Origin of the sequence: Paenibacillus sp. FSL H3-0321, assembly GCF_038002865.1 — a bacterium.
Classification (GTDB): Bacteria; Bacillota; Bacilli; order Paenibacillales; family Paenibacillaceae; genus Paenibacillus_AQ.
The window spans coordinates 3689601-3920286 of record NZ_JBBODH010000001.1 but is presented as its reverse complement, the minus strand read 5'-3'; the positions used below and the strand labels follow the sequence as shown (position 1 = coordinate 3920286).

198 protein-coding genes, 2 pseudogenes and 2 riboswitches (1 of these 202 running past the window's edge) are annotated in these 230686 nt (G+C 51.4%); of the genes and pseudogenes, 134 read left to right on the top strand and 66 right to left on the bottom strand.

What is annotated here, in order from left to right:
- The first annotated feature begins 9 nt into the window (after window positions 1-9).
- Window positions 10-768, top strand: coding sequence for a MerR family transcriptional regulator (locus MHI45_RS17305; RefSeq protein WP_076113531.1), 759 nt, complete (start codon window positions 10-12; stop codon window positions 766-768).
- A 75-nt stretch (window positions 769-843) separates the two neighbouring features.
- Here MHI45_RS17305 and MHI45_RS17300 read toward each other — a convergent pair whose 3' ends face one another.
- Window positions 844-1008 carry a hypothetical protein gene (locus MHI45_RS17300; RefSeq protein ID WP_179091845.1) on the bottom strand — a complete coding sequence of 55 codons (165 nt, stop codon included), beginning with the start codon at window positions 1006-1008 and terminating at the stop codon, window positions 844-846.
- Between the two features lie 254 nt (window positions 1009-1262).
- On the opposite strand from MHI45_RS17300, the gene MHI45_RS17295 reads away from it, so the two are divergent.
- Entirely contained in the window at window positions 1263-2081 is an 819-nt protein-coding gene (locus MHI45_RS17295; RefSeq protein ID WP_076113530.1) for a methyl-accepting chemotaxis protein, read from the top strand.
- Between the two features lie 19 nt (window positions 2082-2100).
- Here the strand turns inward: MHI45_RS17295 and nudK are convergent, their stop codons facing one another.
- From nudK to MHI45_RS17275, 4 genes are all read right to left on the bottom strand, one after another.
- Window positions 2101-3063 carry a GDP-mannose pyrophosphatase NudK gene (gene nudK / locus MHI45_RS17290; protein WP_076113529.1) on the bottom strand — a complete coding sequence of 321 codons (963 nt, stop codon included), beginning with the start codon at window positions 3061-3063 and terminating at the stop codon, window positions 2101-2103.
- A 39-nt stretch (window positions 3064-3102) separates the two neighbouring features.
- Window positions 3103-4311: a MerR family transcriptional regulator gene (locus MHI45_RS17285; RefSeq protein ID WP_076113528.1), complete on the bottom strand. Its 1209-nt coding sequence runs from the start codon at window positions 4309-4311 to the stop codon at window positions 3103-3105.
- 593 nt (window positions 4312-4904) lie between these two features.
- The gene (locus MHI45_RS17280) at window positions 4905-5951 is read right to left on the bottom strand and encodes a stalk domain-containing protein (RefSeq protein WP_076113527.1); all 1047 of its coding nucleotides are present in this window, start codon (window positions 5949-5951) and stop codon (window positions 4905-4907) included.
- A 95-nt stretch (window positions 5952-6046) separates the two neighbouring features.
- Window positions 6047-6475: a MarR family winged helix-turn-helix transcriptional regulator gene (locus MHI45_RS17275; protein ID WP_076113526.1), complete on the bottom strand. Its 429-nt coding sequence runs from the start codon at window positions 6473-6475 to the stop codon at window positions 6047-6049.
- Window positions 6476-6595: 120 nt separating this feature from the next.
- Here MHI45_RS17275 and MHI45_RS17270 point away from each other — a divergent pair, with 120 nt between their 5' ends.
- Window positions 6596-7183 carry an NAD(P)H-dependent oxidoreductase gene (locus tag MHI45_RS17270; protein WP_038597923.1) on the top strand — a complete coding sequence of 196 codons (588 nt, stop codon included), beginning with the start codon at window positions 6596-6598 and terminating at the stop codon, window positions 7181-7183.
- Between the two features lie 69 nt (window positions 7184-7252).
- On the opposite strand, the gene MHI45_RS17265 is transcribed toward MHI45_RS17270, so the two are convergent.
- Window positions 7253-7801 (bottom strand): hypothetical protein, encoded by a 549-nt coding sequence (locus MHI45_RS17265; protein WP_076113525.1) that lies wholly within the window; start codon window positions 7799-7801, stop codon window positions 7253-7255.
- Between the two features lie 271 nt (window positions 7802-8072).
- On the opposite strand from MHI45_RS17265, the gene MHI45_RS17260 reads away from it, so the two are divergent.
- Window positions 8073-8939, top strand: coding sequence for an SDR family oxidoreductase (locus MHI45_RS17260; protein WP_341119236.1), 867 nt, complete (start codon window positions 8073-8075; stop codon window positions 8937-8939).
- 160 nt (window positions 8940-9099) lie between these two features.
- On the opposite strand, the gene MHI45_RS17255 is transcribed toward MHI45_RS17260, so the two are convergent.
- The 3 genes from MHI45_RS17255 to MHI45_RS17245 all read right to left on the bottom strand — a co-directional run bounded on the left by MHI45_RS17255 (window position 9100) and on the right by MHI45_RS17245 (window position 11654).
- On the bottom strand, window positions 9100-9771 hold the full coding sequence (locus MHI45_RS17255) for a hypothetical protein (RefSeq protein ID WP_340896019.1): 672 nt from the start codon (window positions 9769-9771) through the stop codon (window positions 9100-9102).
- Between the two features lie 91 nt (window positions 9772-9862).
- On the bottom strand, window positions 9863-10453 hold the full coding sequence (locus tag MHI45_RS17250) for a hypothetical protein (RefSeq protein ID WP_340896020.1): 591 nt from the start codon (window positions 10451-10453) through the stop codon (window positions 9863-9865).
- A 112-nt stretch (window positions 10454-10565) separates the two neighbouring features.
- The gene (locus MHI45_RS17245; protein WP_340896021.1) at window positions 10566-11654 is read right to left on the bottom strand and encodes a UvrB/UvrC motif-containing protein; all 1089 of its coding nucleotides are present in this window, start codon (window positions 11652-11654) and stop codon (window positions 10566-10568) included.
- A 204-nt stretch (window positions 11655-11858) separates the two neighbouring features.
- Here MHI45_RS17245 and MHI45_RS17240 point away from each other — a divergent pair, with 204 nt between their 5' ends.
- From MHI45_RS17240 to MHI45_RS17215, 6 genes are all read left to right on the top strand, one after another.
- On the top strand, window positions 11859-12665 hold the full coding sequence (locus MHI45_RS17240) for a MerR family transcriptional regulator (RefSeq protein WP_340896022.1): 807 nt from the start codon (window positions 11859-11861) through the stop codon (window positions 12663-12665).
- 202 nt (window positions 12666-12867) lie between these two features.
- On the top strand, window positions 12868-14856 hold the full coding sequence (locus tag MHI45_RS17235) for an FAD-binding protein (RefSeq protein WP_340896023.1): 1989 nt from the start codon (window positions 12868-12870) through the stop codon (window positions 14854-14856).
- A gap of 199 nt (window positions 14857-15055) precedes the next feature.
- A complete protein-coding gene (locus MHI45_RS17230; protein ID WP_340896025.1) occupies window positions 15056-15748 on the top strand; it encodes a DUF6033 family protein in 693 nt (230 codons plus the stop codon).
- A 74-nt stretch (window positions 15749-15822) separates the two neighbouring features.
- Entirely contained in the window at window positions 15823-17235 is a 1413-nt protein-coding gene (locus MHI45_RS17225; protein WP_340899687.1) for a hypothetical protein, read from the top strand.
- 79 nt (window positions 17236-17314) lie between these two features.
- A complete protein-coding gene (locus MHI45_RS17220; RefSeq protein WP_340896026.1) occupies window positions 17315-17596 on the top strand; it encodes a hypothetical protein in 282 nt (93 codons plus the stop codon).
- A 374-nt stretch (window positions 17597-17970) separates the two neighbouring features.
- The gene (locus MHI45_RS17215; RefSeq protein ID WP_340896027.1) at window positions 17971-18807 is read left to right on the top strand and encodes an EcsC family protein; all 837 of its coding nucleotides are present in this window, start codon (window positions 17971-17973) and stop codon (window positions 18805-18807) included.
- A 122-nt stretch (window positions 18808-18929) separates the two neighbouring features.
- Here MHI45_RS17215 and MHI45_RS17210 read toward each other — a convergent pair whose 3' ends face one another.
- Window positions 18930-19241, bottom strand: a complete 312-nt coding sequence (locus MHI45_RS17210; RefSeq protein ID WP_340896028.1) for a putative quinol monooxygenase — start codon at window positions 19239-19241, stop codon at window positions 18930-18932.
- A 30-nt stretch (window positions 19242-19271) separates the two neighbouring features.
- A complete protein-coding gene (locus tag MHI45_RS17205) occupies window positions 19272-19541 on the bottom strand; it encodes a SunI/YnzG family protein (RefSeq protein WP_340896030.1) in 270 nt (89 codons plus the stop codon).
- A 301-nt stretch (window positions 19542-19842) separates the two neighbouring features.
- On the opposite strand from MHI45_RS17205, the pseudogene MHI45_RS17200 reads away from it, so the two are divergent.
- From MHI45_RS17200 to MHI45_RS17165, 8 genes and pseudogenes are all read left to right on the top strand, one after another.
- Window positions 19843-20955: pseudogene (locus tag MHI45_RS17200) on the top strand (nitric oxide synthase oxygenase); the annotation flags it as partial.
- Window positions 20956-21849: 894 nt separating this feature from the next.
- The gene (locus MHI45_RS17195) at window positions 21850-22398 is read left to right on the top strand and encodes a TetR/AcrR family transcriptional regulator (RefSeq protein ID WP_076110922.1); all 549 of its coding nucleotides are present in this window, start codon (window positions 21850-21852) and stop codon (window positions 22396-22398) included.
- A gap of 1284 nt (window positions 22399-23682) precedes the next feature.
- Window positions 23683-24657 (top strand): NAD-dependent epimerase/dehydratase family protein, encoded by a 975-nt coding sequence (locus tag MHI45_RS17190; RefSeq protein WP_340896037.1) that lies wholly within the window; start codon window positions 23683-23685, stop codon window positions 24655-24657.
- Between the two features lie 102 nt (window positions 24658-24759).
- The gene (locus tag MHI45_RS17185; RefSeq protein WP_038597878.1) at window positions 24760-25116 is read left to right on the top strand and encodes a nucleotide excision repair endonuclease; all 357 of its coding nucleotides are present in this window, start codon (window positions 24760-24762) and stop codon (window positions 25114-25116) included.
- A gap of 237 nt (window positions 25117-25353) precedes the next feature.
- Window positions 25354-26076 carry a hypothetical protein gene (locus MHI45_RS17180; RefSeq protein WP_341119234.1) on the top strand — a complete coding sequence of 241 codons (723 nt, stop codon included), beginning with the start codon at window positions 25354-25356 and terminating at the stop codon, window positions 26074-26076.
- 5 nt (window positions 26077-26081) lie between these two features.
- On the top strand, window positions 26082-27383 hold the full coding sequence (locus MHI45_RS17175) for a polysaccharide deacetylase family protein (RefSeq protein ID WP_341119233.1): 1302 nt from the start codon (window positions 26082-26084) through the stop codon (window positions 27381-27383).
- Window positions 27384-27718: 335 nt separating this feature from the next.
- Window positions 27719-28816, top strand: coding sequence for a 23S rRNA (adenine(2503)-C(2))-methyltransferase RlmN (gene rlmN, locus MHI45_RS17170; protein ID WP_076110928.1), 1098 nt, complete (start codon window positions 27719-27721; stop codon window positions 28814-28816).
- A gap of 123 nt (window positions 28817-28939) precedes the next feature.
- Window positions 28940-29227, top strand: coding sequence for a DUF6509 family protein (locus MHI45_RS17165; protein WP_038597869.1), 288 nt, complete (start codon window positions 28940-28942; stop codon window positions 29225-29227).
- Between the two features lie 111 nt (window positions 29228-29338).
- Here MHI45_RS17165 and MHI45_RS17160 read toward each other — a convergent pair whose 3' ends face one another.
- Window positions 29339-30088, bottom strand: a complete 750-nt coding sequence (locus MHI45_RS17160) for an esterase family protein (protein ID WP_076110929.1) — start codon at window positions 30086-30088, stop codon at window positions 29339-29341.
- Between the two features lie 13 nt (window positions 30089-30101).
- A complete protein-coding gene (locus MHI45_RS17155) occupies window positions 30102-31271 on the bottom strand; it encodes an ATP-grasp domain-containing protein (RefSeq protein WP_076110930.1) in 1170 nt (389 codons plus the stop codon).
- A 250-nt stretch (window positions 31272-31521) separates the two neighbouring features.
- On the opposite strand from MHI45_RS17155, the gene greA reads away from it, so the two are divergent.
- A complete protein-coding gene (greA, locus tag MHI45_RS17150; RefSeq protein WP_038597863.1) occupies window positions 31522-32007 on the top strand; it encodes a transcription elongation factor GreA in 486 nt (161 codons plus the stop codon).
- A 147-nt stretch (window positions 32008-32154) separates the two neighbouring features.
- On the opposite strand, the gene MHI45_RS17145 is transcribed toward greA, so the two are convergent.
- Together MHI45_RS17145 and MHI45_RS17140 are read right to left on the bottom strand one after the other, a co-directional pair.
- Window positions 32155-32874 carry an SDR family oxidoreductase gene (locus tag MHI45_RS17145; protein WP_076110931.1) on the bottom strand — a complete coding sequence of 240 codons (720 nt, stop codon included), beginning with the start codon at window positions 32872-32874 and terminating at the stop codon, window positions 32155-32157.
- Window positions 32875-33079: 205 nt separating this feature from the next.
- On the bottom strand, window positions 33080-33418 hold the full coding sequence (locus MHI45_RS17140) for a winged helix-turn-helix transcriptional regulator (protein ID WP_076110932.1): 339 nt from the start codon (window positions 33416-33418) through the stop codon (window positions 33080-33082).
- A gap of 179 nt (window positions 33419-33597) precedes the next feature.
- Between MHI45_RS17140 and MHI45_RS17135 the strand changes: the two genes are divergently transcribed.
- The 6 genes from MHI45_RS17135 (at window position 33598) to MHI45_RS17110 (ending at window position 40294) form a co-directional block, all read left to right on the top strand.
- The gene (locus MHI45_RS17135) at window positions 33598-34527 is read left to right on the top strand and encodes an AEC family transporter (protein ID WP_076110933.1); all 930 of its coding nucleotides are present in this window, start codon (window positions 33598-33600) and stop codon (window positions 34525-34527) included.
- Between the two features lie 213 nt (window positions 34528-34740).
- Window positions 34741-35577, top strand: coding sequence for a hypothetical protein (locus MHI45_RS17130; RefSeq protein ID WP_076110934.1), 837 nt, complete (start codon window positions 34741-34743; stop codon window positions 35575-35577).
- A gap of 129 nt (window positions 35578-35706) precedes the next feature.
- A complete protein-coding gene (locus tag MHI45_RS17125) occupies window positions 35707-36588 on the top strand; it encodes an AraC family transcriptional regulator (RefSeq protein WP_076110935.1) in 882 nt (293 codons plus the stop codon).
- 671 nt (window positions 36589-37259) lie between these two features.
- The gene (locus MHI45_RS17120) at window positions 37260-38594 is read left to right on the top strand and encodes an SMI1/KNR4 family protein (RefSeq protein WP_076110936.1); all 1335 of its coding nucleotides are present in this window, start codon (window positions 37260-37262) and stop codon (window positions 38592-38594) included.
- A gap of 192 nt (window positions 38595-38786) precedes the next feature.
- The gene (locus MHI45_RS17115; protein WP_076110937.1) at window positions 38787-39344 is read left to right on the top strand and encodes an RNA polymerase sigma factor; all 558 of its coding nucleotides are present in this window, start codon (window positions 38787-38789) and stop codon (window positions 39342-39344) included.
- Window positions 39341-40294, top strand: coding sequence for a hypothetical protein (locus MHI45_RS17110; protein WP_076110938.1), 954 nt, complete (start codon window positions 39341-39343; stop codon window positions 40292-40294). The genes MHI45_RS17115 and MHI45_RS17110 overlap by 4 nt, the downstream gene beginning before the upstream one ends.
- Before the next feature lie 74 nt (window positions 40295-40368).
- Here the strand turns inward: MHI45_RS17110 and MHI45_RS17105 are convergent, their stop codons facing one another.
- Window positions 40369-41250: a GNAT family N-acetyltransferase gene (locus tag MHI45_RS17105; protein ID WP_076110939.1), complete on the bottom strand. Its 882-nt coding sequence runs from the start codon at window positions 41248-41250 to the stop codon at window positions 40369-40371.
- Window positions 41251-41378: 128 nt separating this feature from the next.
- On the opposite strand from MHI45_RS17105, the gene MHI45_RS17100 reads away from it, so the two are divergent.
- Window positions 41379-42116 carry a YwqG family protein gene (locus tag MHI45_RS17100; RefSeq protein ID WP_076111045.1) on the top strand — a complete coding sequence of 246 codons (738 nt, stop codon included), beginning with the start codon at window positions 41379-41381 and terminating at the stop codon, window positions 42114-42116.
- Between the two features lie 65 nt (window positions 42117-42181).
- Here the strand turns inward: MHI45_RS17100 and MHI45_RS17095 are convergent, their stop codons facing one another.
- Window positions 42182-42550 (bottom strand): DUF1304 domain-containing protein, encoded by a 369-nt coding sequence (locus MHI45_RS17095; protein ID WP_076110940.1) that lies wholly within the window; start codon window positions 42548-42550, stop codon window positions 42182-42184.
- 703 nt (window positions 42551-43253) lie between these two features.
- Between MHI45_RS17095 and MHI45_RS17090 the strand changes: the two genes are divergently transcribed.
- From MHI45_RS17090 to MHI45_RS17080, 3 genes are all read left to right on the top strand, one after another.
- Window positions 43254-44180, top strand: coding sequence for a lytic murein transglycosylase (locus tag MHI45_RS17090; RefSeq protein ID WP_083675658.1), 927 nt, complete (start codon window positions 43254-43256; stop codon window positions 44178-44180).
- A complete protein-coding gene (locus MHI45_RS35200; RefSeq protein ID WP_445667521.1) occupies window positions 44110-44256 on the top strand; it encodes a M23 family metallopeptidase in 147 nt (48 codons plus the stop codon). The genes MHI45_RS17090 and MHI45_RS35200 overlap by 71 nt, the downstream gene beginning before the upstream one ends.
- A 336-nt stretch (window positions 44257-44592) precedes the next feature.
- Window positions 44593-44976, top strand: coding sequence for a hypothetical protein (locus MHI45_RS17080; RefSeq protein ID WP_076110941.1), 384 nt, complete (start codon window positions 44593-44595; stop codon window positions 44974-44976).
- A 315-nt stretch (window positions 44977-45291) separates the two neighbouring features.
- On the opposite strand, the gene MHI45_RS17075 is transcribed toward MHI45_RS17080, so the two are convergent.
- The 5 genes from MHI45_RS17075 to MHI45_RS17050 all read right to left on the bottom strand — a co-directional run bounded on the left by MHI45_RS17075 (window position 45292) and on the right by MHI45_RS17050 (window position 49750).
- The gene (locus tag MHI45_RS17075) at window positions 45292-46149 is read right to left on the bottom strand and encodes a hypothetical protein (protein WP_076110942.1); all 858 of its coding nucleotides are present in this window, start codon (window positions 46147-46149) and stop codon (window positions 45292-45294) included.
- A 94-nt stretch (window positions 46150-46243) separates the two neighbouring features.
- Window positions 46244-46717 carry a hypothetical protein gene (locus tag MHI45_RS17070; RefSeq protein ID WP_076110943.1) on the bottom strand — a complete coding sequence of 158 codons (474 nt, stop codon included), beginning with the start codon at window positions 46715-46717 and terminating at the stop codon, window positions 46244-46246.
- 414 nt (window positions 46718-47131) lie between these two features.
- Window positions 47132-47443, bottom strand: a complete 312-nt coding sequence (locus MHI45_RS17060; RefSeq protein ID WP_076110944.1) for a MerR family transcriptional regulator — start codon at window positions 47441-47443, stop codon at window positions 47132-47134.
- A gap of 168 nt (window positions 47444-47611) precedes the next feature.
- A complete protein-coding gene (locus tag MHI45_RS17055) occupies window positions 47612-48454 on the bottom strand; it encodes an aldo/keto reductase (protein WP_076111046.1) in 843 nt (280 codons plus the stop codon).
- 90 nt (window positions 48455-48544) lie between these two features.
- Complete coding sequence (locus MHI45_RS17050; protein ID WP_076110945.1) at window positions 48545-49750, bottom strand: MFS transporter; 1206 nt, start codon at window positions 49748-49750, stop codon at window positions 48545-48547.
- 162 nt (window positions 49751-49912) lie between these two features.
- Here MHI45_RS17050 and MHI45_RS17045 point away from each other — a divergent pair, with 162 nt between their 5' ends.
- Together MHI45_RS17045 and MHI45_RS17040 are read left to right on the top strand one after the other, a co-directional pair.
- Window positions 49913-50284 (top strand): winged helix-turn-helix transcriptional regulator, encoded by a 372-nt coding sequence (locus MHI45_RS17045; protein ID WP_038597842.1) that lies wholly within the window; start codon window positions 49913-49915, stop codon window positions 50282-50284.
- Between the two features lie 151 nt (window positions 50285-50435).
- Window positions 50436-51116 carry an S-layer homology domain-containing protein gene (locus MHI45_RS17040; protein ID WP_076110946.1) on the top strand — a complete coding sequence of 227 codons (681 nt, stop codon included), beginning with the start codon at window positions 50436-50438 and terminating at the stop codon, window positions 51114-51116.
- A 125-nt stretch (window positions 51117-51241) separates the two neighbouring features.
- Here the strand turns inward: MHI45_RS17040 and MHI45_RS17035 are convergent, their stop codons facing one another.
- From MHI45_RS17035 to MHI45_RS17025, 3 genes are all read right to left on the bottom strand, one after another.
- Window positions 51242-52417 carry an ATP-binding response regulator gene (locus MHI45_RS17035; RefSeq protein ID WP_076110947.1) on the bottom strand — a complete coding sequence of 392 codons (1176 nt, stop codon included), beginning with the start codon at window positions 52415-52417 and terminating at the stop codon, window positions 51242-51244.
- Between the two features lie 52 nt (window positions 52418-52469).
- Window positions 52470-55907 (bottom strand): response regulator, encoded by a 3438-nt coding sequence (locus MHI45_RS17030; protein WP_076110948.1) that lies wholly within the window; start codon window positions 55905-55907, stop codon window positions 52470-52472.
- Between the two features lie 163 nt (window positions 55908-56070).
- Window positions 56071-56613: a hypothetical protein gene (locus MHI45_RS17025; protein ID WP_256718116.1), complete on the bottom strand. Its 543-nt coding sequence runs from the start codon at window positions 56611-56613 to the stop codon at window positions 56071-56073.
- Window positions 56614-56832: 219 nt separating this feature from the next.
- A riboswitch (purine riboswitch) is annotated at window positions 56833-56937 on the top strand.
- 224 nt (window positions 56938-57161) lie between these two features.
- Here MHI45_RS17025 and MHI45_RS17020 point away from each other — a divergent pair.
- The 18 genes from MHI45_RS17020 (at window position 57162) to MHI45_RS16935 (ending at window position 79115) form a co-directional block, all read left to right on the top strand.
- Window positions 57162-57779: a xanthine phosphoribosyltransferase gene (locus MHI45_RS17020; protein ID WP_076110949.1), complete on the top strand. Its 618-nt coding sequence runs from the start codon at window positions 57162-57164 to the stop codon at window positions 57777-57779.
- Window positions 57773-59068 (top strand): nucleobase:cation symporter-2 family protein, encoded by a 1296-nt coding sequence (locus MHI45_RS17015; RefSeq protein WP_076110951.1) that lies wholly within the window; start codon window positions 57773-57775, stop codon window positions 59066-59068. The genes MHI45_RS17020 and MHI45_RS17015 overlap by 7 nt, the downstream gene beginning before the upstream one ends.
- 81 nt (window positions 59069-59149) lie before the next feature.
- Window positions 59150-62248 (top strand): ATP-binding protein, encoded by a 3099-nt coding sequence (locus MHI45_RS17010; RefSeq protein ID WP_076110952.1) that lies wholly within the window; start codon window positions 59150-59152, stop codon window positions 62246-62248.
- Window positions 62249-62478: 230 nt separating this feature from the next.
- Window positions 62479-62685 (top strand): hypothetical protein, encoded by a 207-nt coding sequence (locus MHI45_RS17005; protein WP_038601107.1) that lies wholly within the window; start codon window positions 62479-62481, stop codon window positions 62683-62685.
- A 22-nt stretch (window positions 62686-62707) separates the two neighbouring features.
- Entirely contained in the window at window positions 62708-63400 is a 693-nt protein-coding gene (locus tag MHI45_RS17000) for a hypothetical protein (RefSeq protein WP_076110953.1), read from the top strand.
- Window positions 63397-64614 carry a glutathionylspermidine synthase family protein gene (locus MHI45_RS16995; protein WP_076110954.1) on the top strand — a complete coding sequence of 406 codons (1218 nt, stop codon included), beginning with the start codon at window positions 63397-63399 and terminating at the stop codon, window positions 64612-64614. Before MHI45_RS17000 ends, MHI45_RS16995 begins: the two co-directional genes overlap by 4 nt.
- On the top strand, window positions 64607-65269 hold the full coding sequence (locus tag MHI45_RS16990; RefSeq protein ID WP_076110955.1) for a hypothetical protein: 663 nt from the start codon (window positions 64607-64609) through the stop codon (window positions 65267-65269). The genes MHI45_RS16995 and MHI45_RS16990 overlap by 8 nt, the downstream gene beginning before the upstream one ends.
- Complete coding sequence (locus tag MHI45_RS16985) at window positions 65266-65658, top strand: DUF350 domain-containing protein (RefSeq protein ID WP_038597825.1); 393 nt, start codon at window positions 65266-65268, stop codon at window positions 65656-65658. Before MHI45_RS16990 ends, MHI45_RS16985 begins: the two co-directional genes overlap by 4 nt.
- A gap of 95 nt (window positions 65659-65753) precedes the next feature.
- Window positions 65754-66767: a potassium channel family protein gene (locus MHI45_RS16980; protein ID WP_076110956.1), complete on the top strand. Its 1014-nt coding sequence runs from the start codon at window positions 65754-65756 to the stop codon at window positions 66765-66767.
- Between the two features lie 387 nt (window positions 66768-67154).
- Window positions 67155-68123 carry a hypothetical protein gene (locus MHI45_RS16975; protein ID WP_256718117.1) on the top strand — a complete coding sequence of 323 codons (969 nt, stop codon included), beginning with the start codon at window positions 67155-67157 and terminating at the stop codon, window positions 68121-68123.
- Window positions 68124-68169: 46 nt separating this feature from the next.
- Window positions 68170-69711 (top strand): glycan biosynthesis hexose transferase WsfD, encoded by a 1542-nt coding sequence (gene wsfD, locus MHI45_RS16970; protein WP_256718118.1) that lies wholly within the window; start codon window positions 68170-68172, stop codon window positions 69709-69711.
- On the top strand, window positions 69708-71249 hold the full coding sequence (locus MHI45_RS16965; protein WP_076110959.1) for a hypothetical protein: 1542 nt from the start codon (window positions 69708-69710) through the stop codon (window positions 71247-71249). Before wsfD ends, MHI45_RS16965 begins: the two co-directional genes overlap by 4 nt.
- A gap of 29 nt (window positions 71250-71278) precedes the next feature.
- On the top strand, window positions 71279-72529 hold the full coding sequence (locus tag MHI45_RS16960; RefSeq protein WP_076110961.1) for a glycosyltransferase family 2 protein: 1251 nt from the start codon (window positions 71279-71281) through the stop codon (window positions 72527-72529).
- Between the two features lie 43 nt (window positions 72530-72572).
- Window positions 72573-74669, top strand: coding sequence for a cellulose biosynthesis cyclic di-GMP-binding regulatory protein BcsB (locus tag MHI45_RS16955; RefSeq protein ID WP_076110962.1), 2097 nt, complete (start codon window positions 72573-72575; stop codon window positions 74667-74669).
- Window positions 74659-75513 (top strand): diguanylate cyclase domain-containing protein, encoded by an 855-nt coding sequence (locus MHI45_RS16950; RefSeq protein WP_076110964.1) that lies wholly within the window; start codon window positions 74659-74661, stop codon window positions 75511-75513. The genes MHI45_RS16955 and MHI45_RS16950 overlap by 11 nt, the downstream gene beginning before the upstream one ends.
- 274 nt (window positions 75514-75787) lie before the next feature.
- Window positions 75788-76576, top strand: a complete 789-nt coding sequence (locus tag MHI45_RS16945; protein ID WP_341119231.1) for an SDR family oxidoreductase — start codon at window positions 75788-75790, stop codon at window positions 76574-76576.
- Window positions 76577-76801: 225 nt separating this feature from the next.
- Entirely contained in the window at window positions 76802-77050 is a 249-nt protein-coding gene (locus MHI45_RS16940) for a type B 50S ribosomal protein L31 (RefSeq protein WP_038597814.1), read from the top strand.
- Between the two features lie 490 nt (window positions 77051-77540).
- Window positions 77541-79115 carry a sensor domain-containing diguanylate cyclase gene (locus tag MHI45_RS16935; protein ID WP_340896065.1) on the top strand — a complete coding sequence of 525 codons (1575 nt, stop codon included), beginning with the start codon at window positions 77541-77543 and terminating at the stop codon, window positions 79113-79115.
- A 92-nt stretch (window positions 79116-79207) separates the two neighbouring features.
- On the opposite strand, the gene MHI45_RS16930 is transcribed toward MHI45_RS16935, so the two are convergent.
- The gene (locus tag MHI45_RS16930; RefSeq protein ID WP_341119230.1) at window positions 79208-80245 is read right to left on the bottom strand and encodes a copper amine oxidase N-terminal domain-containing protein; all 1038 of its coding nucleotides are present in this window, start codon (window positions 80243-80245) and stop codon (window positions 79208-79210) included.
- A gap of 266 nt (window positions 80246-80511) precedes the next feature.
- On the opposite strand from MHI45_RS16930, the gene MHI45_RS16925 reads away from it, so the two are divergent.
- From MHI45_RS16925 to MHI45_RS16885, 9 genes are all read left to right on the top strand, one after another.
- Complete coding sequence (locus MHI45_RS16925) at window positions 80512-81225, top strand: HAD family hydrolase (RefSeq protein ID WP_341119229.1); 714 nt, start codon at window positions 80512-80514, stop codon at window positions 81223-81225.
- Window positions 81226-81300: 75 nt separating this feature from the next.
- Window positions 81301-81579: a hypothetical protein gene (locus tag MHI45_RS16920; protein ID WP_038597807.1), complete on the top strand. Its 279-nt coding sequence runs from the start codon at window positions 81301-81303 to the stop codon at window positions 81577-81579.
- A gap of 263 nt (window positions 81580-81842) precedes the next feature.
- Window positions 81843-82043 (top strand): cold-shock protein, encoded by a 201-nt coding sequence (locus MHI45_RS16915; protein ID WP_036722718.1) that lies wholly within the window; start codon window positions 81843-81845, stop codon window positions 82041-82043.
- 120 nt (window positions 82044-82163) lie between these two features.
- A complete protein-coding gene (locus tag MHI45_RS16910) occupies window positions 82164-82394 on the top strand; it encodes a cold-shock protein (protein WP_076110972.1) in 231 nt (76 codons plus the stop codon).
- 252 nt (window positions 82395-82646) lie between these two features.
- The gene (locus tag MHI45_RS16905) at window positions 82647-84377 is read left to right on the top strand and encodes a sensor histidine kinase (RefSeq protein ID WP_445322204.1); all 1731 of its coding nucleotides are present in this window, start codon (window positions 82647-82649) and stop codon (window positions 84375-84377) included.
- Window positions 84337-85137 (top strand): response regulator transcription factor, encoded by an 801-nt coding sequence (locus tag MHI45_RS16900; protein WP_340896070.1) that lies wholly within the window; start codon window positions 84337-84339, stop codon window positions 85135-85137. Before MHI45_RS16905 ends, MHI45_RS16900 begins: the two co-directional genes overlap by 41 nt.
- A gap of 112 nt (window positions 85138-85249) precedes the next feature.
- Window positions 85250-86605 (top strand): extracellular solute-binding protein, encoded by a 1356-nt coding sequence (locus MHI45_RS16895; protein ID WP_340896072.1) that lies wholly within the window; start codon window positions 85250-85252, stop codon window positions 86603-86605.
- A 93-nt stretch (window positions 86606-86698) separates the two neighbouring features.
- Window positions 86699-87580, top strand: a complete 882-nt coding sequence (locus tag MHI45_RS16890) for a carbohydrate ABC transporter permease (RefSeq protein ID WP_038597799.1) — start codon at window positions 86699-86701, stop codon at window positions 87578-87580.
- 35 nt (window positions 87581-87615) lie between these two features.
- Window positions 87616-88500 (top strand): carbohydrate ABC transporter permease, encoded by an 885-nt coding sequence (locus MHI45_RS16885; protein WP_076110978.1) that lies wholly within the window; start codon window positions 87616-87618, stop codon window positions 88498-88500.
- Here the strand turns inward: MHI45_RS16885 and MHI45_RS16880 are convergent.
- Window positions 88490-89095: a class I SAM-dependent methyltransferase gene (locus tag MHI45_RS16880; protein WP_076110979.1), complete on the bottom strand. Its 606-nt coding sequence runs from the start codon at window positions 89093-89095 to the stop codon at window positions 88490-88492. The two genes, MHI45_RS16885 and MHI45_RS16880, sit on opposite strands and share 11 nt — an antisense overlap.
- A gap of 130 nt (window positions 89096-89225) precedes the next feature.
- On the bottom strand, window positions 89226-90611 hold the full coding sequence (locus MHI45_RS16875; RefSeq protein WP_076110980.1) for an MATE family efflux transporter: 1386 nt from the start codon (window positions 90609-90611) through the stop codon (window positions 89226-89228).
- 280 nt (window positions 90612-90891) lie between these two features.
- Between MHI45_RS16875 and hxlA the strand changes: the two genes are divergently transcribed.
- Both hxlA and hxlB read left to right on the top strand, forming a co-directional pair.
- Window positions 90892-91524, top strand: a complete 633-nt coding sequence (hxlA, locus tag MHI45_RS16870) for a 3-hexulose-6-phosphate synthase (RefSeq protein WP_038597793.1) — start codon at window positions 90892-90894, stop codon at window positions 91522-91524.
- Window positions 91525-91531: 7 nt separating this feature from the next.
- Entirely contained in the window at window positions 91532-92089 is a 558-nt protein-coding gene (gene hxlB / locus MHI45_RS16865) for a 6-phospho-3-hexuloisomerase (RefSeq protein ID WP_076110981.1), read from the top strand.
- Between the two features lie 79 nt (window positions 92090-92168).
- Here hxlB and MHI45_RS16860 read toward each other — a convergent pair whose 3' ends face one another.
- Entirely contained in the window at window positions 92169-92489 is a 321-nt protein-coding gene (locus tag MHI45_RS16860) for a cupin domain-containing protein (protein ID WP_038597789.1), read from the bottom strand.
- Between the two features lie 316 nt (window positions 92490-92805).
- Complete coding sequence (locus tag MHI45_RS16855; protein WP_341119228.1) at window positions 92806-95451, bottom strand: heparinase II/III domain-containing protein; 2646 nt, start codon at window positions 95449-95451, stop codon at window positions 92806-92808.
- Window positions 95452-95739: 288 nt separating this feature from the next.
- On the opposite strand from MHI45_RS16855, the gene MHI45_RS16850 reads away from it, so the two are divergent.
- The 8 genes from MHI45_RS16850 to MHI45_RS16815 all read left to right on the top strand — a co-directional run bounded on the left by MHI45_RS16850 (window position 95740) and on the right by MHI45_RS16815 (window position 104218).
- A complete protein-coding gene (locus tag MHI45_RS16850; RefSeq protein WP_341119227.1) occupies window positions 95740-96636 on the top strand; it encodes a carbohydrate ABC transporter permease in 897 nt (298 codons plus the stop codon).
- A 45-nt stretch (window positions 96637-96681) separates the two neighbouring features.
- Window positions 96682-97545, top strand: a complete 864-nt coding sequence (locus MHI45_RS16845; protein ID WP_076111051.1) for a carbohydrate ABC transporter permease — start codon at window positions 96682-96684, stop codon at window positions 97543-97545.
- Between the two features lie 50 nt (window positions 97546-97595).
- On the top strand, window positions 97596-99359 hold the full coding sequence (locus tag MHI45_RS16840; protein ID WP_076110983.1) for a sensor histidine kinase: 1764 nt from the start codon (window positions 97596-97598) through the stop codon (window positions 99357-99359).
- Window positions 99334-100995 (top strand): response regulator, encoded by a 1662-nt coding sequence (locus MHI45_RS16835; RefSeq protein WP_144024326.1) that lies wholly within the window; start codon window positions 99334-99336, stop codon window positions 100993-100995. The genes MHI45_RS16840 and MHI45_RS16835 overlap by 26 nt, the downstream gene beginning before the upstream one ends.
- A 91-nt stretch (window positions 100996-101086) precedes the next feature.
- Entirely contained in the window at window positions 101087-102076 is a 990-nt protein-coding gene (locus tag MHI45_RS16830; RefSeq protein WP_306080827.1) for an ABC transporter substrate-binding protein, read from the top strand.
- A 30-nt stretch (window positions 102077-102106) separates the two neighbouring features.
- Entirely contained in the window at window positions 102107-102475 is a 369-nt protein-coding gene (locus MHI45_RS16825) for a hypothetical protein (RefSeq protein WP_306080828.1), read from the top strand.
- A 146-nt stretch (window positions 102476-102621) separates the two neighbouring features.
- Window positions 102622-102996 carry a winged helix-turn-helix transcriptional regulator gene (locus tag MHI45_RS16820; RefSeq protein ID WP_038597780.1) on the top strand — a complete coding sequence of 125 codons (375 nt, stop codon included), beginning with the start codon at window positions 102622-102624 and terminating at the stop codon, window positions 102994-102996.
- Between the two features lie 88 nt (window positions 102997-103084).
- Window positions 103085-104218 carry an NADH-dependent flavin oxidoreductase gene (locus tag MHI45_RS16815; RefSeq protein WP_076110985.1) on the top strand — a complete coding sequence of 378 codons (1134 nt, stop codon included), beginning with the start codon at window positions 103085-103087 and terminating at the stop codon, window positions 104216-104218.
- 701 nt (window positions 104219-104919) lie between these two features.
- Here MHI45_RS16815 and pepT read toward each other — a convergent pair.
- From pepT to MHI45_RS16780, 7 genes are all read right to left on the bottom strand, one after another.
- A complete protein-coding gene (gene pepT / locus MHI45_RS16810) occupies window positions 104920-106152 on the bottom strand; it encodes a peptidase T (RefSeq protein WP_076110987.1) in 1233 nt (410 codons plus the stop codon).
- 91 nt (window positions 106153-106243) lie between these two features.
- Window positions 106244-106906 (bottom strand): class D sortase, encoded by a 663-nt coding sequence (locus MHI45_RS16805; protein ID WP_341119226.1) that lies wholly within the window; start codon window positions 106904-106906, stop codon window positions 106244-106246.
- A gap of 31 nt (window positions 106907-106937) precedes the next feature.
- Window positions 106938-107945, bottom strand: a complete 1008-nt coding sequence (locus tag MHI45_RS16800; protein ID WP_076110991.1) for a hypothetical protein — start codon at window positions 107943-107945, stop codon at window positions 106938-106940.
- Window positions 107946-108409: 464 nt separating this feature from the next.
- On the bottom strand, window positions 108410-109423 hold the full coding sequence (locus MHI45_RS16795; RefSeq protein WP_083675649.1) for an LLM class flavin-dependent oxidoreductase: 1014 nt from the start codon (window positions 109421-109423) through the stop codon (window positions 108410-108412).
- A gap of 233 nt (window positions 109424-109656) precedes the next feature.
- The gene (locus tag MHI45_RS16790; protein WP_076110993.1) at window positions 109657-111924 is read right to left on the bottom strand and encodes a M56 family metallopeptidase; all 2268 of its coding nucleotides are present in this window, start codon (window positions 111922-111924) and stop codon (window positions 109657-109659) included.
- Window positions 111921-112328, bottom strand: coding sequence for a BlaI/MecI/CopY family transcriptional regulator (locus MHI45_RS16785; protein WP_076110995.1), 408 nt, complete (start codon window positions 112326-112328; stop codon window positions 111921-111923). Before MHI45_RS16785 ends, MHI45_RS16790 begins: the two co-directional genes overlap by 4 nt.
- 248 nt (window positions 112329-112576) lie before the next feature.
- On the bottom strand, window positions 112577-113554 hold the full coding sequence (locus MHI45_RS16780; protein WP_076110996.1) for a LacI family DNA-binding transcriptional regulator: 978 nt from the start codon (window positions 113552-113554) through the stop codon (window positions 112577-112579).
- 507 nt (window positions 113555-114061) lie between these two features.
- On the opposite strand from MHI45_RS16780, the gene MHI45_RS16775 reads away from it, so the two are divergent.
- Entirely contained in the window at window positions 114062-117022 is a 2961-nt protein-coding gene (locus MHI45_RS16775; protein ID WP_076110998.1) for an ABC transporter substrate binding protein, read from the top strand.
- Window positions 117023-117092: 70 nt separating this feature from the next.
- On the opposite strand, the gene MHI45_RS16770 is transcribed toward MHI45_RS16775, so the two are convergent.
- Together MHI45_RS16770 and MHI45_RS16765 are read right to left on the bottom strand one after the other, a co-directional pair.
- A complete protein-coding gene (locus MHI45_RS16770) occupies window positions 117093-118484 on the bottom strand; it encodes an aldehyde dehydrogenase (RefSeq protein WP_076111000.1) in 1392 nt (463 codons plus the stop codon).
- A 74-nt stretch (window positions 118485-118558) separates the two neighbouring features.
- The gene (locus MHI45_RS16765) at window positions 118559-119266 is read right to left on the bottom strand and encodes a Crp/Fnr family transcriptional regulator (RefSeq protein WP_076111001.1); all 708 of its coding nucleotides are present in this window, start codon (window positions 119264-119266) and stop codon (window positions 118559-118561) included.
- Window positions 119267-119409: 143 nt separating this feature from the next.
- Here MHI45_RS16765 and hcp point away from each other — a divergent pair, with 143 nt between their 5' ends.
- Entirely contained in the window at window positions 119410-121062 is a 1653-nt protein-coding gene (gene hcp, locus MHI45_RS16760) for a hydroxylamine reductase (RefSeq protein WP_076111002.1), read from the top strand.
- Window positions 121063-121149: 87 nt separating this feature from the next.
- Here the strand turns inward: hcp and MHI45_RS16755 are convergent, their stop codons facing one another.
- A complete protein-coding gene (locus MHI45_RS16755; protein WP_076111003.1) occupies window positions 121150-122124 on the bottom strand; it encodes an aldo/keto reductase in 975 nt (324 codons plus the stop codon).
- Between the two features lie 39 nt (window positions 122125-122163).
- Window positions 122164-123051, bottom strand: a complete 888-nt coding sequence (locus MHI45_RS16750; protein ID WP_076111004.1) for a LysR family transcriptional regulator — start codon at window positions 123049-123051, stop codon at window positions 122164-122166.
- A 96-nt stretch (window positions 123052-123147) separates the two neighbouring features.
- Between MHI45_RS16750 and MHI45_RS16745 the strand changes: the two genes are divergently transcribed.
- Together MHI45_RS16745 and MHI45_RS16740 are read left to right on the top strand one after the other, a co-directional pair.
- Entirely contained in the window at window positions 123148-124038 is an 891-nt protein-coding gene (locus MHI45_RS16745; protein WP_076111005.1) for a DMT family transporter, read from the top strand.
- Window positions 124039-124053: 15 nt separating this feature from the next.
- The gene (locus MHI45_RS16740) at window positions 124054-124656 is read left to right on the top strand and encodes a flavin reductase family protein (RefSeq protein ID WP_076111007.1); all 603 of its coding nucleotides are present in this window, start codon (window positions 124054-124056) and stop codon (window positions 124654-124656) included.
- 49 nt (window positions 124657-124705) lie between these two features.
- Here MHI45_RS16740 and MHI45_RS16735 read toward each other — a convergent pair whose 3' ends face one another.
- Both MHI45_RS16735 and MHI45_RS16730 read right to left on the bottom strand, forming a co-directional pair.
- Complete coding sequence (locus tag MHI45_RS16735; RefSeq protein ID WP_076111008.1) at window positions 124706-126574, bottom strand: flagellar assembly protein A; 1869 nt, start codon at window positions 126572-126574, stop codon at window positions 124706-124708.
- 105 nt (window positions 126575-126679) lie between these two features.
- A riboswitch (cyclic di-GMP riboswitch) is annotated at window positions 126680-126772 on the bottom strand.
- 269 nt (window positions 126773-127041) lie between these two features.
- Window positions 127042-128148 (bottom strand): FUSC family protein, encoded by a 1107-nt coding sequence (locus MHI45_RS16730; protein WP_076111009.1) that lies wholly within the window; start codon window positions 128146-128148, stop codon window positions 127042-127044.
- Between the two features lie 312 nt (window positions 128149-128460).
- Here MHI45_RS16730 and MHI45_RS16725 point away from each other — a divergent pair, with 312 nt between their 5' ends.
- The 4 genes from MHI45_RS16725 to MHI45_RS16710 are packed head-to-tail and all read left to right on the top strand — an operon-like array spanning window position 128461 to window position 132259.
- Window positions 128461-129567, top strand: a complete 1107-nt coding sequence (locus tag MHI45_RS16725) for an ABC transporter ATP-binding protein (protein ID WP_076111010.1) — start codon at window positions 128461-128463, stop codon at window positions 129565-129567.
- Window positions 129557-130369, top strand: coding sequence for an ABC transporter permease (locus MHI45_RS16720; RefSeq protein WP_076111011.1), 813 nt, complete (start codon window positions 129557-129559; stop codon window positions 130367-130369). The genes MHI45_RS16725 and MHI45_RS16720 overlap by 11 nt, the downstream gene beginning before the upstream one ends.
- On the top strand, window positions 130359-131189 hold the full coding sequence (locus MHI45_RS16715; RefSeq protein ID WP_038597726.1) for an ABC transporter permease: 831 nt from the start codon (window positions 130359-130361) through the stop codon (window positions 131187-131189). The genes MHI45_RS16720 and MHI45_RS16715 overlap by 11 nt, the downstream gene beginning before the upstream one ends.
- Window positions 131186-132259, top strand: a complete 1074-nt coding sequence (locus tag MHI45_RS16710) for an ABC transporter substrate-binding protein (protein ID WP_076111013.1) — start codon at window positions 131186-131188, stop codon at window positions 132257-132259. The genes MHI45_RS16715 and MHI45_RS16710 overlap by 4 nt, the downstream gene beginning before the upstream one ends.
- A 194-nt stretch (window positions 132260-132453) precedes the next feature.
- Here the strand turns inward: MHI45_RS16710 and MHI45_RS16705 are convergent, their stop codons facing one another.
- From MHI45_RS16705 to MHI45_RS16695, 3 genes are all read right to left on the bottom strand, one after another.
- Window positions 132454-133275: a class I SAM-dependent methyltransferase gene (locus MHI45_RS16705; protein WP_076111014.1), complete on the bottom strand. Its 822-nt coding sequence runs from the start codon at window positions 133273-133275 to the stop codon at window positions 132454-132456.
- Window positions 133276-133348: 73 nt separating this feature from the next.
- A complete protein-coding gene (locus MHI45_RS16700; protein WP_076111054.1) occupies window positions 133349-134188 on the bottom strand; it encodes a 1,4-dihydroxy-6-naphthoate synthase in 840 nt (279 codons plus the stop codon).
- A gap of 11 nt (window positions 134189-134199) precedes the next feature.
- Window positions 134200-134892 carry a futalosine hydrolase gene (locus MHI45_RS16695; RefSeq protein WP_341119225.1) on the bottom strand — a complete coding sequence of 231 codons (693 nt, stop codon included), beginning with the start codon at window positions 134890-134892 and terminating at the stop codon, window positions 134200-134202.
- 558 nt (window positions 134893-135450) lie between these two features.
- Here MHI45_RS16695 and MHI45_RS16690 point away from each other — a divergent pair.
- From MHI45_RS16690 to MHI45_RS16625, 14 genes are all read left to right on the top strand, one after another.
- A complete protein-coding gene (locus tag MHI45_RS16690; protein ID WP_340896104.1) occupies window positions 135451-136140 on the top strand; it encodes a response regulator transcription factor in 690 nt (229 codons plus the stop codon).
- A 153-nt stretch (window positions 136141-136293) separates the two neighbouring features.
- Window positions 136294-137232 (top strand): ATP-binding cassette domain-containing protein, encoded by a 939-nt coding sequence (locus tag MHI45_RS16685; protein ID WP_341119224.1) that lies wholly within the window; start codon window positions 136294-136296, stop codon window positions 137230-137232.
- Window positions 137233-137311: 79 nt separating this feature from the next.
- Window positions 137312-137923: a hypothetical protein gene (locus tag MHI45_RS16680; protein WP_341119223.1), complete on the top strand. Its 612-nt coding sequence runs from the start codon at window positions 137312-137314 to the stop codon at window positions 137921-137923.
- An 11-nt stretch (window positions 137924-137934) separates the two neighbouring features.
- Entirely contained in the window at window positions 137935-138681 is a 747-nt protein-coding gene (locus MHI45_RS16675; RefSeq protein WP_340896108.1) for an ABC transporter permease, read from the top strand.
- Window positions 138682-138706: 25 nt separating this feature from the next.
- On the top strand, window positions 138707-139591 hold the full coding sequence (locus tag MHI45_RS16670) for a sensor histidine kinase (protein WP_340896109.1): 885 nt from the start codon (window positions 138707-138709) through the stop codon (window positions 139589-139591).
- 111 nt (window positions 139592-139702) lie between these two features.
- Window positions 139703-140173 carry a MarR family winged helix-turn-helix transcriptional regulator gene (locus MHI45_RS16665; protein ID WP_052092372.1) on the top strand — a complete coding sequence of 157 codons (471 nt, stop codon included), beginning with the start codon at window positions 139703-139705 and terminating at the stop codon, window positions 140171-140173.
- A 147-nt stretch (window positions 140174-140320) separates the two neighbouring features.
- On the top strand, window positions 140321-140722 hold the full coding sequence (locus MHI45_RS16660; RefSeq protein ID WP_038597702.1) for a DoxX family protein: 402 nt from the start codon (window positions 140321-140323) through the stop codon (window positions 140720-140722).
- A 71-nt stretch (window positions 140723-140793) separates the two neighbouring features.
- The gene (locus MHI45_RS16655) at window positions 140794-141744 is read left to right on the top strand and encodes a ring-cleaving dioxygenase (protein ID WP_341119222.1); all 951 of its coding nucleotides are present in this window, start codon (window positions 140794-140796) and stop codon (window positions 141742-141744) included.
- Window positions 141741-142349, top strand: a complete 609-nt coding sequence (locus tag MHI45_RS16650) for an alpha/beta hydrolase (RefSeq protein WP_340896112.1) — start codon at window positions 141741-141743, stop codon at window positions 142347-142349. Before MHI45_RS16655 ends, MHI45_RS16650 begins: the two co-directional genes overlap by 4 nt.
- 667 nt (window positions 142350-143016) lie before the next feature.
- Window positions 143017-143796, top strand: coding sequence for an AAA family ATPase (locus tag MHI45_RS16645; RefSeq protein WP_445667520.1), 780 nt, complete (start codon window positions 143017-143019; stop codon window positions 143794-143796).
- Between the two features lie 160 nt (window positions 143797-143956).
- Window positions 143957-145189 carry a multidrug effflux MFS transporter gene (locus MHI45_RS16640; protein WP_076111024.1) on the top strand — a complete coding sequence of 411 codons (1233 nt, stop codon included), beginning with the start codon at window positions 143957-143959 and terminating at the stop codon, window positions 145187-145189.
- Window positions 145186-146079 (top strand): DMT family transporter, encoded by an 894-nt coding sequence (locus MHI45_RS16635; protein ID WP_076111025.1) that lies wholly within the window; start codon window positions 145186-145188, stop codon window positions 146077-146079. Before MHI45_RS16640 ends, MHI45_RS16635 begins: the two co-directional genes overlap by 4 nt.
- A 113-nt stretch (window positions 146080-146192) precedes the next feature.
- On the top strand, window positions 146193-146546 hold the full coding sequence (locus tag MHI45_RS16630) for a FlxA-like family protein (RefSeq protein ID WP_076111027.1): 354 nt from the start codon (window positions 146193-146195) through the stop codon (window positions 146544-146546).
- A gap of 315 nt (window positions 146547-146861) precedes the next feature.
- The gene (locus MHI45_RS16625) at window positions 146862-147725 is read left to right on the top strand and encodes a nitroreductase family protein (RefSeq protein WP_076111028.1); all 864 of its coding nucleotides are present in this window, start codon (window positions 146862-146864) and stop codon (window positions 147723-147725) included.
- Between the two features lie 86 nt (window positions 147726-147811).
- Here MHI45_RS16625 and MHI45_RS16620 read toward each other — a convergent pair whose 3' ends face one another.
- Together MHI45_RS16620 and MHI45_RS16615 are read right to left on the bottom strand one after the other, a co-directional pair.
- Window positions 147812-149293 carry an alpha-amylase gene (locus MHI45_RS16620; protein ID WP_076111030.1) on the bottom strand — a complete coding sequence of 494 codons (1482 nt, stop codon included), beginning with the start codon at window positions 149291-149293 and terminating at the stop codon, window positions 147812-147814.
- 101 nt (window positions 149294-149394) lie between these two features.
- On the bottom strand, window positions 149395-150240 hold the full coding sequence (locus MHI45_RS16615) for a DUF72 domain-containing protein (RefSeq protein ID WP_038597676.1): 846 nt from the start codon (window positions 150238-150240) through the stop codon (window positions 149395-149397).
- Window positions 150241-150498: 258 nt separating this feature from the next.
- Here MHI45_RS16615 and MHI45_RS16610 point away from each other — a divergent pair, with 258 nt between their 5' ends.
- Window positions 150499-151359 carry an MBL fold metallo-hydrolase gene (locus MHI45_RS16610; RefSeq protein ID WP_083675654.1) on the top strand — a complete coding sequence of 287 codons (861 nt, stop codon included), beginning with the start codon at window positions 150499-150501 and terminating at the stop codon, window positions 151357-151359.
- 132 nt (window positions 151360-151491) lie between these two features.
- Here MHI45_RS16610 and MHI45_RS16605 read toward each other — a convergent pair whose 3' ends face one another.
- The gene (locus tag MHI45_RS16605; RefSeq protein WP_341119220.1) at window positions 151492-153084 is read right to left on the bottom strand and encodes a histidine kinase N-terminal 7TM domain-containing protein; all 1593 of its coding nucleotides are present in this window, start codon (window positions 153082-153084) and stop codon (window positions 151492-151494) included.
- 432 nt (window positions 153085-153516) lie between these two features.
- On the opposite strand from MHI45_RS16605, the gene MHI45_RS16600 reads away from it, so the two are divergent.
- The 6 genes from MHI45_RS16600 (at window position 153517) to MHI45_RS16575 (ending at window position 160129) form a co-directional block, all read left to right on the top strand.
- On the top strand, window positions 153517-154299 hold the full coding sequence (locus MHI45_RS16600; RefSeq protein WP_038597670.1) for an ABC transporter ATP-binding protein: 783 nt from the start codon (window positions 153517-153519) through the stop codon (window positions 154297-154299).
- A gap of 2 nt (window positions 154300-154301) precedes the next feature.
- Window positions 154302-155114 (top strand): ABC transporter permease, encoded by an 813-nt coding sequence (locus MHI45_RS16595; RefSeq protein WP_076111033.1) that lies wholly within the window; start codon window positions 154302-154304, stop codon window positions 155112-155114.
- The gene (locus tag MHI45_RS16590) at window positions 155114-156019 is read left to right on the top strand and encodes an ABC transporter permease (RefSeq protein ID WP_083675656.1); all 906 of its coding nucleotides are present in this window, start codon (window positions 155114-155116) and stop codon (window positions 156017-156019) included. Before MHI45_RS16595 ends, MHI45_RS16590 begins: the two co-directional genes overlap by 1 nt.
- 48 nt (window positions 156020-156067) lie before the next feature.
- On the top strand, window positions 156068-157174 hold the full coding sequence (locus MHI45_RS16585; RefSeq protein ID WP_076111034.1) for an ABC transporter substrate-binding protein: 1107 nt from the start codon (window positions 156068-156070) through the stop codon (window positions 157172-157174).
- Window positions 157175-157266: 92 nt separating this feature from the next.
- On the top strand, window positions 157267-158730 hold the full coding sequence (locus tag MHI45_RS16580; protein WP_076111035.1) for a CoA-acylating methylmalonate-semialdehyde dehydrogenase: 1464 nt from the start codon (window positions 157267-157269) through the stop codon (window positions 158728-158730).
- Between the two features lie 31 nt (window positions 158731-158761).
- Entirely contained in the window at window positions 158762-160129 is a 1368-nt protein-coding gene (locus tag MHI45_RS16575; protein WP_083675657.1) for an aspartate aminotransferase family protein, read from the top strand.
- Here MHI45_RS16575 and MHI45_RS16570 read toward each other — a convergent pair.
- On the bottom strand, window positions 160095-161783 hold the full coding sequence (locus MHI45_RS16570; protein WP_076111038.1) for a PucR family transcriptional regulator: 1689 nt from the start codon (window positions 161781-161783) through the stop codon (window positions 160095-160097). The two genes, MHI45_RS16575 and MHI45_RS16570, sit on opposite strands and share 35 nt — an antisense overlap.
- A gap of 325 nt (window positions 161784-162108) precedes the next feature.
- Here MHI45_RS16570 and MHI45_RS16565 point away from each other — a divergent pair, with 325 nt between their 5' ends.
- From MHI45_RS16565 to MHI45_RS16550, 4 genes are all read left to right on the top strand, one after another.
- A complete protein-coding gene (locus tag MHI45_RS16565; RefSeq protein ID WP_076111039.1) occupies window positions 162109-163500 on the top strand; it encodes an NAD(P)-dependent oxidoreductase in 1392 nt (463 codons plus the stop codon).
- A 69-nt stretch (window positions 163501-163569) separates the two neighbouring features.
- Window positions 163570-164859 (top strand): NAD-dependent dihydropyrimidine dehydrogenase subunit PreA, encoded by a 1290-nt coding sequence (preA, locus tag MHI45_RS16560; RefSeq protein WP_076111040.1) that lies wholly within the window; start codon window positions 163570-163572, stop codon window positions 164857-164859.
- A 1-nt stretch (window position 164860) separates the two neighbouring features.
- Window positions 164861-166288 carry a dihydropyrimidinase gene (hydA, locus tag MHI45_RS16555; protein WP_076111042.1) on the top strand — a complete coding sequence of 476 codons (1428 nt, stop codon included), beginning with the start codon at window positions 164861-164863 and terminating at the stop codon, window positions 166286-166288.
- A 1-nt stretch (window position 166289) separates the two neighbouring features.
- Complete coding sequence (locus tag MHI45_RS16550; protein WP_076111043.1) at window positions 166290-166529, top strand: hypothetical protein; 240 nt, start codon at window positions 166290-166292, stop codon at window positions 166527-166529.
- Window positions 166530-166898: 369 nt separating this feature from the next.
- Here MHI45_RS16550 and MHI45_RS16545 read toward each other — a convergent pair whose 3' ends face one another.
- The gene (locus MHI45_RS16545) at window positions 166899-167414 is read right to left on the bottom strand and encodes a GNAT family N-acetyltransferase (protein WP_341119219.1); all 516 of its coding nucleotides are present in this window, start codon (window positions 167412-167414) and stop codon (window positions 166899-166901) included.
- Window positions 167415-167577: 163 nt separating this feature from the next.
- Here MHI45_RS16545 and MHI45_RS16540 point away from each other — a divergent pair, with 163 nt between their 5' ends.
- Window positions 167578-168222, top strand: a complete 645-nt coding sequence (locus MHI45_RS16540; protein ID WP_076109720.1) for a TVP38/TMEM64 family protein — start codon at window positions 167578-167580, stop codon at window positions 168220-168222.
- Here MHI45_RS16540 and MHI45_RS16535 read toward each other — a convergent pair.
- The 7 genes from MHI45_RS16535 to MHI45_RS16505 form a co-directional block, all read right to left on the bottom strand.
- Window positions 168208-169719 carry an aminotransferase class V-fold PLP-dependent enzyme gene (locus MHI45_RS16535; protein ID WP_144024265.1) on the bottom strand — a complete coding sequence of 504 codons (1512 nt, stop codon included), beginning with the start codon at window positions 169717-169719 and terminating at the stop codon, window positions 168208-168210. The genes MHI45_RS16540 and MHI45_RS16535 overlap by 15 nt on opposite strands.
- 176 nt (window positions 169720-169895) lie before the next feature.
- Window positions 169896-170372 carry a DsrE/DsrF/DrsH-like family protein gene (locus MHI45_RS16530; RefSeq protein WP_038597634.1) on the bottom strand — a complete coding sequence of 159 codons (477 nt, stop codon included), beginning with the start codon at window positions 170370-170372 and terminating at the stop codon, window positions 169896-169898.
- Window positions 170373-170658: 286 nt separating this feature from the next.
- Window positions 170659-171939 carry a glycoside hydrolase family 27 protein gene (locus MHI45_RS16525; protein WP_076109718.1) on the bottom strand — a complete coding sequence of 427 codons (1281 nt, stop codon included), beginning with the start codon at window positions 171937-171939 and terminating at the stop codon, window positions 170659-170661.
- Window positions 171940-172080: 141 nt separating this feature from the next.
- Window positions 172081-172965: an AraC family transcriptional regulator gene (locus tag MHI45_RS16520; RefSeq protein ID WP_076109717.1), complete on the bottom strand. Its 885-nt coding sequence runs from the start codon at window positions 172963-172965 to the stop codon at window positions 172081-172083.
- A gap of 100 nt (window positions 172966-173065) precedes the next feature.
- Window positions 173066-175207 carry a bifunctional diguanylate cyclase/phosphodiesterase gene (locus MHI45_RS16515; protein ID WP_341119218.1) on the bottom strand — a complete coding sequence of 714 codons (2142 nt, stop codon included), beginning with the start codon at window positions 175205-175207 and terminating at the stop codon, window positions 173066-173068.
- Between the two features lie 259 nt (window positions 175208-175466).
- Window positions 175467-176087 (bottom strand): acetate uptake transporter, encoded by a 621-nt coding sequence (locus MHI45_RS16510; RefSeq protein ID WP_038597625.1) that lies wholly within the window; start codon window positions 176085-176087, stop codon window positions 175467-175469.
- Window positions 176088-176209: 122 nt separating this feature from the next.
- On the bottom strand, window positions 176210-178567 hold the full coding sequence (locus tag MHI45_RS16505; protein ID WP_341119217.1) for an EAL domain-containing protein: 2358 nt from the start codon (window positions 178565-178567) through the stop codon (window positions 176210-176212).
- 172 nt (window positions 178568-178739) lie between these two features.
- On the opposite strand from MHI45_RS16505, the gene MHI45_RS16500 reads away from it, so the two are divergent.
- The 4 genes from MHI45_RS16500 (at window position 178740) to MHI45_RS16485 (ending at window position 182554) form a co-directional block, all read left to right on the top strand.
- On the top strand, window positions 178740-179657 hold the full coding sequence (locus MHI45_RS16500) for a prenyltransferase (RefSeq protein WP_341119216.1): 918 nt from the start codon (window positions 178740-178742) through the stop codon (window positions 179655-179657).
- A gap of 41 nt (window positions 179658-179698) precedes the next feature.
- Entirely contained in the window at window positions 179699-180472 is a 774-nt protein-coding gene (locus MHI45_RS16495) for a DUF6081 family protein (protein ID WP_341119215.1), read from the top strand.
- Between the two features lie 33 nt (window positions 180473-180505).
- The gene (locus tag MHI45_RS16490) at window positions 180506-181465 is read left to right on the top strand and encodes a 1,4-dihydroxy-2-naphthoate polyprenyltransferase (protein ID WP_340896150.1); all 960 of its coding nucleotides are present in this window, start codon (window positions 180506-180508) and stop codon (window positions 181463-181465) included.
- A 96-nt stretch (window positions 181466-181561) separates the two neighbouring features.
- A complete protein-coding gene (locus MHI45_RS16485; RefSeq protein WP_341119214.1) occupies window positions 181562-182554 on the top strand; it encodes a Gfo/Idh/MocA family protein in 993 nt (330 codons plus the stop codon).
- 136 nt (window positions 182555-182690) lie between these two features.
- Here MHI45_RS16485 and MHI45_RS16480 read toward each other — a convergent pair whose 3' ends face one another.
- Window positions 182691-184055, bottom strand: a complete 1365-nt coding sequence (locus MHI45_RS16480; protein WP_179091696.1) for a dicarboxylate/amino acid:cation symporter — start codon at window positions 184053-184055, stop codon at window positions 182691-182693.
- A gap of 505 nt (window positions 184056-184560) precedes the next feature.
- Here MHI45_RS16480 and MHI45_RS16475 point away from each other — a divergent pair.
- The 5 genes from MHI45_RS16475 (at window position 184561) to MHI45_RS16455 (ending at window position 194104) form a co-directional block, all read left to right on the top strand.
- Entirely contained in the window at window positions 184561-185331 is a 771-nt protein-coding gene (locus MHI45_RS16475) for a hypothetical protein (protein ID WP_076109711.1), read from the top strand.
- Window positions 185332-185403: 72 nt separating this feature from the next.
- On the top strand, window positions 185404-189120 hold the full coding sequence (locus tag MHI45_RS16470) for an S-layer homology domain-containing protein (RefSeq protein WP_076109710.1): 3717 nt from the start codon (window positions 185404-185406) through the stop codon (window positions 189118-189120).
- 292 nt (window positions 189121-189412) lie between these two features.
- Window positions 189413-190213: an ABC transporter ATP-binding protein gene (locus MHI45_RS16465; RefSeq protein WP_038597612.1), complete on the top strand. Its 801-nt coding sequence runs from the start codon at window positions 189413-189415 to the stop codon at window positions 190211-190213.
- Window positions 190206-191864: a hypothetical protein gene (locus tag MHI45_RS16460; RefSeq protein ID WP_076109709.1), complete on the top strand. Its 1659-nt coding sequence runs from the start codon at window positions 190206-190208 to the stop codon at window positions 191862-191864. The genes MHI45_RS16465 and MHI45_RS16460 overlap by 8 nt, the downstream gene beginning before the upstream one ends.
- 230 nt (window positions 191865-192094) lie before the next feature.
- Window positions 192095-194104 carry a putative bifunctional diguanylate cyclase/phosphodiesterase gene (locus MHI45_RS16455; RefSeq protein ID WP_341119212.1) on the top strand — a complete coding sequence of 670 codons (2010 nt, stop codon included), beginning with the start codon at window positions 192095-192097 and terminating at the stop codon, window positions 194102-194104.
- Between the two features lie 241 nt (window positions 194105-194345).
- Here the strand turns inward: MHI45_RS16455 and MHI45_RS16450 are convergent, their stop codons facing one another.
- Window positions 194346-196040, bottom strand: coding sequence for a methyl-accepting chemotaxis protein (locus MHI45_RS16450; RefSeq protein ID WP_076109707.1), 1695 nt, complete (start codon window positions 196038-196040; stop codon window positions 194346-194348).
- Window positions 196041-196287: 247 nt separating this feature from the next.
- Here MHI45_RS16450 and MHI45_RS16445 point away from each other — a divergent pair, with 247 nt between their 5' ends.
- Window positions 196288-196719, top strand: a complete 432-nt coding sequence (locus MHI45_RS16445; protein ID WP_083675515.1) for a MarR family winged helix-turn-helix transcriptional regulator — start codon at window positions 196288-196290, stop codon at window positions 196717-196719.
- Between the two features lie 85 nt (window positions 196720-196804).
- On the opposite strand, the gene MHI45_RS16440 is transcribed toward MHI45_RS16445, so the two are convergent.
- Window positions 196805-198742, bottom strand: a complete 1938-nt coding sequence (locus MHI45_RS16440) for an LTA synthase family protein (RefSeq protein WP_083675514.1) — start codon at window positions 198740-198742, stop codon at window positions 196805-196807.
- Window positions 198743-198961: 219 nt separating this feature from the next.
- Here MHI45_RS16440 and MHI45_RS16435 point away from each other — a divergent pair, with 219 nt between their 5' ends.
- Window positions 198962-201280, top strand: coding sequence for a helicase C-terminal domain-containing protein (locus MHI45_RS16435; protein WP_076109706.1), 2319 nt, complete (start codon window positions 198962-198964; stop codon window positions 201278-201280).
- A gap of 68 nt (window positions 201281-201348) precedes the next feature.
- Window positions 201349-202317, top strand: a complete 969-nt coding sequence (locus MHI45_RS16430; RefSeq protein ID WP_076109705.1) for a Gfo/Idh/MocA family protein — start codon at window positions 201349-201351, stop codon at window positions 202315-202317.
- Between the two features lie 86 nt (window positions 202318-202403).
- Here MHI45_RS16430 and MHI45_RS16425 read toward each other — a convergent pair whose 3' ends face one another.
- Together MHI45_RS16425 and MHI45_RS16420 are read right to left on the bottom strand one after the other, a co-directional pair.
- Entirely contained in the window at window positions 202404-203087 is a 684-nt protein-coding gene (locus tag MHI45_RS16425; protein WP_379145741.1) for a CidB/LrgB family autolysis modulator, read from the bottom strand.
- Window positions 203087-203455 carry a CidA/LrgA family protein gene (locus MHI45_RS16420; RefSeq protein ID WP_038597597.1) on the bottom strand — a complete coding sequence of 123 codons (369 nt, stop codon included), beginning with the start codon at window positions 203453-203455 and terminating at the stop codon, window positions 203087-203089. Before MHI45_RS16420 ends, MHI45_RS16425 begins: the two co-directional genes overlap by 1 nt.
- Before the next feature lie 113 nt (window positions 203456-203568).
- Here MHI45_RS16420 and cidR point away from each other — a divergent pair, with 113 nt between their 5' ends.
- The 7 genes from cidR (at window position 203569) to MHI45_RS16385 (ending at window position 213330) form a co-directional block, all read left to right on the top strand.
- On the top strand, window positions 203569-204492 hold the full coding sequence (cidR, locus tag MHI45_RS16415; RefSeq protein WP_038597594.1) for a cidABC operon transcriptional activator CidR: 924 nt from the start codon (window positions 203569-203571) through the stop codon (window positions 204490-204492).
- A 110-nt stretch (window positions 204493-204602) separates the two neighbouring features.
- On the top strand, window positions 204603-204887 hold the full coding sequence (locus MHI45_RS16410) for an aspartyl-phosphate phosphatase Spo0E family protein (RefSeq protein WP_076109704.1): 285 nt from the start codon (window positions 204603-204605) through the stop codon (window positions 204885-204887).
- 214 nt (window positions 204888-205101) lie between these two features.
- Window positions 205102-206532 carry a DNA-binding protein gene (locus MHI45_RS16405; protein ID WP_076109703.1) on the top strand — a complete coding sequence of 477 codons (1431 nt, stop codon included), beginning with the start codon at window positions 205102-205104 and terminating at the stop codon, window positions 206530-206532.
- A gap of 303 nt (window positions 206533-206835) precedes the next feature.
- Complete coding sequence (locus MHI45_RS16400; RefSeq protein ID WP_052092362.1) at window positions 206836-207222, top strand: MarR family winged helix-turn-helix transcriptional regulator; 387 nt, start codon at window positions 206836-206838, stop codon at window positions 207220-207222.
- The gene (locus MHI45_RS16395; RefSeq protein ID WP_076109702.1) at window positions 207215-208975 is read left to right on the top strand and encodes an ABC transporter ATP-binding protein; all 1761 of its coding nucleotides are present in this window, start codon (window positions 207215-207217) and stop codon (window positions 208973-208975) included. Before MHI45_RS16400 ends, MHI45_RS16395 begins: the two co-directional genes overlap by 8 nt.
- Entirely contained in the window at window positions 208972-210870 is a 1899-nt protein-coding gene (locus MHI45_RS16390) for an ABC transporter ATP-binding protein (protein WP_076109701.1), read from the top strand. The genes MHI45_RS16395 and MHI45_RS16390 overlap by 4 nt, the downstream gene beginning before the upstream one ends.
- A 231-nt stretch (window positions 210871-211101) precedes the next feature.
- Entirely contained in the window at window positions 211102-213330 is a 2229-nt protein-coding gene (locus tag MHI45_RS16385) for an MMPL family transporter (protein WP_341119211.1), read from the top strand.
- Between the two features lie 164 nt (window positions 213331-213494).
- Here MHI45_RS16385 and MHI45_RS16380 read toward each other — a convergent pair.
- From MHI45_RS16380 to MHI45_RS16370, 3 genes and pseudogenes are all read right to left on the bottom strand, one after another.
- Window positions 213495-213806, bottom strand: a pseudogene (locus tag MHI45_RS16380) (antibiotic biosynthesis monooxygenase).
- 30 nt (window positions 213807-213836) lie between these two features.
- Window positions 213837-214556, bottom strand: coding sequence for a 3-ketoacyl-ACP reductase (locus tag MHI45_RS16375; RefSeq protein WP_076109699.1), 720 nt, complete (start codon window positions 214554-214556; stop codon window positions 213837-213839).
- Window positions 214557-214725: 169 nt separating this feature from the next.
- Complete coding sequence (locus MHI45_RS16370; protein WP_341119210.1) at window positions 214726-216282, bottom strand: FAD-dependent oxidoreductase; 1557 nt, start codon at window positions 216280-216282, stop codon at window positions 214726-214728.
- Between the two features lie 198 nt (window positions 216283-216480).
- Between MHI45_RS16370 and MHI45_RS16365 the strand changes: the two genes are divergently transcribed.
- The 13 genes from MHI45_RS16365 to MHI45_RS16305 form a co-directional block, all read left to right on the top strand.
- On the top strand, window positions 216481-216876 hold the full coding sequence (locus MHI45_RS16365) for a Fur family transcriptional regulator (protein ID WP_340896174.1): 396 nt from the start codon (window positions 216481-216483) through the stop codon (window positions 216874-216876).
- Window positions 216877-217366: 490 nt separating this feature from the next.
- Entirely contained in the window at window positions 217367-219418 is a 2052-nt protein-coding gene (locus MHI45_RS16360; RefSeq protein WP_341119209.1) for a methyl-accepting chemotaxis protein, read from the top strand.
- Window positions 219419-219507: 89 nt separating this feature from the next.
- Window positions 219508-220320 (top strand): uroporphyrinogen-III synthase, encoded by an 813-nt coding sequence (locus tag MHI45_RS16355; protein WP_341119208.1) that lies wholly within the window; start codon window positions 219508-219510, stop codon window positions 220318-220320.
- Between the two features lie 335 nt (window positions 220321-220655).
- Window positions 220656-221288: a ThuA domain-containing protein gene (locus MHI45_RS16350; RefSeq protein WP_038597565.1), complete on the top strand. Its 633-nt coding sequence runs from the start codon at window positions 220656-220658 to the stop codon at window positions 221286-221288.
- 106 nt (window positions 221289-221394) lie between these two features.
- Window positions 221395-221742 (top strand): phasin family protein, encoded by a 348-nt coding sequence (locus tag MHI45_RS16345; protein ID WP_076109694.1) that lies wholly within the window; start codon window positions 221395-221397, stop codon window positions 221740-221742.
- Window positions 221743-223413 (top strand): ABC1 kinase family protein, encoded by a 1671-nt coding sequence (locus MHI45_RS16340; protein ID WP_076109693.1) that lies wholly within the window; start codon window positions 221743-221745, stop codon window positions 223411-223413.
- A 158-nt stretch (window positions 223414-223571) separates the two neighbouring features.
- Window positions 223572-223775 carry a hypothetical protein gene (locus MHI45_RS16335; protein WP_038597555.1) on the top strand — a complete coding sequence of 68 codons (204 nt, stop codon included), beginning with the start codon at window positions 223572-223574 and terminating at the stop codon, window positions 223773-223775.
- 54 nt (window positions 223776-223829) lie between these two features.
- Window positions 223830-225713, top strand: coding sequence for a DEAD/DEAH box helicase (locus tag MHI45_RS16330; protein ID WP_341119826.1), 1884 nt, complete (start codon window positions 223830-223832; stop codon window positions 225711-225713).
- 230 nt (window positions 225714-225943) lie between these two features.
- The gene (locus MHI45_RS16325; protein ID WP_076109692.1) at window positions 225944-226888 is read left to right on the top strand and encodes a M15 family metallopeptidase; all 945 of its coding nucleotides are present in this window, start codon (window positions 225944-225946) and stop codon (window positions 226886-226888) included.
- Window positions 226889-227084: 196 nt separating this feature from the next.
- Window positions 227085-227423, top strand: coding sequence for a DUF3243 domain-containing protein (locus tag MHI45_RS16320; protein ID WP_076109691.1), 339 nt, complete (start codon window positions 227085-227087; stop codon window positions 227421-227423).
- Between the two features lie 200 nt (window positions 227424-227623).
- Window positions 227624-228646, top strand: a complete 1023-nt coding sequence (locus MHI45_RS16315; RefSeq protein ID WP_076109690.1) for an LLM class flavin-dependent oxidoreductase — start codon at window positions 227624-227626, stop codon at window positions 228644-228646.
- 129 nt (window positions 228647-228775) lie between these two features.
- Window positions 228776-229252, top strand: coding sequence for a glutathione peroxidase (locus tag MHI45_RS16310; protein WP_038597543.1), 477 nt, complete (start codon window positions 228776-228778; stop codon window positions 229250-229252).
- A gap of 310 nt (window positions 229253-229562) precedes the next feature.
- Window positions 229563-230686: the 5' portion of a formate--tetrahydrofolate ligase gene (locus tag MHI45_RS16305; RefSeq protein ID WP_341119207.1), read on the top strand. The gene runs 511 nt beyond the window's last position; 1124 of the gene's 1635 nt are visible here — the first part of the coding sequence; the start codon lies at window positions 229563-229565; its stop codon lies off the right edge, out of view.

The following is a 230686-nucleotide window of genomic DNA, read 5'->3' as shown; positions in this document are numbered from 1 at the left end:
GAACGGCAGATGGTTATTTACAAACCGGCTGAAATTGCCAAGGCGCTTGGCATCAGCACCAGTGCATTAAGACATTACGAGGCTTGGGGCGTGGTTCCGCCACCGGAACGGGCTCCGAACGGCTACCGGTTGTACACCGGGCTGCATATGGCGTATTTCCGTTGTCTTCGGTCCATGGTTCCCGGCTTTGGCTACCCGCTGACCTATGAGGTGCTTCGCCATATTCAGAAAGGGGAGCTGGACACTGCCTTATGGCTGGTAAGCGCCGAGCAGGCCCGGTTGCAGGAAGAGAAAGTCACCGCGGGCAGAACGCTTGCTTTGCTGCAGGATCCCGGACTCCATCCGGTTATGGGCAAAGGAATGAAGCATAAGATGAGCATCGGAGAAGTGGCGGCTATCACGAATGTGCAGACCTCCGCCATCCGGCATTGGGAGAAGGAAGGTCTGCTGTCCCCGGAGAGAAATCCGGAGAACGGCTACCGCCTGTACACTCCGGTACACGCAAGGCAAATCATGCTGATTCGAACGCTTAGAACCACGGTGTATTATTTGGATAAGATGAAAGAGCTGGTGCAAGCCCTGGAGCAGAACAGTGTGGAGAAGCTGAAGGAGGTTACAGTGGAAGCAATGGTCAAAATTGACCGGCGCAACCGTCAGCAATATAACGGAGTGCATAAACTGGTGGAGTTATGTGTAGAGGCCGGATTCATGGACGGGAGCGAGGTTTCGCTCACGCTGACCAGGCCAACTTACAATAAAGATCATTAAGGAATAAATAGAAGCGCCGAAGCCCCAAAGGGTGTCTCTGACGCTTCTTTGTGCTTTGTTGTAGAGGGCACAGATTTATAATTCCCTGCTGCGTCTCTGAAGGGAATCAGCATAGGCGGTGCGGCGGTAACCGGGATGGACGCCGGACAGATCCTCGATGGCATTTACCGCTTGCGCAGCAAGGCCGGACGGGTGTAACTCATTATCAGGAAGAGCACCTGATGAATTCGTCTCTTTCATGTTCGTAGTCCCTCCTCGTATCATTTCACGGTCTAATCAGCCTCTCAATTATTACCACATTATTTTTTTTCTTAAACCCGGAGCAGCTTATCAAGCATGATGTCTTTCATTCTTGTACACATGATTGGGATCGGTAGAGCTTAATAATTAAAAAAAAACTAATGAAAATTCGATATATTAAAAGTAAGGATGAATAAAGCTTGGGAGCAGTATTTGTATTGAGCCCGGGTCTAGCAATTAGGGGGATATAGAAAATGAATAAGGTGGATTCACTTGAGAATATTGTAGCGTTAATTCCGGTGCTCAAAGCGGCCGTTCCGGCGGACCTGTCTATCGCAATATGCGATCTGGAGAAATTCATTGCTTATTGGCCGGGGGAGGATATTAATCTGAATATTAAAGTAGGGCAATCTTTGCATCCGGAAGAGCCGCTGACGGGGGTTATTCAGAGCAATATCCCGCTGAGAGCCGAGGTGCCTGCGGAGTTTTACGGGTTTGAGTTCACGGGGACGGCTACGCCGCTTCATGACCGGGAGGGACAGGTCATCGGGGGGATAGCCGTGCAGCTGAGGCGTCAGAGTGAGCTGAGAAAGATATCGGATCAAATCTCAAGCTCGCTCACCCAGGCCGCCGCAAGGCTTAGTGAGGTAGCGGAAAGTTCCAATGAGCTGGCGGGTTTCACCCAAAAGCTGCTGGGGCTTGCACTCCGCACCGGGGAGCAGGTGAACGAGACTGATCAGGTGGTCTCCATTATCAAGAATGTTGCCAGCCAGACGAACCTGCTCGGCATTAATGCGGCTATCGAAGCCGCCCATGCCGGAGATAAAGGCAGAGGATTCGGTGTTGTCGCGGGTGAAATTCGCAAGCTGTCGAATGAAACCGTGAATTCTACCAAACGGATTCAAGGCACATTGCTGTCGTTCAAAGAGGCAACGTCGCAAATGGGAACTTCCATTGAACGAATTGCCTCAATTATTCAGGAGCAGGCGGAGTCCTCCGAGCAGATGTCCGCGTTCATTGATGAGATTCAGGGAATGTCCGAGAAGCTGAATGAGTTCGCCAAGAAACTGTAGGCTTTAGGGGGACAGCATCTTACATATGGCTTAAGGAAGTGATCGCATTCTCTAACCCATACAGGATTCTTTTCCCGCTCTCCTTGGCAATCAGCACCATTTCATCAGCGCCTTGGGAAGGCCCGCCAATCCGCAGGACGGCATCGCAATGGCCGAGCAGCCGCACGGAGGAAGGGTGGAACATCTCATTGAACACCTCGTCGCCGATGGCTGTTGAGCCTGCCGCCTCCATCAGCGGCAATGCATACCACTCGCCCAGCACCGGCAGATGGCCGAGCCTGTACACCAGCAAGGCAGCTTCATTCATGGCTTGCAGATTAGCTGCAATTAATGCCGGATCGTCTCCGGTTCCCGAGCGATAGGGACCGGCAATGAGGATGTGCAGAGGTTTCGGCTCCTCCGGTTCGACCAGCCGGTGAAGCTTCGCATGCTGCAGCAAAAGAATGGTCTTGGCATCCCTGATCTCACCGCTCTCCACCAGCTCCATCGCTTTGGCAAAAGGAAGTTCCAGCACTTCGATGTTCTCCTGTTCCTCATCCAGTCCGCCGCCCCGCCCCGTCTTCATCTCGTCGGAATATTCCGCGACGAATAAATGCAGCATCTCCGTTACCGAGCCCGGTGACATATACACTCCGCCGATGCTGTGCACCTCCGACAGGCGGTATCCGGTTTCCTCCTCGGCTTCGCGCTGGATGCATTCTTCCGGGCTGTCCTGATCCAGCAGTCCGGCGCAGGCTTCGATCAGCATGCCGGATGCATTACCGTTAATATAGGTAGGCAGACGGAATTGCCGGGTCAGGACAACCGTCTGCTTCTTGCGGTTGTAGAGCAGAATGGCCGCGCCGTTGCCGCGGTCATAAGCCTCGCGCTGCTGCTCTTCCCAGGTGCCGTCGCCGCTACGGTAATCCAGGGTGTATTTCTTCAATGTATACCAGTTATCTGATAGCAGGTCAATTTGCTTGATTCGCACGTTAGGGTTCATAGGTGAAGCCTCCTTTTTTTGTTGGATCCAGCCGCTCCGTCATAGTTTGCGGCATGTAAACACGCCCATATCCTTGGCAATCACCAGGCTTCCCTGGTCCGCCATCTTACGCTCTACAAAAGCCATAAATTGTTCCAATGTCTCACCCTTCAGCACCTTGCCCGCATTCATGGGCGTAGAGGTCATATAGCTGATCAGCGGACCGGTTTCCGTCACAACAAGAGAATCAGGATAACGTTCAACCCGTGCAGCCGGGAACCAGGGCTGCAATAGCTCTGCGCCATTATCCAGGTTGAATTGTTCCAGCGTGTCATCCAGTACCCGGAGGGCTGGATCGAATTCGCGGGCGAGTTCTTCCATCTCCCGCAAGTGCCGGCTGCTCATCGTGGAGGCGAAGAAGCTTCCCCGGGGGCTAAGCACTCTGGAAATTTCCGCAAATGCCGGCGTCAATTGCTCCACATGGTACAGCATGTGATTGGCAATCACGATCTGAAATTCGTTATCCGCAAAAGGCATGGCCATAACATCGGCCTGGCGGAACTGAAATTTTCCGGCAGCTGCCCCAAGTGCGCTGCGCGCAGCTTCCAGCATCCCCGGGGAGGCATCAGCAAGCGAGATCTCCATGCGGGGCGGAATCCGCTCCCGGTTTCGAACCCAAAGAGCCGCATCGCCGCAGCCGATATCCAGCACCCGCAAAGGACGGGTAGAGGATGAACGCAGTTCCTGTGTTGCCTCCAGCATGTATTCAAAGAACCAGCTGTGCCACCCTTGCGGATTCGTACTGAACTCATCATACAGCCGGGTTCGCGCCTGCAGCCGGGCGGCATTCTGATACTGCCGGCCCCAATCCCTTTCCGTGCGGAGCATGTGGATGATCCGGGCCAGCTCTTCCCAGTCCGCTGCCTGCTCTTGTTGCTCCATATAGTCCATGGAGGCGTCGATGGCCTGGACCACGCTCTCCATATGATGTATTTTCTGGCGGATAAGCTGCTTCTGGAGCTGTAGAGCGCTGCGCAGATCACTTCCGCTGCCGATCTCCATCACGGTGCTCATTTCTTCCAGGGAAAGCCCAATGAATTTAAGCACCGAGAGCTTCTGGAGCCTGGCGATATCCTCCTCGTTATACAGGCGGGTATCTCCTTCGAAATGGGAGGGCTTCAGCAGTCCGATCCGGTCATAATACCGCAGCGCCCTGACGGTCACGCCGGTTATCCGGGAGATTTGTCCGGTGGTTAAGCCTTTGTGCATCCTGTCTATCACCTCAACTTTGCGGCTGAATAACAATCATTACTTCAAGTATAACGGGTGACGCAACGTCACCTGCAAGAGATAAATTCATTTGGAATGAAGAAAATGGCTGGAATGGTGCCACCCACAGTCTTGATTTAGCAGCTGTAAAGCTTCTGTAAAGGCGCTTTTTGTTGTATAAATTGTGCAATCTGAAAGGTTGTAGATAAACTTGGTGATACGTAGGCGCGTTGTCTTTCTGCTCGCGTTATGGTGAACCTGTGAGGAATACTGCACGAAAAGTAACCTTACATCCGCTACAAGTTGCTAAAGCGGAATGAAGGGTAAAGATGCACATGAATTGGCCGTATGCGGGCCAGTTGGCGGAATGAGAGGTAGATGCACTTGAGTTCACCATATGCGGGCTAGAGGATAATAAGTGGTTGAATGATAATAGAGGTCCCGCTGGCGTGATCTCAAGTGAACGCGAACCAGCTTATTCGCCCCTTAGGGGGCTTTGTTCGCTTAGTGCTGCGAACGGCCGGAAAGACAACAACCCCTCAAAGGGCGCGTAAGGATCTAATTCATGCGCCTTGGAGGGGTTGTTAATTGTTCTATAGAATTCTGCGGGCAGTTACAAACCGTTTTCTCCACTGGCCGTCAAAGGCTTCAACGTGAACATTCAGGTCTTTGGAATAGGTATGCAAAATCTGATTGTTTCCGGCATAGATGGCCACATGGCCGATATCGAGGCCGCGTGCGCTGAAGAACAGCAAATCACCTTTACGCAAGGAGTCGATGCCGACTTTCTTGCCCTCTTTGGCCTGGTCGTAGGATACGCGCGGAAGCTCAATGGACAGGGTGTCCCCGAATAATCGCTTCACAAACGAAGAGCAGTCAAAGGTTTTCGTCTGATCCGGAGAAGCCCCGAATTCATACGGGGTGCCTAGATAGGTCTTTCCGTAAGATATCAGCGCATCGGCCTGCTTATCCAGCAGAGAAGCACTGGTATAATCGCTGTATTTCGGTTTCGCCGATATGTACCCTCTTTGGTTGTCTCCGGTCCGCACTTCCAGCCATAAAGCGTTAACCTCACGGATCACATGAACCTTCGCACCGCTGGGCAGCATTTCTGACTGGACGGAGCCGCTTTGGGCGTCCGGGGCACTCCGCAAGTTGACACCCCAGAGGATGGAGGTCTCATAGGTTATTGGAGAAAAGATCCGCACTGACTGGGTAACCGGCTCCCATGTTACGCTGCTTCCGAGGGCTTCGCTGACGAAGCGCAGTGGAATCAAAGTGTAGCCATCTGTAATTTGACCGGGAACATCCAGCTGGAGCGATTGCCCGTTCAACTGGGCGGTGGTATCCCCGATGCGGTAGGTTAGCTTCTTGTCACCCTTGGTGGCAGTAACGATCTTTGCCGTGTTATTCCAATTCAGCTTAGCCCCTTGTTCTTCGAACAGTCCGCGCATTGGAACCAGCACAGCGCCACGTAGGCTGACCGGCGGAACCTCGGCTTGGAGCTGCCTGTCATCCAAATAGATGGAGATCTTCTTCGGCGTGATTTGCGTCTGGGTCACCGTGTCTGCATGAGCAGAAGCCGAGTAGAAGAGGGACAGGCCCAATAAAGAGAATAGTACAGTTCTGCTTTTCGTCATGTATTCATCACCTTACTGATAGATTTGATTCTATACAGTTGGACGATGACAAGCCGAAATGGTTTTGTGTTAAATGTTGGTAACGAAACTTCCGCTCAATAAAATACTTTCTCCTGCAGCAGATCGAGCGCGTGCTCGATCTCTTTGCGTTCCTCTGCTGTAACATGTGCGAGGCGGTCAGCAAACCGGACGGCGATGTGCAGGAAGGCCTCGTTCATCATGGTTTCGCCTTCAGGAGAGAGGGTGATGCCCTGCTTGCGCCGGTCGGCGGGATCGGTGATTTTGTGACATAGATGTTTTTCGCTTAATTTCTTCAGCTCACGGCTCGTGTTGGGCATGGACATATGCATGCATTCGCTAATTTCGCTGAGCGTGACGGGCTGGCTGACGGCAATGTATTCAAGAATTTTATACTGAACAGGCGTTAGCGCCTCGGATTTCACGTCTTTGGAAATATCGCTTGTTATTTGATGGACAGCGGTGGTGAAAGTCACGAATTTCTGGAATAAATTATTCTGGTCCATAGGATCACCTCTACATGACACCATAGCAAAATAATTATCAATATACAATTATCATTTGACAACTAAAATCAGGATGTGTTACCCTTTTGTTATCAAATGATAAGTAAAGGGGCAGCGTATATGAACACACTGGTTATTTATACACATCCGAATCACAAGAGCCTCAGCTATGCTTTTTTGCAGGAAGTGATCCGGGGGAGCAAGGAGAATGGCAAGATCAAGGAAATTAAGGTGCTGGATTTATATGAGGAGGGTTTTGACCCGGTGCTGGTCTTTAATGAGCACAAACGCAGGAGGGATATGCACAGTGATCCGGCATTGGCGAAGTATAGGGAACAGCTGATCTGGGCGGACCAAATCGTGCTGGTCTACCCGATCTGGTGGGGACGGCCTCCCGCAATGCTCATGGGCTATATTGATCAGATGTTTGCTTCGGGATTTGCATACAAGGATAAGGGCGGGCTTCTGCCGGAAGGGCTGCTGAAGGGGAAATCGGTGGTATGTGTATCCAGCATGAAAGGTCCGGCGCATTATCCGCTGCTGTGGCTGAATAATTCGCACAAAGCCCTGATGCGTAAAGCGCTGTTTAACTACGTGGGTATCCGCAAGGTGAAATTCTTCGAGTTCGGCAGCATGGAGAGCCCGCGGGGCAAGCACGCGAAGAAGCTTCAGCAGGTGTACCGCTATTTCAAAACGGTCAGTGCATAATCCGCTCTCCGTTCTAAAAGATTACTCCCCGTGCCCGCCGGTCATTTGGCGGGCACGGGAGCCGGGCGATTAATCAATCGCCCGCAAACTCCAGTGATTGTCCGCGTCCTTCATGAAATAGTAGAACGAATTAGGCTCTTTTATTTCACCGCCGTCTTTAACTTTCCCTCTAATTTCTACGATTACTCTTCCTTCTTTATCTTGCTCAACGGTACCTATGGTATCAAAGTAATAATCTCTCCCGAACAAATACATAAATGCATCCGCGGACTGACTGTCTTTGAACACGCTGCGGAAGGCCTCCTCCTTTTTATTAGCCAAGGCTTCCAATGTTGTATTCAATAGATTCTTAATCTCCTTGTTAAATAAGGGATCTTCGATCGTATCTAAATCTAGAAACACACCTGTAGTAAAAGTCCCCTGACTGGGCTGAGGGGTAGTTGCGGGCTGATCAGTCGCTTGTGCGGTTGGTTGAGCCGTTGCCTGAGGGGATGCCGAAATCTCAGTTTCAGCATTCACCGCTGGCGATGCAGCATTTGTGCCGGATTTATCTCCACAAGATGCCATAATTCCAATTGTTAAGATTCCAGCCAACGAATAAACAATCAGCTTGTTCATGAATAACCTCCTATAAGTTTTGTGAGCATAACATCCTTGAATCGGCTTCGTACAAAACTCACTTCGAAAGCATTAGTCTTCGGTATTTATTTATACAGACGCTATAAAAGCGGAGTAGTTCCCTTTTTTTTGCAAATAATAAAGGTTGGAAACAATATATTTGACATTTCGCCTACATGTAACTACAATGGTTACAGGATCAATGGAACTTCAACACAGCATGAAATACAGTATGGCATTCAAATAAATATATCCAAATGGAGGAATTGACATGACAATCGCATTAACAGGAGCAACAGGACAATTTGGTTCGATCGTGGCAGAAACCTTGCTGAAATCCGTACCGGCTGAGAAGATTGTAGCCAGTGTAAGAAACCCGGAGAAGGCTGAGAGCCTGCGCGCTCGTGGAGTCGACGTCCGTCATGGTGATTTCGACCAGCCCGAGACGCTGGATGCGGCGTTTGCCGGTGTGGACCGTCTGCTGATCGTATCAGCAGACGGCGACAATGATACCCGGATCCGCCAGCACAAGGCAGCAGTTGATGCCGCTGTGCGGGCAGGTGTAGGTTACATCGTGTACACCAGCGTTGGCCATGCCGACAATAGTACCCTGTTCCTCGCTCCGGTGCACCGTGCAACGGAACAATTCATTATTGAGTCAGGCATTCCTTATGCCTTCCTGCGCAACAACTGGTATCTGGAGAATGAGATCGGCTCCATTCAAGCCGTTCAAGCCGGAGCCCCTTGGCTGACCTCGGCCGGCGAAGGCAAGGTTGGCTGGGCTACCCGCCGCGACTATGCAGAGGCAGCAGCCGTTGTTTTGGCTGGCGAAGGTACAGAGAACGCCGTGTACGAATTGTCCGGCAAGCCGGCAACCCAGGCAGAGCTGGCTGCAACAGTCGGCAGCGTGCTGGGCAAGGACGTTGCTGTGCAGCAGGTGGATGATGCCACCTACTCCAGTGTTATGGCCGGAGCGGGCGTGCCGGAAGCAGCGCTCCCGATTGTGGTCGCGATTCAAGCCGCGATCCGCGAAGGTGCTTTGGACATCGAGAGCGACGATTTCGGGAAGCTGCTGCAGCGTCCGCTCACGACGCTTAGCGAAGGCGTAAGTGAAATGTTGAACGGTGCGAAGGCGTAAACACTGGCCTGAACCGCACAAAGCCAGCCTGTCAATGATCAGGCTGGCTGAATATAAGAAGAGTCTGCCCTCGCCGGTCATAACCGGAGGGCAGACTCTTTTTTGAATACAGGGCTGCAATGCCATGCCGTATACCTGCATAGTTAGTTAACTCAACAGTTCATCGAAATCTGGCCAAATAAGCTACCCTTCTTTTAGCAGGCTTGATTTGGATAATATGTGGCGGATTTGCAATTCTGCGAATGACGATTACAAGTGCAATGAACAAGGCAATCCCGGTAAAAACCATTACCCAGACGGGGTTAATCAGGCCCAGTAAATAATAAAGAACACGAACCCTAGCTTTCAAAATGCGACCTTCCTCAATAGGTTCAGTTTGAGCATTGATTGAAAGTTGAGTCATAACAGCCCCTACCCCCAGAATTATTAGCACATAAAATAAGGGCTTTAAGGAAGCTGTGACGCTTGTTAGCTGCTTTTTGTTAAATTTATATTCACTACCCATATGTATGTGTAATAACCTGATGAAATCTTCGCGAATGTCGGGATCCGTAATTACGATAAAGTCAGTCTCTGTTTTTCCGAAACTAGATCTAGTTACAATATTCGTAAACATTCCCTTTTTGTTCGAGGACACGGATTCAATATCCCCGATTGAAAATATTTTTCCATGACGGACTTCTGCCGGAAAATCCTCTCCTCTCGCAAGTGCTTGGACGACAAGTGCTTCATGCTCTTTCCCAATCTCTGAATAGATGTACTCTGGTGTCAAAATATGAAATTCTTCCGCATTGCTCTCGAACAGCTTAAAATCCTGGAAAAAATCGCTCATACCAACCTCCTAAATAATGTAATACATTATTTAATCGGAAGTTATTATAATAATTGTTAGTTTCTGTATCTGTGTATTCCTTCTCAAGGAACTATTTCATAGTAGTGGCTGCCTGCATATCCATCAGTATGATTATCGTGGCCTTTCCTTCCTCATCATAGACTGTTGAAATCATATGTATGCCTCTGAGCGCTTCCCCCGAGAGCGAATTCAACTCCTGTACAGAACTTTTCACAAGTTGACGTGTTTCTGTATCGTAGTAATAATCCATATAATTCTCAGCATTCTCTATCGCGTATTTCTCTCCATATAACTTTTTAATACCCGCATGGCTCATGCCGGCTTCAGCTCCCCGGGCAGTTCTATATACCCCTTGAGATTCTTTCCGCAGCGCTATGGATACGACCTTATCATCCCTGTAGATCACGCTCACTCCAGGATCATATGTATACGAATTCGGAATCCCTTTATTTCCGGTCCCCAGCACCTTCTCCGCATTCTTGCGGCTCATGCCGTAGCTGACGCGTTCCTTGCTGTTAACCGCCTTGTAGATGGCCATGTCCTGCTTGGAGAAAGTATCCGGCTCCATAGTGACGGGTTCGGCATTGCCGCTGCTGCATCCTGCCAGTAGAAGAAGTAGAAGAGTTGCTGCTAGTAAGGTATAAGTTCTTTTGAGATTCAATTGTTTTCCTCCTATAGATTGAATTTAAGATTTCCCATTTTGGCGAGGACGTAACTGCTGAAATCGTACGAATCTCGATATGCACTCCGACGATTACATTCAGCCGTTTTTGTTACAGCCCGAAATAATTCTCCAGCAGCTCACGCACTGCCCCGCGAAGAGACGATTGATGCTCTGGATGAAGCAACTCCTGGGGAAGAAGGATGTAGCTGCCGGAATTGCTTTTTAAATAGCTGTAGATGATTTGAGCTTCGTCAATTTTATGGCGGTTGACCGCTTCCGGCGGTTCCGGTGTCAACTGGGTGAAGGTCTCGGCAATAGCGGATTGGATGCCGGCCTGCAGCTGCGCCATATCCGGATGTCCGGTTTCCAGCTTGGCCCGGAAGAGAATGCGGCTGCCTTTAATCAGAATAAGCTTTAGAAGTTGTTCGTTTACCGGTTCCAGAACGACGATGTTCTGATTCTCTGACGTGAAGCGGGTAACCTTCTCCTTCTGCAGCAGGGACTGGACAGCTCCGACATAGTCGCGATATTTGGCCGCCGTCTCGAAATCATATCTCTCGGCCGCCTCATCCATTCGCCGCTCCAGATCCTCAAGGATAGCCGTGTCCTCTCCATTCAGCAGGGCGATGATCCGGTCGATAATGCCATTGTATTTCTCCAGCGCTTCTCCGCCTCCACACATCCCGATACATAGGCCCAGAGAATGGTTGAGACAGAGCGTTCGTTTGGCATGCGGACTGCTGCAGAGGATCTTCTGACATTCCTTAATGCCTTGCACCGCCCGTTCCACCGTGCTTCTGCTGGTAAAGGGACCAAAGGATAGGCTGTTCTCAGCCTCTCCTGGATCATAGCCCACTTCGAGCTGCCGGTAGGCGGTATCATTGCGAATGGTGATATAGGTGTAGGCGAGCGGATTTTTCATTTTTTTATTGTACATCGGCTTAATTTCCTTAATGAGCTGGCACTCCAGCATAAAGGCTTCAAATTCCGTATCGGTCACCCTATATTCAAGATCCCTGATGTTGCTGACCAGCCGGTTTACCTTGGGCGAATGCCCCTTGGAATTGTAGAAGTAGGACTGCACCCTTTTCCTCAACTGCTTGGCTTTGCCGACATAGATGATATGGCCGAGGCTGTCCTTCATCAGATAGACTCCGGGCGATAAAGGGAGGGCTGCCACCTTTTCTGTTAGATTCATAGGCATGAAATCTCCTCCGCTGATTGCGTTCTCTAGTAGATTCTAGTATAAACGATGCTATTGGCGGCGGCGACTGGAAAAGTCCGATGTTCCGCTCTGCGTGTGAGAAATATGGCGATGTGATATAACCCACAAAGGCTCCCGTCAAAACCCCTTATCATTAAGGATATAAAATATAAATTTCGACAAAACTGGGGGGATTTCATGAAATATTCAATCGGGGAGTTCGCATCCATTCTGGGGATAACGGCTGATACGCTGCGGCTGTATGAGAAGCATGATATTGTCAGACCAATGAAGGATCATCATAACAACTACCGTTATTTCGATGATTTGGATGCCCGGAATCTGTTGTCCAGCCGGTGGTACCGCAGTATGCAGATTCCGCTTCAGGATGTCGCCGAGCTGATTAATGATGCGCCTTCGGAGCAGGTAGTGGAGTCGATCGCCGCCGCGCAGCTGCAATTGGAGGCGGAAATCAGGCGCAGCACGATGCTGCTGAACAAGATCAATGAGATCCATAAGGAACTGAAGGTGATCGGCCATTCTTTCTATAAGTGCCGGATCAAGCATCTTCCGGGAATATACAGAATCCAACAGACGAACAAAAATCATTTGCTGCAGAAGGATTGCCTGAAAAGAACGGTCCAAGCCTGGATGGAGCTGCTGCCCTTTACGTTCTATTCCTTCCGGATTGAAAATACGGAGAATATCTACGGGAGCGCGGAGCTGGATTACAGCTGGGGCTTGGCTTTGCTGGAGGACGATCAGGAGAAGCTTGAGGTCGGCCTGAATGAAAGTGTTGAATATCTTCAGCCGGCGACCTGCATATCTTCGGTGATTGCTACCTCTTGTGAAGAGTACATCGAGCGGAGTGCTTTTCAATTCATGCTGGATTATGCCGAAGAGCACCGCTATGCTATCACGGGTGATATTATCGGAAAAATTCTGTTTACGGAACGAAGGAGCGGAACGAACAAAACCTATCTGGAGATTAATATTCCTATCTAAACCTGCCCATTGGATGACAACCTGACTGCTGCGTCAAAAAGCAGAGGGTTGCCCGTTCTATCCCCCCACTTTGAGAAAAGTTTCACATATAATTCATTGACCTTGGTGCTGCACCAAGGTTTACACTCTGGACATACGCATGGGCGGTCCGAGAAGAGAGAAATAAGGACGGCCACTAAACTATACTGGGGGCAAATAAGCAATGCGCAAGTTATCCATCACCAAAATGTTCATGTTATCGCTGTGCCTGGTTATGATCCTGTCGATTATCGGAGGCTGCAGCGGCAATTCGAGTGAGCCGGCCGCTTCGGAGCAGCCGTCTGCATCACCTGAAGCGACGCAGCCAACAGCCGATTCGAATGAAATCCCGGCTTCTTTCAAAGCGGGAACGTACAAGGCGGAAGCTGATGGCAAAGACGGCAAGGTTCAGGTGGAAGTTACACTGGACGCAGCTCAAAAGATTACGGACATTCAGGTCGTAAGCCAGAATGAGACGGCAGGCATCGGCGTTGAAGCTATCAATAAAGTGAAGGAAGAAATCATAGCCGGCCAAACCTTGGCCATTGATGCCGTCAGCGGCGCTTCCGAATCCAGCACAGCGATTCTGACCGCTGTTGAGGATGCGCTGAAGCAGGCAGGCGGAAATGTGGAAGCCTTCAAATCCAGAACTGTGGCCAAAGCCGGCGAAGGCAAAACAGAACAGCTGGCCGCCGATGTTGTCGTTGTGGGCGCGGGAGCCTCTGGCGTGTCTGCGGCGGTATCCGCAGCGGATAAAGGTGCAAAGGTCATTATTATCGAGAAGACGGCAACGATCGGCGGAGCGAGCAATTTATCCTGGGCGGGTAAATTTTACAATTCTTCGGCTGCCGTCAGCAGCGGGCTTAAGATCAGTGTGGAGAAAGAAATTTCCGACTGGATCGTCAATAACCATTGGCGTGTGGACGCGGCGGCCATCCGCCAGTATGTGACGAAGTCCGGGGATACCTATGATTGGCTGAATCAAAAAGGCTACAAAACCACCTTTATCAATTTCGCAGGTGAACAGCTGCATATGCTTCCGGCCTACGAGACCCGCCAGGACCTGCTCCGGGCTATGCTCGCAGAATCGGTGGAGAAAAAAGGCGGACAGGTGATCACAGAAACTACGGCCAAGAAGCTGATTACAGGCAGTAATGGAGAAGTGACCGGTGTAGTAGCCGAGAAGGCAGACGGTACAACGCTGGAGATTACCGGAAAAAGCATTGTGATGGCCACCGGCGGTTATGCCGCCAACAAGGAAATGGTTAAGGAAGCCTTCGGGTTTGAGGGCGTAAACGGCGGACTCGGCCAGAATATCGGCGAAGGCCTGGAAATGTCCTGGGCTGCCGGGGCCAAGGTTCCTGATAACTTCGGCGGACAAATGCTGCACCAGACGCTGGCCAGAGCAACAGAGAAGCTGAAGACACAATATGAGCCGTTTGAGGCCAGCTATCCGCTGATGCTCTCCTACCTGCCGAACTTCATGAATGTAGGCTCGTCCGGGGCGAGATTCAGAGACGAAGCGGCTACGCTTACCGCAGTGGCAGCTGCCAATACGAGTGCATTTAACGGCGCTTATCATTATGTGATTGTCTCCAAGTCACAGATCGACGCTTTGAAGGCTAAAGGGATGAATGGTGTAAAAGCACCTAGTCTGCCGGGAATGCCGCCGGAATTCTACGCAACATTTGCGAAGCAGTTCACGCTGGAGAACCCTTGGAAGGATGCGGACAAAGTCTTTGACTCCATGGTAGAGAATGGAGATGGCTATAAAGGCAGCACTATTGAAGAGTTGGCTAAAAATTCCGGAATGGACGCGGCTGTATTCGCAGATGCCTTCAGCAAATACCAGGAAGCGACCAAGACAGGCGTGGATACTGAATTCGGCAAAGCGAAGGACTATCTGCTTCCTATGGGAGAAAGCGGTCCGTACTATGCCGTTATTGCCGAGATCAACAACTTGGGCTCTGTCGGCGGATTGCTCGTCAATACCCAATTCCAGGTGTTGAACGACAAACGTGTGCCTGTTAAAGGTCTGTACGCTGTCGGACTGGAGTCGGAAGGCGTGTTGTTCAACGATACCTATGTGGGTAACGGTGTCGGCATCGGCTATTCATTCACTTCCGGCCGTCTTGGCGGTGAAGATGCTGCCAGCAGCGCCTTGGGGAAATGAGTTTCCACAATACTTTTCTGAATTAACCATTTCGGCTAACCGCCGGGGTGGTTTTTTTTTGCGGATTCAGCGCAGTTACGACTGGACTGTTGGGGATTCTTTTAGATTTTGCGCGGAGCTTGCACGGTTTAATAACTCTTTCTTATGCGCCGATAAATAGGGTATAGTGCATTGTTTATGCAGGAAGGAGGAATGCTGAATGAACATTTCAATATCCAGAGTTCAGCGAAGCTCAATAAAAAGACCGCCGCAGTCCAAGATCAGGGATACCGCAGCAGCGCCCTCCCTTGGCTTCTCTGAAACCTTGGCTTCAGTTACGGCTATGACTGAGGAACAGGCGCAGAAGATTAGGGATATTTACGACTTTACAGTCAGTATCGAAACCATTCCGGCAGATGATAAGGACATTACCAAGCGAGGTACAAGCGGCAGCCTGCAGGAAGTGGTGGTGGCACCGAACATTCTGCATCTAATGAGCAAGGACCCTTCCATAAAGAAAAGGGTTTACGGTTATATTGATAGCTATATCCATGAAGATTTGAAGAGTCTGGCCCAGATGGAAGAGATGCATGGGGTCACGGTGACAGGGCACAGTCTGATTATACACAAAGATGGTACATATACGGTTTGGTCTGCATCAGTAGCTTCTCCCGGGGAAGTGGAGAAAGGCAGACGAATCGAGGCAGATAAGCTGAAGGAAAAAGCGGAGCAGGCACATATTGCTGCAGTAGCGCGGAATGAAACCGAATTGGTCATGGCGGAGGGTTGCGGGAAGCAGCCTGTTACCCAGCCAGGGGAGCCGGCGCTTCCTGCTGCCATCAGAGCTTTGTCCTCCAGGGATTTGCTAAAGCTAAGATTGCTGATCAGAAACAGCAAGTCAGACAAGGTGTAGTAGAACAATAGCCCAATCCTCCGCATAGCATATAGCACCATCTTGCTTGAGGAGGAAAGGGGGCGCCAAAGATGATGAGCATTCAGTTATCCGCGGTTCACTGGGTGTATCTGGTCTTTATTGTGTTTATTATGACGCTGCTGATCAGGCGGCGCGATACAACGATGATTTGTGTGACCGGAATTTTTGCCCTGGGGCTGCTTGCAACAAGTACGCTCAGCGGTTCGGTGTCAGGAATCTTCAATTCATTTGTCTATGCGACCAAAGAGCTGATGAGCACAATTATGATCATCTCCATTATTGTGGCCATGAGCCGGATTCTGATGGTTACAGGCATTAATGAAACGATGGTGGCTCCGCTTACCCGGTTCCTGCGCACGCCAGCCATGGCCTACTGGGGGATCGGGCTGATTATGATGGTTACCTCGCTTTTCTTCTGGCCTTCACCTGCGGTGGCGCTGGTCGGGGCGGTACTGCTCCCGGTGGCTGTCCGGGTGGGTCTGCCCGCGCTTGGCGCAGCGATGGCGATGAATCTGTTCGGCCACGGGATTGCCTTGTCCGGTGATTATATAATTCAGGGGGCACCGAAGCTGACCGCAGATGCCGCAGGCCTTCCGGTGTCCAGTGTTATGGAGGCGAGCCTGCCGCTTGTTATAGTGATGGGACTGGTCACTACGGTCACGGCGTTCTGGATGATGCGCAGAGATCAGAGAAATGGAACCTGGAGAGACGGGCTGGTGTCGGTCAAAGGTTCTTCAGGTCCGTTGTCAGCAGGAGCGGAGGATACAGCTCCGGTATTGATGAGCCACGGTCTGAAAAAAGGGCTGGCTATCGCCATCCCCCTGCTGTTCCTGCTCGATGTAGTGGCGATGTTTATCCTTGACCTGCAGGGTGGAGATGCTACGGCCCTGGTTGGCGGAACCGCCGTGCTGATCCTGATTACGATCACTTTGCTGGCCCATCATAACCAGGGGCTGGAGAAAATCACCTCTTATCTGATCGAGGGATTTGTCTTTGGTTTTAAAGTATTTGGCCCGGTCATCCCCATCGCGGCCTTCTTTTATCTCGGTGATTCGGCCTTCACCGAGCTGTTTGGGAACACGCTGCCCGGCGGCTCGCACGGCATCGTGAATGATCTTGGCGTCGCCCTTGCAGATCACGTTCCGCTGAATGGCGCGGTAGGAGCCGTAACATTAACGGCGATCGGCGCGATCACCGGCCTTGACGGCTCCGGCTTTTCCGGCATCTCGCTGGTCGGCCCGATTGCCCAGATGTTTGCCGCCGCGATCCATTCCGGCGCGGCGACCTTGACCGCCCTTGGACAGGTGGCCGCCATCTGGGTCGGCGGCGGCACGCTGATTCCGTGGGCGCTCATTCCGGCAGCCGCCATCTGCGGCGTCAGCCCATTCGAGCTGGCCCGGCGGAACCTGAAGCCGGTGCTGCTGGGCCTCTCGGCGACGACGATTGTCGCCATGTTCCTGATGTAGATATTGTGCATAAGAAAACCTCCCCTTATCCATGCTAAAGAGGATCGGAAAGCGTGACAGAAGGGGGAGTATTCAACTTATGAGGCACTATGAATCCAGTTTGCGGACGAACAGCACGGTGGACCAGGCACAAGATTCTGTGACCAAGCTGCATAACTCAGCAACGCAGGCTTTAAGCCATCCGAATGAACAGACTCTTGCCCAGGCCGAGAATAGCCTGGAGCATGCCGAAAATGCAGTCCGGCATGCCCCGGAGGGCTCGGTGGGCGGCCATGGTGTTGATCTAACTGAGGAAAGACTAAAGGATGAGAAGGAAAGGCTAGCCGCTCTGGAAGAGCAGCAGAGCCGGATTAAGGATTAGGAGCCCAGCTCAATGATGGTGTTTCCCAGGCAGTATGTGCAGCCGCAGGCATTTCCGGTGACTCTCCGGAAATGCCTGTTTGGCATGACCCGGGAAACGAATAGTAGGATGAGGGCAATCAATAGCCGTAAATTCGGTTATAAAGTTAAGAGGCGGTCTGTCACACTCAGACTTGCTCGGTCCTATGCGAAACCGACAGCTCTCCTGGGCCGTAGAACTTCCAAAGTGAATAATTTTAAATTAAGGCGTAACTATACCCAATGTATAAACCAGTGAAGAAACGCTCACAAAACTAAGCGTATGCTTTCGAAGCAAGCTTTGTACGAAGTGAACTCAGTGAAGAAACGCTCACAAAACTTTTAGGAGGTTACCCTATGCCGGAAATTGCTGAAGGCTTGCCGCGCTTTGAAACGGCTGCGGAGCTGCAGGCCGCGCTTGCCATAATTGTGAAATGGGAAAAAGAGCAGAACAAGCTGATGATTTGGGACCGGATCACCCGCTTGCCGTTCAAGCTATTGGACAAAATCACACCAAAGGTGATACACGAGAAGCTGGGCAAGCTGCTGGATGAACTGGGCAGTTATATCCAGAACGGGGGCAACTATCTGGTGGCTGGACGTAAGGTGGGCTCGCTCCTGGAGTCGTCCAGCCGGGCTGCCGGGGGAAGCGAGAAGGGACCGTTTCCGCTCGCTGTTATGGATGAAGCCGCACTGAAGCTGAGTCAGAGCAGCCGGAATGTAGCAACGGCACAAGGGGCTACAACCGGGTTCGGGGGTTTCTTCACGCTTGCTGCCGATATTCCCGCTATTTTGGGCCTGTCGCTGAAGGTCATTCAGGAAATCGGTCTATGCTATGGCTATAATCCTACGGACAAGGCAGAACGGATCTTTACGGTGAAGGTGATGCAGTTCGCGTCTTCGGATATTGTGGGGAAACGGACAATTTTGCAGGAGCTGAATCTGCAGGCCGGAGGCAACGGCGATATCACCCCCGGAACGAATGCTGCCGTCTCCAAGATCCAAGGCTGGAAGGAAGTTATTACGGTATACCGCGATAACTGGGGCTGGAAAAAGATGCTGCAGGCCGTTCCCGTCGCCGGGATGTTTTTTGGCGCATATCTTAACCGGAAGGCGCTGGAGGATGTGGCTGAGGCCGCGCGGATGCTGTACCGCAAGCGTAGAATTATCGCCAGGCTGGCTGAAATGGAATAGATCAATGGCTATAGATATTTTTTGAATAGCTGAGTCGGGATAACGCTAAAAAGGCAATGAATGCGGCCGCTGCAGGCTACGCTTATTGCCTTTTATATTCTTCACTAAAGGTTCGTCTGCGTTTAATTAAACGACAGCCCTTTGCCGCCTACAGGCTTGAGCTTTGTGGACTCCACACCGGCAATCAGCGGCATAGCGCGCTGGATAGCCGCTTTGGTAGCTTCCAGGCTGAGCGAGGCTGCATGCGCCTCCGGATTGCTCCATACCTCGGTAACCCAGAGAATATCCGGTTCGGTCTCCGAGAAATTGATGATGTAAAGCTCACACTCCTCGACAGTCTCAGCCGCCGCCGCGCTTTCCAGCAAGATTTCTGCCAAAGCATCGCGTTTGCCGGGTTGTGCAGTGAATTTAGCATACATCCCATATTTGCTCATATGTATCACTCCAGATTCCTTTTTTAACCACTAGTTGTAAAAATTACCTATATCTTCTATCTTTTTTATAATTGCCGCTGCATCCGAGGTGAATAAAATATAAATGTTGGACTGTGTTTTAATGACAACCCTGTCCGTTGTGCCGTAAGGAGTGCCGATTCGAATGGCATTTTTTTCGGAACCGCCATAAGTATCGTCTTGTGTAACCTCCACAATCTCTGAAAGAGGTATTTCAAACTTTGACAGCTGCCACTTGATCACGAGGTTTTCATCCGATTGTGTAACATTAATTCCTAACATATAGCTTGCTCCCCTCTCCTGAAATCTACATAATGCTAACTGAAGGTTCCATACTATAATATACAAAATTAGGTTTTTTTTCAGTTTATATTTTTATGGGCTGACTGGTCTCCGGCATATAAGCATTCAAAGGATCGCCTGAGTCTCCTTGTCCACAGCCTGTCCGATTCTTGCTTATTCCCGCAGGAGTTACTATGATTATGCTATTAACTTCAGGGACACAGGAATACAAATTCATCCCGCTTTGAGAAAAATATCACGAACATCCGGCAGAACCGGATCAAGCAAGGGAGTGGACGGTATGGGGAATAATGACTGCGGAGTTTTGCGCGAAGACTTAATAGATCAGGCCGAATCGTTCATCCGGTTATGCTACGGGGAGCTGGAGAAATCCGAGCCTGAGATCCTTGAACGGGTGTCGGCCATACGTGAAGAAGTGCTGCAAAGCGGTACCTATAGGCATACCGAAGAAGAGCTGACACATGGAGCAAGGATGGCGTGGCGGCATAACAGCCGCTGCATCGGGCGTCTGTTCTGGCATTCGCTCGAGGTGATTGACGCACGCGGGAAGGAAACTGCAGAGGAGGTGGCCGAAGCGCTGCTGGCCCACATGGAGCGGGCCAATAACGGAGGACGTATCCGTCCGGTGATGACCGTGTTCCGCAGCGGTGAAGATCCTGCGAAAGTGATCCGTATCTGGAATCATCAACTGATCCGTTATGCCGGGTATCCCGGGAATGCAGAAGATCCGCGCGCTGGCGACCCAGCGTCTGATCCCTTTACCTCGCTCTGCCTGAAGCTAGGCTGGCAAGGGACCGGCGGCGACTTCGATGTGCTGCCGCTCGTAATCAGTATCGGCGATGAACAGCCGTGCCTGTTCCCTATTCCTAAGGGAATCGTGCAGGAGGTTCCGCTAACCCATCCGGAAATCGAACGTTTCCCGGAGCTTGGACTGCGCTGGTATTCGGTGCCGATCGTTTCGGACATGCAGCTGGAAATTGGCGGGATCCGGTATACAGCAGCTCCTTTTAACGGCTGGTATATGGAAACAGAGATCGGTTCCCGCAATCTTGGTGATACCGGTCGCTATAACCGGCTGCCGGCTGTAGCGGATCTGCTTGGACTGGACCGTTCGACCAATACGTCACTGTGGAAGGATAGGGCGCTGCTGGAGCTTAACCGTGCCGTATTGCATTCCTACAAGCTGGCCGGAGTAAGCATAGTGGATCATCATACCGCTGCCGATCAGTTCGTCCGCTTTCAGGAGCAGGAGAAGCAGCGGGGGCGGGAAGTATCCGGCAAATGGCATTGGCTGATCCCGCCGATGTCACCCTCGGCTACGCCAATCTGGAATGACAACAAGCTGAAAGAGCTTAACCTCAGTCCGCGCCTGGTCTACCAAAGTTCTGCTTATGCAGGGTGGCTGGAGGAAGCGGATGTTATGCAAAAAGGTATGCTGGAAGATGTGCAGGAGGGCACGCAGGGAGTAGCGCTGGAAGGTACGCGAGAAGGTACCCAAGGAGGTACGTATGAGGGGGCACTGGAAGGTGCGCGAGAAAGTGCTCAGGAGGGTATGCAAGAAGGTGCGCAGGAAGGTAGGCGAGATGGCGCAGGGCATACCAGTTCTGCCGCTGCGGCGGGCTTGGACATCACGGAGCATCAGCGCGAAGAAACTCCTGCTGAACCTGGACATGCAGCGGCGGAGATGGCCTGCCCTTTTCACCACCAGCAATAATTCCGACGGGCTATCAGTTTCCTGGTTACTTTAACTGCATTTCATACACCTAAAAATCAGCATTTTGGAGCAGTATAGGAGATAGCTGTATTCTGTACAATTATTTAGGCGTGATTTGGGCAAAACGTTGCTTTTCGCCAATTTTAGTTGTAAGAAATACATCTATCTCTAAAATAGCTTTATTGTATCCCTGGATAGTTGCAGTAAATACATTTATTTTGAAAGGGGCACCATAAGCTGATTCAGCGTTCATTCGCAAGTGTGGTATCGGACAGAATGCTCAGGGGAAATCCCAAGCGTAACAATAATTCGAAGAAGACTTGCGGACAATATCCTAAACGGCACTCTGGCTGCAAGTGATACGGACGTTTCCATCCAGTCCTGCATCCCTGCTGAGGACGACAGCCACGTGATTGTAAAGGTGGAACAGTCGGCTAGGCGTTTAAAATACGGGCTTGATTATTTAAGAAGTGGAGTATATACTTCTAACCAAGAAAGTGATTGATCAATAACCAACTGTTGAGGCGTGAATTACTTTATCTACTTCATCTGAAAAGGAGGCATAAGGCCATCATGAACAAACAATCCAGTACGGTCCGGTCTAAGACAGATGAAGCGACCTCCGTTAACCGGCGGGAGCAGATTTTGGAGGCGGCGGTTGTGGTTTTTGCCGAACTTGGTTACTACCGGGCGACCACTGCACAGGTAGCGGAGAGAGTGGGTATCTCCCAGCCGTATATTTTCAAGCTGTTCAAGAACAAGGAGGAACTGTTTGTAGCCGCACTGGACCGTGCCTTTGAGCGGATTATCCGCACCTTTAAGAGTGTTGAGGCTCCTGTAGATCAGCTGCTTGCGGAAACAATCCGGGTATATGAGCAATTGATGGAGACCCATCCTAATGAGATTCTTCTGCAAGTGCAGGCATTGGGCATACGTGATGAAATGATCCTCCGTGCGATGCAGAAGGGAATGCTTGAAGTCACCAGTCTGGTTAAGGGGAAATTTGTGGCTGCCGGAATGGAGCATCCGGAGGTTGAGGTCAGCACCTTTATGGCCAACGGCATGCTTTGCAATATCTCAATGGCGCTGGGAATGCCGGAATTAAAGCCAAAGCATCTGTAAGCACCAGCGAGTACTAGGGGGAGTTTGGCTAGTGAGCAGGATCTAAGGGCGGAGTCCCTTAGATATTAATGAGTTTTAGTTAGTGATTAGCCAATAACAAAAGTGCCCTGTTAGAAACTAAAGTACTAAGGAGCAACGGTATCTTGAGCAGCTCATCAACTGGTTAAATAGTCAATCGCCAAGCAATAGTGTCCATCGGTATGCCGTATAGCCATATGGTTAAGTACCCAATCGCCGTAAGGCCAATTTGATAGCCTATCGCTAATCCGAATCGCCGTAACGCCGATCTCATAGCCTATCGCTAATCCGAATCGCCGCCGTAACGCCAATTTGATAGCCTACTACTAATCCGAATCGCCCTAACGCCGACTCATAGCCTATCGCTAATCCGAATCGCCGTAACGCCAATTTGATAGCCTACTACTAATCCGAATCGCCCTAACGCCAATCTAATAGTCTATCGCTAATCCGAATCGCCGTAACGCCGATCTCATAGCCTATCGCTAATCCGAATCGCCGTAACGCCAATTTGATAGCCTACTGCTAATCCGTTTCGTCCTAACGCCTATCTGACAGCCTATCGCTAATCCGAATCGCCGTAACGCCGATCTCATAGCCTATTGCTAAAGCCGATTCGCTATATCGCTAATCCATATCACCTTAAAGCCAATCCGATTTCCTGATGGTTAATCCGTATCTCGTTCCGGACACCAGAGCTCTTATTTCGGAGAAATTGCCTGTTTGCGGCTGTGAACGGACCTCAGTGCAGCTATTGTTCACAATCGCACTCAATTTGTTGATTTTCACACTCAATAAGTGCATCTGGGTCCGAATGGAAGTCAAATAGACTCCGATCAGCAAGATAACGTCTCTCCAGTCCGTGACAGTCAGAAACGCGAAATTGTTTAGTTAGTGATCAATCACTATTGTATCTGGCGAAACCCAAAGCCAAAATCGCAAAGCTGAAGGCCAAGAGCCAAGAGCCAAGAGCCAAGAGCCAAGAGCCAAGAGCCAAGAGCCAAGAGCCAAGAGCCAAGAGCCAAGAGCCAAAAGCCAAAAGCCAAAAGCCAAGAGCCAAGAGCCAAGAGCCAAGAGCCAAAAGCCAAGAGCTAAAAGCCAAGAGCCAAAAGCCAAGAGCTAAAAGCTAAAAGCCAAGAGCCAAGAGCCAAAAGCCAAGAGCCAAGAGCCAAAAGCCAAGAGCCAAGAGCCAAGAGCCAAGAGCCAAGAGCCAAGAGCTAGGGGCCCAAACCCAAACCCAAACCCACTAATCAGGAGGAAATTAAAATGTTAAACAAAGCTGTCGTGTTAGGTGCAACCGGAGGAACAGGAATGGTCATTATTGCCGAGCTGCTGAAAAGAGGGGTGGAAACGGTTGCCTTTGGGCGATCCCTGCCAAAGCTGGAGCAGCTTGCAGCGAAGCTGGGGAATCCAACAGGACTCCGCTTGAAGACCGGCGACGTATTTAAGGCGGGCGATGTACTGGAGGCCGCGCAGGGGGGGGATGTTATTTTCCACTGTGCTTCGGTGCCTTATCACGAGATGAGCACCAAGCTGCTGCCGATGGGGGAAGCGGTCTTGGAGGCGGCAAGCAAGCTAGGGACCCGGGTTGTTGCGGTGGACGGCATTTATCCATACGGCAAAAGACGGAATGAGCAGCCGATCAGCGAGGATTATCCGAAGAATCCGCATACCCAAAAGGGAAAGGTCAAGCTTGAATTTGAGCGGATGTTCTTCAGCCCGCGCTGGAATCGGGCCAAAAGAATGATCGTCCGCTTGCCCGATTATTACGGTCCTACCGCCAATGAGGCATCGTATCTGGGCTCTACGCTGGAGGCGATTGCCACCGGGAAACCGGCGATGTTCATCGGAAATATGAGCGTTCCGCGTGAATACGTTTATCTCCCGGATGCCGCAGTGATGATGGTGGAGCTGGCGGGCAGGGAGGAAGCGTACGGACAGAATTGGAACATTCCAGGTGCGGGCATCATCTCGGGTAAAGAGATCGTCCGGATAGCCCGGGCGGCTAGCGGATCATCAAAACCGGTTATACCCGTCGGTGCCGCCGCCTTGTCGCTGCTGGGACTGTTCGTCCCGGTCATGAAGGAGATTGTCGAGATGCTCTATTTAACGAAGGAGCCCCTTATTTTAAGCGGCAGCAAATATGAACGTACCGTTGGGCCGATTCCGGCCACACCGTTTGAACAGGGAATTACGGAAACGATCCGCGTGCTTAAGGCCCGGCAGGATAAATCTTTGTGAACACGCTTATAAAATACATCAAAGCCGCAGAAGATAGAAATAGTCAGGCCACTTGATCTGTGATACTATTTATTTCTATATACAAGAGGGAAGTGAGCACGAATGATCAGCATTACCATCCCGGCACCGGATGTTACGATTACCAAGCAGGAGAATCCTGTGCTGAGCCATATTTACGGATTTACGGATTTCCACCTGATTACGCGTGAAGCCGGCGGCATCTTTATGTTCTATAACGACAACGACGAGCTGTTGTTTGTAGGCAAGGCCAGAAAGCTGAGACCCAGAATCAAAAAGCATTTTGAAGATAACGTATCCGTAATGAAGCCCCATCGCGACGAAGTCACCAAGATTGAGGTATGCCTCGTTGAGGATCCGGTCGACAGAGAGATTTACGAAACCTACATTGTGAACAAGCTGAAAGCCAAGTACAATGTGGAGAAAGTCCTGTATAAATAGTGAATTTAGTGCAAAAGGCGTGGTCCAATGGGGCCGCGTTTTTTTTTGCGAAAAGTTTGGAAACCGCGGAAATCCGGCCTATCGGCGTGGTTAATCCTTTCTGGGGCAGAAAACTGGGTCTTTAGATGTATTTAGGAAAGTTAGATATTAAGGCTCACTTACATCCAGGACAAATCATCTATAATAAACTCGTATATGCTCGACATTTTTTGACATTTATAATGAGGTGATATATAGATGGCTGCTCCTTTTTTTAAGAAAAGAGACGCGGTGGACAAGACGCCGAAGCCGGGCATGGTTCAAAAGGTACAATTGGCGGAAAGTCCTCCTGAAGATTCGGAAAGCTATGAAAAGAGTGACAGCCAGAACAGCCTGATTTCGACGGGCAAAGCACAGCTGGACAAGAAATCACTGGATTTAATTTTTGCGGTTGAACAGATGATTCAGGACCGGACGCATGCCGAGACGAATAACCGTGAGCTTCAGGACCGGCTTGCGCATTCCAGCGGACATGTGGAGCGGTTGAATAAGGATCTCAAGAACCTCAATAAGGTGATTGAAGACCGAGAGAAGAACATTATGGAGCTGGAGCAGAAGCTGGTAGAGCGTAATCTGAAGGTGGATCAGGTGCTGGAGGATTACCGCGAGCTTCATATCACTTTTTCTGCAGAAATGGACGAACTCAAGAGCACCATTGACCTGGAGCAGCAAAAATACGTTAACCTTGTGCAGAAGCACAATGAGGCCCACGCGGAGAAGCTCAAGAAAATGAATGAGCTGGAAGAGAAGATCGGACGCCTGGAGACGGAAAATGGCCATCTTCGACAGAAATACGAAACGGTCCGGCAGGAGAAAGCCTACCTCTCCAGCATGATCAGTGATTTCACCAACCGGATGACAGCACCTTTTGGCGGCAGCAGCCTGCCTGCAGAGCGCAGTGATGAGAATGGGGATACATAATATTTATGCCAGTTGAGGAAAAAAGCGCCGCTCTGATGATAGAGTTGCTGTCGCTTGAGCACGGGCAGGACGGTTATCGCATGGAGGTAGGTCTAACCCGCAGCGGTGCCTTTACCAGACAAATGGTCCACATAGATGAGCTTACATATCTGCAAATGAACGCACTCCCCCCTTTTGAAGGACAGCGGATTCGGCTGTCACTGTACGCGAAGTGGGATCCCTTCCGCCAGACACATTTCAGCTCACTTATCAAAATGAACCGGACTTTCAGCGAAACGCTGTATTTCGCCTGCTCCGAAGAATATATCTCCTTGCTTCATCGCTTGAAGCAGCCGGAATGGGTGGGTGCTGAACAGGTAAAGGAGAAGGAGAAGGAAGAGGCCGCGGTGATTCCCTCCCCGGCGGTAGCGGCAGTACCGAAACCGGTTAAGCGCAGCAGTTCCAGGGCTGGAGCCCGGTCGATTGCCCTGCGGGGACTTGTGTTGAGCCTTCTGCTGATCGTATTCTTGCTGCGTATGGACGATGGACTATTCTCGGACAGTGCCGAAGCGAAGGTGGAAGTCACCCAGTCTGAGGCTGGTGCTCATAGTTCCGAGCAAGATGACACCTTGTCCGCTCCTTATACCCCTGTGGTGCGGCTGACTTCACTTGAGAGCAGTATAGCCGAGGCAGCCACGGTGCCAGTAGTGGATGAGAAAGAAGTGCAGAAGCTGCTGTACGAGGAGCTTGAGCTTGGCGGAGACAGCTATGAATACGCCTTGCCCAAGGGATATGTGGCGCTCTCCTTCGATGATGGCCCCTCGAAGTATACCAAGGAGATCGTGGATATTCTGCAGGCGGAAGGCATTGCGGCCAATTTTTTATTTATTGGACAGAATGTGCTCCACTACCCTGAGGCAGTAATCTATGCCGATGCGCAGGGCATGGCGGTCGGCAATCATTCGTGGGATCACAGCGTCATGACCAGGAACAGCGGTGAAGAGAACCGGAACAATCTAAGTCAAGTTAACCATGCGCTGGCACAGCTCATCCAGTCTCCGGTAACGGTCTTCCGTCCTCCGTATGGAGCGGTAAATGAAGAGCTGGCGGCTGAAGTCGGCAGACAGCATATGAAGGTGCTGCTCTGGAACCGTGACCCTGAGGATTGGAAGGCGGACAGCCCGGAGGAGATTCTTCATTATTTCCGCGCAACCGATCCGTCGGGCGGCATCTATCTTTTGCATGAAAAAAGCATAACCGTAAAGATCCTCCCTGAAATCATCCAATATCTTAAGAGCAAAGGCTTGAAATTCGCCATCTTTAAATAATTTGCAGGGTTAGAGCGTATCCATCGTAAATGGATACGCTTTTTATATACCCTATAGCTAACTTCATATGTTGTTAGGAGAATTAATGAGATTCGCTGTTTTAGACTCCGGGAAATTACCGAAGGCAATGACCGCCAAGGCTGTCTGGATATAATGTGCATAGCCGGCTGCATACTGCTCCAGCTGTGTATCGGTAACTTCACGGATACGTGGCAGCAGGCAGGGATTTCCCTTGTTTTAATATACGAAATTTGAGACAATAAGTAGATGTTGTTGGAAGAGTCCTGTCAAGGTAGAATAGATTGAACTTTAAAGTTTTGAAAAGAGGATATGAAATGAATAAAGAATCCATTTATGGATTAACATTGGATCAACTGGCGTCATGGCTATCGGAGCGCGGTCACAAAAAGTCCCGTGCAGCCCGGGTCTGGGACTGGATTTACCGCAAGCGGATTACGGATTTCACGGAGATGTCCGATCTGAATAAGGATTGTGTGCAGCTGCTGTCCGAGCATTATGTATTTCAAACGATGGATGAGCATGTGAAACAGGAATCGGCTGACGGTACGATCAAGTTCCTGTTCCGTCTAAAGGACGGCAATCTGATCGAAACGGTACTGATGCGGCAGAAATACGGCTTGTCCGTCTGCGTCACCACTCAAGTCGGATGCAATATCGGCTGCAGCTTCTGTGCGAGCGGACTGCTGGCGAAGAGCCGTGATCTGTCCAGCGGCGAGATTGTGGAGCAGATTATGAAGGTGCAGCAGCATCTCGATCAGGCCGGACTGGGACAGAGGGTCAGCCATGTAGTAGTGATGGGGATCGGCGAGCCGTTCGATAACTTTGAACATCTGCTGAATTTCCTGACAATCATCAAGGACCACAAAGGGCTGGCGATTGCCGGCAAGGGCATTACCGTCTCCACAAGCGGTCTGGCTGACAAGATCAGAGAATTTGCCGATGCCAATATGCAGGTCAACCTGGCGATTTCTTTACATGCGCCGAATAATGAGCTGCGGACACAGATTATGAAGATCAACCGAGCCATTCCTATAGAGAAATTAATGCCGGCGATTGATTACTATCTGGATAAGACGAACCGGAGAATTACGCTGGAGTACATTCTGCTGAAGGACATCAATGACCGCGAGGAGCATGCGCTGGAGCTGGCAGAACTGATCGGCGACCGGCGTCAGCTGGCCAACGTCAACCTGATCCCGTACAACCCGGTGGATGAACACAGTCAGTACCAGCGGAGCGAGCGGGAGTCGGTACGGGCCTTTTTTGACACGCTGAAGAAGCAGGGAGTCAGCGTCAGCACCCGGCTGGAGCATGGCACGGACATTGATGCCGCCTGCGGCCAGCTGCGCAGCAAGCAGATTAAGAAGACCAAAGACAGCAGCGCGGATAAGAACGGGGTAGTTGCCGGGTAAGGCTGGAGACCATTTCAGCGGTTTGCCGACGGCCTGGTTAGCAGGACGTAACCCCTTCCATCACCTGCTAAGGATTTTTGTGATACAATAGCTTGGCAGTGATTAGGAAAGAAGGTATGCGTTGTGCTGACATTTACAAGCTACACCGTGGAAAATTTAAGAGACCCATTCGGTATTTTAAGCGGCAAGCGATATGAGTTCATGATTAACCTGGATGTGCCGGAAGAAGATGAACTGTACGAAGAGAACGGGGTATCGGCCCGCGTGATTTTCAAAGTTGAGGAAGAGAAGAGCGCCATCGTCAGTTACGATCTGCTGGAAACGACGACAGGCCGCGTTTTGGATTTCGATATGGAAGAGGACGAGGAAGCAGCACTGGCCTTGTTCTGTACAGAACATCTGCCGGAGTAAGGAAGTATGCACGAGAACCCGGGTGGTTATGTGAGGCAGTAAGACGGGTTCTGCATAGGAAAGGGGGGGCTTCCAGCTATGGCAGCTCCCCTTTTTGCAACATTATAACGACTATAGGCAGCCGCTGACATAATAATGAATCTGTTTGTTCCACCAAGGCCAGTCATGGTTCACATCGTGGCCCCAATAGTCAAACCGGGCAGGGATCTTCTTGCGCTGCAGCAGTTCCTGCAACAGGCGGGTTTCATGAAGCATTTCGTCCTCATAATCGCCCTGGCCGACACAAATGATGATGTTGCTGTTACGATATTGCTGCAGATAATAATCATCCTGAAGTCCCGGCAAATAGTGGAGCGGAGAGTTGAGATAGACGTTGTCGCTCATATAGTCGCCAAAGAAATAATAGGTGGAATAGACGCCGCTCAGGGCGATCAAGGTATCGAAATATTGCGGATAACGGAAAAAGAAGCTGGCACTGTAGTAAGCGCCCATGGAGCAGCCGGAGATGAGAATGCGCTGGTCACTGCCGCCATTGTTCCATTTGCTCTGGTGGAGAATGCCGGGGATCAGCTCCTGCGTGATGTATTTGTCATACTGCTCATGCCGTTGCACTTTGTCCTCGTGATTCCAGTGGGCAGAGAAGAAGGTCTCCTCATCAATGCTGTCGCAGGCCCAAATCTGCAGCTTGCCGGCCTCAATGAATTCCGAGAGCGTCTGGATCATGCCTGAATCCTCGTATTGATAGAATCTGCCGAGTGACGTAGGGAAGACCAGCATCGGTTTGCCGGCGTGGCCGTATATTTTATACTCCATTTCCCTGTGCAAGTTATGGCTGTACTCCTTATGGTAGCTTGTCCTCATCCGTTAACACATCCTATCCCTCTTCTTGTTGAATATAGTTCACGATGTCTCTGACATCCTCTAATGCGGCGGAACGGAATTGATAGGCGCTGTTCCCCATGGCTCTGCTGAATACCTCTTCGATCTCGGCATAATTCACGATCTTGTCGCCATAGGTGCGGTTGATGTCTTCATGGCTGTGGGTGTAATGCTTATGCTTCTTGCGGCTGGCATAGCCGGTATAATATTTGCCTTCATAGGGTCCGCCAACCTCGTTATGTGCGATCATGCTGGCCCATTCCTTATAGATGTCCACGTCGTATGAGAAGTTTATGGCATCAGTCATCCAGGCGCCGGGTGGACGCATATTTACTTCTAGAGCGATAATCCGGCCATCTTTATTCGACTTGAACAGCTCGATGTGGAAGAAACGCTCTTTGATGTCAAAAGCCTTCAGAATGCTTCTGCCCGCCGCCTCAACCTCCGGACTAATCTCCCGCAGACAGAAATAATACAGATGGTTATCGGTGTTGACGACCTCCATCACGCTGTTCTCGAACAGATGGCTTACGGCAAAGCGCACTTCACCATGGATATCGACCAGTCCGTCATAGGTCAGAATGACCCCGTCAATGAACTCTTCGATAATAAAGGGGACCTCAGCGGGTTTGGTGTCAAAAAATTGCTGCAGCTCATCCTCGTTATTGATCTTGTAAGTCATGCTGGCCCCGGAGCCGAGATCGGGCTTCACAACAAGCGGAAAGCCGGCTTCACGGATGAACGCATCGACGCTCTCCCGGGTGGTTCCGGTGGAGAACTGCACGGTGTTGACGCCGCTTTTGCGGAAAAATTCCTTCATCTTGGACTTCTGCTTCAGATTGTAGACGAAATCGGTCTTGGTGCCGTAAATGTTGAAGTCACTGCGGATGGCGGCATCCTGCTCCAGCCAATATTCGTTCAGTGACTCGAACCGGTCAATCTTGCCGTATTTATGTGTGAAATAGCCTACCGCCCGCAAGATCTCCTCGTAATTTTCCAGATCATTCACTTTGTAATACTCCGTCAGCGCGAGCTGCAGCTTGTCCTCCAAGTGTGCATATTCGGCATCACCAATCCCGAGCACCAGCACACCCTGACGCTGCAGCTGAGTACAGAAATCGGCGCTGTTCCTCGGGAAATGAGGGGAAAAGAAAATAAAGTTCACGGCGATCAACCCCTTTGGCTGGAATATAATTCCGAGTTAAATTGTGTGATTAATTTAATTTAATTTATCAGGTCCATCCCTATCCGTCAATGTTTTTGGAGAGTTAAGAGGGATTCACACTTCTTCGGCTTTGGCATCTTCGCATTTGTGCCGGGTAAAGGAGGAGGAGGTAATTTTCTTTTCTTCTTCGCATGTTTACGCAATATGGGGTAAAATACAATAAAGCAGGCAAAAATAGGAGTTGTAGAACATGTCTAAGTCCAATGAAGAAGTATTCTTGACTAAAGAAGGATTGGCTAAGTTAGAGGAAGAGCTTAGGGATCTGAAGACAGTAAAACGCAAGGAACTGGCAGCCCGCCTTAAGCTGGCGATCAGCTACGGGGACTTGAAGGAGAACAGTGAGTACCACTCGGCCAAGGAAGATCAATCGTTCATGGAAACCCGGATTATGATCCTGGAGAAAATGCTGACGAAAGCCCAGATCGTTGATTCGAGCAAAATGGATCTGAGTGCAGTCAGTGTAGGTTGCATCGTGATCCTGAATGATGTGGAATACTCCGAAAAAATCGAATATAGAGTGGTGGGCCCGGCTGAGGCTGATGTGCTCGACAACAAGATTTCTTATGAAAGTCCGCTGGGCAAAGAGCTGATCGGCAAAAAAGTGGGCGACATCATCAGCGTCAATGCCCCGATGGGCATCATAAAATATGAGCTGCTTGAAATCAAAATGCTGTAACAAACAAAATCCTCATCCCCTTGTCATTTCGCTGGGGATGAGGATTTTTGTTGTAGACAGGTGAGCGCATCTCCGGAATGACGGCATTACGGCGTAACGGCCGCCCGGGGGGAATGACGGAACGCAGCTTCCGGGTCTGCGGCTCTTTCAGATCAGGCTATGGCCGCCGTCGATATGAAGTACCGTGCCTGTGGTGAATCCGTTATGGATCAGGTAAAGCACGCCCTCAGCCACGTCCGCCGCGGTGCCTACACGCTGTACCGGCAGCTTGGCAGCTGTGCTGCTGTAAAAGGAATTCCGGGACTCCTCCGCCATCCCTGCCCGGGAAGGCGTGTCAATAATGCCCGGAGAGACGACGTTCACCCGCAGAGGGGCCAGCTCCAGGGCCAAGGTTCGGCCAAGATTTGCGACAGCAGCATTCACTGCGCCCAGCATGGAGGAGCCGATCATGGATTTGAACGCTACAACCCCCGAGAAGAGGGTAATGGAGCCATTGGGGGTCAGCATCGGAGCCGCATATTTGGCGGCATAATATTGGCCCCAGAATTTATTCTCGAACAGCGAGCGGGCAGTGCTTGTCGGCGTTGCCAGGAAAGGCCCGCCGCTTGTTTCGGCCGCACTGACAACCAGATGATCAAAAGTCCCGGTCTGCTCGAAGAACAGCCGCATCTGCTCCTCATCTGTCACATCCAGTATGTGTGAAGTTACTTTCGCCCCTGTACCGATGGCAGACTTGGCCTGTTCCAGCTTATGCCGGGAACGGCTGGCAATTACAATCTCCGCACCTTCCGCGGCGGCCCGTCTGGCCGTTTCCAAACCGATTCCCGAGCTTCCGCCGACAATAACTACTTTTTGTCCTGTTAACATCTCTTTTCCTCCTCAAAGGTTTATGGAGCATTACTTTCAGACATCCGCCGCAATAAAACTCGCTTCGGAAGCATCGCTAAGCATGTTGTGCTCTGTGAGGAGAGTATATGTCTATAACTTCCTTTTGGGAAGTAGTTACCTTATTGTTATACAGTTTCCAAAAGTATAGTTTTGTGTGGTGGAAGGGTTGCCGGATTAAAGTTTTTTAGAGCGTGAGTCCGTATCGTTTAAGCTCGATAAAAATTCCTTCCAGCTGTTCCCCCTTCGTGGTCAGGGTATATTCTACGCGCGGCGGCACCTCCGGATATACTGTACGTTCCAGAATGCCATGGTTCTCCAGCTCACGGAGCCGCAGCGAGAGCGTCTTCGGGCTGATTCCCTCCAGGGATTTCAGCAGATCGCTGAAGCGCATCGTGCCTTCGATCAGCAGATCACGGATAATGAGAAAGGTCCATTTGGTTCCAATAATATCGAGCGTTTTGGCAATGGGACAGGGCTCGCCGGGAGTACCCTTGGTTATAATGACAGGCTCTGAATGGTTCATATTCAACTAGCCTCCTGAGTAAATAGCGAGTTTTCTTAATCATATCACAATACTATCTTTTGGGAAGTTATGTGCAGCCATAGGCAGTTTCTATTAAGCATATTGTTTCCATATCTTAGACGGGCCTTGCTTCAGCAGGTATAGTAGGGAGTAACTATAGAACAGAGGAGTCCTGGCCCGTGATTGAGACTGTGTTGTCGACGTTATTTAAGGTCATAGTGCCGCTGTCCATTCCGGTCATCGCCGGAGCGCTGCTGGGCCGGTTCAAGAACCTAGATACGAAACCGCTGTTAATGCTCTATTTGTACTTTTTGAGTCCGGCGATCATTCTCGATACGCTGGCTACTGCAGAAATTTCCTTCGACGACGTCTATAAGACACTGTCGTTCTCCTTGCTGAATCTGTTTCTCTTATGGGGCCTGGCCAATGTGCTCGGGCGAATACTGAAGCTGGCTCCGGCGGAAGCCGCCGGACTGACACTGGTCTCCACGTTTACGAACAGCGTCAATTACGGGCTTCCGCTGGTGCTGCTGGCCTTCGGCCAGCTTGGCCTCGATAAAGCATCGGTCTATGTCGTTGGCCAGATGGTAATCGTTAATACCATCGGCGTTTATTTCGCTGCGAGATCACAGTTCTCGGTGCGCAGCGCCGTTAAATCCGTGTTTTCGCTGCCGGCCATCTATGCGGCAATTCTGGCCTTGATGCTACGGGCGCTCGGCCTGCATATGCCGGATGAACTGGCATCCGGGGTCTCGATGGTGGCCGGGGCGTATTCGCCCGTGGTGCTTGCGATTCTGGGCGCACAGATGGTGAAGGTCAAAGCGGCCCAGACAGAGCGCAATGTGCAGCTTGCCTTCTGGACCGGGATCACGGTCCGCCTTCTGCTGGCTCCGCTGCTTGCCGCACTCGTTTTGCTCCTGCTGAATATTACCGGCACCTTATTTTCGGTGCTGCTCATTCTGGCGTCCATGCCTGTCGCCGTCAATTCCGTCGTGCTGGCCGAACGGTTCAGCAGTTCTCCCTCCCTGGTATCCCGCTGCATTGTATGGACAACGCTAGCTTCTTTCCTGGTGCTGCCGGTGCTTATTGTGGTGGTCGGCGGCGTGTAACGAGCCTGCGCTTCTGCCGCTCCTTTGCTACATTGATTTGTATATATTTAGCTAGATAAGGTACATGAAAGCCGATTCTATAATTGGAGTAACTATGGATTCCCAAAAAACTTTATTTTAACCTATATATCTTTAATAATTCCGATTGTTGGAAAATCCATTAATAAATATAATAGTAGCAAATATAGTTATAGCCAGGAAGGGGAAGCTTAAATGATTCCATTAGATGACGTAGACAAATGCTACCCATTAATAAATGAGCGGGCACAACGTTTTTTGAGTGAGCAAGAACTGAAACAATATCTCTCCCTCCCGCAAAACGAGGTTGAACACCAGCTTAAACTGTTGCTGGAAAGTCCGATTGCCCAATTTACCGTTGTAAATGAAGTCTACTTCAGAGCACGTTGGGCGGAGGTTTTTGAAGCACTGCAGTTGGGAGATGAACTGACATTATTGGAGGTGGCTTCCGGCGATGCAGATATGGTTCCCCAGGTCATGGCACGAACCCATCCGAACAGTACATACATAACGGCCAATATGAATAAAAGCCTCACCACCAGTTTGCTGCAGAAAACGCTGGGCCTTCCCCTGCATATGAAAGTCATAGAGGACGATGCAGCTTATCTCGAACAACATCTGTCTTCCGGGTCAGTGGATCTTATCGTTTTTCAGCATGCGGTCAATGATATCATCCAGGCGATATTGTGTGGACAGGCTGGAATCGACACCATACATACAGATTGGATGGAAACTCTGCCGGCCATGATCAAACTTCTTCATCAGGAGGTTGCCTCAGGTACACTCGAAGTTCATGCCATGCAGCCTTTTATCACCTTGATCCACACTTTATTGATTTTTTTGCGAACAGATGGCATTATCGCTATGAATCATTATATGTTCCAATTAGACCTTGACTGGGGCTACCCGTTAGATTTGTTTGAGAATATCATCCCCCTGACCAGACGCTGGCTGAACGGGATTCAGGGTTGCGAAGAGATTTTTATTCCCGGTTTTGACCGGCAATGGTGGATCTTTTTGCAAAAAAGATAAGGATGTTTCACAATCGCGGTGAACCGTATCACAAGTAGGGGCAAGTTTTTCAGACAAAACGAAGCACTTTCGAACAGGAATTCTTTCAGCCGTTCTTCTAGACTGAATAATGAAAGGAGATGAGAGCGAGTGGAAACGCTTCGGTTGCTTCGGCAGGCGATTGATTACGTAGAAGAGAATTTGCAATCGAACATTGAGATCGACGATATCGCAAGGTCCGCGATGTCTTCGAAGTACCATTTTCAGCGGATATTCCATGCCTTGACGGGCTTTACGGTGACCGAGTATATGCGTAACCGAAGGCTCACGCTTGCGGCGGAAGATCTGGCAGGATCGGATAGTAAGGTCATTGATATTGCGCTGAAATATGGTTACGAGAGTCCTGAAGCATTTGCCAAAGCATTTCAACGGATGCATGGCGTAACACCACTTGCGGCAAAGAAAAAGAATGTGAAGCTCAAAGCGTTTTCTCGAATCTCCTTTCAAATTCAGATTAAAGGAGAAACAGAAATGAACTATCGTATTGTCGAGGAAAAGGCTTCAACAGCAATCGGCAAGGTCGTCATCATCAAGAAAGACCCTTTCACGGAGATACCGGCTTTCGTAGAGGTAATTTGGAAGAATGGCACGCATGACCAGATTAACGAGACTGTTGGCAGGCCTGCAGGTTCTCTGTTAAACGGATATTACTTTGATTTCAGCGAGGATGGTACTAAGAGCTATATGACGGGTGTCGAGTTGCCAGAAGGAAGAGGAGTACCAGATGGGCTGAACATCCTTCAGATTCCTAATCAAAGCTACGCGGTGTTCGATAGTCGAGAATCGATTCCAGACGACATGGAGATCGGGTTAGAAATCCTAAACGTCTGGAAACGAATTTATTCGGAGTGGTTCCCATCCTCGAATTTTGAACAAGTTGAAGGACCATGTATGGAGAAGTACTATTGGGCAAATGATGATCACACCGAATCGATTTGCGAAGTATGGATCCCGGTTAGAAGAAAGTCGTAATTTAAGTTTAGGCCGCCATTATGGCGGTCTTCATTATATAAAAGATACTTGCCGTTACAGACAGCGCGGTGAACCGTATCACAAGTAGGGGTGAGTTTTTTGAAGAAAAGCTCGCAGGAGCCAGTATTAGCATCATGCGGACCAAAGGAGCAGGGTGGGTAACACTCTGGTCGGAACGGTGCTAAACAGACTTCTGAGAGTTTTATTTGCGCTACAGAGTAATGGCTGGTATCCGTTATAGTAAAGCGTAACTCCGTTTGAAAGGAAATAAAAGCGGTTACTATTCTCCGCGATGATCCTGGCAGTTGAATTGGCCAGACATGCAGAAAGAGTAATCCAGGGTACCACCAAAAGGCACTGTAACCATCACGGCAGCGGGCGGCAGAATGCGATCGGGACCATTTTGGGAGAGGAGCGGCATTATCCGGTGTAAAAGTTGAAGTGAAAGATTGTTGCCCTTATCGTATAAACGTATAATTATGAGTGATTAAATGAGCACCCGTCAGGCGGAAGCTTGATCTACAAAAGAAAGGGTCATCCTGTGAAGGGTGGCCCTTTTCAAAACTGCCTTGCATACAGGAACTGTTGTAACTTACGAATATAAATTATATACATACTATCGTAATGGAAAACAAAGAAAACCTGGATATAGTCAACAGGAGGGTTCAAATATGTGGTTTGGGAAGAAAGAAACGCAGCTGGATCGAATAAAAAACAAATTGAATCAAGCCATGCGCAAAGACACGGCTTTCTCGGAGTTTGGATCATCCTCACATCAATACAGGGTTAATGGGAAGCTTACAGCAAAAGAGCTGGCGGACTGGCAAGCACACAATCAGGTCACACTTCCTGAGCCTTTCGCGCAGTTTTTAACGAAAATCGGCAACGGAGGCGCCGGACCCTATTATGGAATTTATTCGATCGAAAAGGCAGCTTCCTATACCGAGCGCCAGGCGCTCCTTGCAGAATCCGTTCTGCATCCCGGGATGACCAAAGAGGAATGGAACCATCTGACGGAGCCCTTGACCAACGACGAGGACATCCCCGATGAGGAATACGACGACGCCCGTAATAAGGTGCTGGGTGGCATGTTGTGCATAGGCACCCAAGGCTGCGAATACGATATGTATCTCGTGCTTGAAGGGAAACACAGGGGGAGAATTGTGTACACCTCTGATTTTCATCCCGATCATCCCTTTTTCTTTGTCTATGAAGACAACTTTCTGGACTGGTATGAGCGCTGGCTGGATGAAATTATTCTGGATTATGATAACGGGTGGTTTGGCAGTCGTATGCCGGGTGATGAGAATGCGCTGATCCAGATTTATCAGAGCGCTCCAACCGAAGAAATCCAGGCCAAAGCGCTGGATGGAATGTTCAAGTTTAAGAAAATCTCTCAGCCAACCCTTGGTTTTTTGAAAAATATTGCGGAGCAAAGCCCAAAAAATCGGACCACAGCAATTTGGCTAATCTGCAAAACTTCTTTTGATGCGGGTAGAAAATATCTTCTGGAGCTGTTGCAATCGGATAGGCATGAGGGTTTTCTGCAAGCTTTAGAGATTCTGCATGCTTCCAGTAAAACTGTGGATTTAACGGAATTTATTCCAGTGATCTTGCAAAGGTTTGACAGGATTCACGACCCGGAAACGTTGCGTTATGCAGGGTATATCCTGGAAGATTACGGTGCGATTACTCTCCTGAACTTTGCGCCTTTCTTGTGTCACGCCGACCCGAAGATGCAAACCACTGCCATCTATGCCGCGCGCAGTTGCGAGAACAAGCAGGGAAGCTGGCAGATCATTGAACAGATGTTGATGGGGGGCGGCCCGCAGGTTCTGAATAACTCGATTTTATACTGGGGCATTATTCCACATGAGAAGTTGCTGCCTTACTATAAGGCGGTATGGCCGGAGTATAAAAGCAATCCGAATTTCAGAGAGAAATTTATCGGTTGTTTGCGGGAACTGCATTTGCCAGATGATTATTTCGACAAAAACGAATCGTGAGAATCGTAATCCATATCGAAATAGAGAATGTCAGTTCAATCTTTCCATGAAGAGGCCATCCCGTGCAAGGGAGGGTCCTTTCTTGCTGTTTGGACCCACTTGTCACTGTCTCCGGCAACACAAGTGCAACCAATCCTACGAACTTTCTACTATATAGATAAGAGGGATAAGATTTGTAAAGGAGAATACCGGATGGAAGATCAGGGAATAGTTCGCCTGTACTTACAGCGTTCGCAGCAAGCGATTATAGAGACTAAGAATAAATATGGGGCATACTGCAGAGTGATTGCAAGAAACACACTTTCCAGTTATTCGGATATTGAAGAGTGTGAGAACGATACATACTTAGGAGCATGGAATGCAATACCCCCTAATAAGCCTAGAAAGTTGCCTGTATTTCTAGGGAGGATCACACGTAATATTGCGCTTGATAAACATGGTTATAATACAGCGAAAAAGCGTAATCGTGAGTTTGAAGTTATTTTAACTGAATTAGAAGAATGTTTAGCTTCCCCTGATACTGTAGAAACAGAGTATGAAGCAAGTGAGATAGCCAATTTAATCAATCAATTTTTATATGCCTTAGATGAGCAGGCAAGAAATTTATTTATTGGGAGGTACTGGTACTCCTATTCAATAAAAGATCTTTCTATGAGATTTAATATGAGTAGTAGTAAAGTAAAGTCCATTTTATTTAGGCTAAGAAATAAACTTAAAGTTCACCTGGAGAAAGAGGGGGTTAACCTATGAAAAGAGAAGAGTTATATAGAGAAATCGGATTAATTGATGAGAACTTAATTGAAGCGGTCGGGCACAGTGGAACAGAGAAAAGGAAAAAAAGTATTTCTAAAAAGTGGGTTGTTTTGGTTGCCTGCCTTATCCTTTATAGTTCAACCGCTTCAGCTTTATTAGCAACAGAATATTATAAAAATCAAAATTCAGAGCCTTATATACGTTATTTAAGAGCTGAAGACATGGAGTTAGCACCTGTTACTCAATATGATGCGGAAAAATTTCTGCACGCTTTAAAAAGTGATAATGAGGAACATGTATATATTGCTATTAATAGGCTAGTAGAATGCTTTAATGATCAAAAGCTGAGAGAGAAAGCGTTAAAGGAACTCCAGCCATTTTTAGAAAATGATAATCAAAAAATCGCCGATGCGGCCGCTTTCGCCATAGATATTCTGTCAAAAAGTTACCGGAGCCCTCTTATTTTTAAGTTGGCAGACGGAAGTATATTGTTTACGTTATTTAATAATTATTCGGATTATGGAAGTCAAAATGTCCTCTGGAGAATAAAAGACAATGTGCTTAAAGAATATTCAAGTTTTTCTCCACCATCTATGTATATTACAGATATTATTCCTTCACCCAATAAGAAGTTAGTTGCGATAGTGACATGCTCTAATAAAAGTGAATTCGTTCAAATTATTAATATTGAAGAGGGAATGACAAGTCCAGAGTTAGTAGAATCTGCAAGAGTCAAATATGGTGCACAAAAAGAATTAGATACATGGATTCGCACAGATTATGAGAATTATAGCTATGCAGATAAAATAGTGTGGAAAGACAATGATACTTTAGAGTTTGAGGGTTCTCTTGCCTATCAGGATACTGCGATTATAGAAAATGTTACTGTAGCGTATCAGTTTAGTAAAAAAGTAATAGAAGTAAAGGGACTTAGTGAGTCTAGATGAGAAGTTAACGGTTAATTCCGGCAGACAGAAGCGGGAATAGGGTCAGATAATATCCGCTTCTGTCTGCCGTTTGGTTACCATGCTTTTGACCACATTTCCCGGTGGCAGGCGGTTTCAAAACCAATTTTGGGATAAAAGTCGGGGGCACCTCCGAAACAATATGTAGCCCCCAGTTGTTCAGTGCGTTTCATTAGCTCGGTTACTGCTACAGTTGCAAGCCCTAAACTGCGATATCGCGGAGCTGTAGCGAGTGGTTCAAGATAGGCAAAATCGTTCACACCATCAACCCACATTCCGGCAAAACAGGCGTACTCTCCATTGGGGGCTTTTATTATTGCGGTAAGGTCCTTTCTGAAATGTGGACCACTCTGCATGAGCAATCTGGAATCAAGGTCATCGTCAGGCTCGTCTCCATGGTTGAATCCCCGCCACAATACATCGTTAATTTTACGCAGGTCATTTTCATTTTCTAAAGTTATGAAAGTGAATCCCTCGGGTAATGTGCGCGTGGAAAAACCCGAAACGTAATTGTAAACTCGGATTGGCTCACTGTATACCTTGTGATATCCTTTTTGGACAAGCAATTTCATAAGATGTTCTTCATAATCGTATACCCTAATATCGAGGCTGTATTGGTCAGCTGATCTCTTAGACAGCTCTGTCTCTGCATATTCAACCATTTCATGTTTTAAAAAATCATATCCTTCTTTGGTTGAAAAGTAGCATTCGCCAACGTCCATTTCATAGCAAGCTACACCTACAACTTCTTTGTTCTCCTCCCAAATACCGAATCGATGTGTTAGAGAATGATTAAAATAAGGGTGTGTATGCGCATACTCCCAAAAAGGCTGCGGGACATTACCACCCAACTGATACTTCTTGAAGTTTAATCTCATGAACTGAGAGACTCTTTCGAAATCGGAAAGTAATCTATACCTTCTTAACGTAATCTTCATGTTATGACCTCCTCCGTCGTTATATGAAATAAGGTATCATGAGATTTTTTTATAATCTATGCAGAGAACATATTAAACAAAACTTGCCGCTTGAGATCGTAAAGTTTTTCAAGGAGAAGGAGATGCAAATGAATAACAACCAATTTTTAGAGACGATAGAACAGTCAGAGATAGCACGCCATAAAGAGTATCTGCTCCAAGTTGTGAGACCAGCAATTGATATAGTTAAGAATAACGATGTTGAACCACGATTGGGCTGTAGCCGTTTTGGAGGAGCGCCTGATTTACCAGTTGGCAGCGAATGGCCTACATATGAAGGCAATCCATATCGTTTCCTGGGCCAAATCAATTTTGCGGAAATCTCATTAACTGGAGCAGACTTGCCATCCACAGGACTCCTAAGTCTTTTTGTAGCGGATGATCCCGAGGGTGAGGGTTGCCTGGAGGCTTTTGAGGACGGGTATGTTCATGCTATATATATTCCTGAATCCATAGATCTGGAGGAGATATCGCCGCCCAATTCCGATAATGGCAAGACCACTGTGATTGAATTTATCCCGGCGATGGATATTCCTTATGACGAATACCAGGTGAAGGATTGGCCTTTCGGGGAAGAAGAGAACGACATATACACGGAAATACGAGATTCTTTGCATAAAAGCTCAGACTACCTTCTAGGTTATCCTTCTCATTGTACACTGGCATATGATCCATCGCCGGGAGCAGGGTGGATCTCTCTGTTAACCATTGCCTCCGATGATGATCTTGAATGGTGTTGGCATGATGGCGACAATTTGATGATATTTATTGAAACAGAACGGCTTAAGAATTTGGACTTTAGTGCGCTTAAGTCTGATGCCGGTTAATGTTCTGGAGAAGAGAGGACAAAAAGAGCCATCCGCAAAGGATGGCTCATTATGGGAAGATTGACCTACAGATTCGCCACAAGAACAGCCAGAATAGCCACAAAGGCCGGGAGGCCCTGAACCCATAAAATCGACTTCTTGGCAGTGACGCTGCCATAAATCGCTGCCACACCGACACAGATCAGAAAAAATAGCTGAAGCTGAAATCCGGTCGTTTCATTCGGATGAAGCAATCCCCATAATAAACCAGCGGCCAGGAAGCCATTATACAGTCCTTGGTTAGCGGCTAGTGACTTTGTATCCTGCGCAAACTGCTTGCTGGTTCCAAACGCTTTCTGCGCTCTTGGAGTAGTCCACATAAACATTTCCAAAACCAAAATATATACATGCTCAAGCGCAACCAGTGCTACGAGTATCGTACTCAAAATCATCATTACAATCTCCTCCATTCCATCCTAAATTAGTAGTCATCTAAATTATATTTTGCAAAATATAATATTACGAAATTAAATATATCTAATATCCGAATTTTTGTCAATTGTTTATGAAAGTGAGCGCTCCTAATTGCCTCTTCCTGGTACAAAGCCCCTCAGAAAATTGTCTTTTTACATATTAACTCTTGAACCTCCTGTTACAGGAGGTTTTATTGTCTGTCTACGGCAGATTCAAGCCACAGAAATATTTAAGGGGGTTTTCAGGAGATGAGATTATTTGAGGCAATATTTATCGTATTTAATGTAATGCTGCTTATAGGGTTGCTGCTTGGCACCAAAAAGTCACGGCCTATGCTATGGGCAGCTGTTACTGTATCGGGTGCTTTGTTTGTAATTCATTGGCTGCTTGAAGGCTTGCGATGGCCGCTAATCCCAGCGTATGTATTGATTGTTTCACCGTTAATTGTCTTGCTATGGAGACGGATTACAGGTGCAAGGAAAGCCGGAGGCTTTCAAGGAAGCAGTGAAGCAACCAAACCCCGCTTGCTTTTTCGGGTAGTGGTTTGGCTGGGTGTGGTGTGCTATGGAGGAATTAGCGTAGCCATGCCGCTATTATTTCCTATTTTCACTTTTGATAAGCCAGAGGGAGCCTACGGTATAGGAACTGATTCCGATTCTTTTTGTGGGTGCGCTGTTTGTACTTATGATTATGGTCATGATGTTCAGCAGCAGCTCGGATTCAGAGGGGAATTACGGGGGCGGTGGATGGGGGAGCGGGATTATTTCTCAGCTCGGGGAATCTGAGATTCCAGCGGAGTATATTCCAATCTACCAAGCTGCCGCACAGAAATATGGAGTCCCTTGGAATCTGTTAGCTGCGGTCCACCGCATTGAAACCCGGTTCTCTACGTTAGATCCTATGATTTCATCCGTTGGAGCAGAAGGTCATATGCAGTTCATGCCTTGTACTTTTATCGGATGGGGGCATAGCTCCTGTAATGGTGCAGGAAAGGGAGATTTCAGCGCTGAGGAAAAGATCAGTTTGGCCGTAATCTCCCAATATGGCGGCTATGGCGTAGATGCGAATGGTGATGGTAAAGCGGATATGTGGGATTTAGAGGATGCAGTCTTTTCCGCAGCAAATTACCTGGGGAAGAACGGCGCAGTGTCAGGTAACGTTGAAGCTGCGTTGTACCAATACAACCACAGCCAGGAATACATTTCCGAAGTCATGAAATACGCTACGCTTTACGTAACGGAAGGGTACGATGCGATTGCAATACCACAACCGGGTAAAGCAGGGTTCAGTCGTCCGGTCAGCGGTCAGGTTACGTCCGGATTTGGCCCACGTACACATCCGGTGACTGGCGAAGTAGGCAAACCCCATGAAAGCGTAGACTTTGCCTGTTCCCTTGGACAGCCGATACCATCATCGAAAGCCGGTAAGGTTATTATGGCCGGTTGGCAAGATGCGAGTAATCCAAGTAAGGGTTACGGCCAATATGTGCGTGTGGATCATGGGGGGCGGGTATGTGACCACCTATGCCCATTTGTCTTCGATCAATGCTCGGGTAGGGGATCAAGTATCTGCGGGAACTGTGATTGGAGGATGTGGATCGACCGGCACTAGCACCGGGAACCATCTACATTTCGAGATCATTATCAACGACAGAAAGGTAAACCCGTTGCCGTTTGTAGGGGGATAAAAACGTGCTGAATGAAAAGATATTGTACAGGTAAGGGATAACGTACCAGGATACGAGGGCAAGACTGTAGGTTTTGCCAGACAAGGTGATGTTTTAATTTTCCGGAATCCACTAGGTAATTTGAGTGATGCTGAATACCTGACATGCTACAAGCTGGGTAGGATTGACTTTGTAGAGCCGTTCAAGCGCTCTACAGGCTTCAGTGGATTGAGCTGGAAGGGCATTAGTAAGATATTTGAGATTAGGGCCGGACACAGCTCCATAGAAACAGACTCTATATATTTCAAAACAGACGATTCAATTTTCTAGCATGGGTGCTTATGAGGGGGAGAATGGATGTTCAAGGCATATAGATTTATAGAGCGTGGGGGGAAGTATCTTTCACCTGATTCGGTAGAGACAGCCGAGGACGTATACCAATATGTCCAAGCTCATAAAGAGCATTATCCGGAAGTTCGCATTACTGCCGATCATGACAATTATATTACTGTTCAAGCGTTCAACGGAATTATTACGTTTCCGAAAAAGTGGGCTTTGCTGGAGGTCAAATTGAAATACATCAATGAACCCGTAAGTTTCAACTCAGACGCTTTTAAACAGGCTTTGGAGCAGTCGGGGTTCCCTGCCGAATCAAATATAGACTTTTACTGTTCTTTCTGCACAGCACTATTTAACGGAGTTGTATCGGAGTTGTATGAAAGCATAGAAGGTGAAGATTAAAGCATGAGCGCCTGCATGGGGGATGCTACCAGCTCTAAGGCGGCACACGCCGCCGCCCAAGAACCGATACGCACCGCTGCGAGGGCCAATTGTTTTGGCATGTGTGAAGTCTTTGCTACAAGTCGGATTTCTAACGTTCTATTTGCAGGGATACCGTTTATTTTATCGCCGGTACCAGCTTGATACTGCTCATGCTGGTATTTCGTTTATGTACTCGCCTTACATCTGGGCCTAGATTGGATTTAACGCATTTTAGTCCAAGCATATATAAAAAAAGCAGCAGCTCATAATGAGCCACTGCTTTTTTATACTGTATTAGTTTTCGTAAATATTACCAGATCCAGTGCCTAGACCGCCATTAGAACTAATTCTAATTTTGGCGTTAGAAATTCTATTAGTGCTTAGATTTATGATTTCATAGTATTGTGGATTACTCGTATAGTGTTGACCATATATTGTTTTTTGACCATACCATTGAACAGAACCGCCAATCTGAGTTATGATTTCATATTTGACGTACCAACTGTCTGTTGAACCAACCCAATTACTAACTTCTTGATATCCCATAATAGAAACCCAATCATTGGATGTATTGAACGTATCAGAACCGATCAGAGTGTTTCCGGCCCAGTTATAGAAGCTGTAGTAATCTAACATTGTGGCACGTGCAGTTATCAATCCAGAGTTATCTATATACTGTGTGTTTTCATCAAGCGGTTTAACTTTTCCGTAGTCAGGTGAACCCTGATCAGCATTAACCTCATGAGGAATCAAGACTACTTTCCACTCATTGTCGATTTTTTTCACTTCGTAAGGTAACGGCGGAAGAACTGTATCTACTGTCGTGAACTGAACAGACAAATCAACTTCAGAATTACTAACTTCTGTTGAGTTAACGATTTCAAAATCAACAACTGGAGTATCGGTTTCTGTTTGTAGTATATAAGCAGACCTACGTTCTGTATCATTTGCATAACTAGGTTCAACAGATTTTTGAATCCGTCCTTCAATATCTTTAGAGATATAGGATTTAAAGTAGTCTGTAGCTACCTGTGTTGCTTCTTCTAATACCTGGGAAGATGACTGGGAAGGAGAGGCACTAGCGGCGGGAACGACTGTAACCATTAAAAGCAAAGACATTGTTAAAATCTTTACTTTTTTCAATAACTTCAAAATAATCCCTCCATTACTATAATTTTTCATTACAAAGTATAGTATAAACGGTAACTTTATTTTTTAAAAGGAAATTAAATTCATTTATTAATTATTAATCCATAAATTGCATAGCGTGAATCGGCGTACCTTTAGTGACTTCACCTGTCGCTGTGTTGATTTCTAATGGCTCTACTAAAACCTTCCATCCATTTTCGCTTTTAAAAACTTTAAATGGGAGTGGTGGTGACTGTTCATAGCTTTGTCCTGCATACTTTTGAACTACATAAAGTTGAACTTCACTACTGCTGATCTGCTTGCTTTTCACAATTTCATATCCAGTAGTAGGATTGGTTTTGAAATCTTTTACATATCCTTCTTCACGACTTTTCTCATCCAGATAGTTTGTATCTTTTGAATAAAACATCATTCCCTCTGCATCCTTAGCGATGTAAGCATCAAAGTAGCTAGTTGCTGCATCCATTGGAGTTTGGGCAACGCCCTTTTCTGCCGTTGTAGTGGATGCCACTAAAATTGAACCAGCAACAACTCCAGCCAGTAAAAGTGATACTATTTTTTTTCCCTTCATGAATAAAAGCTCCTTTTCAAGGTTATACTTCCTGAATTTTCTTTAGGTCTAGTAAATATAACGTGACTAACAACATGGATGAACGACGAATCTTGTTTAATTCTATCCCTCCTAATTTCCTTGGATTTAGAAGGTCATTCGAAGTGACCTCACCTCACTATTATACCAATTTTTACTCATTTTGTAATACTATAGTTAAATGTTCCTTCAAGCTTCTTACTCTATTTGTAAAGGTATATCTTTGCAAGCTGCCAAATAAAGCCCGAAAAACAGTCCTTAAAGGTATTGATGAAAACTTATAAACGGTTATAATTTTTAGTATTACCTTTGTAAACGGTTGGAGGGTTTTATGAGGACATTTTCAAGAGAATATGGCTATGCTAGGGTATCTACGAAAGACCAAAATGAGGATCGTCAGATTTCAGCGTTACGTGAACAGGGGATTCCAGACGAGTACATTTGCAGGTTTAGAGCCTCTGTCATGCTGAGCTCTCCTGAAATCATTTTGCGTATATCTTCAAGGCTGAAATTAACATAGCGCAAGGTTCCAATAAGCTCCAATGTCCATAAATCTGCAGCAGAGTATAGCCGATGCCCTCCTTCAGTGCGTTTTGAAGGCTGCAGCAGGCCAATTTCATCATAATAATGAAGGGTTTTAACAGTAGTGTTAACCATGGAAGCAGCCTGCCCGATGGTGTAGGTAGGTTGATGCTCGGTAGGGGTCATTGCAATTCACCTCATATGTTATCATACACGCCCCATTCGTTAGGCATTATTTGGCGGATTATTCCCGGCATCCGAAGGAGAAATATAAAACGACGGCAGTCTAGGACTTTATTCTTGTCCATGGCTGCCGTCGTTTCTTTATTGTAGCGATTCTAGCGTGGTGTCTGCTTAGAAATCAAAGTTATCGGGATCCGGACCGACCCGCTCATCGCGGTTCAGCCCGTCAATCCGGCTCATGTCTTCATCGCTGAGCTGGAAGTCGAACAAAGCGGCATTCTCGATAATCCGCTGTTCCTTCGTTGACTTCGGAATCGTGATAATGCCATGCTGCATATCCCAGCGCAGGATAACCTGTGCTACGGATTTGCCGTATGCGGCGGCGATTTCTTTCAGTACAGGCTGCTCCAGCAGCTGTCCCTGCATGAGTGGCGACCAGGCTTCGATCTGGATGCCCTGCTCCTTGCTGAAGGTTCTCAGGGGCTGCTGGGACAAGTAAGGATGCAGCTCCACCTGATTGACCATCGGCTTTATTACGGCATCCTTCATCACATCCTCCAGATGATGAATCTGGAAGTTGCTGACGCCGATCGCTTTGACCCGGCCCGCTGTGTACAACGTTTCCAGCGCCCGCCAGGACTCTTTGTATTTGCCCTCTACCGGCCAATGGATGAGATACAAATCCAGATATTCCAGGCCCAGCTTCTCCAGACTGGCCTCATAGGCGGCAAGTGTTGCATCGTAGCCGAGATCAGCGTTCCAGACCTTGGAGGTGATGAACAGATCTTCACGGTTCAGTCCGTTATCCTTCATAGCCTCGGCTATCGCCTGGCCAACGCCCCGTTCGTTCTGATAAGCAGCAGCGGTATCAATGCTGCGGTAGCCATGGGCAATGGCCTGCTTCACGGACAGTACCAGTTCCTCCCCGTCGGCGACCTTAAAGACTCCCAATCCTAGCCAGGGCATCTTCACGCCGTTCTGCAGTGTAGTCGTATCCTGTAAATGCTGTGCCATCATATAATAACCTCCAGAATGTAATGTGATTAGTGATTTGCAGTTTGTACTTTGTGTATTTGAAACAGGATTGAATGGAGCGACAGGTGATCAGGCGGCTTCAGTCTGAGGTGTAAGCTCGTCTTTTCGTTCCAGCGCACGGCTCCAGGCGGTAAGGATTACTGCCCCAAATACCATGATTGATCCTACCCATGTGGTATGAATCAAGCCCATATGATCGGTGACAAGCCCTCCAAGGTATGCTCCGATGGCAATGCCGGCGTTAAAGGCAGCAATATTGACAGCAGAGGCGATATCTCTGGCGCTTGGCGCATACCGGTCGGCGAGCATTACGACAAAAACCTGCAGGCCCGGTACGTTCATGAATGCGAGCAGCCCCATGAAAAAGATGGTGACCAGTGCTGCGGCCTTAAAGGGTGCCGTGAAGGCCAAGACCAGCAGAACGACGGCCTGCAGGGCGAACATATAGAACAAGGCATTCATCGGCTTGCGGTTGGCTGCCTTGCCGCCAATCACATTGCCGATGGCGATGGCGATGCCGTACACCAGCAGAATGACGGCAACCGTCTTTTCCTTGAAGCCGCTGATATCATGCAGCAGAGGCGATAAATAGGTGAAGACGACAAAGGTGCCGCCGTATCCCAAAGCTGTAATTGCAAAAGCGAGCAGCAAGCGGCCATTCGTCACCAGCTTGACCTGGTCGCGCAAAGGCGTCTTCGTGCCTTTGCGCAGACCGGAGGGAACGAGAACCAGGTTCCCGATCAGCGCGGCGATGCCGGTAATGACTATGGCGATAAAGGCAGCCCGCCAGCCAAGCTGCTGCCCGAGGAACGTACCGAGCGGCACTCCGGTTACGGTAGCAACCGTAAGTCCGGTGAACATCACCGAAATGGCGCTGGCCCTGCGGTCCTCGGGCACGAGATCGGCAGCAATGGTTGAGGCAATGGACATAAACAGGCCATGGGAGAGGGCCGAAATGACCCGTGCAGTCAGCAGCATGGCAATTCCGTCAGCGGCAGCGGCCAGACTGTTGCCGGCGATGAACAGAACCATCAGCGCCAGCAGCAGGGTTTTGCGCGAGACCGCCGTGGTCAGCGACGTTAACACAGGTGCGCCAAAGGTAACACCCAGCGCATATAGAGTGACAGTCAATCCCGCTGTAGTTACGGATATATGCAGGTCATCAGCAATGAGCGGCAGCAGGCCGACACTGACAAACTCGGTTGTTCCTATCGCAAAGGCGCTGATCGCCAAAGCCAGCAGCGCCAGGGTACTTCTTCTTTTATCTAAGGACATGTTTTCCACTCCTACAGTATGGTAATCACCGGCCGGTAAGTGCTATTATGGATTACCAGGACGTTAAAGGATAGTACGTACTTTTTAGTGCTATAGGTACTAAAAAGTACCCGCAGATGTGTTTGAAGACAAAGCCCACCAAACTTTTCAGGAGGAATCCTCATGGCTAAAAAATATAATATATCCGTGGAAGCGACGCTGGAGGTGATCGGCGGCAAATGGAAATGCGTCATCCTCTGCCACCTGACCCACGGCAAGATGCGGACAAGTGATTTGAAGCGCCATATGCCGAATATTACGCAGAAAATGCTTACCCAGCAGCTCCGGGAGCTGGAGCAGGACGGCATCGTCAACCGGATCAGCTACAACCAGGTGCCGCCTAAAGTGGAATATGAGCTCAGCGAATACGGCTTGTCGCTGCGGTCGATTCTGGATTCCCTCTGCGCTTGGGGGGAGCGGCATATCATCAGGGAATATGGCGATAAATTTGCCGTTCTGGAGGACAATGTGCTGAACCACAAAAAGGCAGACTGAACAGCCCCGGCTCTGTGCGGAAATGACGCATTGAGCCGGGGCTGTCCTACGTTCCAATAGCAGCAGATGAACTGCAACTTTTTATAATCGGCTCCGTCTGGTAGAAAGAAGGCACAATCAAGCAAGTAAAACTACCGCGAGGTGAGTAGACATGAATAATCATAGATTCAAACAGCTTGTGCTGTCCGCAGCGGCAGTGCTGACATTGACTTTTGCCGGGCAGAGCTTTGCAGCCGCTGCTTCTTTTCAAGATCTGGTCGATATCCCGGCTAAAGTAAAAATTGAAGAGCTGCAGCAGAAGGGGATCATTCACGGGGTCACTGACAGTAAATTCCTGCCGAATGCTCCAGTTACTGCTGCCCAAGGCATTCAACTAATCGTCAACGCCCTGGATCTGAATATCGACATGGTTCGCTTCATCAAGGCCCCGCAGGCGACGGACTATTTCCCGAATGCCAGCAATACAGCCTGGTATGCCGATGCGCTGATTATCGCTGCCAATAACAATATTGGCCTGCTGGCAGATTTGGACCCTGCGGAGAACTGGACGCGGGAAGAATTCACCCATCAGCTGATGCTGGCGATTGAGAAGCACAGCAGCCTTCCGATGATCAAGCTCATGCCGGTGGATATTGCCGACGCAGCTGATTTTACAAGCGGTTACGACGGCTCCATTCAGCGGGCGCTTGCCCTTGGAATCGCCAGTCTGGACACCGCGGGCAAATTCCATCCGGCCAAGGAGATTACCCGCGCAGAAGCAGCGGAGCTGATCTACAATGCCCTGGAATATATCGCTGCCCATCCGGCTCCTTCCGGTGGATACGGTGAATAAGTAAGCGCAGGATAACGGGATCGCACTCTCTTTTACAACCATAGAGCCTGCCAGACTGACAGAAAAAACCGCAAGCCTCCAAGGAATGGAGTGATTGCGGTTTTTTCTGTGTTCCCATAAGCGGACTAATCCGGCTGGCCTTCGGTAACCTGAATGGTGAAAATGAATACGGCGCCCTGTTCGATGCCCGGTTTGGCATAGATAGTGCCGCCCATGAGTTCAACCAGCATTTTGCAGATGGACAGCCCGAGGCCGGTGCCGCCGAACTTGCGGTTGATGGTCGCGCCGATCTGTGTGAAGGGCTGAAATAAATAACCCATTTTATCCGCCGGAATGCCGATGCCCGTATCTTCAACCACAAACTCCAGCTGCAGGACCCCATCCAGCGATTGTCTGAGACGGGTATGTACCTTCACACCGCCGCTAGCAGTGAACTTGATGGCATTGCCAATCAGATTGTTCAGGACCTGTCTAAGACGGTTCGGATCGCCAACCAGCAGCGCGGGAATCGCCGGGTCGATATCCATTTCCATACTTAGGTTGCGTTCTTTGGCGAGCGCCCTGAACAGATCCATCGTTTCTTTCAGGCAGGCATGCAGGTTGAACAGCTCGTAGTCCAGCTCCATTTTGCCTGATTCAATCTTTGTGAAATCGAGAATGTGATTAATTACGGACAGGAGTGCATGACCGCTGGTATGAATAATTTCGGCCATTTCCAAATCGTCTGTCTCCAGCTCTGAAGTTCTGAGCACATCCGACATGGCGATAATTCCATTCAAGGGGGTGCGGATTTCATGGCTCATCATGGCCAGAAACCCGCTCTTGATCCTCAGGGCAACCTCGGCAGTCTCCTTCAATTCAGTAAGGACGACATTTGCCGCTTCCAGCTCCTGCGATTTGATCTGCAGTTCCTTATGGGTCTGATACAGGCGGACAAAGCCGTCTATTTTGCTTTTCAGGACAATAGGGTGGAAGGGCTTGGTCAGAAAATCAATCGCTCCCGCCGTGTACGCCATCATATAATTCTCCAGCTCGGAGGTTAGTGCGGTTAGAAATATAATGGGGATATCCCGCGATTTCTGGCGCGTTTTAATCCGCTTGGCCGTTTCGAAACCATCCATGTCCGGCATCAGTACATCCATAATAATAAGGGCGAATTCCTGCTCCAGCAGGCATTTCAAGGCATCCATACCGGAGCTGGCGCCAATCAGACGATAAGGAGTGTCTGCAAGCAGCGCCTGAACGGACAGAAATTCATCCGGACGGTCATCAACAAGTAAAATATTTACAGGATAATCCATATTTCCTCCCACAGCGAGTTGAAATTTCTAAAATGTGAAGTCTGTCTGGTAATTATTGAATTAACCACACCTTCAGTACAGTAACCAGCTGGGTGGTATTAATCGGTTTGGAGATATAATCGGAAGCGCCGGCCTGCAGACATTTAAGCCTGTCTTCTTCCAGAGCCCGGGCGGTCAGGGCAATAATCACAAGCTGGTCATACTCCGGCATGGCGCGGATATGCTTCATCGTCTCGTACCCGTCCATCTCCGGCATCATAATATCCATAAATACAAGCTGGGTCCCGGGATGCTGCTCCAGATGCTGTAACGCCTCTTTGCCGTTCTGCGCAAAACTGATATCCATATTATAACCTTCCAGGACACTTGATAACGCAAAGATATTGCGCATATCATCATCCACGAGCAGGATGCTCTTCCCGGCAAAAGCCGCTTCCGGATTATGCAGCTTCTCGATCAGGCGCTGCTTGTCCGGCGGCAGATCGGCATGCTTGCGGTGCAGGTACAGCGCGGTTTCGTCGTACAGCCGCTCCATGGAGCGCACGTTCTTGATGACAATGCTCTCGGCATAATGCTTCAGACGTTGTTCATCGCCCTTGCTGAGGTCCTTGCCCGTGTAGATGATGACCGGCAGGGTTTGCAGTTTGCGGTTGGTTTTGACCTGCTCCAGCAAATCGAAGCCGCTGATATCCGACAGGCCCAGATCAAGGACCATGCAGTCAAAATGATGGCTCACCAGCTGCTCCAATGCTTCCCGTCCTGTCCCCACTGCGACAATACGTACATCGGGATGCCCGATGAACTCTACAAGGCTGCTGCGCAGATCCTTGTTGTCCTCAACAATTAGCAGGCTTTTCACCGGCCTTCTGATATAGGTTTCAATCTGCAGGAAGGCAGCCTCCAGCTCGGTCTGATCGCTGGGCTTCTTCCAGAAGGAGAGTGCGCCCATGGCCAGGCTCTGCTGATTCTCTTCCGCGGTCGAGATCACATGCACCGGAATATGACGCAGCTCCGGCCGGCTCTTCAGGCGGCTGATGATTGACCAGCCGTCAAGGACGGGAAGATGCAGGTCGAGCAGGATGGCATCCGGCTTGTAGGCATGTGCCAGAGCCAGACCTTGATCGCCCTGAAAGGCGACGATCGCCTTGAAGCCTCTGCTGCGAGCGAGCTGCAGCAGAATGGCCGCGAACTCGGCATCTTCTTCAATGATCAGGAGCAGCGTGTCATCGCTGAGCAGATTCCCCCGGTCATCCTCCATTTCTGCGAACTGCAGCAGCTTCGGATTGGATATGGAAATATCGGGTACGAAGGATTCCCGGAAGGCAGTATTCTCCCGGCTGCTGGTGTCCGGATTGAGAAGCTCACTGCTGGCGGCAGCTGCGAACGTCGCAGCTGCCTGCGCAAGAGCGTCACCCTCCGGCTCAACAGCGGGAATAGTCAGGGAGAAGGTACTGCCTTTGCCTACTGTGGATTCAACTACAATTCTTCCACCCAGCATAGTGGAGAGCTCGCGGCAGATGGTCAGGCCAAGACCGGTTCCCCCATATTTGCGGCTGGTTGTGCCGTCCGCCTGCTGAAAGGCCTCAAAGATGCTCTCCAGCTTGGATTCGGGAATCCCGATACCGGTGTCGCTGACGGAGAAGACCGCCTCATTTCCGCTCATGCGCATAGATAAAGAGACAGAGCCCTGCTCCGGAGTGAATTTAACGGCATTTGATAACAGGTTGTTGATGATTTGCTGCAGCCTGTGGCCGTCGGTCATAAGATGGTCAGGCAGCCTGCTGTCACAATGGACATCAAAGCGGATATTCTTTTTCTTGGCCTGCTGCTCAAAGTGGCGGAACAGGTGGTTGCTTAGATCATGCAAGGAGACCGGTTCAAGGACAGCGGTCATCTTGCCTACCTCAAGCTTGGCCAAATCGAGAATTTCGTCGATCAGCTGCAGCAGATCTTTGCCTGCGGAGAAAATGGTATGCACATATTCAAGCTGCTTAGGGCCAAGATTGCCTTCTTTGTTCTCGGCAAGAATCTGCGACAGAATCAGCAGGCTGTTCAGCGGAGTGCGCAGCTCATGCGATACATTGGCCAGAAATTCTGATTTGTACTGGGCGGCCATGAAGATTTCTTCCGCCTGGGTTTTGATCTCCTCTTTTTGCTGCTCGGTAAGTTCGATTTGCTGCTGCAGGTGAATATTTGCGGCCGAGATCTCTTCTGTCTGCGCCTGAAGCTCTTCCGTCTGCGCTTGAAGTTCTTCGGTTTGTGCCAGCAGCTCGTCGGCTTGTGCTTGTATTTCTTCCTTTTGCCGTCCGGAAATCTCCATCTGCTTCTGTAAATCCTGGTTAGAGGCAAAAAGTTCTTCCGTCTGCAGCTTTAATTCATCGGCTTGGGCTTCAATTTCGGCTTTTTGCTCTTCCGTCAATTCCATCTGCAGCTGCAGCTGCTCATTCGAGGTCAGCAGGCTGTCTGCCTGCATCTGCAGTTCTTCTCCCTGCGCCTGCAATTGCCCGGTCTGTGAACGCAGCTCATCGGTCTGTGCCAGCAGCTCTTCGGTTTGCGCTTCGAGCTCCTGCGTCTGGGCCTGCAGCTCCTCCGTCTGGGCTTCCAGCTCTTCCTTCTGCAGCTGGGTTTCACCCAGCAACTCTTCGATTCTGGCCACGTCTGCCAAAGTATTGATCAGCACGCCCATGTTCTGGCCGGTCCGTTTAATCAATTCGTACTCTTTGTCAGCCAATGTGTTCAGGGTAGCCAGCTCGACCACGGCGACAACATCCTGCTCATAAATGACAGGAACCAGGATGAGCGTAGTGGGGGCAGCTTCACCCAGTCCGGAATGCACGCGGATGTAATGCTCCGGCAGATCATGCAGCACGACCATCTTCTGATCGAGTGCGCATTGTCCAACCAGTCCGCTGCCAAGTGCAAAGGGTTCGCGGCGGCCAGCTGCTTCATCGAAGGCATAACCGGCGGTGAAGTGCAGCTTGTCCACTTGCTTCAGATAGACCGCTCCGTAGGTTCCGCCGACAGCGGCGCTCAGCTTGCCGATAAAAACCCTAGCTGCGGTCTCTAAATGTACCGATCCCTGAAGCATCAGGGCCATTTCTGTAACTTGGGTATTGATCCAGGCCTGCTCTTCGGCTTGGAGCCGCAGGCTGCGTTCTTCTGTGGTCTTGTGCTCCAGATTAACGGCTAAAGCGTGAAAGGAATGTGCCAACTGCCCGAAATCATCTCCAGCTTCGGGGCTGATTGCGGAGGAATCGAGGGTGCCTTGCGCAATATCTACGGATATCTTCATAATCCTATCCAGACCCCGGCGGATGTTCCGCTGGATACTCATCATGAGTCCACTTCCAAGAATAATTCCGGCTGCACCGAATGCTAAAGACAGGAGTAAAGGAACCCCTTCAAGATAAATTATAGATACAGCAATCATGCTGCTGAGAAAAAGGATAAAGGCAGATGATGCTAACCAAACCCGTTGTTTTATTGTCATGCTCGCCCGTCCTTTGTCTAGTTAGTATCACGAATCACCTTTAATTATACTTTTAATAGAGAGGAGGCGATAGGGGAAGGCGAGAGAAAACGCCGGCAAATCCGCAAAAAAACAGGATTTACTGGCGTTATTCTCAGATTACTCTATGAATTGCGGACGAAAGTTAACGGGACCGTCTTTTTCCCTGGCGGCGCTTGGCTGAACCTTTGTTCAGGGCATGGCCTCCTGCGCCCCCGCCGACCGCCTGCTGCTGGCGTGTATAGGGGCTGTCGATGGCAGAGTTAGTTCCGCCTGTACTGTATGTTCCGCCGCCGCTGCCTACCTGTGTCGCCGATGAACTCATGCTGCCTTTAGGGAGCTTGACCGTCTGGTTGTTGATGACAACGACGATCTCCTTGCCGCGCGGACAAATCAAAGGGAGAGGATGTTTGCCGCCGTTTCGTCCTTTGCTCCCCAGGTTAGCGGCATCTCCTCCTGCGCCGACGCTCTGCTGCTGGCGTGTATAAGGGGAAGCAATGGCCGCATTGCTGCCGGCTGCGCTGCTTCGTCCCGCGCCGCTGGCAATTTGGGTGGTATTGGCTGCGTTGGTGTATTGATTATTGATGACAAATACGAGCCGGTCTACTCCCGCCAGCGGCGTCCGTGTAATAATCCGCCGTTTTCCTTTTTGAATAATAACGACAATCCGGTCCTTTTGTTTGGCCACCCGTATCGTTCCTCTCTGAGTAGTTTTCCTTATCATAAATGCATGGGGGCGGAAATCGTGAGCAATACGGGCGGAGTGTGCTTAGAAACAAACGCTTGCCTAATAGGCCGATTGAAAACATATGTATTTCATGAAAATATGTCATAAATGGATGAAATAATGCTTAAAATTTTGCTTGTAAGGTTCGGACAGAGCGTGTAAGATATACAAGGTATTTACTACGACTTTTCATAAACAACTCATATAATCCTTGGGAATATGGCCCATAAGTTTCTACCGGATAACCACTGTAATTATCCGACTATGAGTGAAATAGCGCATCTAGGGTTCCGTTTTTTATGCCGCGGCATAAGAAGGGCTGGTCCAAGCGATGCGGACACTGCTTATGTGTTACACCACTTAGGGACAAAAACCCAGAGGGACAGATTCACTTGAGAAACACTCAAGGGGATCTGTCTTTTTTATTTAAAGATAAGAATTTATCGTTTCCACTTGTCACGATTCAAAGAATTCATCAGATCATATCAAAGGAGCGATCACCCGCAGTAATGAAAATATTAGAGGAACGAATCAGAGAAGAGGGCTTGATTCTGTCGGATACGGTGCTGAAAGTAGACTCGTTTCTGAACCATCAGGTGGATACGGAGCTTGCGCTGCAGATCGGGCAGGAATTCAAGATGATCTTCGGGCATCTCCCGGTTACGAAGGTGTTGACGGTTGAGGCCAGCGGAATTCAGTTTGCGATGGCGGCAGGCATTGCCTTAAAGGTGCCATTCATCTATGCCAAGAAGAAGAAAGCCATCACGCAGTCGGAGGACGTCTATTCGGCCCCGGTACATTCCTTTACCCGTCAAGAGCATTACCGGATCAGCATCTCGCAAAAATATCTGGGCCCGGGCGACAAAGTGCTGATCGTCGATGATTTCCTGGCTACGGGCGCTGCTTTGGTGGGACTGGCTGATATCGTGGAGGAATCCGGTGCAGAGCTGCTTGGCGTGGGCTGCGTGATCGAGAAGAGCTTTCAGGAAGGACGCAGTTTGCTGGAGAAAAGAGGAATCCCGGTGCATGCCTTGGCACGAATCGCTTCCATGGCGCCGGGAGAAATTCATTTCATAGACAATACTGCTGATATTGAAGAAATGATCAAGGAGAGTGCAGGATGTTAAGCAAACAAAAAGTCTTCGCATTAGGACTCCAGCATGTGCTGGCCATGTATGCCGGCGCGGTCATTGTGCCGCTTGTTGTCGGAGGGGCGCTGAACCTGAATGGAACACAAATGGCCTACCTCATTGCTGCGGATTTGTTCACTTGCGGACTGGCCACGCTGCTGCAGGTCATGGGCAGCAAATATTTCGGCAGCGGCCTGCCGGTGGTGCTGGGCTGCACCTTCACTGCGGTCAGTCCCATTATTGCCATCGCCTTGGATTCCAATCTGGCAACAGCCTATGGTGCGATTATTATATCGGGATTGTTCGTTGTGTTTGCCGCCCCGGTCTATGGGAAGCTGCTGAAGTTCTTCCCGACCGTGGTAACCGGTTCTGTGGTGACCATTATCGGGCTGTCGCTCATTCCGGTTGCTATGAATAATGTGGCCGGCGGGCAGGGACAACCTGATTTCGGAGAACCCCGCAATTTGCTTCTGGCCTTGATTACACTGCTGGTGATTCTCGCTGTGAACCGGCTGACAACCGGGTTCCTGCGTTCCGTTTCTGTACTGGTAGGTCTGGTTGTCGGGACGGCTATCGGCTATTTTATGGGCATTGTACATTTCTCCACTGTCGGTTCTGCCTCTTGGATCAGCGTGGCCCAGCCGTTCTACTTTGGCTGGCCCGAGTTTAATATTACGGCCATTTTCACGATGATTATCGTAAATATCGTATCCATGGTGGAATCGACCGGCGTTTACTTTGCCGTAGGCAAGGCTACAGACCAGAAGGTCGAGCAGAAGCAGATTGTCAACGGCCTCCGCTCTGAAGGTCTCGCCATAATGCTTGGAGGGCTGTTTAATGCCTTCCCGTATACCGCATTCTCCCAGAACGTCGGACTGCTGTCACTGACCCGTGTCAAGACGCGGAATGTGATTTTTGCCGCCGGCGGTATCATGGTTGTGCTGGGACTGTTGCCTAAATTGGCTGCGTTAACCACAATCGTGCCGAATGCGGTACTCGGCGGGGCAATGATCGTAATGTTCGGTTCGGTCGCGGCTTCCGGAATGTCGATCCTCTCCGAGGTCGATCTGCGCAAGGATGGCAACCTGCTGATTACCGCCTGCAGCATCGCTGTCGGCCTGGGCTCGGCGGTATTGCCCTCCATGTTCGACCAACTGCCGGAGTTTGCCAGAATGCTGCTGCAGAATGGTATTGTTTCCGGGTCGCTCACTGCGATCATTCTGAATCTGTTCTTATCCAAAACACAGGATAATACAGCTCCTGCCGCCGTGCAGGATGCACAGTAATTCCAATATGCACCTCTAATAAGAATTACCGCCGGTTCCGAAATAAATGGAATCGGCTTTTTTTAGAAAGGGGGAGGAAATATGCTGAAATATTGGCAGCGTATTCTCGGGAGTCTGCTGCTGGTATCCCTATTGCCGCTGCTTTCGGTCCTTCATCTTTTTACGGGCCAGCAAGATATGCCGGTCTCCCGCCAAGGGGTCATGGATCTTCGGGCTTGGGATTTCCGCCATGACGGCGTGGTGAAGCTGAACGGGGAATGGGAATTATACCGCGATGCGCTGCTAACGCCGGGGGATTTCAGCCAAGCTGATCCGGGCGGGGAGGGAGTGACGGCTTCTACCATAATCGAGGTGCCGGAGAAATGGAACCGATATCTGTCAGATTCCGGCAGCCCAGAAGCCAGAGGTTATGCCACCTATCGGCTGCAGGCCATGATTCCCTATGGAGAGGATGTTATTTACGGCCTTCGGACGGCTAATATCCGCACGGCAAGCAAGGTGTTTGTGAACGGACAGGAGATCGGCAGCAGTGGAAGTCCGTCTGCCTCCTCTTCTGAGGGGCGGCAAGAAAACTACCCCTACATGGGATTCGCAGCCGTATCCGGCGACAAGCTGGAGATTATTGTCCAGGTGGCCAATTACAGCTACTCTTCCGGCGGAATTGTTCTCCCGGTCGTGATTGGCTATCAGGCCGACATTTTGAAGCACCGTGAATTCGCTCTTTTTGTGGACGGTGCAACGCTGTTTGGTTTTTTTGCCCTCTCCTTATTTCTGCTGATGTTCTCCAGAGTAAAGGAAAGCCGGGGCATCACTTTAAATCTGGGATTATTTTGCACAGCGGCCTTTGTCTATGTACTGACCCACGGGGAGAAGCTGATTTCCTTCGCGCTTCCGGGCCTGCCTTATGAAATTGTACTCAAGCTGCAGCTGGCTTCATCCACGCTGGTTTATTTTTATCTGCTCAGATATGTTGCCCACTCGGTAAACTATCCAATGCCTCCGGCGGTCATCAAGACCTCTAAGGTGATCACTGTCGTCCTGCTGCTTATCGCTATATTTGTGCCTGCTTACTGGTTCAGCTATCTTGAGGGGCTGCTCTTGACCTGGGGCTCCATAAGTTTGAGCTTTGTCCTCTATTCCATGGTTAAAGGTACGAAACAAAACACGCAAAACATGTTCTTCATGATGGTCAGTATTGAGAGCTTAAGCATCGTCATTTTATGTTACCTGCTTACGTTTACCGGCCTTGCCCTCAGCTATGTTATTACCTCCTACGAGATCATTCTGTTCGGATTCTTTCAAGCTGCGCTAATGACCCGCAAATACGCTGCCTCCTTCCTGGAAGTGGAGCAGCTGTCACGCAGGCTGCTGACGCTCGACGGACTGAAGGACGACTTTATGGCAGATACCTCGCAGGAGCTGCGGAAGCCGCTGCAGGGCATTGTAAACATTGCACAGACGCTGGCCGAGGGTGCAGCCGGGGCTTTAACTCCTGAGCAAACCGGTCAATTGTCCATGATAGTCTCTACCGGCAGGCGGCTGTCTGCATTAATTAATGATATGTCGGATTTCGCCAGGCTGAATCACGGGGATTTCTTTCTGCGGCGGCAGGCGGTGGACCTGCGGAGGGTAGCTTCTTCCGTAATGGAGGTTACCCGCCATGTATCGGGCAATTCCCGTCTGGTCTTCAAGCTGAACCTGCCGGAGTCTCTCCCGCTGCTAGAAACAGATGAGCAGCGGCTGTCGCAAATCTTATTCAACCTGTTGTCAAATGCTGTGAATAATACCCCTCAGGGTGTGATAACCCTGTCTGCCGAGGTTAAAGAAGAGTATGTTGCTATCCTTGTAGCGGATACTGGCTTAGGGGTCGCTCCAGAGCGCCTGCGTACCATTTTTGACGCGTACGATCCGCAAGGGGCGGCCGCCCAAAAAACCTACAGGGAAAACGGCCTTGGCCTCAGCATCACCCAAAAGCTGGTAGAGTTGAACGGGGGGAGAATTGAAGCCGAGTCTGAACCGGGTCAAGGCTCGGTATTCCGCTTCACGATGCCGATACTGCAGAAACGAACAGCGTTTCTGGATCAGGACTATCTGGAGATTACCGGCTGGGAGTCGGCAGCGGCTTTGGAGTCTCCAGGAGAAGAGCCTGCGCTTCCCCTTGAAGGGGAATGCTGCTACATCCTTGTTGTCGACAATGATCCGGTCAATCTCCAGGTGCTGGCCAATGCGCTGCAGCTGGAGCAGCATAAAGTGATTACCGCAGGCAGCGGGCCTGATGCGATTATACAAATGCAGAATCATCCCGAACTGGACCTGATCATTATGGATTGGGTAATGCCTGAAATGCCGGGGCTGGTGTTATGCAAGGCGATTCGCGAGCGGTTTGTTTTATCCGAACTGCCGATCCTAGTACTGACAGGCAGCAGCCGCCCGGAAGATATTCAGGCTGTTTTTGAGGCGGGGGCCAATGATTACTTAAGCAAGCCGGTAGAGCTGCGGGAATTCAGGGCACGCGTGAAGACGCTGCTGGATATGCGCAAGTCCATCCGTACGTCGGTACAGACGGAAATTGCCTTCCTGCAGGCCCAGATCAAACCTCATTTTCTGTACAACGCGCTTAATGCCATTATCTCAGTTTGTTCCGATGATCCGGATAAAGCGACCGATCTGCTGCTTGATCTCAGCCAATACTTGCGCAGCAGCTTTGATTTCCAGAACCGCGGGCAGACGGTGCCGATCGGGAAGGAACTGGAGCTGGTGAGGTCCTATCTTGCGCTGGAGAAGGCGAGATTCGATGAGCGGCTGAATATCGAGTTGGATGTGCCGGAAGGTCTCCGCGAACTGGTCCCTCCGCTCAGCATCCAGCCGCTGGTGGAGAATGCGATCAACCACGGACTGATGCGGAAAATGGCCGGAGGGACCGTCAATCTGTCCGTTAAGCTGCTGGCCGGGCAGCTAGTTGTTGCGGTATCTGACAATGGGGTGGGCATCACTCCGGAGCGGATTGAACAAGTGTTGTCCGACACGCACTCCGAAGGAGGCATCGGCCTGAGGAATATCCAGAGGCGGCTGCTCAAAATATACGGAACCGGTCTGATGATTGTGAGTACGCCGGGCAGGGGAACTACGATCTCTTACACCATCCCCAGAGGGAATCCATCCATAGACAGAGCAAAATAGGCATCCATCCGGACTGCCAATGAATAGCCGGGTTCGGAACATATTGTGAACAGACTTCCTTTCACGTATTTCCGATTGCCAATATTATTCCAATACCCTAGAATTTACTTGGACCCTAACAGATAAAATAGATAGGGATGGACTGCGGGCTCATGAAACGAAATTGTGCTTACAGCGTATCAGAAGCATAAACAGTTATCAGGAAAGAAGGGTAATAAGTGGATAATGGAATGAAGGTCATCCTGTTTGAAAAAATGCCGGAAGGCGATCTGCGTGTCATCGAGGAACGTACCTGGAGCATGAATATGATTACTGCCCTGGAACATGTCAATTATATTGTAGTGGGCAGCCGGGAGTATGAGGCAGTGGAAGGACGGCTGAACGTGGACGAGGGGAAGCTGGAGCTTTTGCTGGTTCCGATGCGTGCTGAAGGATAAATTGTCAGGAAAGGAGGGGCCCATGTTGGGAAAAGATGAAAATACTAAAGAACCCGCCGTGTCCAAATTGTTCAATGCGGAAGGCAAGCCGCTGCGGGTATTGTCCACCTCGCTAGGGATTGCACTGCTGGCCAATGCACTGTTTGTACCGGGCGGGGCTGGTGCCAGCGGCAGCTCGGGAGAAGAGCCGAAGCTTGTCTCCTGGTCCACCGAAGAGGTCAAAGCCTATTTTGATAAAAATGTAGACTGGAATATTCCGTACCCGGAAGAAAATGTGGAAGAGACCGTGCAGGAGGGCAGCGGGGTAGTAACCTCCGGCGGGACAACCGTCATTAACAATTACGGCGGCTACAGCTCGGGTTTCGGCTGGGATGATATGCTGCTGTACCACATGCTGTTTAACAGCGGCTCGTTCTACTCCTCCAGAGGCTGGTACAATGACCGGCCGACCTATTACGGAGGAACCCGGACTACCTACAAGCCGCCGACCTACAGCAGCGGCAGCTTCCAGAACAAAAAGGTAGCCGGATCTGTGGCAAAACCGAAAACCTCTACTTCCTCCACCGGCTCCATCACGAGAAGAGGGACATCCTCGAAGAAAGGCGGCATTGGGGGCACATCCAGCGGTTTAGGCTCCGGCAGTAAATCAAGCTCCTCATCGTCAAAATCAAGCGCTGGCAAAAGCTCCAGCAGCAAGAGCGGTTTCGGCGGATGAGTTCTGCAGAGAGTGTCTTTCAATTTGTGGATCAATCGGGCTTGGAACGGGCACCAAGGGTGGAGAAGCTGCATGAGCTTGGCTTCACCTGGGCAGACCTGGAGGATGAAGAATACTGGCTTGATGCCGTTGTGGTGATGCGCGGCGAGACTTACCAGGAACTTGAAGAAGCCTCGGTCAAGCTGTGGGCTATACTGGACAAAACAGTCCGCTATGTCCACCGTAGACATGATCTATATGATTTGCTCGGCATTCCCCCCGTCCTGTGGCAGATGCTTGATGAATGCCCGCTGCCGGAGCCGGGCCGCATCAGCCTTTATGCCCGGTTCGATTTCGCCGTGGCGGACAACGGGGCGATTAAGCTGCTGGAATTGAATGCCGATACACCTACCGGTTATGTGGAGGCCTCCATCGCTACGCCCTGGATCTGCGAGCAGGCGGGAATCGCCAGCCCCAATGGAGCGATGAAGGGACTTCTTGCGGCGGCTTGGGGCACAGAACGGCCGGACACGGCAGCTTGTGTCGCCTACGGTTCCCATCAGGAGGACTCCGGCACGATTGAGGCGCTTGTGAAGCACAGCGGCCTGGATATCAAGTGCGTGGATTGTCTTGATCTATGGATTGATGAAGGGACTGTACGGGATGGAGAGGACCGGGTTATTCAGCGGATGTTCGCCCTCTATCCCAAGGAATGGATGGCGGTAGACGAAGGCGGCGATGCGCTCGCCTACGCCGTAGAGAGTGGACAGCTGGAGTTATTCAACGGACCGCACAGCATCCTGCTGCAGTCCAAGGGATTGATTGCGGCGGTATGGGGGATGTATGAGCTGGGGCTGCTGTTTAGTGAGGAAGAGCGCGAGGCGATCTCCCGCTATATTTTGCCGACCTACAATAAGCCGGTATTCTCCGGGAGCTTTGTCTCGAAGTCTGTATTCGGCCGTGAAGGCGGTTCTGTACGTCTCTTCGATGACAACGGCACACTTGAGCTGCAGGACGAGGAAGGTTTTGACAGCAGTACACTATTCCCCACCGTCTATCAGAAAAGAGCCGAATTGGCCCGGATTCAGACAGCGGAAGGGGAGTTTCATCTGCTCACCGGCATGTTCGTCATTAACGGGAAACCTTGTGGCCTGCTCGGGCGGGCAGGCGGACCGATTACAGGCAATGCCAGTCATTTTATCGCGCTAGGAGTGAGGGAACTTGGAGATGAGTAAGAGTAGAAGGGTGCGGACCGGGCGCTTCGGGGTAATTCGGTTGAGCGCGATCCTTGGAATACTGCTGTTGTCGGTGCTGCTGAGCGCATGCTCAAGCAATGAGGACAGTGTGTTTCATACAGGTACTCCTGCAGCGGAAACAACGGACAGTGTATCCCGTGTGCCGTGGGATTACCGGGTAGTGGAGAGCACAGTGGGTGATTTGATCGGCAGCGACATGACGGTTTTGCCGGATAACGAGCTGCTCCCGAACGATGGCAACTATGCCACCGGGGATAAGATCTGGACATTGCAGTTCATGGATGCCGAGCTGGTTACGGATGCTGACCAGAAGAATGAGATCCGCCTGTCCGCCTGGTCCACGCTTAAATCGTATGGAGACCAGAAGACGGCTGCAGAGGATCTGAAGAATCTAAAGGTATCCATTACCACCGATGTGGATCTTGTCGGAGTCTATAAGACCAAGTTCAAGGAGAAGACAAGAAACTTCGCCGTGCTCGAGCTGCCTTCCGGCAACCGGATCAAGCAGCCGATTGACGACAAGCGTTATACGGCGCTGGAGAAAGAAAAGACAGCCTCCGTGGTGCTGGAGGAAGTGCATGATTTTGCCGATTATGATTCGGCTTATGCGAAATTTCGGGGGTGGGCCAATTGACGATTGTTATTAATTTGATAGTCAGCGTTCTGACTATTATTCTGCTTCAGGTGCTTGGCATGGTTGTATTCGGCTTGATGACTCCGTTCAAGGATATGGAGGAATTGAAGAAAGGCAATGTGGCGGTAGCTTTGGCGCTGGGAGGCAAATTTCTGGCCACAGCGATCGTACTGGGCGTAGCGGCATATACGAATACTTCTATCTGGCACATGATGTTATGGTTTGCGGTAGGTTACGTCTGCCTGATCGCCGCTTACTGGATATTTGAACTGTTTACCCCCAATTTCAGGATTTCCGAACAGCTGGAGCAAGGGAATGTGGCCGTAGGCACAATGCTCTGCCTGGTATTCATCGGAACTGCCTTTGCCGTCAGCAGTCTGATCATTTAATTCAGCGGGCTCCCTCCAGGGGCCGGCAGACTAAGGCTGCGCGTGCCGGGCCACGGTGCGGCAGCCCTATTTAACATCGGAAGCGGGGCGGAAGGGTGCATTTTTTACTCAGAATATCCGGAAAGCTGATGCGTCTAAAGAAGAAGTCGATTGGGCTGATAATCCTTTTTTTTATTGTTCTGAGCGCAACCATCGCGTTTGTTCTGGAGCCGGGTACGTTTCATAACTGGTTCAACGCCTTCTATTGGGTCATGACTACGATGGCCACCGTTGGATACGGTGACTTTTTTGCGACTTCGGTAATGGGGAAGCTGTTCACCATATTTTTGTACGTGTTCGGCATCGGCCTGCTCAGCTTGGTCATCGGAAAGATTGTTGAGGCCATGGGAGAGGTGCAGAGAAGGAGAGGAGCGGGAACCTTGAGCTTTCACGCCGCAGATCATATTGTATTGATTAATTGGAGCCGCAAAACGCAGGCAGCCGTCGAAGAGATTCTATGCTACACACCGAAATGCAAGATCGTCATTATTGACGAATCAGGGCGTCATCCGCTGGAGCATATGGAACAGGTTCATTTTATCAGCGGCGATGCATCCAGTGATGAAATTCTGCAGAAGGCCAACATTCATGAAGCAAGGGCAGCCATTGTGTTCGGTGACAACCGGATCGACGAAGCTTCGCTGATTGACGGCAAGTCGCTGCTGATCGCTTCGAGCATTGAGCGGATCGCCCCGCAGGTACATACTACTGTAGAGATTATGCAGGAGAAGAATATTCAGAATTTCCGGCATGTCCAGGTGAATGAGTTCGTGCTGTCACATGATGCCATCTCCAGATTGGCTGTGCGTTCCGCCCTGCAGGAGGGGAATTCGGAAGTGATCACCCAGCTGCTCAGCCGCCAGCATGGCGACGACATTTATGAGATCCCGCGGAATCCCGCTTGGCAAACCTACGGAGATGCCTTTCAGGATCTGCTCTCGCGGGGGGCAACCCTGTTGTCCGACCACAGCGACCTGAGCATCAACCGCAAGCTTAATCAGCCCATTCCGCAAAATGCCAGATTATATATTGTGTCGGATGAGGAGACGTACCGGAGAATTAAAGGATAGAGCCATTATATGCATAAAAATGAAGCTGCCCGGGCCGGTAAATGCCCTGTAGGGCGGCTTTTGTCTATTCGGCACACAAAATGTAAATATTTAGATATTTTTTATTGATTTGACACATAATGATCAACATTAATCTACATTTAGTGACTTATATTACCGTTATAATAGTATCGAAACCTTAATGCTATCTCTAAAGGAAGTGATAGATTGGGAAATAAAAGCGTTCAAGCCGCGGCTATTATGCTGTCTCTATGTTTATTGGCCTCCTGCAAGAGCAATGGGGAGCAGCCGATATCTTCCCCGGAGACCAGCACGGGTTCTTTGCCTTCATCCCCTACTCCCTTGAAGAGCCAACCAGCCGTCCATATAGATAAAGAGGAACAAGAGTTGTACACATTCATTGCAAAACAGCTTTCAGGTCCTTATGGCGTCTATACAAATATGCAGGACACTGACCAGTCGGCAGAAGCAGCCACTGGCCACGAAGTACTAAGCGAGTCTGCTTCACTCATGATGAGGATCGCCGTACTGAGCGGCAATAAGGAGCTGTTCTCCTCAGAATGGGCAAAGGCGAAGCAAACGTTCAGTACAGAGGGCGGTTTCAGCTATCGTTATAGTCCGAAACTCCAAAAACAATACCCCCTTAATGCCGCCGTTGATGATTTACGCTTGATCGGCGCGCTATATGCAGCAGGAGACACCTTTGCCAACAAGGAATACACGAACGAAGCAGCCGAATATTCTAAGACTTTTTACCGCAATAATGTAAAAGATGGGTATATGTACGATTTCTATGACAATGATTTCCGGGTAACCAATGACTTTGTTACTTTATGTTATATTAATCTGAATGTCTTGCAAAATTTGTCGATAAATGACGAAATTTGCGGAATTTTATTACACAACATGAACGCAATTCTCGAGGATGGGTATTTGTCAGATGAGTTCCCGTTCTATGAAACGAGATTTAATTATAAGACAGGAAACTATAGCTCGGAAAAGATCAATACGGTGGAATCACTGCTGAGTATTCTGAATTTGGCTGAGGTGGACCGGCAGAAACCACAGAGTGTCCGCTATATCAAGGAGCAGGTAGAGGCGGGAACGCTGTACGGGCAATACACCAGGGACGGCCAGCCGGCCAATGATATCCGCTCCACGGCAATTTATGCCCTTACGGCAATGATTGGCGCAGAGATCGGCGACGACTCTCTTTATAGCAGAAGTATAGAAAGAATGAACGAATTTAGAGTTACGGATACAGGGAGTGTCCTATACGGCGGGTTCGGAAATCCTGAGACGGGACAAGCCTATTCTTTTGACAATCTTATGGCCTTACTCGCTTATTCCTACTAATTTAATCTAATAGTAACGAAGGTGAACCCGCATGGATGACAATACAATGAAAATACCTTTGCGCAGAGGTTTAATCTCTGTTAATTTAACGGTAACCCCTGCTCTGACAGCGGCCATTGGCGTACTGATCATTACAGTCTTCGCCCTGTTTACGGCTCCCTATGTGGGGATGGCCGATAACGGCGACTTTTTCCGCATTATTTATAGCAACGGCCTCTACTTCAACTTGCCGGATTATGACAGCCAGTATTTTGGCTATTTTGTTAAACAGTTCGGCATCTATCAATATTATAATGAGAACAGCTCCATGCTGGTCTCCTCCCAATCCCTCTTTATTAAGCTGGCGATTGGCGTCAATAAGCTGTTCTTCAGCAAAGAGGTCTTTGATATCCGTTTTCAGGCAGCCATTTATCTGATTCTTTATGTCGCAGCTGTTTATCTGTTAATAGAGGCTGTTACTTGCCGTATGTCCCGCAGACGGGGGATGGTCACCGCGGTCATTGCGATTGTTATCTTCGGAGATACCGGCTATACGGCGTATTTCAATTCCTTCTTTGGCGAGAGCATTGTGATGATTACTATGCTGTTCATGTTCGCCTCATGGCTGCTTCTCTACCGCGGAAGATACAATGATTATGCCATGCTGGCGGTGTTTCTGATCAGTACGCTGATCCTGACGACCTCCAAGCAGCAGAATGCTCCGGTGGGCATGGTGATTTCCCTGTTCGCGCTTTCGCTTATCTGGATTCGGAAGGAACGTCTCTTCCGCTGGCTTACTATTGCTGCTGCGGCGCTGATGATGATCACGGGTGTTGCAACCTATTTGAACATCTCCAAGGAGTTCGTGAATATTAACCAATATCATGCCATGACCCGCGGTGTGATGATGCAATCCGACAATCCGGAAACGGCCCTGAAGTCCTTTGGTATCAACGAGCAATACGCGATTCTAAGGGAAAATACGTATTACGACCAATACGGCACAGTTGATGTGAAATCGGACATTCTGGAGAAGGACTTCTACAGCCAGTACGGCTTTGTCTCGGTCCTGAAATATTATCTGGCCAATCCTGCCCAGATGGGCTCTATACTGGATACTGCCGCGAAAAGCGCCTATACCATCAAGCCTGCGGCGATGGGCAACTACGAGAAAGCAGTAGGTAAGGAATTTCGTGCGCAAAGCCATTTCTTCACCCTTTACAGTATGCTTAAAGAAAAGCTGGCCCCGCGAACCTTCGCCTTTATTCTCTTATGGATGGCGGTTATTATAGGGATTTTTACGCCGTCCTTTGTGACGGCAGCGAAAGCCGGGAATTTCAGAGGCCTGCAGAGACTGCTGCTGATTATAGCGACGATGCTGGTGGGGCTGTCCGGTATCTTTGTATCTATTATCGGAGCGGGCGATGCCGACATTGCCAAGCATGAATTCCTGTTTACGTTGTCGTTTGACTTGGTGACCTTCTTTACCGTATCAAGTGTCATTGGACGGGGGCTCTTCTTGAAAAAGAAAATCTCAACCGCGACTCCCGCGAGCCCTGCCGCCCCTGCAGGCGAATATCCCGTAGCCGAAAAGGGTGTGAGTGCTTGAACCGCAAGAGGATCATAGGCTTGCTGCTGGTTATATTCGCACTGCTGCTTCCGGCTCCGGTTCCCGTACATTCCGCTCCCGCTCCGCAGCAGACCCTGCTGCTATACGACAGCTTGGCGAAAGGAACGCCCCGGGATGGCAATATCACGGAGCTTCAGCGGCTGCTGGCCGCCTACAGCACCAAAGTTACACTACTGAGTCTGGATGAATACAAGCAAGGCACACTGGCATCGTACTCCAGCGTGATAACAGTCATAAACAGTGAAGATCTTGCCATTACGAATAAGGCGTATTTAGAAGATGTGGATAATTATCCGGGGAAGGTTCTGCATGTTGGTTACAACATCCCAGTCAAGATGAAGCAGACGCTGCAGCTATCCACGGCTGTATTTCACGGGCAATATGCCAGCCTTTCTATAGAAGAGTTCTCCGGAGTCAGCCTGAATGTGTCAGACATGCCCTATATTGCGGCGAGCAAGGCAACGCATGCCTACGGCAGTTTTTCATTTCAGGGCGGCAGTCTGCAGGCGCCTTATGCCGTGAGCCGGGGACAATATACTTATGTACCCTATTTGGAGAAAGGCAATTTCAGTACTATCGCAATGGCTTATGTACTGAAGGATTGGCTTCCGTCTTCTGCGGTACCTCAAACCTATCTGGTGCTGAAGGAGATTTATCCGTTCTCGGATTTTGAGCTGCTGGAGAAGACAGCAGACCGGCTCTATCAGAACGGAATTCCGTTCATTGCCAGTGTCCGGCCGGTGTTTGGAAACACCGGCTTCCCGGCGATGGAGCGTTATTTGGAGGCGCTGAGAATTGTGCAATCCCGCAACGGCAGTATTGTGGTGAATGCCCCTGCGGTAAGACCGCCTATCAGCTTGAGCGACCGCTCACTGAAGGGCAAGATGAACGGGTTCATCAATGTGCTGGTGGCGGGCGGTATAGCACCGCTGGGTATTGGAGCGGAAGGATACTGGACCTACGACAAAGAGTATGCGGGGGCAGGAATGGGCTTTTTCGACTCAGCTGTGCTGTATCCGGATGAAGAAGCCCGGTATATGGAGCAGACCGACACTTCGGCGGTTTTTGCCTCCAGCCTGTACAGTGTGACGCCGGAGTTCCTCCTGAGTTTGCGGCATACCGGAAAGGCCTTGCCCCAGTTACCGCTGGATACCGCGGTTGTTGTCGATCTTCCGGAGGACGACGAAGGACTGGAATCCATGCTGCGCACGGTGGAGCAGAGCTGGATCTCTTTTGCCGATTATAAGCAGGGAGCCCATAAGGTAGTTACCGATACGAACACTATTGCCTCCGTAGACGGGGTCATCAGAATGGGCGGCAAGGCACTTAATGTCGGGTATGCCCCGGAAGTGGTGGACAGCGATTACCAGTATCAGAAGGAGCAGGTCAAAAGCTTCACCCGGCTGTTCAGTGCGCAAAATCAGTTTTTTATTGTGGTCATCATCATCTCTCTGCTCGTGTTCGGCAGCCTGTTGGTTGTCGGTTACAGGATGTACCGGAGAAAATATTTGAAATAAAGAAAATTTATCAATAGTAGGAGAACAATATGACGATATCGGATGTGCTGATGGTGATCGCGGTGATCTGCATCTGGTCGCTGCTGCTTGTGAATGTGGCTTTAATCATCGCGGGATATTTATATTACATCACAACGGAAAATGAAGATGTCCCCGAGATTAAGGGCGAGTATCCCTTTGTCAGCATCATGGTTCCCGCACACAATGAGGGAGTGGTCATCAGCAAGACCGTAGAGTCGCTCCTGGCCCTCGATTACCCGCATGACCGTTATGAGATTATTGTCATTAATGATAACTCCTCGGATAATAGTGCATTGCTGCTGGGGAGCATTCAGAAAAGACATCCGCAGCGCAATCTGATGATCATTAACACGGATGCGGTCACGGGCGGCAAAGGCAAATCCAATGCGCTAAATATAGGTTTTGCCCGCAGCAAGGGCGAATTGATCGCCATTTATGATGCTGACAATACACCGGAAAGAACGGCGCTGCGCTATCTGGTGGCGGAGATTATTAACGACTCCACACTTGGCGCGGTAATCGGAAAATTCAGAACCCGCAACCGTGATGCGAGCCTGCTCACCCGGTTTATTAATATTGAGACGTTGTCTTTTCAGTGGATGGCCCAGGCGGGACGGTGGAAGCTGTTCAAGCTTTGCACCATTCCCGGCACCAACTTTATTATGCGCAGGTCTATTGTAGAGAGTATCGGCGGCTGGGATGTCAAAGCAATCGCTGAGGACACCGAGATCAGCTTCCGGATTTACATGATGGGCTACCGGATCAAGTTCCAGCCGAAATCGGTGACCTGGGAGCAGGAGCCGCAGACGGTGAAGGTCTGGTTCAAGCAGCGGACACGCTGGGCGAAAGGCAACATCTATGTAATCGTCAAGAACATTCCGCTGCTCTTCAATAAGTCGGCTGCCAAAATACGCTTCGATATCCTGTATTACTTGTCGATCTATTTCCTGCTCCTGATCTCGCTTGTGACATCGGATATCTTGCTGGTTCTCCATGCGATGGGTTATGTTCATACTACGATTGCCGGACTCAGCAGCTTCTTGTGGCTGCTTGCAATCATCCTGTTCGTGGTTGGAATCTTCGTCACGCTGACGACGGAGAAGGGCGAGATGAGCCTGTCTAATCTATGGATCATTCTGCTGATGTATGTTTCGTATTGCCAGCTCTGGATGGTTGTCGCCGCTTACGGTTTATACAACTATCTTAAGGACGTCATTTTCAAACGGGAAGCCAAATGGTACAAAACCGAACGCTATTAAAGCGCCGGGGCAAGAGAAATAAGATGCACAGGAGATACGGAATATGATAAAAAAACAGATGTTGTTATGGGTGCTCTGCTTCTCCCTGCTCCTGATTCAGCTCCCTGCGGCTTCTGCCGCGCCGGCACTTCCCGGAGATGGCAGGCTGACTTATGAGACATCCTTTACCGCAACGGATACTGCCCTTTCGGGAACCAGCTCCATGCAGCAGAATTTCACAATAATGGATTATTGGAATGTAGATGAGCTTAAGATCAATCTGCATTTTCAAGTTTCGCAAATTACAGCGGAGCAGATTTCGAGTGTCACCCTGTCGCTTAACGGCAGTCCATTCTACTCGTTCAGGCCGTCACTGCAGAATAACGGGGAGCAGAGATTAAGCCTTAGTGCACCTAAAGGGTTCCTGAGAGAGGGCAGCAACGTACTGAGCATTCAAGGGAATCTGCGGACTACGACAGCAGATGACCAAATATGCTATGTGGACAACAAGCAGGGCAGCTGGCTGCATCTGTTCAACACCTCCAGTATTGCAGTGGTGTACACCCCGAAAGCACTAACCGGAGGCATCAGTGACTTCACGGAAAGATTCTCCGGGATTGATACGTTAAACAGCAATAAGAGTCTTATTGCTTTACCGGAGAATGCCAGCGGCTCTGAGCTCGAGTCTGCCACCTATGCTTTGTCGGGATTGGTAAAGGGGAATACGCTGGAAGACCGGACAATTCCGCTGCTGCCCTACCGGCAGGATACGATCAAGGACAAGGGTTTCGTGGTCGTGGTGGCGATGTACGACCATGTTCCCGCCGGACTGAAGAAGCTCCTAAGCTCCACTGAGGATCTCAGCACCCATGCCCTCATTCAGCTGGTCCAGAAGGATACCCGCCCAACGCTGGTGGTAACCTCGAAGGACGAAAGCCTGCTGATCAAAGCCGGACGGCTGCTCGCAAGCCAGGAGCTGCTCAGCCAGATCAGCAGTGATGTGAAGGCGGTTGATGATGCCACCGAAGTGGCCGATCCGGCCTATTCCATCAGTTCGAATGTAACCTTTGCCGAAGCGGGGGACAAGCTGACCGGACCCAATCATCAGGAACGGACTTATTTTGTTTCCTTGCCCTCTAACCGTTCCATTGCCGATTCCGGTAAAATCAGTCTGGATTTCCGCTATGCCCAGAATCTTGATTTTGAGCGGTCCCTGGTTACAGTGAGTATTAACAATACGCCAATTGGCAGCAAGAAGCTGACGAAGGAGCTGGCTAATGGTGATACCCTGAATGTATCAGTGCCGCAAAGCCTGAATATTTCCGGAAACTTCTCTGTCACGGTCGCTTTTGATCTGGAAATGGCAAGTGCCGTCTGCACGCCGAATACAGAGCAAATGCCTTGGGCCTATATAGGCAAGGAATCAGCGATGCATTTGAATACAAAGGACCGCACGGAACTGCTGTTCAATAACTATCCGTATCCATTCCTGCGCGATGAAATTTATAACCATGTTGCCGTTGTGCTGCCTGCTGAGATGGATGATTACTCCTATCAAAGTCTGGGCAATGTCTTCAATCTGCTTGGGCGGTATGCCGGCGGCAATACTGGAGATATCCACTACTATACGGATGATGTAAGTGCCGATAATCTGAAGAATAACAATATCATTGCCATAGGTTCCTACAAGAATAATAAGGTAATCCGGGACAATAACGACAAGCTCTATTTCCGCTACAATACGGACGGTTCAACGCTCCTCTCGAATGAGAAGATGAGTATTGAAGAGAAGTATGGTGCAGAAATCGGAACCTTGCAGCTTGTCGATTCCCCGTATGAGAATGGGCGCGGGCTGCTGGCAGTAACCGGGGTCAACTCGGAGGATTATTACATGGCCTCCAAGCTGATTTCTACCGAGAAGGATAAGTGGAAGGTGTACGGCGACGGGGTCATCCTTGATAAAGACGGCAACGTCGGCGCTTACCGCTTCAAGACGATTACCGGTGCGGCCAAGGATTCGGTGTTGAAGCAAATTACAGCCCGCAGCGATGTACTGGGCTTTGTGGTGGCAGTCGTGCTTGTGGTCACATTGGTGCTTGTGGCGCTGCTTCTGCTGCTTCGCAAACATTTCAAGAAACGTGGTGATCAGCGTGAGACGTAACCGCAGCGGACTGATATCCGACCTGGGCTTTCTGGCCTTCCTGGTGCTGATATTCATATGTATCGTATTTATCTCCGGTTCGCCGGATCACTATATCCAGAATATCATCATTCTGAATCTTGCGTTTCTGCTGGCGCTGGTCACCTATTTCACCACGGTAACCGCCGGGCTCACGCTGAATCTCGCCTTCATCTTCGGCTATGGTTTCTTTATCGTCTACCAGACGGTATCGCAGGGGGAAACGATCGGTGTAGACACCTATTTCTGGCTGATCATGACACCGCTGCTTACCGTAGTGTTATGGGTCTTCACTACAAGCAGCCGCGAGCTGCAGGCAGAGAACGAGCGGCTGATGAAGAAATCCGCCAATTTGGCCACGGTTGACGAGAATACCGATTTGCGGAACAGCGTGTCTTTCCAGAAGGATGCCAGCCTCTTTACAGGCATCTCCACCCGTTACAAGATCCCGCTTACGCTGCTTGTGATTAAGGTGAAATATTGGAGCGAGATCCGCCGGCTGATTCCGGATGATCAACTGTCCGAGGCTATCTATGATGTATCCCAGCTCAGCCAGTCCAGCATCCGTACCAATGATGCGCTGTATTTACTGGATAAGGACGATGCTACCTGGGGGCTGCTGCTGTTTACCGACCGGGAAGGCGCTAAGATTGTCATTGAACGGATCAAATTTAAGCTTCAGGAATTAAACGATACGGAGTTCTCCACCAAATACAAGGTAAATCTGGGACTGAAGATTGGTGCCGTGGAATATGAGGCCGAAACCATCGAGAATCCGTTTGATTTCATTGTTCAGGCCAAGAAGCAGCTGGAATATGACGTTTAATTTAATAGGTTAATTATGGACAAGATTATACTATAGGAAATCTATATAGAATGAATTTAAAAACTACACAAAAGGGCAAAAGTAACGGAGGGGGATTTTGGAACTGTAGGAGCGATAGCGAACGCCTTTGTCACCGGATTTCCACCGCATATAGCGGGCTAAATCAAGAAATCAGGAGACAACAGCGGCCGGAAGTCCAAATATTCACCGTAGTTACGTCCTCGCCCAAATGGGTTAATCTTAAATTCAATCTACATAGCAGGGAGGAAGAAGCATGGATTTGGGTCTGAACGGAAAATCGGTATTTGTGGCGGCGGCGAGCAAGGGACTGGGACTGGCAACTGCTCTGGAATTTGCGCGAGAGGGAGCAAAGGTGACCATTTCCAGCCGAAACCGCCAGCAGCTTCTTGCGGCCCGGGACAAAATTGAGGAGGCGACCGGTCAGCAGGTTGCCATACTGGAAATGGATGTGACGAGCCCGGAGGATATCCGGCGGGCGGTTCAGGCTGCGGCTGAGGAGGCTGGGGGCCTTGATGTGCTGGTCACCAATGCCGGGGGACCGCCAGGTGGAGGGTTTGCCGATATGGCGGATGCCGACTGGAACAGCGGCTTTGAGCTTACGCTGATGAGTACGGTGCGCCTGATCCGGGAAGCACTGCCGTATTTGCGCGCAGCGGGTGGCGGACGTATCGTTGGCATAAGTTCCGTTTCAATTAAACAACCGATCCAGGGGCTGATTTTGTCCAATGTGTTCAGGGCCGGTGTGAACGCACTGACCAAAAGCCTGGCGACCGAGCTTGCCCCGGAGGGAATTCTGATTAACTCAGTTGCACCTGGGCGCATCGGAACAGACCGGATCATGCAGCTTGACGGCAAACGCGCCGAAGCCCGGGCTGTCCCGCTGGAGCAAGTTCAGCAGGAGGCCCTTAGCCAGATTCCGCTTGGGAGAACAGGCACTCCGGAGGAGTTCGCAAAGGCCGCCGTATTCATGGGGTCCTTCGCGAATACCTACATAACCGGACAATGTCTTCTGGTTGACGGCGGCATGGTAAAGTCGCTGTAGAATCCGTAGAAACTGAAGGAATAGTATGCCATTTACCGCAAGAGGATAGGAATAAAAATGGGACAAAGGATTGACTCCGGGGGCGGGATCGCGTATGATGGAGTGGCGTAATTTGATCGTTTAAATTACGCATTTCCCTTCGTCTAAGTATCTTTGCTTAAATAGACCTAGAGATGGCTTCATGTTACCATAGAGCATTATTTACCCGGGAAGGAGGTTATTGCAATGAGAGAAGGCATACACCCGAAATACAACCAGGTTATCTTTCTGGATGCCAGCGTAGGCTTTAAATTCCTGAGCGCTTCTACCAAGTCATCCGGTGAAACAATGGAATGGGAAGATGGCAACACGTATCCGGTGATTCGTGTGGACGCAAGTTCCGCATCGCACCCGTTCTATACAGGTAAACAAAGAGATGCAGAAACTGGCGGCCGCGTGGACAAGTTCAAACAGCGTCTGGCACAGAAGAAATAACATTCTTCAGACAAACAGGGAGATTACGGAAGTCATGCAGATGGCGGACCGGGATCTCTTTTTTTTGTCATTTATTGTTTTGCCGCCGCTGGGAGCGGGTAATAATAAGCAGGTGGGAAGTGGAAGGTATCAATTAACGGATGGAACGGCATGTGAATGTGTATTCCGAAAGGTAGTTGATTAACCCATGTACTATCTAAAAGGGAAGACCAAATCGAGATTGCGTCGATTGTTTTCTGGAGCAGCACCCTAGCAATTGGAAACTGGCATAATTAAAAATTCGCTTCTCACCTTTTGAAGACTCTACGGGCTGCCCGTAGGGTCTTCCTGTATGTTGGCCTGCCCTCTGCAGTAACCGGCACACTTGCCGATTGGACATTCAGTTTCCACAATCCCGAAAAGAAAGTAATTTTTTCAAGGAGTGATTCATTTGTGCGAAATAGTAGGATATAATAAGGCAAAGCTATCTCAAAATTAGGAGAAATATGACATGCCATGGATGCAGGGTTATCCGTATTATTTACTAATGGGCAGTGTTCTAAGTCTCTACATGGGCGTCAGTTCATACAAGCACCGTAACACACCTGGAAGACGCTATTTATGGATTTTAATGTTGCTTGTCAGCGCAATCTTCGCGGCTACTGCCGGAGAAATCCTCTCCCTTTCTTTTCAGGCCAAGCTATTTTGGAAAAATGCTCAGCAGGCTCCGTTGTTTTTGAGCACGATATTTACTTACGCGGCGATTAAAGAGTATGTGTCGCGTTCTTCGGAAGGGCTTGACCGGCGGCTTGCCTTCTTTTGCGTTCCGGTTGTGCTGGATGTTGTGCTGATTTTCACGGACTCCGCTCATCACCTGATGCGCAGTGAAGTTGGCATAACCACTGTAGCGGGGATAAGCGGAATAATGGTTGAACCGACGGTTCTGAGTATGATCCTCATAGCCTACGACCAGCTCTTTGGTTTATATGCCGTCTATCTGCTGGCCCTATCTCTGCTGAATGCACCTAAGTATTTTTTTAAAAGGAATCTGCTCTTGCTGGCCGGACTTATAATTCCGGTAATTTCTGTTTTCTTCCTCCCGCTCCTCAAAATTTCGGTTACAGGCTTTACAGCATTTACATATCTGCCTCCGGTACTGGCGGCGTACCTGTCCTTGTTCCGCGATCCTCGGCTTTCCCTATATCCGCTGGCCAAGAATAAGATCTTTGAGAATATGAAGGATGGCATCGTGCTGACGGACCGTTATGACTGCATTATCGACGTCAATAAAGTCGCGGAGACCATGTTATCGGCTTTGATTGGAGAGCAGGCAAGCAGCTGGGAAGGCCGGAGCATCCATCATTTGCTGGAGCATTACGGTGACATCGCCAGTTATTACAGACAACGGGTTGAAGGGCAGTTCGAAGTCGAGGCCCCCGGCACCATGGACGTCTGTTACGGGGTGTCGCTAATTGCTTCAGGGCGCAGAGAGACGGGGCCTTCCGGCATGCTTATTGTGGTCAGCGATCTCAGTGAGAAGAAACGGTACGAGCGGGAGCTGCTCTATCAGGCAACGGTTGATGATCTGACCGGGCTGTACAACCGCAGGCATTTCATGCGGCTGGTGCAGAAGTACACGATTCGCGAAGGGGCAGGGATGGCCCTGCTGCTGTTCGACATAGATGATTTCAAATTAATCAATGATACATACGGGCACATAGCGGGTGATCAGGCTCTGGTCGATCTCTCCGGTAAAATACTTGCGGTGTACAAGGATAACGGCATTGCCGGCAGAGTGGGCGGTGAGGAGTTTGCCGTATGCTTTTTTACCGGCAGTGAGAGGGCAGCGCTGGCGGAAGCTGAGAACTTCCGCGCCATAATGAGCGAGCATATTGTCCAGCTGGACGGCGGACACAGTATCCAGCTCACCGTAAGCATCGGGATTGCATTTACAGAGCACAGCGATATCACCTTTGAGGATTTATACCGTGAGGCTGACGAGGCGTTGTATTTATCGAAGGCTGCCGGCAAGAATAGAGTGACGCTGGGCCGCAAGCCTATAATCAGAGAGGCAATTAAGGGATAAGGTCTCTTAAGGAATATACAGAAGACCACGCTTTCTGCAAAGGCAGTCAGCGTGGTCTTCTGTATAAATTATCTTTGTGTCGCTCTGCCCAATTATTCCTGGACTGTCTCTACAACGACCTTCAGGGCTGTGCCGATCGGCGGCAGGCTTTTGGTCATTAAGGGGCTATAGAATCCGATAACCTTGGCACCTTGAACCAGTGTGCTTGCCTCTACAGCCTCGCCGCTTTCATTAACAAGTGCGGTATCTTCAGCCAGACGAAGCACAACCTCGCTTGGCGATTGCTCGCTAAGGGCAGTGCCTTTAATCCGGATGCTGAGCGAGCCGTCTTCGGCTTTGATCACTTCTTCCACAGTACCTTGCGTCGCCAGCGTAGTGCCTTGCTTTTTCGAGTCTTGTACAGTGATCTTGTAAGCAGGGGTTTGCGGCGGCAGACTCAGGGTGGCGAACATGGCATGCTCTGCTTCCACAGTCATGCCGAGCTGAAGATCGGTAAATGCAAGCTTTGTGCCGTCAGCCATTTGGATAACGGTATCCTTACCCACATTGAGCACAATACCTGCGGTGCCCGTACCTTTGATTTGTACAGACTGGAACTTACCGTCATTGCGAAGGGCGGTGATGACGCCGCTCTCATTCTGATGTTCTACGGCTGGAGTAATCACGATTTGTTTTCCCTCCACGGAGATGGTTTGGTGCAGCACCTGGCTTACAAAGGAAGCCGGTACATACAGCTGGTTCCCTTTCGTCTGTGGTGCTGTTCCGAGTGTTGTATACATTTTATTGATGGCATAGCGGTCTTCACCGTTCTTCACGGTTGTAAAGATGTTGCCCTTATTCAGATCAACGGCTCTGGTATCTGTATTCCATGTGACGGTAAACCCAAGCGCCGCAGCAACGGTGCGAAGGGGAATCAAGGGTTCTTTGGCACTGGAAGGCTGAAATCCGGTATCAGAAAGGGTTGAACCGTTGATTTTAATAGTGAAATTTTTAGCCGCCGTGCTGGCGGATGCCTGTGGCATTTTGTTGTTTTTGATGGAGGTTGTGGCTGGTGCGGCCGATACGACTCCTGCAGTAAGGGCCAATGACAATGTTAAGAGGGCAACGCTTGTTTTCAGTGACTTGTTCATGTGTGTAGTCTCCTTTAGTTGAGTAATGTGTCAGGTGTGCGTCATCTTCTTAACGGTGATCATTTTGCTTTTGTTGCAATTTTTATGAATTGAATCTAAAAGTACTCTATATAGATTGAATTCTCTGTAGACACGACCAATCCCAAATAGAAAAATAGAAGAATTCTTGGTTCAATTTATATAGTTATAGTAAACTGAAAATATGAATTCTATCCGGCATTCTAACTGCGGTGGGCCGGACACAAACGAAATAAGGGGGCATTTTTATGTATCAAACCTATATTTTTGATCTGTACGGTACGCTGATTGATATTGAAACCGATGAAGAACGTCCCGAGGTATGGGAACGGCTGGCGCTCCACTTTAGTTATCACGGTATGAACATCACGGGAACAGAGCTGCAGGAAAGGTTCCTGGCGGAGCGGGACATCCAGCTTGCCGCTGCTGCACAGAGCTGTGAGTTTCCCGATTTCGTTATGGAGGAAGTCTTCCGGGTGGTGGCACGTGATTTGGGCGGAAGTCCGAACGAGGATTGGCTGCATGAAACGGTGAGATGGGTGCGGACGTTATCCATGATTCATATCTCCCTGTACGACGGAGTGGCAGAAATTCTCCAGAGCTTAAGAGCCGGCGGCAAAAAAGTGTTCCTGCTGTCCAACGGACAGAAAACCTTCGTCGAGGCTGAACTGACTATGCTTGGCATTCTGCATTTGTTTGATGGGGTGGCTATCTCCTCGGAGGCGGGGGTGAGTAAGCCGGATCCGTTGTTTTACCGCTATTTGACGGACACCTACGGTGCGGACTTAAGCTCAGCAATTATGATTGGCAACGATCCGCGTACAGATATTGCCGGGGCTGCAGAAGTAGGGATTGACTCCTGTTATATTCAGACGGCATCTTCTCCCCGGGATGTTCCGGTGAAGAGCACCGTGCAGATCTGGGATGGAGATTTGCGCAAAATCCCCGGTTGGAGCCTGTAGCCGAAACGAAGCGCCGGCAGGTTGACTTGTGCTACAATAATGGAGCATAAATGCCTGAGGAGCTGACTAACGATTATGAGCGATAAAGTAAATGAGCAGGAATTGTTGGAGGTGCTGTCCGCCCAAACGAAGGTTGATCCGAAGCTGATCAAACTGGTGCTGCAGCATGAGCAGAACTTTATCAACAATGCCAAAGCCAACAGCAAAGGCGAAGTTGATATAGACAACGATGACCTGGTTGATTATGTCACTGCCCAGCGTGATGTGAAGCTGGACGAACTGACAGTCGAGAATATTCTCGATGCAGAAATGGACTATCTGATGGACAAGGGGCTTGCAGGGTATATTGATTAGAAACCTTGCGGCTGGAAGCGGCTCATGGTTCACTCCGGTTGAATCGTGGGCAGCTGCCCCAAAAATAGTTTGCCGTTTTCTTTGCTTTCGATAAATTAATGTGCTACAATGAAGTCAATCATAAATTTAACCCTTAATTCACATATTGTAAAAGGTTATCATTTGTGCGTATGAATCCTTTTCCAATGTGTGAATTTTTATTTGTTCGTACAATACGTAGGAATAAAAGGACATGTGTTAAATAAAATATTGGAGGTAATATTATGCAAACAGGTACAGTGAAATGGTTTAACGCAGACAAAGGTTTCGGTTTTATCGAGGTTGAAGGTGGAAGCGACGTATTCGTACACTTCTCCGCAATCACTGGTGAAGGATTCAAATCTTTGGATGAAGGCCAACGCGTAGAGTTCAACGTAACTCAAGGCGCTCGTGGACCACAAGCCGAAAACGTTGTAAAACTGTAATTTCTAAATCAAAGCTGTCCTTAACACAAGTTGAGGGCAGCTTTTTTTATTACGCATACCTGTCCTAACGTTCCTGAAAAGGTAATGAATCGTATGGATACGAACTAAGGAGGGGTACTTATGTATTTTCGTAAAAAAGCGCTGGAGGATCTTCCGCAGGAAGACACAGCCATTTGGTCCTGCACCAAAGAAGGTTGCACCGGTTGGATGCGCGATAATTTCGCTTTTCAATATGTGCCTACCTGCTGGCAATGCAATTCACCAATGACCCGAAGCATGAAGATCCTGCCTATGCTTGTCAACACGAATCATGAGATGAAGGAAATAAAGAAGGGAATTACAATTAGGTAGTTTTCTCTTCCTGGTTGATTTGACCGGTTTTCTTCTAACGTCGATACCCTTAAGCTCCCTTGAATCCGGGACTTGCTTAAGGGTTTTTTGTTGTTTTGGAGTGCCCCCAATGACAATAGGTCTTGACCAAGCGGCAGCACTTCTGGAGAATAGATCTGGAAGCGCTGTCAGGAAGGAGGGGCCAAAGTGTACGGAAGATTCAAAGAGCTGAATACGCTGCGCAATCAAATCTTTATCGGATTTCTGCTTGTGATGCTGATCATTATTGTCGTTTCGGGAGCATTTGTGTATGACCGGGTCTCTTCGCTGCTGAAAAATAATTCCGAGCGGCATATCCAGCAGACTGCGGTTCAGGCCAACGGAAGACTAGACGCACTGATCGGCCAGATAGACAGTCTCACAGAGCAGGTGGCCAATCATCCGACGGTCCAGCAGCTGCTGCTTGAAGAGCTGAACGGCCAGAAAGTGTCCTTTAACCAGCGGCAGTCGCTGCTGAAAATTGTATCCAGCTATCAGGCTTACATGCCGAGCGTCGGCTCCCTTGAGCTGTATACGGCCGATTACCGGCTGTTGTTCCCGATTAAAGACGGCAGCTTGAGTACAAGGATTAACGGCAGCTATATTAGCGAAGCCAATGTGCAAAAGGGCAGACTGGTCTGGATCGGCGTCGATCCGAATGATGACCAGAGTCTGCTGGCGATCCGCCAGGTCAGCCTGATGGACCGCTGGTTCTCAAGGGGCGGCTATCTCATGGCGCGGATCCAGCGGAGCTACTTTCAGCTGAATGATCCGCTCTCGGGCAGCGACGGCGGTGAGTCGATTCTGCTTGTCAGTGATGACGGCCAGCTGCTGGGCAGCAGCGAAGCGCCGGTGGGTAATCTGCTGCCGCTGCTCCACAGCAAGGACCAGACCGTCAGTTTCCAGGACAAAGAATATGTGCAGGTCAAGCTACGCTCGGACAAGACCAATTGGACGCTGCTGGTGCTTACGCCTGTGAGTTATGTGACGAAGGGGATCTCTGTGCTGCGGACGGTGCTGCTGGTTTCCGGGGCGCTCGGAACGGTGCTGTTTTTGATTATGTCGTTTGTGCTGTCTACCATGATTACGCGGCCGATCATGCATCTGATCCGGGCGATGCGCAAATCGCGGCTCGGGGTGCTGACCCCTAATTTCCAGTCTGTATCTACGATGGAGCTTCGTGAGCTGAACAACACATACAATGGTATGATCGCCAATATGAACGACTTAATCCGGGTAGTTTATGAAAAAGAAGTGCTGCAAAGCCGCACAGAGCTCAAAGCGCTGCAGGCGCAAATCAATCCCCATTTTCTGTTCAACACCTTGGAGGCGTTCAACTGGTCGCTGGAGGAGAAGGGGGAAGAGGAGCTGGCCGGTCTGGTGGTAGTGATGTCGCGGCTGTTCCGTTATATCATCGGTAATCCGAACATGGATGAATGGGTAACACTTGGAGAAGAGATGGAACAGGTCCGGCGGTATTTGCAGATTATGGAGATGCGGATGGGCGAACGTCTGACCTGGAATGTCGAGCTGGCTCCGCAGGCGGCGGCTGTTCCGGTGCCGAAGCTGCTGATCCAGCCGATTGCCGAAAATGCGATTCTGCACGGAGTCGAGAGCCGTGTCGGCAGCGGGTTGGTCAGCGTTGTTGTCCAGCCTTCACCCCGGCAGGGCTGGACAACAATAACCGTAAGCGATAATGGTCCCGGAATGGATGCAGACACGTTGCAGGCGCTCTACAATTCGCTGGATGGCGGTCCTTCCATCTCTTCCAAGGGAAACGGTGTGGGCCTCGTAAATGTTCAGCGGCGGCTTAAGCTCTACTATGGCCGGGAAAGTGCGGATCTCCAAGGAATGATGATCGACAGCAAACCGTCCCAAGGGACGGCCATTACCTTTGAAATACCGAACAATGGGGGATATACCTATGAGCCTGGGCAACAAAATGATTCTGGTCGTGGACGATGAGCCGCGGACCCGGCAGGGCATTAAGCAGACGCTGGAAGTATGGGCAGCAGGGAGATATACCGTGGAAACCGCAGATAATGGGATTGAAGCCCGTGAACGGCTGCTGCGCGGGCGGGTGCATCTGCTGATAACCGATGTTCGGATGCCGGAGGTCAGCGGGCTGGATCTGATCCGCTCGCTGGAGGGGCAGACGCGTAAGCCGGTGGTGATCGTCATTTCCGGCTATGCTGAATTTGAATATGTACAGCAGGCGCTGCAGCTGGGGGCAGTCAATTATCTGCTCAAGCCGCTGGACAAGGGTGAACTGCTGCAGGTGGTTGAAGCTGCCCTGAAGCGTGAGGAGGAAGAGCAGCGGCGCGAGAAGCTGGAGAAGCTGGTTGATCACAAACTGCTGGAGATGGATCCGGAGCGCAGCGGCATGGGAGAACCGGTGAAAGAAGCGCTTGTCTACGTGGAGCAGCATCTGCAAGAGCAGCTAGGTATGGCAGAGGTGGCCGGGCTGATCCACCTGAACGCGAGTTACTTCAGTGTGCTGTTCAAGGAACAGACGGGGGTTCCCTTCAGCGAATATGTGTCGCGGCTGAGGGTTCAGCGGGCCAAGGAAATGCTGCTGCAGACGCGAATGTCCATCGGCGAAATCGGCGAGCGTGTAGGCTACCGCACGGACAAATATTTTATCAAGGTATTCAAATCACTTGAAGGCATAAGCCCAAGCCGCTACCGCCAGCAGATGGGGGATAAGCAGACGGAAATCCAATAAAAGTGGAAGTTTTGCCAATGAGTGTGATCTTATAAACCTCCGGTTGCAATGTTAGAATTTGTTTGAGAGCGGTTACAGAATCCGCACAACTGAAAAAATGGAGGTTATAGCAATGCCAAGGAACAAGTTGACTAGAGGCCTGCTTTTGACTTTTACGCTGGCGCTGATTCTCTCAGGCTGCGGCGGGACGAAGAATAATAACGCCGCAAGTGGCAGTGAGGCGGGAGCGGGGAACACAGAAGCGGCTACCGATGCTCCTGCACAGAAAGTCACGATTAATATGATGCACTTATGGCCAGCGGGCAGCTCAGCGCAGCAGAATAAACTGGTCGGACAGATTATAGACGAATACCAGAAGGAGCATCCGAACGTTACTATCAAGCAGGAGGTGCTTGAGAACGAGCAGTATAAGAATAAGCTCAAGGTGCTGTCCGCTTCCAACGAGCTTCCCGATGTCGGAATTACATGGGCGGCAGGCTTCATGGAGCCATATGTAAAAGGCGGCTTGTTCGCTCCGCTGGATGATATCCTGGGCGGGGCACAGCTGAAGGATAAATTCGTCGCAGGGACTACGGAGGCTTATGCAGTGGACGGCAAAACCTACGCGCTGCCGATTGAGCTGAACATTTCACCGATTTACTACAACAAAGACATCTTCGCCAAACATAATCTGCAAGTACCGGCCACCTACGAGGAATTCAAGCAAGTTGTGAAAACGCTATCCGATAATGGAGTGGCACCGATTGCCCTCGGCAACAAAGACCGCTGGACCGGCTCACTGTGGTATATGTATCTGGCCGACCGGATTGCCGGCAGTGACACGCTGAAGAAAGCTACGAACGGTACAGGCTCCTTCGATGATCCGGGCCTCATTCAGGCGGCGGCCGAAGTGCAGACTCTGGTTGACATGAATGCCTTTAACAAGGGCTTCAACGGCTTGTCCAACGATGAAGGCAAGTCCGAATTCATGAATGAAAAAGCGGCTATGTACCTGATGGGCACCTGGGAGCTTCCGAACTTTACGACAAACCCTGATATTCCGCAGGAATTCAAGGACAAGGTAGGCTTCTTCAAATTCCCGACCGTTGATGGCGGCAAGGGCAACATCAACAGCTGGGTGGGCGGTCCCGGTGTCGGCCTGTTCGTAGCCGAGTCCTCCAAGGTGAAGGAAGAGGCCAAAGCGTTTGTGGAGTACTTTGTCTCCAAGTGGGGAGAGGAATCCGTAACCACTGCCGGTGTAATCCCGGCTACCAAGGTTGATACAGCAAACAGCAATTTGCCTCAGCTGTATGTTGACCTGCTGAATGAGCTGAACAATGCCAGCAGCATCACGCTGTTTGCCGATGTGCAAATGAAACCGGGTGCTGCACAAGTCCACCTGGATATGATTCAGGCGCTGTTCGGCAAGGCGGTAACCCCCGAACAATTCGCCGCCAAACATAAAGAGGCTGTAGAGAAAGGCAATTAACAATAGAGCGTGGAGCGGAAGCCTCAGGTTGGCTGCGGGGACTTCCGCCCCTTTTAATACGAGTATTTCAGTGAGAAAAGGAGGGATTGTGCCATGGCGAAAGTGATGTCCAACAAGCTGGTGATCGCACTGTATGTGCTGCCTTCCCTGCTGCTCATCATGGGCATTATTTATATTCCGATTGTCCTGACCGGTTATTATGGACTGAACCAGTGGGACGGCATCGGCAAGATGGTATTCATCGGACTGGACAATTATAAGGAGCTGGTGCGGGACAACGCCTTCTGGCAAAGCGCACTGCATTCCCTGCTGCTCGCTTTATTCTCGGGCATCAGCCTCATCGGTTATCTAGGGATTGCTCTGGTCTTATCCGGCAAAATCAAGGGCGCAAACCTGCTGCGCAAAATCTACCTGATCCCCATGCTGCTGTCTTCCGTAGCCATCGCGCAGTTGTGGATGAAGATCTATCATCCCACCAATGGTGTGCTGAACAGCCTGCTGACTTCTCTCGGGGTCGACAATCCGCCGTCCTGGCTGGCTGAGCCCTCCATTGTGCTGATTGCTTTGTTTATCCCGATTATTTGGCAATATGCCGGTTTTTATATTCTGATTTATTATGCTGCCTTAAAGAACATTCCCGAATCGCTGATGGAAGCTGCGCGGATAGACGGGGCTAATCCTTGGCAGATCGCCACCCGGATCAAGCTGCCGCTGATCAGTGAGGTGATTAAGGTGACGGTGGTACTGTCGGTAGTGGGGTCGCTGAAATATTTTGATCTCATTTATGTCATGACTGACGGGGGTCCGAACGGGGCAAGTGAAGTTATGGCATCTTATATGTATCACAAGGCCTTCCGCAGCTTTGACTTCGGATATGGCAGCGCGGTAGGGTTCTTCCTGCTGCTCATCTGTCTGGTGGCCACTTATCTGATCCGTAAGGCGACTGCTTCGAAAGATACGATCCAGTATTCGTGATTAAATATTGCCCGCCTTGAAAGGAGGAGCCTATCATGAGAACTCAAGCTGCTGCGGGCTACCCGCCGATTCGGCAGCGCAGCGGGGTACCGCTCTTGCACAGAACCGGTTATGGCGTCATGTACCTCGCCCTTACCGCCGTAGCTGTGATCCAGGTGCTGCCGCTAGTCTGGCTGCTCATCTTCTCGCTGAAGAACAATCAGGAAGTATTCAACATGGCTCCATTCGCCATTCCGGCGCATCCGCACTGGAGCAATTATGAAAATGTATGGGTCAACGGAAATATAGGACAGTATTTTCTGAACAGCGTCTGGATCACGGCGGTTGCACTGGTGCTTACGGTGTTGCTGGCCAGCTTCGTCACCTTTGCCGTGACCCGCATGATCTGGAAGGGCAGATCACTGGTGCTGGGCCTGTTTATGGTCGGGCTGATGATCCCTGTCCATTCCACATTGATTCCGCTGTTCAGTATGTTTCTGAAGCTGCATTTAACGGATAATCCGCTGTCGATCATTCTGTCGTATGTGGCGTTCAACCTGCCCACAACGATTATGATTCTGCTTGGCTTCTACTATGCACTGCCGAAGGAAGTGGAGGAGGCGGCAATTATTGACGGCTGCTCGGTGAACAGAATGTTCTTCAAGATTGTGCTGCCAATGACTTCGTCCGTGCTGGCGACAACAGCCATTATCAATATGATCTACAACTGGAACGAGTTCATCTTCGTCAACACATTCATCAGCTCCGACAAATACAAGACGCTAACTGTCGGGGTCCAGAATTTTATCGGCCAGTATACTACAGACTGGGGGGCGATCGGTGCTACGCTGATGATCAGCATTCTGCCGATTCTGCTGGTGTTCCTGATTATGAGTGAACGGATTGTCGAGGGCATTGCCGCCGGTTCTGTTAAAGGCTGACGCGTGTGCAGGAGAAGCAGTATAATTCTTCATCCTCAATCGTAATCCTGTCAAAACCATGCTGGACAGCCAGCTCTATCAGAGCCTGATCCGGAGGAATCGGTTCACGCGTGCTGCTGTAGCCAATCCGCGCATGATGCTCTTTAAGTCCCTGCCTGGTCCTGGAATGGGCAATCATAAATGTGCCGCCGGGATTCAGACTGCGCTCCGCATTGACGAACAGCATCTCCAGATTTACGAAATGGGGAATACTGTTATAGATCAGCACATAATCAAAGCCGGATTCGCAAATGAAGGGATTTTCGAAATCAACACACTGCGTCTCTGCTTCAGGATAGCCTTCCCGCAGCGCTTCAAGCATCGCGCCGGAGATGTCGAGGGCGAGGTAGCGGCCTGGGCGGATGCTGAGCTTGTGCAGCGCAGCGGGTATGACACCGGTGCCGGAAGCTACGTCCAGCAGGCTCTGCCCTGCTTTTATGCCCAGAGCTTGGACAACTTTCTGGGCCAGTGCAACGGATTCCTCGCTGTTGTTCCATCCGGCGGCCAGGGCATTGAAATGTTCAATTTCACTTTCTTTCGGTGAATGTGTGGTCATATGCGGCCTCGTCTCCTGTTATGTATTTTTATGGAATCCATTATAAATGAAAAAAGGCGGTTCGTCAGGTCGAAAAGACCTTGGCGAACCGCCTTCTTCAAGATATAAGCTGTTTCATCTTGCGGAATACTTAATGTGCTGCAGAAGGGGAGGGGCTAACCGGTGTCTCTGCATCATGCTGGATCAGCCCGTGTTTCTCCCAGGCTCTGCTCTTCCAGCGGAAATACATAATCACGGCTCTTACCCATTCGTCAAAAGCGGTGGCCAGCCATACCCCGGCCAGGCCGAGATCAAGCGTGAACACCAGGAAATAGCCAAGCGGCAGACTCATGCAGACCATGGAGATCAGCCCCATATAAACAGGGAACTTAGCGTCGCCCGAGGCCCGCAGAGAGTTAATGATCACCAGGTTGCAGGTGCGTCCCGTCTCCAGGAAGAAGCTGAGCAGGATGACCTGGGCACCCATCCGGACAATGCTCTCATTGTCGGTGAACAGTCCGAACAGCGGCACACGGAAGGCGATAACAATGACATCCATAATTACGGTGACAAGCAGAGCCCACTTCACACTGGAGAATACCCGCGAATAGGCTTCCTCGGGACGTTTTGCACCGACCAAATGTCCAACAATGATCGAGGTACCCATGGATACTGCGACGCTGAACAAGAAAATATAACTCGAGATATTCAGCGCGTATTGGCGCGTGGCCATCGCTTCAGCGCCCAAGTACGTAATATACAGCGTAAATACCAGCTGGCAGGATTGATAGGTAATGGATTCAAAAGCAGACGGAATGCCGATTTTGAGAATCTGCAGCACGTACTTTTTGGAGAGGTGGATGTAGTAGGTCCATTTGACCCGTACCTCCACGATCCGGTACAGCAGCAGGAAGAACAGTACCAGCGTGATCAGCCGGCTCAGCACTGTGGAAATGGCCGCACCCTGCACTCCCATTGCAGGCAAGCCAAAATGTCCGAAGATCAGAATGTAGTTGCCGGCCACATGAATGATATTCATGAGCAGGGAGACCATCATCGTCTGCTTCGTGAAGCCGTGCGTGCGGATCGTAGTCGCCAGGGCGTTAAGCAGTGCCTGCAGAAAAATACCGCCTCCGACAATGTTCATATACATTCTGGCATAGACGAGGATATCGCCCTGCACATTCAACGCAGTCAGCAGGCTTCCGCCGAACAGCAGCAGAACCGCGCTTAGAATGAGGCCTACGGCCAGATTGAGCGTAATTGCATTTCCGGTTACATTAGCCGCTTCCTGCGGTTTCTTCGAACCGAGATATTGGGAGACGACGATGGCTGCGCCGTTTCCGATTACACTGAGTACTAGAATAGCTATAGCTATAATCTGATTCGCTGCACCCACACCGGATACGGCATCGTCCGATACCGAACTGATCATAAACGTATCGACGCTGCCCATAAGCATGAACAGGAACAGCTCCAGGAAAATTGGCCAGGTCAGCTTAATCAGGTTGAACTCTTGATGTTTTGCTTGCTCCATAATACACCTTCTTATTATTATTGCCCGTACTAATGTAAATGCTTTAGTCCCAAACAAAATGTATGTTAGCACAGCTTTTATGAAAATGCAGTATTTTTACGAAAATAATGAAAAATTGGATGATTTTCTTTCAAAATTGGCATCATTTAAGCCTCTGCGCAGCACAATAGTATCCTCGAGGTAACTACATCACAATAAAGTGCCTACTTCCCTTTTGGGCTGTATGAACTTACACTTAGTGCAACACTTACAAAAATACACTAAAGAGGAGATTTATCATATGAAGCTGCAATTAGCACTAGATCTTGTGGATATCGCCGGAGCCAAGGAAATCGTCTCGGAGGTGGCCGAATTTATTGATGTTGTGGAAATCGGCACACCGATTGTTATTAATGAAGGACTGCACGCGGTGAAGGCCATTAAAGAAGCTTTCCCGGCGCTGACCGTACTGGCTGATCTGAAAATTATGGATGCAGGCGGTTATGAAGTGATGAAGGCCGTTGAGGCGGGTGCGGATATCGTTACCGTGCTGGGTGTTTCCGATGATTCGACGATTAGAGGCGCCGTTGAGGAAGCCAAGAAGACGAATAAAGAGATTCTGGTCGACCTGATCAACGTCAAGGATATCAAGGCAAGAGCCGCTGAAGTGGACGCACTGGGTGTGGATTATGTGTGTGTACACTCCGGTTATGATCATCAGGCCGAAGGCAAAAATTCCTTCGCCGATCTCCATGCGATCAAGAGCGTAGTAAAGCGGGCCAAAACTGCGATTGCCGGGGGGATTAAGCTGAGCACACTGCCGGAAGTCATTGCAGCCGGACCTGACCTCGTTATCGTTGGCGGCGGCATCACCGGTGAAAGTGACCAGAAGGCAGCGGCGGCAGAAATGAAACGCCTTGTGAGCCAGGCTTAAGGCTCGTATGGATACCGTTAGCTACGCACAGGAAATAGTGAAGGAGCTGCAGCGCTCGGCAGCGCAGCTTGATGCAGCAGAAGCTGAGGAATTTGCAGCGCTGCTGCTGCGCTCCGGCAAGGTGTTCGTCGCCGGGGCGGGCCGGTCGGGGCTGATGGGCCGGGCCTTTGCTATGCGGCTGATGCATGCCGGCAAAGAGGCCTATATAGTCGGCGAGACTGTGACGCCGGGAATCGAAGCGGGCGATGTTCTGGTGCTTGGTTCGGGATCAGGTGAAACGAAGAGTCTGCTCGTGATGGCGGAGAAAGCCAAAGGGCTTGGCGCAGCGGTTGCCGCTGTGACCATTGCGCCGGAGTCGACGATCGGTAAGCTGGCTGATTATACAGTGAAGCTGCCGGGCTCTCCGAAGGAACAGAACGGAGGAGAGCGTGCCACCATCCAGCCTATGGCCTCATTGTTTGAACAGACCCTGCTCGTCTTCTATGATGCGGTGATTTTGCGGATGATGGAGCAGACCGGCCAGACCACTACGCAGATGTTCGGCAAGCATGCCAACTTGGAATAAAACAAACCACGCCTGTCCGGGTAACCGGACAGGCGTGGTTTGTTTAGGTGTAATTTGCCGCTGAACCAATGGAAGCAGCCTAGCGCTTAAGCAGATCTTCACGGATAGGAGTGAAGACATCGAGCAGCGCTGAATCTGCCTCCAGTGCAGTCACGCCATGCTTGGCATTTCCCGGTATAGCAATGCTCTGGCCTGCTCCTATGCAGTACTCCTTGCCATCAATGCGGAACACAAAGCTTCCACGCAGACAGTAACTCATCTGCTCATGCGGATGGCTGTGCTCATAGCCCTCGGCTCCCTCTTCGAAATGAACCTCCATCATCATCAGACTGGCTGCCGCATTCAGGATGCAGCGTTTGACGCCCGGCTCCGCCGGTTCCCATACTCCAAGATTGCTCATGTCTATTTCCTCCTTAGGGTAGTTGAATTTGCAATACAATTGCTGCCTGACAAGAGCAGTAATTGAGGCAGCAACGCCGGATGCTTAGGATGATTGTATTTCATGCAACAGCATAGGTATTTGACTGCGGTAAAACTCGATCTGTTGTATTTCATGCAGCTGATTTCGGATGTATTGGATGAAATAGTCCTTTTTTTAAGAATCTGTTGCACGAAGTGCAGGAGATTCAGTTTTTAGGCCAAGTTATGGTCTTTCTGCTGTATCAAGTGCAATTGATGGGCCTCGCGGTCTTAACGTGAAGATGAATAGATAGGGGTCAGACCCGTTCAAATCCTTTTAGAACGGCAATCTGAATTGTTCCAGGCTCAAGGTACAGGATGTCAGCTTCCGAGTCCTCGGGAACTGTCAGCCCAGCCTGCGAATGCCGGGCTTCCGCGGCTTGGGCCGCTGTGTAACCAGCCTCTGCCCCTCCAGCCAAAGCCGTTTCTGCTGTGCCAAGCAGCCTGAGCGGGACGCCGCCGGGAACGCGGATGCGGCGGGTCATTGTGGAGCCGTTGATGGCGGCGACACACCAAGCGCCGTCTGCGCGGGCGATCTTATACAAGCGGACGCCTTCTCCGGCTTCTTCGCACTCCAACGGCTCCAGCCGGAGTGCAGGAGCCGCTGCTGCCCGGGGATGCAGCAGCACCACGTAGTCCTCACCAGCGTTGCCGTGCACACGGAAATGCTGCTGTGCGGCCAGCGGGTACGCTCCGCCTACGGCACCCTCTCCGGTCGTAATGACCGGAAGGGCAGGCTCGGCGATATGCGCGCTCAGCCGCATGCCGCCCAAACCAACGGCGTCAATGGTCTGCTCCGTGACCTCAGCCTCCGTGCTCAGCGTATGCAGATTCCAGACACTGTCTGCCCCACCCTCAATCCGGTCCCAGACCAGATAAGCGTCAAAACCCGCTTTGATGAACAAGAAATTCCGCTCATATTCTCCGGACCGTGCATCGGGAATAAGGCTTTTTGCATAATCCAGCTCCTCCGAGAAGCGGACCTCCCGGCAGACGCTCTGCAGCGGGCCGTCCAGAAGGTCTCCCGTTTCACCGGTGAACTGAACGACGTTATGCGCGGCTCCGGACACATACCAGTGGCGGTCCCCGTTGTAATAGCCGCCGGTTCCGGCATCCAGCGTCAGAGGAACCCCATCTGCCCAGATGGAGAAATGGCCTTCATCATGATGGGCGTGATAGGTCAGCGGCGAAGTCTCGTAAATGGCGTAATGCTGCAGGTTCTGCTCTCCGCCGCGGAAGATGACATAGCCGATGCCTGGATAATGTACGGAGCGGAGAGCAGGCTGCCGCTCCGGGAGATCCGGCTGCGGATACAGCAGCGCGACCAGCGGCAGCGGGAAGGCTCCGGTATCCTGGACGGGCGCGCCGCCGTGCTTCCAGGTCCAGATCATTTCCGCTGCCAGCTGCGGATCTTCCTCTACATAGAATCGGGCCGCGTAGCCGAGCAGGCGGAACCATTGTTCCTGCACATTGGCATCGCCGACAGCCGGAGTAAGCAGAACGGGCGGACCGGAAGGGCCGCCTTGAATAATGTCCTCCGCTGTCACGATGCCTATCAGGAAGCGGTACATCGCCTTTACCTTGGGCTGCCGGAAATAATCAATTCCCCTCAGGCGCTTCAGCAGAGCAAAGAAAAGGAAATAACGGTGCAGAACGGCCCCGTGATAGCGCACATTTTCCGGCCATGCGCCCTCTGCATCAACCACTTCCGCGAGCTGCCAGTCGATCACGGAGCGGGCATGCTCCAGGTATGCTCCGCTTTCGGCCTCGTGCGGGAAGAGGAGCGCATAGACCCCGAGCCCGGTCGCCCGGTCGGCATTCCAGTTGCTGCGCTTGCCGCCCTTCTCGTCCGGGAAGGTCGTAAGGTCGAACCGGTAGTAGGCGGTATCCATCATCATCGCCGCGATATAGCGGAAATCGGCGAGCAGCGCCGCCGTTTCCCCGGCAGCGAGCACTCCGCTGCCTGCAATCTGGTCATAGATGACCGAGGTGGCGGCCAGCCCCCGGCCGATATGCACTGCGCCGTAGGTGTCGTCGTCATGCCAGCCGTCCCGGCGGAAAATATCCATGCCAATCCGCATATCGGCAAGCATGTATTGCAGCTTGCGCTTGGCCAGCCCGGCATACTGCTCTTCACCCGAGACCATATAAAGGTTGGCATCCGCACCGGCAGCCTCCAGCAGATACGCCCAGTTGGTCAGCGTGGGCCGGTTGAAAAGCGGGGACAGCCGCTCCAGTCCAAGCGGTTGTCCTGCGGAATCGAGAAAAGTAACCCCGGTGTATATGCCGCCGTTAACAAGAGGGGCTTCCAGACTAAGCTCTGTCTGGATACCGTAAAAATCGCCTGCGCATACAGGCAGGAGCTCCTCATAACGTAGAACCGTCCATTCTGCCTCCGCTGTATTGCTGATTCGTACGCTCCGCACAGGGTCCTCCGGCACGTCGCCAGCCGGAGTCACCCCGGAAGGCTGCAGGCCGCTGCCGCTGCCGGACAGTTGCTCCAGCACAATGGTACTGCCGCTTCCCGGCATTTGGGTCCAGCTGTTCAGCGCCTCCCCGAAGCTGCCGTTTATCAATGCCACCGGCAGTCCAAGCTGGGAATGTGTTAGGCGCACGCCGCAGGTACGGGCAACGCCCTGTCCCCGGACATGAACAGCCAGCTTCAGGAAGGCGGCCCCGGCGGGAACTTTGAAGACGAAGGGTTCCACCCGGAATACACCGAGGCCGCTAAGCGGAACGGCTGCCTCGCGGGCGGCAAATTGTCCGGACAGCTGCTGCTGTCTTGCGTATTCCTGCGCAATCGCGGGAAGTTGTTCAATTCTGCTGCGGATTTCCCCCAGTTGTTCCCGGTCATAGCAGCCGAAGGGGCGGGCTTCGGCGGCGCCGTTATATGCTGAATTCATTGGTAGAATCAAACCTCCCTGTGAAGTTGTAATCCTGTTCTGTTATTTACTTTCTTCTTTAATTATAGCTGTCCCGGGAGCGAATCAGGGATGGATAAAAACAGGAAGCAGAGGGGACAAAGCGACTGAAAACTGCCCGGCAAAGTGAGGTCTTGACCTCGGAGCTTATTTTAAATGAAATAGTGAAATTCTCCCCCTTAGCGCAGTCGGTTTCTCCCTAACTGTGTATGCACAGAGGGACGTATGATTAGGACAGAAGCGCAAGTCCAATGACAGGAGGAACAATCAATGAATGAAACGAAACGTCAAATAAACGCCTGGACCTTTGTAGCGCCAAGCTTGATTCTGACGCTGATTTTTGGGGTGTACCCTATCTTTTGGGCTTTAAAGTACATGTTCTACGATTATCAGGGCTTCGGCACACCGCTCTTCATCGGCCTGGATAATTTCGAGCGGCTGTTCCGCGATAAGGATTTCTGGCAGTCCGTGGTCAACACCTTCGTCTATGCAGGCGGCAAGCTTGTGATTACCATCCCGCTGTCGTTTGTGCTGGCGGTAATTCTCAACCGCGCCTTGAAGGGGCGCCAGCTGCTGCGGGCGATTTATTTCATGCCTACCGTGATCAGTGCTTCGGTGATGGCGATTGTGTTCTACGTTATTTTCAACTCTTACAACGGAATGGTGAATCAGCTGCTCATGGGCGCCGGAATTGTATCCGCTCCCATAGACTGGCTGGGCGCCAAACACGCCTTAATCACGGCGATTATTATCGCAATCTGGGGTGCCGTCGGCAACTATATGCTGCTCTTTATTGCCGGGCTGCAGAATATTCCGGAGGATCTTTATGAAGCCGCTTCCCTGGACGGCGCGGGGCCGCTGCGGAAGATGTGGAGCATTACCGTTCCGATGCTGGGACCTGTGCTGCAAATGATCATCATGCTGGCCATTACCGTCTCTCTGAAAGGCTACGAGAGCATTATGGTGCTGACCGAGGGCGGGCCGTACGGCAAGACGGAAGTCATGTATCTGTATCTCTATAAACTGTTTTTCCCTGTATCGAGCGGAGGATCAAGCATCCAGCAGTTTGGTTACGGGAGCGCGGTCGGGTTCACCACTGCGGTTATCGTCGGTCTGATCACTCTGGTTTACTTTTATGTATCCAAAAAGCTGAATGATATCTATTAAAAGAGAGGAGAATGTACAGTGAGCACATTGCATGCGGAAACGAAAATGACTCCGGCACAAGCTGATCGTTCGGTTAAGACCAAAGCGCTGCTGTCCAAGGTACTGCTGTGGATTTTCCTGCTTCTGGTGGCGGCTTTTGCGGTGTTCCCGATTGTTCTGGCCTTTTTCGGGTCGCTTAAGTCCAATCTGGAGCTGACTACAGGAACAACCCTGCTGCCGAAGGAATGGAAATTCGATAACTATTCGCAGGCCTGGACTTCAGCGAATTTCGCACGCTTCACCTGGAACAGCGTATTTATCAGCACATTTACTACTATAGGAACTCTATTGATAGGAACGATGGCTGCATATGCAGTAGCAAGGGTTGATTTCTACGGGAAACGGCTGTATGTGATCATTCAGTCCTGCACCCTGTTTATTTCTATCGGTGCTGTTGTGCTGCGTCCCCAGTTTGATCTTATGGTATCGCTTCATCTGCAAAAATCGCTCTGGGGCGTCATCATCATTCTGATCAGTGCCCATGCGACCGCATTCTTTATGCTGATCGGTTTTGTGCGGGCGATCCCGAAGGAGCTTGACGAGGCGGCGTTTATTGACGGCTGCAACTTCTATAGCGTATACTTTCGTGTTATCTTGCCGCTCCTGACGCCCGCGCTGGGGGTGACTGCGCTCTGGACCTTCCGCGGCGCATGGAATGAATATATTCTGCCGCTGGTATTTACCATGACGCAGCCTGCCTTGCAGACACTGACCGTAGGTTTGGCCGGGCTGAAATACGGTATCGGGGATGCGGCGCAGCCCCAGTTAATGCTTGCCGGCGCATGCTTGTCCATGCTGCCGATGATTATTGTCTATATTTTTGCCAACAAATCATTCATGCAGATGACGGCTGGCTCTGTAAAGGGCTGAGGCTAACGCAGCGATTCTCCGGGCGGCCGGTCAATAAAGGATGTGTAACCATGCTGAAGGCCTGGCTTTACCGGACCTCGCTGAAGAAAAGAATATGGCTGTCGTTTACTGCACTGACGGTCTTTTGCATCTCTATTACCGGCCTGTGGGCCTACTCGATTGCTTCGCGGGCTATGGAGCGCAACTCCATCGACCTGAACCGCAATGTGCTGAACCAGTCGGTCAACGTGCTGGACCAGAAGCTGAAGCAGATTATTGTGGCTTCCTCCACCATGATGCTGAGTGAAGCGTACAAGCAGACCATAAGGGACATACAAGCGCATAACACAGACCGGTTTTTCGCCAATTTCTCCTTGCTGCAAGGCCCCTTTACACAGGCGGAGCTGACGGAGAACTCCATTGAATCTATACTGATCAGTACGCCGGACGGGGATTTCTATTCCGCCGGCAATCTGCGCAGAACAGCGACTCCATTTATGGAGTCTTTGCTGTATAAGCGGATCAAGGACAATCCGGAATCGAACTGGGTGGAGAGCCACCAGGACGAGCTGTTCGCCGGAAAGCATCAGGTCATTTCCCTGCTGCTGCAGCCGCTTACGGAGAATTATGTGCCGGATGTCTTTTTGACGGTCAATGTAAAGGAGGACATCCTGGAAGATACGGTCAGCGGAGGTGCGAGCCTTGGCAGCGCAAAGTTTCTGCTGATCAACAAGACGGGGGCAAGTGTCTTCGGAGACAAGGAGCGGCCGGAATGGTCACGCTCGGCGGCATTTATGGACAAGCTGCTTGAAGCAAAAAGCGGCAATTTCGAGTATTCCGCCGGTGACGGGCCGATGCTGGTCAGCTATGCCGAATCACGGTATGCGGACGACTGGCTGCTGGTCAGCTACCAGTCGAAGAAGGAGCTGCTCCAGCCTGTGCGCAGCATTCAGTGGCTGGTGCTGATGATCATGGCTGTCTGTATTGTGATCGCGCTGCTGCTGGCGAGATATTTGTCTGCACTGCTGCTTGGGCCGCTGCTGAAGCTGCAGAAGACGATGTCGCGGGTGGAGCAGGAGGATCTGGGCGCCCGTTTCCAGAGTCCTTTTCAGGATGAGATCGGGGAAGCGGGCCGTAAATTCAACCAGATGCTGGACCGGATCGGAGAGCTGATTCTTGAAGTCAAGGATACGGAAAAAGAAAAGCGGAAAGCGGAGATCAAAGCGCTGCAGGCGCAGATTGAGCCCCATTTTTTATATAACACACTGAATACAATCTTCTGGAAATGCGAAATGGATGAATATGAAGATGTGAAGCAGATGGTGATTTCTCTGTCCGCCCTGTTCCGGCTGGGCCTGAACAACGGGCAGGAAATTACGACTCTGGGCAGGGAGCTGGAGCATGTCCGCCAGTACCTGAACCTCCAGCAGCAATGCTACGAGGGATTGTTCGAATATACGATAACCGCAGGGCCGGAGCTGCTGGAGCTTCCCGTGCTGAAGATTATCATTCAGCCTCTCGTGGAGAATTCCATTCTGCATGGGCTGAAGGAGCTGCGGAACGGGGGGAGGATTCGGATCTCCGTGGCAGCGGAGGCGCACAATCTTGTAATCCGGGTAACCGACAACGGGGCGGGCATGGATGCGGAGAAGCTGAATGCCCGGCTGAAGGAGCCTGTCGGCAGCGGAGGGTACGCCCTGTCCAATATTTGCAGCCGGTTGCAGCTGTATTACGGCAAGGAGGCCGGATTATCCTTCTGCAGCCGTCCACTTATCGAAACCGAAGCGGTTCTCTCATTTCCAATGGAAGGTGGAGTTTATCCTGAATCACGCTGAACCTATTAAAATATGCATTGTTGACGATATCCCGGCCGTTGTCCGGGGCTTGTCGCAGCGAATCCCGTGGGAGGAGCATGGCATTGTAGTTGCAGCAACAGCGGCCGACGGAGAAGAAGGGCTAATGCAGATCCGCAAGCACCGGCCTGATATTGTGTTGACCGACATCCGCATGCCGTTTACCGACGGGCTGGAGATGATGCGGATCATTCAGGCGGAGCAGCCGGACATCAAGCTGATTTTCCTGACGGGTTACTCCGATTTCACATATGCCCAGGAAGCGGTGAAGCTTGGGGCCTTTGACCTGATCGTCAAGCCTTTTACCAAGCCTCAGGTGCTTGAATCGGTTCTGAAGGCCAAAGAGATGCTGGAGCGGGAACGCTCCCAGGCCGAACAGATGCGGGGGATGGAGCAGAAGCTGCGGGAGAGCATGCCTTATTTGCGCCAGGAGTATATGCGTCTGCTCATCCGCTATGGCAGCAGGCAGCAGCACCTTAGCCAGCAGTGGGATTTCTATGCCATTACAATGAACAGCCGCGACTTTTGTGTGCTGGTGGCGGAAATAGACTTTTTTGCAGAGCGCACGGCCGCCCTGCCAGTATCCGAGGTCGAGCTGATCCGTTTTGCGGTGCAGAATATTCTGGAAGAGACGGTTGCTGCCTATACGCAAGGTCTTGTCTTCCGCGAGCACGTCAATCAATTCGTCATCGTCATGAATCCCCCGGCGGAGCTGGATACGGAGCAGCTCGCGGAGAAATGCCGGGAAAACGTATGCCGTCATACGTACCAGACGGTGTCGATCGGACTCGGCGGAGAGGTCGAGGAGGCCGGCCAGTTGTCCGTGTCCTACGCCCAGGCGTTGTCTGCGCTGGCGAATACGTTTCTGACCGGCGGGAACAGCGTATACCGTTATGTGGAATCGCTGGAGGGGGATGCCGCCCTGCCCAGGTACTCTTATGACAAAGAGAAGGAACTGCTCTACTGCCTGCGTTCGGCCAATCTGGCCAAAGCGGAGGAGCAACTAGGCGACATCTGGAATGAATGGCTGAGCGCTCCTGCCCTGCCGGGCCCGGCAATCGTCAAGACAATGTGTCTTGAACTGGCCCATTCGATCCACCGTGTCTTTTCCGACAAGGCTTCAGACTCGGAGGTCAAGACGCTGGAGAAAAAGCTGGCCGACATGAATGGAGCCGCCTCCTTCGAGGAGCTGCGCAGGCAGATCCGGGAATTTTGCCGCCAGGGCTGTGCGTACGTGCAAATCCGCCAGTCCAGCGATGCGCGTGTGCTGGTGGAGCGGGCCATTGCCCATATCAATGGGAATCTGCACCGCAACCTTTCCGTAGCTGATTGTGCCAGAGAGGTTCATCTCAGCCCGAGCTATTTCTCCAATCTGTTCAAAAAGGAGATGGGGATGACGCTCGCCCAATACATTATCAGCCGCAGAATGGAGAAGGCCAAGGAACTGGTGCTGGAGGGCATGCAGGTTCAGGATATCGCCGTTTCGCTGGGCTATGAGGACCGTCCCTATTTTACTGAACTCTTCAAAAAATATACCGGCATGACGCCTACGGACTTCCGCTCCAAATACGCTTCGGTCACGCAGCGCGGAAACAGTGATTTCGTCTCCCATGAATAGTTGTTTTCTCCTTCACTTAGAATCGGGCGGACATTCTATAATTTTTATATGAAATGAATGCGATTACAAAAAGAAAAGGGAGGCAATTTAGATGAAAAGAAATAAATGGATGCTGACTGGAGTTTCGCTGCTGCTGGCCGGTTCGCTGGTCGCGTGCTCCTCGTCCAATACAAATAAGGAGGCAGAGGGCAATAATACAGCTGCTGAGAAAACAAAACTGGTCTACTGGACCATCGACCGTCATGATTCTGACTTTATAGAGCAGAAAATCAGTGAGTATGAGGGCCTTAATCCTGATGTCGATATTGAAATGAAGGTGATGGCTGAGAACTACGCCCAATCGGTGGATATTGCCTTCTCCAGTAAACAAGCACCGGATATTCTGCGCGTGGATACGGGGAACGTGCCAACCTGGGTGAAGAAAGGCTACCTGGAGTCCTTCGACAGTTATATTACACCGGAAATGAAAAGCCGGTTCGAGAAGGTACTCATTAATGAGAAGAACACCGTGGACGGAAAAATCTACACCCTGCCGAATATCGGCCAGTTCTGGCGCCTGATCTATAACGTCGATCTGTTCGAGAAGGCCGGCATTACCGAGCCGCCGACCACGCTGGCGGAAATGGTGGAGGATGCCAAGAAGATTACCGAGGCGGGTAAAACCAGCGGTGCTTATGGCTTCGCCGGAAATTTCAAAAGTGCAAGCGGCTTTGAACGTATCGCTTATCCGATCACGACCCTCAGCAAAACGGCAGGTACAGAGGGTTTCAACTTCCAGACCGGCCAGTTCGACTTCAGCATGTATAAGGAAGCGCTTGAAGCACTGCGGCAGATCACGATGGACGGAAGCATGATGCCGGGTTCGGAATCGCTGGATATTGACCCGCTGCGTGCGCAATTCGCCCAGGGTAAAATCGGGATGTACTTCAACCATTCTGTCGAGCCGAGCGTATACAAAACCCAGTTCCCGACTGATATCCGCTGGGCCGCAGCGCTTCCTCCGACAGTAGACGGCCAGCAAAATGGTGCCAGTCAGGTTATCTCCGGCAGCTACCTGGCGATGAGCAAGGATTCGGAGTAGAAGGAAGCGGCCTGGAAATTTATCGAGTGGATGTACAGCGATGAGGTGCAAATTGCCTATCAGGAAGGCGGATACGGGGTTTCGGTTATTCCTTCCGTTGCTGCTGCAGCGAAAGCTCCGGATATTCCGGGAATCGAGAACTTCCTGCCAACGAAATTTGATGCCATCTATCCGGCAACTCCGCTGGTAACTACCGAAGGACGCCTGGAAGGAACGAAGAAAGTCGATGTCTTCAACAAATATATTTTTGACGGCGGAGATTTGGACAAGGAGCTTCAGGATCTGAATACCCGCTATAATGCAGCACTGGAAAAAGCCAAAGCAGCGGGGGACACCACGGTTGAAGCGCAGCCGGACTTCAGCTCAGCCAGCCTGCAGGGAAGCCTGGCCAGCAAATAAAACACATACGCAGCATACAGACCGCAGGCCGAGCCTGCGGTCTGTATGCGTACATAGGGAATATGGCCCCGGTGCGCCTGCCGGAGATGTGCGGCCCCCGGGTGTTTTGTAGTATGATGTTAAAGAACGAAAGGGGGCCGCATACCTTGGCGACGGATATTAAAGACCGTATCAATCTGAAGGAAATCAACTGTGAGAAGGAGCTTACGCTTGCCGTTATCGGCGGTAAATGGAAGCTGATCATCTTATGGCACTTGGGCCTTGAAGGAACCAAACGTTTCAGTGAGCTGAAGAAGCTTATTCCTCATATTACGCAAAAAATGCTGACTAATCAGCTTCGTGAGCTGGAGGAAGACCAGCTTGTGCTGAGAAAGGTGTATGCTGAGGTCCCGCCGAGAGTAGAATACTCTTTGACGGAATACGGGCAGAGCCTGCTGCCTGTACTGCGTATGATGTACGATTGGGGCAAGAACTACGGGAATAATGTCATCTGGAAGGATATACCTGAGGGAGATAGATAACGTTAGTTTGCAATAGATTACAGACTGCCGGTCCAAGCTGCAAGCGTGGAGCCAGTAGCACTAAGTATATAATGGAGGGAAATCAAAGATGTCTACAGATTATAGTCCACTGCTGGAATCCTACCGGTTCGAAAACGGGATTTCATTAAAAAATCGTGTCGTTATGGCACCGATGACCAACTTTTCTTCCAACGAGGACGGTACGGTATCCGGTCCCGAATTGCAATATTATGCCCGCCGCTCCAAAGGTGCGGGACTGGTGATTACGGCCTGTGTATATGTCACGCGGGGCGGTAAAGGTTTTGCCGGCGAATTCGGTGCAGATCGTGATGAACTGATTCCAAGCCTGCGCGAGCTGGCTGAAGCAATCAAGGGGGCAGGCGCGAAGGCAGTTCTGCAGATCTTTCACGGCGGCCGCCAGTGTCCTCCAGAGCTGCTTCCGGACGGCCAGACGGTCAGCGCGGGCAATGTTCCGGCTGAGCTGCCGCGCGGAGGTCACGGTCCTGTTCCTCGTGCGCTGAGCGAAGAAGAAATTACCGGTATTATTGCCGACTTCGGCGCGGCTACACGCCGGGCCATCGAGGCCGGCTTCGACGGTGTGGAGATTCATGGTGCGAACGGCTATTTGCTGCAGCAATTTTTCTCCCCGCATTCCAACACACGCGAAGACCGCTGGGGTGGCAGCCTGGAGAAACGGCTGACCTTCCCGCTCGCCGTTCTGCGTGAGGTCAAACATGCGGTGAAGGAGCATGCTTCATCGCCGTTTCTGGTCGGCTACCGCTTCTCGCCCGAGGAGCCGGAAACACCGGGGATTACGATGGCCGAGACCTTTGCGCTGATTGATGCGCTGAAGGAGGAGGGGCTGGATTATCTGCATGTTTCGCAGCAGGATCTGTGGTCCAAGCCTCACCGCGGCACGGACGACAGCCGTCCACGGATTGAGCAGATTGTGGACCGTGCAGGAGATGGTGTTCCGGTTATTGGTGTCGGCTCCCTGTATAAGGCCGATGATGCGCTGAAGAGCCTGGAGACCGGAATCAGCCTGGTAGCCCTGGGCCGCCCGCTGCTGATTGATCCGGACTGGGTGCAGAAGGTTGCCGAAGGGCGAGCTGCTGACATTAAGACGGAGCTTGATCCTTCAGCCCAGGCGGAGCTTGTAATACCGGACCCGCTATGGGGCGCATTAATCCATACGCCGGGCTGGATGCCGATCAAAGCCTAAATCTGAACCAGTGGAGCGTTGGCGTGGTGAAACTGCCGCTTGCGGATTATGGGCGCATTAATCCATACGCCAGGCTGGATGCCGATCAAAGCCTAAACCCGATCCAGCAAAGCGTTGGAGAGGTAAAACTGCCGCCTGCGGATTAATTGGGGCCGCTGCCGCTCCGTTTGGTTTGGTTCATCTCAGACGGAGCCGTTACAGCTAAGTTAGAGGTGTTGCCACGGCCGCGGACCGGGGAGACCTTATTTTCTCTGTAGAGTGCATTTTACGGGACTAACGGACCGTAGTGCGCTTATTACCGTTTCGGCAGCCAAATTTCAGGCCAATTTTCGTGCATAAGTGCATTGGGGTCCGATAGCTTGCCGGAATGATCCTCCAGTTGAAAATAAGAGCTGCTGGGTCCGTTGCGAGCCCGGGGTCTATTCTGGCAGTGGAGGAACGATTTCCAGAAAATCCGCGTCCTATACTGATTGCTGTCCGGCTGCCGCCGGATGCTCTCACCAAGCAAAAACCCTCTGACTCCCGCATTGCGGCGGTCAGAGGGTTTTATTTTTGCACAGTTTGCGCAGGTAATAAAAGCGGATAAGCCGCAGGAGCTTCACTACCTGCGCAAAGAGGCCTGCCCGGTCAGAGCAATTGCTTTTGACCGGGCAGGCCGAATTGTTGCAGCGGGTTGTGCAGCCGCAAGGGGAAACCTTAGGCTATGCCTTTTGCTCAAACAGCTTGGCAATCTCAACGATAACCTGTACGGATTTCAGCATAACATCTACAGAAGCGTACTCGAATTTGCCGTGGAAATTTTCGCCCCCGGTAAAAATGTTCGGAGTCGGGAGTCCCATGTAGGAGAGCTGTGAACCGTCTGTCCCGCCGCGGATCGGGCGAATCACCGGTGTTATGCCGAGGTTCTCCATCGCTTCGTGGGCAATATCGACGATATGGCGGACCGGCTCGATTTTTTCACGCATATTATAATATTGGTCATTCAATTCCAGCACAATGTTCTCATCGCCATAAGTGGATTTGAATTCATCTACAATCGCAGAAATATTCGCTTTGCGGTTCTCGAACTGGGTACGGTCAAAGTCACGGATAATGTAATGCAGCTTGCTGTGCTCCGCCGATCCCTGCATGGAGATCAAATGGTAGAACCCTTCATAGCCGTCCGTAAATTCAGGAGCTTCGCCGGATGGCAGCCGGAGGTGGAAGGCCATGGCGATTTTGGCCGAATGGATCATTTTGCCTTTGGCGGTGCCGGGATGCACGTTGACGCCTTTGAAGCTGATTTTGGCGGCAGCAGCATTAAAGCTCTCATATTCCAGTTCTCCCAGAGGCCCTCCGTCAACGGTGTAGGCATAGGAAGCGCCGAAGGCGGCGACATCGAATTTATGCGGCCCGCGTCCGATTTCCTCATCGGGGGTGAAGGCAACTCTAATCTTGCCATGCTTAATTTCCGGATGCTCCAGAAGATACGCCATCGCAGTCATAATCTCGGCGATTCCGGCCTTATTGTCTGCTCCCAGCAGCGTTGTGCCGTCTGTCGTAATCAGGGTATGTCCCTTATACCCGGGCAGCTCAGGGAAACTCTCCGTGGAGAGGACCACATTCAGCGCCTTGTTCAGCACAATGTCGTTCCCGTCATAATTCTCTACAATTTGCGGCTTCACACCGGCACCGGTGAAATCTGTTGCGGTATCCAAATGCGCCAGGAAGCCGATCGTCGGAACTTCCTTGTCGCTGTTGGCGGGAAGGGTAGCCATGACATAACCATGCTCGTCCACCGTAACCTCCGCAAGTCCCAGTTCACCGAGCTCGTCAACTAGCTTACGGGCCAGCACCATCTGCCCCGGAGTGGAAGGACAGGTGTCACTGTCTTCATCCGATTGGGTATCCATCTCAGCATAAGACACAAAACGTTTGATCAGCTCTTCTTTCAAAATGGTTCATCTCCTCTTTTTCTTCCGGTCGTATGTCTATATTATCACTTTCTATAGAAGGTCTCATCCTTAGCGTTGTGGCGTGCATATGTTATTCCGCTTCGCGGGACAGCGGCTCCTGCCGGAGCAATGACGCCGAGAGCAGGTAACGGTCAGGCGCAGAGCCGACGTAGGAGAAAGGATAGCAGGTGATCAAGGTGAGCACCGGTGTATCACTCTGCTTAATCGCCCCCCGTTCATCGCCGTCTACAATGAGACTGCCGGTAACTTCATAAATGAATTTTCCTTCGGCGGTCTCCAGCTCGATCAGATCATGGACTTCCAGATTGCCAAGGCCGCGAAACACTGTATCGCGATGGCCGGCCAGCACGCTGTTGCCGATAGCGCCAATCGCTGCGCTCCCTTCATAATGCCCTGCGCCTTTTTTCAATTGAGGGCGCTCCGTTCCTTCCAGAATCGCCACCCGTTTATCCAGCCTCGGAAAATAAATCTCTCCAATAACTTCGCCCCCGGTATAATCGGTTCTGGAAATGCCTTTCTCTCCAGAGAGGTTGACCATTCCTGCGGGCAGCGGAGTTTCTTCTTCCAGCACCTGGAGACTGACGGCTTCCTCCCTCTTTTTGTCCCAATCGTTTAGGGCATGGCGGGCTTCAGCGGGTGCTTTTAAGATTTGCACTACAGAATAGATCAGCACACACAAAGAGAGTATGAAGATCAGCTTCACGGCAATGGATAGCCCGGAACGCTTCTTCATACTCTCACCTCCAACCTTTGGCTAATTCAGCTTATTTTTTCGAATTCAGTCTGCGAAGTACGATAATACTGAGTATGGCAACGGCCAAACTGATCAGAATCAGGTTATACCAAGGTTCTGCTGTATCCGGCAATTTGTCGCCCTCTTCCGGTCCGGAGAGCGGAATCTCATCATCATCTATAATGACGTCGTCACTTGGTGCCGGAGACGGTTTAGGTGTCGGCGTGGCCGAACCTTCCGGTGTTCCATTGTTTGTGCCGCCCATTGGCACAGGTTCATCCGTTACAGTCACTACAGCGGTTCCCGGTGAAGCTGTCACGGCTGGGGATCCGGTTGGAGCCGCCGATGTTCCCGGTGTGGCAGTAATACCTGGGGACGCTGTCGGCCCGCTGCTAGGTGCGCTTGTTGGATTACCCGACGGCTCCGTTGAAGCGGAGGCGGCCGGTGTCGCGCCAGGATCAACGGTTGGACCCGGTGTCACGGTAGCAGTTGATGTCGGACTAGGCTCACTGGTCGGTACCGGTGTCACAGTAGCGGTTGGTGTTGCGCTAGGTTCAGCTGTTGGATCCGGTGAGGCTGAAGCGGAGAAGATGAAGTCGACGCTTGTTGTCTTCCCTTGATATTCATTTCCCGCTTCCAGCGGAAAGGACACATCCATCTGGAGCACTTCCTGCGAGCCTCCGGTAAGTGTACCTATGGCTACCCTGCCTTCTGCCTCGCTCATTACTCCTGAATAGAGGATTACTCCCTCTTTTTGCAGGGTCATTTGCAGTATATTGTACAATTCCTCGTCTCCGGAGGTGAATTTGAAATCAACAAAATAATTAAACCGTTCACGACCCTCATTGATCACCGTATAATCTGAGGTCGTTGCGTCGCCCGGCTGCATATTGCTCATAATCTCGGTGCTCGTCGTATGGGAATTGACCCGGAGCTTAATCGTCTCTTCTGCGCTTACACCCCCGGCATGCCAGATGACCCCTGCCAGAATGATCAGAATGTAGGCGCCTATAAAGCCGGCCTGAACTCTCTTCTTCACTTTCCACGCTCCTTTCTACCGGAAAGTAATCCTGCCCTCAGCGTACTCTCGACAAATCCTTACTTTAACCCTGATGTTTCTTCAACTTTTGTCATAAAGAGTAGTTTTATGGAGGACTACTACATAATAAGGCGATAGCGTCCTGAAAACAGCGGTCAGAGTTTTATAGCCATATGTATGTTCGTTATAACGAATATCTACAGTATAATCAAAATTGTAAATAAAGAAAAACGGAACAAAACATATTCATTGGCTGAAATCACTCGTTTTGAAGGTGTAATAACCGATTATCGTTTAATTACTTCAATTTACTCATTATTTATCCATATCATTGTTAATGATAGCGTTTTATAAAGAACGACTCGGGATGAGCATACAAAAAAACAAGGCGGTTACAAGGAAGGGAAGCTGATGCTTTCCAACCTAATAATCGCCTTGCTTAGCTATGTGCCGGATGGCGGAATCTAGTTCTCCTTAAAAAGCTGGGCTATGAGCTCATAGGAATGCAACTGGGCCGAATGGTCGAAAATTTGCGATGCGATGATGAACTCATCGGCATCGGTCTCTTCCACAATCTGTAGAAGCCGTTCTTGCAGAGCGGAGGGATCACCCGCTATAGAGTAATTCTGCTTGTTCTGCAGAATGGCTTTTTCCTGCATGGACCATAGGCCATCCATGCTGTCTACCGGAGGCTGGAGCATACCGGTGCGTCCACGGATAATGTTCAGAAATTGCTGCTGCTGAGAGGTAGCAAGTCTTCGGGCTTCCTCTACGGTGTCAGCGGCGGTAGCTCCAAGCCCGACCATGACATGAGGCTTGGATAGGGCAGCCGATGGCTTGAAGCTGCTGCGGTACAGTTGCAGGGCAGGCAGCAGATAATCCGGTGCAAAGTGGCTGGCAAATGCAAACGGCAGGCCCAACTGCCCCGCCAGTTGGGCGCTAAAGCCGCTCGAACCCAGCAGCCAGATCGGAATGTTCAGGCCTTCGCCGGGAACAGCGCGCACTCCGAGTGGCCGCGAGCCAGCGCCGTTTGGATCAAAGTAAGCCCGGAGCTCGCTCAGCTGCTCGGGGAATTCGCTGCCGTCGCTGCCCAGGCCGCGCCGCAGCGCTCTGGAGGCTGCCTGGTCAGAGCCCGGAGCTCTTCCCAGCCCCAGATCTATGCGTCCAGGATACAGGGACTCCAGTGTGCCGAATTGCTCTGCAATCATGAGCGGCGCATGGTTGGAGAGCATGATGCCTCCGGAGCCTACACGGATACTGTGTGTACCAGCGGCCACATGACTGATGACAAGCGAAGTGGCGGAGCTGGCGACGCCAGCCATATTATGATGTTCCGCCAGCCAGTAGCGCTTATAGCCCCACTCTTCGGCATGACGGGCCAAATCCAGTGTGTTATGAAATGAATCCGCTGCTGTACTGCCCTCTTTAATCGGAGCGAGATCCAGCACGGAGATGGGAATGTCCCGCAGTTGCTTCACTTTAATCCCTCCAGTTATGATGCTTTAAGCATCTTATAGCAGTATTTACAGCTATGAAATGAACTACCCGATAATTATAACATGAAATAATATTATTTACACACTTTAAGTAAGTGTTAATGCAAGCAAACCGAAGTGATAACGGATGTTCTAGGCTCTGATGGAACTGCAAAAACGGCTGTAGCCTATGGGCACAGCCGTTTCTGCAGTGTTGTACTGATTCGGGGTTGAGCTTAATGAGCCTGTGCCGCTGCTGCGGCCAATTTATCAATGTCTGCAGCAGGGACTTTCATGAATGATGAGACAATAGTCTGCTGATCCTCAAGCGTCGGTACGCCGGTGAATCCCACTTTGTAGATTACGCCTTGATCCTGCCAGAAATAACTGAGGAAATCCGGCTCGGTAGGCTTGCTGAGCTCTCCGTCGATTTTGTAAGGCTCCGTAACCAGCACCTCTTGTCCATTTACATGAGCGGCGGTAAGGGGAACGGCAAACTTTTCTCCGTCAATCCGGAAAAAAAAGACTTGTCCTTCCTCTTTGAAGGTTTCATATAAGCCTTGATTCTGCATTTGCAAAAAGGTGACATCAGGATTGGAGTATGCTGTCCAAAACACTGTTCGGGACATTCCCAGTCCGTCTAGAGGATAACTGAATTCAATGCTTGAGGTGAGCATGGCCCTATTCATGGCAAAGCCGGACTCTTCTATAGGGAACTTAGGCACAAAGCCCATAATATCGGCAGCCATCCGTAAATCCTTCACATCAATGACATCTACATTAAATAACTTTTTATTCACGAAGCTGCGTTTCATTTGTTCATCCGGATATTTGATAGAGGTCATGAGTGAAGCGATTTCTTGCTGGGATAGGGTACCGCTGCCTATATATAGTTTATATACAATCCCATCCCGCTCCCAAATATAAAATAATTTCTGTACATACTGATTGACATGCACATTGACATGGATAGCGTTTATACCGCCAATGGTAGTGGGTTTCCGGTCAACCGGAAGAGGTGTCCCGCCGTCGCCGCGCGAGGATTCACTAAGTTCAAGAGCCGTATAAATCTGCTCAACGCTGCTATCCTTGTAAGCTTCCAGCGAAAATTGCCCGGTATGGATATCCCCGTCGTATCGTTCATAATAGAGAGTAACTTGTTCAATCTCATTATCTTCCGACTTCGCAGTAGCAGTTGCAGCTTGAGGCGGAGTGACTGCAAGGTAAGCCCTCTCCAGAATGAAATCCGGGGGCAGCACGGACGGGGCCTGGAAGGCAAAACCCGCTTCCTCCACGGCTCTGTCCAGGCGATTATAATTTCTATTCTTGTACAGATTGATCAAATCATCGTTAACAGCTGTGTTGTCAGTTTTTGAATCGCCGGAGGCATTCGTTAGTGTCACCACGCTCAGCAGAATCAGGAGCAGCACGGCTGCCGCTGATATCCGGTAAGAGCCTTTTTTAAATGAGTGAATCATAGAGACCCTCCTTGTAATCTGCTGACGGTGCTGCGATCCGAAGAAATAAAGCACTTCGCGGTCGGTCCGTCCTTTAGAAAACTGCTTGAGAAATTCAACGAGCGTTAATCCGTACGCCGCAGCTTCTTCTTCTCCCAGCACATCCAATACGTATGCGTCACAGGCCAGCTCCCGGTCGGTTTTCATTTTGTGCAGTCCGAGCCAAGATAAAGGATTGGGCCAGTGAATAGCCGCGGCCGCACTGCCCAGCAGATTCCACAGGGTATCCCGGCGTTTATAGTGAGCAAGCTCATGGGCCAGAATGTGCAGCAGCTGCGGTGACGTTAACTCCTGAAGCGCCAGTTCCGGGACGTATATCCAAGGACGGAACACGCCGCTCAGGAAAGGGCTTTTGGCCCGGGAGCCGGTGTAGAGCGGGATCTTCCTTTTCACTCCGAACCGGTTCAGAGCGTCCTCAAGCACCGCAATTGGCCGGGGATCAGTAACCCGTCTCAGCCGCTTCCGCCCGCGGAGCTGCCTGCTCATGATGCCAAGTCCGTTCAGAAAAAGAAAGACTGCGCCGCCGAACCAGATTATAGCAGCGGCCTTCAGCCAGGGAGAGTAGATACCAGCAGCACTGGAATGTCGGCCACCCGGCGCCTGCCCGTCCGCTTGTTGTAGGTGTCCCGCATTAATGCTGTCTCCGGTTCCGGGAGTGCCTGATTGCGGATCAGAATCAGAGTCCAGCCCCTGATTGCTTGGAGCAGCAGCTTGCAGATTCGGCAATGGGGCTGTATCAGCGGCCTGTCCCGTGAGAGCGCTCTTTATTCCTTCTCCAAACTGAAGCACATGGAACATGCTGAGCGGACTGTCCGGGATCACCGGAAGCAGCATTCGGATAATGACCAGCAGCCACAGCAGGTAACGGACCCTGGCGCTGATGACCTTTTGCAGGATGGCATGAATTGCGATTACAACCAGAATCACCAGGCTCGCGGCTAGTGTATCATCCAGGAAATCGGCAAACAGGCTGTAGATCACATTCATTCCTGTGTACCTGGATCTTTGTGTGCTCCTTGTGCTTTCTTCTCCTGAAGCAACTGTTCCAACTGCTCAATTTCCTGGGCGGATAACGTAACTTCTTCCAAAAAGTTGGTGACCATCAGGTTGGCGGCTCCCCCGAAGACCCGCTTCAGAAAAGACTGGCTTTCTGCTTGTACACATTCCCGCTCGGAGAGCAGCGGATAATAAAGATAACTTCGCCCGGATTTCTCGAAGCCAATGGCTTTCTTCTTAAGCAGCCGTGTGATAAAGGTGCGTACCGTCTGATCGCTCCATTCAATAGACCCCGGCAGGTGCTGGACAATTTGTTCAGCTGTAACCGGATGGTTGCCCCAGATGACTTTCATGATCTCCCATTCAGCCTCTGAAATTTTGGGGATGCTCTTCATATAATCGACTCCTCGCAGTTTCATGAACATTCAATCTACAAGTGTAGTTTTAATCTCCTGGTTGATATTACACTTGTAGATCTAAATTGTCAAACGCAGAAAACCCCCGTTCTGCTTGCTTACAGCAGAGCGGGGGTTAGCGTTTGGCAGGTGCCGTAATTTACACTGCAGCCTGATCGGGGAAGATTTTCTCCGGGGTAGTTGCAATTTGTACAACTAAAAATTCATGCTTTGGATTTTACGCATACTCAAGTTGTAGCGCCTTCCTCCAGCTCAACCGGCAATATGTATTCTGCGTGGACGGCACCGCCGTGGACCTGCTGAATGATCAAATCAACGGCAAGTTTGCCCATCTCTTCAATGGGCTGGCGGATGGTGCTGAGCGGCAGAGCCAGCAGGCTGCGCAGGGCAATGCCGTCATATCCTACAATCCGCACATCCTCAGGCACCCGCAATCCCCGCTCCCGGCAAGCCTTAAGCGCATAAGCTGCAATCAAATCGCTGCCTGCAAAGATGCCGTCCACATCTGGCTGTTCGTTGAACAGCTGCGCAAGCAGCCGCTCATAAGCTCCGACATCAAAGCTGTTGTTATCCGTATGCAGCAAGGTGTGCGGGAGGTTATGCTGCCGGGCGGTATCCGCAAAGGCCTCGGATCTTAGCACAGACAGAATGTTCAGCTCGGGATGCCCACCGATATGGGCGAGCCTGAGGCAGCCTTTATTAATCAATAAGGTAGTAGCCAGCACCCCGCCCCGATAGTTATCGGAGCAGACATAAGGGATTTCCGGCGATATTCTGCGGTCAAAGGTGACGAGCGGCAGATTCATTTGCCGGTAGGCCTCAACTTCCAGGGTGTGACTGCCCATAATAATGCCGTCGACCCGGCTTGCGCGAAGCATATCGATATATTCGAGTTCTTTGTGTTTGTCCTGTTGCGAGTTGCAGAGCAGCAGCTTATAGCCGTTCCGGTAGGCATGCTCCTCGATATGGCTGGTCAATTCCCCAAAGAACGGATGAGAGACATGAGGGATGATCAGCCCGATAATATTTGATTTGGAGCGGCTGAGCGAGCGGGCGAGTTCGTTTGGCCGGTAGTTGAGGTCATTCATCGCGCTGTAGACCTTTTTCTTCAGATCCTCGCTTAAGTACCCCCTGTTGTTCAGCACCCGGGAGACGGTTGTCACCGAAACGCCTGCCTTCAGCGCAACGTCTTTAATTGTAGGCATGTGGAACCTCCTGTCTTGGCGGGTCTTTGCACACTCATTCTAACTTGGATGCAAGGGACTGTCCATGAAGGGATGAACCTTCTATTTATGTTTCAAAAATTAGACTTTCCCCATATAATAAGAAGAAAAACGTCATAAATTGTAATTAATTTTATTTACTATATAGATTGAACTTAAAAACTTGAGATAAAGGAAAGGAGCAACGGAGGGGGATTTTGGAACTGGAGGAACGGTAGTGTCCGCCTTTGTCTTCAGATTTCTACCGCGAATAGCAGTTAAAATCAAGAAATCTGAAGACAACAGCGGCCGGAAGTCCAAATATTCACCGTAGTTGCGACTGATCTTGTACTCTAAAACCTTAAGTTCAGTCTATATATTTACTCTATTAAGCTTATAAGTAAATAGCAAAGCCCAATCATAATGGATCCATACGCTTTTAATAGAAATTATCGAATTTCCCCGTTTCTGATTTTGGGATGTTTGGGATAGATGAATGGGAGTGTGCTAATGGGCAAGGGGAAAATTCAGCGCAGGTTACGGTATGGCTTGTTTTTGCTTTTATTTATTATGCTCAGCACGGCATTGTATCAGCCGGTGTCCGCCAGCAGCGAAGAACGGCGCGCTCAGAATGTGCTTGTCCTGCATTCCTATCAGAAGGGCTTTGCCTGGACAGATGACCAGGGTGCGGGCATTGAAGAGCAGCTTAAAGGAGCAGCTAATCCGCCGGTTATCTACACGGAGTATATGGACTGGAAACGATTCCCCAGCAATGACAACCTCGAGCACTTCTACCAGATGATCAAGTTCAAATATCAAGCTCTTCATATCGATGCGATTATCGTTACGGACGATGCTGCCATGAACTTCGCTATTAAGTACCGCAAGGAAATCCTGAACGATGCACCCATCGTGTTCAGCGGGATTAATCAGCTCGGTGTGGACAGTATAGCGGACAAGCGCAACATCACCGGAGTCATCGAAAAGATCGATCCTACAGAAACGATACGAATGGCGCTGAAGATCAATCCATCGCTCCGTAAGGTGTACATCGTATTCGACAATTCCGAAAGCGGGCTCTCCACGGGTAAAATGGTCAGTGAACAGATCCTGTCTCTGGAGCGGGGGCTCCAGGTCTTCCCGATGAACAGCCTCTCCAATGAACAAATCATAGATCAAGTATCCACCCTTTCATCAGACAGCATGGTTCTTATGACTACATACTACAGTGATACAACGGGAAGAATTACTGAATTTGACCGGTTCTCAAGCGAGCTTAGCGAGAGCAGCAGTGTGCCGGTATATCATATTTATGATTTTAGCCTGAATCACGGGGCCTTCGGCGGAAATCTGATTAGCGGCAAAATTCAGGGGCAAACTGCAGCCAGCCTGGCTCTGCAAATTCTGGAAGGAGAAAATGCGGGAGAAATCCCTATTGTCTCGGACAGCGCTGTGAGAAAGGTTTTTGACTATAAGGAATTGCAGCATTTCAACGTTTCCCTGAAGCAGCTACCGGAAGGCAGCGAAGTCATTAACAAGCCCTTTTCCTTCTATCAATCCTATAAAAAGCTTGTACTGAGCATTGTCGCGGCATTCGCCGTTCTGCTGGCCTTTATTCTCATCCTCCTATTCTACGTGCAATTGGTCAAGCGAATCCGAAGCAACCTGGAAAAAAGCAATGAACGCTTCAGTTTGGCTGCCTATGGTGCGGATGCGGTAATCTGGGATGTGGACATGACCACGATGATCTACTACTTCTCGGACAGCTGGTATGAGCTGCTCGGCTATGAGCGGGATGAAGCGGACGAGAGCCATGGAGGTTGGAGAACTCTTATCCATCCAGAGGACGCAGAACATGAGAACCGCCTGCGCACTGAGCATCTGCAGGGCAAAAGCTCCTACTATTACTGCGAATACCGGATGCAGAGCAAATCAGGCGAATATAAATGGTTTCAGGCCCGGGGCAAGGTGCTGCGCAATGCGGACGGCGGTTTTGTCCGTTTTTCCGGCTCTATGGTTGATGTTACGGACCGCAAAGGTTATGAGAGCAAGCTCCAAATGAGCTATCAGGAACTGGAGTCGACCTATGAGGAGCTTACGGCACTGCAGGATGAGCTGCTGGAGCAATATAACAAAGTGGTCGAGAATCAGGCACTGCTGCAGACCAGCGAAGAGAAATACCGGCTGCTGGCCTATAACGATGTCTTAAGCGGTCTGCCGAACCGGCTGTCCCTTTCCGAGGAGCTGCAGAAGTTTATCAAGGAACACGCAGGAGGGCATGCAGCCTTGTTCTTTCTGGATATTGATAATTTCAAATATATAAATGATACGATGGGTCACACGTTTGGCGACGAGCTGCTGGTCAAGGTCGGTGAACGGCTGCTGGGCTTGTCGGACGGACGCAGCAAGTATTTCCGTTTCGGGGGCGACGAGTTTGTGATACTGTTCGAGAATATCAAGGGATCGGATGAGGTCATCTCCTATGCACAAGCGCTTGTGCAGGGTTTTAAGGAGCCCTTCCAGCTGAATGCCAGCGTCGTTCACATCTCGACCAGTATTGGTATTGCCCAGTATCCGGAGAATGGGATCAATGCTGAAGAGCTTTTGAAAAATGCCGATATTGCCATGTATAAAGCGAAGGAAGCCGGCAAAGGGACGTATGTATTATACGGACAGGCGATGCAGCAGCATTTTGACGAACGGATGATCATTGAGAAGCACTTGAGAAATGCCATTTCGAATAATGAGCTTTCGCTTCATTATCAGCCGCTGGTGGATACCGCCTCAGGCGGAATCTGGGGCTTCGAGGCTCTGATCCGCTGGAACAGTCCGGTGCTTGGTTTTGTATCGCCGCTTTCGTTCATCAAAATCGCTGAAGACTGCCGGTTGATTGTCCCGATCGGTGAATGGGTGCTCCGGGCGGCCTGCCGGTTCATTAAAGAGCTGCATACAGAAGGTTATGAGGGCTACCATATCTCGGTGAATATATCGGTGATCCAGCTGATGCTGGATGATTTCACCGATATGGTGCTGGGGATTCTGAAGGAGACCGGATTGCCGCCGGAATATTTGGAGCTGGAGATTACCGAGTCGATCTTCATGGAATCCTTCGAGGCGATCAGTTCGAAGCTGGAATCGCTGAAAGAACGGGGAATCGGCATTGCCCTGGATGACTTCGGAACAGGATATTCCTCGCTTAGCTATTTGAAGCAGCTGCCGATCACTACGCTGAAGATTGATAAGTCGTTTATTGACAGCATTGATACACCGAACAATATGTCACTGGCCCGATCCATCGTAACCATCGGTCATGATATGGGGCTGAAGGTGACCGCAGAAGGGGTGGAAACCCGGGAGCAGCTGGCTTTTCTGGAGCGTACAAGCTGTGACAAGATCCAGGGCTACTTCATCAGCAGACCCATACCGGAAAAAGACGTAGCCAGTTGGGTGGAGGGCAGAAGAGCGGGGTAATGGAGCGAAGGATACCGGTCCCCGAACAGGGCGGTATCCTTTTCTGCTGTCTTTTGCCAATCGCTGCACTCTATTTCAGCAATCTCCGCGCCAGCTTGACCTTATTGCCGTATGGCGGATAGACAACCCCGAGGTCAAGCTTTGTCCCTCTTTTTACAATGCTCTTGCGGTGGGAAAAGAGATCAAAGCTATGCTTGCCGTGATATCCGCCGATGCCGGAGCCTCCCACTCCTCCAAATGGCAGATGTGTGCTGGCTACATGGGTAATCGTATCATTGATGCAGCCTCCGCCGAATGAAACTCTGGCCAGCACCTCCTGTTCAGCCTGTTTGTCTTCGGTGAACAGATAGAGGGCGAGCGGCTTGGGACGCTCATTGATGCTGCGGATGGCTTCGTCCAGCAGGGTATATTCCATAATGGGAAGTATAGGCCCGAAAATCTCGTCCTCCATGGCCGCATCCTTCCAATCCGCAGGATAGAGCAGTGTAGGTTCTATGTACAGATCCTCCGGCACAACGGTGCCGCCCATAATGACCTTCGATTGGTCCCGCTGAATCATTCCGGCAATTCTGCGCAGCTGGCGGTCATTCACAATCCGCCCGTAATCCGGATTCTGCTGAGCATCCTGGCCATAAAACTCCTGAATATAACGTTTCATTAAGGTGATCAGCTGGGATGCCACATCGTTGTGGACGAGCAGATAATCCGGGGCAATACAGGTCTGGCCCACATTGATAAGCTTACCCCAGACAATTCGTTTGGCTGCTATCTCCAGATTGGCGCTTTTATCGACAATGACCGGACTTTTACCGCCCAGCTCCAGTGTTACCGGCACCAGATTTTTGGCTGCGGCTTCCATGACTATTTTGCCGACAGGGACACTTCCGGTGAAGAAAATATAATCGAATTTGGCATGAATCAGCAGATTGGTGGCTTCTTTCTCGCCTTGAATCACACGGATATAGGCGGGTTCAAAGGTTTCCCTGATCATTTCCTCAATAACGGCGGTAATGGCCGGGGTACTCTCCGAGGGCTTCAGTACGGCGCAGTTGCCGGCGGCAATGGCCCCGATGAGCGGCTCGATCAGCAGCTGAAACGGATAATTGAAGGGGCCGATAATGAGCACGGTTCCGTAGGGCTCGCTGAGGATCCGGCTTTTGGCCGGAAATATATGCAGCGGGGATTTAACCTTGACCGGCTTCATCCAACGTTTCAGATGCTTCATCATATATCCAATGCTGTCCAGCGTGAAGCCGATTTCCGTCGCATAGGCTTCAAATTCGCTCTTGCGCAGATCCTGATGCAGGGCCGCGATAATTTTCGTTTCATTGCGGCGGATGGCATCTTTCAGCTTCTGCAGCTGGCGAATCCGGAAGGCAAGCTCCTTCGTAGCCCCGCTGTGAAACCACTCACTGTGCCCGGCCAGCATCTGTTCAACGCTTTGGGCTGTTAACTCCGACATAAGTGAACCCTCCAATACATGATGTGTAGATATAGATGTGTTCGTGTATCCCCGAGAATAGCTTCCGGCAGGAATTACTTATCCTGGCCGGGAGCCGAAGGGACGGTGCGGATGTAGTCGTTCATAGCCATCATATTCAGCAGCGTAATGCTGCTGCCTTTGAAATGAATCCAGCCGGTATCGCGCAGATAGCCCATTTCACGGGATAGTGACGGGCGGGCCGTATTCAAATGCTCCGCCCATTCTTTTCTGCTGAAGGGCAGCCGGATGACCTCGGAGGCTTGCTGAGCTGCTTGCTCCAACAAAAAGCTGATCACCCGCCGCCGCAGAGGGCCGGCTGACAATATTTCGATCTTCCGGTTGACCAGCACCAGGCGCTCCGACAGATTCTCAATGAAACGTGTGAGCATGTCCGTGTCTGTGGTGAACAACCGGAGCAGCTCCTGCTTGCCGATAAACATGACGGAGCAGGGGCCTGTGGCTGTAACAGTAGCCGGAACTATATTTTCTCTGCGGAACAACACCGCTTCGCCAATGGTCTGTCCCTGATTTAGATGGGCAATGGTTACACTGCTGCCGGTAGGATGGGTTTTCTGAACCTCAATCCGTCCTTCAAGCACAATGCCGAGTTTGTCCGCAGTATCACCTTCCGCCAAGATCAGTGAATTCTTATGAAAGCTGCTTACGGTATAGGTTATTTTTTGCAGCACCGCTTCGATTTCCTTCACGGTTTTCCCGCGGAACAGCAGGCAGGATTGCAGTACGGCGGGCTCCGGTTTCATAGCATTTCCTCCAAATTTATAGCATCTGGTAACATCCGTTACCGATTGTATGGCGAAAGTCTACTACAATTAGCCTTAACTGTAAAGGCGGGGCGAACGGAGTCCTGTTGGTAGCCTATACCTATTAAAGGAGTGAACGTGCAATGAGCAATATGTTTTGTTTTCAATGTCAGGAAGCGGCTAAAGGATCGGGCTGTACAATTCAGGGAGTCTGCGGGAAAACTAGCGATGTGGCAAATCTTCAGGATCTGCTGATCTACACATTGAAGGGGATTTCTATCTTTGCACGCCGGGGCCGGGAGCTTGGAATGACTGACTCTACCACGGAGAAATTTATTATAGAGAGTATGTTCGCTACAATAACCAATGCTAATTTCATGCCTGAAGCTTTCATTGCCAGAATCGAAGAGGGGTTGATCCTTCGCGGCCAGTGGAGCGGTAAATTGCAGGCAGCCGGAGTAGAGGTTCCTTATGCCGGGCATGATGCAGCTCTTTGGACAGCAGATACCGATGAGGCACTGCAGGTGAAGGCGGAGACGGTAGGAGTTCTGTCCACGGAGAATGAGGATATCCGTTCCCTGCGTGAACTGCTGACCTACGGGCTGAAGGGAATGGCGGCGTATATGGAGCATGCCGCAGTGCTGGGCTATTACGACGAAGGCGCACATGCTTTTATGGAAAAAGGTCTGGTGGCGACTCTGGATGATACACTCACGGCGGATGAACTGACTGCACTTGTGATGGAGTGCGGCAAGCTGGGTGTCGATGTGATGGCTTTGCTTGACCGGGCTAATACAACGACCTATGGCAACCCGGAAATCACCAAGGTGAATATCGGTGTAGGCCGGAATCCGGGGATTCTGATCAGCGGGCATGACTTGAAGGATATGGAAGCGCTGCTGAAGCAGACCGATGGCACCGGAGTGGATGTGTATACACACAGCGAGATGCTGCCGGCACATTATTATCCTGCTTTTAAGAAATACAGCCATTTCGTGGGCAACTACGGCAATGCCTGGTGGAAACAGGCGGAGGAATTTGAAAGCTTCAACGGACCGATTCTCATGACGACGAACTGCATTGTGCCGCCGAAGGAGAGTTATATCGGCCGTTTGTATACTACGGGCAATACCGGTTTCCCGGGAGTGCAGCATATTTCGGCGGATGCCAATGGAGCGAAGGACTTCTCCGCTATCATTGAGCAGGCCAAAGGCTGTGCGGTTCCGGAAGAGATCGAAACCGGCGAGATTGTCGGCGGATTTGCCCACGCGGCCGTAATGAATGTAGCCGATCAGGTGGTTGAGGCCGTTCAGACCGGTGCCATCAAGCAGTTCTTCGTAATGGCCGGCTGTGACGGCCGGATGAAGAGCCGCAATTATTATACCGATTTCGCTGCCGAACTGCCGGGAGACACCGTGATTCTTACGGCAGGCTGTGCGAAGTACAAGTATAATAAGCTTGCGCTTGGCGACATCGGAGGGATTCCGCGTGTACTGGATGCCGGCCAATGCAATGATTCCTACTCGCTTGTCGTGATTGCCCTGAAGCTCAAGGAAGTATTCGGACTTGAGGATATTAACGATCTGCCTATCTCCTACAATATTGCCTGGTATGAGCAGAAGGCGGTAATTGTACTCTTGGCACTGCTGTATCTGGGTGTGAAGGATATTCACCTCGGACCTACACTTCCGGCCTTCCTGTCACCGAATGTAGCCAAGGTGCTAGTCGATACTTTTGGTATCAGCGGCATTACAACTGTACAAGAAGATATGGAGAAATTTATCGCAGCTGTATAACTGGATGGCCATTTGTGCCATATGAAAATAGGGGTACTTCTCATTGCTATGAGAAGTACCCCCATTCTGTTTATTTACGGATAACTGCTATGGCAGGCGGTACACCGCGAACGGCTCGCCGCTGCGGAAGGTGCCGCTGGCCTGATCCAGCTTGTCCATGAGCTCAGCATCCGGCTGGAGGGCAACGCTTTGCAGATTCTGCTGCACCTGCTCCACACGGGTGGCTCCGACAATCACCGTGGATACAGCCGGTTTGCTCATCAGCCAGGCCAGGGACAGTGCAGCCATAGAGGCGCCGGTTTCTTCGGCAATCCGGCCGACCCGGTTCCCCAGCTCAATCCGGCCGGGGGTAAGGAAGCGGCCGAAGTTTGGATCGGTTTCGGCTCTGGAGCCTTCCGGCGGTGCGCCTTCACCGGCATATTTGCCGGTAAGAATGCCCCCGGCAAGCGGGAAGTAGGGGATAATCCCGAGTCCTTGATCCAGGCAGAGTGGAACCAGTTCGGCCTCCGGCGTCCGGTCAGCCAGGGAGTAGCTGCACTGAATCGAGGTATACTTGACCAGATTCCGCGCCTCGCTGATGCCCAGCGCCTTCATTAACTCCCAGGCTGCATAATTGGAGGCCCCGATATAGCGGACTTTGCCCGCGGATACCATATCATCAAGGGTCCGCAGCGTTTCCTCCAGCGGTGTATAGGGATCAAAGGTATGGATCTGATATAAGTCTACATAATCGGTCTTCAGGCGGCGCAGGCTGCCTTCCAGCTCCAGCATCAGGTGATGGCGGGAAGAGCCGCTGCCGTTAGGACCTTCGTGTCTCGGAAGGCCTGCTTTGGTAGCGAGAACAGCGCTTTGACGTCTGCCCTCCAGCGCCAGTCCGATGATCCGCTCCGATTCGGTGCCGGCATAAATATTGGCGGTATCGATAAAGTTAATGCCTTGATCGAGCGCGGCATGGACGATATCTATGGAGGTCTCCTGATCGGCTCTTTTGCCAAAGGAATTGGTCCCCAGACCCAGTGCGGAGACCTGCAGCCCGCTGTTACCCAAACGGTGATATTTCAAGTGGTTCACTCCTCTTGTTCAGCATAGTGGTGTACTTCGTCAAAGCACAGACAGTTCTGCCCCGGAGAACAGCTGCAGTGCAGTGTCCATAAATAAGCGGACGGCAATCGAGGTCTCCTCCAGTGTATGGACGGCGAGATGGATATCCCGGTAAGCATCGGGGGCCAGCTCCTTTATGATCACATTCGGCGGCGGAGACAGCAGGGACAGCTGCGACATGACACCAACAGCCAGCCCCTCCTTAACCATATTGAGTGCGGTCATGTAGCTGTTCACTTCGTATTTCACATTCAGCTTACTACCTCCCCGCTGGAATAAATCAACGACCGGAGGCTCATAACCTGCCCGGCAGATCAGCATCGGCTCGTCTTCCAGATCCTTGACACAGATGACATGCTTCTCACGGAGCGGATGATCGCCAGGAAGCACTGCGTACAGTTTCTCCCGGTAGAGCGGAATTGTGGCAAACTCTTCTTGCGGGGGAATAATGAAGCCGACATCAATAAACCGGGTCTCCAGCCATTCCTTGACCTCGGCAACCGAACCTTCATAGAGAACAATCTCAATCTCGGGATATTTCTCGGTAATGGAACGGATGATTTTGGGGACAAAATAAGCAGACGCCACCGGAAAGGCCCCAATGCGGATGAGCCCCTTCTCCAGGCCCTTCTCAGCGGAGATTTCCTGCTCAACCTTGTCAAACCCATTTAGAATTTCCCGAAAAATAATCAGAACGCGCTTGCCGATATCAGTGAGCATCAGCCCACTGCGCCGGTCGCGCAGCAGCAGCTTCACTGCAAGCTCAGACTCTAGCGCGGAGATGGCCCGGCTGACCGCAGGCTGGGTCATGTTCAGTGCCAGCCCGGCTTTGGTGAAGCTGCCGCTCTCAGCGATTTTGACGAATAGACGAATTTGATTGTTGTTCATATCGAATCTGGTATGCCCCTCATGAATATAATTCATTTCAATTATGACTGTGCTTATTGTATCATTTGGAATGAAAATAGAACAAGGGGTGATGAGATGCAGCAGCGGAAGAAAAACATTGCTTTGCTTATATTTCTGGTTATTGTCTGGGGGATCAATTGGCCGCTGTCCAAGATTGCTCTAGCCTACGCTCCGCCCTTGTTGTTTGCCGGAATCCGTACGGTTATTGCCGGGGTGATCCTCATTGTTGCTGCGCTTCCTAAAAGGAAGGCCCTTCATTTCAGCAAGCTTTGGCCGGTCTATCTGACTTCGGCCTTTCTCAGCATCGTTTTCTATTACGGGTTCCAGACGATCGGCCTGCAGTATATGCCCTCAGGGCTGTTCTCGGCCATCGTCTTTCTGCAGCCTGTGCTGCTCGGTATCTTTGCCTGGATCTGGCTGGGTGAGCGTATGTATGGAATGAAGATGTTCGGCTTGCTGCTTGGTTTTCTCGGGGTAGCTGCGCTCAGCATTGGCGGCTTTACCGGAAGCATCTCCGCCTTGGGCGTAGGGCTTGCCCTGGCCAGCGCGCTAAGCTGGGCCTTGGCGACGGTGTATACGAAACGAAATGCGGTGCGGGTAGATATGCTGTGGATGACGGCAATGCAGATCATGATTGGGGGTGTCATTTTGCTGGCTGCCGGTTCGGCTGTGGAGAGCTGGTCCGATATTACGTGGAACAGCGCCTTTATCGTGAACACATTGTTCATTTCGGTGTTCGTCATTGCGCTGGGTTGGATGGTTTATTTCAAGCTGATCAATGAAGGAGAGGCCAGCAAGGTCGGTTCATTCACCTTCCTGATTCCGCTGATCTCAATCGGGTCAAGTGTAGTATTATTAAATGAGCGCATTACGCTGAATCTGGTAGTGGGTATGCTGCTGATCGTAAGCAGCATTATTCTGGTGAATGTTAAGATAGGCCGGGCCGCACGGCGGCTGACAAGTTAAGACAGGGGGATAATCATGTATATTCAGACGGATGGACAAACAGCACATGATAATTATAAGCTGCTGATCGGCAGCATTGTGCCCAGGCCGATTGCCTTTGTAACCTCGGTGGATGAAGCGGGGATCGTGAATGCCGCCCCGTTCAGCTTTTTTAATATTGTAAATGATGATCCGCCTATGGTCATGTTCTCCTGTGTCCGCAAAGCAGACGGAGAAATGAAGCATACGCCGCGCAATATAGCCGCGAATAAGGAATTTGTGGTCCATATCGTCGATGAGGATAATATCGCTGCAGTCAACCATACCTCAATCAATGCACCCGGCGGAATCAGCGAACTTGAGCTGGCCGGGCTGACGGCGGTACCCGGACAAGCTGTCAAGGTCCCGCGCGTACAGGAATGCAAGATTGCGATGGAATGCCGGCTGGTGCAGCTTGTGGAGCTCGGGCATTGCGATATGGTTATCGGCGAAGTTCTAGGTTTTCATGTAGAGGATGAGCTGATTCATAACGGCCGAATTGATGTCGGCAAGCTGAAGCCGGTCAGCCGTCTGGCCGGCGCGTCTTATGCAGCAATTGGCCGGACGTTCGAGCTGGACAGACCTCAGTATGAACCTTGATTAGGCTGGGTATTAGCAGCTAGATCAGATATTTTGGGGTAGAGGAAGGCTAATGCGCCTGATTTCTTAACCGCAGGCTTTGGGCAGTGAAGACAAGTTCTTCATCTGTCCCGTCGATCTTGGCGGTGTATTCTCCAATCGTCACTTCGCTGTTGCAGATTTTGCGGACTGTAATATTATTGCCGGCGGTAAGCACCGATTTCTCGGAGGACTGCTTCCCTACAGTCTGTGCGCTGATGGAGCCTGCCGCCTCGACTGAGGAGTCCGTGCACTCCGCTTCGTTCATTACGAAACGGACATCGCCGGAAGAGAACAGCTGGCTGTGCAGAATCCCCTCCTTATGAACATGGAGATCTCCGCCGGATTTAATAATGCTATGCTGTGACGAGGCAATGTCGATCCGTGTATTCTCCTCCTGCATCCCGGATATGGCGTCATGCAAATCCTGCAACAGCCTCAGAAAGGTGCTTAGAACAGCATCCGTGAAGAAATCGGTGAACTGCCCCGGGTGCAGGAATACCTCCAGCATATGTCTTAATTGCCCGGTGTCGATAGGATAATCGGGATTCATCCCGGCAATAACATTCTGAAGATCAGTGATCAGGCCGGGGAGATGGTCATATTTGCTTTCCAGCAGCAGCATAACCACCAGACCGTATTTTACGGTTTGCTGGCGTGATTGGACGGTATTCGCCAACTGCTGCGACGCTTTTCTCAGACTGGTCATTTCCTTCATCAAGAGAGCGGAGTACATGCAGAGGCGGTTATGTCTCGCTCCATAATGACCGGAGTACAATTGGCTGCTGACAACCTTGCCCTGGACAAAAATGCTTCCTGTAGCAGTGATTGTCGCATGTGTAACGTCGCCGTATATGTATACATTTCCCAACGCCTCAAGGATGGTCTGGTTTCCGATATCATTGGTGGCGACCACATCACCCGGGAACATCATTTTGGCGGCGTCGGGGTTCGTGTCCCCGGGAACAAGATATGTCTGGGGGAAATCAAAAACCTTGCGGTTCAGACCGCATCCCGTTAAGCGGGGCCTTCCCTGGCGGAGGGAGACGATCCCGCCGTCCGCCAGCAGGGTTGTACATTCTTTAGTGACCAGCTGAATGTCTTGCGGTGGCGGGGAGGGAATAATTCCGCCATACACGTCGATGCCGGGCACTCCCTCTTCCGCAGGCAGCTTACGGGCAATGACCTCTCCCTTCTGGACAAAGGGAACCCTTGGATGGTTCAGGAAATCTGCAGGATCGGCAGTCCGAATGAATTCATATTCCCTGTCCTCAGCAAATAACAGCTCCAGCCGGGCATTCTTGCCGGGAATAGGGGCTTTACCCTCTGCGATGCAGACCGGGAGATAGGTAGGGTTGTTCAGCTCTGCATAAAGAGCCGGAATGTTGAGATCGCGCATAATGGAGCTTTTCTTGAAGCCGGCGATAATCTGGTCCACCGTAAGGGTGGACAGCAGCAGGCCGCAATTCGGTTCCGCCCGGACTGTGACATCTGCTGCAGCCGGGGAGCTAGCGAGCTTCCAGGCGTACTTTTCTGCACGGTAGAGCGTGAAGTAGACCTTCAGTTTATCTTCGGATACGGTGATCTGATACTGCGGCTTCTCGCAAATTTCCCAGGTGATACGGTCTGTGGGGGTTACTTCCGTAGGATCTGTCACCGTCTTCCGGTTAATATTCAACACCACAGGGTGAACGGAAGAAATGACAGCGGGTTTGCCGCCTGGCAGAGGAGGAGTAATGAATATTTGGTTGTTCTGTACGATAATACGTCCGTTCTTTTCCTCATCTCCCCCACGGAGCGGCTTAGCCTGCACAGCGGGCAGAGCCGGAAGATCGGGGTTCCCGATTGGCGTTGTGGTATGAAATACATGCCTGAATTTCTCGATGATATGCTGTGGCATTACTCTAACCTCGCTTCTTCGTATAATCAATGGTATCTGTACAGAAAAGAGCATCATGGACTATGATAGATTGTTTTAATCTACCAGTACCCAAGTCACATCTCAATTGGCAGCCTGGCGACCATGAATGGATAGTCTCACATTCTTAGGCCCATCGCTTTGCGTCCTGCCCTTTCGGGAAGTTTGCCTTTAAAAAAATAGATCAATGATATACATTCAGCATGAGGTCATTTAATCGACTCAAATCGACAGGGAATGTTCAATACTGGAGTGGTTGCCAAAATAAATCTACAAACAAGCTTAATTCTAGTACTTTAGTATTAATTTTTCAACTTATTAATAATAAATCTCTCTGGTATCCCTTTAAAAGGGACGGCTTTGAGTTCAAGCGATATTACAAGCAAAAACGACCCTGCCTTTTTCTCAAAGGACAGGGTCGTTTCTGCGAAAAAAGGACGCTCCCAAGCTTAAAGCTTGTGGGAGAGCCCTCTTTTGACAAGGTGCACGGCGCGTGCGCTTCCGGCCCGGACGGAGACTGGTGCCGGTATAATAATCGTGGCTGCATAATCGGCCCGTTCAATTTCCTCCAGCACCCGGTTAAGATGGGAGAAGACGGCTCCGAGATCACGGACTGCTGTCAATGAGCATTGACCCTGCAGCTCGGAGAACCAGGCGAACTGCAGATCCCGGGCGCGGCGCAGCGCTTCGGGGAGCGAACGGGTGCATTCGGCATCGGACAAAGTCTTGGTTCCATACAGGGCGATGCAGTCTGCGGTTGCCGTTACGACCTCTGTCATCCAGTCAGCTGCGGCATAATGTGCAGGCAGGAGGGAAATCTCCTCGGCGATCTCCTTGACGTAGCGGTGAACCTTTTGCAGATGAGAGGTTGCCTGTGTCAATGACCGCAACCCGCTGCGGCATTGATAATGGGATAACGTATAGTGCAGCTCTTTCTGCTGCTTGTCGCTCTTCGCCAGCAGTTGTCCGGAACGCACCAGCCTCTCCGGAGCCTGCTTAGAACTGCTGCTCTCTGCGGCGAGTCCGGTCAAGGCATCGGCCAGCAGCAGGGTTCCTTCCAGTGCCAGGCGTTTAACCTTGACGAACCCCCCCGGGGGAACGATAATCATATTTATTATTAAGGCAATCAGCACGCCGATTAAGGTCTCCGCGACTCTCCACACGATATAAGGGTCCTGATAAAAGGTCAATGCCAGCACGGAGGTCACACCGACCTGGGAAACGGCTTGAATGTTAATCCGGCAGGCGGTGGCCACACCGATGCCGATCAGCAGCATCAGCAGAATAGACAGTGCCCCCACGTCGAAGAAATGGCCCACGAGCAGGCTGACAATTCCACCGAGCACAACGCCCATCAGACGGTAAATCCCTTTTTCCAGCGAAGCCTTGACGCTTCCTTGGGTGATAAGAATTGCGGCAAGCGGTGCAAAGTATAAATAACTGTCGCCGTGCAGGCTGTGAACCGCAAGCCAGGAGAGTGAAGCAGCAATCGTAACGCGTATCATATATAGAGATAATCCGAATTTTTCAAGGCGGTCCTGTAACCCCTCGTTCATGTTAGTCATCTTCTTTCACATCAATAAGAGAACATTTTTAGGTTTTCAGCAATTTTCATTATAGCACTCAAAAACAACAATAACGGGGTACAGTTTTTACGAACTTGTTAAGTTTCTGCGCTGCATTTAACATTGTAAGCTATCGCATATATTGCATTAATCCTATATGCTATATATATTGAAGTGTGTCGAAGGAAGGGAGGAATTGTCGCTTATCAGCGCTGAGCATGCCACTTTAGATTGTTCCCTGCGAGAAGCGGGTAAAATAGGTTGTACTACATAAGGTAAGGGAGGTCGTTAGCCATAACTACCCTGGAAGGCACTATTATTTCTTTTGACCAGGTTACCAAACAATACGACGATGAAGAAGCCGTGTTAAAAGGAGTCAGCTTCGAGATCGAACGCGGCAAATTCTATACACTGCTGGGACCCTCGGGCTGCGGAAAGACGACAATCCTCCGTCTGATCGCCGGGTTCGCTGAACCAACGGGTGGTTCCATTTATTTGAACGGCAAAATCATCAACCACATTCCCGCCAACGAACGGCAGGTCAATACGGTATTTCAGGACTATGCCTTGTTTCCGCACCTGAACGTATTTGAGAATGTGGCCTTTGGACTGCGGATCAAGAAGCTTAAGAAAGAGGTCATCACGCAAAAGGTGCAGGAAGCGCTGCGCTTCGTCAACCTTGTAGGCTACGATCAGCGGGCCATTAATGAAATGTCCGGCGGACAGAGGCAGCGTGTAGCGATTGCCCGGGCCATCGTCAATGAACCGCAGGTGCTGCTGCTCGACGAGCCTCTTTCGGCACTTGATCTTAAGCTGCGCACGGAAATGCAGTACATTCTGCGGGAAATGCAGCAGCGGCTGGGCATCACCTTTATCTTCGTTACCCATGACCAGGAGGAAGCGCTGGCCATGTCCGACTGGATTTTTGTCATGAACGGCGGACGCATTGAGCAGAGCGGAACGCCTAACGATATTTATGATGAGCCGATCAACCGCTTCGTGGCTGATTTCATCGGCGAGTCGAACATTGTGCCCGGTGTGATGATTGAGGATTATATCGTTGAATTTAACGGCCACCGCTTTGAATGTGTGGATGCGGGGCTGAAGCCGAATGAAGCGGTGGAGATCGTGATCCGTCCGGAGGATCTGGAGATTGCTGCCGTTGAACAAGGCAAACTGCGCGTCCGCGTGGATTCCCAGCTGTTCCGCGGCGTACATTACGAGATCAGCTGCTACGACGGGTCCGGCCACGAATGGCTGGTTCATTCCACGCGCAAGGCGGAGGTCGGCAGCGAGATCGGGCTGTATTTCGATCCGGAAGCGATTCATGTTATGCGTTTCGGGGAAACGGAGGAAGAATTCGACAGACGTCTGGAAGCTTACGCCGAGGTGGAGAACCATGAAGAGTAAGGGCCGCTCGTATTTCCTCATCCCTTATTACTTATGGATCGCCCTGTTCGTCATAGCGCCGGTGCTGCTGGTTGTCTACTACTCCCTGTTTGATCTGGACGGGCATCTTACACTGGACAACTACGTGAACTTCTTTACACCGGTATATATGAAAATGATGCTCAACTCCTTCTGGTACGCGATCCTGATTACGCTGTTCTCGCTGCTGGTGGCTTATCCGGCGGCGTATCTGCTGACCCGGACGAAGCATAAGCAGCTGTGGCTGCTGCTGATTATCCTGCCGACATGGATTAATCTGCTGCTGAAGACGTATGCCTTTATCGGTATCTTTGGGACCTTCGGGCCGGTCAACAATGTCTTTGACGTGCTGGGCATTGGAGAGCAGCAAATCCTCTTTACGGGTTTCAGCTTTGTCTTTGTCTCGGTATATATCTTTATCCCGTTCATGATCCTGCCGATCTTCAGCGCTCTGGACGAGCTGAACCTGTCCCTTGTAGATGCGGCCCGCGATCTGGGTGCCTCCGGGTGGACGACGTTCCGGCGGGTCATTTTCCCGCTGACCATCTCCGGCGTGCGCTCCGGCTGCATGGCGGTATTTATTCCGGCGCTGTCGCTGTTTATGATTACCCGCCTTATCGCCGGCAACCGGGTCATTACGCTGGGCACCGCCATTGAGCAGCATTTTCTGGTCACTCAGGACTGGGGAATGGGCTCTACAGTTGCCGTCTTCCTGATTGTTATCATGGCGCTGTTCATGATTCTGTCGGGCAGCTCGCGGAAAGGGGTGCGGCATGAGAAGTAATAAGAATGGGATTTCAAATCTGTACCTGGTGCTGGTCTTTGCCGTGCTGTACGCACCTATCTTCTACCTGATGTACTATTCCTTCAACAGCGGCGGGACGATGCATGGCTTCGAAGGCTTTACGCTGGATTATTACCGTGAGGTTGTGCAGGATACGCGGCTGATGATTATTATGATTAACACGTTGGTGATCGCCTTGCTGTCTTCGGCGATTGCTACGCTGATTGCGATCATCGGGGCGCTGGCCATTCAGCGCATCCGCAGCCGGAGGGCTAAGAATACACTGCTCTCACTGAACAATGTGCTGATTGTCAGCCCCGATGTCATTATCGGTGCGTCTTTCCTGATCCTGTTCACGATTGCCGGGATCAAGCTCGGCTTCGTGTCGGTCCTGCTCTCGCATGTCGCATTCAGCGTGCCGATTGCCGTGCTGATGATCCTGCCGCATTTGCAGGACATGAGCCCGACGCTGACCGATGCTGCGCGTGATCTCGGGGCCAGCCGCCGCGATGTGCTGACCAAGGTGATTCTGCCGATTATTAAACCCGGGATCTTCAGCGGCTTCTTTATGGCCCTTACCTATTCACTGGATGATTTCGCGGTGACATTCTTCGTGACAGGCAACGGGTATTCGACGCTTTCGGTGGAAATCTATTCCCGCGCGCGGCAAGGTGTATCCCTGTCGATTAACGCGTTGTCCACGCTGATCTTCCTCTTCACCATCTTGCTTGTCGTCGGTTATTATTTCCTGAACCGCCGGAAGCAACGCCCGGCGGTTCATATTGCAGAGCCGGCCGCTGAAGTGGGGGTGCCTAGATGAAACAGCTGGTGAATGCTTTTCTGGCGATTCTCATCGTCGCATTTGGGCTAATGTTCCTGGCTTCCAGGCTGAATTCGGCTGAGGGCTATACGGGCGGCAATACGCTGACCATCTATAACTGGGGCGATTATATCGAACCTGAACTGCTGAAGCAGTTCGAGGAAGAGACCGGGATTACGGTCATTTACCAGACCTTTGATTCCAATGAGGCGATGCTGACCAAGGTCGAGCAAGGCGGGACAACCTTTGATGTTGTTGTGCCTTCAGACTATGCTATCGCCAAGATGCGGGAAGAGAAGCTGCTGCTTCCGTTGGATCACAGCAAGATTCCGAATCTGGCCAATATTGACCCGCAGTTCATGGATCTTTCCTTCGATCCGGGAAATCTGTATTCGGTGCCGTATTTCTGGGGAACAGTAGGCATTATCTACAATCCGGAAATGACGGAGGGGATTGATTTCAGCAGCTGGGATTCCCTGTGGGACAGCAGACTGAACAATAGTATCTTCCTGGTTGACGGGGCCCGCGAGGTCATGGGGATGGCGCTGAACAGCCTGCATTATTCCGTCAACGACCGGAATGAGGATCACCTGCAGGAAGCGCTGGCCAAGCTGAACAAGCTGTCTCCCAATGTGAAGGCTATTGTCGGTGACGAGGTCAAAATGCTGCTGGCGAACGAAGAAGCAGCCGTCGGGATCGTATGGTCCGGCGACGCCTCGGAAATTATGGATGAGAACGACAAGCTCGATTATGTGGTGCCGGAGGAAGGTTCGAACAAATGGTTCGACAACATGGTCATTCCGCGCACAGCAGCCAATGTGGAAGGGGCGCATAAGTTCATCGACTTCATGCTCCGTCCCGATGTGGCGGCGAAGAATGCAGAGTATGTCGGTTATTCTACACCTAACGTTCCGGGGCTTGCGCTGCTGCCGGAGGATATTTCCGGAGATACCCGCTTCTATCCGCCGGCTGAAATTACCGACCGGCTGGAGGTTTACGACAACCTCGGCAAGCGGATGCTCGCCCATTACAACGAGCTGTTCCTGAAGTTCAAGATGAACAAGAAATAAGCTGGTGGCATAACCATAACATGCCAGTTAGTCATAGCCAGTAGAAAGCGCCCAAATGCGGAGTTTCCGTATTTGGGCGCTTTTTTGTTGGGACGTGAAAAGATGGGAGACTTAAATTGAAGAGAAAATGCACACTGATAAACTCAGAAATCAGTTTTTTGGGTTCTATATAGAGCAGATAGCTGTATCATGCATTATTTGATCCCGACTCTCATCCGGTAGCTGATGTGTACCGGCAGGGTCCGGCCCTGGAAATACTGCTCTACCGCCACGGAGAAATCGGAAATAAGCTGCTCCAGTGCGGAAGATCTGAGCTTCAGAACGGTTTGAATGCCGCCTTGACTGAGTGCCAGCCCGACATAACGTTCGGCATCACATTCTTCTGTATTATGAAAAACGATTTCCCGAGCAAAGGAGAAGCAGCCGCTGGCCTCTATCCGGCCCAGATGTCCCTCTTTATCCCATTTATGCGCCTGTTCGGCGGCTGGCTGGAGTACATCAAGCAGTTCATCGGCGGCGGATATCAGCTGTTTGTAGCGGGTTTCAATATCCGCCTGTAATACGAGCGGCCAATCGCAGTCATAAGCGGCGAACACCCCGCCTTGGCGCAGGCAGCGGGAGATTTCCTGCAGTGTGCTTACCGGCTCCATCCAGTGGAACGACTGGGAGCAGGTGATGATATCAACACTGCCAGAGTCAAAGGGCAGCTGGTTGGAGTATCCTTGGATAAAGGACAGGGATTGTTGCTGTCCTTGCCGGGCAAGCTTGTCAAGCGCTTTGGCCAGCATGTCGGGGTTAGGTTCTATGCCGACTACAGAGCCGGCACTCTCTCTCCACAGAAAGGTGGACAGTCCTGTTCCGCAGCCTATGTCGGCCACGAGGGCAGGGCGGCTGCCCAAGTAATTCGTCAACAATTCAGTAACCAATGGCGGGGCCTCCGGGCGGTAACGGTCGTATTCGTCCTGAAATCCCAAGAAGCGGTCGATGTTTTGCTTGCTGTTGCCTGCAGGAATCATTGAATCCTCTCCCATCACTGATCTTTAGCTTCATTGTAAATTTAAAAGCTTCCGAAGTCATCTGTTTCATGCTCTAACGAAGCAGCTCAGGAGCAACGGCGGGCACGAGACCCTCGGCCGCGGCGCGGTTCAGCAGAGCAGAGATTGCTGCGTAGCCGTCCTCCCCGAGATTCATCGAGAATTCATTCACGTAAAGATCAATATGTGATTTGGCGACTTCCGGAGACAGCTCCTGGGCGTGGTCCAGGACATAATCTCTGCTTGCTGTAGGATGATCCCAGGCGTACTGCAGTGAACTGCGTATCCAGCCGGAGATGGCTTCGCTGTCCAGATCGCGGCGGGCGATAATTGCCCCAAGCGGTATAGGCAGTCCGGTATCACTTTCCCACCAGTTGCCAAGATCGGTCAGCATGTGGAGACCGTAGGAAGGATAAGTGAACCGGGCTTCGTGAATCACCAGTCCGGCATCAATCTGCCCGTCACGCACAGCAGGCATAATCTCATCGAAAGGCATGACGACGATTTCGGATGGACCGCCCGGAACCTGCTGCGCAGCCCACAGCCGGAACAGCAGATAGGCGGTGGAGCGCTCGCTGGGTACAGCGATTCTGCGGCCCGACAGCTCCTTGGGATGCTTGACCGCGCCCGGCCCTTTGCGGGTCAGCACCAGCGGGCCGCAGCCCCGGCCAAGTGCGCCGCCGCAAGGCAGCAGCTTGTACCGCTCCAGCACCCAGGGAAGGGCAGCATAGGAGATTTTGAGCACCTCAGGCCCGGCACCATCAGCAGCCAGACCGTTCGTAATATCAATATCTGCAAAGGTAACATTCAGCTTGGGTGCATTCTCTACTAGCCCATGCGCCCAGGCATGGAACACAAAGGTGTCATTGGGACAAGGGGAAAAGGCAATATTCAGTTCGGTTGTCATTACAGCACCTCCAGTAGTATCGCAGCCGCGGCCGCGAGGGCATCCATGGCTTCATTGATTTTCCACGCCGCCCGGTCACGCGGGCCGACCGGGTTCGAGATCGCGCGCAGCTCCAGCGCCGCGATCCCGAAGTGCCGGGCGGCCACGGCAACCCCGTGGCCTTCCATCGCCTCCGCGACGGCACCGGGATGCCGCGCGGCCAGAGCGGCGGCCGTCCCGGCGGTGCCGGTCGCCGTTGACACGGTAAGCACAGGGCCTGTGCTTACCGTAAGCCCGGCCGCTGCGAGCGCGGCCGCAACTGCCTGCACCGTGCCGGAGTGGGCCGGCACGGACACGCGGCCGAAGCCGAGCTCGGCCGCGCTGCGGAAGCCCTCCGGCGTCTCCGCCCCGAGGTCGGCGGCAATCATCTCGCTGGCGAGGGCCAGCGAGCCTACGGGCGCCCGCCCGGGGAACCCGCCGCCGATCCCGGCGCTGATGACGCAGCCGTAGCTTCCGGCTGCCAGAGCGGCGGCGGTGCCCGCCGCTGCAGCCGCGGTGCCGGCACCCGCGGCAATGACGTGGAACCTGCTGCTGCCCCTCAGGCCGCGCAGGACCGCCTCCCGCTCGGCTTCGACAGCGGTTACGATCAGCACGCGCGGCAGGGCTTCCTCCACGGCTTCGCCGGTAGAGGTTGAAGTATGATCTGTCTTCATGGCTCAGCCTCCTTCTCTATAGATGAACTTGAAATAGCACAAATAAACCGCTGGTTGCGGCCTGATCTTTTATTGTTCCTGCTCACTTTTGAAAGTCTACGCCGTTTTAGGAGGCAGGTCAAATTCGCCGGGGAATTCTTAGACAGGTTAGCTGAAATCAAAATGATTTGAAATGCTATATAGAATGAACTTAAAAACTTGAGATAAGGGAAAGGAGCAACGGAGGGGGATTTTGGAACTGTAGGAGCGATAGCGACCGCCTGAAAGCTTTCCGCAGGAAAGCTCACTTCGGAAGCATGGGCAAGGTTTGGATTTCTACCGCGATTCGCGGTTAATTCAGGAAATCCAAACCTAACAGCGGCCGGAAGTCCAAACATTCTCTGCAGTCACGACCAATCCCAAAATTGAAGAATTATAAGTTCAGTCTATATAGTAAGCGTATTTTCGAGGATTAGTGTTAAAATAAAGGGGAAAAGGAAGATTTTATACCCTGAAAATCCGGCAAATTAGCTGTGAGCAGAATAACCGGATCTCAAGTTAATCAAGAGGTGTGATGAAATGGAGCATATACTGATTGTCGAAGATGAGAAAGAAATAAACGGATTGCTTCACAGCTTTATATCCGGACATGGTTATTTAACGACCTCTACATATGATGGATTAGAAGCCTTGCAGCTTATTCAAACGGAAACCTTTGATTTAATATTGTTAGACCTGATGTTGCCGTATAAAAGCGGTGATCAGATTCTGCTTGAACTGCGCAAACATTCTGCAGTTCCGGTGATAGTGATTTCTGCCAAAGATACAACGCAAACCAAGATAGATCTTTTACGTATCGGAGCAGATGATTACATCACAAAACCCTTTGATCTCGACGAGACTTTAGCCCGGATCGAAAGTAATTTGCGGCGTAATAAAATGCAGATGAATACTGCCGGTTCCAAATGTCTGATCTATAAAGATATTGAGCTGGATGATATTAATCATCTTGTGAAGGTTGCCGGGCGCGAACTTGCACTTACTGCCAAAGAATATGGGATTTTGGCGCTGCTTATGAGGCATCCGGACAAAATATATTCAAAAGCAAATTTATTCAGGAGTATATGGAACGAAGAATATATGAGCGAGGATAATACGCTTAATGTCCATATTAGCAACATACGCAATAAGTTGAAGGTCATCAACCCGGACCAGCAATACATAGAGACTGTCTGGGGAATTGGCTATCGCTTGTATAAGACTACATAAACTAAATTTAATCATAGTCACGAACAAAGACTTTATGGATTCTTTAAGATACGCTGGTTTAATTTAAGAATTTATTTAAGGTTTTATTCTAAAATAGGCAGCAACCACAAGCTTCTGTACTTTAGCTTATTTTATATAAGGAGTGTGACAGAGATGAATGATACCATCCTTATGACCAAAAACCTCACCAAGAAATACAATCATGTTTTGGCCTTGGATAATATTAATTTAAGTATTGAACGGGGAAAAATTTATGGCTTCATGGGTCAGAACGGAGCAGGAAAAACAACGTTGATTCGCTTGATTGCAGGGTTATCCTTTCCCACAAGCGGCGAGCTGTACCTTTTTGGAAAAACAGGAAAACAGGCTCTGCAAGAGCAGCGTAAACGAATAGGCTGTATGGTCGAAACACCCGCGCTTTACCCCAATATGACTGCTGTACAGAATTTGGAGGTTCAGCGTATTCAGCGTGGCATACCTGATAAACAGGTAATCAAGGAAACTTTGGAACTGGTCGGTCTGAATGACAATAGTATAGGAAGGAAGGCTGTCCGTAATTTTTCTTTGGGAATGAGGCAGCGCTTGGGTATTGCAATTGCATTACTTCATGATCCTGAATTACTCATTTTAGATGAACCCATTAATGGCCTTGACCCCATGGGGATTGCTGAAATGCGGATTTTACTGAAGCGCTTGAATGAGGAACGCGGTACAACGATATTAATATCCAGTCATATTCTTAATGAGCTTTACCAAACGGTGTCGCAATACATATTGATTAATAAAGGTACCCTAATAGAAGAATTAACGCAAAATCAGCTGAATGAAAAGTGTAAACGCCATATTGCGCTGCAAACCAATAAGGTTGAGAATGCATTGCTCGCATTAGAGAGTCAGCTGGGCATAAAAGAGTATCAGGTAATGCCTGATGGAACTATTAAATTGTACGATCACTTGGATGACATGGAGGCTATCTCTGCGGTGCTTATGAAGGAAGGTGTACTGATAACCGGAATGGCACTGGCTGGTGATACGCTGGAAAGTTACTTCCTCCACCGTATTGGGGGAGAAAATAATGTATTGTCTCATTAAAGCTGAAATGTACAAGCTGAAGCATGATAGAAGTTTTTTCGTCCTGCTGGGACTGTCAATAGTCCTCGGAAGTTTCCTTATGCTTGATCAAGGGGAACTAAGCGGATATGAAAGTATCTTTGCATCTTTGTATAACGCGCCCATATTAATGCTGTTGACAAGTGTATTCGGAGCTCTTTATATCGGAAAAGATCTTGCCGACCATACACTTTACCAGACAATATGTGCAGGGCATAAACGCTATCATGTGTTTTTTAGCAAAGCCATAGTATTTATAGCCGGATCAAACATCATTTTATTAATGCAACCGGTTCTGATCATTTCTATAAACACGTTTATTCACGGATGGGGACATTCTTCATTCTGGTCAGATCTGGATTATCTAATTTCTATATTTTTTACAACAGCTGTACTAAATGCTGCGATGTGCGGAGTTTCTCTAATAGCAGCCTTTACATGTAAAGATGTCGGGAACACATTATCAATCCCGGCGTTGCTATATTTTCTAACTATATTCCTGCTGAATGGTCCACATGCAAAAGAGATTGCAAGGTTTATTCCTTTGGGACAGTTGAGACTTTTAATAGAGCATTCTTCATCATTAGGAGCAGCGCTGCTTGTCGGGATGATTTTTCTTGCGGTTTTGTGTTTCGCTGCAAGCAAGATTTTCAATCGTTCAGAGTTACATTAAAGGGGGATACAATGAATAATCTTATGCAAATGGAATGGTACCGTTTAAAATATAACAAATTTTTTATCGGTTGTTCGCTGCTAAGTATAATTTATGGAGTATTCGCCAGCAAAGGTTATGTTGCCGATTTGACTACACGTGTAGATGCTATAGGTATCTTCACTGCAATGGTCTATGATTCCACCATTTGGCTGGTTTTGTTCTCTGCTATCGTAGCTTTGCTGATTGGACAGGATTTCACCAATCGAACGATACATTTGGAGGTTGTAGCAGGTCATTCCAGAAAGAAAATCTTTATTAGTAAATGTCTCATTTATTTAGCCGTTTTCAACATTTTAATGCTGATAAGTCCCATTGTGGGAAGCATACGAATGTCTTTTCTGCTGGGATGGGGAGATTCTTGGAATAATGATGTATTGTATATCCTGCAGGTGGTTGGTTTTTCTGTATTACTTAATAGTGCGGTGTTTTCTATTTGCATTTTTTTTGCATTCATATTCCGGGACTCGGCTAGAACCGTTTCTGTCTCTATGATTGTTCTTTTTGTAAGTGCCATGTGCATCGCCTATGCCGGACCTATGGGGTGGTATGATTCGTTGCCTTGGTTGCGTTTTTTACCTATGAATCAAATTAGAACATCATTGGCCTATTCGCTTTCTACAGCACAAGTTTCAGAAATTTTACTCTCGGGGCTGGTATATCTGCTTTTTTTCATCTCACTTTCATTTCAGAGATTCAATACATGTGAATTAAAATAAGACGGGGAAAGGGGCGCTATAATAGATGCTGTATATTATTATCCTATTAGCGATAATGCTTGTAACACTTATGTTCCGCCTCTTTTCGCTTAGAAAGCAAATACGCAATATCACAAAACAATTGATAGAACTGTCAGCCGGAAATATGGATAAGAAGCTGGACATTTCATTGATTGATAAGGATGTCACCCTGCTGGCTGCAGAAATTAATAAGAATCTGACCAAGCAGCGCGAACTTCGGATTAATATGATCAGAAGCGGAAAACACTTGAAAGAATCCATAGCGAATATCTCCCACGATCTGCGGACACCGCTAACCTCAATGATCGGCTACCTTCAGCTTTTGCAAAAAGGCCGTGTAACTTTAGAGCAGCGTGAGCAAATCGTCATTACTTTACGAAAAGCAAATCATTTACAAACCTTGATCAAGTCATTTTATGAATTGGCTGTACTTGATTCTGAGCATATTCAACCGGAGTTTCGAAATGTTAATTACTCTAATGTCATCATGGATACCGTTGCAGAATGTGCAACGATGTTTGAGCAGAGGGGCTTGCATCCGCAGATATCACTCCCGGAAGAAAGCGTATTTGTTTGGACTGACGAAGAGATGCTGCGGCGTATTTTACAGAATTTGCTCGACAATGCGGCGCGGCATGCCATGAGTGATATCAGGATCACCCTTCTGAATAATGGTAGAACAGAATTGATTTTGACAAATGCAATATCCAGTTCACAAGACCTTAATCCGGCGCGGTTATTTGACCGCTTCTATACTTCAGATGTATCACGAAGCGCGGGAAGTACAGGATTAGGATTGTCGATAGTCAAAATACTGACAGATAAATTACGCGGAACGGTCAGTGCCGAGTTAATAGGAGATCATCTGCAGATCAAGATTGTTTTATAGAGTTGAAGGAAATAAAAACTGTTGACAAATTTCCCGCGCAGGATTATATTTATCTTAACTTAAAGATAATTAACTTAAAGATAAATGCGATATGCATTGGAGGTGTACAATATGAGTGACTACAATGAGTTGATCAGCAAGACGGCTGGCGCATCGGATCAGGAGCAGGCTTCATCACTGAAATTGTTCGTGGTCTTGTCCAAAGCTTATAAGAGCCTGATGGATCTGGCAGTAAAGGATATGAAGAGCCATGGTTTAGCTTCTGCCGAGTTTATGATCCTTGAGGTGCTCTATCATAGAACGCGGATTCCGCTGCAGCAGATCGGAGAGAAGATTCTCGTTACCAGCGGGAGCATCACTTACAATATCGACAAGCTGGAGAAGAGAGGACTGCTGAAGCGCGTTCCCTGCAGCGATGACCGGCGCGTAACTTATGCGGAGATTACCGAAGCGGGCCGCGAGCTGTTTGACGATATTTTCCCCCGCCATGTTTCTTCTATTCACGGGATGATGGGCGGTTTGAATCAGGAAGAGAAGGAACAGGCAATAGAATTACTAAAGAAGCTTGGTAAAGGCATTTAGGTTAGCGGCGTTCTCCTAAGAACGGGGTGTGAAGCTTGCTTATCAGCGTTTACCAGGCCAGCAGCAAGTACAAGGTTCAACTATATTTTTTTAGCTAATATCTTAAGGTTAAGATAATTAAATTCAAGAGAATGGAGAGGGTATAAAATGGTTAGTGTAGGGTTGTTATTGATAAGATTGGTGATCGGGATTGCTTTTATCGGACATGGGGCACAGAAGCTGTTTGGCTGGTTCGGAGGATACGGTCCAAAGGGTACTGGCGGTTGGATGGAATCCATCGGCATTAAGCCGGGGGTCGCGATGGCCGTGCTGGCAGGAATGCTGGAGCTTGTCGGAGGCTTGCTGTTCGCAGCCGGACTCCTGACTCCTGTAGCCGCAGTATTGATTGCCGCAACGATGCTCGGCGCGATTATCAAGGTTCATGCTCCGAACGGATTTTGGTCGACGGCCAACGGAATCGAGTTTCCATTAACGGTGCTCGTAGTCGCAGTAGGTGTGGCTTTGACCGGAGCAGGTTCGATTTCGCTGGATGCCCTGTTTTTTAACTAAATCGGATTATACGCCAGATGTTCATCTATTCAAACTTATCATCTAAAAAAACCTTAGGGAGATGACTTATAATGACACTTCAAACTGCAGGGATTCACCATATTACAGCTTTTGTCGGAGATGCTCAGCGCAATGCCGATTTCTATGCCGGAATTCTCGGCCTGCGGCTTGTAAAAAAGACAATTAACTTTGACGCCCCCGAGGTTTACCACCTCTATTTCGGGAATGAGCAGGGTGCACCGGGCACCATTATTACCTTCTTTCCTTGGTCGACAGGGCGCAAAGGCCGGATTGGCGGCGGGCAGGTTGGCGTAACCACTTACGCGATTCCGGTTGGTTCGATGGCTTTCTGGGAGCAGCGGCTTGCCGCATATCAGATTCCGGTTACCCGTGTAACCCGGATCTCTGAGTCTTACCTGTCTTTCAGCGATTACGATGGACTGCGGATTGAGCTTGTGGAACGCGAAGCAGGTCCGCGGAGTACCTGGTCCTTTGCCGGAGTGACTGCGGAGCATGCCATTAAAGGTTTTGGCGGGGCTGTGCTCTACAGTACAAATCCCGAAAAAACGGCCGATACACTTACCCGTACACTCGGAATGGAGCTGATCGCCAAGGGAGACGGTTATATCCGTTACGGCTCTACTGCCGATCTCGGCAATATTATAGATCTTAAAGACTCGCCGGTGCCGCAAGGAGCCGGAGGCTCGGGAACCGTTCATCATATCGCCTGGCGCGCTAAAGATGATGCCGAGCAGCTGGAATGGGGACGCCATGTGCAAAGCCACGGCTACCAGCCCACTCCGGTACAGGACCGCCAATACTTCAATGCCATCTACTTCCGTGAAGAAGGCGGAATCCTGTTCGAGATTGCTACCGATCCTCCAGGGTTCGCCAATGACGAGGCTCCGGATGCGCTGGGCCAGAAGCTGATGCTTCCGGCATGGTTTGAACCGCACCGTGCCCTGATCGAAGAGAATTTGAGCCCTTTTGAAATCCGGGAAATTGAGGTGAAGCAGGGATGATTCATGTCTATCGCAAAGGAACAGACGCTAACCAACCAACACTAGTATTATTCCATGGCACAGGTGGAAACGAGCAGGATTTGCTGCCGCTGGCGGAGCTGCTGGCTCCCGGCGCTTCTGTACTGGGTATCCGGGGAAATGTGCTGGAGAACGGCATGCCGCGTTACTTCCGCCGTCTGGCTGAAGGTGTCTTTGATGAAGAGGACCTGATCTTCCGCACCCATGAGCTGAAGCAGTTCCTGGATGTAGCTGCGGCGCAGTACGGTTTCGATGCAGACAATCTCGTAGCCGTCGGCTACTCCAATGGAGCGAATATCGCCGGCAGCCTGCTTTTTCATTACGGAAACCTGTTCCGTTCGGCAGTGCTGCTGCATCCGATGGTGCCGCTCCGGGGTCTTGCGATCCCTTCGCTTAACGGCGTTTCGGTCTTCATCGGTGCGGGCACCAATGACCCGCTGATCCGGGCAGAAGAAACGCGGGAGCTGGAGCTGCTGCTGCAGGAGGCGGGGGCTGAAGTTACCTCCCACTGGGGTAATCAGGGACACCGTCTGAGCGCGGCCGAGGCTGAAGCAGCCCGTGATTGGCTGAACCGGAACAGCAAATAATTTCAGGAAGGCTACAACTACAACCGCCTGCGGGGCCGCTGATAAGTGACGTAATGTCGCTTAGAAGCCCCTGCGGGCGGTTTTTGCTGTCATGATATTGCGCAAGCCAGCCTGCTAGAGCATGTCTTCAAACTGGAAGGGCTCTGGGGAAGCAGGGATTTAGTACAGAAATAGGGTCCCTTAAAAGCCCTCAGCGGGTTCGTTTACTCGTACCGGACTCAGGAGACGCTAAGGAGAGTAAAACCCCTGTTTATTTTCTTTTTCGGACCCAGTGGACCTTATCTGCTCTGCATTCTATCTAAAAACGGCCATCAGGGAGAAATAACTGCACTGGAGTCCGTTTCCCTACTGTAACAGGCTAAAAGCCCAAAATAAGTGCAACTCGGTCCGTTTATGCTGAGAGCCAGGAATACACTTTCCGGACACGGACGCACACACGTGTGTTCCTTTATGATGTTCTGTCTAAATCCATCTAATCCTCCGGCAGCGTTCTAGTTTTTGCTTGCAGATAGCAAAGGGTGTAGCAAATTCCTCCGGTTTTTGGTACGATGGACTTTAATCGTAATTGTTACTATTTAATATTATGAATGTAAGGAGTCTACCCAACGTGAACAGCAGCAAAAAGAATAGCAACCCCGCCCGGCTGCCCCGGGCCAAGGGATTGGATATGGCAACCGTATATACACCAAAGGAATGCGGCCGCAAGGTGCGGCGCATCATTCTGAACGGGGTGAACCGGACCATTGTGGATGAATTTATTACGATCCAGGGCATGAAAGAAAGATTTGAGGCAGAGGATGTGCCTATGTCGAGCAAAATGGTGATGTTCGGTCCTCCCGGCACCGGCAAAACGCTGACCGCATTTTATATCGCGCACCGCCTGGAGCTTCCGCTTGTTCTGGTCCGCCTGGATACCATTATACACAGCCATCTTGGTGAGACAGGAAGCAATGTGCGGAAGGTATTTGACTATGCCAATGCTGCGCCTTGTGTGCTGTTTCTGGACGAATTCGATGTGCTGGGCCGAATGCGTGATTCCGGCGATGAGGTGAAGGAGATGGCACGGGTGGTTAACACGCTGCTGCAATACCTGGATGAGTTTCATGGCGAAAGTATTTTTGTTGCCGCTACCAACCTGGAGGAAGAGCTGGACCCCGCGGTGTGGCGGCGGTTTGATACAAAAATGACGTATTCGCTGCCGACGGAGGAAGACCGGCTTCAGTATATTAGGCTGTTTGTCGGTTCTGAACCGGAGGCCCAGGAGCTGTCCCGCCGGATGGCTGAACTGCTGGCGGGCTGCAGCCTTGCCGATATCGAGCAAATTGTATTGAAAGCCAAACGCAAAGCGATCATCGAGGATGCCCCGCTGGATTACAGACACATAACCGGAGCCTATGCCGAATACAACCCGCACCGGAAAGCCGTTGCTTCTGAGGTACATAGATAATGCAGGACTGCTCATTATGGGCGGGTGACCTGTACATGCACTGAAAGTCCAATGGGATAAATAGGGAAAAACATTGAACAACACGTCCCGCATCAGGTAGTATGAAGAATACAAAAAACTTGCCTGAGGGCTGCTGCGGAAAGGTTGACGATAATTTACCATGATCAAAATACAAAACGATAAGAATTCGCTGGCCGCAGAAGGCCCATCGCGGAAACAGCGACTTCAGCTTGCTGTCATTCTGGGGGCTATTGCCACCATTGGTCCGCTGTCCATCGATATGTATTTGCCTGCGCTTCCCGCGCTTGGCGAACATTTCGGCACTAGCGCAGCGCTGGTGCAGCTCAGTCTGACCTTCTTTTTGCTGGGGCTGGCCTTGGGGCAGCTTGTGGCAGGGCCTCTGAGTGATGTCCACGGGCGCCGCCGTCCGCTGCTCATCGGCATGCTGATTTATGCGGTATCCTCGCTGCTCTGCGCCTTCAGCCCCTCGATCGGGCTGTTGGTCGGGCTGCGCTTTATCCAGGGCCTGGCCGGCTCGGTAGGGGTGGTCATCTCCCGGGCGGCGGTCCGCGATCTGTACAGCGGCTCCGAACTCACGAAGTTTTTCTCCCTGCTGATGATCGTCAATGGTCTGGGGCCCATATTCGCTCCCGTTATCGGCGGGCAACTGCTAAGAGTAACGACCTGGCAGGGCGTATTCATTGTATTATTTGCAGCCGGGCTGCTCTTTTGCGCCACCATTCTGCTGCGGCTGCCGGAGACGCTGCCGAAGGAGCGGCGCGTAAAAAGCGGGCTGCTAGGCACGCTGCGCACCTTCCGTGATCTGCTCCGCAACAGGAAGTTTATAGGTTATGCGCTCTCTCAAGGGTTTGTTACAGCGGCGATGTTCGCTTATATTTCCGGCTCTTCATTTGTGCTGCAAAATATTTTTGGAGTGTCTCCGCAAATGTACAGTCTGATCTTTGCCGTTAACGGGCTGGGGATTATTATGTCCGGCCAGATTGCCGGAAGATTGTCCGGACGGCTGGGCGAAGCGAAGCTGCTGGCCAGCGGCCTCCTGCTCTGTACACTGGGAGGTGTTGTGCTGCTGATCACTATTCTGGCGGGAGGCGGTCTTCTTCCCATCCTGATCTGCCTGTTCGCTGTGGTTTCCAGTGTGGGAATGGTGGGTACTACCAGCTTCTCGCTGGCGATGCAGGATCAGGGAGAAACCGCAGGCAGCGCTTCAGCACTGCTGGGTCTGCTGCCGCTGCTGCTTGGCGGCTGTGTCGCTCCGCTGGTCGGTCTTGGGGGTGACGAAACGGCGCTGCCGATGGCAATCGTGATCGCGGGTGCCGGGGTTTGTTCTATCCTGTCCTATCTGCTGCTCTGCAAGAGAGGGGAGAAGAAATGAGCCGTAAGGATTTCTCCATTCTTTTGCTGTTGGCCTTTTCCTGGGGCGCTTCCTTTCTGTTTATGAGAATTGCCTCTCCCGAATTGGGGCCTGTTGTTACGACAGAGCTGCGCGTTACGCTGGCAGCTGCAACCTTGCTGCTCTTTGCAGCGGTCACCAAGCGGAAGCTGGGGATCTGGCAGCATTGGAAGCAGTTCCTTGTGCTGGGCTCCATTAATGCCGCGCTGCCCTTCACACTGATCTGCATGGCCGAGCTGCATCTTAGCGCTTCGCTGGCAGCCATCCTCAATGCCACCACACCTATGTTCGCGGCACTTGCAGCTTGGGGAACGCAACAGGAGAAGCCGGGACTGTCCAAGTCTATAGGGCTCGTGATCGGCTTGCTCGGCGTAGCTGTGCTGGTCGGATGGAGTCCGGTGCCGCTCTCCGGCAAGGTTCTGTTGTCCGTGTTCTTCTCTCTCGGCGCTGCACTTGCCTACGGCTTTGGGGGATTATACGCTGCGCGCGTGGGCCGTGGCCTTGCGCCATTGGCGCTTGCTGCAGGCCAGCAACTCGGGGCGGCTGTAGTGCTGCTGCCGCTGGCGGTAATTTTTGCCCCCCGGGAGCTGCCGTCTTCGGCAGCGGTTTTTTCCGTACTCGGGTTGTCATTCATTTGCACTTCCGTGGCGTATCTCTTGTATTTTCACCTGATCCAGAGTGTCGGCGCGGTCAAGACCGTCAGCGTTACCTTTCTGGTCCCCGTGTTCGGGCTGATATGGGGTGTAATCTTCCTGAATGAACCGGTCTATGCCAATACGCTTGCCGGTCTGGCGATTATTCTGCTTAGCGTAACGCTGGTCAACCGCAAAATCCGGCCAAAAACGGCTCAGGCAGTGGATGAGAGTGGTTAGGGCAAGGTCTAATCCAATTCATAGCTTCGAATACTTTCAGCAAACTTTCAGCGCATTTTAACGTTCCTTTCGGGTGGAAGGATTATAGTGTAGAGGTGAAAGGAGGAACGTGAATGAATATTTCATCCGCATCATCTACATCTTCCGCTTCCTATACTGCTTCCAGTGCTACCGATACAAGTGCGCTGGAGAAGCAAAAAGCGAAGCTGCAAGCCGACCTGGAGAAGATCGGGGCCAGCAAGGACGACGAGAAGACAAAGGAAACCAAGACCAAGCAAATTGAGCAGCAGATCAAGCAGATTGATGCGCAAATTGCCCAGAAATCCAAGAACAGCTCCGCTTCCGCAAACAGCAGCAGCACACCGCCTGAGAAACCTGCAAACAGCAATACGCTTGCTGCGGCAAGCGTGCAGGAGATCGCTGCTGCCACTACGGACAGCGAAGGAAGATTTGACATCCGCGTATAAGTACGCAGCCGAAGCCAAGTAAACAGCATACCCAAAAAGAGGACATCCTTGCCGTGAGGGAGTCCTCTTTTTGGGTGCAGAAATAGCCGTCACCGGCGTATTGAAAATCCCCCTAAGGTGGGCTCTGCGTCTATACAGCATGGTCTATAGATGTTAATATTAGTATGTGAAAAAAATAACTAACTAAACCTTTGCTCTTATTTAGATCTTATTAAGATTGCAGAATAAGCAATCTTAAGTATCCATCATCACTTGGATGGCTCCTGTTTCCGCAGGCGCCATCTTTTTTAAAATAATGAAGGGGAGGGACATCAGATGGGAATTCCGGTTATGGATATTATCGAGAAGCGTAAATCTGTACGGACTTATGAAGCCACACCGATCGGGGAGGCCGTCCATGCTTCCATAATGGATTATCTGAGCCAGGAGGATAATCTGCACGGGCCGTTTGGCGGAAAGCCGGGAATTGAGTGGGTCTGGGCCAAAAGCGGGACAGAGGACGGAAAGATCGTGAAGCTGGGGGCTTACGGTATCATCCAGAATCCGCAGGCGTATCTGGTCGGCAAGGTCAAGAACGATAAACTGGCGCTGCTGGAATTCGGGTATGTGTTTCATAGGCTGATTCTTTATGCCACCAGCCTGGGACTTGGCACCTGCTGGCTTGGCGGAACGTTCAACCGCAAGACCTTTGCCCGCGAAATCGAGCTTGCCCAAGGCGAGATTATTCCTTGCATCACACCGCTGGGGTATGCACGGGAGAAGCAGCGGCTGCTGGATGCCACGATGCGCTATGTCGTCAAAGCCGATCAGAAGAAGCCTTGGCGGGATCTCTTCTACGACACCGAATTTGGCAACATGCTCGCTCCCGAGTCAGCCGGGAAGCTTGCGCCCCCGCTGGAAATGGTCCGGCTCGGCCCTTCCGCTTCAAATAAACAGCCTTGGAGAGTGGTAGTCTCTCCGGACCGGAAGCAGGCCCATTTCTACCTGCAGCATACGCCGAATTACAGCGGCAACAAGCTGGGCTTTGAGATGCAGCGGATTGATATCGGGATTGCCGCCTGCAATTTCGGGCTTGCCTGCCGTGAACTGGACATTGCGGGGGAATGGACTGTTAATGATCCGCAGCTTGATCTTGACGGACCGCTTACAGAATATATGCTGAGCTATAAACTCAGTTGATCCGGGACGTCAACGTATATAGTAAAGAGGTGAACTAACGGCTGCCGGTACGGCGCGTAGTTCACCTCTTTTATTAAATAGATGTTTTATGCCGGATCGGGTTCCTTGTCGCCGTTATCGGGCAGAGCCCAGACAGAGACACTTCCGCCGTTTACCGGGAAAACCGCCCAGCCATCCTCACCGATGGTTATATTGTCCTCACGGTTATGGGTGAAATCCTTCCAAACTTCGCCTGCGCGTTCCTCGCCGAGGAACATCCGCTTCTCCCCCTGATCTCCATTGGAGATGACTACGGCACAGCCGGAGCCTTCGATTTCTTCCACACCGCGCCGCACCCAGCCAATCGTATTGGGGTGGTCGAAATAATCATCCTGCTCTCCGTATGCCTTATGGTACCGGGTGTAGAGCAGCGGATCAATGGCGGCTTTCTTGCCTTCCACCGGAGTTGGTCCGCCGATGCCATAATAATCACCGTAGAAGACAACCGGGTATCCATCACGCCGCAGCAGGATCAGGGCATAGGCGCTTTGCTTGAACCAGTCGCCGATCCAGGATTCCAGCGCTTCATGGGGCTGCGAATCATGATTGTCAACAAAAGTTACGGCATTGCCGGGATGGGTCTGGACGAGCGTATCGTTAAAGATTTGGGTCAGATCAAAGTCCCTGCCCTCCAGTGCAGCCGAATACAGCTTGTAGTGAAGCGATACATCGAACAGGTCGATTTGATAATCTACCGTGTTGAGGAATTCCCGGCAGGCTTCGAGATTCGAGTTCCAGAATTCGCCGACAATGTAGAAGTCCTCACCGCGTTTTTTACCCATTTCGGCAGCGAATTCTTTGATGAATTCATGATTGATATGCTTGATGGCATCCAGCCGGTATCCGCTGCACTGCAGCGTGTCGACCAGCCATTTGCCCCATTCCAGCATCTCATGCTTAACTTCCTCATGGCTGTAGTCGATGTTGGCGAACATCAGATAATCATAGTTGCCGAACTCGTCATCCACATTCGGGTTCCAGCTCTTGTTGTCGGAGGCAAGCTTGAATACGCCGGTCCGGCTTTCCTTGGCATCGAAATCGGTGCCGTTAAAATGAGTGTGGTTCCATTTAAAGGCGGAGTACTGGTCTCCACGTCCGGGAAAGGTGAATTTGGTCCAGCCTTCAATCTCGAACGGTTTCGAAATCTCCTTGTTGCGGTCGTTCGGGTCAACCTCGATCACCTGGAACACTTCGGTTTCGTCGGCGCCCGCTTTATGATTCATCACCAGATCCACATAAACGGCGATGCCGTTCTTTTGGCATTCGGCAATCGCCTCCACCAGTTCCAATTTGGTGCCGTATTTGGTCCGGATGGTCCCCTTCTGGTCGAATTCGCCCAGATCGTATAGATCATAGACACCATAACCTGTATCCTCGCCAGAGACAGCCTTGGTTACCGGCGGTACCCAGACAGAATCAATATAGGCGGCCTTCAGCCCGGTGGCAGCATCAGTCAGCCGTTTCCAGTGGTTCCCGTCCGCGGCGACATGCCATTCGAAAAACTGCATCATCGTATGGTTTCTCTTCATTCCCGTTTGGCCTCCTTTAAAATTATGATATGAATGGATAAGTGCGATTGGTGTCGTGCTTCAGTAAGGAGCAGAAGAGAGGATATGTACACATCTGGTGCTCATGAAAATAAGTCCAGCTGACGCGGGGCCAGTCCGCCGTCGATTCCGAGCAGCGCTTGCAGCTCTTTGGCGTTATCGGTGGCGTCACCACCGGAGTTATTGTTGAAGACCACGTACAGCTCCCGGCAGGACTGCTCCAGCGCAAGCAGCCGGTCCCGCCACTCGGTCAGCTCCTCTGTGCTGTAGCGGTACAAGTAGCGCAGACTCCGCCAATTCGGATGGCTGCTCTGGCTCCAGCCCTGGGCGTTGCGGCCATGCAGCCGCACGTAGGTGATATCCGGCGATGTGGCCACCGGCACAATCGGAACAGAGCCTGATCCGGCCTGGGGTTCATCAGCCACCGTATGAATCCAGCCCTCCTGCTCCAGAAACTGCAGGGTTTTGGCCTGCATTTCCGGACTGTACCAGGAGTCATTGCGGAATTCGATGGCGGAAGGCACATCCAGCATCCGCTGCTTGGCCTCACGCAGAAACTGCACGTTCTCTTTGGTGCAGTCGAACCACGGCGGAAACTGGAAGAGGGCCATCGCAAGCTTCCCGGCTGCCCGGACTGGCTCAATAGAGGTATGGAAGGCCTGATACATTTCCTCCGGAGTGTCGTAATAATTCTTTTTCTCGCGTAAATGTCCGGTCATTCCCTGATAGGCTTTAACGATAAACCGGAAGGCATCCGGCGTCTGGCTCACCCATTTGGCGTAATTTCTGACTGGCTGCACGGCATAAAAGGAGCTGTCAATCTCCACAATCGGAAAATGCGCGCTATAGGTAGGGAGCCGGTCAGCGGGCTTGATTTTGCCGTAAAGCTCTTCATGGTCACCGAAGCCGGTTAGCCCGATCTTAATCATGGAATCTCCTCCTTGTCAGTATATCCGTACCTGACCCGAACAGATCAGCTAACTCTTATTAAACTTAAAACCCTCTATAGCAAACAAGGGCTGTTGATTAATGTCCGTAATTGAGGCAACATGAAGATTAAAGATGGCCTGAAACGAACGAGGCCGGAAATACCGCTACTGGTGCTGTTATCACCAAAAGAACGTCCGGATATACTTTGTTGTCCGGCCTATTTTCAGTCAGATGTATATTGCAAGGGGGAGCACGAGATGGAGCACAAGTTCGAGCAGCTTAGCCGTCATATTCTGATTATGCATCCGGAGCATGACACGGATCGTCCGGTATTGGCAGCAATTACAGGGGAACGGCGTACACTTCTGATGGATGCCGGCAATTCGCCGGCCCACGCAGCGCTGTTTCGGGAAGAACTGGCCAGACGCGGCTGCAGGCAGCCAGACATGCTGATTCTGACCCATTGGCACTGGGATCACACCTTCGGACTCTCATCCTGGAAGTCCCCAGCTATTGCCCATGAAGAGACGGCGAAAGTGCTGGAGAGCCTGACCGGGCTGAACTGGGGAGAAGAAGGCTTGGAGAAGCTTGTAAAGAGTGGCACGATCAGTGAAGAAAGTGCGGAACATATCCGCCTGGAGTACGGCGAGGCAAGAGAGGTAACTGTCGTCAAGCCGGATATTGTGTTTACCGGCAGCCTCACGGTCGATTTGGGCGGAGTTGTCTGTGAAGTGGTCCATGTGGGCGGCGACCATTCGCCGGATTCCTGTGTGCTTTACGTTAAGGAAGACAAGGTGCTTTTTCTGGGCGATGCTCTAGGCCCTGCTGTGTATGGCGGACCGCGCCAATACAGCAGCACCGGGTTCTTAAGATTGCTGGACATTGCCTACCGCTATGATGCGGACTGGTATGTGGAGTCGCATGGGCTGCCGATGACCAGGCAGGAGTTCCGGGAGGATCTGGCCCCCTGGGAACGGCTGGCCCGGATCGTCGATGTGTTCGGACACAACCGGGAACGGGTGGTGCTGGAGCTGAAGACCTATCTGCAGCTTGAAGAGCTGCCCGGAGATTTGCTGCAGGGTGTGGAATATTTCATGGCAGGCGCGAAGCGGCGTTAACTGCAATATTCATATTTCCTATTGATTATATTCAGACCCTGCCACGCACTGGCGGGGTCATTGTGTTGCAGAATGATGAGATAACAGCCCTGTTCTCTAATCGGCTTCGTGCCGGAGAACAGGGCTGTTCGTTTAAACAGGTGTCAAGGGGGTGATCGAACCTCCGCTAGATAAATGTACGGTATTGCGTCCGTTGCGTTTGGAGCTGTAGAGCGCATGATCCGCTTCGGAGAGCAGCTCTTCAAGCGATATAGGTTCCCTGAACGCCTCCGCCACCCCGAAGCTTGCCGTTACATGGATCGGACCGGATGAGGTGTAGACTTCGCTGTGCTCAATGCTGTCACGGATAGCTTCGGAGAGCAGAGCCGCCTGCTTCAAGGAAGTGTCAGGCAGACAAATGACGAATTCTTCGCCTCCGTAACGTCCGAAAATATCCCCTTCGCGCACATGCTTACTGCATACACCGACAATATGCTGGAGCGCCGTATCGCCATATTGATGTCCGTAGCGGTCATTGATGCTCTTGAAAAAGTCGATATCGAGCAGAATGATGGACAAGGGGCGCTTGCTGCCAACTGCTTCCTCCAGCAGAGACCGGCTCCGCTCCATGAAGTGCGTACGGTTATAGATGCCGGTCAGGCTGTCGACAGTGGCAAGCTGCAGCAGCTTGGCCTGAAGCAGCGTCCGCTCTGTCACATCGATCAGCATAATCATCCGCCCGGCCAGGTGACCGTCATGCTTCTGCACCGGAGAGGATCTGACCTGGTAATAGCTGGTCTCCCCGTTGATATTCCAGGCCAGCTCACTTTCCTCGCTGAGCAGAGGGTCGGAGTTCATTACATAATCTACAGCGTCTTTGCCCGCAGTCAGGAACAGCTGGGCGAGCGGTCTGCCGATGGCCGATGAATCCAGGCCTTCCAGCATTTCTGTGGCAGCACGGTTATAGTCGACGAGCGTATCTTTGCGGTCCGTGACCAGCACTCCGTCACGCATGCTCTCGAACAAATTCTCCCGGGCGATGGGGGCCGCGGTAAGCATGCCCCTGGAAAGAATCGCCCAAATATAGAGGGTCGAAGTCACGCTCATAATCACCGGCACAGGGTCCATTCCATAAGGGGTCATGTTCATTAAATAGAGGAAGGCTCCCAGAGCCGGGAGGAACTGTCCGATGAAGATCGTCAGCATCTGCCGGCGGTAGACCCGCTTCATCCGGTTCCACTGCCAGAGAATGAGACACATTCCCGCAAGCATGCAGCCGAAGGTCAAACTGCCCTGCACAATATACCAAGGTCCCATCACGATGTCGATCAGCGGGGTGGGGGCACCCTCCCGGAAATGCATCGACTGATAGAACAGATGGTGATAATCGTTGGTCCATACGAGCACGGTAGAGATAAAGGGGATGGAGTACAGCGCGGTCAGCAGCCCTTTCTTAACCAGCCGGTCCAGGCCGACGAAATGCATGATCATAATCAGGCTGGAAGGAGCGATATAGGGCATTCCCAGATACTCCACCTTGACCCAAAAGCCAATCTCCTGCATGGTGCTGCCCGACAATTCCAGCGCGAAGCCAAAGGTATAGATCGCGGAAGTGATGGAGCTGAGGATAAAGGCATTGATTCCGGAGAAATCCGTTCTTCTGTAATAGGCGAACAGCGCGAGAAGTGCGCTCAGCACACCGGAGATGGAGACAATGATAATATAATTCGAGATCATAGATTCCATCGGCCGGGCCTCCAGGTAGTGTGGGCTGCCGAGGTTGGCCATGAGAGCAGGGACAACGGGGCATATAGCCATGAGGCGTTATTATAAGCATTAAACATCACGTATTGTCTCCTGTTTCAGCAAGAATATAGTTAAATAGTACCACATATCTTCATGGATAACATTCGGGATTGAACGCAGTGAAGCGTGAATACCGCTACCTTCTTTTATCGGCAGATTTCTTCATTATTAACAATGAAAGCGCCTCTCCTAGACAAAGTGACGGAATTTCACAGATGCAATTTTACTATTTGTCTAATGAGTGTACCGGAAGCAAAGTGTACCATGTTAGTTAATACTACATTTCGAAAAGAAATCCAGCGTTTCATGAGAATTTGCGTTATGTTAATTAACATTAATCGATCAGATTCAGGGATGAAGGGGGAGCTGGAAATGTCATTAGTAGCGGCGAGAATTCCTGAAATACAGCTGGAAAACGTTGAAATGCGTTATATGGCGGAGACTGCCGACGTACTTGCACTGCATCAGGTGAGCCTTGATATTGCCAAAGGAGAATTCGTCTCCCTGCTAGGTCCATCGGGGTGCGGCAAAACTACACTGCTGAGATTGATGGCAGATCTTATTACACCAACCGGCGGAAACATTACGGTGGCTGGCAAGAGCGCCAAGGAAGCCAGACTGGCCCAAAAGTACGGCATAGTTTTCCAGAGTCCGGTACTTTATGACTGGCGCAAGGTGAAACACAACATTACCCTGCCGCTGGAGCTGATGGGCGTCAAGAAGTCGATCCGTGAGGATAAGGCGCTGGAGCTGCTGGATCTCGTCGGGCTGCAAGGCTTCGCGGACAAATATCCCTGGCAGCTTAGCGGCGGCATGCAGCAACGGGTTGCGATTGCCAGAGCGCTGTCGATGGAGCCGGAGATTCTGCTCATGGATGAACCGTTCTCCGCACTGGATGAGTTTACCCGCGAGCGCCTGAATGAAGAGCTGCTGTCTGTCTGGAGCAAGGTGCAGAGCACCATTGTTTTTGTCACCCACAGCATTCCTGAATCCATTTTTCTGTCTGACCGTGTATTCGTGCTTTCTCCGCATCCGGGAAGGCTGTCGGCCATTGTTGATATTCCGCTGCCGCGTCCGCGTACGGCGGAAATGAGAAACAGCCCGCAGTTTTTTGAACTGATCGCCACAATCCGCGACAGCTTTGAAGGGGTATAACGATGAAGGGGAACAGTACGTTTATGCGCAGCCGCGTGCTGCCGCTGTCCGTCTGGCTCCTTGGGCTGCTGATGGTGTGGGAGGCTGGCTCCTGGATGCTGCTCCATGTGGCACAAACGCCGCTGGCCCAGTCGAAGCTGCCTTATGTTCATGAAGTGGCGGCTACCTTATGGAAGTATAGCGGCACACTGGTTAAGGAGGGGGGAGCCACCTTTGGCAATGCGGGAGTCGGGTTTCTGATCGGGGCCTCTGCGGGTGTGGTTCTCGCTGTGCTGATGAGTCTGTCGAAGACGATCGAGCAGCTTGCCTTTCCGTATGCCATTGCTTCGCAGATGATCCCGATTCTGGGGCTTGCGCCCATTATTTACGGTATTGTACGTGATGAGCAGGTGTCCCGGATCATTATTTCCGGATACATTACCTTTTTCCCGGTTGCGCTCAACATGCTGCGCGGTCTGCGCAGCGTCGATCTGCCGGCGCTGGAGCTGATGCATTCTTATGCTGCCAAACCTTGGGCGGTGTACTGGAAGCTGCGCTTTCCGGCTGCACTGCCGGCACTGTTCAGCGGCCTCAAGGTCGCAGCCCCGCTTGCCGTGACCGGTGCGATTCTGGTAGAGCTTATGGGGGCGCAGCACGGCATTGGTGTGATCATGCTGCGCAATCTCTATTATGGTCCTTCCCATACGTATATGTTCTGGTCCACGGTAATTGTCGGCGCTCTGCTCGGAGTGGCGAGCTACGGACTGATGAGCCTCGCCGAACGCCTGGTTGCGCCATGGCAGCCTGAATTCCGTCCGAAGGGGGGCCGCCGCTAATGGAGGGAAATACTGTGCGTGAAGCAACGTTGATAACTGCTGCAGGGAATGAGGGAGCTACACCATCTCGTATAACAACGAAGAATAGCGCATTTACTGGACGGAGCAAGCGGAAGCTTGGACGCCGCTCTGTGAAATGGCTGAACGCTGGCGTGATTCTGCCTCTGCTGGCCGGTGTGCTTTTTCTGGTTCTCTGGGAAGCACAAATATTCCACAAGCTGTTCGATCTGAAAAAATACCAGCTGCCGCTGCCTTCGGCCATAGCGGAGGCGATAAGGGATAATTTCAGCCTGCTCTTGTCCTATACCGGCTATACGCTGACTGAGGCTGTGGTGGGAATGCTGATCGGTTCGGCCTGCGGCTTCCTGATCGCCCTGATCGCAACGGCCTGGCCCCGCTGGGGCGGTGGCAGCCTGACACTGGTCGCTGCACTGAATGCTGTGCCGATTGTTGCGCTGGCACCGATTATGAATCTGTGGTTCGGCGACGGGATCGGCTCGCGTGCGGCAATCGTTACGGCAACGACCATGGCGGCGATGGCTATCAATGCCTATAAAGGGATGGTATCAGTCGATCCGCTGGCGCTGGATTTAATGCATTCCTACGCAGCCGGCAAGCCGGCGGTGTTCCGCTATCTGCGGATTCAGAACAGTCTGCCGTATGTGTTCACTGCGCTGAAGATCAACGCTACCGCAAGTATGATCGGAGCGATTGTCGGAGAGTTTTTCTTCTCCTCCAGAGGGCTTGGCTACCTGCTATCCAACTCGATCAAGGTGGCCAAGATGCCGCTGGGCTGGTCCTGCATCGTACTTGCAGCTATAGCCGGAGTCATCTTCTATCTGGTAGTGGAGCGGCTGGAGAAGGTATTCATCAAGTGGCATTCCTCCCAGCGTGCGTCATCTTAAATCTGTTACACCAAACTACAAATTCAAATGGGTAGGGGGAGCTGCGTGATGAAAGGGAACAAAGGAAAATTTCACGGTGGGCTGTTGATGGCGGTAATGATCATGGCAATCTCTTTGCTGGCAGGTTGTGGAGGTAACAACAATAATAATGCTCCGGCGGCTGAAGCGACGGCAGGCACGGGAGAAGCTTCGGCTTCACCGGAAACGGCGGCCACAGAACCGGCTGCGGAGCCGGTGACGGTCAAGCTCCAGCTGAAATGGGTGCCGCAGGCCCAATTTGCCGGATACTTTCTGGCCCAGGACAAGGGGTACTATGCTGAAGAAGGTCTTAATGTGGAGATCCTGCCCGGCGGCCCGGATATAGTACCTGAACAACAGGTCGCGGGCGGCTCAGCCGATATCGGCGTGGATTGGGTGGCGAGTCTGCTGACCAGCCAGGAACAGGAAATGCCGCTGGTGCAGATTGCGCAAATCTACCAGAAGAGCGGACTCGTGCTGGTATCCAAGAAGGAGGCGGGAATCAGCAGTGCAGCGGATCTGAAAGGCAAAAAAGTCGGCAACTGGATGGGCGGCAACGAGTTTGAAATCCTTGCGCTTTTTGATAAATACAAGCTGGATTCCAATAAGGACCTGAACTTCACGAAGCAGGGCTTCACGATGGACCAATTCCTTGGCGGCGAAATCGACGCGGCTTCGGCGATGACGTATAACGAATATCAGGTTGTGCTGGAATCGGGCATCAAGGCCGAAGAGCTGAATGTGATTGATATGAATGATGAAGGCGTAGCGATGCTCGAAGACAATCTGTTCGCCAATAAAGAATGGCTTGCAGACAATAAGGAGACAGCGGCCAAATTCGTCCGTGCTTCCTTGAAGGGCTGGAAGGATGCCATCGCCGATCCTGAGGCGGCTGTGGATAGTGTTATGAAGCTCGCTGAAGAAGGCAGCACTTCAAGGGAGCATCAGCTCACGATGATGACGGAGGTTGCCAAGCTGATCCAGCCGGAGGGCTTTGACGTTTCCAAGCTGGGGTATACCGATGCAGCTGCATTCCAGCAGACGGCAGACATCGCGCTCAAATTCGGTGTAATCAAAGAGGCGGCCAACGTGGAAGAAGCCTATACGAACGAGATTGTTGAAATGGCGGCAAAATAAGCGGTTTCCCTCATATTGATGATAGATGGCCGCCCGTTCTGGCGGTCATCTGTTATCATCGGCATCCAGAAACAGTGAAAGAGGTGCGGGCTATGTCTCTGCTGGCGAAGCAGACTGAAAAAGTCAGGAATTATATAAACGGGGTTTGGGTGGCGTCATCATCCGGGCGGGAGGAGGAAGTGTTCAACCCGGCAACCGGAGAAGTGATTGCTTATGTGCCGATTTCCAGCCGCGAAGAGCTGGATGCTGCGGTGCAAGCTGCGGCAGAGGCATTTCATTCATGGAAAAGGGTTGCCGTTCCGCGGAGGGCCCGCTATTTCTTCCAGTACCAGCAGCTGCTGGTGCAGCACTGGAATGAGCTGGCTGAGCTGATTACGCTGGAGAACGGCAAAAGCCTGGAGGAAGCGCTGGGCGAAGTGCAGCGCGGTATTGAATGTGTGGAGTTTGCCTCCGGCATCCCCACACTGATGATGGGCAGCCAGCTGCCGGATATTGCCACCGGAATTGAATCAGGCATGTACCGCTACCCCCTGGGGGTGATCGGCGGGATCGCGCCCTTTAACTTCCCGATGATGGTGCCCTGCTGGATGTTTCCGCTGGCAGTGGCCTGCGGCAATACCTTTGTGCTGAAGCCTTCCGAACGGACGCCGCTGCTGATGAACCGGCTGGCGGAGCTGTTTGCGGAAGCGGGGTTTCCGCCGGGTGTGCTGAATGTGGTGCATGGAGCACATGATGTGGTGGGTGGATTACTTGAACACGACGAGGTGAAGGCGATTTCCTTTGTCGGCTCACAGCCGGTAGCAGAATATGTGTATAAGCAAGGAACTGCACACGGCAAGCGGGTGCAGGCACTGGCCGGAGCCAAAAACCATTCGATTGTGCTTCAAGATGCCGATCTGGGCAATGCGGTGAAGAATATTATCGCTGCGGCCTTCGGGTCGGCGGGCGAGCGTTGCATGGCCTGTTCGGTGGTCGTCGTGCAGGAGACGATTGCCGACGAACTGGTGCGCCGTCTCCTTGAGGCGGCCGACGGGCTGAAGATCGGCGACGGCAGGGAGGCCGGAGTATTTCTCGGGCCGGTCATCCGCCAGTCGAACAAGGACCGCACGCTGGCTTATATTGAGGCAGGTGTACAGGAGAAGGCGGAGCTGGTGCGGGACGGCCGGAAAGATGCGGCGGCGGGAGGTAAGGGCTACTTTCTCGGGCCGACCATCTTCGACCGTGTAGAGCCGGGAATGACGATCTGGCGCGATGAGATTTTCGCTCCGCTGCTGTCTGTGGTGCGTGTCAAGGATCTGGCGGAGGCGATAAACGTAACGAATCAGTCCCCGTTTGCTAATGGAGCCTGCATTTATACGGACAGCGCCAAGGCGGTCCGGGAATTCCGGGAAGAGATTGATGCCGGAATGCTTGGCGTGAATCTCGGTGTGCCTGCGCCGATGGCCTTCTTCCCTTTCTCGGGCTATAAGAAATCGTTCTATGGAGACCTGCACGCCAACGGCCGTGACGGTGTGGAATTCTACACCCGCAAGAAAATGATCACTGCGCGTTATTGACCACAATGGAATGTTGAGAGGAGAGATTGCGGTGCAGAGCCTGGAGAACGAAAGTGAGCTGGCCGTCAAGAAAGATCAGCAGTATCTATGGCATAACATTACCCCTTACAGTGAGAGCCATCCGCCGATGATCGCGGCGACGGCAAACGGATCATGGGTTACCGATATTGACGGGAATAAATTTCTGGACGGGATGTCCGGGCTGTGGTGCGTCAATGTCGGATATGGGCGCAAGGAGCTGGCAGATGCGGCCTATCAGCAGCTGCTCACCCTGCCTTATTTTCCGCTCACGCAGAGCCATAGGCCGGCTATCGCGCTTGCCGAGAAGTTGAATGAATGGCTGGGCGACGACTATGTCATTTTCTTCTCCAACAGCGGATCGGAAGCGAACGAAGCGGCCTTCAAAATGGCCCGCCAATACCAGCAGCAAATCGGCCAGCATTACCGGCATAAATTCATTGCCCGCTACCGCGGTTATCATGGCAGCTCGCTCGGCGCCCTGTCAGCGACCGGCCAGGCGCAGCGCAAATATAAATATGAGCCGCTGACCGGCGGATTCCTCCATGTGGCACCGCCCGACAGCTACCGCCGTCCTGACGGCTTGACTGTGGAGACGTTCAACCTCCAATGTGCGCAGGCCATTGAGGATACGATTGTCTGGGAGGGAGCAGAAACGGTTGCGGCGGTAATTATGGAGCCGGTGATTACCGGAGGCGGAGTCATTGTGCCGCATCAGGTGTATATGGACCGGGTGCAGGAAATCTGCCGCAAGCATGGAGTGCTGCTGATTATTGATGAGGTCATCTGCGGCTTCGGGCGTTCCGGCCGCAACTTCGGCCATCACAATTTCGGCATCAAACCTGATATAGTGACGATGGCCAAAGGGCTGACCAGCGCCTATCTTCCGTTGTCGGCAACGGCGGTGCGCAAGGATATTTATGAGGTCTTTAAGGACAACAGTGATGATTACGGATATTTCCGCCATGTGAATACGTTCGGCGGCAATCCTGCGGCTTGTGCGCTTGCGCTGCGCAATCTGGAGATTCTGGAGCAGGAGCATTTGGTGGAGCGTGCTGAAATCCTCGGGCAAAGGCTGGCAGGTGCATTCTCCGGGCTGCGGGATCACAAGCTGGTAGGAGATGTCCGCAGCTTTGGACTGGTCATCGGCATTGAGCTGGTGGCAGATAAAGCCACCAAGCAGCCTGCCGATCTGGCTGTCGTCAAAGGCATTATTGCCGAATGCAAATCCAAAGGGCTGATCATCGGCAAAAACGGAGATACGGTGGCGGGCTTCAACAATGTGCTTACCTTCGCACCGCCGTTATCCTCCACCGATGAGGATGTGCAGTTTATAATCGACACGTTCAAAGCTGTGCTGAACGGGAGCTGGGCAGAGTGAATTTCTCCGGGTACAGGAACTGGTAGGCACGCAGGGCGACCTGAATGGAGATGCGGTTCTCCGGCAGCATGAAGTCTTCGCCCAGCAGTTCAGTGATTTTGTCCAGCCGGTAATAGAGCGACTGTCTGACGATAAACAAATTGCGGGCGGCGATTTGCTTTGAGCCGTCATGGTCGAGATAGACGCGCAGCGTCAGCAGGAGCTCGCTCCCTTTGGACTGGTCGTGATCGATCAGCGGGCCGAGATAGCTGCGGATGAAATTCTCCAGCGTCTTGCCATCATTCAGGTTCAGCAGCAGCTGGAATACGCCGAGCTCTTCGTAGAACAACACAGACTTCTGGTAACAAGTATAGAGAGACAGTGCTTGTACGGCTTCCTGATAACCGGCATAGGCATGTTTCAGGCCCCTGTGGGACTTGCTGACTCCAATAACGAGCTGCAGGTCCTTCAATTTCTCGTCGGAGCGGATATGCAGCAGGGAATCAAGCGCCTGCTGCAGCCGCAGCTTGCCGGGCAGCTTGGACTGGATATCCAGCGCGATGACAGTGAGCCGGTTGTTCTTGAGTGTGATCAGCGGGCGCAGCGAGTATTTCTCGAAGATGGAGCGGAGAATGAGCGACAGATGGAAGGTGATGGATTCCCAATCATTCTCCGAGCTGTTCCATTTAACATCGCGGGGATTCTCGATTTCAATCAGGCATACGCGGTACGGCAGCTCATTCACGACATTGAAGTCGGGCCCCGCCAGTCCCTTGAGCCGGTTGTCATCCTGGGTGCGGCCGCTGATCAGCTCATCCACCCACAGGTTCTCGGAGAACAGCTTGCGTTCCTCCATATACCGTGTGCGCAGCAGCTCCTGGGCAATCGACAGGGAGGCGGAATCCAACAGCAGGCAGTCGAACTCCTGGGGTTTGTGGCTGCTGACCATCAGGATATAAGCCCAGGTCTGGTCGAGCGCGCCCACCGGCTTCAGCGCGATCAGCTTATGGCCGTATTCGCGGATGTAAGGTGCGGCATCGGGCTGTACGCCCTCCATCTCTTCACTGAAGGCTTCGAAGAACTGAAGCAATGGGGCCTGATCCTCGGGCGGCAGCGCCGGGAAGAATAGGGGTTTGCCCTGCAGCTGCATATATACAATTTGCGTGCGGGTGCTTTTACATAATAGCTGCAGAACCTTAAGGGTCCCTTGGGAAGTCAGCGTCAGGCGGTGGAATTCACGGGAGATGCTCTCCAGCTCCTGCAGCATGCGGTGATGGCGGTTGATGATGAGGGAATGCAGATCAAGCGTGATATCCACGAAACGTACCGTACGGGTGAAAATAATCAGCGGGAAGTCGTGGCTGTTCGCCAGGTCGATCATCTCCTGGGGGATTTTACAGAAATACTCTCCCAGCTCGATGCACAAACAGGCGGCATTCTTATCAATCAAATTGTGCATAAACGATAAGGAGGAAGGCAAATCAACACTTACACCCATCCCCGTAGTCAATATCATCTCTTCCCCGTGGATCAGCCTTTCAAAACTGGCGCTTTCCAGTACATGCACCCAGCGAATCGCCCGGTTCAGGCCGTTTTTTCCGCCGATAAGCTCTGCTTCCGCAAACAGCGGTCTTTTCAATGCATCGCGGACCGTAAATACAAGTTCCCAATCCATAAGCTTCCCCCTCGCTATGTCGTCAGGCAGGTAAAAAATACACTTTTGAAATTAGACAATGTGTCTAATGTAACGAAAAATCAAAATGACTATAGTTTGAATATAATATGTGAGGAAATATAACTCGTTCAGAAAGAAAATAGAATGGATTCTTTGGTTTATTGTCCATTTTACTACATTAAGCCCGATAAGTAAGTAAAATATTAAGGCGGTCATTGAAATAATGTTATATTATATAACACAAAGATAATTTCGATGATGAAAATGTTTATTTTTTATCCGGCAATACCTGGGAACACCACTCGTCCAGAAGGAGGGAGATCTGATGGAGCATTCTTCTCCGTTAACCACGTTTACGCCTGATATGTTCATGCGCAACTTCGCCGAGGCTGAGCCGGGTTTAACCCGCAAAGGTGCAATCGAAGAATCCAACCGTTGTCTGTATTGTTATGACGCCCCCTGTATTAAAGCCTGTCCGACTAGCATTAATATTCCTTCCTTTATTAAGCGGATCGCCACCGACAATTTAAAAGGCGCGGCGCAGACGATCATGGACTCCAATCCTGTAGGCGCCAGTTGCGCCCGTGTCTGTCCAACCGCGGAGTTGTGCGAAGGCGCATGCGTTCTGAATGATGCTTCGGCACCGATCCAGATCGGACTGCTGCAGCGTTATGCCACAGACTGGGCTATAAACAGCGGTGTTCAGTTATTCAAAGCTGGTGCTCCTAATGACAAAAAGGTCGCTGTCATCGGGAGCGGTCCTGCCGGGCTTTCTGCGGCTAGAGAACTGGCGCGTGAAGGCTTCCAGGTGGTGATCTATGAGGCGAAGCCGCTCGCCGGCGGGCTGGATACGCATGGTATTGTCTCTTTCCGGCTGCCGCAGTCTATATCGCTGTGGGAAGTGGAGCAGGTGGAGAAGCTGGGCGTGGAGATCCGCACCGGAACGAAGGTTGGCGTTGACGTCTCCGTGGAGGAGCTGAAGGTGGAGTATGATGCCATTGTGCTGGCTGCAGGGATGGGGTATGTTCCTCCGCTTGGCATTGAAGGCGAGAAGCTGTCCGGGGTATACGATGCGATAGAGCTGGTGGAAACCACCAAGACAGGCATTCCGACACTGGAGCTGATGGGCCGGCGCGTCGCTGTCATCGGCGCAGGCAATACGGCCATTGATGCGGCAACCTGCTCGGTGCGGCTGGGGACATCGAATGTGAAGATGGTCTACCGCCGTACGCGCTCGGAGATGACGGCCTACGATTTCGAATATGAATTTGCCAAGCAGGAAGGTGTGGAATTCAACTGGCTGACTTTGCCGAAGCGTATTGTCGGGGACGAGCTCGGCAATGTTACCGCACTGGAGTGCGTGCAGATGAAGCTGACCGGGGAGACCGGCAAAGACGGCCGCCTTGCGCCGATGCCTGTTGATGGCTCTGAATTCCTGATACCGGTGGATGCGGTTGTGGTGGCGATCGGACAGAAGCGGCGGTTGGACCTGATTGAAGCGCTCGGTCTTGAGCACAACTATGGGGTTGTCAAAATTGATGAGAAGACCGGACGGACGTCCGATCCGCAGATTTATGCCGCCGGTGATATTGTGTTTGGTTCCGGCAAAGGCGAAGCGATGGTCGTATCCGCCGCCCAGCAGGGCAAAGATGCTGCTTATGCCATTGTGAAGCAATTGTCGGGCCTGCAGGACAGGGTGGCAGGTTCTGCTGTCTAAACGGGGAGTGCCAGGCAATACAAGACCGGCGGCTTCAACCGGACTTTATATGACAGGGAGGGAACATCAATGGCAGATTTGAGTATTGATCTTGCAGGTATCAAGTCACCTAATCCATTCTGGCTGGCGTCTGCGCCGCCTACCAATACAGGTTATCAAGTGCAGCGGGCGTTCGAGGCCGGCTGGGGAGGGGCGGTGTGGAAGACACTCGGTGATCCGATTATTAACACCTCCTCCCGGTTTGCGGCCGTGCATTTCAACGGTCAGCGTGTGGCGGGCTTCAACAATATCGAGCTGATTACGGACCGCCCGCTTGAGGTGAACCTGAAGGAGATCTATGAAACGAAGAAAAAGTTTCCGGGTCATGCGATTATTGCCTCCCTCATGGTCGAACCGAGGCAGGACAAATGGCATGAAATCGTCAAACGGGTAGAGGCTGTCGGCGTAGACGGCCTGGAGCTTAACTTTGGCTGCCCGCACGGGATGGCGGAACGCGGTATGGGCGCAGCCTCCGGCCAGCAGCCCGACCTCGTACAGGCGCAGACGACCTGGGTCAAAGAAGTCGCAACCACGCCGGTCATTGTGAAACTGACCCCGAATATAACGGATATTACAGTCGTTGCCCGCCATGCCGTTAAAGGCGGAGCCGATGCGATCAGCCTGATTAATACGATCAACAGCCTGGCCGGCGTGGACATTCACAGCTGGAACACGATTCCGAATGTCGGCGGCCAAGGCGCGCATGGCGGTTATTGCGGCCCGGCGGTGAAGTCGATTGCGCTCAGCATGGTGGCCGAATGTGCCCGCGACCGCGGGGTTGGCGTGCCGATCTCCGGAATTGGCGGCATCTCCACCTGGCAGGATGTGGTCGAGTTCATGCTGATGGGCTCTACGGGCATTCAGGTCTGCACGGCAGTCATGCATCACGGCTTCCGGATCGTCGAGGAGATGATCGACGGCCTGAACAATTATCTGGATGATAAAGGGCTGGCTTCGGTCACTGAGCTGACCGGTAAATCGGTGTCTAAGTACTCCAATTGGGGTGATCTGGACCTCAACTATAAAGTCGTTGCACGGATTAACGAGGAGAATTGCATCAACTGCAACAAATGCCATATTGCCTGTGAGGATGCTTCGCATCAATGTATCGACATGTTAACGGATGCCGCAGGAAAGGCGATTCTGCAAGTGCGTGAAGAAGACTGTGTGGGCTGCAATTTGTGCTCCATTGTCTGCCCGGCAGACGGAGCCATTGATATGGTTGCCCTGGACAGCGGCGCGGCACCTCTGACCTGGAATCAGCGTCAGAAGGTCATCAGCGGCTTGAACGGCTCGTATTCAGAAGCGGAGGTGATCTAGCATGAAGAAGATAATCAAAAATGGTATTATCGTTACCGCAGCGGATACTTATACGGGAGATGTGCTATTTGAGGACGGCATTATTACCGGAATAGGGCTGAATCTGGAAGCGCCGGGTGCGGAGATTATTGACGCTTCCGGCTGTTATGTCTTTCCGGGAGGGATAGATCCCCATACGCATCTGGATATGCCTTTCGGGGGAACCGTGACGGCTGATGACTTCGAGACCGGCACGATTGCCGCCGCCTATGGCGGAACGACAACGGTCATCGACTTTTGCCTGACGACCAAAGGCCAGCCGCTTCAGCAGGCTGTCGATACCTGGCATAACAAATCACAGGATAAAGCGGTGATTGACTACAGCTTTCACCTGATGGTTTCGGAGCTGAATGACAAGGTGCTGGGCGAGCTGCCGCAAATTATTGAAGACGAAGGCATCACTTCGCTGAAGGTGTTCATGGCCTACAAGAACACTTTTCAGGCCGATGACGGCGTACTGTATAAGACTCTGCAGGCGGCCAAGCGGGAAGGTGCACTCGTTATGGTCCATGCCGAGAACGGGGATGTGATCGAATATCTGGTGGAGCAGGCTCTGGCCGCAGGCAACACCGATCCGATCTACCATGCGCTAACCCGCCCTCCAGAGCTGGAGGGCGAAGCCACGGGCCGGGCCGCCTACCTGACGGAGCTGACCGATTCGCAGCTCTATGTCGTACATGTCACCTGCGCCGAAGCGGCCTGGAAGATTGCCGAAGCCCGCAAGAAAGGGCTGCGTGTCTACGGTGAAACCTGCCCGCAATATCTGGTGCTGGATCAGACCGCGCTTGCGAAGCCTGATTTTGAAGGCGCTAAATATGTCTGGTCTCCGCCGCTGCGTGAGCAGTGGAACCAGGAGGTGCTGTGGGATGCGCTGTGGAGCGGCACGCTGCAAACGATCGGTTCCGATCAGTGCTCCTTTGACTTCAAGGGGCAGAAGGATCTGGGTCTGGGCGACTTCTCCAAGATCCCGAACGGCGGGCCGACGATTGAAGACCGGTTCAGCCTGCTCTACTCCGAAGGGGTACAGAAGGGGCGGATTTCGCTTAATAAATTCGTGGATATCATCTCGACCTCCAGCGCCAAGCTGTTCGGCCTATTTCCGCAAAAGGGCACCATAGCTGTAGGCAGCGACGCCGACATCGTGATTTTCGATCCGACGGTGGAAAGAACACTGTCTGCTGAAACCCATCATATGAATGTTGATTACAACGCGTTTGAGGGCTTTGAGGTCAAAGGCGAACCGGTATCCGTACTCAGCCGGGGGGAATTCGTGATCCGCGACAAGCAGTTTGTCGGCCGGGCGGGTTCCGGCAAATACCTGCACCGCAAACGGTTTGCAGCGGAAGCGCCGCGTCCGGCCAAAGCGGAAATCAGCGGAGGAGTGGTCTGAGATGTCTGCATTTGATGAGTTTGACCAAGAGCGGCAGGAGATTAACGCTTTGCTGCTGCAAGGCTACTCCATCGTCAGTATTGAAGAGGATTTGGACGGTGCCAGGGTAAAATTTATTCACAGCAGCCTGGGCAGGGTGCCGGTGGAGCTGCAGCTGTTGACGGCGGATGCGCGCAAGCATGTGACGACGGTGGTTATATCGGGTCAGAGACCGGCCACCCCCATAGAAACGCATACGTAAGGCGCGACAATTCTAAGATACAGGGTCCGCGTGTCAAAAAAAAACTGCCGGTAGGCCAAGAAACATTGGCTCCTATCGGGCAGTTTTTTTGTGCAGTCAGGAAGATTTATGTAGAGAACTTGCCCTGCTAAAGGCTGCAGAGGGAATTGGCGCCAAGAAGATTATGCCTTTAGCGGCAGCTTGTCCAAATACTCGGACCGCAGAATCGACATGATGTGCAGCGACTCAAAAGAATCCCCAGTCTTTATACTGTCCCTAAGGGTGCCTTCCAGTGTGAACCCTGCACCTTCATAGACATGACGGGCTCTGGAGTTATGTTCTTTAACGTTCAGCCACAGCCGGTGGGTTTCGGAATTGGCGCCAAGAAGATTATGCCTTTAGCGGCAGCTTGTCCAAATACTCGGACCGCAGAATCGACATGATGTGCAGCGACTCAAAAGAATCCCCAGTCTTTATACTGTCCCTAAGGGTGCCTTCCAGTGTGAACCCTGCGCCTTCATAGACATGACGGGCTCTGGAGTTATGTTCTTTAACGTTCAGCCACAGCCGGTGGGTTTCGGTTTGGGCGAAGATCCAATCCGTCAGCAGTGAGAGGGTTGTTTTTCCGTAGCCTCGTTCCTTAGCCTGTATGACAAGCCGCTTAATGCAGACACTAAGATTAGGGTCCTGCAGCCCCGTTATAATCACATAGCCCACTTGTTTCCCGGATTTATCCTGGGTGATGAGATGCAGAATATCCCCGTCCTGTAGTGCTGCATCATGCTGTTCCCTGCTCCATTGTCCGATAAAGCGGCGATTAGATTCGGCCTGCTCAGCAGCCAGGACGAAATCCAAATCTTGAAGCACAGTTTTCCGTATATCCAGCAGTCCCGATGGCATTAACATGAATCTCTCCCCTTTACATTGATAATCATAGCAACATAGTACAAGAAGAACGGGATGCTGCCAACAGAAAAGGCAATCCTACGCAAATGTATTGTATAATTGAGGCTCGGCGCCACAAATTATACAGACTCAAATTTAGCAAGGATGAGGAGTGCGGGAGGGTATGTACTTTCTGGATACGGTATCATGGCTGACAGAGGAACGTCTGCGGCTGTTGCTGGAGCAGTACCGCTCGCTCGGGCCGCTGCCCGGGATCGGGCTGACTTTTATGAAATCTTTTGTACCGCCGCTGCCTACGATTGCGATTGTGGGATTAAACGGTGCGGTTTATGGCTTATGGCTCGGATTCCTGTATTCCTGGATCGGGCTGGTTGCCGGTTGTGTGACCACGTTTATGATTATCCGCAAAATTGCGTCCCACCGCTATCTGCGGAAGTGGGCGCAGCGGCCAAAAGTAGCGAGAAGCATGACGTGGGTCCGCCAGAGCGGGTTCAGTTATGTCTTCCTGCTCAGTATATTTCCGGTAGGGCCTTTCGTGGTCATCAATATGGCAGCCGGTCTTGCCGGCATGCGCCTGCGGTCTTATCTGCTCGCTTTGTGTGCAGGCAAAGCCATCATGGTGTTTGCAGTTTCCTATATCGGAAATGACTTGGATCGGTTTATCCGCAATCCGTGGGAGATCATCTATGTGCTGCTGTTCATCGGTGTTTCCCTATGGTGCGTCAAGGCCATAGAGGCCCGGTTTGCCCGGGCGGCGCGGGGACAGGAGAAGCCGCTTGCCGCAGGGAATTCTTCACACCACGAATAGTCCGCTGATGTCAGCATCGGTCTCATGGTTTCCGCTGACATGAACCCAGCTGTTTGTAGAGGCGTTATAGCGGTAATCCTGTCTCCATTCCTCTATATGGCGGACAATGCTCTGCACTGCAGAGATGATCGTTTGGACATCGCGGTCTGTCATGATGGGGTGCAGCGAAAGGCGGGTCCAACCCGGCTTCAAAGACTGGTCTCCGGCCTGAATCGCCTGAATGAAATGCTGGGAATGCTTGGCGTCAAGTCCAAGCAGATAATGTCCGTAGGGGCCGGCGCAGGAGCAGCCTCCGCGGGCCTGAATGCCAAAACGGTCATTCAGCAGCTTAACGGCCAGGTTGTAATGGATGTCCTTCAAGATAAAGGATACGATGCCGTGGCGTTTGTTATGATCACCCGCCAGGATGTAACATCCGGGGATTCCGGCAAGCCCGGTCAGAAGCTGGCGGCACAGTTCCTGTTCCCTCCGCATCATGAACTGCCCGTCGCCATTCATCTTCTCCTTCAGTTTCAGGCAGAGCGCTGTGCGGAAGGCCTGCAGGAACCCCGGTGTTCCACCGTCCTCGCGGACCTCCACTTCATCTATGTAGCGGCGTCCGCCCCAGGGATTGACCCAGACCACCGTGCCGCCGCCGGGCTCATCCGGGAGCTGGCCCCTGCAAAGCGTGGCATCGAATACCAGCACCCCGCTTGAACCGGGGCCTCCAAGGAATTTATGGGGAGAGAAGAAGATGGCATCGAGCCTCTCCAGCGGGGAGGCAGGATGCATGTCGATCTCTTCATAAGCCGCGCTGGCGGCAAAATCGACAAAACAGAGGCCTCCGTGCCGGTGCATCGCCGCAGCGAGCTTGTGGTACGGGGTCTGTATGCCGGTTACGTTGGAGCAGGCGGTAAAGGAGCCGATCTTGAAGCGGCGGTTCCGGTAGCGGATCAGCAGCTCCTCCAACTGCCGGAGGTCCATGCTTCCATCCGCTCCGGCCGGTACGGTGACCACGTCGCCGATGCCCTCCTGCCAAGGCAGCAGGTTGGAATGATGCTCCATGTGGCTGATGAAGATAACCGGGCGTTCCTCTGGAAGACAGAGGTAATGATCCCGCATCCATTCCGGCAGCTTTAGGCCCATCAGCCGCAGCAGCTTGTTCACTGCTCCGGTTGTGCCGTTGCCGCAGAAGAGCAGGGCGTCTCCCGGCCCGGCATGAACATGCCGCTTAATGATGTTCTGCGCCTCGGCATAGGCCAGTGTTATAGTTAAACCGGTCGTATTGGACTCGGTATGCGGATTGCTGACATAGGGGCCGAACGTCTCCTGCATTTTGCGCTCAATCGGCTCATACAAGCGCCCGCTGGCGGTCCAGTCGGCATACAGCAGCGGCTGCCGTCCATAAGGCGTGGAGATAGAATGCCGGTTGCCGATGGTATGCTCGCGAAACGTTGCGAAATGCTCTTGCAGTGAAGCGGGCTCCTCCGCAGAAGAAGCGTGGTTAATGCTCAGCACAGACAATCCCTCCAGCCCGGTAGATTTCTCGCAAGATACGGATCATGCCCTCTCACAAAGGACGCACGGCCGTTTCTTCTTGCTAATTAAGAGTGGGGTTATATTCCCAGGCTTAGTATATGCCCGGTGGAGGCAATGGGTTAAAGCCTATTGTCTGCATTCATTGAGGAGCTCCTCTAAATAAATAGCTGCATGTCGCTTTCCAGCGCATCCTTCAGATAGGTGGCCGCATCAATGATCTCCACCTCAGGCAGAAACTCCTCCGGCTTAAAGCCCATGATCTCTACGGACAGCTTGCAGGCGTAGAATTTAATGTTTTTTTTGCGGGCGCCCTTGAGAAAATGAATCAGCTTCGGCGCACCCTGATCCTCCATCATTTCCTCCAGCATCATCCGTCCAAGGCCGCTGAAGTTCATCCGCGAAAGCGGGAGGTGCTGAGGTCCCTTCGGTGTAATGACATCCATCAGCTTTTCATAAATTGTCTTATCCTCAAGTGTCATCTTCTCCGGGTCGCGGACCAGAAAAAGGCCCCAAAAGGCGAAAAACATTGTGACCTCAACCTCAATATCCCTTGCGGTATTGGCCAGGATCAACCCGGCCATTGCTTTGTCATATTCCCCGCTGAACATCAGCAGATTCATCTTTTTGCCCATCGCTGCATTCCTCCGTCACTTCATAGAATGACCTTAGTATGGTTACCGCGAGGAGAAGTATGCCTGCTGTCACAGGATGTTCCAAATGCCGCTAGGCGTATAGGGGATTGACTCGATTGGATCTATCCTGTGACTGTCCTGCGAGGGGATGTGCTATGGCTGGTTGGATTTCCCGGCATATATCCGCAGCAAAACGGCAGGCCCGTTAATCCGGGTCTGCCGTAAGATGAATCACTTGGTTCATTCAACTGTTATTCCATCCTGCCTGTTATCGCTGCTGCGGGAGCTACGCCAGACGATACAGTACTGCGCCATGCGGAGCAATCTCGCAAGCGAGCTCGTCTTGCACGGGGCCAACCTCCGCCCCGCTCCAAAGCTCCTTGGCAGTGACTGGTCTCTCAAGGCCCAGCTCTGCGAGAGTTACGCTGACCTTCTGGGTGTTTTCACCGGTATTAAACATCGCGGCATAGCGGCACCCGGAGTCTCCTTCCGCCGTCCAGACCACGCGGTCTCCTGCCCGGCTGATGAGGCGTGCGCCATTGCTGTTGCGGTGCATCTCCAGTACATCTGGGTTGGTCAGCAAGGAAAGGGTCCAATCGTCGTTATCTCGAAGTTCGCCGCCAAAGAACAGGGGCGAGCGGAAGATGCTCCACAAGGTCATCATGGTGACCTGCTCATCAGGCGTGAAGCGAGTCCAGCGGTCAGCGCCGCCGCCGTCTACGGAGCGGATGCCGATATGGCCCAGCGGCAGCATGTCGCAATCCGGCCAGCTGCCGGCTTCGGCTTTGCCTGCCCACGCCTCACAGCGGTCAAACATATCCAGGAGCAGGTCCCAATGATCCCAGAAGTCATCGGTGATCCGCCACATATTGGCGTGTTGGCCGAGGAAATCTCCGTAAGAAACCGGTGCCGGTCCCGGGGAGAGGCTTAGGACCATCGGGCGTCCGCAGTGCCGGATCGCATTCTGGATCAGCTCAATCTCGGGCTGGTGTGTATCATACAGTCTGGACGCAGCAATATCATCCACCTTCACAAAGTCTACGCCCCATTCGGCATACAGCTCAAAGAGGGAATTGTAGTACGCCTGGGCGCCTTCCTTGGCAGCATCAACCCCATACATATCGGTGTTCCAGGGACAGATGGAGTTGGGGTGGGCGATGTCCCGGGCGGTCGCCGCTGATCCTTTGACCGGGGTGGCGGCATGCGCCGCCTGTCTTGGAATTCCGCGCATCAGATGAATGCCGAATTTAAGGCCCAGACTGTGTACATAATCAGACAAAGGGAGAAACCCCTTGCCGCCTTCTGCCGAGGGGAAACGGTTCACTGCCGGCATCAGCCGGGAATATTCGTCCATTTCCAGCGGAACAAAAGGACGGTACTGCGAAGAAATTGCCCCCGGCTCATACCACTGAATATCCACAACGACATATTCCCAGCCGAAGGACTTCAGGTTCGCCGCCATATATTCAGCATTTCCGCGGATTTCCTGTTCCGTAACTGCAGCTCCATAGCAATCCCAGCTGTTCCAGCCCATAGGCGGTGTTTTCGCATACTGTAAGTGACTCATTATGATGATCTCGCTCCTTAAACCCCCGGAAGGGGTTGTAGAATAAACTTGCTCTAACAGATCCATCATAAAACACTTTCAAAACCCATTTCTACAGTAAAATAGTTGTCTCGATAGCACAAAATTGCGCATGTCGGGAATTTAGCTGAAGAACAAACGGTTATACTGGAGACTGCCGTTTCCGGTGCGGAAATTGCCAGGCGTTTGTCCCGTCAGCTTGTGAAACACTTTGATGAAATAGCTTCCGGTGGAATATCCGACCTGAACCGCGATGGCCTCAATACTGTGGTCTGTTGTCCGCAGCAGGTCCACCGCCCGCTCGATGCGGATGCGGTTCAGGTATTCATTGGGTGTTACACCGACATATTTGCTGAATGTCCGCAGCAGATGGAATTTGGAAAGTCCGAGCTTCTCCGCAAGCTCTTCCTGGCCAATCATGGAGTTGTAATGGCCTTCGATAAAATTAACGGCATCCCTAACCGCCGCCGGCCATTCCGTTTCATGGCGCGGCCCGCTGGAGGACAGTCTGCCGAGCTCCATCATGAATTGATACAGCAGCGAGGAGGCAATGTATGGATCGGTAATTTTTCCGCTATGGGCTTCCCGGGTAATATCCCGCAGCATGCGGATGGGCAGGCTTCCCGCGTCGATGACCGGAGCCGGACCGAGCTTGGCCTTGATCTCCTCCCAGAGGGGCTGTACCAGCTGCGGCCTGAAGAGCAGGAAATAAAACTCCCACGGCTGGGAACCGCCGGGGTAATAATAGCTGTGGATGCTGGGGATTTCCGCCAGAAATGCCCGCCCGGAGCTGATTTTGAAACTCTCGTGTTCCGTACTGAATCCCCCTGCGCCATCAACTGTATATTGGAAGAGTAACAGGGGCCCGTCACGGCGCTCCATTCCATTCCAGTGGTAAGAAGGATCACTCACAATCTCATGCCCGACTGCAAAGAGGTTGCAGAGCGGCAACTGCTCCGGCTCGCTAAAGCGGAAGCCATACACCCCTAAGGCCTTTTCATTTTTCACAGAATCCCACCTCCGGTAGTGCTTACTTATTATATATAGTACAGAAAAAGCTCCCCGAAGGGAGCCTAAGACATACGGTACAGCATCTTCCCGGGCAACGTCAGGAAGCAAGCTTGAAGATCTCATCCGCAGGAAGCGGAGGGAAATAAAGAAATCCCTGGATATAAGGGCAGTCATGCTTAATCAGGAACTGGGCCTGTTCAGGCGTCTCTACGCCTTCCGCAATCAGGTCATAACCAAGCTGGGAGGCGACATAAACAATGGACTTAATAATCGTCTCATCAATGGAGCTGACACCAATGCCGGTGATGAAGGTGCGGTCAATCTTGATCTTGTTGACAGGAAAATGCTTCAAATAGTTCAGTGAAGAATATTTGGTGCCAAAGTCGTCAATCGAAACGACAATCCCATGGTCGCGCATCTGCTGCAGCAGCGGATAATGCTCCTCCAGCAGAGCGGTGCTTTCCGTGATCTCGAATTCCAGCATATTTGTCTCCAGCCCATATTGCTCAAGCACGCCAAGCAGGTTCTCTATCAGATTCCGGTTATAGAACCAGCTGTTGGAGATATTGATGGATGTCCGCAGCAGCGGCATGCCCATCGTTCTCCATTCGCAGAGCTGGCGGCATACTTCCTGCAGCACCCAGTCGGTGAGCTGAATCATTAGCCCGGCGTCTTCCACAGCGGCGATGAAGGCTCCGGGCCCGATCAGCCCCTTCTCCGGATGATTCCAGCGGATCAAGGCCTCCATACCAACCATTTGGCCGGTCACGGCATTGATCTGCGGCTGATAATGGAGCACAAATTCTTCACGCTCCAGCGCGGAATGCAGGTACTTGGAGATCATCGTCTTCTGCTCCAGCTTCTCGCGCAGCTCCCAGTCGAACACAAAATAATTGCTGTCTTCCTGCGACTTTGCCTGATACATGGACATGTCGGCGAATTTCAGTAAATCCTCCTTGTGGAGGGAATGCTCCGGATAGAGAGAGATCCCTATGCTGGTCGATAGACTTAAATATGCCCCGGCAATTAGCAGCGTTTCCGAGATCAGCAGGCTGATATGCCCGGCAATTTCCGGGATCTGCTCCCGCGGCAAATCGGAGAAGATCATCACGAATTCATCGCCGCCGGTGCGCGCGAACAGCTTAAAGGGCAGGCCGCTGTCCTTCAGCCGGCTGGCCAGTGTCTTGATGACCTGATCGCCCGTGGAGTGGCCGAGAGTATCATTGATCTCCTTAAACCGGTTCAGATCAAAAAAGAACAGCGTATAGGTCTGCGTAGGCTCGGCGCATTGCAGCAGCCGCCCGAATTCATCCATGAAGTAACGCCGGTTCGGAATTTCCGTCAAACTGTCGTAATGGGCAAGTTTTTCATACAGCCGTTTGGATATTCGTAGATCCCGGGTGCGGATACTGACCACACGCTCCAGTTCACGGTTGAACCGGCCCTGATGCCAGAAGATATACAGAATAAAAGCCATAACGAGCAGAAAGGAAATGTCGATCCACAGAACGCTGCGGAAGATCTCCCATTTCTTGTGCGAAGAAAAAGGGATTCCCATCAGCCAATGCTGATTTTTAATTTCAATGGGGACCGTGACCTGCTCTTCGTTCCCATGAGCTTGATTGCCAAACAAAAAGGTATGATCTTCATCAGTTACGTACATGGGGGAGTCTTTAAGCAGCAGCTGGTTCTCAATATCATCGATCTTCAGTGTGACGGAAACGATGCCGGAGAATGAGTTGCCGTTATAAATAGCTTGCCTGATCACCATGCCGGGGGCGCCCTGGGCAAGTATCCGGGGACCGTCCACCGTAATGCCCCGGGAAGTGATCGTTTCTTGAATCAAACCGGGCGAGGACAAGTTGGGATCGAGCAGGAGACTTTTATTAAGAATCGCTGTATTGCCTGAGAGAGGATAGAGATAACGGATGAGGCCGTCCGGAGCGATCATAATATTCATAATATTGCTTGAATTGTTATAAGCCTTCATTAAATATTGATTAATAAGCGCTGGTTCAGCATCAAAGCCGACCGTTTGAATAAAAGAACTAACACCTTTGACAATCGAAACCTTCTCTTCAATGTTCGATGATAACATGACTGCCTTTGAGGACAAGTCGGCTTTTTCAGCCCGGTATTCCCGGTTCACTGATAAGGAGTAATAATAGAACAGAGAGAGCTGCAGCGCGACTAAGAAGCCGAGGATGATCGTTAAAGGCTTTTTATTAAAGAAAGCCATGGAATGCCTCCGATACCCGAAATTCAACATTATATTTATAATTCATTAGAAGCTGTTCCAGCACTGCAGAAAAATGTCGAGATATGTCGTGGGTGTTTCTTTAGCATGTCATTTTTATTGCCTTTGTGCAAGGAAAAACCTAACAAGAACCCTATAAAATCCAAAACGGATAAATACGTTCCGCCTAAAGGCAGCCTGTATTTATCCGTTGCTCTAGAAATGAGTACATTATGGACTTTGTGCAAGTGAAGAGACGGGATTATTTCTTGAAAATACCCAGCGGTGCGCCGATTGGCAGGAACGTGCGGCCGAAATGAGCGTTGAGCACGGATGCGCCGCAGCCGTACAGTGATACGATACCAATGGCCAGTTCCGATACGGCAGCCAGCTTGTGGAAGAATTCCGCAGCCACTCCGAACGCATCAAAGGTCAAGCCGAGAAACAGGAAATCGATCAGTATAAAAATAACAAGCAGCACTCTATTGGCTTCCACAGCGCCGAGGGTCATGAACAGCGTGAAGACCAAATAACCCGCAAAAACAAAGCCGAGCTGCTTGGGATCAACGCCTTCCGCCAGAACCGTACCGAATACACCCAGCTTGATCAGCCAGCTTGCGGCCATACCGAACCAGAAGAACGCATAAGCGCCAAAAGCGGTCATTCCGAAGGTGTTGTTGTGCTTGGCATCCTGGATAGAAGCGAACAGCTGGGCGAAGGCTCCGAGGAATATAGCCCATGGAATACAGTAGCTGAGACCTGTTGTAATTTCGAGCTTTTGTGAAGAAGCGACCAAGGTGACGATAGCCAATCCGAACAAGCCGATGGCGCTGGGGTCGGCAGTGACGATTTTGACGGATTGTGTTTGCGGTTGCGCTGACATAGCAATTAAAGCCTCCAATTTTCATAAGTGTTCGCATAGGATCGCAGCACCCGGAAATGGGTGCTGTGATCAGCTTGCCTATCATATCATATCGTTTTGAGCTTGCCTACAAAAAAGAGTGCTCATTTACTGTGGTAAAGGAGATTATTTTGCGTTAAAAAGTCAGGGATCTCCTGGGATTTTACCGGCCTGCTGATATAGTAGCCCTGCAGCTCATCACTGCCCAGGTGGCGCAGCATGTCGAACTGCTCTTCCAGCTCGATCCCTTCGGAGACTACCTGCAGCCCAAGGGTATGGCTAAGCTCAATAATGGCCTTGATCAGCACGTCACCCTGCGGGCCGAGTGTCATCTCGGAAACAAAAGAACGGTCGATTTTGATTACATCAACGGGAAAGCGCCGCAGGTAACTGAGGGAAGAGAAACCTGTACCAAAGTCGTCCAGGGAAATGCGGAACCCGTGTCCCCTGAGCTGTTGCAGCGAATGGAAAATGCTGTCGCCTGACACCAGCACGCTCTCCGTAATCTCCAGCTCCAGGCTTGAGCTGGGCAACCCGTATTCATGGAGCAGCTCCAGCAGCAGCTCAGACAGTCCCGGCTGCATCAGCTGCATGGCGGAAATGTTGACCGCTACGGTCAGCTCCAGCCCATTCTGCCGGAAAGTACGCAGATCGGAGCAGACTTGCCGCAGCACCCAGCTCCCGATGTTTACAATAGAGCCGCTGGTTTCGGCGAGCGGGATAAACTCACCGGGAGAGATAGGGCCGTATGCAGGACTTGTCCAGCGCAGCAGCGCCTCCAGCTTCGAAACCTTCAGGTTGCCGGAGCTGAGGATCGGCTGATAATGGACTTCAAATTCATGATTAACGGCTGCGGACAGCAGCAGCTGAGAGAGTACTTTTTTGCGGCGGATACTTTCTTCAAGATCCTCAGAGTATTGAAAAATATTGTTGCGGCCTGTTTCTTTGACATGGAACATGGCCAGATCAGCCTGTTTGACCAGAAAGTCGGCGTCTTCACCGTTCTGCGGATAGATGCTTACGCCGATGCTGGCCGTATTGTAGAGGAGATGTCCCTGTATGCGGTGGGGCAGCGATAGCGTCTCCCGTATGCGCAGCAGCTGCTCGGAAATGCTGTCCGAATCGGGGATGTCGGCGAGCAGGATCGTGAACTCATCGCCGCCCAGACGGGACACCACATCATAACGTCCGATAACTTGGGAAATCCGCAAAGCGATTTCTTTCAGCATGGCATCACCGAAGTCGTGGCCGAGTGTATCGTTTACGGTCTTGAAGTGATCCAGATCAATAAATACCAGCCCGATCTGTCTGCCGGTTCCCTTAATTGAAGCAATCGCTTCATTAAGCTTCGCGAAGAACAGCGAACGGTTGGGCAGCTGAGTCAGAGGGTCAAGCATCGCTTGCAGCTGCAGCTCTTCCTGCGCCTGTTCCAAGGAATCAATCATCCGGTTGAACTCATGCTCCACATCGCTGAATTCGTCTTTGCCGGAAGAGCCGATCCGGATGGATAAATCCTTGCTGTTGCCGATAGCCCGGATATTCCGGGTCAGCAAGGACATTCTTCCGAGGATAGAGCGATTGACGAAGAGGAGACTGGCCACACACATCAGCATAGTGACGGCAAAGAAACACCGCTGGAAGCTGGTGATCGACTGCAGGCCGCTTAAGTAAATCTGCCGCGGATGCTTGAGGGTGAGAACCACACCGGGGTTGCCGAACAGGTCATATATAGTTGTGTGAATGGACATCACGTTGTTCGAGGCAGGGCTCATCCAGATATTGCTGCTTTTGCTCTCCGCGAGTCTGCCGGGGTTCACTGGAGTGATCTGGATGGTGGACGGTGTCTCGTTCCAGATTTGTGTGACCTGCTCCTGCAGCAGCATTCTGCCGGCTACAGCAGTTCCAATAACCGGTTTCGTTTTGTCGCTGTTCACAATAGGGGTGAGGGTGATCAGCATAGGCCCTTTATCCAGTAATACAATGCCGCTTGTGCTGTCCTCTGCGCCCGAAAATTCCGGCAGCCGTTGATGAATATCCCTGAATAAGGCGAGGATCTCCGTTGTTAGCGGAGTTATACTGCGGGAGTCCTGATTGTAAGTGCCACCGTACAAGGGGGTGCCCGAAGGGTTCAGCAGGGCCATCATATCAAAATGGTTAATCTCATAAGTTGTCCGGCTATAGTTACTGCTTAGGTAGGCATCACTAATAGAGTCTGCGGGGTCCGTGGATTCCGCAAACCGGTAGGTTTCATCCCAAACCGAATATTTGAGCAACTGGGTCTTCATATTCTGCAGCTCATTCTGATAAGAAGAGACGGCATTCTCCAGCTTGTACCGAAGTGCGGCTTCATCCAGCTTCTCGAAGCGGCCCAGCATTATCAGGTGCAGGAGCAGATAAGTCAGCCCTAAGCCGGATAGGGCAACAACACAGATGAAGATCACTAATTTTTTGCGCAGCTTCATGTTGTTCCCCTTAGTATCTTTAGACTTGATAGGAAATAAGTACCATTAAAACCAGTGTACCATGATTAGGGAATATTTTGCAGCGCTTTTCTACCCTAGTTGTCGAAATTTGATGTATAATATAAAAACAATAATAATTATCACATTATAATAGAAGGGGATCAGCTTGGTTATGAACAAATGGATATTTTTTAAGAAAGCTACACGGTTTGGAACCATCCCAGTTATGCTCATACCGGTTGTCTTGGGAACTGTCGGGGCATATGTATGGGGAGGAGAGTTCCATCCGTTTTTGTTTGTTATAACGATCATCGGTGCAATATCTGCGCATCTGTTCTCCAACATGGTGAATGATTTATGGGACTTTCGCAACGGGACCGATATGGAGGCAAAAAATACACCGGGGATGATTTCCACAAACTCCGGTTTTTTGTCCGGAGGTCTGCTCTCGGAGACCGTTTTCGCAGTATTGACCTGGAGCTTGCTTGCAGTCGCCGTGCTTTGCGGCGCGGTGCTCAGTATTTATAGCGGCTGGGAGATTCTCTGGTTTGTAGCGGCAGGGGCACTTATCGCCTATTTCTATGTCGCTCCACCGCTACGTTTTGGGTACCGGGGCAAGGGCTACAGTGAATTCGCCATCTTCGTTGCGTTTGGCATTATGCCTGTACTCGGCTCTTATTTCGTGCAGACCGGCGAATTCAGCCTGAAGCCGGTACTGCTTTCGGTTCCGGTGGGGCTTCTGACGACGCTGCTGCTGTTCAACCATCATTTTCTGCACTGGAAAGCGGACGAGCAGGCAGGCAAGCGTACGCTTGTTGTCGTCTGGGGAGAGCGCAAGTCGCTGATCTTCTCACGTGTGCTGCTTTATATTTCCTACGTTTCTCTGATCATCTGCGTGGGCTTTGGCGTGCTTCCGGTTTATGCGCTGCTCGCACTGCTCACTGCGATTGCTCCTGTGCATGTATACCGTGGCCTGCAGCCGCAAAATGCCTCACCAGCCTATCTGCCGCTGATGGGCGCCTCGCAGCAGGCCTCCGTGCGCTGCGGTGCAATTATGGCGGTAGCACTGCTGATTCAAGGCTTAATGTAATAAATTGCTGAAGATTAGATGATAGAAAGAGAGTGAACCCCATGGACAAGAATAAAACAAGCAGTGAAGATACACAGGCTGCACAGAATAACCCGGTCGTACTCGGAGACTTTCATACTATATTGTCGGAGGGCAAGGTCTGGAAGACCGGAGGGTTCGCCTTGCCGGACGGCTCTTTCTGGGCATACCGTGAGCCGGAGGCTGTTGTGATTGTACGCAATGGCTACCTGTATGTGCGGGCCCAGCTGTCCCGCCAGAACAACCAGGTGCAGATTCTCGACAATGCCAAGCATATGTATTATTCGGCTCAGCCGGTCGAGGTGCCGGAGAGCGGAGAGATCAGCTTCGAGCTGCAGATTCGCGCCCGCACACAGGGTACGGCACCCGGAGATCTGTATGACGGTTATGTTTCGCTGAATCTGCTTGATTTCACGACGGGGGCAGCGCTTGATTTCTTTGCCGGAAACGACAAATATGCCAGCGTCTACGGAGTTCTGCCTTTCCCGGGCGTGCAGGTTCCTGAAACCGGCGGCACAAAATACTTCTGCATTTTTAAGGAAGATACGGACTTCAAACCGCGTGAATTCAACACGTATAAGATTACCTATAACCGCGGGAACGATGAGGCTGTGTTCTATGTCAACGGCAAAGAGGTGCGGCGCGAGCAGCATGTGCCAATCAAATTCAACAGCTTCACTGTAGCGCTGGGCATTATGACCGAGAAAGACCTCACGCCCGAAGGCAGTGTGTCCGCCCATGGCCAGACAGTCATCGCCGAGTGGTCTCCGCTGACCATAACAACATCCGCACAATAACCGTGCTTATTTGACAGATGAGGGTGGATCGCCTTGAATGTAAAAAGTTTTCTGAGATTTGTAGAGCTGCCGACCAAGGTGGCTAGTGTTATCCCGTTTCTGCTTGGGTCATTGTATGCCCTGTACCGGTTTGAGGATTTTTATCTTCTGCGTTTTGCGCTCATGTTCGTGTCCCTGCTGAGCTTCGATATGGCGACAACGGCAATTAACAACTATTACGATTTCAAAAAAGCGGCCAAAACCCACGGCTACGGCTATGAGACCCATAATGCCATTGTTCATTACAAGCTCAAAGAAAGCACTGTGGTGGCGACGATTATCATCCTGCTGGTGCTGGCGGTCGGGGGCGGGATTGCGCTTGTCTCCCAGACCGGTCTGATCATATTTCTGCTCGGCGGATTATCCTTCCTGATCGGGATCTTGTATTCATTCGGGCCGATACCGATCTCGCGGATGCCGCTGGGTGAGCTGTTCTCCGGCCTGTTTATGGGCTTTGTCATCATCTTCATTTCGGCTTACATCCATTCCGAGCAGAGTGTTGTTACCCTGCTGTTCCGGGAAGGCTGGATTGATCTGCATATCAACTTTGTGGAGGTCCTGTATCTATTCTGGTTTTCGGTGCCGGCGATTCTGGGAATTGCCGGAATCATGCTGGCGAACAACATCTGCGACATTGAGGATGATATGGAGAACCGCAGGTATACACTGCCCGTCTACATCGGCCGCGGCAATGCGCTGCTGCTATTTAAGCTTCTCTACTATGTCTCCTTTCTGGATTTGATCGTGCTGCTGCTGCTTGGCGTCCATCCTGTTCTGGTTGTGCTGCTGCTGCTGACACTGATCCCGCTGCGCCGCAATATTGCCCTGTTTTATGAGAAGCAGGAGAAGGCGACGACCTTTATCCTGGCGGTCAAAAATTTCGTGCTGATGAGCATGGCCCGCGTTATTGTGCTTGGACTGGCCGTTGTGCTGGATATTTGGATCACCTCATAACATCATCCTACCTCTGTAAATAGAGATAAACCTTATTCTATGATATGGTGTCTATAGGTATAAGTAGACAATCTAATACAAGGAAGGTGTACATCTATGGCGCAGAAACTTCGTTGGGGAATTATGGGATGTGCCCAGATTGCCACAAATTCCGTCATGCCGGCAATTCAGGAATCGGAATCCGGCATCATCGCAGCAGTAGCGAGCCGTGGACTGGAGAAAAGCAGTGCCGTGGCTGCCGAGTTTGGAATAGAGAAGGCCTACGGTAGTTATGAGGAGCTGCTTGCGGACCAGGAGATTGATGCGGTCTATATTCCGCTTCCGAATCATCTTCACCGGGAATGGGTCATCCGTGCTGCGGAAGCTGGCAAGCATGTGCTCTGTGAGAAGCCTATTGCGCTTAACAGTGCTGAGGCGGCAGAGATGGTAGAGGCATGCCGGAAGGCCGGTGTTCATCTGGCTGAGGCCTACATGTACCGGCATCATCCGCGGATTGCCGAGCTGCAGGATATTATAGCCCGGGGAGAAATCGGTGAACTGCGTTCGATCCGCGGAACATTTACATATAATGATGCCGGGGATACGACAAATATCCGGTTTAAATCGGCTTGGGGCGGGGGCTCTTTGTACGATGTCGGCTGTTACCCGCTCAGCGCGGCGCGTATGCTGTTCGCTGCGGAGCCGGAAGCGGTAACGGTACAAGCGATTTTCTCCCCGGAGCATGACAATGTGGATATGATGGCTTCGGGTCTGGTTGAGTTTCCAGGCGGAGTAAGCCTGATCTTCGACTGCGGGATGTGGGCCTACAACCGCCAGCTGCTGGAGGTACTCGGCACGGAAGGCCGGATTGAAGTTCAGATGCCGTTCAATGCGAGATTTGAGGATGCGGAATTCATCCTGCATACGGGCGGCGAAGCGAAGGTGATCGAAGCCACCGGCGCGAATCCTTATGTCTGGCAGGCCGATAATTTTGCGGCCGCCGTTTCCGGGGTTAAACCCAGAGTAGCTGCAGATGATCCGGTGCTGAATATGCGGCTGATTGAGACCTGCCTCGATTCTGCCCGCCGGCGGGAACGGATTCTGCTGTAAGTTTTGTTGTAAACACAAACGGCTGTGCTGTCCTCTTCGAGGACGGCGCAGCCGTTTTTTTGGAAAGATATTTATATGTTTCACGCTATAATTTATCCTTCTATTTCTCGCTGAAACGGATACCGCAGGCAGTGAATTATACGGCGGATGCAATAAGCTCATCTTCGTCGTTGTCGTTATTGAAGGCATCCCGGTCGAACTCCCCTTCGGAGTTGGCTACCAACAGGGCGGTGACGGTTGTACCGGTAGCATTTACAGCTGTGCGGCCCATATCGATCAGTGCTTCCACACCGGCGACGATTGCGATACCTTCAAGCGGCAGGCCTAGTGCGGTAAGTACGACGGTTGTCGAGATCACTGCGGGTCCGGGCACACCGGCAACTCCGATGGAGGAAATAATGCTGACAAAGACTAGCAGAATATAGTCGGTCAAGCCAAGATCTATTCCGAATACCTGTGCAGTGAAGACAGCGACAATGGCCGGCCAGATCCCGCCGCAGCCGTTGAAGTTGACTGACGCCCCGAGGGGAGCGACAAAGCTGGCGATCCGGGGAGAAACATGCAGCCGTTTTGTAATAACCTCAAGATTAACCGGAAGTACAGCGTAGCTGCTTCTGGTCGTAAAGGCCACGGCAACGGTCGGATATATTTTGCGGAAGAAGCGCAGCGGATTGACTTTGGCCACAAAAAATACGAGCCCGCCAAACACCAGCACAAAATGGATAATAAGTGCGACGTAGGAGGTTATAATTACACTTCCCAGCTCCTGCAGCGTTTCCCAGCCGTAGCGGGCAGTGATGCCGGCGATGAGTGCAAATACACCGTAAGGCGTCAGCCGGATGATGAATTTAACGACCTGATGCAGCACCAGTGTCAGCGATTGAATGAGGTCACGCACAGGCTTCACGGACTCTGCATTTTTCGATCCGATCTTGATGATGGCCACTGCAAGGAAGATTGCAAAGATAAGCACTGGCACAACCTTGCCTTCAGCCGCTTCATTGATCGGGTTGGAAGGTACAAGGTCAAGAATGACCTGGGAGAAGGTCGGAATTTCACGGGCGGTGAAGTCGGCGGGCACATCCTGCTGAATGCCGCTTCCCGGGTTGAACAGCAGTGCAACCAGTAGACCTATTATTGAAGCAATACCCGTTGTTCCAAGGAACCAGGCAAAGGTCTTGAACCCGATTTTACGCAAATACTCCAGATTGGTCAGCGATGCAATACTGTTAAGCACCAGAACGAAGACCAACGGGACGACCAGCATGCGGATCAGGCTGACATAGATGCTGCCGAAGGTGGTGATAGCCTTGGTGTCAAACTCCAGATTCTGAAAAAGAATGCCGACGACCAGACCAATTGCCAGGGCTACAATGACCCGCGTACCAAACCCGACGCGCTTGCGGGCCAAAAGGAAGAGTACCCCGAATACAAAAATCGATACAACAAAGCCATACCAGTTGCTTTCGATGGCGGTGATCAAGTTGTTGTCGATAGACATTTTTAATAATCCCCCTAATCCAATTAGTTATGTAAGAATTAATGTGGGATAAATATACTGGAAGTTCCGCTGTACTGTCAATCCTTTTCTAAAAGATAAGAATTGTAAATTTACGTTGTTTCGAAGTCCTAATATCCCCCAGTTTTCCTTGGTTAAGCTATTGTATTCGAGGTGGTAATGTTTAATTCCAACAAAAACGATGAGAAAAATATAATTTAGGGATTGACAAGAATGTGATCCCTTATTAACATGATATCAATCACATCACAGGATAACTTTTTGCTGTTGGAGATTTGCAGACGGGAATCGACTGGACGACCAGAGGTTCAATCAGTGCTTGCTATTGCACTGTATTGAAGCTCTATTTTTTTTGCCAAAAATCTATAGAAAGGTAATAAGCGATAGGTGTATCCAATTCGATAGTCCAACATTAGAACAGGCCAAGGGGCGGGCGTATGAACTTAAGTACACTGCACCGGGCCAGAGAAAAGGATGGTTACCATTTATGAAAAAGCTCACTGTATCCGTAGTAGCAGCAACTTTGATTTTCTCAGCTCTGACTTATGCGGCTGTGACAGCGAAGCAAGACAATAGTGCTGAGGCGGCAGCAGCACCGGCTGTTGTGAAAACAGCGGCTGACAGTAGTGTGGCTCAGGCCGCTGCACCGGCAGCGACCGGGCCTGCTCAGTCTGTAGAGACGGCAGCTGCCACGGCAGCACCGGTTCAAGCGGCAGCTGCAGACAAGGCTGCAGGCGGAGCTGCCGATACAGCGCAGGCCGCAGCGACAGCAGCACCGGCGGCTGAGCCGGCAGCAACTGAAGCGGGTAAGCCGTCCGCTCCGGCCAAGGCGCAAGAGGTAGTTCAGGCCAAGGCGGAGGTTGTTCAAGCTAAGGCGACTGCTGCTCCTGCGGCTAAAGAGCCGCAGCCCCAGGCAACTGCCAAGGCTGAAGCCAACACCGTAGCTGCTGCTCCTAAAGCGGCCGCAGCTCCAAAGGCAACTGCGGCTCCGCAAGCAACTGCAGCGCCCAAGGCCGAAACGGTGAAACCGGCTGCTGAAGTACAGGCTGCAGCTACAGCCGCTCCGGCTGCTGAACAGCCTGCCGCGAAGAAGGTGACATTCTCGACAACTGAGGTAGTCAAGGCGAACACAACTGCTCCGGCGTCAGAAGCTGCTGCCGGCACATCCTCATCCCAAGCGGCCAGCGCACCGGCAGCAGCACCGGCTGTGAGCAATCCTGCGCCTGCCCCGGCTGCTGAAGAGGAAGTTTGCCCTTAAGCTGTTTTTTTCTTTTAGACTCCTGAAGCTTGGTATTGCAAGTACAGAAAAAGATAAAGTTGAGGTGCGCTAATGAAAAGACAGCAAACACTGAAAAAAATCCTTACGCCGCTTTTGGCGGCTGCGTTGCTCGTCTTGCCGGTTAACCCCGGCAAGGCAGGGGCTGAAGTGGTTCTTCCGCTCAGCGGTTCCGGAACGGTCAGCACATATAATTATTTTTATGAGAATTATCCCCGCCTGAATGACCGTAATCATGTGTACAAGACCGCTACATATGAAGATATCGTCAATCTGTTTGAGAGTGAGGGTACTTATGCTGTGCTGGTTGGCGGCACTTGGAGCGAGGAGACCCAGGCCAATATCGGGTTCATTAATGAGGTAGCCAAGGAAACCGGGATCAACGTTCCCACGATCTATAATTTTGACACCAAGCTGGACGGGGCCACTCTTGATATCGCAGACAGCAATAATCCGTATGCCTATAAATACGTTGATCTGGTCAACAAATATTTGAAGAATCTTTCGCTGTATGACAAAACCGACCGGGAACACAACGTCAGCTATGTGAATGCAGCTGGCGAGACTGTTTCTGCCAACAAGATTGATGCTCCGTTCTTGTTCCTGTACAACAAGGATCATAAGGATGGACAAGGCAACAGCGCGCCTATTGTTTCCTATCTGAAAGACGGTGGGTCTTGGGAACAATTTCAGACAAGCGGCCAGCTTGATCCAGCCAAGGTCGATGCTTATAAAAACTCTGTCAGACAGGTGTTTAAGGCTGCTTCCACTTACAGTGTGATCAATGAATCCGAGTATATTAAATCGGCATTTAACCGGAATTATGCCGGTGAGAACAATGGGAATATTATTTTTACTCCGGAGGACAAAAATCTGGTGCTTGAGCATGTGACCTATCATCAGCTGAAGCAGATTCTGGCCAGTGACGGCAATTATGCCCTGCTGTTTGGGGGTTCATGGTGCCCGAATACCCAGGCAATCATCAAATATATCAATGAACAAGCGATCGCGCACCATATAGACAAGATCTATTTCTTTGATACGAAGCTCGATTCGGGGCTGACGGTAGCTGAGTCCGGTAATAATACGGGAACCAACGGACGGGCCAATCCGCATAATAACAATGAGCTGCAGATTAGAACGAGCAATCATCCGTATGCCAATCTCTACGTGGATCTGGTGGATACCTATCTCACCAATATCAAGACAGAAAATAATCAGGCGGCTAAACCCTCTGTGATCAGTTATGTTAATGATCTGAACGAGACAGTCACAGGCGACAGACTTCAAGTGCCGTATCTCTTCACGTACAATAAAGACAACAAAGATGCGGCTGGAGCAAAGGCTCCTATTCTGGGGCACGTGGAGCTGATGTACTCCTGGACGAACATCCAGCCGGGTTATGTAAGCAGCGGTTATTCCGACGGCTCCAGGTACAAAAATACCATTCAAGCTTTGAATACTTTGTACTCCCGATTGGAGGCTGTGCCTGCCGGATTGTACGGCACCGCAGACGGCACCATCAGAGGAGCCAACAGCCAGCTGGAATACAAATACAAAAGTGTGCAGGATTCCGTCTATGAATATCAATCTGCCGCAGGCGGTACGATTTCGGGACTGGAGCCGGGAACTTATCTGGTAAGATATAAAGCCACTGCGGGTTTCCAAGGTCCTATTATTAAGCCGGAAGGAACCACGGCCATTCCATACGCTGCGGGAGAAGCGGTAGAAGTGGTTGTGCCCTTGCCCGGAGAGCAGGCCGCCCCTGCAGGATTAAAGGGATTGCCGCCGACAACTGCGGCGAACGCCGATGGACAGATCAGCGGTGCCAAAGGAGCGCTGAGCGCGGAAGAGCTGCAATCGCTGGAATACAGACTGGCAACGGTTACGGAATATACGTATGCCAAGGATGTATCGCCTGTACATCTTATACCGGGTATCTATCAGGTAAGATATGCGGCTAAGGAAGGAAATGCGGCAAGCCCTGAGGCTAGTGTTGCCGTTCCGGCCTTTACAGACAGACAGGCGGCACCTACCGGCCTGGCAGGAGTGAAGCCGACTACCTGGGAGAATAAAGACGGGAAGATCACAGGGACCACCAAGCAATTGCAGATCAAGCTGTCCACCGTTACGGAATATGTCTATGCGGGAGACGGAGAAACCACCGGGTTGATACCGGGCGTGTACAACGTAAGATATCCGGCCAAAGAGGGTTATGCAGCAAGCCCGGCGGCCGATGTAGTTGTCCCCGGCAACCTTCAGGAACAGGCTGCGCCAACCGGTCTGGCCGGCATAGCGCCTACCTCCTCCGAGAACAAGAACGGAGTGATTACAGGCACAACGACAGCCCTGGAATACAAGCTGTCAACGGCATCCGTCTACATTCCGGCAACCGATAAAGAAATCACGGGTCTGGCCGCTGGAACCTATAACGTCAGAACTGCTGGCAAGCTGGGCTATAAGCCAAGCCCGGATACCAATGTTGTCGTACCAGCCTATGTGCCGGCAACAGGTTCGGGCGGCGGGAGCGGCGGTGGAACACCGGTTGTTCCGGTACCAAGCGCGAGTCCAGCTCCGTCTGCGACAACATCCGGAGATACAGTGACTACAGTTGCAACCGCATCGGTTAAAACTGACGATGCTACTGGCGTGACCACAGCTGCTGTTACCGCCGATGCGGTGGCAGGCCTTGTCAGCAGCGCCAAGGCTGCGGAAGCGCAAGGAAAGAAGGCTGTTCTGGAAATCAAGATTGCAGCAGGTACGGGTACCAAGACCACTGAACTCAGCATTCCAAGAAGCGCATTTAATGAAGTAGCTTCCGGCACGAATGCCAGACTTACGATTAATGTCGAGAACGTTGGGCAGATCACCTTTGATTCCACTGCGGTGGCAAGCATCAGCACAGCCGCCGATGCCGGGACCATTGTCATCAGAATTGCCAAAGTATCCTTAACCGAGGAAGGTAAGGCTGTGCTCGGCGACAGACCGGTGTATGATCTGACAGTTCAAGCAGGAGACAGCAAGGTGGCTGTCTTCGGCGGAGGCAAAGTGCAGCTCAGCCTTCCTTACAAGCTGCAGGCAGGCGAAGAAGCAAGCTCCATTATTGTTTACAACATCACCAGTGCCGGTGGTCTGGATATTGTCCGGGGCAAATACAATGCGGCTGCGGGAGCGGTGGAATTTGTGACCACCCATTTCTCGCAATATATCATTGCCTATAACAAGGTCAGTTTTGCCGATATTGCTGCCACCGCCTGGTATAACAATGCTGTAAGCTTCTTGGCAGCAAGAGAAATCACTTCAGGTACTGCCGGCAACAGCTACAGCCCGAATGACAACATCACCAGAGGCCAGTTTATCGTTCTGCTGCTTAAGGCTTACGGCATTGCGCCGGAAGCGGGAGCTGAAGGCAATTTCAGCGATGCAGGGAAGACGTACTACAGCGACTATCTGGCCGCTGCCAAACGGCTGGGCATTGCCTCCGGTTCCGGCAACAACGAGTTCAAACCGGATAGCTATATCACGCGTCAGGAGCTGTTCACGCTGCTGTACCGCGCCCTTGATGCTCTGGGAGAGCTTCCCGGGAAGAACTCAGGCAAGGAGCTGACCGGCTTCAGCGATGCAGCTGATGTTGCAGGCTACGCTAAGGAAGCACTGAATGCACTAGTGGAACGCGGCATTGTCGAGGGGGCTAACGGAAGAATCCATCCGCTCGACCCTTCGACCCGGGCGCAAGCGGCGCAGGTTATTTATAATCTGCTGTCCAAGTAGAAAGACTGCGCTGCAATAGAAAACCGGAATCGGTTAATGTCCTATTCTGCTAGCATAAATACGAGTCATTATAAGGGGCGGCCCTGTAGCCGCTCCTTTTTTTCGTGAATGTATAAGTTTTCAGGGCCCCGCAAAGGTGCTGTGTTGCTTTCAAAGCCAAAACCCTACTTTGTAGGGTTAGTTTGTTGCGATTGCTCACATGAGGAACGTTGTAAAATTTGATAGAATAGGAATAGTATTGAAAGTTTGTCTTGATGATTTAAAGGACAGCCGATTCGAAAGGAGATTAACAATGGGGCTATTGGAAGAGCCGGTCATCTCAATATCCGGCTTATGGATGAATTACAGTGACAGAATGGTGCTGCGGGGAATCGATCTGGAGGTTCACCGGGGGCAAATCATTGGCTATATCGGACCCAACGGGGCGGGCAAGAGCACCACGGTCAAGATCATGCTCGGACTGGTAGAGGGTTACAACGGTACGGTGAAAATTTTTGGCCGAGACATCGCTGACGGAGATACTGCCTACAAAAGGCGGATCGGCTATGTGCCGGAGGTCGCAGAGCTGTATGACAGCCTGACCGCCAGGGAGTACCTGACATTCATCGGCGAACTGTACGGCATGAAGCAGAAGGATGCTGATGAGAAAGCGGAAAGGCTGATGGGTCTTTTAAACCTGGAGAGGGCTTACGACATGCGCATTGCCTCCTACTCTAAAGGGATGAAGCAAAAGGTGCTGCTGATTTCCAGCATGCTGCATGATCCCGACATCTTATTTCTTGATGAACCGCTCAGCGGGCTGGATGCCAACAGTGTAATGATCGTTAAGGAAATCTTCGCCTCACTTGCGGCACGGGGCAAGACCATCTTCTATTCCTCGCACATTATGGATGTGGTAGAGAAGATCAGCAGCCGGATCATCCTGATCGACGGGGGAGATATCGTAGCAGACGGCAGCTTCTCGCAGTTGAAGGAGCAGAACAGGGAAGGCTCGCTGGAGGAGATTTTCAATCAGCTGACCGGATTTGACCAGTACCGGGATATCGCCGGTGAATTTGTAGCGGTCATTGCTGAGGGTGCTCCGCATGAATGATTTCTTTGTATTGAAGCTGCTTGACCGGCTGCAGGGAGGCTTCAAGAGAATCGGTGTCGATTATGGTATGCTGCGCAACATTCTTCAAGTAAAGCTGACCATGGACGGAAGGCGGACGCCGACGGTATTTGCGGGATCACAGAACAATAAGCAGGAGACCGAGGGGTCGCCGTTCCGGGTGCAGTGGTTTTATTTACTGATCGGTTTGATGATGATTTTCATCGTTATTCCCAAGGGGAATTATATCCTGATGATGAGTATGCTGTTTAGTGTGGTTATGTTCATGATTATGACAACACTGATCTCCGACTTCTCCTCGGTCATGCTGGATCTTCGCGATAAGAATATTTTGTTCTCCAAGCCGGTGAACCGCCGGACCTTAAGCATGGCGAAGAGCCTGCATATTCTCATTTATTTGCTGACAGTCACGCTGACGTTTACGGGACCGTCACTGATCGTTTCGATATTTATCCAGGGAGTTCCTTTCTTCCTGCTGTACGCTGCTGCAGTCATTCTGATGGACTGCTTTATCCTTGTGTTTACCGCGCTGCTCTATTTATTGATCCTAAGGGTCTTTGACGGGGAAAAGCTCAAGGACATCATCAACTATGTCCAGATCATTTTATCCATTGGAGTTACCGTGGGCGCCCAGCTGATTTCCCGCTTGTTCAACATCACTGAGCTGGGCGTTACTTTTAAAGCGGCCTGGTGGAATTTTCTGTTCGCCCCGATCTGGTTCTCTGCTCCGTTTGAGCTGCTGATTGCCGGGAAAAAGAGTGCCCATCTTGCAGAGTTGGCACTGCTTGGCCTTGTGGTGCCGCTGGTGCTGCTTGCGGCATACATCAAGCTGATGCCGACATTCGAACGGAGCCTGCAGAAGCTGGCGGAGCAGGGTGCTGCGGGCAAAGATAATGGACGCTTGTCCCGGCGGTTGTCTGCGATCGTATGCCGGAACAAGGAAGAGGGGATGTTCTTCCGTTTTACCTGGTCCATGATGAAAAACGAACGGGATTTCAAGCTGAAGGTATACCCGTCCATAGGGTTGTCGCTGGTTTTGCCCTTTATCTTTATATTCAACCAGGTGTGGAGCGGGGACATGGAGGCAGTCAGAGGCTCCAAAGCCTACCTGTTTTTTTACTTCAGCGCAATGCTGGTGCTGACTGCCGTGCAAATGCTGCGTTATTCGGCCAGCTATAAGGGCGCATGGATTTATAAAGCTATTCCACTGCCTGGGACGGCCGCGGTGTACCGCGGGATGCTAAAGGCGGTGCTGCTGCGGCTGCTGCTGCCATTGTTTGTCTTGGAAGGAGCGGTATTCGTCTGGCTGTTCGGAGGCCAGATCATTGTGGATTTGTTCGCTGTGCTGCTGGCCTCGCTGCTGTATACCGTCATCTGCTATCGCATGATGCCGCAGGCGCTGCCCTTCTCCGAGAAATATGAAGCCGCCAAGCAGAGTGATTACAAAGGGATTTCCATTGCTCTGCTGTTTATATTAATGGGGTTTGCCGGGGTTCATTATGTGTTCACCTTGTTCTTTCCGGGGATTTACATCTATTTGGTAATTTTGACAGCTCTAAATTGGTGGGTTTGGCATGTTTCCTTCCCCCAAGCCGCTCCGCGGAACGGGAAGCTCCCAACTCTCGGCGCTTGAGGCAGCAGGCAAATATGGACATTTTTTGCCATCCTTAAAAAAGGGGTTCAAGTTCCAGTATTTACTTAGACAGATTTCCAAATAAAAGGTAGAATACACCTAAAGTTAGTTCTCAGGGATCACCTATAATCTTTACACACTCTTCCGTTTATCTGATACTCGTATATTGATTTTATACTTGAGAATACATGACAGCGATAATGATAATATAACCGGTGAAGAGGTCAACTATGGATCAAATGGGAATCCACTATAACATTTGGATTGTTTTGCTATCTTTCGCGCTGGCGGCAACCGCGGCCTATTCAGCGCTTAATCTGATTTCACAGGTTTCCCATTCTACGGGCAAGATCCGGCGTTTGTGGCTGCTGTCGGGGGCATGTGTGCTAGGCAGCGGAATCTGGGCGATGCATTTTGTCGGCATTATGGCCAGCCGCCTGCCGTTTGAAGTCGGTTATCATCCGGGCAGAGCGGTGTTGTCCCTGCTGATCAGCATCCTTTCCAGTTTTCTGGCCCTGGGGATTGCGGTAGCATCCCGCCAGCGGCTGCTTAGACTGCTGGCCTCCGGCTTCATTCTGGGCGGCGGAATTTCCGCCATGCATTATGTCGGAATGTCCTCTATGGAGATGGACGGCAGACTTCACTATGAGCCAATGGCTCAGGGCATATCTATGATGATTGCTCTTCTGGCTTCTTACATCGCTGTATTTCTGTTTCGCAAGTTTAAGGATTACACCGGCTTCAGTGCCTGGAAGCTCTGCTCCTCGCTGTTCATCGGGTTTGCGGTAACCGGAATGCATTATATCAGCCTGAGTACAAGCCGCTTCGAGCTCAACAGCTGGCTTGGGGCTAAGCCCTTTCTGATGGAGACGGATTTCATTCTGTTGACAGGGGTATCGCTGGTAACTCTGTTTATGCTCGCTATTTCTGGAGGCGCCGTGTTTCTGGACCGGCATGTTCTGGAAAAGATGGCCTATCATGACCCTTTAACCGAGCTGCCGAACCGGCATGGACTGGAGCGTTACTTTCTGGATGAGTTCTTTGGGGTGAACTCGGGTGCGGTGTTTTTTGTCGATCTGGACCGGTTCAAGTCGATTAACGACACGCTGGGACATGACATCGGCGATGAGCTGCTGCAGGAGGTTGCAGACAGGCTGATGTGTTGTGTAGGCTGCCAAGGCAAGGTTTTTCGGATGGGTGGCGATGAATTTCTGATTGCGCTGCCGGATTGTACATTAGAGAATGCTCAGGACATGGCAGAGCATGTATTGCGGGAGGTTAAGAAGTCCTACAGCATTAAGGGCAATGAGCTGTATGTTACAGCGAGTGTCGGAATCAGCCTGGCTCCCGTACATGGCACGGACCGCTCTGCGCTGATGAAAGCCGCGGATACCGCGCTGTACACCTCCAAGGACTCCGGCAAAAATAAATTCAGTGTGTTCGACCAGGAGATGAACCGCCACCAGCTTCGGCGGATGTCACTGGAGAAGGATTTGCGCAAGGCGCTGGCCCGCTCGGAATTTATGGTGGTTTATCAGCCGAAGTGGGATTCATTTATGAACGTCACTGTTGGACTGGAGGCGCTGCTGCGCTGGAGGCATCCGGAGCATGGGATCATCTCTCCGGCAGAGTTTATACCGATTGCCGAAGAGACGGGCCTTATCGTGCCGATTACGTACTGGATGCTGCATGATGTATGCGGCCAGAATATGCTGTGGCACAGGGCTGAGGTAGCGAATGTTCCTGTATCCATCAATATGTCTGCCCGGATGTTTGAAGGAGGAGGCCTGTATGATGTGGTGGAGGAGGCGCTTACGGGTTCTGGTCTGGAGCCGCATTTCCTCGAACTGGAGATCACGGAATCCATTGCAATGAACAATATGGAGGAGACGGTAGCACAGCTCTCCAAGCTGCGGAATCTCGGGGTGCGTGTATCGCTTGATGATTTCGGTACAGGGTTCTCTTCACTCGGTAATCTGGATGAGATTCCGGTCAATACGCTTAAGATTGATCAGGTCTTTATCCGCAAAAGTAAAATGCATTCGAAAAAAGCGATTATCAGCAATATTATTGCGATTGCCAGCAACCTCAATATGGAGGTTGTAGCTGAAGGCGTAGAAACAACCGAACAGATAGAACTGCTGCAATCCCTCGGCTGCCGGGTAATGCAGGGTTTCTATTACGGCCGTCCGATGCCAGTTCATGAACTGGGTCAATGGTTTATAGAAAATACAGCTTAGACGCTACATAACGTTTATATCGCTCGATGTATTATACAAGAGGCTGGTCATCACTGAGAAACAGGATGACCAGCCTCTTGTTCAAAGATAAGAATTTATATGCTTCACGCTATAAATTATCCTTCTATCTCTCGCTGAAACGGATACCGTCCTTTGAGGACGGTATCCGTTTCCACTTGTTTAGTCTGTAGCATTAAAAAAGCAGCGAAGTCTCTTGTTGAGACTTGCTGCTTTTTTAGAATTAGATTTTGAAGTTCTCCACCAGCACCTGCAGCTTCTCAGCAAGTGAAGAAAGGAACGCAGCGGAGGACTCAACCTCTTGCATAGCTGCAAGCTGCTCCTGGGAGGAGGCGGATAACGTCTCGGCGCCTTCAGCAGTCTGATTCGATACTGCAACAATATTCTGGATTGCGGTCACGAGCCCGTCGGAGATCAGCGCCAGTTCACGGACGGTCTCCGAAATCTGCTGGCTTTGAGAAGACATATCAGAGACGGAAACCTCTATCTCGGAGAAGGATTGCCCGGCAGACATAATCATTTCTCTGCCCTGCTGCATTTCATCCGTGGAACGTCTCATGGTTTCTCCGGCCTTGTCCATCTGATTTACAATGAGACTGACCAAATCGCCAATTTGACCGGCTGATTTAGCTGAGCGTTCAGCAAGCTTGCGGACGGATCCGGCAACTACGGCAAAGCCGCGGCCCTCTTCACCGGCACGGGCGGCTTCTATCGCTGCATTCAATGACAGCAGGTTGGTTTCTTCAGCGATGCTGGCGATCGTACTGACGATACTCTCAATTTCCTTGGAATGACTGGCCAGCGTATCAATAATAGCAGACAAATTGGTAATGCTTCCGCTGACTACCTGCATCTGCGAGGTGGTGGAATCCATCGCTTCCCGGCCTGTCCGGGCCTTCAGTGCATTGCTGGCAGCATTATTCATGGCACTGTCCGCATTGTCGGCAATCTCGGTAATAAAACGGGACATGTCCTGCACAGCTTTATAGCTTCCTTCCAAATTGTCCAGCTGCGTATGGGCCCCATCGGCAAGCTCAAGGGTGACATTGACACTGTACTCTCCGGCCCGGTTCGTTTCCTGCGCGCTTGATGAGAGTTCCTGGGAGGAAGAGGCCACCAGCATGGAGGTGTCATTGACCTGGGTGATGAGGTAGCGCAGGCTCGACGTCATTTCGTTAAAGTCACGGGCCAAGGTGCCGATTTCATCCTTGCTCTTGAACAGGAGCGGCTCACGGGTCAAGTCGCCCTTAGCCACGTTGTTAACTGAACTGGATAGTTTGGTGAGCGGTCTAACCATGCGCCGGATGGCCAAATACGCGGCAATAATAGCTACTACCAGTATGGATGCGCCGATAATGAAAGGCTGAACGATGATGTCCCTCGTACGCGTCTGAATCAGCGGGCCGTCAAAATTGATGGCCATAAGTGCGATAATGGGCTTCGTGGGGTCATGATCCTGATAAATGGGGCCGTACCCGGTTTTGAGGGAGGTGCCTTGATATGTATAAACTTTGGAGTATGCGGAATGCTTCATGGTAGTAATCATTTCTTTATCTTTATCCGAAAAATAGAAAGTGTCACCGGCTTTATAGCCTCTTTCTTTGAAGCTTTTGTCTGCGGCAAGCACAGTACCGTCCAAGGATAGGATGAATGCTTCCTTGAAAATCGGTTTATGGTTAATAATCCAGCTGATCCGGTCTTCTACAGCGGCCACCTTGCTGCTGTCACCTGACACCAGTGCCGATATGTCAGCGGGATCTACTAGACCGGTAGTAATGTTCGCACAACCTACCAGTTCGATACCTGCAGCTTCATCCACTTGTCTGTAAGCCGCGCGGTATCCGAAGAACCCGATGGATGATCCGACAAGAAGTAACACAATGAGCATCATCCAAGTTAATTTTGTTGCCAATTTCATGACTCGTACCACCAGCCCTGACTAAATGTATTCAGTGAATTACTGTTCACTGCTACGATTATAGCGTATCGCGGCTCTTAGAGCAGTAGCTAGAATGTAGTATTTTTGTGTCGAAAAATGCAGAGTTTTCCTAAAAAAATCACTTTTGCAATGACTCTGATCATGTCCAAAAAGACAAAAGCATTGAATCATCACCTTCCGAAATGGTACGCTTAAGTCAGGACTAACGGACTGGGAGCTGAAAGGGATGCCGCAACAAATCGATCCGTTGATTGAAGCCTTAGGATTGTCTATGTGGAGGGTGCAGCGTAAAATCACTTCACAGATGTCATTGCATAAAGAAATTGGTCTAACCGTGCCGCAATTCGGACTTTTGCGCATGATCGCACAGGAGAAAAAAGCACGGGTGATCCAACTGGCTGATAAGCTTGAGGTGAAGTCCAGTGCGGTTACAGTTATGCTGGACCGGTTAGAAGCGCTGGGACTTATCGCACGCGAGCCGGATGAGAATGACCGTAGAGCAGTTATTGTGACTCTTACAGCCAAAGGACAGGAGCTGCTGGAGGAAGCGCAGTACCGTTCGCTGCTGCTGCTTGCCGAGCATTTATCAATCCTGAAGCCGGAGGAACTGCGGAACTTCGCGGACTATTACCGGCTCCTTGAGCAGCAGGAACGATAACGGTGATTGGCCTGAGGGATACAGAAAGAGCCGCGCTCCAAATGGGAGCGCGGCTCTTTCTGTACTGCTGCTTAATCCGCCTGTGTTATTCTGCGGCGGTCTTTTTATCCGGCAATTGGGTCACATAGCTGTCCGACAGCTGGCGCAACCGCAAAGCATTGGTATATTCATCTTCGGTACCGGCAGGAGGTTTCCCTCCGGCGGCCAGTTTATATTGCGTATTGTCTTCAAAGCTGTTCCCGGGAATCAATAGCCCGGAGCTGGCGATGAAGGAGCCGGTTGGCAAATAATAACGCTGCGGCAGCAGATTGTATGTCTGGCTGAGCAAGTCCTGGCCAAAGTGGATATTGTTCGCCATGGAGACACCCAGCAGGCTGGCAGCCGTTGGCATAATATCAATTTCTCCGCCAACTTGTTCCAGAGTTTGTGGCTTGAGGCTGTCTCCCGCATGAATGATTAGCGGAATATTGAGCATATCGGAATATTCATATTCATGTCCGTATATTTCAGTCATCAGTTCTTTGTCATCATGGTCCAGTGAATAAATCGGCAGTCCCATATGGTCTCCGTAGATCATGATCAGACTGTTGTCCCAGACGCCACTTGCTTTGAGCTCTTCAACAAATTGTCCGAAAGCATAGTCGGCATAATTCTGCGAACGGATATAGTCTCCGACAAAGGTGCCCTCATAACGCTCAGGCAGTTTCATTTGATATTTCTCTGCCGGAATGGTGAACGGATGGTGCGCTGACATGGAAATGACCTGAGCATAAAACGGCTTGCTGCTGTCATCCATTTCTTTCAGCTTCTCGGCAGACCGGCGGTAGAGCACTTCATCGGAAGAACCGAAGAAGAAGGTATCTTCATCGCCGAAGAACTTATGGTCGTAATATTGCTCCCAGCCCAGTGAACTATAGAGCTCACCGCGGTTCCAGAATTCCACATCATTCGTATGGAAGGTGGCTGTCTGATATCCGTTGGCCTGCAGCAATTTCGGCAGACTTGGCAGATCCTTGTCGACATACGCCATCGTAGCCGCACCTTGCGGCGGAATATAGTAAGAAGAGTTAACAACGAACTCCGCATCCGAGGTATTTCCCTGCCCCACCATCTGGTAGAAGTTAGGGAAATAAAGGCTGTCATCCATTAAACGGTTCAGGTTCGGCGTAATTTCAAGGCCGTCCACTTTTAGCCCCATCAGAAAGCTCTGGAAGGACTCGAGCTGAATGATGATCAGGTTCTTGCCTTTAGCAGCACCCTGAAGCGGGGAGACAGCTGCGGAATCAATTCCCTTTAGCTTGTTGATAGCATCCTGCGTAATCTCACTGGCGTTCACAAGCTCGGTTTTATCTTGAGCAAAAATGGTATAAGCCTCATAATTGAGGATACCCATCTCCTGCGCTTTCTTGATCTCATTCATACTGGCCTTATTGGGCAGTATATTGAACAAGCAGAGTGCGAAGGAAACGGCGAACAGCACACTGAAGGAAAGTTTGCCGTTGCGGCGGTGGTCACAGCGGTTAATATTATCCTTTTTATACGTCCGGCCCTTCTTATTGAAGAAGAAATAGATGCCCAGGATGATAATGTCGGCAAATATCAGCAGATAGTACGGGTCCATCAGTGAAAATACGCTGTTGCGGACAGCAGTGACTTGGTTCACCTGCTCTGCCGCATGGTAAGTTACAATAACTCCGTAATATTTAAAGTACATAATAGCGGCGAAAAAGATCGCGGTAACGAGCAGATTGACGGTCATATAATAACCAAGCTTCCGTTTGGAGGCAAAACGCTCAATAAGGCAAAAAAGCGCCCAGACAAAAGGAATTTCAGTTAATATTGTTTTCCAAGGCAATAAATCTCCAAAGATTACACCCCAAGCCAGACAGCTTTTGAGAATGAAGATGATAGTGAAGAATACAAATGGTTTAACCAACCACCGTTTAATAGTAAGGGATGACACAGCTTCGCCTTCTTTCTGCAAGATGAAACGCCGTTTCCCGGCTAGGAGGACGCAGCGCATAGACAAAAGAATTCCATATTAATAGAACTTATTATGCAGTGCTGGTGGAGGAATGTCAAAAATCAGAATCGTCGTATAACCACCATGGACCGCGTAAAGCGATATGCGCAGGAATGAAGCCGAGATTATAGCACTCAGATCAGTTTATATCATGGAAAAAGGACGAAAACGGCCACCGATGCTAAAAAGGGGCTCGGGAAATAATGGGGGTGGGCATACATGGAATATGCGGAAATAGTTCTTTCAGTGAGATCCCTCGTGGAATATGTCTTTAGCAGCGGCAGTCTGGAGCCGGGATTCCGCAGTGGAGCAGCGATGGTGGAGGGTACGCGTATTCATCAGCAGATTCAGAAGCAATATAAGGAGGGAGACCGTAAAGAAGTCTACCTGAAGACAGAAATTGCCCATGAAGGCCTTATATTTATGATCGACGGACGCTGCGACGGCCTGCTCACCGGGGAGGACGGAAGTGTAACGGTCGAAGAGATCAAATCAACTGCCGGTCCGCTCGACCCTGCTTTCGAAGGCCGGGAGGTGCATTGGGCGCAGGCATACATGTACGCCTATATGATATGTCTAGCACAGGAGCTTACTTCTATTGAGGTCAAGCTCACCTATGTCCGGCGGGGCGGTGAAGAGCAGCGGAGCCTCTACAGGCAGTTGTCCAAAGAAGAGCTGATTGCCTTTGCCGTTGATACGGTAGCGAAGTATGCCCCTTATGCTGAGCTGATGGTCAGGCATGAGGCGCAGAAGGAAGCCAGCATCCGCGGGCTGGCGTTTCCCTTTGCCGAATACCGGCAGGGGCAGCGGCATTTTGCGGCTGCGGTCTATAAATCAGTCACGGAGGGCGTCAATCTGTTCGCGCAGGCCCCGACCGGTATCGGCAAAACGATGTCCACCCTCTTTCCTGCGCTCAAGGCATTGGGAGAAGGCCAGACTGCCGGGCTGTTCTATTTGACCGCTAAGACGGTTAACCGGTTCGCCGCCCAGGAGGCAATAGCCATGCTGCTGAAAGGCGGGCTTCATATGCATGCTATTACGCTTACGGCAAAGGAGAAAGCCTGTTTTCGTGATGAGGGGCTGTGCACCAAAGACTTCTGTCCCTTTGCTGACGGATATTATGACCGGATCAATAACGCGCTGCTGGACATGCTGGAGCACGAGACGCTAATGACACAGGACGTGATTGCCAGGTATGCCAAGAGACATCAGGTATGCCCGTTTGAATTTTCGCTGGATGCTGCCTATGCCTGTGATGCCGTTATATGTGATTACAATTATATTTATGATCCCCGTATCAGCTTAAAGCGGCTGCCGGAGGAACGGAAGAAGAAGACGGTGCTGCTGGTGGATGAGGCACATAATCTGGTGGACCGGGGACGGGAGATGTACTCGGCCAGTCTGGCGAAGGCTCCGTTCCTCTCGCTGCAGCGGAAGTACAAGACGGTTAACCGCTCACTCGGCGTTGCCGCCAAAGCGGTGAATGCTTTTTTCATTGCCCTGCGCAAACGCTGCAGTGAAGAAGGGGCAGGTGAATGGACGATGTACCCGGAGGAGCTGCCTGCCCTGCTGGAGAGTTTTGCCGCAGAAGCAGAGCTTGAGCTGCTCAGCCCTTCGCCTATCTCGCTGGTTGCACAGGAGGGCGAAGAAGACGGTGAAGGCGGGCTTTTGGATACTTATTATGCGGTGCAGGGGATGCTGCGTACGTTCAAAACCTATGATGAACGGTATGTCACCTACGCGGAAGTCCAGCGCGGGGATGTGGTGCTGAAGCTGTTCAATCTGGACCCCTCCTTTTTGCTGCAGCAAATGGGCAAGAGCTACCGCAGCCAGATCTTCTTCTCGGCTACGCTATCGCCGCTTTCCTTTTACAGAGACATGATCGGCGCGGGCGAGGAAGACTACAGCCTGAGTGTGCCCTCTCCCTTTCATAAGGAGCAGTGGCAGGTGTCTGTGCTGCCAGTCTCCACCCGTTACCGCGACCGGGCCGACTCTCTGCTTCCGCTGAGTGATGCGCTGAAAGGATTGGTCTCCCGGAAAGGCAACTATCTGGTGTTTTTTCCTTCGTATGTCTATTTGCAGAATGTTTATGAGATATTCGCGGACAAATATCCGGAGGTCCCCACGCTGGTGCAGAGCAGCGGCATGAGTGAACCCGAGCGGGAGCAATTCCTCTCCTCCTTTCGCCCGGATAACCCGGAAACGCTGCTTGGCTTCGCCGTGCTGGGGGGGATATTCTCGGAAGGTGTGGATTTGCCCGGTGACCGCCTGAACGGTGTGATGGTTGTAGGGGTAGGTTTGCCGCAGGTAGGGCTGGAGCGTAATCTGCTGCGTGAATATTTCCAGTCCCGGGGCAAGAACGGTTTTGATTACGCCTATGTCTATCCCGGAATGTGCAAGGTGTTGCAGGCCGGGGGCAGGCTGATCCGCAGCGAGAATGACAGCGGAAGCATTGTGCTCGCAGATGACCGGTTCCTGCAATATCCATACCAGCAGCTGCTCCCCGGGGAATGGAGAAACTACCTTGTACTGGCTTAAACGCTTATAATCTAATTGTACTTCTATGAAAAGATGCTCTTCACTAGAGCGCTACAGGAGGGAATTAAATGACACTTAATATCGGAATCGTAGGAACAGGCTGGTTCTCCAAGGTGCATGCCGATTTGCTCACAGGCATGGAGGATGTGTCTCTGAAAGCCATCTGCGGCAGCAGCAAGCAGAAGGGTGAAGATATGGCCCGTCCGTATGGAGCGGAGGGTTATGGTGAAATAACAGAGATGCTGGAAGCCCATAAGCTGGATGCCGTGTACATTTGTGTGCCTCCACAATCGCATGGAGCAATAGAGCGGGCGCTGATTAAGAGAGAGATTCCTTTCTTTATCGAGAAACCGCTGGGGTCAAGCACGGAAATTCCGGCAAGTCTGCTGCAGGATATTAAAGAACATAATTTGCTGACCTCGGTTGGCTATCATTTCCGTTATCAGGAGAACATAACGCGGCTGAAACAATCCCTGAGTGGAGATAAGGTAGGGATGATTGTCGGACAATGGATGGGAGGGATGCCCGGCGTAGCCTGGTGGCGCAACCAGGAACAATCCGGCGGACAATTCACGGAACAGACGACCCATATCGTCGATCTGCTGCGTTATCTGGCCGGCGAGGTGACAGAAGTATACGGCATGTTCGGCAACCGGATCATGCATGAGCAGCATGAGAATGTAACGGTAGCCGATGTGGGCACAGTATCGCTGAAGCTGGCGAACGGCGTAGTTGCGAACATTTCCAATACCTGTGTGCTGCCGGGCGAGGTTGGCCGTGTCGGACTCAGCTTCTACAATGACAACGGGCTGCTGGACTGGAATCCGGAACGTCTGCTGGAGGTGCGCAGCGGCGACAGCAAGGAATTCGTCAATGCAGGCAATCCTTACGCAGTGGAGACCGAAGCTTTCCTGTATGCAGTGCGGACCGGAGACCGCTCACGGATTCTCAGCGATTATGAGGACGGCTACAAAACACTGAAAGTAACCTGCGCGGCATATGAGTCGGCTCAGCGCGGCCTGCCGGTGAAACTTTAGGAATAGCCGCTTTTGGCATTAAGTAAAAAAGAGACCTGCCGGATCGGTTAAATGATCGGCAGGTCTTTGGCCCAAGCCGGGTCGGCCTAGTGGAGGAATACCGCGAGAAGTGCCGGTGCAAGTCCGATCGAGAACAGCGCCGTCAGAATCATCGAGATACTGGAGATGGTACCGGTCAGGGAGCTCAGCTCAAAGGCCTTGGATGTCCCTGTGCCGTGTGCGGCGGTTCCCAGCGATACACCGCGCGCAATTTCGTTGTCAATGCGGAAGAGGCGGAGTACGGTTGGCCCCATCAATGTTCCCAGCACGCCGGTGAGAATTACGAAAACAGCCGTAATGCTCGGGACGCCGCCAATGCTTTGCGAGATGCTCATGGCAATCGGTGTCGTCACCGAACGGGGTACCAGGCTGGTCGCCAGTTCCCCGCTTAAATGCAGCCACTTTGCCAGCAGCATCGAGGAGAGCACTGCAATTACTGTACCCGAGAACACGCCCGCCGCAATTTCGGCGGCGTGTTTTTTGAGTACTTTGAAGTTTTTATGGAGTGGGATCGCAAAGGCGATGGTCGCCGGCTGCAGCAGATCTGTAAGCCATTTGCCTCCCGCATTGTAAGATTCATAAGGGATGCCCATCAATAGCAGAAAGAGGATCATCGCCAAAGGTGTTATGATGAGCGGAGAAGCATACATCTTGGTGCTGGAGGCATAAATACGTTTGGAGATGAGATACACAGCAATGGTGAGACCTAGCAGCAGCAGTCCTGTAATCATCAGCTTTTACGCTCCTTCACTTTATAGATGGCTCCAGTAAGCAGGCCCGAACCGGCCATTACCGCAAATGTGCCGACAAGCACAACTGCCAGCACTTGAAGGCCGTCTGCTTCAAGCAGACTCGAATATTTCATCACTCCGATAGCGGAAGGGATAAAGAACAGCAAGAGCTCGGCAAGCAGCCAAGAGGCACCGACTTCCACCCAGTTCAGGCGGATGACGCCGGATTCCAACAGCAGGAACAAGAGGATCATCCCGATAATGCTTCCGGGAATAGGTATATGAAGTAGTGGAGTCAATGTATTGATAAGCATTGAGAATATTGTAAGTCCGGCTACCTGCAGCAAGCCTAGGGATAACTTTTTCATAAGGCTTCGCTCCTTTCATGATAATGAAAGTTTACATCAATTATTTTCATAGGTAAAATGAATAGATCGAATAAATGACATTCCTTTTGTCTATGCATGGGAGGCGATAAGCGATGGATATCCGCCAATTACAGTACTTTGTCCAGGCGGCCAGGTTGAACAGCTTTTCCAGAGCGGCGGAGTCGCTCTATATCTCACAGCCCACGATCAGCAAAATGATCCGCAACCTCGAGAATGAGCTGGGTGCGGACCTCTTTTACCGTGAAGGCAAGAGCATAAGGCTGACAGATGCAGGGGAGATTCTGCTCTCCAAGGCGCAAAATATAGTGGAGTCGTTCGCCAGCCTCTCCTCCGAGCTGGACAGCCTGCGCAACCTGAAGCGCGGACATATCCGCATCGGCCTGCCGCCCATGGTGGGCGCCAGCTTCTTCCCGGCCGTCATCGGAGAATTTCACCGGCGGTATCCCGAGGTTACCATCCGGCTGCATGAGGACGGAGCCAAAAAAGTGGAGGATGATGTGGAAACGGGGCTGCTTGATATCGGGGCGATTGTGCTGCCCGTGGATACGGCAAAGTTTCATTGCTTTACTTTTGTAGAGGAGAAGCTGGAGCTTCTGGTGCCGATAGGACACCGGCTGACCGGCACAGACAGTGTTCCTCTGAAAGAACTGGCGGAAGAGGAGTTTGTGCTGTTTCGCGAGGATTTTGCCCTGCATGACCGGATCATAACAGAATGTGTAAAAGCCGGATTTCAGCCCAGAGTTGTATATGAGAGTTCACAGTGGGACCTGATTAGCCGGATGGTGGCTGCCGGGATGGGCATCGCACTGCTGCCGGAGACCATCTGCCGTGACATGGACCGTTCCAGAATTTCTGTGATTCCTTTAACAGAACCTGTTATTCCCTGGCAGCTGGGGATGATCTGGCGCAGAGACCGGTATTTGTCCTTTGCCGCGCGGGAATGGATAACTTTTGCCATGGGAGTCCTTGGCCAGCGTTACAGTCCCCCGGGAATGTCGATTCAGAGGAATGAATGAAAATTTACAAATGTAATATGATCGACATATTTTTCTTTTTTTTCAAAATATGTTTTTTGGCATCATGAATTATGATAAGGTAGAAGTTGATAGAGAGCAGGTGACTGATCGTGAACTTATACCAGGCTTCCCACGAGGATCATAGAAGAGATTACAGAGAAGACGAGTTGTTTTTAACTATAGAGAGCCTTAGAAGTCAATTGCTGGAGGTGGCGCAGGAGCGCAGTCTGAGCGACCATACGGTCGTTGAACTCAGCCAGCGTCTGGACGGCTACATTGTAATGGCTCAGAAGCAAATGATGGAAGGCCTGCGCAGCCGCAATAATGCAGCTTCCGCTTTCGGCAAAGTTACCAAGAGCCAAAGGGTAAGAAGCAAGGCAGCACTGCAGCAGTAGTTCCGCCCGGCTTCTAACAACAGGATAGGTGCTGACAGAAGAGCCTGCTGCTTTTCTTCTGAAGTTGTTGGAACAATAATTTCATAAATAATCAGCTGCCCGCTGAAAGGAAAGGTCCCGCGTTGCGGGGCCATTTTGTTGTGCTTTCCACAGGCTTCACCTATAATGTCAATTAATAGCAGCACTATTTCAACATGACCGGGGGAGGTGCCGAGTGGAGGCGAAACTGACAACATTACGCTCTGAAATTGAGGACAATCTGTCCCGCTCGGGTCATAATCTAGCCTCGTTCGCGAAAGTTTCCGGCCTGAACCGCGGCAGTCTTAGTGCCATTCTTCATGGCAATCCGCCTAAGCCGATTTCTTTGAGGCAGCTGGATGCGTTCAACCGAGCCTTCGGACTTCCGGAAGGGTGTTTATATTCGCTTTATGTGGATGAATGCTTTAGTGAAGAGAAGGTCTCGCGCCGCAGGGTGGAGCCTTTTTTAATTCGCTGCGCCGAAAACGGCAAGCAGCATTGTATTGATGAAGTGTTAAGCAGAATGATGGAATACCCCAAACCGCTCGATATTGTCTATTCGGTAGCCGAGAAACTGTTCACCGCCGGCAAGATGCAGGAGGCGACGGTTTTTTATAAAATTGTAGTGGACAATGAACAAGATAGTTACTCCGAACGGCTGGCGATCAGTCAGTACCGTATTTTCAAATCGCTGATGTCGGTTGTGAATTGGGAGGAGAAGCTGCGGGCAGTGATCGCCTTTGAACCGTTCCGCGGACGCCTTCCCGAGAATCTGCAGCTAGATGGTCTGCTGAAGCTGGCCCAGGTCACCTATACCCTGCATAAGTACAAAGAAATGGAGAAGTATACCGATGAACTGAGGGCACTGGCCAGTGCGATGTACCGGGAACAGCTGCAGAAGAAGGCGGGCAGGCGGGGTGAAGAATTGAAACTGGAGCGCCCGCTTGTTTTTTATTATGCCCATGGCTATTTGCTGAAGGCGACCTCACTTACGAAACAGGGGAGATATGAGGAAGCCAAGAAATATACCGCCGGCTATGCCGATTTAAGCTGGTTTCAATTTCTTGATGATGAAGGCCGGTCTGAGGTTGAAGCCTTTCGTTTATTTGCCATAGCGAACAGCTTTACCCTGGAAATGCTGGTGGGCAATTACGCAGTACTGCCGGCATATACAGCTTTTCTGGTGGAACATCCCGGGGAGATTCTGCCTGGCCTGGTCATTATTATAGAGGCGGCCAACCGGTTCGGATTCGCTGTAGACGATGTGCTGGAACAGTTTTCAGTGGAGATGGCTCATTGTGTGCTGTATCAGGACCCGATGAATATTGACCGTGTATACAGGCTCAGCTATCAGCTGGCCATCTACCATATAGACCGGGGACAGTATATGTCTGGAGTGGACAACATTCTGCAGTGTCTCACGCTCGCTGTTGAGCTGAACAGTGCGAAGGACTTGATTGATTGTGTAACTTTATTCGAGACAAGCAGGGATTACGCTACCGATGACCAGCAGAAGAAGTATAGAGAACTCATACAAGAGTTAAGGAAAAATGATGAAAACGCAGTAAACGTAGTTCAGCAATCCGGTATTGTACAGATGCCTCATCTTACAAATCCTATACTATGAATATTCCTCCTCCGCCTTCGGGCGGGGGAGTTTTGGTTTCGCAGCAGTTGCAGTGCTGATGTTCTTCATTCCGTAATAATTGATAGCGCCTTCAATGTTTGACAAACAATTATAGTGAAAATATAATTAGGTAGCCTAATTAATATAGTGTTTAATTATTAGTAAACCTAACTAAAGACAGAGGTGAGCAGCATTGGGATAAACCATGAAGAAAATCCAGTCGCGCACAGGCTGTTTGCCGCATTGCGGCAGCTGCGAAAAGTTCATTGGCAGCACACTGTGGAAGGCCACAAGCCAAGTGAGATGACTTTATTAATATGTCTTGCCAAGCGGTCTCATTCCCTGGATGAAGGACTTAAGGTTTCGGAACTGAGCCGATTCCTGGGGCTGATGCCGCCAACCGTTACCCAGCTGATCAACAGTCTTGAAGCCAAAGACATGGTTCTCAGGGTGGCCGATCCCTCCGACCGGAGAGTCGTCCGTATTAAGCTGACGGAGCAGGGGAAAGTAATCACACGCAAAGCCAAACATCATATGGATGCATCGCTGAACAAACTGGCGGAACATTTGGGCGAAGAAGAGTGCAACCATCTGGCAGACCTTCTGCTGAAGGTCCACGCATTCGTAGAAGATAATCCGCCGCCTAATCTAGACCTGCTACAAATGAACGGAGATGAGAAACTTGATTAAACTATTAAAAAACCTGAGCCCTTTTAAGCTGGCTGTCGCCGCTGTGTTAATCCTTATCTTTCTGCAGTCTCTGGGCGACTTGTACCTCCCTACGCTGATGTCCGATATCGTGGATAAAGGGATCGTGCAGGGCGACCGCGATTATATCTGGAAAATCGGCGGGTTTATGCTGCTGGTGGCGGGCGGAGGAGCCATATGCTCTATCGTTGCCAGTTATTTATCAGCAAAGGTTGCTGCCGGCTTCGGTAAAAATATCCGCTCGCGGATGTTCAATCATGTGGAGAACTTTACGCTGCATGAATTCGACAAGCTGGGTACTGCCTCGCTGATTACGCGTACTACTAATGATATTACACAAGTACAAACCGTACTTACTATGATGCTGCGCATGATGGTCGGCGCTCCGATGATGATGATCGGCGGGATTATCATGGCGGTATCGGAAGATGCCAAGCTTTCCCTTATTTTTGTAGTCGTAATTCCTGTGCTTGTAGGAGCGATATTCTTTATCGGAATGAAGGGCCTGCCGCTGTTCAAAGCGATTCAGGTTAAGCTGGACAAATTAAACCGCGTGCTGCGCGAGCATTTGACCGGTATCCGTGTCATTCGTTCCTTTAACCGGATTGATCATGAGAACAGAAGGTTTACTGAAGCGAACAAGGATCTTACGGAAACGGCGATCAAAGTCAACAAGGTGATGGCCGGCCTGATGCCGATTATGATGCTCGTGATGAACTTTTCGATGATTGCCATTCTGTACTACGGCGGAATCCGGATTGGTGATGGCGATCTGCAGGTAGGTTCATTGATGGCATTTATTCAATATGCAATGCAGATAATGTTCTCTTTAATCATGGTGTCGATGATGTTCGTGCTTATTCCGCGGGCCTCTGCCTCCGCACTGCGTATCAATGAAGTGCTGGATATGCAGCCTGAGATTACAGATCCTACGGCGTCCGAGCTTCAGAACACGGCTGCAGTAACGAAGAAAGATGGCCGGGATGTTATGCATGGGTTTGTTGAATTTGACAATGTTTCCTTCTCCTATCCCGGTGCGGAGCAGCCTGCGCTGTCCGGAATCAGCTTCAGCGCGCGGCCCGGTGAGATTACGGCGATCATCGGCGGTACAGGCTCAGGTAAATCGACCCTGCTGAGCCTGATCCCGAGATTCTATGACGCGATTGAAGGCGCCGTGCGTGTGGATGGTGTTGATGTGCGCGAGATGACGCAGGAAGAGCTGCGGAGCAAGATCGGGTATATTCCGCAGAAGGCGGTGCTCTTCTCCGGTACGATCAACGAGAATATCCGCTACGGTAAAGAAGATGCTACGGATGAGGAGATCATTCATGCGGCCAAGGTAGCACAGGCCTATGATTTCGTCTCTGCGATGAAGGAAGGCTTCAACTCCGAGATTGCCCAGGGCGGGAACAACGTGTCCGGCGGCCAGAAGCAGCGGCTGTCGATTGCCCGTGCACTGATAAGAAGACCGGAAGTGTACCTGTTCGACGATAGCTTCTCGGCGCTTGATTTCAAGACCGATGCCAAGCTGCGCGCCGCGCTCAAAGACGAAACAACGGAATCAACGGTTCTGATCGTTGCCCAGCGGGTCAGCACGGTGATGGATGCTGACCGGATTATTGTGCTGGATGACGGCGTGATTGCCGGCATCGGCAACCATCGTGAACTGATGGAGAACAGCGAAGTGTACCGCGAGATCGTATCCTCGCAGTTGTCAGAGGAGGAAATAGCATGAGTGAAGCGAATAAAGGAACCAAAATGCCCAAACCTCCACGGGGACATGGCGGTGGACCCGGCGGACCGCCCGGAATGAGCATGCCGGTGGAGAAAGCCAAGGATTTTAAAGGTACGCTCAAACGGCTGATCCGCTACCTGCGTCCGCGGCAGGTGCAGCTGCTGATTGTGTTCATAATGGCTATCGCCAGCACCGTATTCAGTATTTTCAGCCCGAAGGTGATGGGGAAGGCGACAACCAAGCTGTTCGAGGGCGCATACGGCATACTGAAGGGCGTTCCGGGAGCCGCGATTGATTTTGATTATGTGAACAAAATTCTGCTTATTCTGGCGGGTCTGTACCTGTTCAGCTCCTTGTTCAGCTATGTGCAGCAGTATGTAATGGCCGGCGTGGCCCAGAAAGTTGTTTTCGATATGCGCGAGCAGATCAACAACAAGCTGGAGCGTCTGCCGCTGAAATATTTTGACTCCCGGACGCATGGGGAAATTCTTAGCCGTGCGACCAATGACGTAGATAATATCAGTACGACGCTGCAGCAGAGCTTAACTCAGCTGATCACGTCCATCGTAACTATCATTGGTGTCATTGTCATGATGCTCACCATCAGCCCATGGCTGACCTTAATTACAGTTATCACCCTGCCGCTAAGCTTTGTCGTGATTATTGCGATCTCCAAGCGTTCGCAAAGATATTTCATTGGCCAGCAGAAATCACTGGGTGAGCTGAACGGCCATGTAGAGGAAATGTACACAGGTCACCGTATTATCAAGGCCTTTGGCCGCGAGAAGCAATCGCTTAAAGAGTTCAACAGCATTAATGATGATCTGTACAATTCCGGCTGGCGGTCCCAATTCATCTCGGGGATCATTATGCCGCTGATGATGTTCATCGGCAACCTGGGATATGTGCTGGTCTGTGTGGTCGGCGGGATCTTCGTGACCAAGAAAACGATTGAGGTCGGTGATATTCAGGCGTTTATCCAGTATTCCCGCCAGTTCACCATGCCAATTACACAAACGGCCAATATCGCCAACATTATTCAATCCACCATAGCTTCCGCAGAGCGCGTGTTCGAGCTGCTGGATGAAGAAGAGGAAATTCCGGAAGTTACTGCTGCTCAGGCTAAGCGTACTGCAGTTGCCGAAGAAGGTTCAGTCGAATTCCGTCATGTGAAATTCGGCTACAAAGAGGATGCTATTCTTATTGAAGATATGAACATTGAAGTCAGTCCGGGTCAGACCATAGCAATTGTAGGACCAACCGGTGCCGGCAAAACCACGCTGATCAACCTGCTGATGCGCTTCTATGAGATCAGCGGAGGCGAGATTGTCATTGACGGCGTCAACATCACCGACATGAAGCGCAGCGAGCTGCGCAGTAAATTCGGTATGGTGCTGCAGGATACATGGCTCTTTAACGGAACGATCCGCGACAACATTGCTTACGGCCGCGAAGGTGCAACAGAGGCGGATGTGGTGCGTGCGGCCAAGGCGGCGCATGCCGATCACTTTATCCGCACGCTTCCGCTTGGCTACGACACAATCTTGAACGAAGAAGCCTCGAATATCTCGCAGGGGCAGAAGCAGCTGCTGACTATTGCCCGGGCAATTCTGGCCGATCCTTCGATCCTGATTCTTGATGAAGCGACCAGCAGTGTCGATACACGGACGGAAGTGCAGATTCAGAAGGCGATGAATACGCTGATGAACGGCAGAACAAGCTTTGTAATTGCGCATCGCCTGTCAACGATTCGTGACGCAGATCTGATTCTGGTGATGAACCAAGGCAGCGTTATTGAAAAAGGCACCCATGTGGAGCTGCTGGAGCAAGGCGGATTCTATGCCGACCTGTATAACAGCCAATTTTCCGGTGACGATCTGCCGGATGTGGGCTAAACCGCAAGCAGAAGCAGCAAATATCATCTGAATATATTCATCAAATATCACCCCTCTGTCTACAGCAGACTACTATTGCTGTGAGCAGAGGGGTGTTTTGCATGAAGGGAATAGCTTATGGCAAAGAATAAAATATAAAAAAGATTTGATTAAAAATTTCAGGGTATATATGATAAGGTTAATAAAATGACCCGCGGCTCATTTTTCAGGGAAGCCGGGGTTGAAGAGAGGATGAAGGGAATGTCAGGCTACGGAAAATGGGTGGCTGGCCGTAAAACAAAGTGGATAACGCTTGCGGTCTGGATCGTAATTGTGGGTGCTCTTACAATTCTTTGGCCTTCTGTAAACTCACAGGTAGTGAATAATGCGCAGAATCTGCCTGATGATTCGCAGTCGGTCCGGGCGGCGGCGGTTGCGGAACAGGAGTTTCCAGCAGGGAGCGGCGTACCGGCACTTCTTGTATGGCATAAGGAGGGCGGGCTGTCCGATGAGGATTTGATACATATCATTGCTGTATACGGCAAGCTTGAGCAGCAGCCGTTGCCGCACCAGAACTATATTCCGCCGCTGGGACAGCTGCCGCCGCAGGCGCTGCAGGCTTCCCTGTCTGAGGACCGCAGCACACTGGTCACACCGGTGCTCTTCGACAAGTCCGCAGACAGTGATCAGCTCGGTGAGGCCGTAACGCAAATGAAGGAATTGATCTCTGCGGAAACCGGCGGTGATCCTGCTGCGGCCAAGGTGGACAGCAGTGAGCTGAGCCTGCGGGTTTCCGGTCCTGTGGGCATCTCCATTGATGCGACAGGGCTGTTCAAGGATGCGGACGTTTCCCTGCTCATCGCGACCGTAATTCTTGTGCTGGTGTTCCTGCTGCTGATTTACCGTTCGCCGATTCTGGCTTTGATTCCGCTCGTGGCGGTAGGATTTGCTTATGGGGTTACCAGTCCGGTGATTGGGAAGATGGCCCAGGAGGGCTGGATTACAGTGGATTCACAGGCTATCTCAATCATGACCGTGCTGCTGTTCGGCGCAGGCACAGATTACTGCCTGTTCCTGATCTCCCGGTTCCGCCAGATGCTGAAGGTGGAGGAGAGCAAGGGCCGTGCACTGCTGAGCGCAATCACCCATTCCTCGGGTGCTATTGCAATGAGCGGATTTACAGTAGTGCTGGCACTGTTCGCGCTGCTCCTGGCCAAATATGGAGCGTACCACCGCTTTGCGGTTCCTTTCAGCGTCTCCATTCTTATTATGGGCATCGCCAGTCTGACCCTGGTACCGGCGCTGCTGGCCATCTTCGGGCGGACTTCATTCTTCCCGTTTGTTCCACGCACTCCGCTGATGGAGGCGGAGCGGGCCAGAGCCAAAGGCAAGCCGGCTCCGCAGCCAAAACCTGCCCGTAACAAAGGAATCGGCAACTTTGTCGTTTCCCGTCCTTGGGCGATTGTAGGAGTAACCGTGGTGCTTCTGGGTGTGCTGGCTTCCTTCTCCGGGGGCATTAAGTTCACTTATGATATCCTATCGTCCTTTCCGGAGGATATGGAGTCGCGCGAAGGTTTTGACCTGATAGGCAATCAGTTCTCCCCAGGGGAGCTGGCTCCCGCCAAGCTGATGATAGATACCGAGGGCAAAGCGGATGGTGAGGATCTTAAGGTGATCCTGGGCGGCCTTTCATACGTGGATGTTGTATCGGATCCCCAGCAAGGTGCGGTCAATAAGAATATTCTCGGTTATGATATTGAATTTAAGAATAACCCGTATTCTCTGGAGGCGATGAGTCACATACCGGCGCTTCAGGATACTGCGGAGCAGGCGCTGATTGATGTAGGAGTGGCCGAACCCGGCGACAAGGTATGGGTCAGCGGGCAGACGGCAACCCAGCATGATACTAAAGAGCTGGGTGAACGGGATACCGATTTGATTATACCGGTAGTCATCGGGTTGATTACTTTGCTGCTGCTGATCTACTTGCGTTCTGTAGTGGCAACCGTTTATTTGGTGGCTACAGTCATTCTGTCCTTTTTCTCGGCCCTTGGTTTAGGGTGGATTATTATTCATTACGTGCTGGGTGCAGATGCCATTCAGGGCGCGATTCCGCTGTATTCCTTCGTCTTCCTGGTGGCGCTGGGAGAGGACTACAACATCTTTATGATTTCAAACATTTGGAAAAAGCGCAAGCGGATGCCGCTGAAGCAGGCCGTCGCTGAGGGTGTGAACGAGACTGGATCGGTGATTACGTCCGCCGGGCTCATTCTGGCCGGAACCTTTGCTGTACTCGCGAGCCTGCCGATACAGGTGCTGGTGCAGTTCGGGATCATTACCGCGATTGGCGTGCTGCTGGATACCTTCATCGTCCGGCCGTTTCTGGTGCCGGCAATCACAGTGCTGCTGGGCCGCTGGTCGTTCTGGCCCGGCAAACATCAGGAGCTGGAAAAGGCATTGCCGGCAGTTGATGAGCATTAAGCCAGAGCTTGCTACAGGCAGATAATAAACAGGGACGCCCTACTAAGCCATCAAGCTTAGTAGGGCGTCCCTGTTTTATTTGCAGTGATTTGCGCCGCCGGACGGAATTGACACGCCCTAGCGCAGACGTATGAGCAGTACGGGACCTGCGCCCCTCTACCTGATTATTCCCCCGGTGTACGGCTGATCAGCAGCTCATACTTATCAAGCGACGCGCCAAGGATGGCTTCATTTCCGCCTGCCCCACGGTGCGATTCGCGGAAGGAAGGACTGGCAGTCTACCCTTTAAAGGCCTCTTCGTTCTCCCACACGGTACAGATTTTCAGCTCTTCCACGCCCTCTTTAGCTGCGCTGTGCCATACCTCCATACGTACAAAGCCGGGCATATCCTGTACGCCGCCCGCTCCGCCAAAACGCTGGGCAAGGGTTTCTCCATGCCCTTCCTTAACCTTAATGGTGTTTGTTACTACCAGCATGCTGATTCCTCCCTCGAAAGACTCTGCAATTTATTGTGGATTGGTAGTCCAGATTCCCGCCGTCTTCAAGAAGACGCGGTCCGGCAGCTTCAGGGCTGCCAGGGTCAGCTCAGCCACATCCTCCGGCTGCATCATCCGGTCTTCATCGCCGATCTTCAGGCCGGCATTCTCGGCAAGCCCGGTATTGACGGTGCTTGGTGTCAGGGCCACTACGCGGATATTATGCTTGCGCACTTCTTGAGCCAGCGCTTCCGTCATGCCCATCAGGGCGAATTTGGAGGCGCAGTAGGCCGAGCCGGTAGCGAAGCCGCGCTCACCGGCTGTAGAGGAAATATTGATGATATTTCCGCCGCTGCGCTCAATCATTGCCGGCAGTGCTGCCCGGGTTACATAATAGGTGCCGAACAGATTGATCTGCATGTGGCGCTCCCAATCTGCCGGGTCCATTTCCAGGAAAGTGCCGAATTTGGCAATTCCGGCGTTGTTGATCAGCGCATCGAAGGTGCCGAGATCATTCTGAAGCGCGACAACCGCCCGCTCCGCTTCTTCGCGTACAGCGATATCGGCTACAGCAATGCTGACCTTCACGTCATAGACCTCCGTCAAAGCCGATTTCAGCGCCTCCAGATCACCTGAAGTTCTGGAGATCAGGCCCAGATTAGCGCCTTCTTTCGCCAGTGCCATGGCCAAGGCTTTGCCGATCCCTTTGCCTGCACCTGTAATCACAATGCTTTTTCCTCTCAAATCCATAACCTGCCGTCACGCTCCCTCTGAATTTATTGATAATAAAAATATTCAGCTCCTATTATACCTGAGCGTGGGCGGACAATCACGCCGGAGCCGCTTGGAGCTGTCCCAAGCCGCTGGGTTGCTTCAAGAGACAGACAAACGCGACTGCTCAGACAAACCCGTCGCGGCTTTAATCCGTCTCCGCCGCAAGCTTCGTCAGCGGTACCGTAGCGGGACCCTCAAGTACAGCTCCCTCATAGGAGTAACGCGAGCCATGGCAAGGACAGTCCCAGGAGCGTTCTCCATCATTCCATTCACACTCGCAGCCCATATGGGTACAGGTTCTGTCTACCAGATGCAGCTTGCCATCCGTGTCACGGTAGGCCCCGACACGTTTGCCGTCATGAAAGACAACCGCGCCTTCATCAGGCTCCAGATCACGGGTTTTCTTATGGACAATCTCCACCTTGCCGGCAACCAGCTCCTTGGCGACATTGGTATTCTGCACAATGAAATTTTTGATGGATGGGTTGGCTATAAAACGCGAGGGATCATAGAGTTCACTGTAGGGACTATGCTTGCGCAGAATTTGATCCGTGATCATACGCGCGGCCAGTGTTCCGCTGGTCATGCCCCATTTGCGATAGCCGGTGGCAATATAGATTTCCTCCTCCCCGGAAACCTTGCCGATATAAGGCACTCTGTCCAGGGTAATGAGGTCCTGCGCTGACCAGCGGTACGGAATAGCCTTAATGCCCAGCAATTCACCTGCGAACAGCTCCAGGTTCTCATAATGGCCGAAGGTGCAGATGCCTTGGCCTGTCTTGTGATTGTCCCCGCCGACAATGACTAGCCTCTGGCCGCCCCATTCGACGGCGCGCAGAGAGCGTGTAGGTTCTCCGGCGCTCAAATACATGCCGCCCTCATAATCGGTTTCCGGCTGAACCGCCAGACAGTAGGAACGTTCTGCATGCAGGCGCGAGAAGTAGAGGGCTCCGCCATCATAGAAAGGAAAGTGGGAGGCCGAGATGGCATGGCGGCACTTAATTTTCAGCTGCTCTCCTTCAGTGTAAAGCGTGAGGCCGTTGTCCTTGTCTACCTTTTCTCCAATCATCGTGTGCTCATAGACAGTTCCGCCCTTGTCCAGAATCACTTGGAGCAAGCCTTGCAGGTATTGAAGCGGGTGGAAGCGGGCCTGTCCCGGCAGCTTGATGGCACCTCCGGCCATCAGCGGCAAGGAGACGTTGTCCAGCCATTGCCCGGGGAGTCCCAGCTTTTCGTAAGCTTTAAACTCCGCCTCCAGTTGTTTGAGCGTCTTATCGTCGCTGTTATCAGCATAGAGCAAGGCGTCTTCACGTGTTATTCCGCAGGACAGGTTCAGTTCCTCCGCAGTAGCGATAATCCACTCCATCGCCTCACTGTTCGACTGGAAATAGAGCTTGGCCTGTTCTTCCCCGAAATGCTTCAGCAAATCATCGTAGATCATCCCGTGCTGGGCGGAAATTTTGGCGCTTGTGAATCCAGTGGTGCCGGCAAAAATTTCTCCCGCCTCCAGCAAAGTGACTTTATACCCTGCGTTTGCCAGCAAATAACCTGCAGTAATGCCGGTAATGCCGGCCCCGACAATTGCGACATCTGTAACTAGATCTTCCGCTAGCTTCGGAAACGAAGGCAGGTCGGTGCTGTCTCTCCATAACGATTGCGGAAATTGCGGAAGACCCTGAGATACATCGTGCGTTGAACTCATCTTAACATCCCTCCATCGGTCCATATTCATCTCATTTATTACCACAGTCCCGCCAAAAGAAACTCCTCAAAGGTCCAGGTGCATGAAATTGGGGACCTAGTGCCAAAATAAGTTAGATTCGATAGGCAGACGATTAGATTGACGCTGGAACAATCAAGACTTATACTTGATCTAAAAATAAGTTAGAGGATGATGAAGATGAGGAACCTGAATTTGACCTCCCAGCGTCAAGCCGTTTATGATATCGTCCGCCAGTCACATGATCATCCTACCGCCGCAGAAGTGATGAACCGGCTGGTAGAACAGGGACATAACCTGGCCTATGGCACCGTGTACAATTCACTGCGTTATCTTGCCGATAAAGAAATGATCCGCGAGCTGAAGCTTGGCGAAGCAGCCAGCAGATATGATGCGCGTATGGACGATCACCAGCATATTATTTGTGAGGTGTGCGGTGCGGTGGATGAGGTAATGAGTCATGTGCCCCAGGAGTGGATGGATACGGTGGCTAAGGATACCGGATACTCCATTTCACATGCCCATGTCGTATTCGGCGGAGTATGCCCGGCTTGCAGGAACAAAGTTGTGAATTAGTTTAAGAAGGGCCTAAACCCCTGACCAAGGGTCTGACATATGAATAGATATATAATAAAAGACCGTTTTCAAATAAACGGTCTTTTTGCTGTTTTATCAGCAAATTTATTAAGAAAGTCTTGAAATTCATGGGAAATTTCAGAATAAAAGAGGGATTCCATACCCGGTATATAATTATATACCTATATAGATTGAACTTGAGAATTACATATAGGGAAAAGTGGCGGAGGGGAAGTTTGGAACTGTAGGAGCGACAGCGTCCGCCTGAAAGCTTTCCGCAGGAAAGCTCGCTTCGGAAGCATGGGCAAGGTTTGGATTTCTACCGCGATTCGCGGTTATTTCAGGAAATCCAAACCTAACAGCGGCCGGAAGTCCAAACATTCTCTGTAGTCACGGCCAATCCCAAAGTAGAAGAATTATAAGTTCAATCTATATATGCCATAAATAATCATACTTAAGACCTAATAAGAAGGAGAGATGGATTTCACCCATGAATAAAAGCACCCGCTTAACCATCCGCATGAAGCTTATTCTTACATATCTGCTTGTACTTCTCGCTCCCAGCCTTATCATCGGCTGGCAGACCTATCAATCGGCCAGTCATAAGGTGGAGGACCAGCTGATGAATAACGCCGCTGAAAGTGTGATGGCGGCCAACGAGATCATTAATGCGAACATTCAGTCCAAAATCGACGCGGTTAGTTATTTTGCCGGGCAAATTTCCTCCGGGTCAGTGAATGGGGAGGCTGGAGGGGAAGGTGCGGCTGATGTAAAAGCCAGATTGCAGGAATATGCCGCGCTGCATCCCGATATTCTGGATATTTACGTCGGAACCAGCGGGGCAAAGTCTGTTCATGCTTCCGATGACCAGCAGCAGGACGGCTATGATCCGCGCAAGGAGAACTTTTATGTGAATGCGCTGAAGCAGGGGAAGGGGACGGTAATCTCCCCTGCTTTTAAAACGGTAAATAATGAAACGGCCATCGCCATTTCGGGAGTGCTTGCGGATGGCAGCGGAGTCATAGGGCTCGACCTGAACTTGTCCGCCCTGGCTGATCTTACGAACATTAAGCTGGGCAAGGAAGGATACATAATGATTCTGGACAGCAGCAAGAAGTTTCTGGTTCATCCCACTGAGACGATAGCTGAGGAATCTTCGCTGAATTTTGTGAAGCAGATGTTCGAGGGAGAAGCAGATTCCTTTGATTATGTCTATAAGGATACTGCCAGAAAGCTGACCTTCATGGTCAATGAGCTTACCGGCTGGAGAATCGGGGGCACCATCAGCAAGCAAGAGGTTGCTGATGCTACAGCTGATATCCGTGATAAAGTAGTTCTAGTGATTGCTGTTTCTGTATTGCTCGCGCTCGTATTGATCTATTTCAATGTGTCCTCCATCGTGCGGCCGCTGATCCGTCTGCGCAAAGCTACAGCGGCTATAGCGAAAGGCGACCTGTCTGAAGATATCGGGGTATTCCGCAGGGACGAAATCGGCCTATTGGCCGACAATTTCCGCACGATGGTAGCTGATCTGCGCGGCATGATTCTCGGTGTTCAGCAGATGACGGGTAATCTGTCCGCTTCGGCCAAAGAGCTGACAAGCGGGGCTGAGCAGTCGACTACGGCGATCAGGCATGTGACGGAAGCGATTCAGGAAGTCGCGGCAGGCACAGAACGGCAGGTAGGCAGTGTGCAAAAAGGGCTGGAGAGCGCCGCGGCGACCACCCATGAAGTTCAGCATATTTCCGGGTTCATGGAGCAGGTGTCAGCCATGATGGATAAGACCTCGCTGTCTGCAGCCGAGGGAAATGATTCGGTCATCAGTGTGGTTGACAAAATTAACGGAATTCATGAGACGGTGGAGGAGCTTGGCAACATGATTGACAAGCTGAATGAGCGCACCGGACAAATTCAGGGCATTGTCGGTGTGATCACAGGTATTGCGAGGCAGACCAATCTGCTGGCCCTGAATGCTTCCATTGAAGCAGCCAGAGCGGGCGAGCAGGGGCGCGGCTTTGCCGTTGTCGCCTCGGAGGTCCGCAAGCTGGCCGAGGAATCAGAGAAATCGGCGCGGATGATCTCGGAGCAGATTTCCTCCATCAACGGGGAAATGCAGCAGGCAACAGTGACGATGGAGGATGCCAAAGAGAAGGTGTCGGCAGGCATCCTGGCAGTAGATACTACAGGCCGCTCCTTATCGCGGATCCGCAGGGCGGTCAAAGGTGCGGCAGAGAAAATTGAAGCGATGGACGGAGCCGTACACACGCTGTCGGCAGAAGCAGCCAGTATGGAAAAGGCAATCGGGGAGCTGCAGGGCATTTCCCAGGAGGCTGCAGGCAATACGGAGACGATTTCAGCTGCTGCACAGGAGCAGCTTGCTTCCGTTGAAGAAATAGCCTCTTCCACGGCTGGCTTAAGCCAGCTTGCCGGAGAGCTGCAGAAGCTGGCAGGCCGCTTCAAGCTTCACCCGGGGCAGCAGGTTTCCTTTGAAACTCCTGTTCCGCAGGAAGCGGATCTTCAGAAGGGAGCGGAAAATTCCTGATTACGGATTTGATTAAGCTACTTTTCTTTTCCCGGGCTTTGCAAGTATACTGATAAGCAATAATGCAGGGCTAACTAGGGGGAATATTTATGGCAGAGCAGTTAAAGGGGATTACCGTAGCCCTTGCCGGTCCGCGAAAATCGGAGGAAATGGCCAAACTGGTACAGAATATGGGGGGGACGGCGCTGCATCGGCCTGCCCAGGGCACGGTATTTCTCGACGGCGAGGCATTACGCGAAGCGCTCGTAGCCTGGACCCAGCATCCGCCGGATCTGGCCATTCTGACTACAGGCATGGGGCTTGATGCACTGTTCGAAATGGCCGGGGAAATAGGGCTTGCCGAACGGTTTCAGGAGGTCCTCTCGTCCTCTCCGATTGCTGCCCGGGGCTATAAAACGGTGAATGCCCTGAAGAAGCGGGGACTGGTGCCGGAGGTGCGCGATGACGATGGCAGCACTACAGGACTGATCCGCGGGCTTGCGGATTGGGACTTGCGGGGCAAGGAGGTCGTGCTGCAGCTGCATGGCGATCGCTCCCCCCGTCTCGTTGCCTGGCTTACGGAAGCCGGAGCTGTTGTCCGCGAAGTGCAGCCATACCTTCACACCCCGCCCGAGCCGAGTTCGCTTGCCAGGCTGCTGGCGGAAATCACGGAGGGATTGGTGGATGCCGTAGCATTTACGAGCGGACCGCAATTCCGCTTCCTGGCAGGGTACGCCCGGGAACAAGGCAAGCTTGGGGAACTGGTGCAAGCCTTTGAAACTAAAGTGCTGGCGGTTTCCGTGGGCAAGATTACCTCTGAGTCCCTGAAGGAGGAAGGCGTCAAGCGGATTGTGATGCCGGAGCATGAACGAATGGGGAGCATGTTCGTTGAGCTTGGCCGTTATGTCGCGGCAAACCGCTGATTTTTCAGCCGGGTTCCGCTGCGATTTTCTGCGGGGGATCTGCAAGACGGTTATCCTGCTCCGTTCGTGGGCGGGATTTGTTTTTTTAAAAGATAAGAATTTATAGGCTTCGCGCTATAAATTATCCTTCTATTTCTCGCTGAAACGGATACCGTCCTTTTGAGGAGCTGTTTCCACTTGTGAGAAATTGCGTAGCAACCACGGTCCTGAACCAGCCTGAAGCAAGGCTCCGGTAACAGACATTTAACCTGCCGGTAATGGACATCCGCTGCACTTTTACTTAGAATAATAGCAACGTGCCACAATCCAAGATAGAGACAAGGAGGAGGATACCTATGGACAAGAGAAAATGTTTGCTGCTGGGCGATTACACGCATCCCCGGTTCCATCCGCTGCAGGGTGTAGACAAACAAATCAGCGAGATTCTGAATGATCTGCTGATCGTTCAGTGCTCGGAGAATAAAAAGCTGCTGCTCAGCGAGCATCTGGCCGGTTACGATTTATGCATCGCCTATAATGAACTATGGAACGAAACGGTTTCCCCCCAGCAGACAGCGGGTCTGCTCAGCTATGTGAGCGGAGGGGGAGGCCTGATCGTGCTGCATACGGGGGTTTCCCTGGCCAAGCGCTATGAACTGGCCCATCTGATCGGCGGTAGATTCACCGGACATCCGCCCTATGCTCCGCTGAACTTCAAAGTAATGGAGCATGATATTACAGAGGGAATGGAAGACTTCCAGCTCGATGAAGAGCCATACCGGTTTGAATTCGATCCTTTTACCGAGAAGACCATTCTGCTGGAGTATGAATATGAGGGCGAAAGATTGCCGGCAGCCTGGTGCCACAGCTATGGACTGGGACGGGTTGTCTATATTATGCCCGGACATCATGAGCCTTCGTTCCGGCATCCGGCGGTCCGTGAATTGATTCTGCGGGCGGCAACCTGGGCGGCACGTATTCCCAGATAATTTGAAATTGCAATAAAATGATACCCCTTGCGGCTGCTTCCTTTGTGAAATGCTCCGACAAGGGGTATACTTTATCCATAACTGGAATCTTTGGGGGGAAAGTACTATGAGTGATTTGTTCAAAAAAGCAATCTCTTTAGGAGTGGGCCTCACCATTGTGAGCAAGGAAAAGGTGGAAAAGGTAGTTGAGGAGCTGGTAAAACGGGGAGAGCTTGCGCCCTCGGAATCCAAAGCGCTTGTCGACCGGCTCGTGGAGCGGGGCGATGAGGAACGCGGAGTCTTCAAGAATGCCGTACAGGAGCAGGTTCAGCGTGTGCTGAAGGATCTTAAAGTTCCCGTGCAAAGCGATATCGCCACACTGGAAACTCGAATTGCCGTTTTGGAGCGCCGTGTGGCTGAGCTGGAGGGTGCCTCTGCCCAGAAGGAAGCTCTGCCGGAAACGCGTACGGAATAAATGGCTGTACGCATCAGACATGCCGGACGGTACCGGACCATTGCCATGGCGCTTATGCGCCATGGCTTCGGTTATATGGTGGAGGAACTGGGTCTCTACCATATTCTTTCCCTTCCGCGCCGGATGTTGACACAGGAGACTCACGCAAGCCTTACACTCGGGGAACGGATTCGCCAGGTGCTGGAGGATTTAGGGCCAACCTTTGTCAAATTGGGCCAGCTGGCCAGTACCCGTTCCGATCTGCTGCCTGATTCAATCATTCAGGAACTGGTGAAGCTGCAGGACAGTGTGCCGCCATTCTCAGCGGAAACTGCACGCAATATTGTCGAGCAGGAGCTTGACCAGCATCTGGATGAAACCTTCGAATATTTCGAGAATACACCGCTTGCTGCGGCTTCGATCGGCCAAGTGCATCGTGCTGTACTGCATGGAGGCAAGCAGGTTGCGGTTAAGATACAGCGTCCCGGTGTCATGCGGACCATGACCCGTGATTTGGAAATTCTTCAGGATCTAAGCGCGCTTGCCGAAAGAAGATTGGACTGGGCGAAGCAATACGGGCTGATCCGGATGGTGGAGGAGTTCTCCCGGGCGCTGCTGGCTGAACTGGACTACGGCCAGGAAGGCCGCAACGCCGAGCGTATTGCCAGCCAGCAGACAGCACATGATAAAGTATATATTCCGGCAATCTATTGGGACTACAGCTCGGCGCGTGTGCTGACGATGGAATATGTGGAGGGCATTACACTCAACCACCGGGATGAGCTTCTGGAGCGGGGCGTCAAGCTAAAAACTGTAGCCCAGCAGCTTGTGGAGATGATGCTGGATCAGATCTTTATCCACGGCTTCTTTCATGCCGATCCCCATCCGGGCAATGTGATGCTGCTGGACAACAACAAGCTGGCGCTGATTGATTTTGGCATGGTCGGGCGGCTCAGTGAGGAGATGAAGGACAGTCTGTCCGCGCTCGTCATCGCGCTGATGCGCAGAAATACCGATTCTATGGTACGGGCGATTCTGCGGTTGGGAGTAATTCCCGAAGAAGCTGACCGTGCTGCACTTCATGATGATATGGACCGGCTTCGGGAGTCCTATTATGATATCCCGTTCCATCAGATCAGCATCGGCAAGGCGCTGAACGATCTGTTCGGTATCGCCCGCAAGCACCGGCTGGTCATTCCGCCGGATCTGGCGATGCTGGGCAAAACGATGCTGACGCTGGAGGGGGTTGTTGCCAACCTTGACCCATCCTTTAGCATCGTGCAGATGGCCGAGCCTTTCGGCAGGCAGCTGGTGAAGCAGCGCTTCAGCGGCAGCCGCATGCGGCGCAAGCTTATCGGGGGAGTCGCCGATCTGGCGGAAAGTCTGGTCGAGCTTCCCTCTCAGGCCCGGCAGCTGTCGGCGCTAATCAGCAGAGGCAAGCTTAAGGTAGAGGTCGGGCTGCCAGAACTGAAAAATTTAGAGCATAAGTTCAGCCGTGTCGGCAATCGCCTCTCCTTCAGCATTGTACTGCTGGCCTTCAGCATTATTATGGCCGGACTGATTATTGGTTCATCGCTGCGTGGCGAGCCTTCGCTGCTGTGGGATTTTCCAACGGTGGAGATTGGCTCAGTGATTGCGCTGCTAATGATTCTGTGGCTGCTCTTCTCGATTTTTAAATCGGGCCGCTTCTAGCCTTACAGGGAAGAATAATTATTCTTCGCCAGTTGCACACAAACGCCCCAGGATCAAGTACAATATAAAGATAACTTTCTAAGGTCACTGTTCTGCCCCTTAAGGCAGGACAGGCTATCGTATAGTATGTAATGGAACGCAAATGGAGTGCCGTCTGAATGTCCGGTGGATCGCTGCTGCCCCTGAAACCGACTTGGACCGCACGTCTGCAGGGCCAGAATCGGCAAGTGGGACGGAAGGACTCCGGTGACGGGGTTCTTCCGCTTTTGTTTGAAAATATGCCGTTTTCGCCTGAAATAAGCTTGTGCCGCCACTCCGGCGGAGGCCGTATGGATGCGTACATTACTCCCGAAAATGGATGACTATAAGTTATGCTGCACAGTAAAGCAAATTAGAGAATTAGTGAGGTGGAGAAATTGCCGGGTTTTAAGGAATTAGGAGTTTCTGAATTATTGAATGATCTGCTCAAAGGACAAGGCATTGTAAAACCAACGCCGGTGCAGGAGGAAGCCATTCCGCCGGTAGTGCAGGGTCTGGATGTTATCGCCAGAGCGAAGACGGGAACGGGGAAGACGCTCGCTTTCCTGCTGCCGATTATGGACAAAATCCGGGTGGAGGCGGCTTATCCGCAGGCGCTGGTCCTCGCGCCGACGCGTGAGCTGGCCCTGCAAATTACGGAAGAGGCACGCAAGCTGGCACGGCATACGGGTGTGAAGATTCTGGCTGTCTACGGAGGCCAGGATGTAGAGAAGCAGCTTCGCAAGCTGGAGGGCGGAAGACATCTCATTATCGGAACCCCGGGCAGACTGCTTGACCACCTGCGGCGGGAAACGCTGGATCTTGGGGGCGTGAAGATGCTCGTCCTGGATGAAGCGGACCAGATGCTGCATATGGGCTTCCTGGAGGATGTGGAGACGATTATTACGGCTGTTCCTTACCGCCGTCAGACGATGCTCTTCTCCGCCACAATGCCGGATCCCATTAAACGTCTCGCCGCCAACTACATGAAGGAACCGCTGGACATCGTGATCAAGAGCGGCTCGCCGATTCCGCTGGACAATATCCGCCAGCAGGTCGTAGAGTGCTCTGACCGCAACAAAGAAGAAGCGCTGCAGGCGCTGATCGAACGCGACCGCCCGTATTTGGCGATTATCTTCTGCCGGACCAAACGGCGGGTATCGAAGCTGAACGAAGCGCTGCAGGCAGCGGGTTATGACTGCGACGAGCTGCACGGCGATTTGTCCCAGGGCAAACGCGAAGCAGTGATGAAGCGGTTCCGCGATGCGAAGCTGCAGCTGCTGGTAGCTACGGATGTTGCCGCGCGAGGTCTGGACGTTGAAGGGATTACCCATGTCTTCAACTACGACCTGCCGCTGGATGCGGACAGCTACATTCACCGGATCGGGCGGACCGGACGCGCCGGAGGCAAAGGCCTCGCGATCACTTTCTCCTCGCCGCGCGAACGCGCCGGGCTTGAGCTGATCGAGCACGGCATTTCCCAGCGGCTGGACCGCCGCCGCTACGAGAAGGATGAATTCGGCATAGGCGAATTCACCTCCGTGCAAGGCGGCGGCTCCCCGCGCGGCGGACGCCAGAACGCAGCGCCTGAAGCGGCGCGTGCCGGCCGCGGCGGGCGCGGGCAAGGGCGCAGCGGCGGAGCACCACGCGCCGAAGCCGGAGCACGGCCGGGCGGCCGCGGCCGAGGCGGCAACAAGGAAGCAGGCGGCTGGGGCGCGCCTGCCGAGAAGACCAGCCGCAGTGCAGCGGCTGGGGGCAAGCGCAGCGCCTATGAGGCGGCAGCGCCCAGAGGCGGCGATTCCGCCGGCAAGAGCGCGGGGAAGCCAAGACCGGGCGGCGGCTACGGTGCCTTTGACCCTAGAAGCGCCAGCCCGGCTGCAGCTTACGGGGCAGGCGGCAATGCCGCCGGCGGACGTGGCGGCAGCAGAACGGCCGCCCCATCTAAAGGCGGCCCGAGCAGCGGCTACAGCTCCAACGTCACCAGAGGAATGGAAGCTGGTGGCTTCAGCTATGGCGCTTCCAAAGGCGCAGGCTCCGGAAGCGGCTATAATCCGGGCGGTGCGCAAGCCAGCCCTAAACACAGAGCCAATGTAGCCCGCAGCAGTGAAGCAGGCGGCTACAATGCGGCAGCTCCCAAAGGTGCGCGCGGCGGCTCCAAGGGCGGCAAAGGCGGGTACAGCTCCGGCGGACGGAACAGCGGCGGCGGTGGCGGTGCATCGCGCGGCGGGCGTGGCAAGAGCTCCGGCGGCGGTTCACGCGGCGGACGCGGCTCATCCAGATAAAGGCGCTCGACAGCTATAGATGAAACTTGTTACCATAGGGCAGTTGGCGTATCCGCCAACGACCTGTGGTAACATTTGTTTTATACGACTGAAACTTTTTTGCCCTTTAGCCTGTCTAATAGATAAATAGAGTACCAGCTGCAGGAGTGCAGAGAATGAGGCAACTGTTGGTTTCGTACAGACGGATCAGAAGCAGGATGCCAACAAGTATAGGAGGAAACATACATCATATGTCCAAGACCGCCAAAATAGTTATTTTGTTCGTTGTCGTGATTGCGATCGGTTGGGGAATCGGGAAATATACGTCGGCTCCATCCGCTTCAGAGGAAGAAGGAACAGTAGTAAGCGAGGGCAGTGCCCTTCAGGGCCAGCCGGATGCAAGTGCAGAACCTTCGCCTGTTGCCAGTGTAAACCCGGACGAGCAGGACCAGGGGACTTCTGGAAACAACATGGGAGCCGAAGGGGCTCCGGCTGCCACGGCTGATCCGGAAGAGAACGATAGTGAGGATACGGCTCCCAATCCAACTTCTGTTGTTACAAATAAGCCGGGCACGCAGGACTCAGGCAATAATGCAGCCGAACTGACTGCCGCAGAGCCCGAAAGCATGTCAGTCATGGTCAACAAGCAGTACAAGCTGCCGGATAAGTATAAACCTTCGGATCTGGTATATCCGAATGTGCGGTTCCTCTTCTCGGAGAAGATTGAGAAGCGGATGATGCGCCGCACTGCAGCTGGTGCGCTTGAGGAAATGTTCGCAGGGGCGAAGAAGGACGGCATACAGCTGGCCGGTGTTTCGGCCTACCGTTCCGAGAAAACCCAGACCAGGCTATTCAACAACTATGTAGACAGAGACGGGGAAGAGAAAGCCCGCACCTACAGCGCGGTTCCCGGCCATAGTGAGCATCAGACGGGCCTGGCGATTGACATTTCCGGCAGTGACGGCAAATGCGCCGCCGAGAGCTGCTTTGCGGGTACGCCTGAAGCTGATTGGCTCGCTAGCCATGCTGCGGAGTACGGCTTCATTATCCGTTATCCGGAAGGTAAGCAGTCGATTACCGGTTATAAGTACGAGCCTTGGCATGTCCGCTATGTAGGCAAGGAGATCGCCGCCTCCATTGCAGAGAAAGGTATTACGTTGGAAGAGTACTTTGATGCTGTTCCCGTATCGAATTAACCGGCTGCAAGCCATTGTATTAAAAAGCAGGCTCACTATACGTTTAGCAACAGCTCCATCAGCGGTCCCGGAAGAATGGGGCCGCTTTTTTGATTGGCCAATGCGTAACGTCTGCATCCCGCTATGCATGGTTCAGCTATGCGGCCGATGGTTAAGTAGTGGGAAACTAATTAGTTTTCATAAGGAGGCGCATCACGTGTCCGAACATAACCATGTGGTAAGCAAGGATGGAAGTGTAACCATGAACCGTGTCAATGACGCCCTGGACCGGATTGAACCTGAGCAGAAAGAGGTTATTCTGAACAATTTTCAGGAGTTTAAGAGCTATTTAAGTAAGCGGATTCATCTTGCCCGAAAAATCGGGCTCAGCGATGAGCAGCTGGCCCTAGCAGCCGAGAAAATCGCTGATTATCTGGCGGCTTATGAAGAACCCCGCAACAGCGAGGAGAAATTGCTGCTGGAGCTGTGGAAGGTTGGCAGCAAGGAAGAGCGGCATCGTCTGGCGCACATGCTGGTCAAGCTGGTTCAGGAGTAATTCAAAGCTTGCCCACAGGCTGGTTAAGCGGGTATGCAGCTCTACCGGTGCATGCGCTGGTATATAGCGAGGTAAAGTCCTTCTCCGGTTCGCAGGAGAAGGGCTTTTGCTGCTGGGGAATAGGTACATAGGGAACGTTCAGGATATAATGGAGGAAGTATCCGGATATCTCAAATCTTATCATTGGAGTGGCTTGGAATATGAAATTAAGCATATTGGATCAGTCTCCGGTCTCCGAGGGCAGCTCCCCCGCCGAGGCCTTGGCCCAAACGTCCATGCTCGCCCGGGAGGCGGAGAGGCTGGGGTATCACCGTTTCTGGGTATCGGAGCATCATGCGGCTCCCGGACTGGCCGGGTCCAGCCCGGAAGTGCTCATGGCCCATCTGGCTGCTGTGACCTCTTCCATTAGGATTGGCTCCGGTGCCGTTCTGCTCCCGCATTACAGCGCCTTTAAGGTAGCTGAGAATTTCCGCGTGCTGGAAGGGCTGTATCCCGGACGAATTGACCTTGGGCTGGGCAAGGCAGCGGGAGGTGCGGCTTTGGCTGTGCGCGCCCTGCAAGAGAACCGGATGGACGACATAAGCCGTTATGAGGAGCAGGTTAAGGATCTCATAGCCTATTTGCACGGCACAGTGAATTCCGGGCACCGTTTTGCCGGACTGCAGGCCACTCCGGCCGTCCGTACAGCGCCGGAGATCTGGCTGCTCGGCTCAAGCAGAGACAGTGCCGAACTCTCCTCGAAGCTTGGGACCGGCTTCGCCTTCGCCCAATTTATTAACGGCAACGGAGGCTCAGAAGCGGTAAGTGCCTACCGGCAGAGCTTCAGGCCGTCTCCCGCTGCCGCGAAGCCGCGGGCGCTGGTTTCTGTATTTGCTGTGTGTGCAGAAACCGCTGAAGAGGCAGACCGGCTGGCAACCAGCATGGATCTTTCGCTTGTACTGCTGGAGAAAGGACATGTTTCCACAGGCACGCCTTCCGTCGAAGCCGCGCTGCGCTATAATTATGCTCCGTATGACCGGTTTCGTATTGAGGAGAACCGCAGGCGGATGGTTGTGGGGGCACCGGAGGATATCCGACGCCAGTTCCAGGCTCTTGCCGAACAATATCAATGTGAAGAGATTATGTTTGCAAGTTTTATGCATAGCTTTGAGGACCGGCTGAAATCCCTCCGGCTTATCGCTGAGGCTTGCGGGTTGTCCCCGCGGGGCTCAGACGCTGGATAATAATCTGCTGAGTTTTGTTTTCCGTTTCCGATGAGGTAAGATGGGAAATGAAATGCAAAGTCCCAGTCTGGGCATTTCGCTGCAATGCCGGTCATTTATTAACATACACCCGAAAGGAAGGGATGCAGGATGTCTATTTACAGTTTTGCCGGAGTAACGCCTTCCGGTAAAGAAGTGCCGCTTAAGGATTATGAAGGCAAAGTGCTGCTGATCGCCAACACGGCCAGCAAATGCGGACTTACCCCGCAATACGGAGATCTACAGAATCTTTATGAGCAATATGGCGGCCAAGGTCTTGTCGTGCTGGGTTTTCCCTGCAACCAATTTGCCGGCCAGGAGCCGGGAACGAGTGAAGAAGCGGAGGAGTTCTGCCAGATTAATTATGGCGTCAAATTTCCGGTCTTCGCCAAAGTGGATGTCAATGGACCGGATGCAAGCCTGCTCTTTCAATATCTGAAGGGCCAGCAGCCAGGTACAGCCGAGAGCAGTGACATCCAGTGGAACTTCACCAAGTTCCTGGTTGACCGCAGCGGTAAGGTTGTGGCCCGCGTGGAGCCGAAGGAATCCCCTGAAACGATGAAGGGACTCATAGAATCTTTGCTGTAAACAGCATTTGTAAACCCGGACCAAGTCCGCCTTAGTGCAAATTCAGTGTCCTCCCGAAACCCGGTGCAAACCGCATTTTGGGAGGGCTTTTATTTGATTAGCCTCAGCTGATCTCTGGTGAAAGCAGGCACTGAATCCTTTGCCACGGCTTGCGCTGTGAAATATACTATGAAAATAATCCTTGACGCTTTTCAGAGACGCTGTATCCTTTGAAGAGAGCAACATCATCGTTGTCCATACATAAAACACATTAAGCGCATAATGCGCAGTACGAAGCAGGATAATAACGGCAGGAGGGTTTTATAAGGGCATGAGGTTAATAACAGAGGTAGCATCGGCAGCAGGGATTAGTGAAGAGCATCTGGAGCTGTACGGCAAATATAAAAGCAAGCTGGCGCCAACGCTATGGGATGAGCTGAAGCACAAGCCCGATGGCAAGCTGGTTCTGGTTACTGCGGTTAATCCTACACCGGCAGGTGAAGGCAAGACTTTAACAACCATTGGACTATCCCAGGCGCTGAATGCAGCGGGGGTGAAGACAGTAGCGGCACTGCGTGAGCCTTCGCTGGGGCCATGCCTTGGCATGAAAGGCGGGGCAACCGGCGGAGGCAAGGCACAGATCGTTCCGGCTGATGAGATTAATCTGCACTTTACAGGAGATATTCATGCAGTCACTTCAGCGCATAATCTGCTGTCTGCGATGATCGACAATCATATGTTCCAAGGGAATGTGCTGGGCCTCGATCCGCAGCGCATCGTCTGGAAGCGGGTTATGGATATGAATGACCGCAGTCTGCGCAGCATTGTGACGGGGCTGGGCGACGGCAATGGAACGGTTAGGGAGAGCGGCTTCCAGATTACAACAGCATCGGAGATTATGGCTGTGCTGTGCCTCTGCGATAACCTTGCTGACCTTAAGCTGCGTTTAGGCCGTATGCTGGTCGGATATGACCAGTTGGGGCAGCCGGTAACGGCCAAGGATCTCGGGGCGGTGGAAGCGATGACCGCGCTGCTTAAGGAAGCGGTGAAGCCCAACCTTGTGCAGACACTGGAGGGGACACCGGTCATTGTACACGGTGGACCTTTTGCGAATATTGCCCATGGCTGCAGCAGTGTCATCGGGACCCGTTATGCGCTGAAGCTGGGTGACGTGGTTGTAACCGAAGCGGGGTTTGGCGCTGATCTCGGCGCGGAGAAGTTTATGGATATCAAATGCCGTCAGGCCGGGCTTGCCCCTTCTGCGGCTGTGCTGGTCGTGACGGTGAAATCGCTGAAATATAACGGCGGTGTCCGTAAAGAAGAGCTGTATGCAGGCAACCGGGCGGCACTGCTCTCGGGGCTGTCCAATATGGAACGCCATATTGAGAATTTGGGCAAATTCGGCGTACCTGTGCTTGTTGCGCTCAACCACTTTGAAGGTGATGCGCCATCGGA

What these genes read in the sequence shown, in the direction of transcription:
- MHI45_RS16610 (WP_083675654.1), top strand. Translation starts at nt 150,499, where the DNA reads ATGGAGCACAAGTTCGAGCAGCTTAGCCGTCATATTCTGATTATGCAT.
- nudK (WP_076113529.1), bottom strand. Translation starts at nt 3,063, where the DNA reads ATGAACCCTAACGTGCGAATCAAGCAAATTGACCTGCTATCAGATAAC.
- MHI45_RS16995 (WP_076110954.1), top strand. Translation starts at nt 63,397, where the DNA reads ATGAGTTCTGCAGAGAGTGTCTTTCAATTTGTGGATCAATCGGGCTTG.
- MHI45_RS16545 (WP_341119219.1), bottom strand. Translation starts at nt 167,414, where the DNA reads ATGTTAATGCCATCGGGACTGCTGGATATACGGAAAACTGTGCTTCAA.
- MHI45_RS17235 (WP_340896023.1), top strand. Translation starts at nt 12,868, where the DNA reads ATGCGCAAGTTATCCATCACCAAAATGTTCATGTTATCGCTGTGCCTG.
- MHI45_RS16735 (WP_076111008.1), bottom strand. Translation starts at nt 126,574, where the DNA reads ATGCCACAGCATATCATCGAGAAATTCAGGCATGTATTTCATACCACA.
- MHI45_RS17210 (WP_340896028.1), bottom strand. Translation starts at nt 19,241, where the DNA reads ATGAGCAAATATGGGATGTATGCTAAATTCACTGCACAACCCGGCAAA.
- MHI45_RS17100 (WP_076111045.1), top strand. Translation starts at nt 41,379, where the DNA reads ATGAATAACAACCAATTTTTAGAGACGATAGAACAGTCAGAGATAGCA.
- MHI45_RS16920 (WP_038597807.1), top strand. Translation starts at nt 81,301, where the DNA reads ATGAGCGATAAAGTAAATGAGCAGGAATTGTTGGAGGTGCTGTCCGCC.
- MHI45_RS16485 (WP_341119214.1), top strand. Translation starts at nt 181,562, where the DNA reads ATGGCGCAGAAACTTCGTTGGGGAATTATGGGATGTGCCCAGATTGCC.
- MHI45_RS16350 (WP_038597565.1), top strand. Translation starts at nt 220,656, where the DNA reads ATGGACAAGAGAAAATGTTTGCTGCTGGGCGATTACACGCATCCCCGG.
- MHI45_RS17225 (WP_340899687.1), top strand. Translation starts at nt 15,823, where the DNA reads ATGAGCATTCAGTTATCCGCGGTTCACTGGGTGTATCTGGTCTTTATT.
- MHI45_RS16510 (WP_038597625.1), bottom strand. Translation starts at nt 176,087, where the DNA reads ATGTCAGCGCAACCGCAAACACAATCCGTCAAAATCGTCACTGCCGAC.
- MHI45_RS17305 (WP_076113531.1), top strand. Translation starts at nt 10, where the DNA reads ATGGTTATTTACAAACCGGCTGAAATTGCCAAGGCGCTTGGCATCAGC.
- MHI45_RS17230 (WP_340896025.1), top strand. Translation starts at nt 15,056, where the DNA reads ATGAACATTTCAATATCCAGAGTTCAGCGAAGCTCAATAAAAAGACCG.
- MHI45_RS16660 (WP_038597702.1), top strand. Translation starts at nt 140,321, where the DNA reads ATGGTTAGTGTAGGGTTGTTATTGATAAGATTGGTGATCGGGATTGCT.
- MHI45_RS16525 (WP_076109718.1), bottom strand. Translation starts at nt 171,939, where the DNA reads ATGAGTCACTTACAGTATGCGAAAACACCGCCTATGGGCTGGAACAGC.
- MHI45_RS17120 (WP_076110936.1), top strand. Translation starts at nt 37,260, where the DNA reads ATGTGGTTTGGGAAGAAAGAAACGCAGCTGGATCGAATAAAAAACAAA.
- MHI45_RS16765 (WP_076111001.1), bottom strand. Translation starts at nt 119,266, where the DNA reads ATGAAACCGGAGCCCGCCGTACTGCAATCCTGCCTGCTGTTCCGCGGG.
- MHI45_RS16670 (WP_340896109.1), top strand. Translation starts at nt 138,707, where the DNA reads ATGCTGTATATTATTATCCTATTAGCGATAATGCTTGTAACACTTATG.
- MHI45_RS16345 (WP_076109694.1), top strand. Translation starts at nt 221,395, where the DNA reads ATGAGTGATTTGTTCAAAAAAGCAATCTCTTTAGGAGTGGGCCTCACC.
- MHI45_RS17030 (WP_076110948.1), bottom strand. Translation starts at nt 55,907, where the DNA reads ATGACAATAAAACAACGGGTTTGGTTAGCATCATCTGCCTTTATCCTT.
- preA (WP_076111040.1), top strand. Translation starts at nt 163,570, where the DNA reads ATGGCAGATTTGAGTATTGATCTTGCAGGTATCAAGTCACCTAATCCA.
- hxlB (WP_076110981.1), top strand. Translation starts at nt 91,532, where the DNA reads ATGGATACCGTTAGCTACGCACAGGAAATAGTGAAGGAGCTGCAGCGC.
- MHI45_RS16720 (WP_076111011.1), top strand. Translation starts at nt 129,557, where the DNA reads ATGAAGAGTAAGGGCCGCTCGTATTTCCTCATCCCTTATTACTTATGG.
- MHI45_RS16880 (WP_076110979.1), bottom strand. Translation starts at nt 89,095, where the DNA reads ATGACCACACATTCACCGAAAGAAAGTGAAATTGAACATTTCAATGCC.
- MHI45_RS16935 (WP_340896065.1), top strand. Translation starts at nt 77,541, where the DNA reads ATGCCATGGATGCAGGGTTATCCGTATTATTTACTAATGGGCAGTGTT.
- MHI45_RS16730 (WP_076111009.1), bottom strand. Translation starts at nt 128,148, where the DNA reads ATGAACGAGGGGTTACAGGACCGCCTTGAAAAATTCGGATTATCTCTA.
- MHI45_RS17190 (WP_340896037.1), top strand. Translation starts at nt 23,683, where the DNA reads ATGTTAAACAAAGCTGTCGTGTTAGGTGCAACCGGAGGAACAGGAATG.
- MHI45_RS17060 (WP_076110944.1), bottom strand. Translation starts at nt 47,443, where the DNA reads ATGACCCCTACCGAGCATCAACCTACCTACACCATCGGGCAGGCTGCT.
- MHI45_RS16665 (WP_052092372.1), top strand. Translation starts at nt 139,703, where the DNA reads ATGAGTGACTACAATGAGTTGATCAGCAAGACGGCTGGCGCATCGGAT.
- MHI45_RS16960 (WP_076110961.1), top strand. Translation starts at nt 71,279, where the DNA reads ATGACGATATCGGATGTGCTGATGGTGATCGCGGTGATCTGCATCTGG.
- MHI45_RS16375 (WP_076109699.1), bottom strand. Translation starts at nt 214,556, where the DNA reads ATGGATTTGAGAGGAAAAAGCATTGTGATTACAGGTGCAGGCAAAGGG.
- MHI45_RS16540 (WP_076109720.1), top strand. Translation starts at nt 167,578, where the DNA reads ATGTACTTTCTGGATACGGTATCATGGCTGACAGAGGAACGTCTGCGG.
- MHI45_RS16460 (WP_076109709.1), top strand. Translation starts at nt 190,206, where the DNA reads ATGAATGATTTCTTTGTATTGAAGCTGCTTGACCGGCTGCAGGGAGGC.
- MHI45_RS16310 (WP_038597543.1), top strand. Translation starts at nt 228,776, where the DNA reads ATGTCTATTTACAGTTTTGCCGGAGTAACGCCTTCCGGTAAAGAAGTG.
- MHI45_RS16455 (WP_341119212.1), top strand. Translation starts at nt 192,095, where the DNA reads ATGGATCAAATGGGAATCCACTATAACATTTGGATTGTTTTGCTATCT.
- MHI45_RS16625 (WP_076111028.1), top strand. Translation starts at nt 146,862, where the DNA reads ATGGGAATTCCGGTTATGGATATTATCGAGAAGCGTAAATCTGTACGG.
- MHI45_RS16805 (WP_341119226.1), bottom strand. Translation starts at nt 106,906, where the DNA reads ATGAAGAAGCGTTCCGGGCTATCCATTGCCGTGAAGCTGATCTTCATA.
- MHI45_RS17240 (WP_340896022.1), top strand. Translation starts at nt 11,859, where the DNA reads ATGAAATATTCAATCGGGGAGTTCGCATCCATTCTGGGGATAACGGCT.
- MHI45_RS16885 (WP_076110978.1), top strand. Translation starts at nt 87,616, where the DNA reads ATGAGAACTCAAGCTGCTGCGGGCTACCCGCCGATTCGGCAGCGCAGC.
- MHI45_RS16775 (WP_076110998.1), top strand. Translation starts at nt 114,062, where the DNA reads ATGGGCAAGGGGAAAATTCAGCGCAGGTTACGGTATGGCTTGTTTTTG.
- MHI45_RS17255 (WP_340896019.1), bottom strand. Translation starts at nt 9,771, where the DNA reads ATGAGCGATTTTTTCCAGGATTTTAAGCTGTTCGAGAGCAATGCGGAA.
- MHI45_RS17080 (WP_076110941.1), top strand. Translation starts at nt 44,593, where the DNA reads ATGTTCAAGGCATATAGATTTATAGAGCGTGGGGGGAAGTATCTTTCA.
- MHI45_RS16875 (WP_076110980.1), bottom strand. Translation starts at nt 90,611, where the DNA reads ATGGAGCAAGCAAAACATCAAGAGTTCAACCTGATTAAGCTGACCTGG.
- MHI45_RS16640 (WP_076111024.1), top strand. Translation starts at nt 143,957, where the DNA reads ATGATCAAAATACAAAACGATAAGAATTCGCTGGCCGCAGAAGGCCCA.
- MHI45_RS16615 (WP_038597676.1), bottom strand. Translation starts at nt 150,240, where the DNA reads ATGATTAAGATCGGGCTAACCGGCTTCGGTGACCATGAAGAGCTTTAC.
- MHI45_RS16710 (WP_076111013.1), top strand. Translation starts at nt 131,186, where the DNA reads ATGAAACAGCTGGTGAATGCTTTTCTGGCGATTCTCATCGTCGCATTT.
- MHI45_RS17010 (WP_076110952.1), top strand. Translation starts at nt 59,150, where the DNA reads ATGCTGAAATATTGGCAGCGTATTCTCGGGAGTCTGCTGCTGGTATCC.
- MHI45_RS17295 (WP_076113530.1), top strand. Translation starts at nt 1,263, where the DNA reads ATGAATAAGGTGGATTCACTTGAGAATATTGTAGCGTTAATTCCGGTG.
- MHI45_RS17300 (WP_179091845.1), bottom strand. Translation starts at nt 1,008, where the DNA reads ATGAAAGAGACGAATTCATCAGGTGCTCTTCCTGATAATGAGTTACAC.
- hxlA (WP_038597793.1), top strand. Translation starts at nt 90,892, where the DNA reads ATGAAGCTGCAATTAGCACTAGATCTTGTGGATATCGCCGGAGCCAAG.
- MHI45_RS17270 (WP_038597923.1), top strand. Translation starts at nt 6,596, where the DNA reads ATGAACACACTGGTTATTTATACACATCCGAATCACAAGAGCCTCAGC.
- wsfD (WP_256718118.1), top strand. Translation starts at nt 68,170, where the DNA reads ATGAAAATACCTTTGCGCAGAGGTTTAATCTCTGTTAATTTAACGGTA.
- MHI45_RS16815 (WP_076110985.1), top strand. Translation starts at nt 103,085, where the DNA reads ATGTCTACAGATTATAGTCCACTGCTGGAATCCTACCGGTTCGAAAAC.
- MHI45_RS16860 (WP_038597789.1), bottom strand. Translation starts at nt 92,489, where the DNA reads ATGAGCAATCTTGGAGTATGGGAACCGGCGGAGCCGGGCGTCAAACGC.
- MHI45_RS17050 (WP_076110945.1), bottom strand. Translation starts at nt 49,750, where the DNA reads ATGTCCTTAGATAAAAGAAGAAGTACCCTGGCGCTGCTGGCTTTGGCG.
- MHI45_RS17070 (WP_076110943.1), bottom strand. Translation starts at nt 46,717, where the DNA reads ATGAAGGGAAAAAAAATAGTATCACTTTTACTGGCTGGAGTTGTTGCT.
- MHI45_RS17110 (WP_076110938.1), top strand. Translation starts at nt 39,341, where the DNA reads ATGAAAAGAGAAGAGTTATATAGAGAAATCGGATTAATTGATGAGAAC.
- MHI45_RS16370 (WP_341119210.1), bottom strand. Translation starts at nt 216,282, where the DNA reads ATGAGTTCAACGCACGATGTATCTCAGGGTCTTCCGCAATTTCCGCAA.
- MHI45_RS16685 (WP_341119224.1), top strand. Translation starts at nt 136,294, where the DNA reads ATGAATGATACCATCCTTATGACCAAAAACCTCACCAAGAAATACAAT.
- MHI45_RS16480 (WP_179091696.1), bottom strand. Translation starts at nt 184,055, where the DNA reads ATGTCTATCGACAACAACTTGATCACCGCCATCGAAAGCAACTGGTAT.
- rlmN (WP_076110928.1), top strand. Translation starts at nt 27,719, where the DNA reads ATGAATAAAGAATCCATTTATGGATTAACATTGGATCAACTGGCGTCA.
- MHI45_RS17055 (WP_076111046.1), bottom strand. Translation starts at nt 48,454, where the DNA reads ATGGCACAGCATTTACAGGATACGACTACACTGCAGAACGGCGTGAAG.
- MHI45_RS17115 (WP_076110937.1), top strand. Translation starts at nt 38,787, where the DNA reads ATGGAAGATCAGGGAATAGTTCGCCTGTACTTACAGCGTTCGCAGCAA.
- MHI45_RS17195 (WP_076110922.1), top strand. Translation starts at nt 21,850, where the DNA reads ATGAACAAACAATCCAGTACGGTCCGGTCTAAGACAGATGAAGCGACC.
- MHI45_RS16955 (WP_076110962.1), top strand. Translation starts at nt 72,573, where the DNA reads ATGATAAAAAAACAGATGTTGTTATGGGTGCTCTGCTTCTCCCTGCTC.
- MHI45_RS16475 (WP_076109711.1), top strand. Translation starts at nt 184,561, where the DNA reads ATGAAAAAGCTCACTGTATCCGTAGTAGCAGCAACTTTGATTTTCTCA.
- MHI45_RS16445 (WP_083675515.1), top strand. Translation starts at nt 196,288, where the DNA reads ATGCCGCAACAAATCGATCCGTTGATTGAAGCCTTAGGATTGTCTATG.
- MHI45_RS16505 (WP_341119217.1), bottom strand. Translation starts at nt 178,567, where the DNA reads ATGAAGCTGCGCAAAAAATTAGTGATCTTCATCTGTGTTGTTGCCCTA.
- MHI45_RS16850 (WP_341119227.1), top strand. Translation starts at nt 95,740, where the DNA reads ATGAATGAAACGAAACGTCAAATAAACGCCTGGACCTTTGTAGCGCCA.
- MHI45_RS16470 (WP_076109710.1), top strand. Translation starts at nt 185,404, where the DNA reads ATGAAAAGACAGCAAACACTGAAAAAAATCCTTACGCCGCTTTTGGCG.
- MHI45_RS16495 (WP_341119215.1), top strand. Translation starts at nt 179,699, where the DNA reads ATGGACAAGAATAAAACAAGCAGTGAAGATACACAGGCTGCACAGAAT.
- MHI45_RS16550 (WP_076111043.1), top strand. Translation starts at nt 166,290, where the DNA reads ATGTCTGCATTTGATGAGTTTGACCAAGAGCGGCAGGAGATTAACGCT.
- MHI45_RS16430 (WP_076109705.1), top strand. Translation starts at nt 201,349, where the DNA reads ATGACACTTAATATCGGAATCGTAGGAACAGGCTGGTTCTCCAAGGTG.
- MHI45_RS16585 (WP_076111034.1), top strand. Translation starts at nt 156,068, where the DNA reads ATGAAAGGGAACAAAGGAAAATTTCACGGTGGGCTGTTGATGGCGGTA.
- MHI45_RS17095 (WP_076110940.1), bottom strand. Translation starts at nt 42,550, where the DNA reads ATGATGATTTTGAGTACGATACTCGTAGCACTGGTTGCGCTTGAGCAT.
- MHI45_RS16440 (WP_083675514.1), bottom strand. Translation starts at nt 198,742, where the DNA reads ATGCGCTGCGTCCTCCTAGCCGGGAAACGGCGTTTCATCTTGCAGAAA.
- MHI45_RS16425 (WP_379145741.1), bottom strand. Translation starts at nt 203,087, where the DNA reads ATGATTACAGGACTGCTGCTGCTAGGTCTCACCATTGCTGTGTATCTC.
- MHI45_RS17185 (WP_038597878.1), top strand. Translation starts at nt 24,760, where the DNA reads ATGATCAGCATTACCATCCCGGCACCGGATGTTACGATTACCAAGCAG.
- MHI45_RS16740 (WP_076111007.1), top strand. Translation starts at nt 124,054, where the DNA reads ATGTATATTCAGACGGATGGACAAACAGCACATGATAATTATAAGCTG.
- MHI45_RS16420 (WP_038597597.1), bottom strand. Translation starts at nt 203,455, where the DNA reads ATGAAAAAGTTATCCCTAGGCTTGCTGCAGGTAGCCGGACTTACAATA.
- MHI45_RS16655 (WP_341119222.1), top strand. Translation starts at nt 140,794, where the DNA reads ATGACACTTCAAACTGCAGGGATTCACCATATTACAGCTTTTGTCGGA.
- MHI45_RS16530 (WP_038597634.1), bottom strand. Translation starts at nt 170,372, where the DNA reads ATGGGCAAAAAGATGAATCTGCTGATGTTCAGCGGGGAATATGACAAA.
- MHI45_RS16645 (WP_445667520.1), top strand. Translation starts at nt 143,017, where the DNA reads ATGGCAACCGTATATACACCAAAGGAATGCGGCCGCAAGGTGCGGCGC.
- MHI45_RS16750 (WP_076111004.1), bottom strand. Translation starts at nt 123,051, where the DNA reads ATGAACAACAATCAAATTCGTCTATTCGTCAAAATCGCTGAGAGCGGC.
- MHI45_RS17000 (WP_076110953.1), top strand. Translation starts at nt 62,708, where the DNA reads ATGTTGGGAAAAGATGAAAATACTAAAGAACCCGCCGTGTCCAAATTG.
- MHI45_RS16435 (WP_076109706.1), top strand. Translation starts at nt 198,962, where the DNA reads ATGGAATATGCGGAAATAGTTCTTTCAGTGAGATCCCTCGTGGAATAT.
- MHI45_RS17175 (WP_341119233.1), top strand. Translation starts at nt 26,082, where the DNA reads ATGCCAGTTGAGGAAAAAAGCGCCGCTCTGATGATAGAGTTGCTGTCG.
- MHI45_RS16385 (WP_341119211.1), top strand. Translation starts at nt 211,102, where the DNA reads ATGAAGGGAATGTCAGGCTACGGAAAATGGGTGGCTGGCCGTAAAACA.
- MHI45_RS16785 (WP_076110995.1), bottom strand. Translation starts at nt 112,328, where the DNA reads ATGAAGAGCATCCCCAAAATTTCAGAGGCTGAATGGGAGATCATGAAA.
- MHI45_RS16335 (WP_038597555.1), top strand. Translation starts at nt 223,572, where the DNA reads ATGTCCGGTGGATCGCTGCTGCCCCTGAAACCGACTTGGACCGCACGT.
- MHI45_RS16355 (WP_341119208.1), top strand. Translation starts at nt 219,508, where the DNA reads ATGGCAGAGCAGTTAAAGGGGATTACCGTAGCCCTTGCCGGTCCGCGA.
- MHI45_RS17105 (WP_076110939.1), bottom strand. Translation starts at nt 41,250, where the DNA reads ATGAAGATTACGTTAAGAAGGTATAGATTACTTTCCGATTTCGAAAGA.
- MHI45_RS16465 (WP_038597612.1), top strand. Translation starts at nt 189,413, where the DNA reads ATGGGGCTATTGGAAGAGCCGGTCATCTCAATATCCGGCTTATGGATG.
- MHI45_RS17280 (WP_076113527.1), bottom strand. Translation starts at nt 5,951, where the DNA reads ATGACGAAAAGCAGAACTGTACTATTCTCTTTATTGGGCCTGTCCCTC.
- MHI45_RS16630 (WP_076111027.1), top strand. Translation starts at nt 146,193, where the DNA reads ATGAATATTTCATCCGCATCATCTACATCTTCCGCTTCCTATACTGCT.
- hydA (WP_076111042.1), top strand. Translation starts at nt 164,861, where the DNA reads ATGAAGAAGATAATCAAAAATGGTATTATCGTTACCGCAGCGGATACT.
- MHI45_RS17015 (WP_076110951.1), top strand. Translation starts at nt 57,773, where the DNA reads ATGTTAAGCAAACAAAAAGTCTTCGCATTAGGACTCCAGCATGTGCTG.
- MHI45_RS17285 (WP_076113528.1), bottom strand. Translation starts at nt 4,311, where the DNA reads ATGCACAAAGGCTTAACCACCGGACAAATCTCCCGGATAACCGGCGTG.
- MHI45_RS16450 (WP_076109707.1), bottom strand. Translation starts at nt 196,040, where the DNA reads ATGAAATTGGCAACAAAATTAACTTGGATGATGCTCATTGTGTTACTT.
- MHI45_RS17140 (WP_076110932.1), bottom strand. Translation starts at nt 33,418, where the DNA reads ATGAACCATTCAGAGCCTGTCATTATAACCAAGGGTACTCCCGGCGAG.
- cidR (WP_038597594.1), top strand. Translation starts at nt 203,569, where the DNA reads ATGGATATCCGCCAATTACAGTACTTTGTCCAGGCGGCCAGGTTGAAC.
- MHI45_RS16745 (WP_076111005.1), top strand. Translation starts at nt 123,148, where the DNA reads ATGCAGCAGCGGAAGAAAAACATTGCTTTGCTTATATTTCTGGTTATT.
- MHI45_RS16360 (WP_341119209.1), top strand. Translation starts at nt 217,367, where the DNA reads ATGAATAAAAGCACCCGCTTAACCATCCGCATGAAGCTTATTCTTACA.
- MHI45_RS16890 (WP_038597799.1), top strand. Translation starts at nt 86,699, where the DNA reads ATGGCGAAAGTGATGTCCAACAAGCTGGTGATCGCACTGTATGTGCTG.
- MHI45_RS17265 (WP_076113525.1), bottom strand. Translation starts at nt 7,801, where the DNA reads ATGAACAAGCTGATTGTTTATTCGTTGGCTGGAATCTTAACAATTGGA.
- MHI45_RS16680 (WP_341119223.1), top strand. Translation starts at nt 137,312, where the DNA reads ATGCTTGATCAAGGGGAACTAAGCGGATATGAAAGTATCTTTGCATCT.
- MHI45_RS16595 (WP_076111033.1), top strand. Translation starts at nt 154,302, where the DNA reads ATGAAGGGGAACAGTACGTTTATGCGCAGCCGCGTGCTGCCGCTGTCC.
- MHI45_RS17090 (WP_083675658.1), top strand. Translation starts at nt 43,254, where the DNA reads ATGATTATGGTCATGATGTTCAGCAGCAGCTCGGATTCAGAGGGGAAT.
- MHI45_RS16580 (WP_076111035.1), top strand. Translation starts at nt 157,267, where the DNA reads ATGTCTCTGCTGGCGAAGCAGACTGAAAAAGTCAGGAATTATATAAAC.
- MHI45_RS16895 (WP_340896072.1), top strand. Translation starts at nt 85,250, where the DNA reads ATGCCAAGGAACAAGTTGACTAGAGGCCTGCTTTTGACTTTTACGCTG.
- MHI45_RS17145 (WP_076110931.1), bottom strand. Translation starts at nt 32,874, where the DNA reads ATGTTAACAGGACAAAAAGTAGTTATTGTCGGCGGAAGCTCGGGAATC.
- MHI45_RS16605 (WP_341119220.1), bottom strand. Translation starts at nt 153,084, where the DNA reads ATGGAATCTATGATCTCGAATTATATTATCATTGTCTCCATCTCCGGT.
- MHI45_RS17275 (WP_076113526.1), bottom strand. Translation starts at nt 6,475, where the DNA reads ATGGACCAGAATAATTTATTCCAGAAATTCGTGACTTTCACCACCGCT.
- MHI45_RS16650 (WP_340896112.1), top strand. Translation starts at nt 141,741, where the DNA reads ATGATTCATGTCTATCGCAAAGGAACAGACGCTAACCAACCAACACTA.
- MHI45_RS16990 (WP_076110955.1), top strand. Translation starts at nt 64,607, where the DNA reads ATGAGTAAGAGTAGAAGGGTGCGGACCGGGCGCTTCGGGGTAATTCGG.
- MHI45_RS16715 (WP_038597726.1), top strand. Translation starts at nt 130,359, where the DNA reads ATGAGAAGTAATAAGAATGGGATTTCAAATCTGTACCTGGTGCTGGTC.
- MHI45_RS16690 (WP_340896104.1), top strand. Translation starts at nt 135,451, where the DNA reads ATGGAGCATATACTGATTGTCGAAGATGAGAAAGAAATAAACGGATTG.
- MHI45_RS16915 (WP_036722718.1), top strand. Translation starts at nt 81,843, where the DNA reads ATGCAAACAGGTACAGTGAAATGGTTTAACGCAGACAAAGGTTTCGGT.
- MHI45_RS16840 (WP_076110983.1), top strand. Translation starts at nt 97,596, where the DNA reads ATGCTGAAGGCCTGGCTTTACCGGACCTCGCTGAAGAAAAGAATATGG.
- MHI45_RS16315 (WP_076109690.1), top strand. Translation starts at nt 227,624, where the DNA reads ATGAAATTAAGCATATTGGATCAGTCTCCGGTCTCCGAGGGCAGCTCC.
- MHI45_RS16925 (WP_341119229.1), top strand. Translation starts at nt 80,512, where the DNA reads ATGTATCAAACCTATATTTTTGATCTGTACGGTACGCTGATTGATATT.
- MHI45_RS16780 (WP_076110996.1), bottom strand. Translation starts at nt 113,554, where the DNA reads ATGCCTACAATTAAAGACGTTGCGCTGAAGGCAGGCGTTTCGGTGACA.
- MHI45_RS16570 (WP_076111038.1), bottom strand. Translation starts at nt 161,783, where the DNA reads ATGGATTGGGAACTTGTATTTACGGTCCGCGATGCATTGAAAAGACCG.
- MHI45_RS16600 (WP_038597670.1), top strand. Translation starts at nt 153,517, where the DNA reads ATGTCATTAGTAGCGGCGAGAATTCCTGAAATACAGCTGGAAAACGTT.
- greA (WP_038597863.1), top strand. Translation starts at nt 31,522, where the DNA reads ATGTCTAAGTCCAATGAAGAAGTATTCTTGACTAAAGAAGGATTGGCT.
- MHI45_RS16400 (WP_052092362.1), top strand. Translation starts at nt 206,836, where the DNA reads ATGACTTTATTAATATGTCTTGCCAAGCGGTCTCATTCCCTGGATGAA.
- MHI45_RS16390 (WP_076109701.1), top strand. Translation starts at nt 208,972, where the DNA reads ATGAGTGAAGCGAATAAAGGAACCAAAATGCCCAAACCTCCACGGGGA.
- MHI45_RS17205 (WP_340896030.1), bottom strand. Translation starts at nt 19,541, where the DNA reads ATGTTAGGAATTAATGTTACACAATCGGATGAAAACCTCGTGATCAAG.
- MHI45_RS16940 (WP_038597814.1), top strand. Translation starts at nt 76,802, where the DNA reads ATGAGAGAAGGCATACACCCGAAATACAACCAGGTTATCTTTCTGGAT.
- MHI45_RS17040 (WP_076110946.1), top strand. Translation starts at nt 50,436, where the DNA reads ATGAATAATCATAGATTCAAACAGCTTGTGCTGTCCGCAGCGGCAGTG.
- MHI45_RS16825 (WP_306080828.1), top strand. Translation starts at nt 102,107, where the DNA reads ATGTACAGCGATGAGGTGCAAATTGCCTATCAGGAAGGCGGATACGGG.
- MHI45_RS16945 (WP_341119231.1), top strand. Translation starts at nt 75,788, where the DNA reads ATGGATTTGGGTCTGAACGGAAAATCGGTATTTGTGGCGGCGGCGAGC.
- hcp (WP_076111002.1), top strand. Translation starts at nt 119,410, where the DNA reads ATGAGCAATATGTTTTGTTTTCAATGTCAGGAAGCGGCTAAAGGATCG.
- MHI45_RS16500 (WP_341119216.1), top strand. Translation starts at nt 178,740, where the DNA reads ATGAACAAATGGATATTTTTTAAGAAAGCTACACGGTTTGGAACCATC.
- MHI45_RS17045 (WP_038597842.1), top strand. Translation starts at nt 49,913, where the DNA reads ATGGCTAAAAAATATAATATATCCGTGGAAGCGACGCTGGAGGTGATC.
- MHI45_RS16365 (WP_340896174.1), top strand. Translation starts at nt 216,481, where the DNA reads ATGAGGAACCTGAATTTGACCTCCCAGCGTCAAGCCGTTTATGATATC.
- MHI45_RS16845 (WP_076111051.1), top strand. Translation starts at nt 96,682, where the DNA reads ATGACTCCGGCACAAGCTGATCGTTCGGTTAAGACCAAAGCGCTGCTG.
- MHI45_RS16565 (WP_076111039.1), top strand. Translation starts at nt 162,109, where the DNA reads ATGGAGCATTCTTCTCCGTTAACCACGTTTACGCCTGATATGTTCATG.
- MHI45_RS16900 (WP_340896070.1), top strand. Translation starts at nt 84,337, where the DNA reads ATGAGCCTGGGCAACAAAATGATTCTGGTCGTGGACGATGAGCCGCGG.
- MHI45_RS16325 (WP_076109692.1), top strand. Translation starts at nt 225,944, where the DNA reads ATGTCCAAGACCGCCAAAATAGTTATTTTGTTCGTTGTCGTGATTGCG.
- MHI45_RS16515 (WP_341119218.1), bottom strand. Translation starts at nt 175,207, where the DNA reads ATGGCTTTCTTTAATAAAAAGCCTTTAACGATCATCCTCGGCTTCTTA.
- MHI45_RS17215 (WP_340896027.1), top strand. Translation starts at nt 17,971, where the DNA reads ATGCCGGAAATTGCTGAAGGCTTGCCGCGCTTTGAAACGGCTGCGGAG.
- MHI45_RS16590 (WP_083675656.1), top strand. Translation starts at nt 155,114, where the DNA reads ATGGAGGGAAATACTGTGCGTGAAGCAACGTTGATAACTGCTGCAGGG.
- MHI45_RS16705 (WP_076111014.1), bottom strand. Translation starts at nt 133,275, where the DNA reads ATGATTCCTGCAGGCAACAGCAAGCAAAACATCGACCGCTTCTTGGGA.
- MHI45_RS17245 (WP_340896021.1), bottom strand. Translation starts at nt 11,654, where the DNA reads ATGAATCTAACAGAAAAGGTGGCAGCCCTCCCTTTATCGCCCGGAGTC.
- MHI45_RS16635 (WP_076111025.1), top strand. Translation starts at nt 145,186, where the DNA reads ATGAGCCGTAAGGATTTCTCCATTCTTTTGCTGTTGGCCTTTTCCTGG.
- MHI45_RS16930 (WP_341119230.1), bottom strand. Translation starts at nt 80,245, where the DNA reads ATGAACAAGTCACTGAAAACAAGCGTTGCCCTCTTAACATTGTCATTG.
- MHI45_RS16675 (WP_340896108.1), top strand. Translation starts at nt 137,935, where the DNA reads ATGAATAATCTTATGCAAATGGAATGGTACCGTTTAAAATATAACAAA.
- MHI45_RS17220 (WP_340896026.1), top strand. Translation starts at nt 17,315, where the DNA reads ATGAGGCACTATGAATCCAGTTTGCGGACGAACAGCACGGTGGACCAG.
- MHI45_RS16790 (WP_076110993.1), bottom strand. Translation starts at nt 111,924, where the DNA reads ATGAATGTGATCTACAGCCTGTTTGCCGATTTCCTGGATGATACACTA.
- MHI45_RS16905 (WP_445322204.1), top strand. Translation starts at nt 82,647, where the DNA reads ATGCTGATCATTATTGTCGTTTCGGGAGCATTTGTGTATGACCGGGTC.
- MHI45_RS16830 (WP_306080827.1), top strand. Translation starts at nt 101,087, where the DNA reads ATGAAAAGAAATAAATGGATGCTGACTGGAGTTTCGCTGCTGCTGGCC.
- MHI45_RS17020 (WP_076110949.1), top strand. Translation starts at nt 57,162, where the DNA reads ATGAAAATATTAGAGGAACGAATCAGAGAAGAGGGCTTGATTCTGTCG.
- MHI45_RS17260 (WP_341119236.1), top strand. Translation starts at nt 8,073, where the DNA reads ATGACAATCGCATTAACAGGAGCAACAGGACAATTTGGTTCGATCGTG.
- MHI45_RS16855 (WP_341119228.1), bottom strand. Translation starts at nt 95,451, where the DNA reads ATGAATTCAGCATATAACGGCGCCGCCGAAGCCCGCCCCTTCGGCTGC.
- MHI45_RS16340 (WP_076109693.1), top strand. Translation starts at nt 221,743, where the DNA reads ATGGCTGTACGCATCAGACATGCCGGACGGTACCGGACCATTGCCATG.
- MHI45_RS17130 (WP_076110934.1), top strand. Translation starts at nt 34,741, where the DNA reads ATGATTCCATTAGATGACGTAGACAAATGCTACCCATTAATAAATGAG.
- MHI45_RS16770 (WP_076111000.1), bottom strand. Translation starts at nt 118,484, where the DNA reads ATGTCGGAGTTAACAGCCCAAAGCGTTGAACAGATGCTGGCCGGGCAC.
- MHI45_RS16620 (WP_076111030.1), bottom strand. Translation starts at nt 149,293, where the DNA reads ATGAAGAGAAACCATACGATGATGCAGTTTTTCGAATGGCATGTCGCC.
- MHI45_RS17160 (WP_076110929.1), bottom strand. Translation starts at nt 30,088, where the DNA reads ATGAGGACAAGCTACCATAAGGAGTACAGCCATAACTTGCACAGGGAA.
- MHI45_RS17005 (WP_038601107.1), top strand. Translation starts at nt 62,479, where the DNA reads ATGAAGGTCATCCTGTTTGAAAAAATGCCGGAAGGCGATCTGCGTGTC.
- MHI45_RS17035 (WP_076110947.1), bottom strand. Translation starts at nt 52,417, where the DNA reads ATGGATTATCCTGTAAATATTTTACTTGTTGATGACCGTCCGGATGAA.
- MHI45_RS16695 (WP_341119225.1), bottom strand. Translation starts at nt 134,892, where the DNA reads ATGAAGACAGATCATACTTCAACCTCTACCGGCGAAGCCGTGGAGGAA.
- MHI45_RS17180 (WP_341119234.1), top strand. Translation starts at nt 25,354, where the DNA reads ATGGCTGCTCCTTTTTTTAAGAAAAGAGACGCGGTGGACAAGACGCCG.
- MHI45_RS16910 (WP_076110972.1), top strand. Translation starts at nt 82,164, where the DNA reads ATGTATTTTCGTAAAAAAGCGCTGGAGGATCTTCCGCAGGAAGACACA.